Genomic DNA, 230,686 nt, shown 5'->3' with positions numbered 1-230,686 from the left:
GATCTGGATCCTGCGGGAAAATGCCGCTGATCCCGAGTGCGGCACTTCGGTTAATGTCCCGCACCCAATGCGTGCGATTGCACGCAAGATGGATCGATACACGGATTGGCATGAGCGCGAGCCAGGACAGACTGCGACCCACGCGACGGGCCGGCCTTGCGGCCGGTGCGATTGCGCTGCTGTTGCAGGTCGTCGCCTGGGCCTGGATGCCCGCCGTCATCGCATCCGCCAATGCGGCCGAGAGCAGCCGGATCGTCATTTGCACGCCGGACGGGTTCAAGACCGTGGTTATGGACGACCACGGAATGGCAGGCGATCCGGCAGGCGACGGGAGCGATTCGGCAATCGGCGATTCGGGCCAAGGCGATCTGCTCCAAGGCGATCTGCTGGTGTCCGGCGGTTCCTGCCCGCTCTGTCCGTTGATCGGCGGATTGGCGCTGCCGCCGCCGGATTTACGGATGACGCGCGCGTCGGTCGGTCGTCACAGCCCGGAAGCCTTGCCCGGCGACGTGATCGCCGCCGGCTGGTTCCTCTCCACCCTCCAGGCCCGCGCGCCACCGGTCTGAGGCCGCAGATGCGGGATCGCCGTGCGGGATGTCCCTCGCGGCGATCCGCCCTTGCCGACCTTCCCAGTTCGCAGCCTTGCACATCCTTCGCGCCGATGGCGCGGGGCCGTGTTCGGCTGGCCTCAGATCGAGATATCTCATGATGTTGCGTTTCGCCGCGGCCGGCGCCCTGCGCGCCGCCCTGCTGTCCGGTGCTGCCCTCACCGCACTGTTCCCCGCCGCCGTGTCCGCCCAGACCGTTCCGCCGCTTGCCCAATCGCTTCCGGCGATTTCCGTGATCGCAGGCCCGGACGATGCCCTGGCCGCCGGCACCGCCCTGGGCGGGGATGGGCTGGCCGCCCGCCGGCCCGCCACCGGAGACGTCGCGGCCCTGCTGCGCGGCCTGCCCGGCGTCAGCCTCTACGGCAATGGCGGCGTGTCGAGCCTGCCGGCGCTGAACGGGCTGGGCGCCGACCGCGTCAATGTGCTGGTCGACGGCGCGCCCGTCGCGCCCGCCTGCCCCAACCAGATGAACCCGGCGCTGTCCACCATCACGCCGACGCGCCTGTCCAAGATCGAGGTGCTGGCCGGGATCACGCCGGTCAGCGCCGGTGGCGACAGCATTGCCGGCACCATCGTCGCCGAAAGCGCGCCTCCGGTCTTCGCTCCGGCGGGCGAGGCGGTGCACAGCGAGGGCAAGCTGTCAGCCTCCTACCGGTCCAACGGCCGCGGCGTGACGGGGGCCGCCGAGGCGTCCGTCGCCACCGACAGCCTCAGCCTGGGCTACAGCGGATCCTGGAGCCGGGCCGGGAACTACAAGGCCGGCAACGGCCAGACCGTCCGCTCGACCCTCTACGACGTGCAGGACAATGCGGTGACGTTCGGGGTGCGCCGCGACGGGCATCAGGTCACGGTGCAGGGCGGCATCCAGACCATGCCCTACCAGGGCTTTCCCACCCAGCGCATGGATCTGACCGACAACCGCACCGTCTTCCTGAACGGCCGGTACGAAGGGGCCTTCGACTGGGGAACTCTCGACGCCCGCGCCAACTGGCGGCGGACTCGGCACACCATGAATTTCCTGGAGGACAAGGGCGGCAGTGCCGGCGGCGGCATGCCGATGGACACGCTGACCACCGACGCCGGCTATTCGGTCAAGGCGACGCTGCCGCTGTCGGCGCGCAACACCCTGCGCGTCGGCAACGAGTTGCGCCACACCCATCTCGACGACTGGTGGGACCCGGTGGCCGGCAGCAGCATGATGGGTCCGCTGACCTACTGGAACGTCAAGGACGGCATCCGCAACCGCCTCGGCACCTTCGCCGAGTGGGAGGCCGCTTGGTCGCCGGCCTGGACGACGATGCTCGGCGTGCGCAACGACGTGGTGTGGATGGACACCGGCGCGGTGCAGCCCTATTCCTGGCAGAACAGCCTCGGCATGGGCATGATGCGGATGGCCAACCCCGATGCGACCGACGCGCGCGCCTTCAACGCCCGCGGCCGTGGCCGCACCGACGTCAATTTCGATGCGACGGCCCTGGTCCGTTACACCCCCTCCGACACCAGCGCGATCGAAGCCGGCTATGCCCGTAAGACCCGCTCGCCGAACCTCTACGAGCGCTACGCCTGGGGCACCGGCGGGATGTCGAGCAGCATGAACGGCTGGTTCGGCGACGCCAACGGCTATGTCGGCAACCCCGACCTCAAGCCGGAGGTCGCCAACACCGTCAGCACCACCCTATCGCTGCACGATGCCGCCCGCAAATCCTGGGAGGTCAAGCTGACCCCCTATTATACCTATGTGCAGGATTTCATCGACGTCGAGCGGATCGGCACGCTCAGCAACGGCTTCGTCAAGCTGCGCTTCGCCAACCATGACGCCATCCTGGTCGGCGCCAACCTGTCGGCGGCGGCCGGGCTGTACGAGGATGACAGGATCGGCTCCTTCCGCCTGTCCGGCGTGGTCGGCTGGGTGCATGGCCGAAACCTCGACACCGGCGACGCGCTCTACCACATCATGCCGCTGAACGCCCTGCTGACGGTGGAGCACCGGCTGGGCGGCTGGAACAGCGCCGTCGAGTTGCAGGCGACCGCCCGCAAGGACCGGGTGGAAGCGGCGCGCAACGAGCCGAAGACACCCAGCTATGCGCTGGTCAATCTGCGGACGGGATATGAGTGGGGCAATGTCCGGGTCGATGCCGGCGTCGAGAATCTGTTCGACCGGCAGTATTATCTGCCGCTGGGCGGTGTCGACTATGCCGATTTCCGGGCGGGGGGAAGCCGGGGCACGGTCGGCGCGTTGCCGGGGGCGGGGCGGTCCTTCATCGCCGGCATGACGGTGAAATTCTAAGGCGGACCGTTCGTCGCACCGCGCCTCACCCTGCCGAAGGTCCGCTCCATGACCGAGCACCGGACGATTGCCGCCCCGCCCCGTCTTGCCGCGGAAACGGCCCCTGTTCCATCGGCCTCCCGGACCGGGGCGGCGCGGTGGAGCCTGCCGTTGTCGCTCGCCTTGCATGCGGGGGTGATCGTCCTTGCGGTCGGTCTGCAACCACCGCCGGCTTCCCCGCCGGCGGTGGTTGCGGTGGAGCTTTCCTTCGTCGCGGCGGCGGCGGAACCGCCGTCGCCGTCGGAGCCGGTTCCGGACCCTCCGTCCGAGCAACTGCGGCAGCCGGAACCGGAGCCGCCGGCGACACCGGTTCCGCCGCCGCCCGAACCCGACACCGGCGACGCCGCTGCGGAACCGCCGCCCGACGCTCCGATGCCGCCGGTCGCCGATACCCCGGTCACGGAGCCGTCCATGCCGGCCCCGGCGGAGCCGCTCAAGGAGGAAACGCCGCCGCCCGTCCGGCCGCCGATTCCGGCACGCCGGCCATCTCCCGGCCCCCCGCAGCGCATCCAGTCTCCCGCCAGGGCCCTGCCGGCCGCAATCCCCCCGACGGACAGGTCCGGGCGCGTCGAGCAGCCGGCGGCGCAGGCGTCATCGGCACCGGCGACCCCGCCGGCCGCTCCGGCGCCACCCTCGGACCCGCATGCCAACTCCGACAGGCAGGCGGCCGATTACTTCGGCACGATCCAGGCAAGGCTGGCCCGTCACAAGATCTATCCGCAGGCCGCGCGCCTGAGGCGGGAGGAAGGCACCGTGCTGGTCCGCTTCACCATCGTCGCCGACGGCACCATAACGGGCTGGACGGTCGTCCAGGGGTCGGGGCATGGCAATCTCGACCGGGCCGCGGAAGAGATGATCCAGCGTGCGTCGCCGCTTCCGCCGATCCCCGCCGGGATGGGCCGCGCCCGGATCGACATCACGTTTCCCGTTCGCTACGCGCTGCAATGACGGCCTGCCGCTCACCGTGACAGGGCGGCGCGTCCGGCGCCGGTCAGGATCATGTCGTTCTGCGGGGCATGGACGCGGGCGCACAGGACATCGCGATGATGGCGCTCCAGCGGGTTGTCGCGCGACAGGCCGGGATTGCCGGTGACCTCCAGCGCCCGCGCCACCGCGTCGATGGCATTGCTGGTCACCGTGTATTTCACCAGCAGCGCGTCGCTCTGCGACGGTGGCGTGCCGCCGTCCACCGCCGCCGACAGGGAGCGCAGAAGGATGCGGTTGGTCAGCAGAAGCGCCTCGATCCCGCCCAGGGCCTCCTGCAGGCGGGGGACGGTGGCGAGCGACGCACCGTTCAGCCCCGTCGGCTTGCGGGCGTGCAGGAAGCTGACCAGCCAATCGCGGGCGGAGCGGGCGATGCCGTCATAGACGCCGCTGAACAGGGTGGACATCCAGGCGGTGGCGACCGCATCGGGGGCAGCCCAGCCGGCGGGCGGGCGCAGCTCGCCGGCATGGCCGTCGGGAACGAAGACGTCGCGGAACACCACCTCGTGGCTGCCGCTGGCCCGCATGCCGATGTGGTTCCAGCTTTCCCGCACCTCGATCCCCTGTTCGGCCAGCCCGGTGCCGCGCGGAACCACCCAGGTGCCGACCAGCGGTTCCGCATCGTCGGTGCGGGCCCAGACGCCGAGCCAGGACAGCGCCGGAATGCCGGTGGAGTAGATCTTGGTGCCGGAAAGGCGCCAGCCGCCCGGCACCTTGCGCGCCACCGTCGCCGGCAGCCCGCCGCGGTGCGGGGTGCCCAGTTCCGGCTCCACCCGCAGAATGTTGATCAGCGCGCCGTCGGTCGCGGCGGAGCGGGCGATTTGCTCGCGCAGCGCCTCCGGCCAGGCGGACCCGCGCCAGAGCTGGTTGTGGATGACATATTGCAGCACCAGGACCAGCGCGGTGGACGGTTCGCCGGCGGCGATCCCGTTGACCACCGCCAGCGCATCGCGCAGCCCGCCGCCCTTGCCGCCCGCCGCTTCCGGGGTGACCAGCGCCGGAAGCCCGACTGAGGCCAGCCGCTCGAAATTCTCGAAGGGGAAGCTGGCGGCGGCGTCATGCTCCGCGGCGCGCGTCGAGAACTCCGCCGACAGGGCGGCGATCAGCGACGGATCGACCGCCGGGGCCGGGGCGGTCCCGGCGAACGGAGAGGCCGGAAAGGGCAGGTCGTCAAAGGGCATGGCAGGCAATCCCGCTACAATGGAACCGGTTCAGGCGAGGTCGACCGTGATGCGCCCGGCGAAGCGCTGGCTGTCGGTCGAGCGCTTGATGACCGACACGCTCTTCAGCTCGTCGGTGTAGAGCGCCAGCTGCTGGCGCAGCTCGTCGCCGATCGGGGTGACGTTGTGGGCGTGGCTGCGCAGCATCGCCTCCAGCTCCTCCACCGGGAATTTGGGGGCGAAGGGGGCATAGGCCGCGGCGGCGGCGCGCAGGTCGGCGTATGCCGCATGCTGCGCCTCGATCAGGGCGGCGGTCAGCGCCTTTGCCGCCGGGCGGTTGTCGCGCAGCAGGCTGCCGCGCACGCCGACGAGGCAGCAGGTGCGGGTGGCGAACTCGCCGCAGACGTTGTTGGTGATCTCCACCATCTGCGGGTTCTTGGTCTGGCTCCACACCAGCGGGTCGCCGTCGGCGATGGCGTGGATTTCGCCCTTCTCCACCGCCAGCCCGAGCAGGTCGGCGGGGAACTGGCGCCATTCGACGTCCTTGTTGGGGTCGAGGCCGAACTTGGTCAGCACGACCGAGAAGAAGTTCTTCGACGGGCTGGCCATGTCGCTGACGCCGATCACCTTGCCCGGCAGGTCCAGCACCGTCTTCACGCCCGCTGTCTTGGCCCCGAACAGCCGCATGCAGCCGCCATGCAGGCCGGCGGAGATCTTCACGTCGAAGCCCTGCTCCAGCGGCTTCAGCCAGCGCAGCGCCATGCCGACGCCGGCATCGGCCTTGCCGGTGGCGATGGCCTCCAGCAGCTGGTCGGTGGAGCCGGTGAAGTTGACCAGCTCGACCTCCAGCCCGTGCTTCTTGAACAGGTCGAGCTGGAAGGCCAGCGGCACGGCCGAGAAGCACACGGCCCCCGCGTTCCACGACAGGCGCAGCGGCTCCGCCGCCACCGCCCGGCGGCGCAGGACGAAGGGAGCGGCGAGGGTGACGGCGCCGGCGGCGATCAGGCCGCGGCGGGACAGGGGGCGGGCCAGGGGGCGGGCCAGGGGGCGGGAAAGGGGAGGGGCCGGTTTCGCGGTCATCGTTTTTTGCCTTCGCGAAGGATGGGAAGAAACAGGGTCAGTCGAGCAGGTCGGGTTCGGCCGCCACGATCCACTCCCACAGCGGGTGGAAGTTGTAGGCGCCGCCCTGGTGGGTGCCGACCTGGGAGCGGGTCAGCAGGGCCGTGTCATGGTCGATGGGCTGGGGCCGGCCGGCGGCCTCGGCCAGCAGCTGGGTGTGGGCGGCGTTGTCGGCGCTGATGAACCACCAGGCGGCGGCTTCCACCGTCGGGCCGACGGTCAGCAGGCCATGGTTCTTCAGGATCGCCAGCTTCCGGTCGCCCAGCGCTTCCACCAGCCGCTTGCCCTCGCCCACGGTCAGGACGACGCCGGAATAGGGATCGAAGATGACCTGATCCTCGTAGAAGGCCGCCGCATCCTGGCTCAGCGGTGCCAGCGGCTGGCCGAGCGCCGACCATGCCTTGCCGTAGGTCGAATGGGTATGGGCGGCGGCCACCACGTCGGGACGCGCCCGGTGGATGGCGGAATGGATGGTGAAGCCGGCCTGGTTGATGGCGCGGTCGCCGTGCAGGATGGTGCCGTCGCCGTCGACCAGATGCAGGTCCGACACCCGGATGGTGCGGAAATGCTGGCCCAGCGGGTTGATCCAGAAGCGGTCGGGATGCTCCGGATCGCGGGCGGTGACATGGCCGGCCAGTCCCTGGTCGAAGCCATAGCGGCCGAACAGGCGGAAGGTGGCGGCAAGCCGCTGCTTGCGGTGCTGCCGCTCCTCCTCGACGCTGGTGTAGCTGACCGGATCGACCGGCGGCCAGAACTTGCGCCCCTCAGATCTAAGGGGTCTCGGCTGGATGTGGGTCATCGGGCGGGGGCTCCGTCGGGAAAGGGTCAGTAGCCGGTGGCGGCGTCCACCACGTCGCGCAGCGGTTCGCCGCGCGCGTAGGCGTCGAAGTTGGCGAGGATGCGGTCGGCCAGCCGCCGGTCGAAGTCCGGGGCGGACCACGAGACGTGCGGCGTCAGCCGGATCGCGGGATGGCGGTAGAAGGGATGGCCGGCGGGCAACGGCTCGGGGTCGGTCACGTCCAGCGTGGCGTTGGCGACCCGGCCGCTGTCGATGGCGGCGAGCAGAGCGTCCTGATCGACCAGCGCGCCGCGGGCGACATTGACCAGATGCAGCCCCGGCTTGGCCAGCGACAGCAGGTCTGCGCCCACCAGCCCGCGGGTGGCGGCGGTCAGCGGCAGGGCGAGGACCAGATGGTCGCTGACCGCCGCCAGATCCTCCAGCCGGTCGAACGGCTCGACACCCGGTTCCGGTTCGGCCCAGCCGGAGCGGCGCACCGCCCCGACGGTCATCCCGAAAGCGAGCGTTCGCTCGGTCACCGCCCGGCCGATGGCGCCGAAGCCGGCAAGCCCAAGCCGCTTGCCGGATAGGCTGCCCAGCGTCTCGCGCCGCCAATCCTCCGGTCCGCTGAGGCGGATGGCGTCCCACCGCTTCTCGACGCTCAGGATCGCCGTCATCACGTAATCGGCGATGGCGACCGCCGACACGCCGCGGGCGCAGGTGACGACCGGGGCGCCGTCGAGCAGCCAGGGCGGGTAGAAATCCATGCCCGTAGAGGCCGACTGGATCCAGCGCAAGCCGTTACCCCAGCCGGGAGGAGGGGCGGCGGGCGCCGCCTCCCACCCGATCAGCGGACGGGTCAGCAGGACCTCGACCCCGGCCGGAACCTGCCACGGCGAGCGGCCGGCCTCATGCATCAGCACTGTGGGCCGGGAGGGGTGGGCGGCGATGCGCTCCCCTACAATGGGGCCAAGCTGGTTGAGGATGACCGGAGACCGCGCCGGCACGATGCCTCACTCCGCCGCGACGGCCTGGGCGCGCTGGCGTTCGGCCACCAACTGGCGGACGCGCGGCAGCAGGTCGCGGCCATAGGCGATGGCATCGGGCAGCGGGTCGAAGCCGCGGATCAGGAAGGTGGTGACGCCGAGGTCGTAATAGTCGAGCAGGGCGTCGGCGACCTGATCCGGCGTGCCGACCAGCGAGGTGGAGTTGCCCTTCGCCCCGGTCAGGGCGGCGATGGCGGTCCACAGGCGCTTGTCGTGGCGGTGGCCCTTGTCCGCGATGGCGAGCAGGCGGCGGGCGCCCTCGTTGTTCGGCAGGTCGCCGCGGGTGAAGCCGGTCTTCTCCAGCAGCGCCTTAGCCTTCTCGTAGATGGCCTCGGCCTTGGCCCAGGCGGCGTCCTCGGTTTCGGCCAGGATCGGGCGCAGCGACAGGCTGAAGGCCGGCTGCGGACGGCCCGCCTTGGCGACGGCGGCACGCACGCGGGCCAGCAGCTCGCGCACCTGATCGTGGGTCTCCCCCCACACCGCATAGGTGTCGGCATGGCGCCCAGCCACCTCGACCGCCGCCGCGGAGGCGCCGGCGATCCACACCGGGATGCCCGACGCGTTGTAGGGCTTCACCTGCGAGAAGGCCTTCTCGACCTGATAGAAGCGGCCCTGATAGTCGAAGGGCTTGTCGGTGGTCCATTCGGCGCGGACGATGTCGAGGAACTCGGACGTCCGGGCGTAGCGGTCGTCCTTGTCGTCCACAATGTTGCCGTCGCGGGCAAGCTCGCTGCGCTCGGCGCCGGTGATGACGTTGATGGCGACGCGGCCGCGGCTCAACTGGTCGAGCGTGGCGAGCTGGCGGGCGAGGATGGTCGGCGCCTGGAAGCCGGGGCGGTGGGCGATCAGCACGCCCAGCCGGTCGGTGACGCCGGTGATGTGCTGGCTGACCTGAAGGCTGTCCGGCGCATCGGCATGGAAGGCCTGGAGCACCGAATCGAAGCCGCCAAGCTCATGCGCCTTGGCGACCGTCTCGATGTAGTCGCGGTCCACCACCGGACCCTGGCGCGGAATGATCTCCGACGCATTGTGGTTGCCGACGAAGCCGACGAAGCGGAGCGGATGGGCCGACGTGCTGTGGGAGGCGGTCATGGCGATGGTCCCCTTTTTGTGGCTGGCGAGGGTTCAGGGTGGCGGCAACCCGCTGATAGGGCTCAGCTGAGCGGACGCGACAGGATGTCGGTGAAGCGGCGGTCGAAGGCTGGGGCGATGTCGATGCGCTTCGGCAGGACGCCCAGCTGGTGGAAGGTGTCGGCGACGTTCTGGGCCGAGGCGATGTCGGCATCGGCGATCGGCGCCAGATCGCGCTGGCGGGAATTCTTGCGCAGGATTTCCAGGTCGGTTTCGACCGGCACGCCGATGGCGGCGGAATGGACCTGGGCCCAGCGCTCCAGGTTGGCGGCGCGCCAGGCGAAGGCGCGGCGCAGCCGCAGGAAATAGTCGCCGATGGCGGCGGACTTGCCTGGATCGGCCAGCGCGTCGGGCGAGGCGAGATACAGGTAGTTGCCGGACAGATAGCCGTTCGAGGTGACGAGGACCCGCGCGCCCTTCTTGATGGCGAAGGGCACCGAATAGCCGTAGATCGCCCAGGCATCGAGCGCGCCCTGCTCGAAGGCGGCCTGTCCTTCCGACGGGGTCAGGCTGATCGCCTGGATGTCGGTGAAGCGCAGTCCGGCCTCGCCCAGCATCCTGGCGAGATAGTACTGGGTGGTGGTGGCGCGGACATAGCCGACGCGCTTGCCCTTCAAATCAGCGACCGACTGGATCGGGCTGCCGGGCGGCACCAGCACCACCTGCCAGTTCACGTCGTCCTTGACCACGGCGACGATGGACAGCCGGGCACCGGCGGCAATGCCGAAGGCGGGCGGGATCTCGCTGCTGGAGCCGACGTCGATGGAGCCGGCATTGATCGCCTCGACGATCAGGTTGCCCGACGCGAACTCGGCGAACTGCGACCGGAAGCTGGACCCGGCATTGCCGGACGCGTCCAGCGCCAGCCCGTCCAGCGCCTTGTAGTCGGCGATGCGCAGGACGGTTTCGGAGGCCGGGCCGGAGGCGGCCTGGGCAAGGCCGGGCAAGGTGCCCAGCGCCAGGGCTCCGCAGGCTCCGCGCAACAGGCTGCGGCGGTCGAACGGGGCGGCGGGGCGGCGGAGAATATCGGTCGTCATGGCGGCGGGTCCGTCGGCGTCGAGGGTCAGAGGCTGGGCGCTGCGGCGGCACCGGCGGGCAGGCCGTAGCCGCCGGGCCTCGCACCGGCTGTCCTGGTGTCGGTTGCCGTGACGTCGGTGCGCTGCGGTTCCCGTGCGGCCAGATGCTCCTCGTCGACGCCCAACTCGGCCAACAGGCGGGAGCGCAGCGCGATGAAGCCGGGGTCGCCATGGCGGCGCGGGCGGGCGAGGGGGATCGGGATGTCGGCGGCGATCTTGCCGTCCGCCATCACCACGGCGCGGTCGGCCAGCAGCAGAGCCTCGTCCACGTCATGGGTCACCAGCAGGACGGCGGGGGCATGGGCGCGCCACAGCGTCTCCACCAGACCCTGCATGCGCATCCGGGTCAGGGCGTCCAGCGCCGCGAAGGGCTCGTCGAGCAGCAGCAGGCGCGGTTCGCGGACCAGGGCGCGGGCCAGCGCCGCCCGTTGTGCCTCGCCGCCCGACAGGGTCAGCGGCCAGGCACGGGCACGATGGGACAGCCCGACCTCCGCCAAGGCCGCGAGGCCGCGGGCTTCGGCATCCAGACGGCGCAGGCCCAGCGTGACGTTTCGCAGCACCCGCATCCAGGGCACCAGCCGCGGCTCCTGGAACACCACGGCGCGCTCCTCCGGCAACTGCACGCTGCCTTCCGGTGCCGGATCCAGCTTCGCCAGGGTGCGCAGCAGCGTGGACTTGCCGCAGCCGGAGCGGCCGAGCAGTGCGGTGAAGGAGCCCGGCTGAAGATCGAGCGACAGGCCGTCCAGCACGTTGCCGTTACCGAAATTGCGGACGAGGCCGCGGACGCTGACGACAGGCTTGCCAATAGTGGAGTGGTCAGTCGTGGACTGGGAGGCGGAGATGCGGGGAAGCGCGTGGCTCATGGAGGGTCACTCCTTGATGAAGGCCGGACGCCAGACCAGCGCCCTGCGTTCGATGACGCGGACGATCAGGTCGGCGAGCAGGCCGAGGATGGCGTAGACGATCAGGGCGACGATGATCACGTCGGTGCGCAGGAACTCCCGCGCCGTCATCGCCAGATAACCGATGCCGCTGGAGGCGTTGATCTGTTCGCCCACCACGAGGCTGAGCCACGCCACGCCGAGCGCGTAGCGCAGGCCGGTCAGGAAGGCGGGCAGGGCGCCCGGCAGGATGACCTGGGCGATCATCTCCCACCGGGTCAGCCCGAGGGTGGAGACCGCCTCCACCACCTTGGCGTCGACGGTGCGGATGCCGGCGAACAGGTTCAGGTAGATCGGGAAGGCGGTGCCGAGTGCTACGAGCGCGATCTTCGGCGTCTCGCCGATACCGAACCACAGGATGAACAGCGGCACCAGCGCCAGATGGGGCAGGGTGCGCAGCATTTGCAGGAGCGCGTCCAGCGCATCCTCCCCCCGCCGCGACAGGCCGGCGATCAGCGCGCAGACGGTGCCGGCCGACACGCCGATGGCGAGCCCGGCGCTGACCCGGCCGAGCGAGACCAGCAGATGCACCGCCAGCTCGCCGCTGACCGTCAGGTCCCAGAAGGCGGCGAGGATCTGGCTTGGCGAGGGGATGGTGCGGGTGGAAATCCAGCCCAGCCCGACGCTGGCCTGCCACAGGACCAGCAGCGCCAGCGGCACCGCACAGCGGCGCAGACCTGCCGGAAGCGTCCCCGCCGGAAATGTCCATCTCCGGGATCGGGTTCCCGTCCGTTGGGTCGCGGTGGCTGCCGTCATGATCCCTCCCGAGGCCGTTCGATTGCGGTGGCTACGGGAGAAAGCCTATTCCTATTGCGTGAATAGGAAAAACAAAAAACACAAACTACACTGTTGAGAAAAACTTAAGTAACGTGAAATTTGTGTTGTTACTGTGCGCCCGCGTCGCGCAGGACCGCCGCCAGCGAGTCCGCCAGAATCCCGTGCAGACGATCGACCGCCGGGTTGGCGGCGGACGGCGCGCGATGCAGTTCCAGCGGGACCGACCCCAATTCCGGCAGGTCATGATGCGGCTCAAGGGGCGCCAGCGTGTCTGGCAGGCCGAGAGGCGTGCGGATGGTGACGCCCAGCCCGGCCTCCACCGCCGCCCACAGGCCCGACAGGCTGGGGCTGGTGAAGGTGATGCGCCACGGGCGCCCGCCACCGTCCAGCCGCTCGATGCCATGCTGGCGGAACATGCAGGGCGCGTCGAGCAGGGCCAGCGGCAAAGGGCTTTCCCGGTCGGCGCGAAAGCCGTCCGGTGCGACCCAGGCCACCGGCAAATGGGCCAGGGTGGCTGCCCCGGCCGTCGTCTTTGCGGACTCGCCGCCGATCTCGCCGAAGGCCAGGGCGAGATCGAGCGCCCCTTGCGCCACCCGTTCGCGCAGCTCCCGCCCGCGGCCGACCTGGGCCTCGACATGGATGCGGGGATGGGCGCGGTGGAAGGAACCGAGCACGGATGGCAGCCAGCGTTCCGCCAGATCCTGGGGAAAGCCGACCCGGACGGTGCCGTCCATCGCCCGGCCGCGGGCCGCCGACAGGGCTTCGTCGTTGAGCGCGACGATGCGCCGGGCATAGCCGAGCAGCAGGTCTCCGGCATCGGTCAGCGCCACCGTGCGGCCGGCCTTGCGGAACAGCGGCTGGCCGACCTGCTCCTCCAGCTTCTTCATCTGGAGGCTGATCGCCGACTGGGTCCGGCCCAGCCGTTCGGCGGCGCGGGCGAAACCGCCATGCTCCATGGCGATCACCAGCGCCCGCAGCACATCCATGTCGAGGTTGGTCGGAAGCATCGCCATCCCGCATCGCCTTCCTGCGGTTCGCCGCCGTCAGGCCGGCAGCGCGCTGTTGAAGCCGGGATCGAAGATCGCCGCCGCATCCAGCCGCTTGGGAATGATGCCGAACTCGCGCCAGACGTCGGACGTCGCCTGTTGGTCGGCGATGACCGAGGCGTCGATGGCAACCGGCCGCGCCCGCTCGACGCCGAAGGTGTGGCGGGCGATGGCGGGGTCGACGCCGACCGTCCTGGCCCAGATGCCGGCATAGGCGTCGCTGTTCTCCAGCGCCCACAGCCGGGCGGCGGCGAAGCGGCGGATCAGGTCGGTCAACGCCTCGCGCTTGGTGGATATCGCCTCCAGCGTGGCGGACTGATAGGACAGGCCGCTCATCAGGCCAGTGCCGGTGACGACCGCGCGGGCGCCGTCCACCAGCAGCGCCTGCGAGACATAGATGCCCCAGGTCGACCAGGCGTCGATGGAGCCGGCGGCCAGCGCCGACTTGGCGTCCGACGGCAGCAGGAAGGCGATCTTCACGTCGTCCGGCTTCAGCCCGTTCGCCTTCAGCGCCGCCAGCACGAGGTAATGGCCGATGGAACCGCGCCCGGTGCCGATGGTCTTCCCCTTCAGGTCGGCGACGCTGCGGATGGGGGAGGCGCCCGGCACCAGGATGGTGGTGCTCTGCGGGTTGGACCGGACGGCGCCGATGATCTTGGCCGAGGTGCCGGCGGCCAGCGCGAAGGTGGTCGGCGCGTCACCGGCATAGCCGACCTCGATGGCGCCGGCATTCAGCGCCTCCAACAGGGGGGCGGCGGCCGGGAACTGGCTCCATTCGATGCGGTAGGGCAGGTCGGCCAGAAGCCCGGCCGCCTCGATCACCGATTGGACGCCGCCCTTCTGGTCGCCGACCTTCAACACGGTGCCGGCGGGAATGGCCGCACGTGCCTGACGCAGGGGTGCGAGCCCGGCGGCGAGCGCACCGACACCGAGGCCGAGGGCATGGCGGCGCGACAGGGAGAACGGTCGGTCAAGGCTCATGATGGTCTCCTGCGGAGCGGGGCTCCGGAAAAAGGGGGGATGGAGTCCGAGCCGCCAGCAGCGCGTCAGCCAGCTCGACGAAGCCGTCGCCGCCGGGGCCGCGGGTGATCCAGGCCGGCGGCCGGGGGATGTCGGACAGGAAGTCGACGACCGTGCTGACGCCGACGGAGGTCGGAAAATGGGCGAACATCGGCGCGTCGTTGACCGAATCGCCGGCATAGGCGACGGCCTCCGGTGTGGTGTCGATGTCGAGGCCGTGAACCTCGCGCATCACCCGGCGCGCCATGCCGAGCTTGTCGTAGCCGCCGAACCAACCGAGCACCCACAGCGAATTGACCGTCACCTCCGCTCCGGCGTTGCGGACGTGACGGACCAGCGCCGTTCGCAAGGCGGGATCGGAGGGCAGGCGGAAGGCGAGGCTGCACAGGCGGAAGGGCTGGTCGCTCGCCAATTTCACCTCGGGCAAAACGGCGTGGATGGCCTGACGCAGCCGTTCCAGCCGCCTTGCGGCCACCGTGCGCTCCTCCTCCCCGTGCCAATGGCGGCGCTCGACATCGCCATCGGCGGTGCGATGCAGGAACAGGCCGCCATTCTCGGCGATCACCCCGTCAACCGGCCACATGCGCGCCATCTGGTCGGCCCAGCCCGCCGGGGCGGCGGTGACCGGCAGGACCGGAATTCCGGCATCGCGCAGCCGCTCCAGCGCTTCGTAGGTGCGGGCGGACAGGCGGCTCCGGTGGGTGAGGGTGTCGTCCATGTCGGTCAGGACGAAACGCACGCGGGCCAGGGCTTCCGCCGGTGCCTCCGCCAACGGACGCAGGGCGGCGATGACGGTCATGCGGCCACCGTCCGCCGCGGGTCCTGCCGACGGTCCGCCGGCACGGCGATCTGGGTGCGGTGCATGCGGCGGCGCTGGTCGTCGGGGAAGGGATCGCGGCGATGCATGGTCCAGCGGTTGTCCCACATCACCAGATCGCCGACCCGCCAGCGATGGTGCCAGGCAAGCTCCGGGCGCACCGCCGCCGCCCAGATTTCATCCAGCAGCGCCTCGCTGTCCGCCACGGACAGGCCGGGGATGTGGGCATGGGGACGGCGGCCCAGCAGCAACGCCCTGGCGCCCGTCACCGGGTGGGCGATGACCAGCGGATGCACCGTCCCGGGCGATGTGGCGACATCGGCCGGCGGGGCGAAGCCCTGACGCAGATAACCGCCGCTGTTTGTGGTGCTGTCATGCTTGATCGACAGCCCCTCCACCCGCCGTTTCAGCGCCTCCGGCAAGGCGTCATAGGCGGCGAACATGCTGAGGAAGCCGGTGTCGCCGCCCGCCGCCGGCACCTCCAGCGCATAGAGGCTGCTGGCGTAGGGAGGGGTCTCCAGATAGGTCATGTCGGCGTGCCACACCGACTCCCCCGCCCCCAGCGCGCCGATGGGCCGGCCATTCTCCGTGATGTTGGAGATGACGTAGACCTCCTCGTGGCCCGGCGCGTGCAGCCGCCCGTTCTCGGTGATCGGCGCCTTGTCGAGCGGACCGAAATGGCCGGAAACGCGGACGAGGTCGGCGTCCGACAGGGTTTGGCCGCGGAAGACCAGCACCAGATGACGGTCCAGCGCGTTGGCCAGGGCCGTTGCCGTCGCCGGGCGGAGCGGTTGCGACAGGTCGAGGCCGCGGATTTCAGCGCCCAGCGTGGGCGAGACCGGATGGATGGTGAACTCCGTTCGGGGCATGGCGGGACCTCAACTGCCGGTGCGGTCGTGGATGTCGGCGAAGAACAGGTCGCGCCAGTCGGCCGGCCGGTTGCGGATGGAGCCGATGCGCGCCATGAAGTCGGTGAAGGTGCCGATGCCGCGCGGGGTGAGATCGTAGGAGATCTCCGGATGCGCGATCATCGCCGCCACCTCCTCGACGCCGAGCCTGGAGTTCTCGATGCGGATGTAGGCGCGTGCCGCGTCCTGCGGGTCGGCCTTGATCAGTGCGACCGATTCCTCAAGCGCCGCCAGCACCGCCTTGGTCAGCTTCGGGTTGGCATCGTGGAAGGCGGTGGAGGTCCACAGCGCGCTGAAGGAGGCGGGACCGCCCAGAACGTCGTAGCTGCTCAGCACCTTGTGAATCTTGGGATCGCGCAGCTGCTGGTCCTGGAAGGGCGGGCTGGTGAAATGGGCGGTGATCTCGGTCTTGCCGGACAGCAGGGCGGCGGTGCCGTCGGGGTGGGCCAGCGAGACGGTCTGCGGGTCGAGCCTCGCATGCTGGCCGGGGCCGAAGGTCTGCTCCGCCGCGATTTGGAGGACGATGGCCTGATAGGAGGCGCGGACCGACGGCACGACGATGCGGTCCTTGTCGGTGAAGTCCTTGAGGGTCTTCACCTCGGCCCGGTTGGTGTTGAGGTAGGCCGGCTGGGCGTTCAGCGCCGCCAGCCCGCGTAGGTTGGCGTTCCCCCTCGTCTTATCCCCCCTCGTCTTGTCCCAGGCGATGATGAAGGCGGGCACGCCGGCCGCGCCGAAATCGGCGTTGCCGGACAGGGTCGCCTCGGTGATCGTCGTCGGGTTGCCGAGCGGGGTGTAGCTGGCCTTCACCTCCCCCAGCCCGGCGGCGCGCGCCTGTTTTTCCACCAGACCCTTGTCCTGCATGACATAGAGCGGCAGATAGCCGAGGCCGAGATTGCGGGCGAAGCGGACCTCGGTGGCCTCCGCCCGCGCCACCTGTGGCATCGAGGCGGCGATCCCGCCGGCGAGAAGCAGCGCCGTGCCCAGCAGGGTCCGCCGCCGAATGGAAAAGGGCTTGGTCATGAGCTGTCCCATCCGGTGCATCAGATGACGTGGAAGTTGTGGGCGCCGTCGCGCTTCAGCTGGTCGACCAGTTCAAGCTCCCAGTCGATGTAGCCTTGCATGGCCGCGGCGCTGTTGTCGGTGCCCTCGTAGGGGCGCTTGTAGACGTCGTCGGGTTCGCCCCCCAGCCGGTCGAGATCGGTGCTGAGCGGCAGTCCGGCCGCCACCCAGCCCTTGGTGCCGCCCTCCAGCAGCAGCGGGCGTTGCCCGCCAGACAAATGGGGAAGGGGAAAGTCGGCGACGGCGTAGCGGGTCAGCGTGCCGTCGCCGCAGGTCAGCACCGGCCGGACCCCCTTGGGCAGAAGCGCAATGATGCCGGCCAGCCGGGCGCGGGTGGAGAAATACGCTCCCGGAATGTGGCCGGCGCGGTAGCGCGGGCTGCGGGTGATGTCGATCACCGCCGCTTCGCCGTTCTCCAGCAGGGCCAGCAGGTCGCGCGGCGCGATGGTCTCGGCCCCCACCTCCGGTTCCGGCGGCAGGCGTCGGCGGTCGGGGCCGCTCTCGCTGCCCAGCTCGGACACGTCTCCCTCCAGCACATGGACCTCCCAGCCCAGCTGCGAGAGCCAGGAAGCGGTCATGTCGGCGCGCGGACCGCCGCCGCCGGCGGGATCGTCGGCCAGGACGATGCGGGCGCCGCGCACCCCGACATACTCGTCGGTCGCCTGGACCAGCTGGCCGCCGGCAGCATGGCGGAAGCCCGGCAGGTGGCCGGCCTCATACTCCTCCGGCGTGCGCACGTCGAAGAGATGGAGCGTCCGGCGTTCGTCGCCGCGGAAGCGGTCGAGCGTTGCCGCGTCGATCCGGCCGACGCCGGCCCGGTCGGCAACCGCGCGCGCCGACCGGCGGCCGGCGGTGTCGCCCTCTGCCGAGACCTCCGGGAAGCGGCTCTCGCGCCCGCTGTCCAGCGTCAGCCCGGCCAGGGTCCACCCGATGGTGCCGTTGCGCAGGGCGGCGACCCGGTTGGGGATGCCGGCATTGACCAGCGACTGGGTGCCGATGATCGACCGCGTGCGGCCGGCGCAGTTGACCACCACCAGCGTCTCGGGGTCGGGAGCGATGTCGTGGACGCGCTTGACCAGTTCGGCCCCCGGCACGCTGATGCCGCCGGGGATCGACATGGTGCGGTATTCCTCGAAGCGGCGGGCGTCGAGGATGACCAGGTCGGCCTTGGCGTCGATCAGCGCCTTGACCTCCGCGGCCGGCAGCGAGGGGGTGTGGCGATGATGCTCGACCCACTCGCCGAAGGCCTTGCTGGGTACATTCACGTCCCGGTAGACCTCGAAGCCGGCGGCGATCCAGCCGGCCAGGCCACCCTCCAGCAGGGTCACGTCGCCGTAGCCCAGCGCCTGGAGCCGGCGGGCGGCCGGCTCGGCATAGCCTTCGCCATCGTCATAGACGGTGATCGGCACGTCGCGCCGCGGCAGCAGGTCGTAGGCGAGCAACTCCACGCGGCTCAGCGGGACGGAGACGGCGAACAGCGGGTGGGACAGCGAATAGGGGCCTTCCTCCCGCGCGTCGAGCAGGGCGACCTCGTCGCGCTCGATCCAGGCGCGGCGGATGTCGGCGGGGCGGCGGGTGGCGAGCGGGGCAGTGACTGCTGCGGTCATGGCGGTGACGGATCCTCAGGCGGCGTGGGGAATGGGCTGCGAGCGGTCCCACAGGTTGGGCAGGGCGCTGTTGGCGTAGCCGGAGATGAAGGGCTTGCGCTGGCCGGTCAACGGGTCGAACACCGACCGCCGGACGGCGCCGATGTTGCCGCCATAGATGTGGATGCTGATGGACGGCCGGTCGGCCAGCGCGTTGGAGATGGCATGGACATCGCCGATGCGGGGCGACACCGCCTCGACCGACCCGGCCTTCAGGATTTCGGGCGGAGAGGCGATGGGCGGGCCGCCCTGGGACTGGAGGTCGTAGCGTTGCGACCGTTCCGCCCCGCGCAGGATGCCGACGAGGCCCCAGACGGTGTGGTCGTGGATCGGTGTCCGCTGCCCCGGTCCCCAGACGAAGCTGACGACGGAGAAGCGCTCGTACGGGTCGCAATGCAGCAGATACTGGCGGTAGTGCACCGGGTCGGGCTGGGCATAGGCGTCGGGCAGCCAGTCGTCGACGGCGATCAGCCCGGCCAGCAGGGCGCGGCCGGCATCGAGCACGGCGGGCTCGTCGTCGCCGTGCCGCTCCACCAGCCGGGTGAAGTCGGCGATGAAGCCGCGCAGGCGTTCCAAATTGGGGGCGGCGGTATCGGGTGGGAGGCTGTCGGGCATGGTCGGGTGTCCTCACCAGGTCTCGGCAAGGCCGAGCAGTTCGAGAATGCGGTGGCGAAGCTCGGTCAGGACCGGATCGCCGCGGTGGCGGGGATAGGGGCGGTCGATGGGCAGGTCGGCCTTGATGCGGGCCGGGCGGCCGCTGAACACGATCACGCGGGTCGCCATGAACAGCGCCTCTTCGATGTCGTGGGTGACCAGCAGGCCGGTGAAGCCGCTGCTGCGCCACAGCTCGACCAGCTCGCTCTGCATGGCGAGGCGGGTCAGGCTGTCCAGCTTGCCCAACGGTTCGTCGAGGATCAGCAGGCGGGGGTCGTTGACCAGGGCGCGGGCCAGCGCCGCGCGCTGGGCCATGCCGCCGGAGAGCTGGTGCGGATAGGCCTTCTCGAAGCCGGTCAGTCCGACCAGCGCCAGCGCCTTGTCGATCCGGTGCCCTTGCGAGCGCAGCAGGCCGCGCGCCTCCAGACCCAGGGCGACATTGTCGCGCACGGTGCGCCAGGGATAGAGCGTCGGGTCCTGGAAGACGACGACGCGGGACGGGTCGGGACCGGCGATCGGGCGGCCGTCGGCCAGGATGCGGCCCTGGCTGGGCGGTTCCAGTCCGGCGACCAGCCGCAGCAGGGTGGACTTGCCGCAGCCGCTCGGCCCCAGCAGGGCAACCAGCTCGCCCGGCTCGACCCGCAGCTCCACCCCGTCCAACACCGGCAGCGGCGCGCCGTGCAGTTCGAAGCTGTGGCTGACCGCCTGCACGTCAATCGTCATGCCCGCGGTGATGCCGGCAGTGTCGGTGTTTTCGAGCGCTACCATTTCAACATTCCCTTCTGCCAGGCGAGCAGGCGGTCGCGGACGCGGAACAGCAGCGTCACCAGACCGGAGCAGAGCAGCGCCATCACCAGCAGGGCCGCGTACATGTTGCCGTAGGCCGCCCAGCCCTGGGCCCATTGCAGGTACCAGCCGACCCCGGACTTCACGCCCAGCATCTCCGCCACCACCAGAACGGCGAAGGAGGCACCCAGCCCCATGAACAGACCGACGAAGACATGCGGCATCGCCGCCGGGACGGCGACCTTCAGCACCAGGAAGCGCGGGGAGGCGCCCAGCGTGCGGGCGATGTCGTAATAGGCGCTGTTGACCCCGGCCACGCCGGACCAGGTGAGGACGGTCACCGGCACGCCGCTGGCCAGCGCGATCAGGAAGACGCTGGCGCTCCAGCTGGTGGGGAAGGCGAAGAAGGCGATGGGCAGCCACGCGGTGGCCGGCAGCGGGCCGATCAACCGCAGAACCGGGTGCACCCAATAGCCGACCGCGCGCGACCAGCCGATGGCGACGCCGGTCACCACGCCAAGGATCGAACCCACGGCATAGCCGGTGACCAGCAACCTCAGCGAAGCGGCGAAGCAGTCGAGCAGCCGCGGCCAGTCGTCGAGATAGACCTCCAGCAGCGCCTGCGGCGGGACGAAGAAGGGCCGCGGCAGCAGATTGAGCTTGGCGGTCAGGATCTCCCAGCCGGTGACGCCCAGCGCCAGGGCGATCAGCCAGGGAACGGACGCCGACAGGCTGGCGATGGCCGCCTCCAGCCGGCTTCGCGGCGCCGGGCGGATCGCCGCGGCCAGCAGGGCGGCCAGCACCAGCAGCCCGGCAGCGACCACCAGCAGGCTGGCGAACTCGCCGGTCCGCTCCCACTCCTGGGCATCGGCGGCGTCGGGCCACAGGGCCGTCACGCCGGAGGCGGCGAACCACAGCAGGGCGGCGGCGGAAAGCCGCAGGAGGAGGTTGGACGGGAGGCCGCCGCCGATTGGCAAGGCTCCGCCGTTGGCCGCCGGCAGGGCGGCGGCCGTGTCGTTCACGCTCATGATCGATCTCCCGTTCGGCCGGATTTACCGGCCGTTACGGCGTTGGGCTCAAAGGATCACCACCGCCTTCGACGCGTCCAGCCGCGGCGCGCGCGGGCGCGACGGCGGGCCGTCGGCATGGCCCAGAGCCACCAGCAGGTTGGTGCGCAGCCGGCCGTCGGCGAAGAACTCCGCATCGACCGCTTCGGCATCGAAGCCGGACATCGGCCCGGCATCCAGACCCAGCAGCCGGGCAGCCAGGATCAGGTAGCCGGCCTGGAGGCTGCCGTTGCGGAAGGCCGTGGTCTCGGCCAGTGACGGCTCGTCGACGAACATCGGCGAGGGGTCGTAATGCGGGCTCAGCAGCGGCAGATGTTCGAAGAAGCGGCGGTCATAGGCGACGATGGCGATGGCGCCGGCCGCCAGCTTGGACTGGTTGCCGCGGCTCAAGGCCGGCCGCAAACGCTCCTTCGCCTCCGGCGTCGTCAGGAAGACGAAGCGCGCCGGGCTGCCGTTGAAGGCGGTCGGCGCCAGCCGGACCAGATCGTAGAGGCGGTGGAGCGTCTCCACCGGGACCGGCCGGTCGGACCAGCTTTGCGGCGTGCGGGCGTTGTAGAACAGGCGGTCGGCCGCTGCCTGGGCAAAGTCATCGGAGAACTGTGCGGCGACGGGATTATGGGTGTCCGGCATGGGAGCGGGCTCCGTCAGGGGATTGGGTCACGACCACACATGCTGGCGGCGGTCGTCGATTCGCTTGGCCTTGTGGACGGCACGGGGCAGCGTGCCGGGGGCGAGCAGGGCGACCTCCGCCCCGACGCCGGTGGCGGCCTTCAACTGGCGGCGCAGCCGGCCCCGCAGCTCCTCCGGATCGCCGTTGAAGCCGTGGGTGTGTTCCGCCTCTACCGTCAGGCAGTCCAGCCGCTCGACCCGGTCGAGCACCAGCCGGTATTCGCCGGTCAGCGCCGGGTCCTGGCGCACCACCGCCTCCACGTCGCCGGGGAACAGGTTGACGCCCTTGATGATCAGCATGTCGTCGAGCCGCCCATGCACGCCCTTCAGCCGCAGCGATGTGCGGCCGCAGCGGCAGGGCTCCGTCGTCACCGACACGATGTCGCCGGTGCGGAAGCGGATGATCGGGCGGGCGCGCTTGCGCAGCGTGGTCAGCACCAGCTCGCCGCGCTCGCCCTCCGCCACCGGTTCGAGGGTTTCGGGGTTCAGCACCTCGACCAGGATATGGTCTTCGGCCCAATGCAGCCCGTCCTTCTCCACGCACATGCCGGCGCAGGAGCCGAAGATGTCGGACAGGCCGTAATAGTCGTAGACCTCCGCCCCCCACAGCGCCTCGATCCGTTCGCGCGTCTCGGGGATCGAGCCGCCGGGCTCGCCCGCCACGAACAGGCGGCGCACGGCGAGATCGCGGGCGGGGTCGATGCCCTCGCGCTGTGCGGTCTCGCCGAGATGCCAGGCGTAGGACGGGGTCGTCCACAGTGCCGTTGCCTTGAACTGGTTCAGCACCGCCAGCAGCCGTTCCGACGGCAGGGTGCCGGCATGGATGCTGAGCGCGCCCAGCTTCTGCGCGCCCAGCACGCAGGGTCCGCCGACGAACAGCGAGAAGTTCAGCGCATGGGCGTAACGGTCGGCCGGGCGCAGACCGCTCGACCAGAACTGCCGCGCCTCATAGTCGATCCATTCCTCGAAGTCCTTGGCGGTGAAGGGCGAGGCGGTCGGCACCCCGGTCGATCCGCTGGAGGCGGAGATGTAGACGATCTCCCGTTCCGGCACGGCGACCAGATCGCCGAAGGGCGGCACCGCGGTCTGTCGGTCGCGGATGGTCGCCTTGTCCAGGAAGGGGAAACGCCGCAGGTCGTCCAGCGTGTGCAGATCCCCCGGCGACACCCCCTGCGCGTCGAAGGCGGCGCGGTAGTAGGGCGAGCCTTCGTAGGCGTGCCGCAGATGGTCCTTCAGCAGGTCGAGCTGCAATTGCCGCCAGTCGGCGCGGCTCTGGGTTTCCAGACCGGGCTGCCAGTATGCGTCATGGTCCTGAACCGCCACTTTTTCTTATCCTTCGAGAGTTTGGCGGCCGCTGCCGGCCGGATCAGGCCAGCGCCGCCAACGATGCCAGGAGAATGGCCGAGACGATGCCGAGGCCGAGGGGGAGCAGGCCGCGATCCGGGCGCTCATCGCCGCGGAACCCTTCCGCCGGGTCTGCCATCTGCCCGTCGGGCGGCAGGAGCGGCAGAACCAGCGTGCCCGAGGGGCAGAGGGACGCCATCACCATCCGGTCGAAATCACTCAAACCCTGCATGGCGGAACTCCTTAGGTCAGATGGTTTGGGGTCAGGTGGCTTTGGCGCGCGGCGCGTCCCATCGGCTGCCAGATATAACAAACAGGGCCTGTTCAAATATCTTATTGTCTATAGGAAAGTGGGAAAAGACGCTGAGGTCAAGCGTCTGCTTCGTATCGTCCGATATTTTCAGCGGAATCGGTACCGTCCTTGGCGAGCCGATGGTGGGAAAGCCTTGCGTCCAGCACCATCCGGACGGCAACGCCCGCAGAATTTCACATCAACAGTTAGTGTTTATAATCTATTTCCCTGTAGGAATGTAGATTTTGTGATGACAACGGCGCGGGCGTCGCTTTAGAGTTCACGGGACATTCGGATTTCCGGCCCTCGCAGGCCGGCATTCACACCGTGACGGGGGAAACGACGATGAAGCCCACTCTGCCCACCCTCCTCTCTGCCGCGCTGGCGGCGGTCGTCCCCTTTGCCGCCTTCACCATCGCCGAGGCCGCGTCCGGCAAGGTCGTGGTCGGCTATCAGACCGACGCGCTGCCCTCCTCGGTCGCCATCGCCAACGGCGATTTCGCCAAGGCGACCGGCACCGAGATCGATTTCCGCAAATTCAACTCGGGTGCCGAGATCTTCGCCGCCATCGCCTCGGGCGACGTGCAGGTCGGCTATGTCGGCTCCAGCCCCTTCGCCGCCGCGGTCAGCCGCGGTCTGGACGTGAAGGCCTTCCACCTCGCGACCATCTCCGGTACCGACGAGGCGCTGGTGGTGCGCAACGGCTCCGGCATCGAAAAGCCGTCGGACCTGAAGGGCAAGAAGCTCGCCGCCGCCCCGGTCTCCACCGATCATTATCAATTGCTCGCCGTGCTGAAGCAGGAAAAGCTGACGGAACGCGACGCCCAGGTCTTCGCCATCCCGCAGCCGGACATCGTCGCCGCCTGGAATCGCGGCGACCTGGATGGCGCCTTCGTCTGGGATCCCGCCCTGACCGAGCTGAAGAAGACCGGCAAGGTGCTGCTGACCTCACGTGAGGTGGCCGACCGCGGCGCCCCGACCTTCAGCGCCTGGGTGGCGACCGCCGCCTTCGCCAAGGACAATCCCGCCTTCCTCAAGGGCTTCGCCGGCACCATCGAGCGCTACAGCGCCTCCTTCCGCAACGACAAGGCGGCCTGGGGGCCGGATTCTGAGAATGCGAAGACGCTGGCGAAGCTGCTGGGCGGCACGCCCTCCGATCAGGCGTCGGCGCTGACCAACCTGTCGCTGGTCCCGGCGGAGGTGCAGGCCTCCACCGCCTGGCTGGCCGGCGGCGAGGGAAGCGGTGCGGGCAAGATCCTGAAGGACACGGCGGAGTTCCTGAAGGAGCAGAAGAAGATCACCACCGTGCTGCCCAGCTACGGCGGCTTCGTCACTGCCGATTACGTCAAGGACGTCCGCTAAACCAGCCGCCGACAGGAGAGCGCCCATGCTCCAGGTCCGCAACGCCAGCGTCTTCTTTTCCGCCCGCGACGGCCGGGTGGTGCATGCGCTGGACCGCGCGTCGCTCGACATCGACGCCAACAGCATCGTCGTGGCGCTGGGGGCTTCGGGCTGCGGGAAATCGACGCTGCTGAACGCCATAGCCGGCTTCCTTCCCCTGTCGGAAGGATCGATCACGCTGGACGGCCAGCCGGTCGGCAACCCCGGCGCCGACCGCGGCGTGGTGTTCCAGAAGGACACCCTGCTGCCCTGGAGCAGCGTCGCCGACAATGTGGCGCTCGGCCTGCGCTTCGCCGGGGTTCCCGCCAGGGAGCGGCGCGAGCGGGCGGAGGAGCTGCTGGGGCTGGTCGGGCTGGAAGGCTTCGCCGACGCTTTCCCGCACGAGCTGTCGGGCGGCATGCGCCAGCGCGTCGGCATCGCCCGCGCGCTGGCGACCGACCCGAAGATCCTGCTGATGGACGAGCCGTTCGGCGCGCTCGACAGCCTGACCCGCGAACAGATGCAGGAACTGCTGATCGACGTCTGGGCGCGCACCGGCAAGCGCATCTTCTTCATCACCCATTCCATCGAGGAGGCGCTGTTCCTCGGCACCACTGTGGTGGTGATGTCGCCACGGCCGGGCCGGATCGTCGCCCGCTTCGATCTCGATTTCGTCCGCCGCTTCGCCGCCGAGCGCGACGTGCGCGCCATCCTGTCGGCGCCGGAGTTCGCCGATCTCTATGACGAGATCCGGTCCCTGGTGCATCGCCCGCATGCCGAGGCGGACTCCCGCCGGACGGTGCTGCAATGACCGACATCGCCCGCCCCGGAAGCCGCGCCTCCGATCCGGCGGACCGGCCGAAGATCGTCCGGCTCCACCCCTTCGGGCTGGACGGGGCGCGCACCGGCCCGATCAGCCTCGCCACCGCCCTGCTGCTGCTGGCGGCGTGGTTCCTGGTGACCCATTACCGGCTGGTGCCGCCGCTGTTCCTGCCGACCCCGCAGGAGGTGGCGACCCAGTTCCTGGCGGTCCTCGAGGACGGCTATGCCGGCGCCACCCTGTGGGAGCATGTGTCGGCCAGCCTGTTCCGCATCTTCTCCGCCGCCGTCATCGCCGCCTCGCTCGGCATTCCGCTGGGGCTGACGATGGGGTTGAACCGCTGGGCCAAGGGGGTGTTCGACACGCCCATCGAGTTCTATTGGCCGCTGCCGCCGCTTGCCTATCTGCCGCTGATGATCATCTGGCTCGGCATCGGCGAGGTGTCGAAGATCGTCCTGCTGACGCTGGCGATGTTTGCGCCGGTCTGCCTGTCGGCGCAGGCCGGGGTGCGGTCCCTGCCGATCGAACGGGTGAACGCCGCCCTGTCGCTGGGTGCCGGCCGCTGGCAGCTGTTCCGTACCATCGTTCTGCCCAGCGCCCTGCCGGAAATCCTGACCGGCCTGCGCATCGGCATCGGCGTCGGCTGGAGCACGCTGGTCGCGGCGGAACTGATCGCCGCCACCCGCGGCATCGGCTTCATGATCATGTCCGCCTCGCATTTCCTCGCCACCGACGTGGTCTTCGTCGGCATCGGCATCATCGCGGTCTTCGCCTTCGCCTTTTCCTACGGAATGCGCCTGCTGGAAGCGTGGCTGGTGCCGTGGAAGGGCAAGTCCTGAGGGCGGCCGGCCGCCGGACTTCCAAAAACCGCCATACAAAAAGATTGGGGAACCGCCATGCCAGACATCGCCTTGTCCGCCCTGACCGTCACGCCCGTCAGCCCTGCCATCGGCGCGCGGGTGGAGGGGGTCGACCTCTCCCGCCCGCTGTCGGACAGCGAAGCGGCGGCGCTGGAGCGGGCGCTGGTCGCCCATCAGGTGCTGTTCTTCGAGAACCAGCCGCTGACGCCGCAGGCGCAGCGCGACTTCGCCGCCCGTTTCGGCCAGCTGCACGTCCATCCGATCTATCCGAAGGTGCCGGAGCAGCCGGAGATCATGGTGCTGGACACCGGGCCGCACAACCCGACCGACAACGATGTCTGGCACACCGACGTCACCTGCATCGAAACGCCGCCGGCCATCGTCGCCCTGTCGGGCAAGTTGATTCCGCCCATCGGCGGCGACACGGTGTGGGCCAGCAACATCGCCGCCTACAACGGCCTGTCGGAGCCGATCCGCCGCCTGCTGGAGCCGCTGAAGGCGCTGCACGACTTCACCCGCTCCTTCCCGGAATGGCGGCACAACGGCGATCCCGAGACCCATACCCGCTGGAAGACGGCGCGCGACAAGCATCCGGCCGTGGTGCATCCGGTCATCCGCACCCATCCGGTCAGCGGCGCCAAGGCGCTGTTCGTGAACGAGAACTTCACGTCGCGCATCGTCGGGCTGAGCGACCGCGAAAGCGCCGCGATCCTGGAGTTCCTGTACGACCACATCAGCCGCCCGGAATTCACCGTGCGCTGGCGCTGGAAGGCGGACGATCTGGTGCTGTGGGACAACCGGTCGACCCAGCACTATGCGGTGAACGATTATTCACCGCACCGGCGCATCATGCACCGCGCCACCGTGCTGGGCGACAGGCCCTATTGAAGATTGGAGAGGGGGCGGTTCGCCGCCTCCGCCAAATCCCGGCGCGGGTTCAGTCCGCGCCGGGTTCGCGCACGACATAGGTGTAGAAGCGGATCGAGCCGTCGGGCTCCGTCTCGCGGTACAGGCCCTGGATCTCGTTGTCGAAGCCGGGGAAGCGGTTGGCGCCCTCCTGGAAGACCTGGAGATATTCGATCATCGGTCGGGCATGGTCGTCCAGCCGCTCGCCCGGGACGATGGTGGCGATGCCGGGCGGGTAGACGACCCACAGGGTGGTGGCGATCCGTCCGGCGATACGGTCGATGGGCAGGTAATCCACGTCGTTGCGCACCAGATGCCGCACCGCTTCGCGCGGCGGCATCACCATGGCGGGCAGATGGTCGGGGCGGAACATGCGGCGTTGCAGGTCGTTGGTGCCGCGCTCGCGGTAATAGGCGTGCATCTCCGCGCACAGGTCGCGCAGCCGGCGGCCGTTGTAGCGGGCCGGGCGGCGGGCGACGAATTCCGGGATCACGTCCTCCAGCAGCGCATTGTCGTCGTGCAGCCGCTTGAACGCCACCAGCGCGCTCAGCAGCGTGCCGGCCTTGCTCGATTCCACGCCTGGCGTCAGCAGGAAGAGGATCGAGTTGAGGTCGTTCTTCTCCGGAACGATGCGGTTCTCGCGCAGATACTGCGCCACCACCGGCGCCGGGATGCCGTGGTCCTCATAGGCCCCGGTACGGCGGTCGAAGCCAGGGGTGAGCAGGGTCAGCTTGTTGGGGTCGGTCATCGCATAGCCGGCCGCCACATGGCGGAAGCCGTGCCAGTCTGCCCCCGGCACGAATTCCCAATGCCGCACGTCGGAGGCCAGCGCGTCGGTCGGCACGTCCTCCCACGCCGCCGTGGTGCCGCCGACCTCCACCCGGTCGGGCACGAAGGGGTCGAAGAACCAGCGGCGCGCCGGGTCGCTCTCGCGCTCGTCGAACTCGCGGCGGATGGCGCGCAGCTTCTTGCGCAGCTCGATGCCGAGCCGGATCGTGTCGTCCCACAGCACCTCGCCGGACCGGCCCTTCATCATCTGCGCGCCAACGTCGAGCGAGGCGAACAGCGGGTAGAAGGGCGAGGTCGAGGCGTGCAGCAGGAAGGTCTCGTTGAAGCGGCGATGCTCCACCCGGCGGCGCTGGCCCTTGATGTGGCTGTCCTTCACATGGATCTGCGAGGCCTGCGAGAAGCTCGCCAGCTGCTTGTGGGTCGACTGGGTGGCGATGATGCCGGGATGGCCGTCATGCAGGCCGTCCAGCCCCATGGCGAAGCGGCCCTTGAACAGCGGGTGGAACTTCAGGAAGCCGGCCCACGCCTCGTCGAAGAGGATGTAGTCGCAGAGATGGCCGATCTTCGCCAGGATGGTCTCGGCGCTGTAGATGGTGCCGTCGTAGCTGCATTGCTGGATCACCGCGGCGCGGAAGGGCCGCTCGCGCTTCCAGGCGTCCGGATCCCTGACCAGGGGATTCCTGCGGATCTTCTCGCGGATGCGTTCCTCGTCCAGCGCCTCGTGGTCGATGGGGCCGATCAGGCCGTAGGGGTTGCGGTCGGTCTCCAGGAAGATCGGGATGCCGCCGCCGAGGAACAGCCCGCCATGGTGGGCGGCCTTGTGGTTGTTGCGGTCGAAGAGGACGAGGTCGTCCTCCGCCACCAGCGCCGACAGCACGATCTTGTTGGAGGCGGACGTGCCGTTCAGCACGAAATAGGTGCGCTCGGCCCCGAAGATCTTCGCTGCCTCTTTCTGGGCCTTCAGCGCCGGCCCCTCATGGACCAGCAGGTCGCCCATCTCCAGCACCGAATTGTCGATGTCGTCGCGGAACACCGCCTCGCCCAGATGCTCGACGAAGATGCGGCCGATGGGGCTGCGGCTGTAGAAGATGCCGCCGTTGTGGCCGGGGCAGGTCCACAGCTGGTTGCCTTCCTCGGCATAATCGACCAGCTCGCCGAAGAAGGGCGTCTTCAGCGTCTCGGCATACTGCTTGAGGCGGGAGACGAGGTTCTTGGCGATGAATTCCGGCGTTTCCTCGGCCAGGAAGACATAGCCGTCGACCTGATTGAGCACATCGACCGGGATGTCTTCCAGCCGCTGGCGGCGGACCAGCAGGATGATCGGCATCTCCAGCCCGCGCTTGCGCGCCAGCGCGATCAGCGAGGCCGGCTTGCCTTCCAGCCCGCGCTTGCCCCAATCGACGATCATGCAGCCGATGGCGGCATCGGTGCGGATCGCCAGCTCGGCATCCTCGACGCGGCGCGTCCGCACCACCTCGAAGCCGATGCGCTCGACCTCGGCGACGATCTGCTGCACGCGCACGCCTTCCAGCTCGTCGGCGTCGAAGGCCGGGGCGCAGACGAGGAAGGAGAAGCGTCGAAAGAAATCCATGGGGGAACTCCGGGGGATGGAAGGCTGTCAGTCGCCGGCCTGGACGGTGCCGCCGCGATGGTCGTCAGGCAGCGCGCCGTCGGCTGAGCCGAGCGCGCGCTGGAGGAAGACGCTGTCGGTCCAGCGGCCGAACTTGAAGCCGACCGAGCGCAGAACGCCCGCCTGCTCGAAGCCGCAGGACTCATGCAGGCGCAGCGACGGGGCGTTGGCGCTGTCGACCACGGCGACCATCTGCCGGCAGCCGGCGGCGGTGCAGGCGTCGACCAGCGCCGACAGCAGCCGGCGGCCGATGCCGAGGCCCTGGAAATCCTTGTGGACATAGATCGAGTGTTCGACCGTGTAGCGGTAGGCCGGGCGCTTGCGGAAGGGGGCCGCATAGGCGTAGCCGGCGATGGCGCCGTCGAGATCGGCCACCAGATGCGGCAGGCGGCGCTTCAGCATCGCCTTGCGCCGGCGCTTCAGCTCTTCCGGATGCAGCGGCTCGATGTCGAAAGGGCCGAGGCCGTGCTGGATGTGGTAGCCGTAGATCTCCAGCATGGCCGGCACGTCCGCCTCGGTGGATTGGCGGATTGCGGGATGCCGCGAGTCGGAGCGGATGCGGCCGATGGAAGCGTCGTGTGGGTGGATGTGGCTGGCGAAATCGCAGGCGTCCATGTCGTGGGCGCCGGCGGCGGTCTCGGTCCTCACGGTCATGCCCCTGTCGAATGATGACGCCCGCGCGTTGATGCCGCAAAACGCGCGACAGGGTGATGACGGTTTCAAGACGGTCTTGTTGCAGTTGCTCCGGGCGCCCAAGGACGAGGTTGCGCCACACGTCCGCCGGCGTATCCTGCCCGCCGGCCGGCACCCAGCCGGCGCAGAGGCAATGGAAGGTCGCCGGGCATGGCAGTTCCAATCAAGCTCGATACCGGGACCGACCTGATCTGCGGTTATTTCCTCACCCCCGATGCGCCGCCGGTGCCGGTCTCCTTCGAGGAGATCGACGCGGCACAGCAGCGCAGCGGCGGCGTGCTGTGGCTGCACTTCAACCTCGCCTCTGCGCGTGCGCGCGACTGGCTGGACCGCAAGAGCGGGCTCGACGAGTTCGCCCGCGAGGTTCTGCTGGACGCCAACGACGACCGGACGCGGCTTGAGCCGTTCGACGACGGCTTCCTCGCCGTGCTGAGCGACATGCATTACGACTTCAACTTCGAACCGTCCGACATCGGCACCCTGCGGCTGTTCATGGACGAACGCCGCATCGTCAGCTGCCGGCGGCATCCGTTGAAGGCCATCGACCGGCTGCGCAAATCCCTGCACGACCAGGGCCGCTATGGCAGCACCGCCGCCCTGATGGCCGAGCTGATCGACATGCTGGCCGACACGCTGGGCGAGGTGGTGACGCGCGCCGAAGCCGATCTGGACAAGGTGGAGGACACCGTCCTTGCCGAACGCTACCAGCTCGCCCGGCAGCGGCTGGGCCAGCTGCGCCAGCTGATCGTCCGGCTGCGCCGCCATGTCTCGCCGCAGCGCGCGGCGCTGGGCCGGCTCGCCACCGGCAGCGTGCCCTGGATCGACGACGACGACCGCGCCCGCCTCGGCCATTCGGTCGAGAAATTCGGCGGCGTGCTCTACGACATCGAGGCGTTGCAGGACCGGGCCAAGGTTTTGCAGGACGAGCTTCTCGCCCGCGTCGCCGACCAGCAGAACCACAGCCTGCATGTGCTGGCTGTGGTGACCGTGATCTTCGCGCCGATGACCCTGATCTCGGGCATCTTCGGCATGAATGTGGCGGGGGTGCCGGGGGTCGGCAGCATCGAGGACCACGTCTCGCCGCACGCCTTCTGGTGGGTGATGCTGTCGATCCTGCTGTCCGGTCTCGCCATGCTGTTCTTCCTGCGCCCGCGCAAGTGAAACCGCAGACTTGCCCGCGTGCGACCGTCATTTCCTATTGCTCAAAGCGGCAATCGGCTTTGTAAATCCAGCCCAGCGTGGGAAAATGACGGCCACTTGGTTCGAACAGTGACGGGAGCGATGGGGATGGGTCAGCAGAGCGCCGGGCGGTTGGTCGTTGGGATCACCGACCACATGATTCCGCCCCCCGATCTGGAGGCCGCCGTGCTGGACGGGTTTGCGGAGGTCGATTTCCTCGATTGCCGGCGGGAGGAGGATCTCGACCCGGACCGCCTCGCCCGCCTGGATGCCCTGCTGGTGTGGAGCACGCGCATCGGCCCGGCCACCGTCGAGCGGTTGAAGCGCTGCCGGATCGTCGTGCGGTTCGGCGTCGGCTATGACCGGGTCGATGTCGCGGCGCTGCAGGCCGCCGGGATTCCCTTCTGCAACAACCCCGATTACGGGACGGAGGAGGTCGCCGACCACGCCGTCGCCATGATCCTGTCGTTGCAACGCCGGCTTTGGGAGCATGATGCCCGTGCCCGCGCCTATACGACGACGTGGCAGGCGAACACCTTGACCCCGCTGCACCGGTCCAACGCCGCGACGGTCGGGGCGGTCGGGGTCGGGCGGATCGGCACCGCGGTGGTGAACCGGCTGAAGGGCTTCGGCCACCGCATCCTGGGCTACGATCCGTTCCAGCCGGCCGGGCACGAGAAGGCTGTCGGCTATCGCCGCGTCCGCCGGCTGGAGGAGCTGCTGGCCGAGTCCGACATCGTCACTTTCCACTGCCCGCTGAACGGCGAGACGCGCGGCCTGCTGAACGAGGCCACCCTGGCGGCGATGAAGCCGGGCGCCATCCTGGTCAACACCGCGCGCGGCGAACTGTTCGCCGGGCTGGATCCGCTGGAAGCGGCCCTGCGCAGCGGCCGGCTCGCCGCCGTCGGGACCGACGTGCTGCCGGTCGAGCCGCCGGCGCCGCATCCGCTGCTGGATGCGTGGCGGGCGCGGGAGGATTGGCTCGCCGGGCGGCTAGTGGTGACGCCGCACAACGCCTTCCACTCCGATCAGGCGGCGGTGGAGATGCGGCGCAACGCGGCGGAGACGGTGCGGCTGTTCCTGGAGGACGGGATCTTGCGGAACCGGATTACCGCCTGACCGGAGGGGTCGGAGCGTGGGGCAAGGGGCAGGGTAGGGCCCCACCCCCTGTTCAGCCCTCCAGCAACACCGTCACATCCAGCCCGAGCCCGCCGCCGATGCGGTGCAGTGCCGCGACGGTATCGGGGTCGAGCGCGATGCCGCGGTCCATCGCGGCCATGCGGTGCAACGCCTCCGGCTCGCCGGGGATGCTGACGCCGTCGCTGCCGGGGGCGATGGGCGTGTCGGCGACATGGTCGAGCACGGCGTCGGTCAGGGTCTGCCATTCCGGCCCGGCCACCCGGTTGGGGTCGATGAGGAAGGCCAGCGCGTTGTTGACCACCCGTCCCGGCTGCAGGTTTTCCGGCAAAGCGGGCAGGCCGCCGGCCAGGGCACCCGCCAGGATTTCGCAGGCCAGTGCCAGGCCGTAGCCCTTATGGCCGCCGAAGGGCAGGATGGCGCCGGTCGGCTCGGTGAACATCACGGCCGGATCGCGCGTCGGCCGGCCCTCCGGATCCAGAAGCAGGCCGTCCTCCACCTCCTTGCCCAGCGAGGCGGCGACCCGGCATTTGTTGGCGGCGATGGCGCTGGTGGCGAAATCGAGCAGGAAGGGCGCATAGCCGGGCGTGCCGGGAACGGCGATGCAGACCGGATTGGTGCCGAGCCGCGGCCGTCCGCCGCCATGGGGCGCCGCCAGCGGACGGCTGACCACATTGACGAAGTAGAGGCCGATCAGCCCGGCGGCGATGCACTGCTCGCCGTAGGAGCCGACGCGGCCGATATGGTGGGCGTTGCGCAATGCCAGGATGCAGGCGCCGCCGGACTTGGCCCGCTCGACGGCAAGGTCGGTCGCCTCCTTCGCGATCACCTGCCCATAGCCGACATCGCCGTCCACCACCAGAAAGGGCGCCTCGTCGCGGACGATGCGGGCATGGCGGTTGGGTTGGAGATGGCCAAGCTCCAGGCTGCGGGCATAGACGGCGATCTGGCAGACGCCGTGGCTGGCATGGCCGCGGGCGTCGGCCTCCACCAGATTGGCGGCGACGATGGCTGCCTCCTCCGCCGAGCTGCCGCTGCGGCGGAGAATGGCGTCGAGCGTCGCGACCAGCCGGTCCGGGCGGTAACGCAGCTCGCTCATCGTCTGCTGTCCTGAAAGAGCGAATAGTCGATGGGGCGCGTGCGGTCGAGCGTGCGGTGCACCGGCGGCAGCGGGTATTTCAGGCCGGTGGCGCAGTTGAACAGGACGGCGCGCTCCTCCTTGCCGACCCGGCCATCGGCCAGGGACTGCTTGTAGGCAGCGTAGGTCGCGGCACCTTCGGGACAGAGCAGGAAGCCTTCCTCCCGCGCCACCTCGTTCAACGCGGCCTGGATGGCGTCGTCGGGCACGGCGATGGCGAAGCCGCCGCTCTCGCGCACGGCGCGCAGGATCAGGAAATCGCCGACCGCCTGCGGCACCCGGATGCCGGAGGCCACGGTGTGGGCGTCCTCCCAGCGCGGGGCGTGCTCCTCCCCCTGTTCCCAGGCGCGGACCATCGGCGCGCAGCCGGCGGCCTGGACCGCCACCATGCGCGGACGCTTCGCGCCGATGAAGCCGATGGCCTCCAGCTCGGCGAAGGCCTTCCACATGCCGATCAGGCCGGTGCCGCCGCCGGTGGGATAGAAGATGACGTCCGGCATCTCCCAGCCCAGCTGTTCGGCAAGCTCCAGGCCCATCGTCTTCTTGCCCTCGATCCGGTAGGGCTCCTTCAGCGTGGAGACGTCGAACCAGCCGACCTTGGCCTTGCCCTCGCCGACGATCTTCCCGCAATCGTCGATCAGGCCGTTGACGCGGTAGACGGTGGCGCCTTGCAGTTCGATTTCCGACACGTTCACCTCCGGCGTGTCGGCCGGGCAGAAGATGGTGGTGCGGATGCCGGCGCGGGTGGCGTAGGCGGCCAGCGCCGCCCCGGCATTGCCGTTGGTCGGCATCGCCATGTGCTTGATGTTGAAGGCCTTCGCCATCGACACCGCCATCACCAGCCCGCGCGCCTTGAAGGAGCCGGTCGGCAGCCGCCCCTCGTCCTTTACCAGCAGCTCCGCCGCACCCAGCCGCTTCGCCAGCCGGGGCAGCGACACCAGCGGGGTCACCGCCTCGCCCAGGCTGACGATGTCCTCGATTTTGCGGACGGGCAGAAGCTCGCGGTAACGCCACAGATCCTGCGGGCGTTCGGACAGCGAGCTTTTGGTCAGCGCCTGTTTCACGCCGTTCAGGTCGTAGCGGACCAGCAGCGGCTTGCCGGCGCGCGACAGGTTGTGGATTGTATCGGCCTCGTACCGCTCGCCGGTGTAGGCGCATTCCAGATGGGTGACGAAGGTCGGGCGCTCGACCGTCAGGTTGGAATCGAAGCGCACCGGGTTGATGTCTTGGAAAGCCATTTAGCGGACCATGCCCCATTTGCGGACCGTGTGGATCTCGATCCACCGGAAGACGACGTTTTCGACCAGCAGGCCGATCAGGATGACGGTGACGAGTCCGGCGAAGACCTTGTCGATGTACAGCTCGTTGCGGTTCTGGAAGATGAACCAGCCGAGCCCACCCTTGCCGGACGACACGCCGAACACCAGCTCCGCCGCGATCAGCGTCCGCCAGGCGAAGGCCCAGCCGACCTTGAGGCCGGTGAGGATCGCCGGGAAGGCCGCTGGAATCAGCAGCGTGACGACATAGCGCAGGCCGCCCAGCCCGTAGTTCCGCCCGGCCATCCGCAGCGTTTCCGACACCGAGGTGAAGCCGGCATGGGTGTTCAGCGCCAGCGGCCACAGCACGGCATGGACCAGCACGAAGATCAGGCTGACCTCGCCCAGCCCGAACCACAGCATGGCGATGGGCAGCAAGGCTATGGCCGGCAGCGGGTTGAACATCGAGGTCAGCGTCGACAGCAGGTCGTTGCCGATGCGGGTGGAGACGGCGACCGTGGTCAGCAGCACGGCCAGCACCACCGCCACGGCGTAGCCCTTCAGCAGCACCGCCAGGGAGGTCCAGGCCATCGACAGCAGATTGTCGCGGCGGATGCCATCCCACAGAGCCGCCGCGGTGTCGGTGAAGGTCGGGAACATCAGCGGGTTGTTCTGCCAGACCGCCGCCGCCTGCCACAGCGCCGCGACCGCCGCCAGGACCAGCAGCCGGCGCAGCGCGGTGACGTTGCCGAGCCGCTCCCACGGGGACAGCGGGCGGGCGACATCGCCGATGGGGCCTGTGGCGGTGACGGTGCGCTCATACTCCGGGCGCAGCGGCGGTTCGCGCCTGCTGTTGGGGGGGCCGCCGGGTGGACGGGGACGCGGGGAAAAGGACAGGTCGGTCATGCGTAGGCCCCTTTCCCGTCGGATTGGCCAGGGCCTTCGACATCCTCGGCGAACAACATGGTGTGGATGCGGTTGGCGAGTGCCTGGAACTCGGCGCCGCCGACGGCGCCATGATCGTAGCCGTCGCAGTTCACCTCCGCCTTCACCTGTCCCGGATGGGGCGACAGCACCAGGATGCGCGATCCGACGACCAGCGCCTCCTCGATGGAATGGGTGACGAACAGCACGGTGAAGCGCAGGTCGTCCCACAGTTGCAGCAGCTCCTCCTGCATCTTGCGTCGGGTCAGCGCGTCGAGCGCCGCGAAGGGCTCGTCCATCAGCAGGATGTCCGGCTCCATCGCCATGGCGCGGGCGATGGCGACGCGCTGCTTCATGCCGCCCGACAGCATGTGCGGGTGGACGTCGGCGAACTTGGTCAGGTTCACCCGGGCGATGCAGTCGAGCGCCTTTTCCTCCGCCTCCCGCCGCCTGGCCTTGCCGCTGGCGAGCAGGGGGAACATCACATTCTCCTTGACCGTCTTCCAGGGTGGAAGCTGGTCGAATTCCTGGAAGACCATCATGCGGTCGGGGCCGGGCTTCGTCACCGTGCGGCCGTTAAGGCGGATCGCCCCCTCCACCGGCTGGAGGAAGCCGCCGACCGCCTTCAACAGCGAGGACTTGCCGCAGCCCGACGGTCCCAGCAGGACGTAGCGTTCGGACTGGAACACCTGGAAATCGACGCGGTAGGTCGCGGTGACGAGGTGGCGGCGCGTCTTGTATTGCAGGGTGACGCCGGAAACGTCGAGCAGCGGCCTTTCGGACTGGGCATCGATGTCGATGCTGTGCGGGTAGGTCAGCGCGTTCATCGCGTCAGCTCCCGGTCCCGTCATGCAGGTCGTCGAAGAAGTAGTCCTTCCACGAGGCCGGCTTGTTCTTGATCGCACCGACCTTGTGCATGAAGTCGGCGAAGGCCTCCGTCCGGTTGGGCGTGACGGTGAAGCGGATGTCTGGGTCGTTCAGCAGGCGCAGGATGTAGGCCTTGTCCAGGCTGCCCTTGTTCTGGGCCAGATAGGCATCCGCCGCCGCGTCATGGTTGGCGTTGATGAGGTCCATCGCTTCCCGGAGCGCATTGAGGAACGCCCGGTAGGTCTTTGGGTTCTCGTCGCGGAAGGACTGCTTGCTCCAGATCAGGTTGAAGCTGTGCGGGCCGCCCAGCACGTCGTAGGAGCTGACGACCTTGTGAATCTTCGGGTCGTCCAACTGCTGGTACTGGAAGGGCGGGCTGGAGAGATGGGCGGTGATGCCGCCGCTGCCCGACAGCAGCGCCGCCGTGGCGTCGGGATGCGGCATCGACACGGTCAGCTTGTCGAGCGCATCGAATTTGCCGGCGCCAAGCTCCTTCTCCACCGCCATTTGCAGGACGCGGGCCTGAACCCCGACCTTCACCGCCGGCAGCGCGATCCTGTCGGCATCGGTGAAGTCCTTCAGCGTTCTGACCTTCGGGTTGTTGGTGGTCAGGAACAGCGGCATGTCGTTCAGCGACGCGATGGCCTTGACGTTGGCGCTGCCCTTGGTGCGGTCCCAGATGGTCAGGAGCGGCCCGACCCCGGCGGACCCCAGATCGATGCTGCCGGACAGCAGCGCATCGTTCATCGCAGCACCGCCGGACAGCTGGACCCAGTCCACCGTCACGTCGAGGCCAAGAGCCTTGCCGTGCTTCTCGATCAGCTGGTTGTGGCGCAGCACATGCAGCGGCAGATAGCCCAGGCCATATTGCTCGGCGATCCGGATGCGCCCTTCGGCCGAAGCGGGCGTCGCGATGGCCGACGTCACCAGCAGCCCCATCACCGATGCGGCGACCGCCGCTAAGGCACGGCGGTTGAGGCGTCCTGACTGTCGCATGGCGATGCTCCCCTATCTCCATAAATCTACTAGAAAATATGGGAACATGATTCTGTTGCGTGGTCAACAGTGTAGAAAGCGGCCGCGCTTCGGCGAAAATAAACACAGCACGAATGGATTTTTTAACGGAGTGTGGCAGGCTCCCGCAATCAAGGCTTTGCCAATAAGGTGCTCGGCGCTCATTTCCGGAAGCAGGGCGGGATATCGCTGTGAGCAATTTTAGTAAAATTCCCTTAATACCATTAAGGGAATATCATCTTAGGTAGAGAAGGTTGCCGCGATAGCAATTTATCTTGATTGCAACGCAACCGCTTTGCTATTTGGTGGTATTAAAGTTTCATACGCTCGTAATAAGACGTTCCGTGCCGAATGAGCGCGCGCAGATCGGGTGAAGAAGCAGGTCAACCCTCCGGAGTTGTCCGCCCCCATGACGCGTCCGCGGATTCAGTCCGGCGCCGGTATCCAGATCAGGAAACGAGGCATGCCGCGTCTGGTTGAGGACAGCGTGACTCCGGACACCGGATTGTCATGCCTTATCTTCATGTTGCGCCTGATGGGCCATCCCGCCGATCCGGAGCAGATCCGTCACGATCATGCCGTTCGTGGCCGGGCGATGGAGACGCTGGACATCCTGCGTGCCGCGAAGCGCTTCGGCCTGAAGGCGCGATCCGTGACAACAAGCTGGGATCGGCTGGCCGCCACGCCGTTGCCGGCCATCGCCAAGCGCCGTGACGGGCGCTACTTCATCATCGCCAAGATCGACGGCGACCGGGTGCTGATCCAGGACCCGCTCGAATCGAAGCCGCTGGCCTTGCCGCGCGCGGTGGTCGAACCGGCCTGGGCGGGCGAACTGGTGCTGATGGCGCGCCGGGCCGGGCTGGATCTGGCGCAGGTCCGTTTCGGTATCGGCTGGTTCGTGCCGGCGCTGCTGAAATACCGGCGGCTGTTTTCGGAAATCCTGCTCGCCTCCTTCATGCTACAGGTGTTCGGGCTGATCAGCCCATTGTTCTTCCAGGTCGTCGTCGACAAGGTGCTGGCGCACCGCAGCCTGACCACGCTGGACATCCTTGTCGTCGGCCTCGTCGTGGTCTCGCTGTTCGAAACGGTGCTGGGCGGCCTGCGCAGCTATCTGTTCTCGCACACCACCAGCCGGGTCGACGTCACGCTGGGCGCACGGCTGTTCGACCATCTGCTGGCGCTGCCGCTGCCCTATTTCCAGGCGCGCCGGGTCGGCGACAACGTGGCGCGGGTGCGCGAGCTGGACCGGATCCGCGATTTCCTGACCGGATCGGCCCTGACCCTGGTCATCGATCTGGTCTTCACCGTTGTCTTCCTGGCGGTGATGTGGTGGTACAGCCCGGCGCTGACCGGGATCGTGCTGGCGTCCCTGCCGGTCTATGCCGCGATCAGCCTTGCCGTGACGCCGGTCCTGCGGCGGCGGCTGGAGGCCAAATTCGCCCTGGGGGCGGAGAACCAGGCCTTCCTGGTCGAGAGCATCTCCGGCATCGAGACGCTGAAGGCGATGGCGGTGGAGCCGGAGATGCGCCGCCATTGGGAGGAAAGGTTGGCCGCCTATGTCGGCGCCGCCTTCCGCGCGTCCAGCCTGGGGGTGGTCGCCGGCCAGGGCGTCCAGCTCGTGTCCAAGTTGACCATGGCGGCCCTGCTCTATGTCGGTGCGCAGGAGGTGATCGACGGCGCGCTCACCATCGGCGCGCTGGTGGCGGTGAACATGCTGGCCGGCCGCGTGTCGTCGCCGGTGCTGCGGCTGGCCCAGCTGTGGAACGATTTCCAGCAGGCCCGCGTCTCCGTCGAACGGCTGGCCGACATCCTCAACACCACGCCGGAGCCGGCGGCCAAGCCCGGCCGGCTGCCGTTGCCCACCATCCGCGGCCGCATCCGCTTCGACCGGGTCGGCTTCCGCTATCGCCCCGATGCCTCGCCCACCTTGCAGGGCATCGACCTGACGGTGGAGGCGGGGGAGACGGTCGGCATCGTCGGCTCGTCGGGGTCGGGGAAAAGCACGCTGACCAAGCTGGTGCAGCGGCTCTATGTCCCGGAATCCGGCCGGGTGCTGATCGACGACGTGGATCTGTCGCTGGTGGACGTGGCGTGGCTGCGGCGGCAGATCGGCGTCGTCCTCCAGGAGAATGTGCTGTTCAACCGGTCGATCCGCGACAACATCGCGCTGGCCGATCCAGGCATGCCGATGGAGCGGATCGTCGAGGCGGCGCGGCTGGCCGGGGCGGACCGCTTCATCCTGGGCCTGCCGGAAGGCTACGACACGGTGATCGGCGAGCGCGGCTCCAGCCTGTCGGGCGGACAGCGCCAGCGCGTCGCCATCGCCCGCGCGCTCGCCACCGATCCGCGCATCCTGATCTTCGACGAGGCGACCAGCGCGCTGGACGTCGAGAGCGAGGCGGCGATCCAGGCCAATATGCGCCGCATCTGCGACAACCGCACGGTGCTGATCGTCGCCCACCGGCTGTCCACCGTGCGCGGCTGCGACCGCATCGTCACGGTGGAGGAGGGGCGGATCGCCGAGCAGGGCACCCATGACGAGCTGATCCGGCTCGGCGGACGCTATGCGGCGCTGTGGCGGATGCAGGCGGGCGGACAGGCGGAGGTCGATCATGGCGTCGCCTGAGAGCGCAGCCGAAGCGGTGCCGGCTCCCGGCGCTCCGGCCGCATCGCCGCCACAGCCACCATCCGCGCCTCTTCCAACGCCGCCGCGCCTCCGTCCGCGCCGCGGGCACGAGCTGGAATTCCTGCCGGCTGCGCTGGAGGCGATGGACACGCCGCCGTCGCCCTTCGCCAGGGCGGTGTCGCTGCTGATCGTCGCCTTCGCCGTCATCGCCGTCGCCTGGGCTTGGATCGGCCACATCGACATCACCGCCGTCACCCGTGGGCGCCTCATTCCCAGCGACCGCAACAAGCTGGTCCAGACGCTGGAGCCCGGCATCGTCCGCGCCATCCGCGTTACCGAAGGGCAGCAGGTGGAGCAGGGCGCGGTCCTGCTGGAACTCGACCCCACGGACAGCGCCGCCGACGCCGGCCGCGCCGAATGGGAACTGGCGGTGGCGGAGACCGAGGCATCCCGCCTGCGGGCAGCACTGGCCGACCGGCGCAGCTTCGACCCGTCACCGGCCGCCGATGCCGCCCTGGTGGCGCTCCAGCGCTCGATCCTCGTCAACCAGCTGACCGCCCGCGACGCGGCGCTCGACGCCATCGGCAGCCAGGAACGCCAGCGCCGGGCGGAAATCGCCGCTCTGGCCGCCGAGAAGGCCCGGCTGGGCGCCACCCTGCCGCTGATCCGGGAACAGGTGCAGGCCAAGCGGAACCTGTCCCAGCGCGGCTACAGCCCGCGCTTCGACCTGCTGGAGCTGGAGAAGGAGCTTGCCGAGGTCGAATATGGCGCGGTCGCCGCGAAGAGCCGCGAGGCCGAGGCCGAGGCGGCACTGAAGGGGCTGGCGGACGAGAGGCGGCGGGTGACCGCGGAGTTCGACGGCAAGGCGATGGCCGATCTCGCCGATGCCGAAAAGCGCGCCGCCGCCTTGCGCCAGGAGCTGACCAAGGCGGCGCGGCGGCGGGAGCGGCAGCTTCTGACCGCGCCGGTCGGCGGGATGATCCAGCAGCTTGCCGTCCACACGGTCGGCGGCGTGGTCACGGCGGCGGAGCCGCTGATGGTGATCGTGCCGGCGAACCGCACCCTGATCGTCGAAGTGCAGGTGGAAAACAAGGACATCGGCTTCCTCCATCCCGGCATGCCGGCGGAAATCAAGGTCGATGCCTTCCCCTTCACCCGCTATGGGCTGCTTCCCGGCACTGTCCTGTCGGTTTCGCACGACGTGATCCTGCCGCCCGACGGGGCGGCGGCACGCACCGGGGCTGCCGAACCGGTGGCCACGGCCGAGCGGGACGGCCCCAAATTCTCCGCCCGCATCGCGCTGGAGCGCACCGCCATCCGCGGCGAGACCGGCGAGGACATCGCGCTGGCGCCCGGCATGGCGGTGACGGCGGAGGTGAAGACCGGCCGCCGCCGCGTCCTCGACTACCTGCTCTCCCCGGTGCTCGCCCATGTCCACGAGGCGATGCGCGAGCGATAAGACCCAAGTCCTAAGCATTAAGTCCTAAACGCACTCTCCCTTTTTCCGATCCGACCCACCAGCCGCGAGGCCCGGAACAACCGGGCCGACATTTCCGGAGGACAAGCCGATGACCAGCACCGTGACCACCGACGGCGACGATCTGCTGACCGGTGACTGGCGCGCCGACACGCTGAGCGGCGATGCCGGCAACGACACCCTGATCGGCGGCGACGGCAACGACTGGCTGGACGGCGGCGACGGCAATGACCGGCTGGATGGCGGAACCGGCAACAACAGCCTGTTCGGCGGTGCCGGCAACGACACGCTGCTGGGCGGCAGCAACAACGACACGCTGGACGGCGGCGCCGGCAACGACGTGATCTCCGGCGGGACCGGCAACGACCTGATCCGGGGCGGCGACGGTACCGACAGCATCGACGGCGGGGAGAACGACGACAGCATCGACGGCGGCAGCGGCAACGACACCATCGTCGGCGGCGGCGGCCGTGACGTGGTGACCGCCGGCGACGGCGACGATCTGGTGACGGACGGCGCCGGGGTGTGGAGCGACGACCGCTTCGACGGCGGCGCCGGCAACGACACGCTGGAGGGCGGATACGGCAGCGACACCCTGATCGGCGGGGCGGGCAACGACCGGCTGACCGTGGGCGACGATTACAGCGGCGATTATCTCGACGGCGGCGACGGCGACGACACGCTGACCGGCGGGATGGGTGCCGACCGGCTGGCCGACGGCGCCGGAACCGATCTCGTCCGGGCCGGCGGCGGCGACGATCTGCTGGACCATGTCCTGTCGGATCAGGCGGGCAACGACACGCTGGACGGCGGTGCCGGCTATGACCGGCTGCGCGTGGCGCTGACCGCCGGTCAGGTGACCGCCGCCGTCGCCGCCGACCTCGTCCAGCTGGCGGACTTCATCCGCCGCCATGGCGACGACGGCCAGAGCTTCACCGGTCAGGCGATCCGGCTTGTCGCCAACAGCTGGAACGCGCTTGAGGTGACGGTGGACGGCCGGGCGGTGGCGGTCGCCGATCTGGCCGGGATGGTCGTGGCGGCCCCCAACCGGGCGCCGGTTGCCGCCGATCAGGCCTTGAGCGGGACGGAGGACATGCCGGTCACCGGTTCGGTCGGCGCGGTCGATCCCGACGACGACGCGCTGTCCTATGGCGTCGGCGCCGGGCCGGGCCATGGCCGGCTGGTGCTGGAGGCCGACGGCCGCTTCACCTACCGGCCCGATGCGGATTATGCCGGTACCGACAGCTTCCGCATCGAGATCGCCGACGGCCGGGGCGGGGTGACCAGCCAGACGGTCACCGTGACGCTGGCCGGCGTCAACGATGCCCCGACCGGCGTGACGCTCGACGGGGCCGTCATTGCCGAACACGCATCGGCCGGAACCGTCGTCGGCACGGCCCGCGGCAGCGACCCGGACGGCGACGCGCTGACCTACAGCCTGGCCGACGATGCCGGCGGGCGCTTCGCAATCGACGCGGCGACCGGGGTGTTGTCCGTCGCCGCCGGGGCGGAGCTCGACTATGCGCAGGCTCCCGCCCATGCGGTGACCGTCCGCGTCACCGATGCCGGGGGGCTCAGAACCGATCATGTCTTCCACATCGGCGTCACCGCGATCCGAAACGACGGGGCCGCCGACATCGACGGGCTGTCCCCGGCCGACGAGCAGGCGCTGGAGGCCGGCGAGGCGCAGGTCGGCGGCAATGACGCGCTGACGGGCGACTGGCGGGCGGAGACGCTCGATGGCGGCGCCGGGAACGACACGCTGGGCAGCGGCGGCGGTGGCGGCACGCTGCTGGGCGGGGCCGGCGACGACCTGCTGAACGGCGATTGGGGCGAGGACAGCCTGCGCGGCGGATCGGGTGCCGACACGCTGCGGGGCGGATCGCAGAGCGACCGGCTGTCCGGCGGCTCCGGGAACGATTTGCTGGACGGCGGCAGCGAGGACGACACGCTCGACGGCGGGACCGGCAACGACAGCCTGTACGGCGGCAGCGGCGCCGACCTGCTCTATGGCGGCATGGGCGACGATCTGCTGGACGGCGGCACCGACGCCAACCGGCTCTATGGCGGCAGCGGCAACGACACGCTGCTGGGCGGCGACGTGAGCGACACGCTCGACGGCGGCAGCGGCGACGACGTCATCAAAGGCGGCACCGGGGCCGACGTCATCAGCGGCGGTGCCGGCAACGACAGCATCGACGGCGGCGAAAACGACGACAGCATCGAGGGTGGCAGCGGCAACGACACCATCGTCGGCGGCGGTGGCCGCGACATCGTGCTGGCCGGTGACGGCGACGATCTGGTCAGCGACGGTGACGGCGTGTGGAGCGACGACCGTTTCGACGGTGGAGCCGGCAATGACACGCTGGACGGCGGCCTCGGCAGCGACACGCTGATCGGCGGGGCCGGCAACGACCGGTTGACGGTGGGTGCCGATTACAACGGCGATTGGCTGGACGGCGGCGACGGCGACGATACGCTGGTCGGCGGGCTGGGCGCCGACACCCTGCTGGGCGGCTCCGGCAACGACGTGCTGAAGGGAGGCGGCGGCAACGACGTCCTCGACGGCGGCGACGGCATCGACATCGCCGATTATTCCGCCGAGACCGGCGCGATCTCCATCGATCTTGCGACCGGCGAGGTGCGCCATGGCGGCTGGATGGCCGACCGCGTGTCGGGCATCGAGACCATCCTGGCCGGTGGCGGCGCCGACACGCTGGCCGGCGACGGCGGTGACAACAGCCTGTCCGGCGGGGCCGGGGACGACAGCCTGTCGGGCGGGGCGGGGGACGATCTGCTGGACGGCGGCAGCGGTGCCGACCGGCTCGACGGCGGGGACGGCATCGACACCGCCACCTATGCGGCGTCCGGGGCGGGCGTGACCGTCGATCTGGCGGCCGGCACGGGCACCGGCGGCGATGCCGAGGGCGACCGGTTGACCGGCATCGAGACTGTCGTCGGCTCCGCCCACGACGACCGGCTTACCGGCGACGCTGCTGCCAACCGCCTGGAGGGCGGCGACGGTGACGATCTGCTGGCTGGGGCCGGCGGCGCCGACACGCTGATCGGCGGCGAAGGGATCGACACTGCGGATTATTCCGCGTCCGAAGCCGGCGTGACGGTCGATCTCGCGGCCGGCACCGGCCTGGGCGGCGATGCCGAAGGCGATGTCCTGTCGGGCGTCGAAATCCTCACCGGCTCGGCCCAGGGCGACCGGCTGACCGGCGACGGCGGGGCGAATGTTCTGGATGGCGGTGCCGGGGACGACACGCTGGCAGGTGCCGGCGGCGGCGACAGCCTGATCGGCGGCGCCGGCACCGACACTGCCGATTATTCGGCTTCGGCTGCCGGGGTGACCGTCGATCTGGCTGCGGGCACGGCGGCCGGCGGCGATGCCGAGGGAGACGTTCTGTCGGACATCGAGAACCTGACCGGCTCGGATCACGACGATCTGCTGGTGGGAGATGCCAACGGCAACCTGCTCGACGGCCGCGGCGGCAACGACACGCTGATCGGGCTTGGCGGTGCCGACACGCTGATCGGCGGCGACGGCGTCGATCTTGCCGACTATTCGGCATCGGCCGACGGCCTGACCGTCGATCTGTCCAGCGGCGCCGGCATTGGCGGCGACGCGGACGGCGACCGGCTGTCCGGCATCGAGAATCTGACCGGCAGCGCCTTCGGCGACCGGCTGACCGGCGACGCCGGGGCCAACCGCCTCGACGGTGCCGGCGGTGACGACACGCTTGCCGGATTGGGCGGCGCCGACACGCTGATCGGCGGCGATGGCATCGACCTTGCCGACTATTCGGCCTCCGGTGCGGGCGTGGCGGTGGATTTGTCGAGCGGTGCCGGGCTTGGCGGCGATGCCGAGGGCGACCTGCTGTCCGGCATCGAGAACCTGACCGGTTCCGACCATGACGACACGCTGACCGGCGACGGCGGCGCGAACCTGCTCGACGGCGGGACGGGCGACGACCTGCTGGCCGGCGGCGCCGGTGCCGACACCCTGATCGGCGGCGAGGGGGCGGACACCGCCGACTATGCCGCATCGGCCGGCGGTGTTGCCGTCGATCTGGCGGCGGGGACCGGCACCGGCGGCGATGCCGAAGGCGACCTTCTGTCCGGGATCGAGAATGTCACCGGCTCGGCCGGCGCCGACCGGCTGACCGGCGATGCCGGCGCCAACCGGCTGGATGGCGGCGGCGGGGACGACTGGCTGTCCGGTGGTGTGGGAGCCGACACGCTGATCGGCGGCGATGGCATCGACAGCGCCGACTATGCGGCCTCTGCTGACGGCGTCGCGGTGAATTTGGCCGGCGGCACCGGATCGGGTGGCGATGCCGAGGGCGATGTGCTGTCCGGCATCGAGAACCTGTCCGGCTCCGACCATGACGACCGGCTGACCGGCGATGCGAGCGCCAACCGGCTCGACGGGCGCGGCGGCAACGACACGCTCGCCGGGCTGGGAGGTGCCGATACGCTGATCGGCGGCGATGGCATCGACACCGCGGAGTATCTGGCCTCCGCCGCCGCGGTGAGCGTCAGCCTGGCGAGCGGCACCGGCAGCGGCGGCGACGCCCAGGGCGACCGGCTGAGCGGGGTCGAGAACCTGACCGGCTCCGCCTTCGGCGACCGGTTGACCGGCGACGGCGGGGCCAACGTCCTGGACGGTGCCGGCGGCAACGACACGCTGGTGGGCGGGGCGGGCGCCGACACGCTGATCGGCGGGGCCGGCAGCGACACCGCCGACTATTCGGCGTCCGGCGCGGCGGTGACGGTCGATCTGTCTGCTGGCACCGGGATCGGCGGCACGGCTGAGGGGGATGTGCTGATCGGGGTCGAGAACCTGTTCGGTTCGACCCGTGCCGACCTGCTGACCGGCGATGCGCAGGACAACACCCTGCGCGGCGGCGCCGGTGCCGACACGCTGATCGGCGGCGCCGGATCGGACACCGCCGACTACACCGGCTCGGCCGCCGGGGTGACGGTCAGCCTTGCCGATGGAACGGCAACCGGCGGCGACGCCACCGGCGACGTGCTGTCGGGGATCGAGAATTTGACCGGTTCCGCCGCCGACGACCGGTTGACCGGCGATGCCGGTGCCAACCGCCTGCGCGGCGGCAGCGGCAACGACACGCTGATCGGCGGGATCGGCGCCGACAGCCTGAGCGGCGGTGCGGGGATCGACACCGCCGACTATTCGGCGTCGGATGCCGCGGTGTCGGTCAATCTCGCCACCGGCATCGGCCGCGGCGGCCATGCCGAGGGCGACCGGCTGGACGGGGTGGAGAACCTGATCGGCACCGGTCTTGCCGACAGCCTGACCGGCGACGGCGCCGCCAACTATCTGGACGGCCGCGGCGGTGCCGACAGCCTGTCCGGCGGGGCGGGCGACGACACGCTGCGGGTGCTGGACGACGGCTTCGCCGGCATCGACGGCGGCAGCGGCTTCGACACCCTGCGCTTCGAGGGCGAGCGGCTGGTGGTGACCGGCGCCGACGCCGGCGGGGTCCATGGCGTCGAGATGATCGACCTCGGCCATCCGGGCCGCCAGACCCTGATCCTGAACGAGCAGGGCATCGTCGCCGACACCGGCGGGGCGCCGCTCTACGTCACCGGCGACCGCAACGATCTGGTGACCTTCAAGGAGTCCGGCTGGCGCCGCGGCGGCAGCCAGACCATCGGTTCCGTGCTGTACAACCTGTACAGCCGCGGGGCGACCACGGTCTATGTGCAGGACGGCGTGCGCATGTTCGGCGACCTCGTGGTCACCGGCACGGCAGGGGACGATGTCCTGACCGCGCCGTCCGGCGCCGGCCATGTGGTGGTATTCGGCGAGGGCGGCAACGACACGGTGCGGCTCGGTTCCGGCTTCCGGCACGAGATCGCGCATCTGGTGCGGATCGACGACGACCTGCACATCCTGTTCGACGCCCAGGGCGGCCCGGCCGGGGAGGACGGCTATGCCCGCGACCGCATCACCATCATGGGCCATTTCGCCCCGAACGGCGCCGCCGGGGCGGGGGACGGCAGCGTCCGCCAGATCCAGTTCGCCGACGGCGTGGTCTGGCCGGTGTGGGGCGACGACCTGCTGCTGGGCAGCACCGGCGACGACACCGTCGCCATCGAGCCCGGCTTCGCCAGCCACAGCCTGCATGCCGATGCCGGAGTGAACGTCATCCGCTTCGGCGCCGATGTGGGCGCCGACGATCTGCGCCTGTCGCGCAAGGGCGACGACCTGGAGATCCGCATCGCCGGCACCGACCGGTCGATCCTGCTCTTCAACCATTTCTCGGCCGAGGCGCTGGCCGGTGCCGGCAATGGCGGGGTGGAGGCCATCGAACTGGCCGACGGCAGCTACTGGCGCGTGCGCGGCAACGACATCCGCATCGGCAGCAGCGGCGACGACCGCATGGTCTTCGGGCTGGATGGCGGGCAGACGATTCTCTACGGCAGCGCCGGTACCGACACCATTGCCTTCGCGCTGACCGTCGATCCCGACCGCATGCGGCTGACACGCGAGGGCGACGACCTGCGCGTCTCCTATGACGGCAGCGGCGCGTCCTGGCTGATCAAGCAGCATTTCGACGGCAATGCCGATGGCTATCGGACCATCCGCTTCGGCGATGGAACCGAATGGTCCATCGACAATACCCGCCTGATCGCCGGCACCGCCGCCGACGAGCGCGTGGAGGTGGCTGCGGGCCTGGGCGAGCGTGTGCTCGCGACCGGCGGCGGCCGCGACGGGCTGGTCCTGGCCGCCGGCATCGTCCCGTCGCAGGTGGCGCTGCGCCGGGACGGCGACAAGCTGGTCATCCAGATCGGCAATGCCGACGACCGGGTGGTGGTGCTCAACCATTTCAACGACGCGGGCGCCGGCAACGGCGTGCTGCGCAGCCTGACCTTCGCCGACGGGACGGTGTGGCCGCTGGACGGCGGGGCCGGATTCCGCATGGGCGGCGACACCGCCGACGTCTTCGCCTTCAAGCCGGGCGACGGGGCGGTCACGCTGTTCGCCGGCAAGGGCATCGACACGCTGAATCTCGGCTCGGCCATCGGCGCCGACAAGCTGGAGTTCACCCGCGTCGGCGACGACCTCGTCATTTCGGTGAAAGGGTCCGCCGACAAGGTGACGGCGCTGAACCATTTCGCCAGCGGCTGGGGGGCGTCGCTGCTTGAGAATGTCTATGCCGGCGGGCGCTTCTGGAACCTGTCCGATCCCGCCCTGCTGATCGGGGGAGCGGGCGACGACAGCTATACCCTGACGGTCGGCGGCGGTTCCAAATCGATCCTGCCCGGCGGCGGCAACGACCAGATCGTCATCGGTCCCGGCATCGACAAGGCGAGCGTGACCATGCAGCGGGTCGGCGACGATCTGGTGATCGGCCTGCGCACGCTGCCCGACAAGCTGACCGTCCTGAACCACTTCTCCGGCGGGGCGAGCGGCGGCGTGCACACGCTGCGCTTCATCGACGGCGACACCTGGAACATCTGGGGCGCCAGCATCATGGTCGGGACCAGCGCCACCGACACCTTCACCGCCGCACCGGGCATCGGCCATGTGTCGCTCTACCCCGGCGGCGGCAGCGACCGCCTGCGGCTGGGGACCGGCTTCGACAGCCTGGACACGCTGGTGCGCCGGGTCGGCGACGATCTTGAGATCGTCATGCGCGACGGCAGCGACACGGTCAAGGTGCTGAACCATTTCCTGGGCAACGAGGCGCGCGACATCGCCTTCGCCGACGGCAGGATCTGGACGGTCGGCGGTCCCGGCGCCCGCATCGGCACCGACGGTGCCGACCGGTTCGTGCTGTCGCCCGGCTCCGGTGCCGTCGTCGTCTATGGCGGCGGCGGCCAGGGCGGTGGCGACCGCATCGAGGTGGCGCCCGGCATCGACCCGTCCACCGTCCGCCTGACCCGTGTCGGCAACGATCTGCGCGTCACCGCCGGCACCGACAGCATGACCATCGTCAACCAGTTCGCCACCGGCGGCGTGGTGGCGATTCCGGAGATCGTCTTCGCTGGCGGCGTCGTCTGGCCGATCATCGGCACCAACATCTTCATCAGCGGCGGCGGGGCGGAGACGATTCCCGCCGGGCCGATGTACATCTATCCCGGCGCGCCCGGCCAGCATCTGGCCATCGACGCCGATCCGGGCAAGACCCGCATCGTGCGCGTCGGCAACGACCTGCATCTGACCATCGTCGGCCAGCCGAACGAGATGGTCATCGTCAACCATTTCGCCATGAACGGCATCGGCGATCTGGTCTTCAACAACGGCACCACCTGGAACATCCAGGGCGGCAAGGTGCTGATCGGCGGCACCGGCCACGACCAGTTCGTGATCCAGCGCGGCATGGGCGACGTGATCGTCTACCCCGACAGCGCCGGCGACGACACCCTGCGCTTCGTCGATACGGTGGACGGATCCAAGATCCGGGTGGCGCGCATCGGCGACAATCTGCGCATCACCATCGACGGCACCACGGACGCGCTGACCATCGTCAACCATTTCGCCGGCACGCCGATGGACTCGCTGACGCGCCCCGACGGTTCGGTGCTGCCGCTGACCGGCGACAACCTGCTGATCGGCGGCCAGGGCGGAACGGTCTTCCTGGTCGGTCCGGACAGCGGGTCGAAGACCATCTATGCCGAAGGCGGCGACCGCGTGGTGTTCGAGGACATCGACAGCACGGAGGTGCGGCTGATCCGCACCGGATCCGACCTGCAGGTCTTCATCGACCGCACGCAGCAGGTGGTGACCGTCCTCAACTATTTCGGCGGCGTCGGCCAGCTGGACTTCTCCGACGGGCGGGTGTTCGACCTCAACTCGCCCTACACGCTGATCGGCGGTGGGGGCGGCGACCGCTTCACCATCGGCAAGACCGGGCCGGCCACCCAGATCGTCCATGCCGGCGGCGGCGGCAGCCAGATTGTCTTCGGGCCGGACGTTTCGCCCGGCGACGTGACCCTGCGGCAGGACGGCGTCGATCTGGTGGTCGCCTTCATCGGCAGCGGACGCGTCGTGCGCGTCGTCAACCACTTCACCGCTCCCACCGATGGGCTGGCGCGCGGGTTGGACGCCATCACCTTCTCCGGCGGGCTGACGCTCAACCTGCAGGGCGACAGCGTGATGTTCGGCCAGCAGGGAACCGACGATTTCACCATCCTGCCCGGCCAGGGCCAGCGCTATCTCTTCCCCGGCGGCGGCAGCGACCGGCTGTATTTCGGTCCCGGCATCGACCCGGCGCTGGTACGGATGGAGCGCGACGGCGTCAACCTGCACATCTTCACCGACGACGGCAGCGTCGACCTGACGGTGGTCAACCATTTCGGCCCCACCGGGCTGGCGGGCAGCGGGTCCGGCCTGTCCACCGTCCGTTACGACGACGGCCAGAGCTGGGCGGTTGCCGGCAACGGCATCCTGATCGGCAGCCGCGGCAACAACAGTTTCAGCGTCGGTTCCGGCAGCGGCCCGGTGACGATCCATCCGGCGGGCGGCGACAACCGGCTGGTCTTCGGCGCGGGCATCCCGCCGGCCAACCTGCGCTTGGTGCGCGAGCATGACGATCTGCGCATCGTCTCGGCCGACGGCACGATCAACGTGCTGGTGGTCAACCATTTCCTGAACCAGCTCGATGAGATCAACTTCGCGGCCGGGATTCCGTGGGTGCTGGGGGCCGGCAACGTCTTCATCGGCGGCGACGGCCCGTCGGTCTTCCGCTTCGGCAGCATCGACACCGACCTGATCGTCTTCCCCGGCAGCGGCGACACGGTGGGCCTGCCCGACGGGCTGGACTGGAAGGACGTCGTGCTGACGCGGTCCGGCGGCGACCTGATCGTGCAGGTCCGTGCCACCGGCCGGCAGATCCGCGTCGTCAACCATTTCTCGGCCAGCGACGGCACCAGCGGGCTGGCGGGGCTGACCTTCGCCGACGGCACCACCATGCCGCTGGGCGAACTGGCGATGCTGGGCGGCACCGGCGGCGACCTGCTGACCGGGGCGGCGACCGACGACCTGCTGCTGGGCCAGGACGGCGATGACCGGCTGAGCGGCGGCGGCGGCAACGACACGCTGATCGGCGGCATCGGCAACGACACGCTGGACGGCGGGACCGGCAACGATGTCTATGTCTACCGCATCGGCGATGGGCGCGATTACATCCTGGACAGCGCCGGGCTCGACCGCATCGAGTTCGGTCCCGGCATTGGCCGCGGCGATCTCTATTTCGCGCGGTTCGGCAACGACCTCTACATCCGCTTCCGCGGGCGGCCGACCGACGAGATCGTGGTGACCGGCCGCTTCAACGGGGCCGGCGACGGCACCTCCTTCGTGGAGCGGCTGGCCTTCGCCGACGGCACCAGCTTCGACCTGACCCGCACTGACATCGCGCTGGAGACGGTGGCGAACGCAGCCGCGGAGTATCTGCAGGGCTACAATGTCGGCGACCGGATCGAGGGGGCGGCCGGCAACGACACGATCCTCGGCTATGCCGGCAACGACACGCTGATCGGCGGCACCGGATCGGATTCCATCGATGGCGGTACGGGCGACGATCTGATCGACGGCCGCGACGATCCCGGCACCGACGGCGCGAGCGACGTGATCTATGGCCGCGACGGCAACGACACCGTCCTGGGCGGCGGCGGTTCCGATGTCATCTTCGGCGGCACCGGCGACGACAGCCTGTCGGGGGGCGGCGGCAACGACAGCATCGACGGCGAGGACGGTGATGACACCATCGACGGCGGGACCGGTGCCGACTCCATCCGTGGCGGCGGCGGCAACGACGTTTACGTCTACCGCATCGGCGACGGGCGAGACACCATCATCGATGCCGCCGGGTTCGACCGCATCGAGTTCGATCCCGGCATCGGCCGCGGCGATCTCTATTTCGCCCGTTTCGGCAACGACCTCCACATCCGCTTCCGTGGGCGGTCCACCGACGAGATCATCGTCGCCAGCCGCTTCAACGGGGCGGGCGATGGCGCGTCCTATGTGGAGCGGCTGGCCTTTGCCGACGGCACCGGTTTCGACCTGACCCGCACCGACATCGCGCTGGAGACCGATGCGACCAATGCCAGCGAGTATTTGCAGGGCTACAATGTCGGCGACTGGATCAACAGTCGAGGCGGCGACGACACCATCTACGGCTATGGCGGCGACGATACGCTGATTGGCGATACCGGCTGGGAGGTGATGTATGGCGGCGACGGCAACGACCTGATCGATAGCCGCGGCGATTCCGGTACCGATGGCCGTTTCGATCGTTCTTACGGTGAGGCCGGCAACGACACCATCCTCGGCGGCGGTGGCTCCGACGCCCTGTCCGGCGGCACCGGCGACGACAGCATCGAAGGCGGCGGCGGCAACGACAGCCTCTATGGCGACGAGGGCACCGATACCCTGTCCGGCGGCACCGGCGCCGATTTCCTTTCCGGGGGCGATGGCAATGACAGCCTGTCCGGCGGGGTGGGGGCCGACACGCTGGATGGCGGGGCCGGCAACGACCTGCTGGAGGGTGGCGACGGCGACGACAGCCTGCTGGCCGGCGATGGCGACGACACGCTGATTGGGGGCGGCGGCACCGACAGGCTGTTCACCGGAGCGGGCGACGACACGATCCGCTTCGACGGCGGGCGCGAGACCATCACCAACGAAGCCGGCGCCGACACTCTGGAGATCGGCGGCGGGCTGACGCGGGCCGACATGTATTACGCCCGCTTCGGCAATGACCTGTATCTGCGTTTCCGCAACCGAAGCGACGAGGTGGTTCTGACCGGACGCTTCGACAAGGCCGGCGACGGCGTGAGCTATGTCCAGACCGTGCTGTTCGCCAACGGCGACCGCGCCGACCTGTCAGATCCTGCGCTGGTGCTGGAAACGGTGGCGCACGAATACGACGAAACGCTGGAAGGCTACGGCGCCAACGACACCATCAGCGGCCTTGGCGGCACCGACACCATCCTCGGTTATGGCGGCGACGATCTGCTGGATGGCGGGGCCGGCAACGACGTTCTGCTCGGCGGCGCCGGCAACGACCGGCTGCTCGGCGGTGCCGGGGCCGACCGGCTGGAGGGTGGCGACGGCGACGACACGCTGGAGGGCGGCGACGATGCCGACCTGCATTATGGCGGTGCGGGCAACGACCTGATCGTCGGCGGGGCCGGGACCGACTACATGGAAGGCGGAGAGGGTGACGACCGCCTGTCCGGCGACACCGGCAACGACACGCTGTACGGCGACGCCGGCAACGACAGCGTGCAGGGTGGTGACGGCGACGACTTCCTTTCGGGCGGCGATGGCGCCGACACGCTGGAAGGCGGGACGGGGGCCAACACCATCCTGAGCGGCCTGGGCGACGACGTGATCCGCCATGCCGGCGGCCGGGACACCATCACCAACGAGGGCGGCAGCGACGTCCTGGAAATCCGCAGCGGCCTGCGGCGGGAGGACCTGTATTACGCCCGCTTCGGCAACGACCTCTATCTGCGCTTCCGCGGTGCGGCCGACGAGATCGTGCTGAAGAACCGCTTCAACGGTGCGGGCGACGGGGCGAGCTATGTCCAGACCCTGCTGTTCGCCGACGGGCAGCGGGCGGACCTGACCGACCCGACGCTGACGCTGGAAACGCTGGCGACTGCCGGTTCCGAAAAGCTGGAGGGCTACAATGTCGGCGACCTGATCCAGGGCGTCGGCGGCAACGACACGATCTATGGCTATGGCGGGAACGACACGCTGGACGGTGGGACCGGCAACGACCAACTCTATGGCGGGTCGGGCGACGACACGCTGATCGGCGGTGCCGGCGACGACCGGCTGAACGGCGACGATGGCGACGACCTGCTGCAAGGCGGCGACGGCAACGACAGCCTGACCGGCGGGGCCGGCGATGACACCCTGATCGGTGGCGTGGGAGCCGACCAGTTCTATGGCGGCGACGGCAACGACCTGATCGACAACCGGGACGATGCCGGCACTGGGGCGTCGCTGAACGTCGCCTATGGCGAGGCGGGCAACGACACCATCCTCGGCGGCGACGCGGCCGAGACCTTCTCCGGCGGGGATGGCGACGACCGGCTGGAGGGCAACGCCGGCAACGATTGGCTGGAGGGCAATGCCGGCGACGACAGCCTGCTGGGTGGCGACGGCAACGACAGCCTTCAGGGCGGTGACGGCGCCGACACTCTGGAAGGCGGGGCGGGCGCCAATAGCATCCTGACCGGCTTGGGCGACGACGTGATCCGCCATGCCGGCGGCCGGGACACCATCACCAACGATGGCGGCAACGACATCCTGGAGATCCGCACCGGGCTGCGGCGGGAGGATCTCTATTTTGCCCGTTTCGGCAACGATCTCTATCTACGCTTCCGCGGTGCGGCCGACGAGATCGTGCTGAAGAACCGCTTCAACGGCGCCGGTGACGGGGCGAGCTATGTCCAGACCCTGCTATTCTCCGATGGACAGCGGGTAGACCTGACCGACCCGACGCTGACGCTGGAGACGTTGGCGACCGCGGCTTCCGAAAAACTGGAAGGCTACAATGTCGGCGACCTGATCCAGGGCGTCGATGGCAACGACAGCATCTATGGCTATGGTGGGAACGACACGCTGGACGGTGGGACCGGCAACGACCAGCTCTATGGCGGGTCGGGCGACGACACGCTGATCGGTGGGGTCGGTGCCGACCGCCTTGAAGGCGGTGACGGGCTCGACACGCTGGATGGCGGTGAGGGGGATGACACGCTCTATGGCGATGCCGGAGACGACACCCTGATCGGCGGGGCCGGCATCAACACGCTTTATGGCGGAACCGGGAGCAACGTCATCCGGTTCGACGGCGGTCAGGACATCGTCTACAACACTGGCGGCAACGACGTCATCGAACTGGATGCGTCCTTCGACAGGAGCACGCTGTATTACGCCCGCTTCGGCAACGACCTTTACGTGCGCTTCACCGGGCGGACCGACCAGATCATCGTCAAGGACCGCTTCAACGGTGCCAGCGACGGTGCCGCCTATGCCCAGACCTTGCGCTTTGCCGACGGATCGCTGGAGGATATGACGCGGCAGGATCTGGTGATCCAGACGATCGGCGGCGCAGGAAGCGAGAAGCTGGAAGGCTACAACGTCGGCGACACCATCGACGGGCAGGCTGGCAACGATACGATCTATGGCTATGGCGGTGAGGATACGCTGACGGGCAGCGCCGACCAGGATTACCTGGATGGCGGCGACGGTGAGGACGTGGTCGACGGCGGGGACGGCAACGATATGGTCTTCGGCCGAAACGGGAACGACACGGTTGTCGGTTCCGCTGGAGAAGACCGTTTGTGGGGCGACGAGATATCGACTGCCGGAAACGAGGTGATAACCGTTCGACTGAGGCTCGGTGGGCATACCGTTAATGGCTGGCCTCGCGTCATCGTGACGCTCGACGGCAACGTCGTCATGGACGAGACAATCAATGTTTACTATTCGCACCTCGATCCGACGGGAAATTACATTCAGTATGTCGGTCAGCTAAGGGACTACCGCCTCACCATACGGGACGTGAGCGAAGCCAGCCGTCTGAAAATCAGTATTGTCAATAACAACTGGGGGCAGTGGCGGGCCAGCAACGCGGTCTTCATTGCCGGTGTAGAGGTGGATGGATATCCCATATCCGCCGGCTTCTATATCTGGGAGAACTATTCACCGGTAGAGTGGTCTCTGAATTCGCTTCTACCGTCTCCTTCCGCGTCTCCCGAAATTGGCAACGACGTCGTTGACGGCGGCACTGGCAACGATGCGCTCAGCGGCGGACAAGGCAACGACAGCTTGTCAGGCGGTGCCGACAACGACACCATCCTCGGCGGGGCCGGCGACGACACCATTCTGGGCGGCGCCGGGTCCGACGAGATGCACGGTGGTGCCGGCGACGACCTGATTGACAATCGCGATGATCCGGCCGCAGGCGGCGTAAACGATGCGTCCTATGGCGGGACTGGCAACGACACCATTTATGGCGGCGGCGGGGTCGATGTCGCTTATGGCGGCGCCGGAAACGATCTGATCGACGGCGGTGGCGGCAACGATTACCTCTATGGTGAGGACGGCAACGATACGTTGGACGGCGAGGCCGGCAACGACACCATCGACGGCGGGGCCGGCGACGACGTGATCCGCTTCTCCTCCGGTGACGGCGTGGACAGCATCACCGGCGGTGGCGGCAACGACGTGCTGGTGCTGGGTGCCGGACTGAACCGGGACCGGATGTACCTCTCGCGCATCGGCACCGACCTGCATCTGAACTTCCGCGACACCGGCGACCGCATCGTCCTGGCCGGCCGGTTCAGCGGCGAGGGCGACGGTGCGAATTTCGTGCAGACCGTGACCTTCGCCGATGGCAGCACCATCGACCTGTCCGCCCAGACCATCGTGATGGAAACCCATGGGCAGCCGACGGCGGAAACCTTCTACGGATACAGGGCCAACGACACCATCGACGGTGGCGGCGGCAACGACACCCTGTACGGCTATGCCGGCGACGACCTGCTGATCGGCGGGGACGGCAATGATGCGCTGTATGGCGGAATCGGTGCGGACCGGCTGTATGGCGGTGCCGGCGCCGATTATTTCGAAGGCGGCGACGGCGACGACAGCCTGTCCGGCGGCACCGACAACGACACGCTGTACGGTGGTGCCGGCAACGACACGCTGTTGGGCGGCACCGGTGCCAATTCCATCGACGGCGGTGCCGGCAACGACAGCATCGTTTATGAAGGCGGCGCCGACACCGTGGTCGGAGGCGGCGGCAATGACGAGTTGGTCTTCGGCGAAGGCTACGACCAGGCTGGCCTGCGGCTGGAGCGGTTCGGCAAGGACCTCCATCTGGTCTTCGATGCTCTCGGCAAGCGGATCGTCGTCGCCAACCGCTTCAACGGCAATGGCGAGGGGGCGAGCTATGTGCAGACCCTGCGCTTCGCCGATGGCGGAACGGTGGATCTGTCCAGAGCCGACCTGTTCATCGCCACGCGCGACAGCGACGTTGGGCATGTGCTGGAAGGCTACAATGCCGGCGACGAGATCCGTGGCAACGGCGGCACCGACGCGATCTATGGCTATGGCGGCAACGACACGCTGTATGGCGGCACCGGCGCCGATGCCCTTTACGGCGGCGATGGCGACGATCTGATCGACAGCCGGGACGACACGGCCAGCGGCGACAGTGCGTATGGCGAGGCGGGGAACGACACGCTTTATGGCGGTGCCGCCAACGATGCGCTCTATGGCGGCGATGGCGACGACCTGATCGAGGGCAATGCCGGCAACGATTCCATCAAGGGCGATGACGGCAGGGACAGCCTATCCGGCGGTGCCGGTGTCGACACATTGTATGGCGGCGCCGGCAACGACACTCTGAATGGCGATGACGGCAACGATATCCTGTATGGCGACGCCGGCGACGACAGCCTGCTGGGCGGGGCCGGGGTCGACACGCTGTATGGCGGTGCCGGTGCCGACATCCTGTCGGGCGGGGACGATGCCGATTCACTTTACGGCGAGGACGGCAACGACACGCTGGCCGGCGGTGCCGGCGCCAACTGGATCGTCACCGGGGCCGGCGACGACCTCGTGCTTTACCAGGGCGGCGCCGACACGGTGACCGGCGGCGGCGGCAACGACACGCTGTCCTTCGGTGAAGGCTATAGCAGCGACGATCTGCGGTTCGAGCGTTACGGCAACGACCTGCATGTCCGCTTCAACGGCAAGACCGACCGGATCGTCGTCGCCAACCGGTTCAGCGGTGCCGGCAACGGCACCAATTACCTGCAAACCCTGCTGTTCGCCGATGGAAGGACCGTCGATCTGAGCAATCCGGGCCTCATCATCGACACTTGGGACGATGCCGCGGCCCGCACGCTTGAGGGCTATGCCGCTTCGGACACCATCCGTGGCGGTGGCGGCAACGACAGCATCTATGGCTATGGCGGTGACGACATCCTGTATGGCGGGGCGGGAAGCGATCAGGTGTTCGGCGGCGCCGGCAACGACCTGCTCGACAACAGCGACGACATCAACGGCAACGATACGCTTTCCGGCGACGATGGCGACGATACCCTGCGCGGCGGTGGCGGCGGCGAAACCCTTTACGGTGGCACCGGCGACGATCTGCTCGACGGAGGTGCCGGCAACGACGCCCTGTCGGGCGGTGACGGCGCCGACACGCTGCTGGGCGGCACCGGCAACGACGCCCTGGCGGGCAACAACGGTTCCGACGAACTGTATGGCGGCGACGGCATCGACACGCTCAACGGCGGGGCCGGCAACGATTTCCTCTATGGCGAGGCGGGCGACGACAGCATCCAGGGGGGCGACGGGGACGACATCATCCAGGGCGGTGCCGGCAACGACCTTCTCTATGGCGAGGCGGGCAACGACACCATCCAGGGCGGTGCCGGCGACGACAACATCGATGGCGGCGCCGGCGACGATCTGGTGATTTACGATGGCGGCCGGGACACCATCATCGGCGGCGGCGGCAACGACACGCTGTTGTTCGGCGAGGGGTTTGCGGCCGACCAGCTTCAGATCGCGCGTTTCGACAACAATCTGGTGCTGCGCTTCCGCGACCGGCCCGAGCAGGTGGTCATCTCCAACCGCTTCAGCGGTGCTGGCAACGGCAGCAACTATCTGCAGACCGTCCGCTTCCAGGACGGGACGGAGGTGCTGCTGTCGGATCCGGCCCTGCGGTTGGAAACCATCGGCGGCGCCGGCAACGATGCGCTGTTCGGCTATGCGAACGGCGACCTGCTCGACGGACGGGGCGGCAACGACGTGCTGGCCGGCTATGCCGGCAACGACACGCTGATCGGCGGCACCGGCCGCGACGAACTGCATGGCGGCGACGGCGACGATCTGCTGGACAGCCGGGCCGACGTTGCCGGTTCCGGCGACTTCGACGTCGCCTATGGCGAAGGCGGCAACGACACCCTGCTGGGCGGCGGCGGCAACGACAGCCTGTCGGGCGGCGTCGGCAACGACACCATCGACGGCGGCGATGGCGACGATGTGCTTGCCGGCAATGCCGACGACGACCGGCTGACCGGCGGGGCTGGCGCCGACACGCTGGTCGGCGGCACCGGACGGGACGTGCTGGAGGGGGGCGACGGCAACGACAACCTGATCGGCGATGCCGGGTCGGGAAGCGGCACATACCTGTTCGATTCGATGTCTACGGTGTTCAATGGCGCTTTTTCAGTCACCTGGACGACGCAGGACTATGTTCCACGCTTGACCGGCGACGTGAATGGCGACGGCCGGGCGGACATCGTCGGTTTCTCCAGCACTTCGGTTCAAATTGCCCTTGGCAAGGCGGATGGCAGCTTCGGGCCGGTCCAGGTCGCCTACAATGGGGATTTCACGCCCGGTTATAACGGCTGGAACAGCCAGAACGTCACTCCCCGAATGCTGGCCGATGTCAATGGCGATGGACGAATGGACATCGTTGGCTTCGCCAGCAACGAAGTGCGGGTGGCTCTGGGCAAGGCGGACGGCACCTTCGCAACCGCACAGAGGGCGCTGACCGGAAATCTCACCTATGGCACCACCTGGACCAGCATGAGCCAATATCCCCGACTGCTTGGGGATGTGAACGGTGACGGCAGGGCGGACATTGTAGGCTTCTCCAGCGTCGGCGTGGTGACCTCCCTGGGGCAGGCGGACGGAACTTTCGGGGCCGTCAATCTCGCCTACAACGGCAGCTTCACCACCGGCTACGGTTGGACCAACGGCAACGACTATCCCCGTCTTCTGGGCGACGTCGACGGCGATGGCATGGCGGACATCGTCGGTTTCGGTGGCGATCAGGTCTTTATTGCGCAGGGGCGGGCCGATGGCACGTTCGCCCCGATGAAAGTCGCCTACAGCGATAACTTCACCAAAAACACCGGCGGGTGGACAAGCCAGGACCAATATCCCCGTGAACTGGCCGATGTGAATGGCGACGGCCGGATGGACATCGTCGGCTTCGCCAGCAACGGGGCTTACGTGTCATTCGGTCAGGCGGACGGCACTTTCAGTCGGATGCGCATCGGCACAAGCGACTATGGCTACAACGGCTGGAGCAACTACAATACCTACCCCCGTCAGCTCGCCGATGTCGACGGCGACGGACGGGCCGACATCGTCGGGTTCGCCTCCAACAGCGTCGTGGTTTCCAGGTCGGTGCTCAACGACGACACCTTGAGCGGCGGTGCCGGGGACGACACGCTGGCCGGCGGGCTGGGCGACGATGTCTACCGGTTCGGACGCGGGGATGGGCGCGACCGCATCGTCGAGAACGATGGCGACATCGACCGTGACCGGCTGGTGTTCGACGCCGGCATCGATGCCCACCAGCTCTGGTTCACGAAATCGGGCACCGATCTGGAGGTTCAGGTGGTCGGTACGGCCGACAAGGTGACCATCGCCGGCTGGTACAGCGGCGTCGAGCATCAGATGGACAGCATCGAGACAGCCGACGGAAGCGTGCTGCTGGACTCCATGGTGGACCGGCTGGTGCAGGCCATGGCAGGGTTCGCTCCGCCGGCGGCCGGCACGATGAGCATCGATCCCGATGCCTTGCCGCAGGTCGAGGCCGCCATCACCGCCGCCTGGCGGTGAGAGGCCTCTGACGGAAGGGAAAGACGGGCATGGATCTCGGTCAGATCATCCGCAGTCACCAGCAGGGCGATCTGACACAGGCGGAGGCGGGATACCGTGCGTTCCTGGCGGCCATGCCCGGACATCTCCAGGCGCTCCAGATGCTGAGCCTGTTGCTGATGCAGACCCGGCGTCCGGGCGAGGCCGCCTGCCATTTCCGCCAGGTGGCGGCGGCCCAGCCCGACAGCCCCGATCAGTGGGCCAATTATGCCAGCCTACTGCGCGGGGCCGGCCGGCTGGAGGATGCCGACCATGCCTGCCGGCGGGCCCTGGCACTGGCGCCGGCCCATGCGGCGGGGGCCTACAATCTGGCGAACCTCCTCGCCGCCCCGCCGCCGGCCGGCACCGGATCGCCCCTGGAGTCGGCCGCCTGGTACCAGCGCATCCTGGCCGTGGTGCCCGACCACAAGCAGGCGCGGAACAATCTGGAGGTTCTGCGCCGCAAGGAGGCCGGCCGGCTGGAGGTCGCCGCCCGCCGTGTTGTGGCGCTCGACCCGCAGTCGGTGCGCGGACATGACGCCCTTGCCCGGTTGCACCAGTACCGCAGCGGGCTGCTGGACTGGACGCCGGGGAAGGCGATGACGCTCGATCTCGATCTGGCGGTGAAGGCCTTCGATCATCTGCACCGGGTCCAGACGATTCATCCCGACGAGCCGGGAAGCCTGCGTCTGTCGCTGGCGCTGGCGCTCGACCTGTTCCAGTTGGGTGCGCTTGACGACCGCCGGCTTTCATGGGCGGCACGGGCGGCGTGGCGGCGCCTGCGCGGCGATCCCAAGGATGCCCTGGCCGCCTCGATTGTCGGCTATCACGTCTATCGCCGGGGACGCCTGACCCTTGCATCGAAGCTGCAGATGAGATTCGCCGCCCGTTTTGCCGCTGCCGACCTGCGGGATGCCGGCGAACTCGGCTCCTGGTCGATGCTGCGGGCGGACGATGCGTTCTTCGAAGGCTTGGCTTCGCTGGACAGCGTCATCGCCCGGCTGCCGGAGATGAGCATTGTGGCGGATCTGCCGGAAGGAGACGGCCCCGTCATCATGGTGAGCGGCGATGAGCACTATGTCCGCCGCTTTGCGCCCGACCTTCTCCGTTCCATCGGCCAAACCAGTCCGGGTGCATCGGTCGTCCTGAACGTGGTGTCGCCGACGCCCTCGCTGTTGGGGATGCTTGGGGAATGGCGGCGGCTCTATCCGCTGTCCATTGGCCTGTCCACCGAGCAGCCGGACCTGACCGCCTGTTCACATGCCCAGCGCGTCACCTATTACGCCTGCGCGCGTTTCATCCGCGTCCAGCAATGGCACCGGCATCTTGGCCGGCCGCTGATCCTGGTCGATCTGGACGCCACCACCCGGAGCGATCTGCGGACGCTTGCCAGGGACATGACCGGCTTCGATCTCGGCGTCCTGCACGACCGGCGCCGTCGCGGACCGTTTCGCGAGATCGTCGTCTGCTTCGTCTATTACAACGACACCCCACTCGCCGGGCAGTATCTGGCGACGGTGGCGGCCTATATCGGCCATTTCCTGCTGCAGGGCCGGCCGCAGTGGATGCTCGACCAGACCGCCCATCTGGCCGTGCTGGACTGGTTGGGCCGCCACCGGCCGGACCTGCGCATCCACTGCTACGACTTCCAGAATTTTCCCCACTGCGCCTTCATCGGCGAGAAGTAGCCCCGGCGCCTCACGCCGGAATGCGGCTCTTCAGCGCGCAGCGCGCGGCGGCGAGGTCCCAGGCGGCGCAGCCGACGCTCTTGAACAGGCGGGGGCGATCCGTCATGCCGACCGCATCCAGCGCATCGGCCAGCGAGCGTCCGCTCGTCCAGTCGAAGCCGGCCTGGATCAGGTCGCCGGCCTCATGGCGCGCGCCGGCCGGGTCGTCGATGAAGACGTCGCTGCCATGGATGGAGGTCGGGCCGAATTCGGCCATCTCCGGTTTGAAGGCGCCGACGCCGACCAGCAGCCGGTCCGGCCGCGGTGCTTCGTCATAGACCGGCACGAGGCTGGTCGTCAGGGTGATGACGACATCGACGGCGGGGTCCACCGCCCCGGAGGCCGGACGCAGATCGATCCCAGCCACGCCGGAGGTCCGCCAGAAGGACTGGCAGGCCTTTTCCCGCCGACCATGCACGTCGACGCGGATGCCGGGATGGAGCGATGCCAGCGCCTCGACATGATACGCGGCCTGCTTGCCAGTGCCGAACAGGGCGACCCGCTGCGGAGGACGCCGGGCGAGCGTCCGGATCGCCAGCATCGACACGGCGGCGGTGCGGCGGCCGGTGACCGTCGGCCCGTCGAGGATCGCCAGCGGGGCCCCGGTGGCGCCGTCATAGGCGGCGACTACGCCATGGATGGTCGGCAGCCCGAGCGTTCCATTGCCGGGGCAGACGTTGACCAGCTTGTGGATGCCGATATCCCCGGCCGTCGCCGGCATGGACAGCAGGACGCCATTCTGCGGCAGCGGCAGGACCTGCCGTTCCGGGCTGTGGATCCGGCCGGCGGCATAGTCGCGGGCGGCATCGGCGATGGCATCGCACAGGGGAGCGAAAGGCAGGAGTTCGGCGGTTTCCGCGGGCGACAGCATGGACAGGGCGGCTGTGGTCAAGGCGATGCTCTCCTCGCGACGGATGGGCGTCAGGGACCGTCACGCTATATCCGCTCCGGATCATACGCTACAAAATTTTCGTATAAGAAAAATTTTCGCCGGCTATACTCCGTCGGCCGGCCGGGCCGGTCGCATCAAGTCGGGAAGACAGCGTGGGCGGATCATCACAGCGAACCGGACGGGACGGGCCAGGGCCGAACGGCGCCACGGGCATGCTTGCGCCGACGCTGAAGCGGCTGCGGGCAGCCTCACGGCTCACGCTTCAGCAGCTGAGCGAGCGGTCCGGCGTCTCGGTATCGACCCTGTCGAAGATCGAGAACGGGCAGTTGTCGCCGACCTACGAGAAGATTGCCGCACTGGCCTCCGGCCTGGGGGTTGAGGTGGGAGAACTGTTCGGTCAGGTTCCGAAGCCGACCCCGCTGGGCCGCCGCAGCGTCACCAGGGCCGGCGGCGGTGCGGTGCACGAAACCGACCAGTACCGGTATGAGGCGGTGAACGCCGACCTGCCCGGCAAGCGGTTCGTCCCGCTGGTGACCACGATCAAGGCACGCAGCATCCAGCAATTCGGCGAGCTTTCCCGCCATGATGGCGAGGAGTTCATCTATGTGCTGGACGGCGAGGTGACGGTTCACAGCGATTACTACACGCCCCTGACCCTGTCCAAGGGCGATTCCTGCTATTTCGACAGCGCCATGGGGCATGCCTGCATCTCCGGCGGCGAAGAGGATGCACGGGTTCTCTGGGTCTGCTCGCACAGCTCGCTCGCCTGATCCATCGGGGCCCGGCTCATAAAAGTACGGAGGGCAGCGGAAAAGTTGCAGGCCCGCGCAGGAGTCCGATGTCGGCACCGTAACAAGGAACAGACGCGGCCCCGGATGCCCCAGGATGCCGCTGACCAGTTCATTTGACGGAACGGCGACGACATGGACGGGAACGCGACACGGCGTACCGACGGATTGCTGCGCCTTGCGGTCCAGCACCACAATGCCGGACAGACCGAGCGGGCGGAGCGTTTCTATCGCGAGATCCTGCGGATCGACCCGACGCATGGCGACGCCGCCCATCTGCTGGGCCATATCGCCTTTCAGGATGGGCGGCGCACCGACGCCACCCGTCTGTTCGACACTGCGGCGCGCTCCAACGCGCTGGTCGGCTCCTATCATCTGGCATTGGGGCAGGCGCTGATGGAGGAGGGGCGGGTGACCGCGGCGCTTGCCAGCGCCCGCCGGGCTCTCGCCGTCAACCCGGACGACGCCGATGCGCTGTGCCTGCTTGGCGCCATCGCCGGGCGGCAGGCGCGGCCGGGGCCGGCCCTGCGCTGCTACCGCGCGGCGGCCCGTCTGGTGCCGGGTGCGGCCGAACCGCGGCTCGGCATGGGCCGCGCGCTGGAGGATTTGCGGCAGGCCGGTGCCGCCATCGGCTGCTACCGTCTGGCGGCGAGGCTGCGGCCTCAGGATGCCGCCACCCGGATCGCGCTGGCCAACGCATTGCGCCGCTGGGGTGCGGTGGCCGAGGCCGCCGCCGCGTATCGGGAGGCCATCGGGCTGGGCGCCGATACCGGATCGGTCTGGGCCAATCTGGGTGCCGCGCTCCAAGGAACGGGCCGGCTGGCCGAAGCGGAAAACGCCTATGGCGAGGCGTTGCGTCGCCAGCCCGACCATGCCGAGACACGCAACAATCTGGGCCTGCTGCTGCATGCGCTCGGCCGTCATGCGGAGGCGCGCGAACGGTTCCGGACCGCATTGGCTCTCGATCCCTGCCATGTGCCGGCCCTCGTCAATCTCGGGCTGGCGGAGGCCGCGCTCGGGGAGTATGGCCGTGCTGAGCGCTGGCAGCGCCGCGCCATCGCCCGCGATCCCGGCCAGGCGGAGGCCTGGAACAATCTCGGCAACGCCTGCAAAGCGCAGGCGCGTCCGGTGGAGGCGGAAGCCTGCTGGAAGCGGGCGCTGGCGCTCAACCCCGCCTTCGCCGATGCGCTGGGCAATCTCGGCGCCGACCTGTCCGACCGCGAAGACTTTGCCCCGGCGACGGTGCAGGTGCGCCGCGCCATCCGGCTGATGCCCGGCCATGCGCCCTTGCATGCCGTGCTGGCCTATGCGCTGAACGGCGCCCAACGGCCGGGCGAGGCCGCCGCCGCCTGCCGCCGGGCATTGGCGCTGGCACCGTCGCTGGCCGATCCGCTCTGCACCCTGGGTTTGGCGGAGCAGCGGCAGGGGCGTGCCGACGCCGGCCGCTGGTTCGAGCGGGCGGTCGCCGCCACCCCCGGCCATGCGCTGGCCCGCTTCAACCGCGGCCTGCTGTCGCTGGAGCGCGGCGCGCTGAGCGCCGGCTGGGCCGACTACGCCTTCCGCTTCAAGGCCGGCCGCGTCCGCCCGGAACGGCGCTTCACCATTCCCGAATGGGCGGGCGAGCCGCTGGCCGGCAAGCGCCTGTTCGTCTGGCGCGAGCAGGGGGTGGGCGACGAGTTCCTGTTCGCATCCTGCTATCCCGACCTGATCAAGATGGCGGGGCATGTGGTGATCGAGTGCGAGCGCCGGCTGGTGCCACTGTTCGCCCGCTCCTTCCCGAAGGCGACCTTGCGGGCCGAACAGCCGCCTTGTGGGCTGATGGAAGCCGAGACGGTCGATTGCGATTATCACATCCCCGCCGGCTCGGTCCCCCGTCTGCTGCGGGACCGGCTGTCGGCCTTCCCGACGCGGTCCTGCTGGCTGTTCGCCCAAGGTGGCCGCGTCGCAGATTGGCGCGAGCGGCTGGACGGTGCCGGCGACACCCTGCGCGTCGGCATCAGCTGGCGCAGCCAACTGATGACCGCCGACCGCCGCAGCGCCTATCTGCCGCTGGACGCCTGGGGCTCGGTCTTCTCCGTGCCCGGCGTGACCTTCGTGAATTTGCAATATGACGAGTGCCAGCGCGAAATCCTGGCGGCGGAACGCCGGTTCGGACAGCCGATCTATGGCTGGAGCGGGCTCGACCTGCGCGACGATTTCGAAGAGACGGCGGCGCTGGTCTCGACACTCGACCTCGTCATCGCGCCGGCGAATTCGGTAGCGGAGCTTGCCAGTGCGCTGGGCGTGCCGGTCTGGCGTTTCGGCCATCGCGACTGGACGCAGCTCGGCACCGCCGGGCGGCCCTGGTATCCGTCGATGCGCCTGTTCCAGCCGCTGGGCGGCCAGGGGCTGGAACAGGCTCTTGAGCGCATTGCGGTGGAACTGCGCCGGGTGACGGCGAAGTGACGGCTACATCAGCCGGCTACATCAACCGGGGCGGCTGATCGCCATCCTCGTCAAAGCCGCGGTCGGACGGCGGCAGACGGAAAGCCGCGGCAAAGATGCGGTCGGCGAGGCCTGGCGGCGGGCGGTCTTCGGAATGGCCCAGCGCCAGCTCCATCGTCACCATCTCGTCCAGCATCGCCTGCGCCTTGACCGAACGCAGAAGAAGGCGCCGCGCGTCCCTGGCCGCGTCGGCCGGCCAAAGGGCGAGGTCGCCTCCGTGACGATCGAGCCGATCGCGAAACTCCTCATCCGTCATCGAAGGAATCCCTGGCCGCCTGCGCACTGGCGCGCAGAAGCAGCCGAAGCTGCTGGCGCGCGCGTTTCAACAGCGACTCTACAGCACCTATGCTGATTTGCATAACGCTGGCGATGTCGGCGTTGCTTAAATTCTCGTAATAAAACAGGGTCACGGCCGCGCGCTGCTGCGGGGTCAGCCTGTCCTGGGCCTCCAGCAGCCGGGCGGCGACCTGCCGGCGATGGATGGTGCTGACCGCATCGGGCGCGCTGTCCGACGGCTCCGCCACGGTTTCCAGATCCTGGCCGACCGGCCGGCGCTTGTGGTCGATGCAGCGGTTCACCACCACCCGGTAGAGCCAGGTTGTGAAGCGGGCGCCGCCGTCGTCGTTCCATTGGCTGCGGCGCTGCCAGACCTGGAGGAAGGCATCCTGCACCACATCCTCCGCCTCAGCCTCGTTGCCGGTCAGGCGGCGGGCCAGGGCGTAGGTGCGCTTCAGGTGGCGATGAACCAGCGTCCGGTAAGCCGTCTGGCTGCCGGAGCGGATTTGCGCCATCAGTGCTTCGTCGCTGTCCTCGTCCACAGGGATGATGACGCCGGAGGCTGATCCCCGGCTCAGATCCCTGGACATGGAGCGCCCGGCACCGGAATCCTCGCAAGGACGGTCAAGCCGAGAGTCCGCCATTTGCATGATCCATCGTTCTCCCGACGACGGATGCATGCGGCCCTTTGGCCGTGGCACCGACGACAGTGGATGGCCCGCCGCGTTCTGCGGCGACGGCCTGCCAAGCCTTCAGCATGAAGGACGTCTGGCGGATGAGCGAGTCACAGGCCGCCACCGGATCCTTCCGGCTGGCGGCGGCGCCGGCCTGCGCGATCAGCCGGTGGTAGAACCGGCGAAGCGTCAGCGCGACATCCTCATTTTTGTCGAAAACCAGAATGGAATCAAGGCCCGCGAACACCATGACGGCGTTTCGGATCGCGGTGTGGTGCGCTTCGAACCGGCGCTCCGCGGCGGCGTCGCGGGCGGCGTACAAATGGGTCATCGCCCGCTCGTACAGCCGCACCACCGCCGTCAGCGGCGGCACCGCGCTGTTGGCGACGGCATAGGCGTTCAGGGCCTTCGAATAGGCGGAATTGCGCATGGCGCCAAATCCTCGTCATTGGATGGACATCGGCCGGTGTCAGCTATCGTCGCTGCTGTCGGTGTAGGTCAGCTGTTTCAGCAGCAACGCCGCCTGTTCCGCCGCCGCCTCCAGCCTGGCGTAATAGGCGGTCAGGGTGCTGCGGTAGGTCTCGGCCTTGGTCTTGATGTCGGTGGACCGGCTTTCCAGCTCGGTGTCGCGGGTTTCCAGATCGTCGATGGCGGTGGCGAGGTCGCTGCCGTAGGTGGCCGACGCATCGTCGATGACGCCGAACAGCTTGTCGGCAAGCCCTTGCGAGAAGTCGATGTCCACGCTGCCGCTGTTGCCGGAATAGACCAGCACGATGCCGTCATAGGCCGTGCCGGCCGCGCCGATGATGCGGTTGCCGCTGACGGTGAACAGGCTGCTGTCGCCGCCGACCGATGCCGAGCTGAGCGTCCCGTCGTCGCCGCGCACGATGTCCAGCGTGAAGGACAGCGCCGAGGCGCTGCTGGTGTAGCGCAGCAGCGACATCTGGCTGGACGACGAGGTCATGTTGAGGCCGAGCAGTTGCTTGACCGAGTCGATGTCGCTGCTGAGGATGCTGTTCAGCGTGTCCTCGTCCAGTTCCAGCTCGTTGGAGCTGTTGAAGCTGATGCCCAGCGAGGCCATCGACAGAACCGTGCCGTCGTCGGTGGTGATCGACGTGTTGAGCGCGCTGTTCACCGACCGGACGATCTGCCGCAGCAGGCTGTCGGAAAACAGCGTGGCGTCGCTGGACGCCGTGCCGTCGCTGGTCGTCGCCTGCTGCGTCACCACGAAGTCGCGGTATTCGTTGTAGGCGTCGACGAAGCCGGTGATCGCCGACTTGATCGAGGACAGGTCGGTCGACACCTCCATCGAGATCGCCGTGTCGGGGCTGGCGCTGTAGAGGGTCAGCGTCACGCCTTCGATGGCGTCGTCGATGGTGTTGGAACTGCGGGTGATGGTGACACCGTCCACCTCCACGATTGCCTTCTGGACCGCGACCAGCTCGTTCTTGACGGCGCCGTCGCTGTCGGTCAGCCCGAGCGACGAGAGGACGCCGTCGCCGCCGTCGGTCATCGAAATGGTCTGGCCGGTGTTGTTGGAGGTCAGGATCAGCTGATAGCTGCTGTCGCTGACCTGCACGATGCTGGCGGTGACGCCGCTGGTCGATTTGTTGGCGTTGATGGCGTCGCGCAGGTCGGTCAGGCTGTCGTCGCTGTCCATCGCGATGCTGACGGCGCTGCCGTCGGCCGCCTGGAGCGTGAAGCTGCCGGAATAGCCCAGCGCGCTCGTCTTGCTGGCGACGCCGTCGGCCGCGATCTTGTGCTTGGTGGCGAGCTGCTGGACCACGACCGAATAGGTGCCGACCTCCGTATCGTCGTCCACCGTCGCGCTGAACACGTCGTCGTCGCCGACATAGGCGGTCCGCTGACCGAACAGGTTGGAGGACGCGCCGGTGGAGACGCTGCGGTTGCGCAGCCCGTCGATGGCGTCGCTGACCGCCTGCAGCTTGTCCTGAAGGTCGGTGTAGGCGGTGATCTTCGCCTCGTTGGCGGTGATCTTGGTGTCGATGCGGTCGGCCTTGGCCAGCCGCGCGTTCACCTTGGCCTCGATCAGCAGGGAATAGTCGATGCCGGTGCCGGAATCGCTGGAGGACAGCGCCGAATAGCCCGTCGTCGCGGCCGTGCTGGAGGTGGTGGAACTGACGGTGGTCATGGCAAGGCTCTCCCGGTTCCGGCCGCGGGGGATGCGGCGGATGGCACGGCGATGCGGGTTTTGCGGCGTTGACGATGGAAGGAAACGGCCGCCGGCGGGGCGCGCCCCACGAGTTTGTGAGGCTGTGCGGGACGCGGCACCCGTGCCCGGCGGCCTTGCGAACCGTCAGCGGAGAAGGGAGAGCAGATTCTCGGGCATCTGGTTCGCTTGGGACAGCACGGCGATGGCGGCCTGGGTCAGGACCTTCTCCGATGCCAGTTTGGATTGCTCCTCGGCCACGTCGACGTCCATGATCTTGGACTGGGCGGCCTCGGTGTTCTCGATGGTGGTGTCGATCATGTCGCTGCGGAATTCGAAGCGCGAGATCAGCGCGCCGACATCGGCGCGGGCGTCCGACAGGGTGGTGACCGCGGTGTCGAGCGCCGTCAGGGCGGCGGCGGCGGTGGCCGACGTGCCGACATCCAGCGTGTTGATGCCAAGCCCCGTCGTGGTGACGCCGGCGATCTGCACCGTGATGTTGTCGTTCGAGGTGGTGCCGACGCGGAAGGAAACGCCGGTCGACCAGTTGGTCGCGCCGTCGAGCAGGGATTCGTCGTTGAAGCGGGTGCCGGACGCGATGCCGTCGATTTCGTCCTGCAACTGCTGGAATTCGGCGTCGAGGTAGGAGCGTTCGTTGTCGGTGACCGAGCCGGACAGCGACTGGGTGGCGAGCGAGCGCATGCGCTGCACGATATCGGAGATGCTGGACATGCCGCCGTCGGCGGTCTGGAGGATGGACGATCCGTGCGAGGCGTTGGTGGCCGCCTGGTTCAGCACCGTGACGTCGGATTTCAGCGAGGTGCCGACGGCGAGACCGGCGGCATCGTCCGAAGCCTTGGTGATGCGCGAACCGCTGGCGATCTTCGAGACCGAGTCCGACTGGTTGGTCGAGTTGATGTTGAGGTAACGAAGGGCCGAGTTGGAAGCCGTGTTGGTCGAGATGACGGGCATGATGTGGTCTCCTGATCGAACCGGGCCGTTTCGGCGACCCTCACTGGGACTCACGGGGCAGGCGGCGAAAGCTGGCGGACTTTTTCGATGGGAGTAGCGCTTTTTTGGCTAAGCCCCCGACCCTCACAGATATTTGGACAGGTTGTTCTCTTCGAGGATCTTCATCAGGCTCATGGTCGCCTCCAGCGAGGCCTGGAGCTGCGAAAGCTTGGTGGTGGATTCGGCCAGATCGACGCTGCGGATGTCGTCCACCTGGGTTTGCAGCACCAGCTGCTCGTCCACATGGCGGTCGATGGTGTTCTCCAGCGAGGAGCTGGCGGCACCCAGCTTCGCCTGCGTGATCGACAGCCCGTCGGTGGCGTCGGAGGCGAGTTGCGTCGCCTCGGCCAGCAGATCGGTGTCGACCGGATCGGTCGACATGTTGGCGATCAGGCTGAAGGCGCGCAGGGCTTTCTCGAAGGCCGGCTGGTCGGCGGTGACGCCGTAGGACAGCACGAAATCGTCGGCGGCCTGGAAATGGGCGACGGTGGAATCGCCCTGGTAATAGCCGGTGTCGGCACTGGAGGGATAGGTTGCGGCGCTGTAGCTGTCGAGATCGACCGCCGGCTGGTCGGTGCGCCCGCCGGCGAACAGATAGCGGCCGTCCTGCCGGGTGTTCAGCAGCCCGCCGAGTTCCTCCATCAGCTGGCCGGCCTCCGCCACCACGCCTTCGACGCCGGCCGCATTGTTGCCTTGCAGGCCGGTGATCAGAGCGCTGAGGCGGGAGGTCAGGTCCGACATCCCGCCGACGGCATCGTACATCGACTGGATGCGGCCGTTCACGACCTCGCCCTCGTCGATATACTGTTCCAGCCGGCGGTAATGGCTTTCGAGATTGACCAGCCGGCCGCTGTCCGAGGCGATGCCCTTGTAGTCGGTGGAGTTCAGCCCCGATGCCGAGCGGACCTGTTCCGCGGCCACCTTGGCCTCGGCCTTCATCATGTATTGGACGAGCGTGTTCTGATGGTTGTAGGTCGCGACCCGTTCCATCGCGGTCTCCTCTACTGGACCATGTCGAGCGCCGTGCTGAACATCTCCTGCAACGTCTTCATGACCGCGGCGGCGGCCTCGTAGGCGGATTGCAGGGTGGAGATCGCGGCGGTCTCCTCGTCGACATTCACGCCGCTCTGCGACGAGAAGGTCGATTCGAGGCTGCTGGTGTAGGTTTTCTGGCTGTCGTAGGCGGTGGATGCCTTGTCGGCGAGCGTCGCCGCCCCCTGGATCACCGCACCGGCGTAGCCGGCGAAGCTCGTGCTGCGGGCGCTCAACGACCCGACGGCATCGAAATCGTGGCTGGCGGAAAAGGCTGCCGACAGCGCCTTCGCCACCGATCCCTCGCCGCTGGTCAGCGCCGTGTCGCCGGCGGTCAGTCCGCTAGCGGAGGACAGGGCACCGGTGGCGAGCAGGCTGCTGTCGTTGGCGATGCGGGTCGCGACCTTGATGTCGGAGGCCCCGGTGCCGGTCAGCAGGTCGTTCAGGCCATAGGCGTCGGAGAAGGCGCCGGTCGTGCCATCGTTGGCGTCCCCGCCCAACGCGATGCCGGTGCCGGTGCCGGTGGCGGAGATGACCAGCTTGCCGTCGGCGGAGATCGAGGCCGAGGTGCTGCTCATCGTGTTGATGGCATCGACGACGTCCTGAAGGGTCGATTTGGTCGACAGGTCGATGTCGAGAACCTCCGCCGCCGTGCCGGAACTGTCGGTGACGGCGACGCGGAGCGTGCCGCTTGTCACCTTCAGCGCATCGGTTGCCGAGACGGTTTCGGTACCGGTCAGGCTTTGCGGAGCGGGATAGGAGGTGCCCTGGTTCTGGATGGCGTTCAGCCTGTCCATCAGGGTGGTCGCCAGCTCGTCCAGGCCGGCCTGCTGCGCCGGCAGGTCGGTGTCGCGCAGCTGAACCAGCGCGCCCAGCGAACCGCCGAGCGACGAGCCGGTGACGTCCACCCCGTTCAGCATGATGCCGCCGAAGCCGCTGCTGCCGCCGGTACTGTAGACGGTGCTGGCGCTGACCGAGGCGGCCGGCGTGTAGGACAGCTCGTGCACCTTGGTGTCGAGCAGCGACTTGCCCGACGCGGTGGAGATGCGCATCAGCCCGCTGTCGTCGACCTGATAGGTGACGTCGATGGACTTGGACAGGCTCTTCAGCGCGGTGTTGCGCTGGTCCTCCAGGTCGGTGACGTTCTGGCCCAGCGCCTTGCCCTTCACGATCCGGTCGTTGAGGGAATCGATGCCGCTCAGCGTCTCGTTGATGGTGTCGACGGTGGTGGCGATCCCGTCGTCGGCCTGTGCGCGCAGCGACTGGATGGACGAGGAAGTGCTGCGCAGTGTCTCCGCCAGATCCGACAGGTCCTGCACGGTGGCGGCCTTGGCGCTCTCGCTTTCGGGGGAAGTCGCCAGCGTGCCCAGCGTGTCGGCCAGCGCGTCGATCATCGACCCGATGTCGGTGCCGCCGCTGTCGTCGCTGCTGACGCTGCCGAAGGCCGACTGCATCTGGTCGAGATAGCTGTTGCGGGTGTCGGTGTAGCCGAGGTCGGACTGGGCCGAGACGAGCGTCTTCAGCAGATAGCGGTCGACGTTGCTGCTGACCGCGGTGACATCGACGCTGGCGACGTTGACGCCGGTGCTGCGGGTGACGTTGGACGCGGTCTTGCGGGTGTAGCCGTCGGTGTCGGCGTTGGCGACGTTGGATGAGGCGACGGCGATCCCGACCTCGGACGTGCGCAGAGCCGATGAGGCGATGGAACTGGCGACGCGAAGCGACATTGCGGGCTTCCTTTCCGGCTATCCGCGCCCAAACGGTCAGGCTGTCAGCCCGACGACATGGCCGGTGGTGCGCATCGCCACCCGCGCGCCATAGCGGGCGCCGGGGCCATAGGCGACGCCATAGACGCCGGCCGGTGCGGTGGACGCGGCGCGCAGGGCGGCGCCGATGGCGTTCTGGCGGGCGCGGTGGACCTTGATCTGCGCCTCGATCTCCCGCATGCGGGCGGCCAGCGCCGGCAGGACCCGGTCGGCGGCGGCCTTGGCGGCGCCGCGCACGGCGGGGGCGACGCGCTTGCTGCGCGTCTGCGCCAGCGCATCGGCCAGCCGGTCCTTCCAGCTGCGCAGCAGCGTCTGCATGTCGCCCGCCGCCAGCAGCGCGTCGCGCGGCCGTCCCTCGCGCACCGCCGCCTCGGCGCGCGTTGCGGCGCGGTCCAGTTCGGTGACGAAGGCTTCCAGAACCTCCACCGCATCGACGCGGAGGAAGACGGTGGGGTTTTCCGGCGTGCCGGTCTGGGCGGGGGGCTGGGCCTTGGTCAGAACGGGCTTCGGCGGGGCCGGCTTGCGCAGGGTCTGCTTGAGGGCCATGGCGATAGCTCCGGGTTTTGGATGTCTGGTTCCACGGCGGGTGGACCGAAAACTGGCGGGGATTTTTGGGGGGAGCGTCGGCTTCGGTTGCCCGCTGTCCCTACCGGCGCGCCGCCATCGCCCGCCCATAGGCGCTCATCGCGGCATTGGCGACCCGGCCGCGGTTGATCCGGGCTCCCAGCGCCCGCTTCTCCACATCGAGCCCGTCGATCAGCGCGATCAGATCGTCGGCCATCGCCAGCCGCTCGGCCTGCGTGGCGGTCCTTGCCAGCAAGGCCCGCGCCTGGACTGTCAGCCGCCGGTGTTCCATCAGCAGGGTCTCGGCGCGGGCGAAGCGTTCGTCGGGCGCGGCGGCCATGGCGTCAGCGCTTCATCGAGATCAGCGTGTCGATCATGTCCTGCGCCGTCGTCATCACCTTGGACGCGGCGGAATAGGCCTGCTGGGCGACGATCATCCGGCTGAACTCGTCGGTCAGCTCCACCGTGGAGCTTTCGAGCGAGCTGGCCTCGATCTCGCCGGCCTTGCCGTCGCCGGCGGTGCGCAGTTGGTAATTGCCGGATTCGTAGGTCTGGGTGAAGGTGGTTCCGCTCTCGCTCTCCAGCCCGTTGGAATTTGCGAAGGTCGCGATGGGGATCTGGTAGATCGCCCGCGTCTCGCCATTGTCGAAGGTGGCGCGCACCACGCCGCTGCTGTCGATGGTGGTCCCGGTCAGGGTGCCGGGCTCGTAGCCGTTGCCGGTGGCGGTCCAGTCGCCGATGGCGGCGGTGCTCTCGCCCGATGCGTATTGCGTCAGCCCGGTCGTGCTGTTGGCGCTGCCGAGCGACATCGTCACCGTGCTGTCGCCGGCGCCGGTGGTCCAGCCGCCGACCGAAAAGCCGATGGCCGACGGATCGACGCTGGTCGTGGTGCCGCTGCTGTCGGTCCGGGTGGCGCTGGCGAGCGAACCGTCGCTGTTGAAAGCGATGGAGATCGGGAAGCCGGAGATCGTGCCGGTCGTGGTCGTGCCGTCGGCCGAGCTTGTCGGGTCGGAGGCGTTGAGCGACCATGTGTTGTCGGCCGTCTTGCTCCAGCTCATCGTCACCGAATGGCTGTTGCCCAGGGCGTCGAACAGTTCCACGTCGGTGGTGAAACTGTCGCCGGTCGCGGCGTCGGACGGCAGGTTGGCCTCGATGTCCAGCGTCGAGGTCGCCTTGGGCGTACCCTTGATGCTGGTCAGGTTGATCGCCTCCAGGCTGTCGGTGGAGGTCTTGTTGCCGGCCTTGATGGTGCCGTCGTCGCCCACCGCCCAGCCATAGAGGTAATAGCCCTCCGAATTGACCAGATTGCCGTTGGAATCGGTGGAGAAGGAGCCGTTGCGGGTGAAGTAGGTGCCGCCGCTCGCGGTCTTGTCCGACACGACGAAGAAGCCGTCGCCGTTGACCGCCATGTTGGTGGTGGTCGCCGACGACTGGATTTCGCCCTGGCGGCTGACGCTGCGGGTGTTGGACGCGATGACGCCGCCGACCTGCTCGTCCACCGTGGTGGTCTTGTTGATGTAGGAGGTGAACTCCGTCACCGTGCCCTTGAAGCCGGTGGTGCTGGAATTGGCGATGTTGCTGGAGATGCTGGCGAGCGCCTTGCTCTGGGCGGTCAGCCCGGACGTGGCGCTGTACATTGCGCTGGTGAGGCTCATGGCGGCACCTGTCTTTCGAATTGTCCGGGGGGAGGGGTCAGGAGACCGTCAGCACCTTGTCGGCCGACAGGCTGACGCCGCCGACGCTCAGCACCGCCGTGCCGGACGAGCTGTCGACGGCGGTCACGGTGCCCTTGAAGCGGGTGGCGGTGTCGATGGCCTTGCCGTTGGCATCGAGCGCGGTGACCGACAGGGTGTAGGTGCCGCTGCTGTAGCTCTTGCCGTCGGTGCCGACACCGTCCCAGGTCACCTCGTGCGTGCCGGCGGCGGTGGAGGAGCCGACGTCGCTGTAGACGGTGTTGCCGCTGGAATCGGTGATGGTCAGCTTGACCGAGGACGCCGCGGACTCGAGGTCGTATTCCCAGCTCGCCTCGCCGTCCTGCAATGGCGTGGTGGATCCCTCGGCCTCGACCGTCTTACCGTAGTAATTGACGGCGCCGCTGCCGGACCCGAGGGAGGACGACAGGGTGCTGCTGAGGTCGGACACCGTGCTGTTCAGCTCGTCGAGCTTGTCGTTGATCGACATTTGCTGTTCCAGCCCGGACAGTTGGACGAGCTGGGTGGTGAAGGTGGTCGTGTCGACCGGGTTGGTCGGGTCCTGGACCTCGAGCTGCTTCATCAGCAGTGTCAGAAATGTCTGATAGCTGTCGGTCGCGCTCGTGGCTGACGAGCTGCTCGACGTGGACTTCGTCGACGTCGTTGACGTCGTTGCGCTGACGGAATCGACCAGCATCGCCTTCTCCACCCAATCGCGGCCCGTTCGCGGAATCCGGGCGGGATTTCGCGGCGATTCAGGCCGATGGCTTTTCGGGATGGGCGGCGGGCTGGCGCCGCCCCGTTCGTTCTGTGGCTATCCACGGAACGGCGGGAGAAAGCTGGCGCAGATTCTTTCGGGAAAATTCAGATGGACATAAAAAACCCCGGCGGGACGGGTCCGGCCGGGGCGAAAAGGCAGTTGAGACGACGACGACTGCGGAAATGAAGCGGTTACGGCAGGACGGTTACGAGGCGTGGCGCAGATCGGCGGAACCGGGGGAGGTCGGCCGCCTGTGCGCCACGGTCGCGGGGAAGACCAGGACCGACGGACGGCGGTCGGACACCAGAAGGGCATCCGCAGGCTCCCGCCCGTTCAACAGCCACTGGTAGGCGGCGGCGATGGCGACCCGGTCGCGTCCGTCCGCGGACAGCACGCGCAGGCCGGCAGCCATTTCTCCGTTCGAACCGCTGCGGCGAACCGCATCGCACAAAGCATGGCCGAGCCGGAGGTCCGACACCAGAACCGCACTGTAACCGGCCTGTGCGACGACCGATGCCAGGGCTCCCAGATGGGACGGCGGCAAGGGGGGATTGCCGACCTCCCGCAGATCCAGGAACAGGCTGCGGCCAGTGCCTGCACCGGACAGCGCGTTGCGCAACGTCCCGAGCCAGACGGAGGGAGGAACGTCACGAAGGCCGCTGCAGGCGACGGCGTGGAGACCCCAGTCGGTGGCTGCGACGGTCATGTCCTTCATGCTTTTCCCCTTCGGTGTGGTCCGGGTTCCTCGGGTCAGGTCCGCTCCGTCGATCCCGTCGGCTGGGGGGCCGGTCGGGGGCAGCGGGGCATCCCTGACGACAGAGTATAGGGGAGATTCCTAACAATCAGTAACAGAAACTAGTTTCTGGTTTGAAATCCACATTCCGGATTCAGCATCCGATGGCCCGGCCTTCCGCCGCACATTGCAGGAGCAAAGCCGACGGCCGCCATTGCGGGCCGCCGATGTCGCGATGGTAACGCTGGACCGCCTCGGCGATCTTGCCCAGCCCTTCCCGGTTGGCCCAGAACAGCAGGCCGCCGCGCCAGGAGGGGAAGCCGTAGCCGTGCAGCCAGATGGCATCGATGTCCACCGGACGGGCGGCGATGCCTTCCTCAAGGATTTTGGCCGCCTCGTTCACCATCGCATAGAGGCAGCGTTCGCGGACCTCCCCGTCGCTGACCGGACGCGGGGCGATGCCGCGGCGGCGGCGGTCCTCCTCGATCACTGCGGCCACCTCCGGATCGGGGATCGGGGTGCGGCTGCCGGGTTCGTAGCGGTAGACGCCAGCCGCGGTCTTCTGGCCGTAGCGCCCACGCTCCGCCAGGATGTCGAGCCAGTTGGGCGACTGCGCCTCCGGATCGCCGGCCTTGCGCCGCTCCTCGCGGATGCGCCAGCCGACATCGATCCCGGCAAGGTCGGTCATCGAGAAATGGCCGAGCGGGAAACCGAACTCCGTCAGCACGCGGTCGACCTGTTCCGGGCTGGCGCCTTCCTCGACCAGGGCCATCGACTCCCGGCCGCGCTGGTGCAGGATGCGGTTGCCGACGAAGCCGTAGCAGACGCCGACCGCCACGCCGACCTTGCCGATCCGGCGCGCCAGCCCCATCGCCGTCGCCAGCACCGTGTCGGAGGTCTTCGCCCCGCGCACCACCTCCAGCAGGCGCATGACGTTGGCCGGGCTGAAGAAATGCATGCCCAGCACGTCCTGCGGCCGGCCGGTCGCCGCGGCGATGGCGTCCACGTCCAGCGTCGAGGTGTTGGTGGCGAGGATCGCCCCCGGCTTGCAGGTCCGGTCCAGCGTCTGGAAGATCGCCTGCTTGACCTCCATGCTCTCGAAGGCCGCCTCCACCACCAGATCGGCGTCGGCCAGTTCGTCGTAGGACAGGGTGGGATGGATCAGCGCCATCCGCTCGTCCAACTGTGCCGCGGTCAGGCGGCCCTTGCGGAGGGTGGAGTCGTAATTGCGGCGGATGGCGGCCATGCCGCGCTCCAGCCCGTCCTGCGCGCTGTCGACCAGCACCACCGGAATGCCGGCATTGGCGAAGCACATGGCGATGCCGCCGCCCATGGTGCCGGCGCCGATCACACCGACCTTGCGGATGTCGCGCGTCGGCGTGCCGGCCGGCAGGCCGGGGACCTTTGCCACCTCGCGTTCGGCGAAGAAGGCGTGGATCAGGCCGGCGCGCTGCGGCGAGTCCATGCAGGCGAGGAACAGGTCCCGCTCGCGCGCCGTCCCTTCGTCGAAGGGCAGGGTGACGGCGGCTTCCACCGCGTCGACGATGCGGTGGGGGGAGAACAGGTGCGGCTGCCGCTTGGCAAGCTCGGCCCGCTTCGCCGTGAACAGGGCGGGATCGGTGCCGGCGATGCGGTCGGTGCGGGCACTGACCGGCTGCGGGCGACTCCCATCGGACAGAAGCCGCTCGGCGGTGCGCAGGCCGGCCTCCAGGGCGGAGGCGCCGTCCTCCACCGCATCGACGAGGCCGAGGGCCAGCGCCTCTTCGGCACCCACCGGATCGCCGGACAGGATCATGTCCAGCGCCTTGGCCGCCCCGACCAGCCGCGGCAGCCGCTGCGTACCGCCGGCGCCCGGCAGCAGGCCCAGCTTGACCTCCGGCAGGCCGAGCTTGGCCGACTTCAGCGCGATGCGGACATGGCAGGCCAGCGCCACCTCCAGCCCGCCGCCCAGCGCCGTGCCATGGATGGTGGCGATCACCGGCTTGGTGGCCGCATCGAGGCGTGCCACCACCTCCGGCAGGGTCGGCGGGGCGGAGGGCTTGCCGAACTCCCGGATGTCAGCCCCGGCCATGAAGGTGCGGCCGGCGCAGACGATCAGCAGCGCCTCCGCCCCGTCGTCGGCCAGCCCGGCGTCCAATGCCGCAACCAGCCCGCTGCGCACGCCATGGCCGACGGCATTCACCGGCGGGTAATCGACGGTGACGACGCCGATGCGTCCCTGGCGCGCATACTGGACAGGATTGGGCGGAACCGTTTCAGTCTGGGCCGGCGACGGCATCGGCACTCTCCGAAAAGCCAAAGGTCCGGGCCGATCCGATCACAGACGGCAGGGTGGATCGGAGGCCCGCGGACCGTCAGTTTAGCAGACGATCCAATCAAATCAAGTTTTCGGAATAAAGTTTCTCTATACGAAATTTACGTACCATGGTTCGCCCATCGGGAACCGAACGGCGCGGTCACGGGTTGGCACTCGCGTCGAAGGTCACTGGCTGGAGTTGGGTTATGGATTTGACGGGGAAGGTCGCGCTGGTCACCGGTGCGGGGTCCGGAATCGGCAAGGCGTCGGCGATACGCTTCGCCCAGTCCGGTGCCTCGGTCGGCGTGCTGAGCCACACCGCGGACGAGATCGCGAAGACCGCCGAGGAAATCCGTGCCGCCGGTGGACAGGCGATCCCCCTGACTGCGGATGTCGGCGACGACGCGGCGATGCGGCAGGCGGTCGAGCGGTTGGTGGAGGAGTTCGGGCGGCTCGACATCGTCTTCGCCAATGCCGGCATCAACGGCGTCTGGGCGCCCATCGACGACCTGACGCCGGACGAATGGGACCGCACCATCAACACCAACCTGCGCGGCACCTACCTGACGCTGCACCATGCGGTTCCGCACCTGAAGAAGGCCGGCGGCGGCTCGGTGATCGTTACCGCGTCGATCAACGGCACGCGGGTGTTCAGCAACACCGGCGCCACCGCCTATTCCTGTACCAAGGCGGCACAGCTTGCCATGGTGAAGATGCTGGCGCTGGAACTGGCGCCGAGCCGCATCCGCGTCAACGCCATCTGCCCCGGCATCATCGAAACGGACATTCCCGACAACACCAGGATGCGGAATATCGAATCGGTGAAGACCCCCATCGAGTATCCGCAGGGTAAGGTGCCCCTGACCGGCGGCAAGTCCGGCGACAGCTTCGACGTGGCGGAGCTTGCGCTGTTCCTGGCGTCGGACCGCGCGAAGCACATCACCGGCACCCCGGTCTGGATCGACGGTGCGGAATCCCTGATGGTCGGCTGACGATCCGCAATCCCGCGGCTCGGCCGCCCAACCGAACAACCAAGGCGAAGGACACCATGAGCTTGCACGAGACGGTGCGGAAGAACGAGGAACTGGGCCGCTATGAGCTGACGGTGGCGGGCTCCACCGCGCTGGTCACCTATGACATGCGCGACGGCAAGATCGCATTGACCCACACCGAGGTGCCGGGCGCCCTGACCAACCAGGGGGTGGGGTCGGAACTGGCGAAGGGCACGCTGGACGACATCCGGGCCCAGGGCCTGAAGGTGCTGCCAATCTGCACCTTCATCGAGGCCTACATCAAGCGCCACCCGGAGTATCAGGACCTCGTCGGCTAAAGCGGATTGCCGTCCTTGTCGAGGAAGATCAGATCGCCGTCCAGCAGGAAGAGGCAGATGCAGTCTTCCTCGCTGGCGCCGAAAGCGTAATGGTCGGTACCGTCGCCATAGTGGGCGACATCGCCGAGCCCGTAGGTGCCATATTCGTCGCGGAAGGCGCCGCGCAGGACCAGCAGCAGTTCGTCCGCGGTGTGGCGGTGCGTCGGGACCGGGGCGCCCGAGGCCATGCGGAGCAGGCGGATCGTCGTGCCGGATAGGGTGCGCTCCCAGCCCGACAGCCAGACCCCCTTGGAGATCTCCCGCCAGGATCCGTCATCGGTCGGCGTGTCGATGGCGTCCGGCAGCCAGCTGCGCAGCGGTTCCGGCACCATCCGTCCGCATGTCCGGCCGGCTGCGACCGGCTCAATGGGGGGCAGCTCGATGGGGGCCGGCTCCGGCGGCGTCCGCGCGGCGGTCAGCAGGCCGTCCATGCGGTCCAGCAGCCCATCCAGCCCATCGTCGCCGGCGCAGGGCAGCTCTTCGAACCAGTTCCCGCACAAGGCTTCGTACGATGCGACGCGCCGGCGGCAGTCCGGGCAATAGGCGAGGTGGGTCGCCACCAGCAGGGACTTCCCGGCCCGCTCCTGCCCGCTGGCATAGCCGATCAGAAGCTGGTCGTCCGGATGGTGGAGCGGCACCGTCACGCCTTGTCCCTCATGCTGCGTTTCAGATGGCTGAGCGCGAGGCGCAGCCGGGTCTTGACCGTTCCCAAGGGCACCTCCGTGTCCTCGGCGATCTCTTCATGGGTCTGTTCGAGAAAATACGAACGGCGCAGCACCTCGGATTGGTTCTCCGCCAGAGTTTCGATCGCGTCCTGAAGCTGGCGGCTGCTCTGGACCATCTGGGCGGTCTCCTCCGGCGTGGCGAGGGAGGAGGGGATCATCGCCGGATCGTCCGGGTCGGGGGCGGGGCGCATCTCCTTGCGCAGGCGGTCGATGCGCCGGTTGCGGGCGATGGTGAACACCCAGGTGCCGACGGTCGCCTGGGCCGGATCGAAGCTGGCGGCCTTCAGCCAGACCGTCAGCATCACGTCCTGGACCAGTTCCTCCGCCGTGCTGCGGTCGGCGCCGAGCTTCAGGCAATAGTGCAGGATCTTCGGCGCGAAATGGCGGAACAGCGCAGCGAAAGCCGTGCGGTCGCGATCCTGCGCCACAGCATGGACCAGCCCGCCGAACCGGTCGGCTTCGGGGCTTCCTGCCCCGTCCTTGTCCAACGTCCCCGGTACTTGGGGCTCCCGCGAAAACGGCATTCAACCACCAGCCAGCATTCCAACGGGCGGCAGTTTATCCCGAACTTCTTAACGGAGCATTCCCGAAAAATCGTCAGTGTACCATTGGCGCATTCAGCGTGCTCTCAGCGCACTCATGGGATCCAGGGGCGAGACGGTGGGCGTGGTCTGCGGCAGCGGGCGGAAGGCGGCCTGCGCCTCGGCGGGCAAAGGCGGACGCATGCGGGTCCGCCACAGTCCATAGAGGGCGGCGCACAGCGCGCTGCCGGTGACGAAGCTGAAGAGCCCGGCCGGCCCGGTGGTGGTCATCAGCGCCGACGCCACCGGCGGACCGATGATGGCGCCGACGGAATTGGCCAGGATCAGGCCGCCGCTGGCCGATACCATGTCCTCGCGCCGGACGTAATCGTTGGTATGGGCGAGGCAGACCGGATAGAGCGTGAAGGCCAGCCCGCCGAACAGCGGCGCCACCAGCATCAGCGCCAGCGGCTGGTCCATCCCGGCGGCGGCGATCATGCCCAGGCTGGTCAGCGACAGCGCGGCCGACAGGCCGATGATGACGCTGCGCCGGTCGAAGCGGTCCGAGAGCCGGCCGAGCGGCCATTGCAGCGCCATGCCTCCGAGGATCAGCGCCGACATGAACAGCGCCGTGCCCGACACGCCGAAGCTGGAGGAGGCGCCGAACACCGGGGCCAGCCCATAGATCGACCCGGTGATCGCCCCGCTGATGAACACTCCCGCCACCCCCAGCGGCGAGCTTCGATAAAGCCGCTTGATGCCGAAGGAGGAGACGTTCGGCAATTGCGGCGGCGTGGTCCGCGTCAGGGCCACCGGCACCAGCGCCAGCGTCAGCAGGATCGACACGATCATGAACAGCCGCACGCCGGTCTCGTCGTCCAGGCGCAGCAGCTGCTGCCCGACGCCGGAGGCGCCATAGAGCGTCACCATGTAGGCCGACAGCAGCTGCCCGCGGCTTTCGTTGGTGGCGGTGCCGTTCAGCCAGCTTTCGATGCACATGTAGAGTCCGGCCATGCAGAACCCCTGCGTCAGCCGCAGCAGGGCCCAGAGCGGCGCATCGACGAACAGCGCGTGCGACAGTGCTGCGACCGACACGACGGAGGCGAAGGCGGAGAAAGCCCTGATATGGCCGACGCGGGTGATGATCCGATGCGCATAGAGCGATCCCAGCGTCAGCCCGCCATAATAGGCCGCGGTGATCATCCCGACCGCCGTCGCACCGGACGCCGTCGCCGACAGCCTCAGCCCGATCAGGGTCGACATGGCTCCGTTCGCCAGCATCAGAAAGGCGACGCCCAGCAGAAGCGAGGCGACCGAACGCACAACCGGTGGCATGCCTTGACTCCTCCGCTGCCGTCAGTGCGTCAGGGCCGGAAGGCCGGTCGGGGGGCGATGATGCATGGCGATGCTCCGAATCTCGTTTGCGTGCGGTGATGCGACCTGTCGCAAGGTCCAACAGCCAAGCCATGGATTAGGTCCGTCGTCGGGGCGGGGAGCAGGGATGCGGCCCAGGGATGTGGTCGGGGGACGTGAGTGACCGTTGGGTCAACCGGACCGTTGACAGGTCATACCGATCGGTAACATACCTTCCGTCAGGTAGAGCTTCGGGAGACGCCAGGATGTCCGACACCGCGCCCGCCACCCCATCGCCGGTCCAGCTCGTCCGCGAGGGGGCGGTGTCCTGGATCCGGCTGAACCGCCCCGGCGTGCTGAACGCGCTGGACGAGCCGACTGCCGCCGCCTTCCTCGACGCCTGCCGCAGCGTGGCGGATGAGGACGGGGCGGGGCCGACGCGGGTGCTGGTGATCGCCGGCAATGGCCGCGGCTTCATGGCCGGCGGCGATGTCGGCCGCTTCAACGACGATCCCGCCGCCGCACCGGCGGTGGCCGGCGCCATCATCGCCCATCTTCACGAGGCTTTGCGCGTTCTCGACCGGCTGGATGTGCCGGTCCTGGCTTCCGTCCATGGGCCGGTGGCCGGGGCGGGGATGAGCCTCGCCAGCGCCGCCGACCTCTGCATCGCCGCCGACGACGCCAAATTCACCATGGCCTATGCCCGCATCGGCGCCACGCCGGACGGGTCGGGCAGCTTCCATCTGCCGCGTCTCGTCGGTCTGCGCCGCGCCATGGAACTGGCGATGCTGTCGGAGGTGATCGATGCGGCGGAGGCGCTGCGGATCGGGCTGGTCAACCGGGTGGTACCGGCGGCATCCCTGGCGGAGGAGACCGCCAAGCTGGCCGAACGGCTCGCCGCCGGGCCGACCGTCGCCTATGCCGGCATCCGCCACCTGATGCGCCAGTCCTTCGATCAAACGCTGGACCGGCAACTGGACGCCGAGCGCGACCGTTTCCTCGCCACCGCCGCGACCAGCGATTTCATCGAAGGCGTCAACGCCTTCATCGCCAAGCGCAGGCCGGACTTCACCGGCCGCTGACCGTCCTATTGTCCGAGAAGTGGACCGAACCATGCAGAACGACATCGTCATCGTCGGCGCCGCCCGCACCGCCATCGGCGGCTTCGGCGGCAGCCTCAAGGATGTGCCGCTGACCCGGCTCGCCACCGTTGCGGTCAAGGCGGCGCTGGAGCGGTCCGGCGCCGCGCCCGACGCCGTCGGGCATCTGGTGATGGGCAACGTCATCCCGACCGAGACCAACGACGCCTATCTCAGCCGCGTCGCCGCCATCGATGCCGGCATCCCCATCGGTACGCCCGCCTTCAACGTCAACCGGCTCTGCGGCTCCGGCCTTCAGGCCATCGTTTCGGCGGCGCAGTCCATCGCGCTCGGCGACTGCGATGTCGCCATCGGCGCCGGTGCGGAATCGATGAGCCGCGGCCCCTATTTCGTGCCGAGCGCCCGCTGGGGCACCCGCCTGGGCGATGGGGCGCTGGTCGATTACATGAACGGCATTCTGCATGATCCCTGGCAGAAGATTCATATGGGGGTGACGGCGGAGAATGTCGCCGCCCGCTACGGCATCGACCGCGAGGCGCAGGACGCCCTGGCGCTGGAAAGCCAGCGCCGCGCCGCCCATGCCATCGCGGAGGGCCGTTTCAAGGACCAGATCGTCCCGGTGGAGATCGCCTCGCGCAAGGGCACCATCGTCTTCGACACCGACGAGCATGTCCGCGGCGACGTCACCCCGGAAGGGCTGGCGAAGATGAAGCCGGTCTTCAAGAAGGACGGGTCGGTCACCGCCGGCAACGCCTCCGGCCTGAATGACGGCGCCGCCGCGGTGGTGCTGGCCGACGCCCGCCGCGCCGAAGCGCTGGGTCTGAAGCCGCTGGCCCGCCTCGTCGGCTATGCCCATGCCGGCGTCGAGCCCGATTACATGGGCATCGGCCCGATTCCGGCGACCCGCAAGGTGCTGGAGCGGACCGGCCTGTCGGTCGGCGACCTCGACGTCATCGAATCCAACGAGGCGTTCGCGGCCCAGGCCTGTGCTGTGATCCGCGAGCTGGATTTCGACCCGGCCAAGGTGAACCCCAACGGCTCCGGCATCTCGCTCGGCCATCCGGTGGGGGCGACCGGCGCCATCATCACGGTGAAGGCGATCCACGAACTGCACCGCACCGGCGGCCGCTATGCCCTGGTGACCATGTGCATCGGCGGCGGCCAGGGCATCGCCGCCATCTTCGAGCGCGTCTGAGGTTATGGGCAGGTACGGGCGGGCGGTTCCGCCCGTACCCAAAATTCGCATCCGGTTTTTCATTGAACGATCAATCAAAATAAAATCGGCGTCCATCTGCGGCCAATTGCGCAACGGCACCATCAAAATGCAGGATTCGTGAACGCAGCTATCGACCGCGCCCCTCGTCTCGGGGCAATCTACGGCCCGATTGCCTTCACCCTGGTCTGTTGCGTTCCGGAAGCCTTGCCCATGACGACGATTCTGCCCGCGCCCACCGGTTCGTCTTCGGCGACGATTGGACAGGTGCGTCTGGCGGTGCGCGGCCTGCGCAAGGTCTTTGCCGACGATCCCCGCCCGGCGCTGGAGATGCTGCGCCGGGGAGCGACCAAGGCGGAGGTTCTGCAGCGGCTGAACGTCAATGTCGGCGTGGCCGAGGCCAGCTTCGACATCCGGGCGGGCGAGATCTTCGTCATCATGGGGCTGTCGGGGTCGGGAAAATCGACCATCATCCGGCTGCTCAACCGCCTGATCGAACCGTCGGAAGGGGAAATCCGGCTCGATGGCCGCGACCTGACCGCGCTTCCCTACGCCGCCCTCGTCGAGGTGCTGCGGCGGGACATGAGCATGGTCTTCCAGTCCTTCGCCCTGCTGCCCAACCGCACCGCGCTGGAGAATGCCGCCTTCGGGCTGGAGGTGGCCGGGGTGAAGCGGGCCGAGCGGCGCCGGGCGGCGCTGGCCGCCCTGGAGCGGGTCGGTCTGGCGGATTATGCCGACCGCTATCCCGACGAGCTGTCCGGCGGCATGCAGCAGCGGGTGGGTTTGGCCCGCGCACTGGCCAAGAATCCGACGATCATGCTGATGGACGAAGCCTTCTCGGCGCTCGACCCGTTGATCCGCACCGACATGCAGGACGAGCTTCTGCGGCTCCAGCGCGAGGATGCCCGCACCATCGTCTTCATTTCCCACGATGCCGAGGAGGCGATGCGCATCGCCGACCGCATCGCGGTGATGGAGGATGGCCGGATCGCCCAGATCGGCACCCCGGCGGAAATCCTGCGCTCGCCGGCAGACGAGTATGTCCGCGCCTTCTTCCGCGGTGTCGATGCCTCGCGCGTGCTGCGCGCCCGCGACCTCGCCCGGCCGCCCGACGATGGAACCGCGGGGGAGCCCGGACGGTTCCGTTACCGCACCGATGCCGCCGGCTGTTTCCGCGGCGTACTGGCCGGCGACGGCGCATCGGCCCTGTTCGGGCTGGAGCCGGTGGCGGCCGACACGCCGATCCATGCCCTGCTCGGCCGGGTCGCCGCAGCCCCCTGTCCGCTGCCGGTCGTGGAGCCGGACGGCCGGTTCATCGGCGTGATTTCCCGCGCGGCGCTGCTGGCGGCGCTCGACCGCGGCGAGACCGCCGGGCGCGAGGTGCGGCATGGCTGACATCGCCCTGCTGGACATCGAGTGGCTGAACGAGACCATCGGCGGCGGCATCGCCCGCGGCGCCGAATGGCTGGTGACGACGATCCTCGACCACGGTCAGCCGGCACTGACGGTCATCGCCGCGACGGTGGACGGGTTGGGCGAGGCATTGGACGGGCTGCTGCTCGGGGTACCGCCCTGGCTGCTGGCGCTGGTGCTGTCGGCGGTTGCGCTCTGGCGGGTCGGGCGCGCCTTCGCGCTGTTCACCCTGCTGTCGCTGGGCGGGATCTTCGTGATGGGGCTGTGGGAGCCGACGGTTTCCACCCTTGGGCTCGTTCTCGCCTCCACCGTGCTCAGCCTGATCGGCGGAGTGCCGCTCGGCATCTGGATGGCGCGCAGCAAGATCGCCGACGGGGTGGGCAAGACCCTGCTGGACCTGATGCAGACCATGCCGGCCTTCGTCTATCTGATCCCGGCGGTGCTGTTCTTCGGCCTGGGACGGGTGCCCGGCATCATCGCCACGGTGGTCTTCGCCATGCCGCCGGCGGTGCGGCTGACGGCGCTCGGCATCCGGCAGGTGCCGGTGGAACTGGTCGAGGCCGGGCGCGCCTTCGGCTGCCGTGACCATCAGCTCCTGTTCAAGATTCAGTTGCCGAACGCCCTGCCGTCGATCATGGCCGGGGTGAACCAGACCATGATGATGGCGCTGTCGATGATCGTCGTCGCCTCGATGATCGGCGCCGGCGGGCTGGGCAACGTGGTGCTCCAGGGCATCCAACGCCTGGACATCGGCCTCGGCGTGCAGAGCGGTCTGGCCGTGGTTCTGCTGGCCGTCGTGCTCGACCGCATCACACAGAGCTTTGGCCGGGCGGGCGGTCGCGGCGCCGGCCGCCGCCGGGCCGCCGCCGGGACTGCCGGACGGCGCTGGTGGCGGCGGTGAGGTCAGGCGTTCAGTTCGGAATCGAGATAGCCCAGCGCCACCGCCCGGGCGGCGCTGCCGTCCATGGCGCCGGTCAGGGCGAAGCGCAGCCACAGACCGTCGATCATCGCCGCCAGCCCGACGGCCACCCGCTCCGCCCGGTCCGGCGGCAGCAGCGGGCGCAGGGCGTGCAGCAGGTTGGAATGCAGCCGGCGGGCATTGATCCGTTGCAGCCGGGCCAGCGCCGGGTTGTGCGGAGCCTGCGCCCAGAAGCCGAGCCAGGCCGCGACCACCCGCGGCTCGAACTGGCCGGGGGCGAAGTTGCAGTCGACGATCGCCTCCAGCCGGGCGCGCGGCGAATCGGCGGTCGCCAGCCGCTGGGTCGCGTCGTCGCGCAGCTGTTGCAGCATGCTGCGCATGGTGGCGGACAGCAGCTCGTCCTTGCCGCCGAAATAATGGTGGATGATGCCCGGCGAAACGCCGGCCCCCCGGCTGATCGTCTGGACCGTGGTGTCGGCCAGACCATGCTCGCCCATCGAGGTGATGGTGGCGTCGATCAACTGGCGGCGGCGGATCGGTTCCATTCCGACTTTGGGCATGGGGCTGGCGGTCTCCTGTCCTGTTCAGCCAAGACGGATTCAACCGGGACCTTGGCCTGTACCGCAACAAATGCGCCATTTTCGCCGGTCCGTCGATGGCGAAATCGGCAGAGCCGGTAACGCAGGCCGGATGGACCGGACCGGCAAAGCCCGAATGACAAGCCTGAACGACAAGAAAGAGGAGTTGAGGATATGAACGGATGGAAGGCTCTGGCCAAGGGGATCGCGGGTGCCGGCATCGCCGCGGTCGTGTCGCTGGGCGCCGGCGGGGCGCTGGCCGCCGAACCGGCCTCCTGCAAGGCGGTGCGCTTCGGCGACGTCGGCTGGACCGACATCGCGGCGACGACGGCGCTCGCCTCCGTCACGCTCGACGCGCTGGGCTACAAGCCGACCACCACCATGTCGTCGGTGCCGCTGGTCTACACCGGCCTGAAGACCAAGTCGCTGGACGTCTTCCTCGGCAACTGGATGCCGACGATGGAGCCCTTCGTGAAGCCGGTGCTGGAAGACGGCTCGGTCGAGGTGACGCGCGTCAATCTGGAAGGCGCCAAATACACGCTGGCCGTTCCGAAATACGCCGCCGAGGCCGGTCTGAAGACCTTCGCCGACATCGCGAAGTTCAAGGACAAGCTGAGCGGCAAGATCTATGGCATCGAGGCCGGCAACGACGGCAACCTGATCATCGACAAGATGCTGAAGGCCGACGCCTTCGGCCTGAAGGACTTCAAGCTGGTGGAATCCAGCGAGGCCGGCATGCTGGCCGAGGTGAAGCGCGCGACGCGCAACAAGGGCTGGGTGGTCTTCCTGGGCTGGGAGCCGCACCCGATGAACAAGAGCTTCGAGCTGACCTATCTGGAGGGCGGCGACGACTGGTTCGGCCCCAACCTGGGCGGCGCCACCGTCAGCACCAACGTCCGCAAGGGCTATGGCGCCGAATGCCCGAATGTCGGCAAGCTGCTGTCCAACCTGTCCTTCACGCTGGCGATGGAAAACGCCGTGATGGACGACATCATGAACGGCAACAAGAAGCCGGACGCCGCCGCCAAGGCCTGGCTGAAGAAGAACCCCGACGTTTTGAAGAGCTGGCTGTCGGGCGTCACCACCATTGATGGCAAGGACGGTCTGGCTGCGGTGCAGGCCAAGCTCGGCGTCGCAACCAAGTCGTAACGGCCCAAGTCCTGACCGGCCAAGTCGCAGACGGCATCGGATGGGGCGGGATGGGGCGGCGTTTCGCCCCATCCCGCCTATCGCTTTCTTTCCGGTGGCTTTATCCCTTTGCCACGGTCCATTGCTCTGCTAAGGCCCATTAGGTCCTGAGTGCGGAGCGTTCGTGGCGGATCGCCATTCACCCTTTTCCGGGAGCCTGCCCCTCTCCCGGCACTCTTACCGGGCAGCCGGCGCGCGTGATTGCGCGGCGGGACGCGCATGAGGATTCGCTCGCGCATCGCGGTCGTCGGGGGCGTGCCGGTCATGGTCGCGGCGGTCATCGCGGTGGCCGGCGGGCTGCTGCTGGCCCGCAGCGAGCGGGTTTACGAATCGGCGGTGCTCGCAGGTTCGGTCTATCGCGACGTGCTGGCGGCGACCGCCGCCCGCATCGACTATCTTCAGGTGGCTCCCGCCGACCGTGCCAGCCGCGCCGACCGCTTCGAGAGTATGTCGGACTCGGCGGCGGCCGAGTTGCGCCAACTGGACAAGGCCGGATCGGCCAACACCCATCGGGCGGAGGTGGAGCGCGCGACCGCCGTGCTGGCGCGCTATGTCGACCAGATGCGCAGCTTCATCCAGGTGACCGCCGCAAACGACTCCGCGGTGGCCGACATGGGGCTTCACGCCTCCACCCTGATGGCGCTGACCGACCGCGCCCGCGAACGCCAGCATGCCGCCAACGTCGATTCCCTCGGATCCCTGACGGAGGCCGACCAGCGCCTGCGGGACAGCCGCGACGTGGTCGACAGCGCCCATGAGTTGCGCGAGGCGATGCTGGATTTGCAGCGGGCGGAGGCCCAGCATGTCGCCGCCCTCGGGTTCGGGGTCGGACTGTTCGGCAGCGGCCGCCCGCTGACCCTGGCCGATTTCCACATCGCCATCGACAGGCTGATTGGAACCGCCGACCGGTTGCAGTCGGCCCTGGATCGGACCGACCCTCTGGTCGATCGCTATCCGGCGAAGCAGTCTGCCGCCCGCTATGCCGCCACGGTGGACGGGTTGCAGGCCGCCGTCACCCAACTGCGTGCGGCCCAGGCCGAACGTGACGCGGCATTGAGCCGCTTCGAAGCGGCTGTGCAGGCGGCAGCGGGGTTGGGGGGCGACGATGCCGAGCGGCCGGCCATCAGCAGTCCCCTGGGCGAGCGGATGCTGGCCGAGCAGGCCATCCGCACGCTGCCGGTGGTACGGGCGCTGGTGCTGACCGGAACGCTGAACCGCCAGCCCGACGTGACCTTCCTGTCCTCCATGCTGCCGTCCCTGCGTGCGCCGCTGGACGGGCTTTACCGGGTCCAGGCCCGTGCCGCCGCAGCTCAGCAGGCGCTCGAAGCCGCCCAGCGCGCCGGGGCTGAGGCGGCCTCCGCCATCGAGGCGCTGACCGCCCGCATCCTGATGGTGAAGGCCACCGGCTACACCGCGATCCAGGACGAGGTGGTGCAACTGATCGCCTACGCGATCCAGGCCAACGACACCGAGCAGGAGACGCAGAACGTCGCCGTCGTCGCCCTGCGTCTCGGCCGGCGGGCCGCCGACGCGGTGGCGGTGCGCGACGCGGAGGAGGCCGACCGCATCGTCGCCGATGCCGGCGCCCTGCTGGAGACGGTGCGCGGCCTTCCCATGTCGCCGCTGTTGCAGGACGAGGTGCTGTCGGCCATCCGCAACTGGCGCGACAGTCTGCGCCGCACCGCCGAGGGGCTGCGCCGCCTCAACCAGCTGCTGATCACTATGGACCGCGATGCCGGCGCCTTGGTCGAAACTGCGCGACAGCTGGACGAGACCTTCCGGGACGAGGCCGCGCGCATCGGCGAGCTGCTGACCCGTATCCTGGTCATCGGAGCGACCATCGGCCTGCTGCTGGGCGGCGGTGCCGCGGCGGTGGTGGCGCGGTCGATCAGCCGGCCGGTGCTGCGCCTGCAAAAGCAGATGACCCGGCTGGCCGAGGACCCGCTGGCCGGGCCGATCGACGGCACGCGCCGCCAGGACGAATTCGGTGCGATGGCGCGTGCCGCCGCCTTCTTCATCCGCGAGATCGGCCTGCGCGAACAGGCTGCCCGGCAGGCGAAGGACCGCGCCGACCGCGCTCTGGAAGACCTGCGCCGCACCCAGGCCGACCTGATCCAGGCGGAAAAGATGGCGTCGCTGGGTGGCCTGGTTGCCGGCGTGGCGCACGAGATCAACACGCCGCTGGGCAATGCCCTGATGGGAGCCACCCATCTGGAGGACCGGCTGGCGATCCTGGCGCGGCAGGCGGGCGGGAGCAATCTGCGCCGCAGCGACTTCGCCGAGTTCCAGGAGACGGCGGACGAGATCGCCCGGCTGCTGGTGCTGAACCTCCAGCAGGCCTGCGAGCTGGTGCAGAGCTTCAAGCAGGTCGCCGCCGACCAGACCAGCGGCGAGGAGCGGCTTTTCCTTCTGAAGCCTTATCTGGAGGATCTGGCGACCAGTCTCAGCCCGTCCTGGCGCCGGGCGGGCCACAGCCTGCGGGTGGACTGTTCGGAGACCATCGAGATCGATGGCTTTCCCGGCGTTCTGGCACAGATACTGACCAATCTCGTGATGAACTCCATCACTCACGCCTATCGCGAAGGACAGCGGGGGCAACTGCTGATTGCCGCCGCGGCGCAGGGCGCCGACATGGTGACACTGGTCTACTCCGACGACGGCCGCGGGATTGCGCCCGCCGATCTGGGGCGGGTGTTCGATCCGTTCTTTACCACCCGACGCGGTGCGGGCAGCACGGGTCTCGGCCTGCACATCGTCTACAACCTTGTGGTCAATCGGCTGGGTGGAAAGATCGCGGTGGACAGTCTTCCCGATAGAGGCGTGCGGTTCACCATTCGCTTTCCACGACGATTTGCTACTGATAACATGACCTTGGTCGCCGCAGTGCCATCCCCGCAGGAGCAGTGAATGCCTTTGCCGCTGAAGAGGTTGACGGGGAGTCTTGCAAGGGGGGCGGCTGTTCTTTTCGGGCTTGCGACGATGCCCGGCGCGGCGTTGGCGGAGAAGTCTCTCGTCTACTGCACCGAAGGAAATCCGCAGAGCTTCAATGCGCAGTTCTCGACCTCCGGCACCACCGTGAATGCAGTGACGCCGCTGTTCAACAATCTGGTTGAAATGGCGGCGGATGGGCAAATCACGGGCAGCGGGCTGGCCGAATCCTACACGATCTCCGCCGACGGCCTGATCTATGATTTCCATCTTCGCCGGAATGTGAACTTCCATTCCAACGATCTGTTCACCCCGAGCCGGCCGCTCAATGCCGACGACGTTCTGTTTACCTTCGAACGTCAATGGCATGCCGACCACCCCTACCATAATGTCGGGCCGGCAACCTATGATTACTTCAGGGATATGGGGCTGCCGACCCTGTTGAAGTCGGTGGAGAAACTGGACGACCACACCGTCCGCATCACCCTGGATCATCCGGAAGCGCCATTCCTCGCCGATCTGGCGATGCCGTTCCTGTCGATCCAATCCGCCGAATATGCGAATTTTCTGCTGAAATCCGGCCGCCAGACGTCGTTCGACGAGATGCCCATCGGAACGGGACCGTTCCGGCTTGTGTCCTACCAGAAGGACGTGGCGATCCGTTACAAGGCCTTCGACGGCTATTGGCGTGGGCGCCAGCCGCTGGACAATCTGATCTACTCGATCACGCCGAACATCGCGGTTCGCTTGAACAAGCTGCGGTCGGGCGAATGCCACGTGATGATTTTCCCCAACCCGGCCGAGTTGGGGAACATCGAGAAGGATCCGAATCTGGTGCTGGAACGGCAGGATGGGCGGAACGTCGCCTATATGGCGCTCAACACCCAGAAACCACCGCTCGACGATGTGCGGGTGAGGCGGGCGATCACCCTGGCGATCGACAAGCGCACCCTGGTCGATGCGGTCTATCAGAATGGCGGGATGCCGGCCAAGAACCCGATTCCGCCCGGCATGTGGTCCTACAATGACAGCATCGAGGATCACCCGTTCGATCCGGCCGAGGCCCGTCGTCTGCTGGTCGAGGCGGGGCATGCCGAAGGCTTCACCCTCGACCTGTGGTATCCGCCGGTGACGCGCCCCTACCTGCCCAACGGCAAGCGTGCCGCCGAAATGATCCGGGAGAATCTGGAGCGCGTCGGGATCAAGCTGACCCTGAAGACCGAAAGCTGGGGCAACTACCGCCGGCAAGTGACTCAGGGCGAGCAGGACATGGTGCTCTACGGCTGGACCGGCGACAATGGCGACCCCGACAACTTCCTGTATTTCCTGCTGAATTGCGGAGCGGTTCGTCCCGGCGGCGCCAACATCGCGAGATGGTGCAATCCCGATTTCGAAGAGCAGATCACCAAGGCCAAGGTGACCAGCGATGTGTCACGCCGGACTGCCCATTACCGCACAGCCCAGCAGATCTTCCATCAGGAAGTCCCGTGGTTTCCCATTGCGAACTCGATCATCGTCGTCGCCCATCGCAAGGAAGTGAAAAACTACACGAACAACATTTTCAATCAGGATTTTTCTGGTGTCGACATCGAGGCCCGGTGAGTACAGGCTTATGCAACCCTCAACTGGGCAACTCCCGGCAGGTGACATGTCGCCCGACGATCTGATGTTCGAGGATGACGAAGCCGGCACGGTGCCGGAGCGGCTGACGACGACGGCCGCTCCATGGCCGGTGCTGGTGGTCGACGACGACGAGCAGGTGCATGCGATGACGCGCGTGCTGCTGAACGACTTCGAGTTCGAAGGCCGCCGATTCGCCATCGTCAGCGCTTTTTCCGCAACGGAGGCGCGGATGATCCTGGCCGAGCGGCCGGACCTGCCCGTGGTCCTTCTCGACGTTGTGATGGAAACGCAGGATGCGGGCCTGCGTCTGGTCCATCACATCCGGCGCGATCTGGGCAACCGCCACATCCGCATCATCCTGCGCACCGGCCAGCCCGGCCAGGCGCCGGAACGCGACGCCATCGTCGCCTATGACATCAACGACTACAAAAGCAAGGCGGAGCTGACCGCCCAGAAGCTGTTCACCAGTCTGGTCAGCGCCGTGCGCGGCTGGCGCGATCTGGTCACCATCGAGACTCTCAACCAATCGCTGGAGCATCGCGTCGCCGAACGCACGGCACAGCTGGAACGGCAGACCGCCCTGGCCGAGGAGCAGCGCCGCTTCATCGAGAATCTGGTGGAGCTGATGCCGAGCCCGGTCTGGTACAAGGACTCGGCCGGCCGCTATGCCCTGTGCAACCGTGCCTTCCGCGAGCTGTTTCCGAACGCTGCCGACGGGGTCGAATGGTCATCCCAGGATCAGGAACTTCCAGGCCAGGATCTCCTTGAACAGGGTCTTACGGAACAGGCTACGTCCGGCACGACGGCCTTTTCCTTCGAAACCAGTGTCGCCGGGCCGGACGGCGATGCGCGCGAGCTGCTGGTGGTGAAGCGTCCGCTGACGTCACCGGACGGTGCCGCGACCGGCGTGATCGCCATCGCCACCGACATCACGGAGCGGCGGCGGATGGAACGCGAACTCCAGCGCCTCGCCACCACCGACCCGCTGAGCGGTGCCCACAACCGCCGGCATATTCTGGAGCTTCTGGAACGTCTGCTGACCGGGCTGGACGTCGCCCCGGAGGGGCGTCAGGCCGTCGGCATGGCCTGCCTGATCATGCTCGACATCGACCATTTCAAGCGCATCAACGACGAGATGGGCCATGGTGCGGGCGACATCGCGATTCGCCGGGTGGTCGAGGTGATCCGCGGCCAGATGCGCGCGACCGACCAGATCGGCCGCATCGGTGGAGAGGAATTCGCCATCCTGCTGCCGGACAGTTCGCGTGCCGACGGGGTGGCCATCGCGGAGCGGCTGCGCAGCGGCCTCGCCGCGTTGGCGATCGAGCTGCCGGATGGCCGGAGCTTCCAACTGACCGGAAGCTTCGGTCTGACGGAGGTGCGGACGCTGGGAGATACAGTGGAAAGCGTGCTGGGGCGGGCCGATCAGGCACTCTACCGCGCCAAGGCGCTCGGGCGGAACCGGGTCGAGGTGATGTGAAGGGATGTATCGGCCTGCGACAATTTGAACCAGGGGAATCGCATTTGAGAAAAGACGGTAGCGCATCGATCTGAAAAGGATTCTGTAGGGAGGCTCTGACGGTCAGAGGAGGAGCGCCCGATGTCGTGGTACGCCAAAGTGTTTGCCGCATTACCAGACCCTTGCACGGGGAATGCCAAGCGGCACGACCTCCTGGAGGTTCTCACGATCGCGCTGACGGCGTCGATCTGCGGGGCTGAGAGCTGTTCGGACTTTGCCGATTTTGCGGTGGATCGGGAGGCTTTGTTCCGGGACTTCCTGCGTCTGGAGAACGGGGTTCCGAGCCACGACACCTTCTCGCGGATCTTCCGGCTTCTCGATCCGGCCTCCTTTGCGGCGTGCTTCGGGCGGTTTCTGGACGAACTGGGGGCGGCAGGCGCGGGCGTGCTCGCCATCGATGGCAAGGGCAGCAGCGAGGCGAAGGCGCCGCCGACATAGCGGTAGAGCGGCAGGCCGGCATCCTCGGCGGCGGCGCGGGCGACAGCCAGCGACACGCCCAGGATGGCGTTGGCGCCGAGACGGCTCTTGTTCTCGGTGCCATCGATCTCGATCATGGTCATGTCGAGCACGCGCTGGTCGGCGGCGTCCATGCCGACCAACGCCTTGGCCAGGTCGCCGTTGACCGATTGGACGGCCTTCAGCACGCCCTTGCCGCCGAAGCGGCCCTTGTCGCCGTCGCGCAGCTCGACCGCCTCGTGGGCACCGGTGGAGGCGCCCGACGGCACCGCGGCGCGGCCGAAGGCGCCGGTCTCAAGGCTGACGTCGACTTCGACGGTCGGGTTGCCGCGGCTGTCGAGGATTTCGCGGGCGCGGATTTCGGTGATGGCGCTCATGGGAAGGGATGTCCCGTTTCTTGAGGGAATGACAGTTCGCGGAGGTGTTGGGAGAGGTTTTGAAAGGCCCGCGCTCAGCGCAGCTTGGGACGCCGGTAGATGAACCAGTAGACCGCCCCCACCATCACCGCTCCGCCGATCCAGTTGCCGAGCGTGACCGCGGCGAGGTTGACCAGATACTGGCCGACCGGGATGGATGGGGCGGCGCGGCCGAGGTCGTGCCAGAAGCTGTCCGGAGCGCCCCATTCGATCAGCAGGCCGAGCGGGACGAAATACATGTTGGCGACGCAGTGTTCGAAGCCGGCGGCGACGAAGGCGGCGACCGGGAAGGTGATCGCCAGGATCTTGTCGCCGACGCTGCGGGCGCCCAGCGCCAGCCAGACGGCGAGGCAGACCAGCACGTTGCAGAGAATGCCGAGGAAGAAGGCCTGGGTCGTCGGCAGCGAGCTCTTCGCCACCGCGAAATACAGCGCCGAGGCGCCGACCGCGCCATGGCCGAAGGTGTATTGTCCCGACAGGAAGACCAGCAGGGCGGTGCCGGCGGCGCCGACGAAATTGCCGATCCACACTGTGGTCCACACCCGCATCATCTCGCGGGCATGCAGCCGGCCGCTGGCCCAGGCCATCACCATCAGCGCATCGCCGGTGAACAGCTGCGCGCCGCCGACGATCACCAGGATCAGCCCCATGGAGAAGACCAGACCGCCCAGCAGCCGGGTCACACCGTAGGGCAACATGCCTTCGGCACCCGACATGGCGACGGTGGCGAACAGGCCGCCCAGCGCGATGAAGGCACCGGCCAGGACCGCCAGGGCGAACAGGGTGGGAGTGTCGTAATGTGCCTTCTTGACGCCGAGATTCTCGGCGGCGAGCGCGATGGCGTCGGGCATCAGTGCGTCGAGGGTTTGCGTGGTGGGCTGGCTCCAGCCTCCCACATCCTTGCTGTCCATGTTCATCGGTCGATGTCCTCGCTGCCGCGCATCGGTGCAGGCCCGTCGGCGGGTTTTGCGCCCGCCATGTAGCTTTACTACATACTCCTGTCGGGAGGACGCTGGCAAGGTCGCCGCCTGAGCAATTCCGTCGCAGGGGCGCGCGGAAAACGAGGGGGAAGACGCAGGAAAACGAAGGATTTACAGGGGAAATGCGGCTGCACTGCGCCGGTTGCGCGTCTGTAGCGTTGCTACATCATGGCGCCGTCAGCGCCGGGCCGGCTTCGGCCCCAGCACGCAGGCGACGGCGGCCAGGATCAGCACCAGCGCCGCGGCCAGCCGCGGCGTCACCGGATCGCCCAGCAGCAGCACCGCGCCCCCGACCCCGACGACCGGGATCAGCAGGGTGCTGACCGCCGCCTCTCCGACCGTCAGGCGGCGGACGGTGACGTACCACAGGGCCTGCGCCACGCAGATCGAGCAGACGATGTGCCAGGCGAAGCCGACCCAGACCGCGGGGTGAAGCTCGGCCAGGGCCGGCCGCAACTCGGTCGCCGCCAGCCCGATCATCGGCAGGGCGCAAATCACATATTGCCAGCCGGTGATGACCATCGGGTGGGTGCGCCAGACCCGCCGCTTCATCACGATGGTGCCGAGCGCCCAGGCCACCGCCGACACCAGCATCACCGCCGGACCGGCCAGCGCGGAGGGCGGCGCCGACAGCGCCTCCGGCCCCAGCAGCACCAGCAGGCCGGCCAACCCGCAGGCCAGCCCGACGATCTGGCGCGGCCCCGGCCGCTCGCCCAGCAGCGGGATCGCCAGCAGGGTCGCCCACACCGGCATGGTGAAGGCGACGATTGCCGCCTGCGAGGTTGCCATCAGGCTCTGGCCCAGCGCCGTGCACAGGTTGAAGATCAGCACGTTGCACAGCCCCGCCGCCACCAGCGCCGGCCATTCCCCCCGTTCCACCCGCAGCTGGTGCCCGGCCAGCCGCGCCGCCCCCAGCAGCAGCACCGCCCCGGCGGTGAAGCCGATGGCGCGCAGGCTGAAGATCGGCATCTGCGTCAGGATCGTCTTCACCGCCGGCCAGTTCAGGCCCCAGAACAGGCTGATGACGGCGATCAGCAGGTATTTGACGGGATCGCGGCCTGTGCCGCTGGCGGTGACGGCGGTCATGCGACGGTCTTGCCCTCACAACCGCCCTGGAACCCATCCAGGAAGCTTGACAGGTTGGCCGACAAATCGTCGATGGCGTAACCGCCTTCCTGAACCAGGACCGTCGGCAGGCCGGTGGCGGCGAGCAGCGCGCCCATGCGGGCGAAGCCCGGCGTGGTGACGCCGAAGGCGGCCAGCGGGTCGTCGATGAAGGTGTCGAAGCCCAGCGAGACGAACAGCATCTCCGGCGCGAACCGCCGGATCGCGTCCAGGCCATGGCCGATGGTCGCCAGTACCGTCGCCTCGTCGCTGCCGATGGGCAGCGGCAGATTCAGGTTATAGCCCTCGCCGCGCCCGGTGCCGCGTTCCTGCGCATAGCCGGCCATGTGCGGATAGAACTCCGCCGGGTCGCCGTGGACCGAGACGAAGAACACGTCGTCGCGCTCGTAGAAGATATCCTGCGTGCCGTTGCCGTGATGGACGTCGACATCGATGATCGCCACCCGCGCCGGCCGCCCCTGGGCGCGCAGAATCGGCAGCACCGACTCCGCGGCGACGGCGACATGGTTCAGGTAGCAGAATCCGCCGGCCATGTCGCGGGTGGCATGGTGCCCCGGCGGCCGGCACAGCGCGTAGGCCGCGGTATCGGCTCCAGTGGCGACCAGCTTCGCTGCGTGGATGGCGGCATTCGACGCGGCACAGGTGGCGGCCCAGGTTCCTTCGCCGATCGGGCAGGCGGTGTCGAACATGTGCCAGCCGGCCTGACCGACGATGCCGGTGGGGTAATTGGGGGCCGCCTGCATCCGGTGGACGTTGGGCAGCACCACGTCGCCCATGTCGCCAGCCGCCACCCAGCGCGCATGCGCCGTCTCCAGGAAGGCGAGATAGGCGGGGGTGTGCACGGCGGCGCGCGGGGCGGAGCCGTAATCGTCGGGCAGGATCAGCGTCTCGCCGCGCTTCTCGATCAGCGAGGCCAGCGCCCCGACCCGTTCCGGCTTCTCCGGCAGGGCGCGCAGCAGGCCCTTGTTGAAGTAGGTGGCGGGACGGTGCAGGGCGGCGTCGGGGTGATGGACGAACTTCATCGGGTGGACTCTCCGGAGAACGGACAGGCTCAGGGCTTTCCAGCCGTGGCGACCAGCGTTTCGAACAGCACGGCGGCGCCGCGGGCGCCGTCGGCGGGGGAGATGTTCTCGACCTCGTTGTGGCTGATGCCGTCCTCGCAGGGGATGAAGATCATCGCCGTCGGCACCTTGCCCGCCACATAGACCGCGTCGTGGCCGGCGCCCGACACGATGTCGCGGTGGCTGAAACCGAAGCCGCCGGCCGCCTCGCGCACCCGGTCGACCAGCGGCTTGGCGAAGGGCGTCGGCGGGAAATGCCAGAAATCGGCGATTTCGGCGCTCACCCCGTTCTGTTCGGCAATCGCCGCGACGGCGGCACGGAAGCGGCGGTCCATGTCGGCCAGCGTGTCGGCATTCGGATGACGCAGATCCACGGTGAAGAAGACGCGGCCGGGGATGACGTTGCGCGAATGCGGATGGACGTCGAGGATGCCGACGGTAGCGCAGGGATCGCCCGCCGTCTCCAGCCCGACCCGCTGCACCGCCTGCACCATTGCCGCTGCGGCGACCAGCGCGTCGCGGCGCAGGCGCATCGGCGTCGGGCCGGCATGGGCCTCGACACCCGTCACCGTCACCTCGTACCAGCGCTGGCCCTGCGCGCCGGTGACGACGCCGATCTCCTTGCCCTCGACCTCCAGCACCGGCCCCTGTTCGATGTGGGCCTCAAGGTAGGCGTGCATCGGATGATCGACCGGGGCGTCGCCGGCATAGCCGGTGCGGACCAGCTCGTCGCCCAGCCGCGCGCCGTCCTGCGCCACCTTGTCGAGGATCTCGTCCAGCGTGAAGACGCCGGTGACGACGCCCGATCCCATCATCGGCGGCGAGAAGCGCGAGCCCTCCTCGTTGGTCCACACCGCGACCTCGACCGGGTGCAGGGTGTCAACCCCGCGGTCGTTCAGCGAGCGCACCACCTCCAGCGCCGCCAGCACGCCGAACACGCCGTCGAAGCGCCCGCCGGTCGGCTGGGTGTCGAGATGGCTGCCCATCACCACCGGGGCCAGGCTGTCGTCATGGCCTTTGCGGCGGGCGAAGATGTTGCCGATGCGGTCGATGGTCACGGTGCAGCCGGCGGCCTCGCACCAGGAGACGAACAGGTCGCGTCCGGCCTTGTCCTCGTCCGACAGGGCGAGGCGGCAGCTGCCGCCCTTGGCGGTCGCGCCGATCTTCGCCATCTCGGCGAGGCTGTCCCACAGGCGCTGGCCGTCGATGGGCAGATTGGAGGGGAAGGACATGGAAACTCCACGCAGGATTTTTTGGTTGATGGCAGGGGGAGCAAGGGAGCGGTCAGGCCGCCTCGCGCCTTTCCCGTGCCCGTAGGTCGACCATTGCCAGCACGGCGCGCAGCATCGGCACGTCCACGCCGCAACGCTCCGCCAGCTCGATCACCGATCCCAGGATCGCGTCCAGCTCCAGCCGCCTGCCGGCCTCATAGTCCTGGAGCATCGAGGTCTTGAAGTCGCCCACACCGGCGGCCATGGCGATGCGTTCGTCCACGCTGGTGGTGAAGACCACGCCCAGCTTTTCCGCGACCGCCTTGGCCTCCAGCATCATGGCGCGGCCGGTGTCGCGCGTGCCGGGGTCGTTGCACAGCCGGCCCAGCGTCGATCCGGTCAGCACGCTCAAGGGGTTGAAGGCGAGGTTGCCCCACAGCTTCACCCAGATCGCCTGCCGGATGTCGGCGGTCTTCGCCGGCTGGAACCCCGCCTGCCCGAACAGCGTCACGATGCGGTCCACTGCCGGACTGTCGCGGTCGCCGGCATCGCCGAACACGAAGCGCTGGTCGCTGACATGGCGGATGCGGCAGGGACCGTCGCCCTCCACCGCGACGAAGCTGGTCGCCCCCACCACCCGGTCGGGGTCGATGGTGCGCCACAGCAGCCCGTCGGGATCGACGCTGGCGAGCGGCCGGTCGGCCAAAGGGGCCGGCTGGCGGTGCGGATACCACCAGGGGATACCGTTGACCATCGGCACGATGGCGGTCTCCGGCCCCAGCAGCGGCGTCAGCGTGTCGATGGTGCCGCGCAGCGCATGGGCCTTGACGCAGAGGAACACCAGATCCTGCGGCCCCAGCGACAGGCTGTCGTCGGTGACGCGCGGGCTGAGCCGGGCGACCCGGTTCAGCGGCGTCACCATGGTCAGGCCGCTGCGGCGGATGGCGGATGCGGCGTTCGGCCGGGCGACCAGCGTCACCTCGGCGTCGGTGGCGCCCAGCCGTGCGGCCAGCAGGCCGCCGACCGCGCCGGCCCCGATGATCGCGACCTTCATTCAGTGCGCTCCTGCAGGGGCTTGCTGGAGATCCACCGGGATGTGCCAGGCCTTGCCGGGGATGGCGTCGAGCAGGCTGCGGGTGTAGGTGTCGCGCGGATGGGTGAAGACCTCCCGCGCGGTGCCCATCTCCACGATCTTGCCGCGGCGCATCACCGCGATGGTGTCGCAGACCTGGGCCGCCACCCGCAGATCGTGGGTGATGAACAGCATGGCGAGGTTCAGCCGCCGGCGGATGTCGTCCAGCAGATCCAGCACCTGTCCCTGCACCGACACGTCGAGCGCCGACACCGGCTCGTCCGCCACCAGAAGCTTCGGCTCCATGGCGAGCGCGCGGGCGATGCCGATGCGCTGGCGCTGGCCGCCGGAGAACTCGTGCGGGAAGCGGTCGGCGGCCGAACCGTCGAGCCCGACCATCGCCAGCAGCTCCCGTGCGCGGGCCAGCGCCCTGTTGCGGTCCTCGCCGAAGGCGACCGGGCCTTGCGCCACGATGTCGCCGACGCGGTGGCGCGGGTTCAGCGAGGCATAGGGGTCCTGGAACACCATCTGCACCGCCCGGCGGTAGGGCCGGAAGCCCTTGCGGTCGAGTGCCAGCAGGTCGGTGCCCTCGAACAGGATGCGGCCGGAATCCGGCTTGATCAGTCCGACGATGGAGCGGCCGAGCGTCGACTTGCCCGACCCGGATTCTCCGACCAGACCGACGGTTTCGCCGGGATGGATGGTCAGCGACAGGTCGTCGCCGGCCACCACCTGCTTGGACTTCTTGAACAGCCCGCCGCCGACGTTGAACACCTTGCGCACCTTGTCGGCGACCAGCAGCGGCGCGCCCGTCTTGGCATGGTCGTCGCGATGTTCGATGTAGTGCGGGACCGAGGCGATCAGCTGCCGGGTGTAGGGATGCTGCGGCCGGTTCAGCACGTCCGACGCGGCACCATATTCCACCAGCTTGCCGTGGCGCATCACCGCGACCCGGTGGGCGATCTCAGCCACCACGCCGAAGTCGTGGGTGATGAACATCATGCCCATGTGGCGTTCGGCCTGGATCGAACGGATCAGGTCGAGGATCTGTTTCTGGGTGGTGACGTCGAGCGCGGTGGTCGGCTCGTCGGCGATCAGGATGTCGGGCTGGCAGGCCAGCGCCATGGCGATCATCACGCGCTGGCGCTGGCCGCCCGACAGGCGGAAGGGATAGGCCTCGGCCAGTTCGGCCGGGTTGGGCAGCCCGACCTGGGCCAGCAATTCCACCACGCGGGCGCGGCGGGCGGGGGCGGGCAGGTCGGTGTGTTCGCGCAAGCTCTCGCCGATCTGGCGGCCGACCCGCATCAGCGGGTTCAGCGCCGTCATCGGTTCCTGGAACACCATGGCGATGCGGCCGCCGCGAAGGCTGCGCTGCTCCGCCTCCGGCATGGCCAGCACGTCCTTGCCCTTGAACAGCAGGCTGCCGCCGGCAACGCGGACATGGGGAGCCGGCAGCAGCCCCATCATGGCGTGCGCGGTCATCGACTTGCCGGAGCCGGACTCGCCGACCACGCAGAGGATCTCGTCGGGATTCAGGGTGAAGGTCAGGTTGTCCACCGCCAGCGGGCGGTCGGCGCCCGGCGGCAGCGCGATGCTGAGGCCGCGCACATCGAGAAGCGGCGTGGTCATGGCTGCGGTCTCCGTCGGGGTACGAAGCAGGTCGAGTTCGCTCATCGGATCACCCCCGCGACCGGGCGAGCTTCGGGTTCAGGGCGTCGTTCAGCCCCTCGCCGACGAGGTTCAGCGCCAGCACGGTCAGCACGATGGCGAGGCCGGGGAAGACGCTCATCCACCAGGCCTGCCGGATCACCGTGCGGGCGGCACCGATCATGTAGCCCCAGCTCATCGCATTGGGATCGCCGAGGCCGAGGAAGCTGAGCGAGCTTTCCAGCAGGATGGCGGTCGCCACCATCAGCGAGGCCGACACGATGATCGGCGACAGGCTGTTCGGCAGGATCTGGCGCAGGATGATGGTGCTGTTGCTCTGGCCGGTGGTGATGGCGGCCTGGACGAACTCGCGCGAGCGCAGGCTGAGGAACTCGGCGCGCGCCAGACGGGCCAGCGGCGGCCAGCTGACGATGGCGATGGCGAGCACGATGGTGGTCAGGCTGGGGGTGAAGATGGCGACCAGCACCACGGCCAGCACGAAGTTCGGAATGGTCTGGAACAGCTCGGTGAAGCGCATGATGGCGTCGTCCACCTTGCCGCCATGGAAGCCGGCCAGCGCCCCCAGCGTGACGCCGATGGCGAGAGCCGCGGCGGTGGAGGTCAGGCCGATCAGCAGCGACACCCGCGCCCCGTGGGCGATGCCGGATGCGATATCGCGGCCCAGCATGTCGGAGCCCAGCAGCGCATCCTCCGACAGCGGCGGCTGGAAGGGCGCCGTCGCCATTTCCCACGGGTCGCCGGGGAAGAAGACCGAGGCGAAGGCGGCCAGCACGACGATGGCGATCAGGATCACCAAACCCAGGACCGCGCCCTTGTTGCGGGCGAAGGCCCGCCAGAAATCCGAGTTCATCATTGCGACACCTGGATGCGCGGATCGACGAGGCCGTAGAGGATGTCGGTCAGGATGTTGAAGAGGATCACCATCACCGACGTGACCAGGAAGATGCCCAGCAGCACCTGATAGTCGCGCTGAAGCACCGCCTCGAAGGCCAGCCGGCCGATGCCGGGCCAGGCGAACACCGTCTCGATCAGGATGGAGCCGCCGACCAGCTGGCCGGCCTGGATGCCGGCCACGGTGATGACCGGCAGGATGGCATTGCGCAGGACATGGCGGGTGACGATGCGGCCCTGGGTCAGCCCCTTGGCCTTCGCCGTCTTGACGAAGTCGAGGCTGCGCACCTCCAGCATCGAGGCGCGGGTCAGGCGCGCATAGCCCGCCATGTAGAACAGCGCCAGCGTGATGACCGGCAGGATCAGGTGGACCGCCACGTCCGCCACATGCGCCAGTCCGGTATAGCCGGCGCCGATGGTCTCGTAGCCGAAGGCCGGCAGCCAGCCGAGCTGGATGGAGAACAGCAGGCTCAGCATCAGCCCGATCCAGTAGATCGGCGTGGCGTAGGCGAGGAGTGCGACGACGGTGATGGCGCTGTCGGCCCAGGTGCCGACGGTGACCGCCGCCAGCGTGCCGAGCGCCACCCCGGCGGCGAGCGCCAGGATGAAGGCGGTCAGCGTCAGCACCAGGGTGGCCGGCAGCCGTTCCGCCAGGATGTCCCAGACAGGCCGCTGCTGGCGGTAGGAGAAGCCGAGATCGCCCTGCACGACCTTGCCGATATAGGTGCCGAGCTGTTCGTAGAGCGGCCGGTCGAGCCCGAACTGCTCGCGCAGCTGCGTCACGAACTTTTCGTCGGCGGCCCCCGCCTCGCCCGCCATCACCATGGCCGGGTCGCCGGGGGCGGCATGGACGAGGAAGAAGTTCATCACCACGATGGCGATCAGGATCGCGGCGGCCTTGACGAGGCGGCTCGCGAAGAGTTGGGCGAATCCCAGCATGGGCAGGTTCCTAATTCTGGCCCTCTCCCGCCCCGGGAGAGGGAGGGGACCCGCCGAAGGCGGGGAGGGTGAGGGGTGATCCAAGAGGCCATGCGGCTTTGGATCCTTGAATTACCCCTCACCCGCCCGCTTCGCGGGCACCCTCTCCCGGGTCGGGAGAGGGAAATCAACTCACTTCGCCAGCCAGACGCTTTCATAGGTGTCGTTGACACCGATGGCCGTCGTGTTGGCGTTCTTCACGCGCTTGTCGAGGAAGGTCGGGAATTCCATCTCCAGCAGCCAGACCACCGGCAGGTCGTCGGACAGGATGCGCTGGACCTCGCTGTACTGTTCCTGGCGCTTGGCCGGGTCGTTCTCGCGCGAGGCCTGGTCGAACAGCTCGTCCACCTTCGGGTTGGAATAGCCCATGGTGTTGGTGAACAGCACGCCCTTGCGGATGTTCGACGAGATGTAGGTGCGGGCCACGCCCAGCGCCGGGTCGCCGTACTGGTAGAGGAAGTTGGTGGTGATCTCGTAATCCCAGTTGGCGACGCGCTGCGCCCAGCCGGCGGCGTCGGTGCTTTCCAGAACCACGGAGACGCCCACCTTGCCCAGCGCCTGCTTCAGATATTCGCCCAGGCGGGTCCAGGTCTCGCCATAGGGCATCGGCATCAGCTTGACGGTGGCGCGCACGCCCTTGCCGTCGGGCTTCAACCCCATCTCGTCGAGCAGGGCCTTGGCCTTGTCGAGGTTGGGCTCGTAGGTGGTGACCTTGGGATCGTAGAACTTGACCACCGAGTTGATCGGGCCGGTCGGCACGCGGCCGAGACCGAACCAGATCTTGTCGCGGATGAACTTGCGGTCGATGGCGTAGGCGATGGCCTTGCGGAAGCGCTTGTCGTCCAGCGGCTTGACGCGGTGGTTGATCTCCAGCCACGCCATCGGCGCCACGAACTCGTAGCCGGCGGTGGTCAGGGTCACGTTCGGCAGCGTCTTCATGCGCGGAACCTCGAAGGGCTCCAGGTCGCTGTACTGGGTCTGCTGCACCTGACCGCTTTCCAGCGCCAGCGAGCGGCTGGCGGCGTCCGGGATCACGCGGAAGGTGATGCCGTCGAGGTAGGGCAGGTCCTTCTTGTAATAATCCTCGTTGCGGACGAGCTGGATGTAGCTGCCCTTCACCCATTCCTTCAGCTTGAACGGGCCGGTGCCGATGGGCGTGTTGTTGGCCGGGTTGGTGCGGTAATCGCTGCCCTCATAGATGTGGGCCGGCACGATGGGGGCCGACGACACCTCGAAGGCCTGGATGAAGGCCGGGAACGGCTCCTTCAGCTTGAACTCGACGGTGTTGTCGTCCAGCGCCTTGATCGACTCGCAGCGGCTGAACGCGGCGCGGGCGCGCGGGTGGACCTCCATCAGGAACTTGGAGGTGGAGAACACCACGTCGTTGGCGCTGAACGGCTTGCCGTCGTGCCACTTGACGTTCTGGAACAGCTTGAAGGTGTAGGTCAGGCCGTCCGGCGACACCGTCCAGCTCTCGGCCAGCGACGGCAGCGGGTTGAGCTTGCGGTCGTAGGTCAGCAGGCCCTGGTAGATCTTGCCGGCGACGGTCTGGGTCGGACCCTGCTGGTTCAGGCCCAGCATCAGGGTCGGCGGTTCCGGCTGGACGATGGAGTTGAGGACACCGCCGCGGACCGGCGTCTCCTGCGCCATGGCCGGGGCGGCGATCAGGGCGGCCGTGCCGGGGATGGCGAGTGCCGCGGCCAGCAGGCCGGCGGCGGCGGCGCGGTGGACATTGCGGCGGAAGCCGCGCTGGATGCTGGCGGGGATACCGGAAAGGCGTCGTGTCATGCGGGTGTCCTCGTCTCCAGAAGGTGTCGTTGTGGGATGCGACCCTGTCGTCTTCGTTCTTCTTTTGAAAAAGGCGGGCGGATCAGCGCGGGCCGGTCGGGCCGGTGGTGCCGTCCAGCCAGCGCAGCAGCGAGTCCCATTCCAGGACGCCGGCGCGCGGATAGGCACGCTCATACTGCTGGGCGGTGTGCTCGCAGACCTCCGGCGACGGATAGATCAGCGGCCGGCCGCCGGCCATCGCCATGATCTGCTGCTTGCAGGCCTGCTCCAAGTAGTACATCAGCACCGCCGCCTCGGCGACGTCCTGGCCGACGGTCAGCAGGCCGTGGTTGCGCAGGATCATGCTGTGGTGGTTGCCGAGATCGGCGACCAGCCGTTCCCGCTCCGCCAGATCCAAAGCGATGCCTTCGTAGGTGTGATAGGCGATGCGGTTGTACCAGCGCAGCGAATGCTGGGTGATCGGCAGCAGCCCGTCGGCCTGGGCGCTGACCGCCATGCCGGCGTCGGTGTGCAGGTGGATGACCGCGCCGACGTCCGGGCGGGCGTGGTGCACCGCGCTGTGGATGGTGAAGCCGGCCGGATTGATGGCGTCGCCGTCGCGGCCGTCGACCAGATTGCCGTCGATGTCGACCTTCACGAGGTTGTCCGGCGTCACCTCATGGAACATCAGTCCATAGGGATTGATCAGGAAATGGTCCGGCGTGTCCGGGATGCGGGCCGACATGTGGGTGTAGATCAGGTCGGTCATGCCCAGCCGGTCGAACAGCTTGTAGGCGGCGGCCAGATCGGTGCGCGCCTTCCACTCCACGTCGGAATAGGTGCTGCTGGCCTGCGGGGCGTGGGCGGCGTTTGCTCTCAGGGTGGCGGCGATCATCGGGCGGGTCTCGTCAGGCTAAGGGGTCAGATGGGTTCCAGGCCGCACCAGCCGGCGATGAACAGCGCCAGCACGCGGGTCACGTCGCGCAGGCTGTCCAGCGACACCGATTCGTCGATGCCGTGGATGCGCGTCGCCTCCGGCCCGTAGCAGGTGGCGGGCGTGTCGCCATAGAGCTGGAAGAAGCGGGCATCGGTGGTGCAGGTCAGCGCCACCAGCTCCGGATCGCCGCCGCGCACGGCGCGATGGCTGTCGGCCAGCATGGTCACCAGCGGGTGGGCCGGGTCGATCTCGCAGCCGGCGGCCTGGAAGCCGTTCCACTGCAGCTCGATCCCGACGCCGGACAGGGCCGGGTCGGTGGAGCGCGCCTGCTCCACCGCCCGGGTCACCTCGGCGCGGACCGCCTCCGGCTCCTGCCCGGGGAAGAAGCCGAGCCGGAGGTCGAGCGCGCAGCGCGTCGGGACTGACGACGGCCACTCACCGCCCTCGATCCGGCCGAGATTGATGTTGACGGGATGGGCATGGCCGCAGAAGGCGGGATGGCGGCAGGACGGCTCGTTCCACCGCACCTCCAGCGCCTTCAGATGCGCCGCCAGCGCATAGGCCGCCTCGATGGCGTTCACCCCGGCCGAGGTGTCCAGCACATGGGCCGGCGTGCCGGTCAGCACCAGCCGCACCCACATCACGCCGACCTGGGCGATGGAGATGGAGTGGTTGAACGGCTCCGGGATCACAGCGGCGTCGGCGCGGTAGCCGCGATGCAGGCAGGCAAGCGCGCCGTTGCCGGTGCACTCCTCCTCGATCACCGACTGGAGATAGACCGGGGCGGCCGGCTGGTAGCCCAGCGTTCGCAATGCTGAGAAGGCGGCAGTGTAGGCGGCGATACCGGCCTTCATGTCGCCGGCCCCGCGGCCATAGAGGCGCCCGTCGGCGATCCGCGGCTCGAAGGGCGGGGTGGTCCACAGCTCCGCCGGGCCGGTCGGAACCACGTCGATATGGCCGTTCAGGATCAGAGAGCGGCCTTTCGCGTCACGCGGCCTGTGCACGCCGACGATATTCTCGCGGCCGGCATAGGCGCCGGGAAGGACCGGGGGCGAGAAGCCCGGCATGCGGGAAATCGCCTGCTCGTCGATGTCGAAACGGTCGACCTCCAGACCCAGTGCGGCGAAGCGGTCGGCCATCAGCGCCTGAGCCCCTGACTCGTCCCCCAGCAGCGACGGCTGGCGGACGAGGTCGGACAGGTGCGACACGCAATCGCCCTGCGCCGCGTCGGCGGCGTCCAGGATCGCGGCGCGCAGGCCGGGGTCCGGCAACACATGGTCGAGACGGTCTGCCGTATCTCGTGTCATTCTAAATCCTTTGCCCGAATCCATTTCGCTGCTGCGGCAGGGATGCACGGGCGGGTGGAAAAAGACGAAGCTGTTGCGTTGCGGCACATCCCAAATGGATATGGCCGCCATAACGGGGCATTATGCGGTGTCCGGCATGGCGATGTTTGAAGGCCGCCATGTGTCGATTAGGAAGGCATCCAATCGATCAGGCAAATAAGCATTTTTCATTTCGCCCATGAATCTGATTTATGCCGCAGTTGCTCACAACGCATTCATGTGCGTAGAATTTGGGCGACAGGATGGATGCACCGGAATCGGGCAAAGATCGAGGGGGTGGGACGGTGAACGAAACCGAGGCGGAACGGCAGGCGCTGGCCCGGCTGGGCCAGCAGATGGACTGGAACCTGCTGCGCACCTTCATGGTGATCGTGCAGGAGGGCAGCATCACCAAGGCCGCCGTCCGCCTGTTTTTGACGCAGCCGGCGGTCAGCCTCGCCCTGAAGCGGCTGGAGGAGCAGCTTGGCCGCACCCTGATCGACCGCGGCCCCGGCCGCTTCGCCGTCACCGCCGCCGGCGAACAGGTCTATGACGAGGCGGTGTCGATCCATGCCACCGTGTCCCGCCTGGGCGCCCTGGTGCGCGACGCCAAGGACGAGGTCAGTGGCCATGTCCACATCCTGATGACCAGCCGCATCCAGACCCCGCTGCTCGACCGCTCGCTGCGGGAGTTCCACCGCATGTACCCGCTGGTGACCTTCCGCATCGACGTCATGGCGTCGGCGGACGCGCATATCGCATTGCAGCAGCGGGTCGGCGCCATGGCGATCTGCCTGCTGCGCGAGCCGATCCCCGGCCTGTCCAGCCAGATCTTCCTGCGCCAGACCTACCGTCTCTATTGCGGCCCGGATTTCCGCCTGTTCGGCCAAAGTGACATCGACATCGCCGAACTGCGCCACGAGAGTTTCGTCTCCTTCACCTCCGACCAGATTGACGGCGCCCTGTCGCCCCTGACCCTGTTCCGTGCGCGGGAGGGCTTCGCCGGCCGCGTCGTCGCCTCGTCGGCCAACCTGGAGGAAGTGCGGCGGATGATCGTCTGCGGCCTGGGCATCGGCCCGCTGCCCGAACACATCGCCGCCCGCGACGTGGCCGACGGGCTGCTGTGGGAACTGCCGCCCTATGAGGGCATCGCGCCGGTCAACGTCCACCTGATCTGGAACGAGCAGGCCAAGCCGAACCGCGCCGAGCGGGCCTTCCTCGATTATCTGCAGACGGCGCTCGCCGCCGCGCCGCCCCGGGAGCTTGCCGGGGTGGCCGAGGGGAATTCCGACAGCCACCTCCTTCGGGGCTGACGATTGGACAGCTAGGCCGCCGCCCTTGAGTCGTGTGATAACGGAATTGTTTCGACGCTGGATTTTTTCGACTGCTTTGATGAACGTCCAAGGTCTTCCGTTTCCCGCCGGTGTTGGACGATGCCGGTGAACAAGTCACCCGCCGCGGCGTCTCCGCCCGCCTGTCTGACCGGGGCGGGGGATGTGGCCTCTCTCATGCGCGGCCATGACTGGACGGCGACGCCGCTCGGTCCGCCGGCGGGGTGGCCGCAGGAGCTTCGGGCCATGGTCGGCCTGATGATGCGGTCGCGGCAGGCGATGTTCATCGGCTGGGGCCCTGAGGTCACTTTCCTCTACAACGACGCCTATCTGGACATTCTGGGATCCCGCCACCCGGCGGCGCTGGGCCGGCCGATGAGCGAGGTCTGGCCGGACGCGTGGCCGCAGGTCCGCGATTTCGTCCGCCGCGCCTATGAGGGCGAGGCCCTGCTGCACGAGGATCTGCTGGTCCCGCTGGAACGGCGCGGATCGGGTGAAGACTATTATTTCACCTTCTCCTACACGCCGATTGCCGGCGAAACGGGCTGCATCGGCGGTTTCCTCTGCATCGTGGCGGAGACCACGCTTGCCGTGCGGGGCCGGCAGCGCATGGCCTTCCATGCCGAACTGGAGCACCGGCTCCGCGAACTGACAAATCCGCTTGGTGTGGTGACCGTGGCGGCGGAGGCGCTGGGCCGGCATCTCGGCGCCAGCCGGGTCGGCTACGGCGTGATGGACGAGAGCGAGCGCTTCTTCACCACGGAGCGCAACTGGACCGACGGCACGGTCGCTTCCCACATCGGAACCCACGATCTGCTGGCCTTCGGCGAGCCGGTGCTGGCGACCCTGCGCAGGGGACAATCTCTGGTCGTCGACGATGCGGCCACCGATCCACGCACCGCAACGCCGGACCTGCTGGCTGCCTTCGCCGCGTCCGGCTTCTCCTCCGTGGTCACCGCCAGTCTGGTGAAGCAGGGCCGGATGGTCGCGGCACTCTACGTCCATGACCGCCGCCCCAGGCATTGGCGCGAGGACGAGATCGAACTGATCGAAGAGGTTGCGGAACGCACCTGGTCGGCGGTGGAGCGGGTGCAGGCGGAAGAGGAGGTGCGGCGCGCCAACGAACGGCTGCGGGCGGAGGGGGAGCGGCTGCGCGCCCTGTTCCGGCAGGCGCCGGGCTTCATGTATGTCTGGCGCGGGCCGAACCATGTCTTCGAGATGGCGAACGACGCCTATTTCGAGCTGATTGGCCGGCGTGACGTCATCGGCAAGCCGGCGCGGGAGGCTTTGCCGGAAATCATCGGGCAGGGCTTCTTCGAACTGGCCGACCAAGTCTACCGGACCGGCGAGCCCTTCGTCGGCGAAGGCATGCCGGCGCGGATCGCCCGGCGGCCCGGTGCGCCGCTGGAGGAACGCTTCGTCACCTTCGTCTTCCAGCCGATCCGTGACGACCAGGGGCAGGTGATGGGCCTGTTCGTCCAGGGCAGCGACGTCACCGGCATGAAGCGGACGGAAGAGGCGCTGCGCGAGAGCGAGCAGCGGCTGCACATTGCCCAGGATGCCGGCGGGGTCGGCACCTTCGAACTGCGTGCCGACGGCCTGCTGGCGGTGTCGCCGCAGTTCTGCCGCCTGTGGGGCATCGACGAGAGGCCGCTGGTGCGGCTGGAGGAACTGGTCGGGCTGATCCATCCGGAGGACCGGCCCACCCTGAGCACGCTCCAGCCGGGGCAGGTGCCGACGGACGGTCTGGGCTATGTCGAATACCGCATCCTGCGGCCAGACACCGGCGCCGTGCGCTGGATCGCCCGGCGTGCCCAGGCGTTCAAGCGCGACGAGGACGGGGATGGATGGGGCGTGCGGGTTCTCGGCGCCTGCTACGACATCACCGACCGCCGCTGTGCCGAGGACGCTCTGCGTGCGCTCAATGCGACGCTGGAGCAGCGGGTGGCGGAGCGGACGGCCGACCGCGACCGCATGTGGCGGCTGTCGACCGACATCATGCTGGTGGCGCGGTTCGACGGCACGATCGGCGCGGTCAACCCGGCCTGGACCGCGCTTCTCGGCTGGCAGGAGGCGGATCTGCAGGGTGCGGTCTTCCTCGATTTCGTTCATCCCGACGACCGCGCCGCGACGGTGGCGGAGGTCGGCCGGCTGCAATCGGGCCTGACCACCCTGCGGTTCGAGAACCGCTACCGCCACAAGGACGGGTCCTATCGCTGGATCTCCTGGACCGCGGTGCCGGACGACCGCTTCATCCATGCGGTGGGGCGCGACGTGACGGCGCGCAAGGAAGCCGCCGCCGCCCTGCGCCGGGCCGAGGACCAGCTGCGCCAGGCGCAGAAGATGGAGGCGGTCGGCCAGCTGACCGGCGGCGTGGCCCACGACTTCAACAATCTGCTCCAGGCGCTCAGCAGCTGCCTGACCATGATCGGCCGCCGCAGCGCGGAGCCGCGGCTCGCGCCTCTGCTGGAGGCCGGCATGCAGGCGGTCGACCGCGGCGCCAAGCTGGTCCAGCAATTGATGGGCTTCGCCCGCCGCGACAGCCTGCGTCCCGAGCTCATCGACGTGCGCGACCGTGTCCTCGGCATGGCCGGACTGCTGGAGCGTGCCCTGCGCGCCGACATCCGGCTGGAAACCCGTTTCGCCCCCGGCCTGCATCCTATCGAGGTCGATCCGACCCAGTTCGAGCTGGCGCTGATCAACATGGCGGTCAACGCGCGGGACGCGATGCCCGGCGTCGGCACCCTGACCATTGAGGCGGAGAACCGGACGCTCGGCCCCGGCGACGCAACCGGTCTGGACGGCGCGGGGCTGGAGGGCGAATTTTTGCGGCTGACGGTCGCCGACACCGGAACCGGCATGCCGCCGGAGGTGGCGGGAAGGGCCTTCGACCCCTTCTTCACCACCAAGGAGGTCGGCAAGGGCTCCGGCCTTGGCCTTGCCCAGGTCTATGGGTTGGCGCGGCAGGCGGGCGGCACGGTCTGGATCGAAAGCCGGCTGGGGGAGGGGACCCGCATCGTCCTGCTGCTGCGCGCCGGCACTGGCATTCCGAGGTCACCGGCGGCTCCCGCCCAGGCCGCGTCCGGCCTCGCCCGGGGCGCGCGGGTGCTGATGGTGGAGGACGATCCGGTCGTCGCCTCCTCCGTCGCGGCGGCGCTGGAGGAAAGCGGCTGGACCGTGCTGCGCGCCGCCTCGGCCGACGAGGCGCTGCCGCTGCTGGCAGGGGACGAGCGGATCGACCTGCTGTTCTCCGACGTGGTGATGCCCGGCCGGCTGAGCGGCATCGACCTCGGCCGCAAGGCCTCCCTCCTGCGCCCCGGCCTGCCGGTGGTGCTGACGACCGGCTACAGCGAGGACGTGGCGCGCACCGAAGGCATCGCAGTGCTGTCGAAACCCTACCGCATCGACACCCTGCTCCAGACGCTGAGCGAGGCGTTGGCGAGCAAGCCCTCTCCGCAGCGGTGAAGAGGTTATGGAGGGGAAGTGTTCGCCATCGCCCGCTCCAGAACGCCGTAGATGCGCGGATCGCCCATCTGGGTGACGTTGAAGCGTAGAAATCCCGATGCGGAGTGCGAGACGCTGAACACGTCGCCGGGGGCGAGCACGACATCCTCGCGCAAGGCCGCGCGGGCGACGTCGGCGGCGTTCCGTCCATCGGGCAGGCTGCACCAGAGATAAAAGCCGCCGCGCGGCATCAGCCATGGTGTCAGGCCAATGGCTTCCAGCCGGGTGGCCGTCTCGCGCCGCACCCGTGCCAGACGCCGGCGCAGCCCGTCGAGATGCTTGCGGTAATTGCCGTCGTTCAGGGTGGCGAGGACGAGCTCGGCCGCGGCCGGGCTGGGACCGCCGAAGTTCGTCGCCACCTGCAGATCGACCAGCGCCTCCACCCACTCCGGCCGCGCCGCGATGTAGCCGCAGCGGATCGAGGCGGACAGCGTCTTGGAAAAACTGCCGATCCGGATCACGCGGGCCAGCCCGTCCAGCGCCGCGAGGCGGGGGGACGGCTCAGGCTCGAAGCCGGCGAAGATGTCGTCCTCGACGATGGTCAGGTCCTGTGCCTTAGGATCGTGCGCCGCGGCGGCGCAGAGCAGGCGATGGGCGGTCTGCGGCGTCATGGTGGCGCCGGTCGGGTTGTGAAGGGCGGAGTTGGTGATGTAGAGGCGCGGCCGGTGCGCCGCCAGTGCCTGGGCGAACAGCTCCGCATCCGGCCCGTTGCGCGTATAAGGCACGCCGACGATCCGCGCCCGATGGGCGCGCAGCAGCGCCTGGAAATTGAAATAGCAGGGGTCGTCGATCAGCACCGTGTCGCCCGGCCGCAGCAGCAGGCGGCAGATCAGGTCGATGGCCTGCGTGCCGGAGGCGGTCAGCAGGATCTGGTCGGCACCGGCGGCGATGCCTTCGTCCGCGAACTGGCGGGCCAGCAGCCGGCGCAGCGGCAGCGATCCGCGGGTGCCGCCATAATCCGCCAGCAGCCCGTCATCCGCCCGCGCCAGCTGGCGGATCGCCCGGCGGATCGCCGCGTTCGGCATCCAGTCGGCCGGCAGCCAGCCGCATCCTGGCTTCAGCATGTCCGCCCCGGCATCGAGCGATTGCCGCGACACCCAGAAGGGATCGATGGCACGGTCGCGCTGCGGTTCCGCCTCGGCCAATGCCAGCGGCGGCATGGCGCCGGACACGTAGAAGCCCGATCCCGGCCGCGACTGGATCGCGCCGTCCGCCGCCAGCCGGTCATAAGCCTCCACCACGGTCGAGGGCGACACGCCCATGGTGGCGGCGAAGCTGCGGATCGACGGCAGCTTTTCCCCTGGAGACAGCTGGCGGTTCGCCATCCTGCGGCGGATCGCCTCCATCACCTCGCCGGTGCGCGTGCCGGTCCTGCCCATGATGCCCCGCCGCAAAGAAGTGTATTGCCCTATAGAGCAGTACAGTTTGGCTGAATTGTATGGGACTGTCCCTGTTTCCGCCAGAGGCCACCGCGCTAGGATCGTGCTGCGAATTCTGGGGTGCGGAAGGAAAGCGGGATGCGGACGTCGACGGCGGGATGGGGCAGCGGGCTGCTCGGCGTGATCATTTTCAGCGGTTCGCTGCCGGCGACGCGCGTCGCGGTCGGCGGCTTCACGCCGCTGTTCCTGACCGCGGCGCGGGCGGTCATCGCGGCGGCCCTGGCGGCGGCGCTGCTGGCGCTGCTCCGGCAGAGCTGGCCGGCACGGCGCGACCTGCCCTCGCTCGCCATCGTGGCGGTCGGCGTGGTCGCCGGCTTTCCCCTGCTGACGGCGCTGGCGCTTCAGCACATTACCTCGGCGCAGTCCATCGTCTTCATCGGCCTCTTGCCGCTCGCCACCGCCCTGTTCGGCGTGCTGCGGGGGCGGGAACGGCCGCGGCCGGCCTTCTGGCTGTTCTCGACGGCGGGCAGCCTCACCGTCGCCGGCTTCGCCCTGTGGCAAGGCGGCGGGGCGTCGCTGACCGGCGACCTGCTGATGATCCTGGCGATCCTGCTCTGCGGGCTCGGCTATGCCGAGGGTGCGGCCCTGTCGCGCCGGCTGGGCGGCTGGCAGGTCATCTCCTGGGCGCTGGTGCTGGCGTTGCCGGTGATGGCGGGCGCGGCGCTGGCGACCATGCCGGACGACTGGACCGGCGTCGCCATGCCGGCCTGGATCGGGCTCGGCTATGTGTCGGTGTTCAGCATGCTGGTCGGCTTCGTCTTCTGGTATCGCGGGCTGGCGCTGGGGGGCATTGCCGGCGTCGGGCAGTTGCAACTGCTCCAGCCCGCCTTCGGCCTGATCCTGGCGGGACTGCTGCTGCGCGAACCGGTCGCCTGGACGATGATCGCCGCGACCGGGCTGGTCGTGCTCTGCGTCGCCGGAGCGAAGCGGTTCGCCTGATCGCCTAAACCAGCCCGCCTGCCTTGAAGCCGGTCATCGCGACGATGACGGCCAGCAGGGCGAGGATGGTCGCCAGCCCGATCGGCAGGGCGCGGCGATAGATCGCCCCCTCCGACCGCTCCAGCCCGACCAGACCGGCGGCCAGCACGATGCGGCCGGGGGTCAGCATGGTGCAGATGCTGCCGGCAACCGTCTGGACCGCCGCGATCAGGATGGAGGGCAGGCCGCTCTCGGCGGCAAGGCTCAGTTGGATGTGCATCATCAGGGCGTTCGATGCCGTGTTGGATCCGGTCAGCATCCCTGCCGCGGCGCCGAAGACCGGGCTTGCCAGCACGGCGAAGCGTCCGGCCACCTCGCGCCAGGCATTGCCGAACATCGCCGCTCCGCCGGAGGCCGCCATGAAGGTGGCGAACTCGACGAAGACCAGGGTTGCCGCCATCGGCACCAGGGCGGCGCGAAGGGCGCCGCGCACCACTTTCCCGGCCTCGGCGCCCGGCAGGCCGGCCAGCAGGATGCCGGCGATCAGCACCAGCCAGGTCGCCGGATGGCGCAGCAGAGCCAGCGGGGCAAGGCCGCCGAACGGGTCTAGCACCAGCCATTGCCCGGTCCACTCCGACAGCGGCGGCAGCAGGCGGGTCGCCATCAGCCCGGCGATCAGCAGCCCATAGGGCCAGAGCCGCTCGGCCAGTTGGCGGATGCCGGTACCGCTGCGCAGCAGGCGCGGCCCCTCCACCAGCAGCAGCAGGATTGCGGTCGCCAGCCCGCCGCCGAGTTCCGGCGCGACGAACCGGTTGGTCAGCCAGATCAGCCCGGCCAGACAGAGGAGAAGGACGACGTCGGTCGCCCGCTCGCTCAGGCTGGAGCGCAGCCCCGACGACTGGATCAGCCCCCAGAACACCGGCAGGAGGCAGGGCAGCACGATCGCCATCAAGAGGGCGCTGGCGGTTCCAAGCTCGGTGAAGGACACGCCGATCAGTTCGGCCCCGACCCGGCTGCCGACGCCCATCGCGCCCCAGGCGGCCAGAACCTGACTGAACAGGCCAAGCGCCGCGGACTGCACCGGCGGCAGCCCCAGGCTGCGCAGCATGGCGAGCGCCACCACCAGACCGACGCCGAACCCCGTCACCGACTCCGCGAAGGGACCGACCAGGAAGCAGGCGACGAAGACGGCGCGCCGCCGGTTCTCCTGCGCGACCGCGGCCGTCCGCGTGCCGCGCGCCTCGAAGGCGCGGTGGAACAGCAGGCCGGCGGCGATGATCGACATCGCGTGCCATGCCAGCCATGCCCCTTCCCCCGCCTTGACGGCGGCCAGACCCAGCACCGGAGCGGCCGACGGCTGCGCCATAAGCATCGGGGCGACCATCGTGACGAGCGCCAGCGCCATGCCGGCGATTCCGGCGGACAGCAGGCTGACCCGGCGGGAGGCAAGCAGCAGGATCGTGCCGACGAGCGGCATCATGTGGAAGGCAAGAGTCATGATCGGCCAGACGCGTTCCGGAAGGGAGAGTGCCGGCGCGAATTCTGGCCGGGGCCATTGGATACTAGTATATCTGCGGTGGCGCAATCATTCGGCGCCTGCAACGGCACCGAATGATTGCGCCGGATGGTCGCGGATGCGTCAGGCCGGCGTGTCGCGGTGGATCTTGAACGGCGCCCAGGACTGGCTGACCGGCATGATCTCGACGCTGTTGATGTTGACGTGCGGCGGCAACGAGACCACCCAGCGCACCGTCTCGGCGATGTCCTCGGGCTGGAGCGGGTTGGCCCCGGCATAGAGCGCGTCGTAGGCGTCCCTGTTGCCGCCGGTGCGCACCAGGGTGAACTCGCTTTCCGCCAGGCCCGGCTCGATGGAGGTCACGCGCACGCCTTGGGCCGACAGGTCGCTGCGCAGGCCGAGCGAGAACTGCCGCACGAAGGCCTTGGTGCCGCCATAGACGTTGCCGCCCGGATAGGGCCAGTTGGACGCGACCGACGCGAGGTTCACGATCAGCCCGCGCTGCGCGATCAGCCGGGCCAGCAGCAGCCGGGTGATGGTGACCAGACCGGTGATGTTGGTGTCGATCATCGTGCGCCACTGGTCAAGGTCGCAGTCCTGCGCCGCCCCGGTGCCGAGCGCCAGCCCGGCATTGTTGACCAGGACCGAGATGTCGGCGAAGGCGTCGGGCAGGGTGGCCAGCGCGGCGCGGGTCGCCTCCTCGTCGCGGATGTCGAAGCACAGCGGATGGACGACATCCGGCCCGCCCAGCGCCTCGACCAGGGCGTCCAGCCGGTCCTGGCGCCGGCCGGTGGCGACGATCCGCCAGCCCTCCGCCACCAGCCGCCGGGCGATGGCGTCGCCGAAGCCGGAGGTGGCGCCGGTGACGATTGCAATCTTCGGGGCGGCAATCTTCGGGGCGGTGTTCGACATCCTGTGATCTTTCCTCGTGACGGAAGTGCGTGGCAACCATATAGCCCGAAATCGTCCGGGTCGATGGCCGCCCGCGCTCCAGCCTAAAGCGAAGCGCCGCCGCAGACGAGGATCTGCTGCCCGGTGATGGCCGCCGCGGCGTCGGACAGCAGGAAGGCGGTCAGCGCCGCCACCTCCTCCGGCTTGATGAAGCGGCCGATGGGCGGAAGTTTCGGCGGCAGGCCGGTGCGGTTCGGGTCCTTCAGCATCGGCGTGTCGGTCGCTCCCGGCGCCACCACATTCACCGTGACGCCGCGCGGCGCCAGCTCCAGCGCCCAGGAGCGGGCGAGACCGACCATCGCCGCCTTGGTCGCCGCATACTGGCTGCGGCCGGCGGCCCCCTGCGCGGTGCGGCTGCCGATCAGGACGATCCGGCCACCGCCGTCCGGCATGCGGGGGGCGACATGCTCGACCAGCTGCGTCGCGGCCTCCACATGCTGGCGCCACATCGCCCTCGCATCGTCCCCGGCCAGTTCGCCCAGCCTGCCGACCCGCATGACCCCGGCGGCATGGACCAGTGCGTCGACTGGCGGCAAACCGGCCAGCGCCTTCGCCACGGAGTCCGGTTCCATCAGGTCGGCCGGGGTGAAGCGCAGGTTCGGATGGTCGATGGCGGGGGCCGAGCGGCTGATTCCCTCGACCAGCCATCCATCCTGCAACAGCCGTTCGGCGATGGCGGCACCGATCCCCGAACTGACGCCGGTGACGAGGGCGCGGCGAGGATTTTCCGTGTTCATTCCGGCACTCTCCCTCATGCCACGGTCAGCTCGATGCGACCGAGGCCGGGAAAGTCGGCGACGGCGCGGCTGCCGGGCTCGATGAAGATGGTGCCGGTGCAGGACCCGGTTGTCACCGTGTCGCCGGCATGCAGCCCGCCGAACGGCCGGGCGCCGACATTGGCGAGCCATGCCAGCAGGCGGATCGGGTCACCGGCCTTGTTGCCGCCCACCGTGTCGATCCTGCGCTCGCCGTCGATGTCCAGCGTCAGCGGCTGGTGGACCGGATCGATGCGGCGCCAGTCCGCCGTGGCCGGCCCGACGATCAGCGCGCCGTGGTTGCCCTGATCGGCCAGCGAGGCGAGCGGCCCCTGCGAGCCGTAGGCGGCGAAGCGGGTGTCGCAGATCTCGAAGGCCGGATGGATGGAGCCGACGGCGTCCAGCACCTCGTCCCGTGTCCAGGGCTCGTCACGGGCGGGCAGGTCGCTCTTCAGGCGATAGACGATCTCCGCCTCGATCCCGATGACGCGGAACATCGCGGCGGGCAGCGTTCCGGTGTCGAAGAACAGCGTGTCGGCATGGATGGGCGCGCTCGACGGCTCGGCGTCGGGGGCGGAGGCCCCGACCTTCCAGGCGGTCACCGGGCCTATGCCGCGGGCGACCTCGGCCTGGATGGCGTAGGCATCGGCCTTGTCGGCGGGCATCGCCGCCGGTAGCAGGGCGTCAAGCGGGCGGTTGTCGCGGCGCGCGGCGAGCAGCGCGCCGGCGGCCTCAAGAACGGCCTCGGCGGTCATGGTCATGGGACAAGTCCCCGAAAAATGAGGAATCAGACGGGCGGGGACGCCGGCTGGCGCCCCCATCGCCGGTCAGTTGCCGCCGCCCACCCAGTCGGGGGAGACGCGGCTGTATTTGATGGCCTGCCGGAAATAGGTGAAGGCGACATGCAGGTCGCCCTCCGCCGTCTGCGTGACCGACGGATAGGAGAATTCGCGGTTCAGGCTGTCCTTGGAATTGTTGGTCATGCAGTAGCCGTCGCCGACCTCCAGGTTCCGGCGCAGCGGCCAGGTCAGACCCCCATCCTCCGACAGGGCCAGCGTCAGCGGCGCACGTGGCGCGCCCCAGAAGGCCTTGCGGGCGGGTGCCTGCGCCGGCTTTGCGGCGACCGCAACGGCGGCGCCACCGGCCGGGACGTCGTCCTCGATCTCGTCATAGAGCGAGGCGCGGCGCTCGGTGGCGTCCTCCGCACTGGACTCGTTGAACACGATGGCGAGCCGGCCGTCGGCCAGCGCGGTCACCTGGATCGAGGAGTTGTTGTTGGGCAGCCCGGTCGGAACCGGCGCACTCCAGCTGCGGCCATTGTCGGTGGAGATGCTGCGATAGACATGGTCGGCCCAGCGGCTGCGGTAGAAGGCGGCCAGCGTGCCGTCGCGCAACGGCACTACGCTCATATGGACGCAGCCGACGCTGTCGGGCACCGGATGCTCGGTCCAGCTTTCGCCGCGGTCGGAGGAGATGCGGACGGCGCTGGTGTCGTTGTCGCCCACCCACTTCTCACCCGGCGTGCCGTGGCAGAGGAAGGTCGGCAGCAGCCAGTCGCCGTTCGGCAGCACCACCACCGGCTGGCGGATGAAGATGCCGTCGCCGCCGTTGCCTTCGAACAGGGTGCGGATCGGCCCCCAGCTCTGCCCATGGTCGGCGGAACTGCGGCAGCGCACGACGGCGGTGTCCTGGTTGCCGGAGATTTGCGCGGTGTAGAACAGCCACAGCGTGCCGTCCGGCGCCGGGAACAGCACCGGGTTCTGTTCCGAGCGGGTCGGGTCGTCCGACAGCTTGACCGGATCGGTCCAGCGGTCGGAGCCCTTCGCCAGTCGCGAGAAATAGATCGAGATGTCGGGGATGCCTTCCTGGGTGCCGCCGAACCAGACGCAGCCGAGATCGCCTTTGCCGAGCACGACGATGTTGGCGGCATGGTTCTGGACGCAGGGCGACGGCAGATAGGCGTCGCGGCGCCCGGCGTCCCCGTCCACGGGCGCAACGCGCCCGCGGTCGGTGGTGGAGGGCAGGGTCGAGGGTGTGGTCATGTCGGTCACATGCAAACTGGGGAAGGGGCAAACTGGGGAAGTAGCCGGGCCGGTCAGCCTGTGGCGGTCATCCTGCGTCGGCCTGCGGCGGGGCGGCGACCATTGCCGGGGCGCTGCGGCCGCGGATCAGACGCTCAACCGCCATCACCAGCATCGGCGTCAGCAGGGCGATGTACATGTTGTCGATGCCGTAGGGATTGCCCATCACGTACCAGACGGTGGTGCTGACGGTGGCGCCCAGCAGGCCCAGCGTGGCGCCCAGGTTGCTGGCGAACAGCGGCAGGAAGAAGCCGATCATCGCGACGACCGTGATCGACAGGCGCAGCGCCCGGGTGAAGAAGGACAGCTTCAGGATTTCCGGCACGAAGAAGACGAAGATCAGCGGCAGGAAGCCGATGATGAGAGACAGGATGCGGGTGGTGCGGAATTCCTGCTCCGGCGTCGGCTTCTTCCACGGCACGTAGAAGTCACGCACCGCCAGCGAGGCGATGGCGAGCGCCACCGTGCTGACGCTGACGAAGACCGAGGCGACGAGCGAGGTGGTGACGATGGCGGCCATCAGCGGGTGCATGGCGTCGAGGAACACCGGCAGCGCGTACAGGCTCTTCATGTCGGGATGCAGGTAATGCGCGGTCACGCCGATCAGCGCCAGCATGATGCCGAGCGGCAGGCAGAAGATCGCGGCATAGAAGGCGGAGCGCTGGGCCTCGCCGGCGCTGCGGTTGGACGAGATCGCCTGGATGACGAACTGGGTGGAGAAGATGGCGCCGACGGTGCCGATGACCCAGGCGAAGATCGTCGGCATGCCGATGGTGCCGTCGATGGTGAAATAGTGGGCCGGCAGCTTCTCCACCATCGGGCCGATGCCGCCGCTGAGCGACAGCGCGGTGCCCAGCAGCAGGGCGATGCCGAGCAGCTTCAGTCCGCTGTGCAGGATGGTGACGTAGGCGATGCCCTTCAGCCCGCCGAACACGTAGTAGAAGGTGCTGACCACAGCGATGATGACCATCGCCCAGGTCAGGTTGAGGTTCATGACGGTGGACAGGGCGGCGGCACCGCTGATGTAGTTGCCGACATTCACCAGCAGCAGCGCATACATCATGATGATCGACACCGTCCGCATGGTGGAGGTGCCGTAATATTTCGCGATGGCGGCGGAGATGGTGTATTCGCCCGATCCGTAGATGCGCTTGGCGAAGAACAGGCCGAACAGCAGGAAGCCGATGGAGGCACCCAGCACCGACCAGGCCGACGCCATGCCGGAGCTGAAGGCTTCCTGCGCCGTGCCGACGGTGGATTTGGCGCCGATGAATTCGGACATCAGCAGGACGCCGACGACGGCCGCCGGCATCGATCGCGCGGCATTCATGAACTCGCCGTTGGTGCGGCTGCGCAGCCGGATGGTCAGCCAGGAGGTGAAGAGGATGTAGAGGACGACGATTCCCAGGATGAGCGCACTTTCTCCACTGGTGAAATGGTTCATGGACGGTGTCTCCCTAACGGGCGGATGGGTCCGCCTTCAGTGTTGTTCAGGGGGTTGGCGCCGGCCTGTTGCGTCGCGGCGCCATGCGGCGTGGAACAGCGTCACACCGCTTCGGCGTAGCGTGCCGCGATTGCCTTGACCTGGGCGTCCACCTCGTCGGCGATCAGCACCGGGGCGCGGCTGAAACCGACCTCCGGCATGGCGCTGCGGAGAGCGCGCTTGACCATCGCCGGCGGGAAGCCCAGCGCGTAGAGTTCCTTGCGGAGCGTGCTGAAATGGGTCTGGTGCCTGTCGGCCGCGGCATCGTCGCCGGCCACGAAGGCGGCATGGATGCCGTTGAGCGTCACCGGCGCAATGTTGCCGAGGCCGGAGATGCAGCCGGCCGCACCGTTGCGGAGGCCATGCAGCACCAGCGAATCTGGGCCGACCAGCACGTCGAAATCGTCACGGTCGCGCGCGATGGCGAGGAAGCCGTCCAGGCTCTCCTGCGAGCCAGCGCTGTCCTTGATGCCGATGATGTTGGGGTGGTCGGCCAGGATGCGGGCGGTCTGCGGTTCCAGCGTGTTCCCGGTGCGGGCCGGGATGTTGTAGAGATAGACCGGCACCGTCAGCGCATCGGCGATGCGGCGGTAATGCTCCACCAGCTCGGCCTGCGAGCAGGCGATGAAGGACGGGGTGATGGCGGAGACCGCCTTGACGTCCAGCCGTTCGACCGCCTTGCCCAGCGCGATGGTCTGGTTGGTGGAGATCTCGCCGATATGGGCCAGCACCGGCACCGTGCCGTCGGCGGCCTCGACGCAGGTCTCCGCCACCGCCAGCTTCTCGTCGAAGGACAGGGCGTAGAATTCGCCGTTGGTGCCGGCGCAGAAGACGCCGTTGCCGGCGGACGCCTGCCGCTTCACCTGCCGTCGCAGCGCTGCGAATTCGACGCGTTCGTCGCCGTCGAAGGGGGTGACGATCGCGACGAAGGGTCCGCCGATCTTGCCGCTGGTCTTGCTCATGGGATTGGCCTTTTCACGAACGGGATGAGGGCTGGCGCCGCGCCGTCAGGCGGCGGCGCGGTACATGCCCAGGATGTCCTCGCGGCTGAGATCGCGCGGGTTGTTGTCGAGCAGCCGGCGGATGGCGTGCGCCTCCTCGGCCATGCGCGGCAGATCGGCTTCGGGCACGCCGAACGCCGACAGCCGCATGGTGCAGCCGAGCTTCACGCACCAATCGTGCGCGGCCTTGAACACCGCGGCCGGATCGGCGACCGTCGGCAGGCCCAGCGCTTCCAGAACGGCGGCGGTCTTGGCCGGGACGGCCGGCGCGTTGAAGGCCAGCACATGCGGGAAGATCAGCGCGTTGGCGGCGCCATGCGGGATGTGGTGGCGGGTGCCCAGCGGATAGGCGACGGCATGGCCGGCGGCGGTGTTGACCGGACCCAGGCAGATGCCGCCATAGAAGGACGCCAGCGACAGGCCGGCCCGCGCCTCGCGGTCGTTGCCGTCGGCGATGGCGCGCGGCAGGAAGCGGCCGACCAGCCGGATGCCTTCAAGCGCATAGAGATCGATCAGCGGATGGGCCTTGCGGTTGGTGTAGGCCTCCACGCAATGGGCCAGCGCGTCGACGCCGGTGGCGGCGGTCACCGCGGCCGGCACGCTCAGCGTCAGGTCGGGATCGACCACCGCGACATCGGCCAGCATATGGACGCTCTGCACCGCCAGCTTGCTCATCGTCGCCGGGTCGGTGACCAGCGCGCGGGTGCCGACCTCGCTGCCGGTGCCGGCGGTGGTCGGCACCTGCACCAGGACGGCGCGCTTGCCCGCCACCTTCTCCGGCCCGACCACGTCGCGGATGGTCTGGCCGCTGCCGGGCAGCACGGCGGCCAGCTTGGCCAGATCCATGGCGCTGCCGCCGCCGAAGCCGATCACCACCTGCGGCTCCACCCGTTCGGCGACCGCGAGCAGCGCCTCAAGGTTGGGAACGTCGGGTTCGGGCTTGATGTCGGCGAAGATCGTGACGGCGCCCTCCAGCCCCAGCCGGTCCACCCGCGCCGCGTTGAAGGCGTCGGCGACCACCAGGATGCGGGTCAGGCCGCGCTCGCGCACCCAGCGGCCGGTCTCCGCCGCGGTGCCGGCGCCGAAGACGACGCGGGGCGGACGGAGCAGGTCGATGGGCGTGGTCAGGTCGATGGTGTTCATGATCGGGTTCCTCAGGCGGCGACGCGCACGCGGGTGGCGGCCAGCTTTTCGGCGTAGTCGATGGCCTCGATCAGGCTCAGCTCGTTGGCGATGCCCTTGCCGGCGATGTCGAAGGCGGTGCCGTGGTCGACGGAGGTGCGGATGATCGGCAGGCCGAGCGTGATGTTGACGCCGCTCAGCGCGTCCCAGGTGCCGGTTTCCGGATTGACGTTGAAGCCCAGCAGCTTGACCGGGATGTGGCCCTGGTCGTGGTACATGGCGACCACCGCGTCATACTGGCCGGCGCGCAGCTTGACGAAGATGGTGTCGCCCGGCACCGGCCCCACGACATCCAGCCCGTCGGCGACGCATTGGCGGATCACCGGCTCGGTCACCTCGATGTCCTGGCGGCCGAACAGCCCGCCCTCGCCGGCATGCGGGTTCAGCGCGGCGATGGCGATGCGACGGCGCGGCAGGCCGAGCCCGGCCAGCGTCTCGTCCGTGCGGTCGATGACGTAGCGCAGCCGTTCCGGCGTCAGTTTCTTCGGCACATCCTCCAGCGCGATGTGGGTGGTGACGTGGCTGACCCGCATGTTGCCGTGGGCCAGCATCATCACCGAACCGCGTGCGCCGGTCAGTTCGGCCAGCAGGTCGGTGTGCCCGGCGAAGTGATAGCCGGCCTTGTTCATCGCCTCCTTGTTCAGGGGTGCGGTGACGATGCCGTGGATGCGGCCGGCTTCGGCCAGCCGCACCGCGCGCTCCACCGCCAGATAGGCGAAGCGGCCGCCGTCGACCGACAGCACGCCGGGACGGATCGGCTCGCCCTCCGGCCCGGCCTGGAGGCAGGCCAGCGCCGGCCACTCGCCGTCGATGTCGCCCACCTCGGGGAAGTCGAGGTCGCTGCCGAGCGCATCGCGTGCCGCATGGAGGGCGGGGTTGCTGCCGATGACCAGCAGGCGCAGCGACCCGTCGGCCAGCCGGTCCTTCAGACGCGCGCAGGCCTTCACGATGATCTCCGGCCCGACGCCGGCCGGATCGCCCATGGTGATGGCCAGATGCGGTGTCATGCTTGTTCTCCCTGATGAAGCGGCGCAGCCAGCGCAAGCAGCCGGCGCAGCAGTGACGGGTCGCCGAACGCGCCCGATTTCGAAATGACGCGGACCCCGTGGAAGCGTCCGCCGCGCAGGATGGAGCAGGGCACCCCCGGCCAGACATGGCCGTCGAGGTCCAGCCGGTCGGCCTCCAGGGCGAGGCAGAGGCCGCGCAGGGTCTCGCCGCCCGCCGCCAGCAGCGTGCCGGGCGGGTCGAGCCGGCGGACCAGCCGGGCGAATTCCCGTTCGATCCGTTGCGCCGCGTCGCTCCGCGCCAGCCCGTCGGGCAGGGCGAGGGTGGCGAGCGCGATGCCGTCGCGGTCCAGCCGCTGGGCCAGCACCGTGGCCGAGGTCGGGCCGCCGTCGGGCAGCGCCAGCACATGTTCCGGACAGGCGTCGATCTGCGCCGTCATCGCCGGGTGGTTGGTACCGAACAGCCCGAGAATCGGCCGTGGCAGCCGCATGGCCACGGGATCGCAGGCGGCGGTGCCCATCTGGCGGGCCAGCGCTCCGGCCAGCCCGCTGCTGCCGCACCACAGCACGCGCCCGTTCAGCGCGAGGCCGGCGGCGGCGATGGCGTCGAGATCTGCATCGGTTTCGGCATCCCACAGGCTGACACCCGCTGGCACCGCCGCGCCGGGGCAGCAGGGCTGGACCGCAAAGCCTTCCCGCTCCAGATCGGCGCGCAGGTCGCTGGCCGCGGCTGTCCAACTGCGGGCGTCATCGCCGCGGGCAAGCTGGATACCGCCGCGCGTGATGCGGCCCTGGTAGGGGAAGGCGGGGGCGACGATGACATGATCGGGAGCGGTGGCGGCGATCCAGGCGGCGATTTCCGCCCCGGCATGGCCGCGCAACAGGCTGTCGAGCTTGGCGTAATGCAGCGAGCCGGGGCTGCGCGGCAGGCCGGCGGCGATGGCGGCGACCCGGCGGCGGGCCTCGTCCCGCGTCGCCTCGCGCGTGCCGCTGTCGAAAGCGAGCGCATTCGGCAATGCCGGATAGGGCAGGCTCTGCCAGTAGACGGGGATCGGACCGGCGATGGCGGCGAACTGTGCGGTGGCGAACTGTGCAGCGGTGTCGAGCGCCCCGGTCAGGTCGTCGGCGATCAGGCACGGATGCAGCGTTGCCGATGATCCGGCCGCCGCCTGGATGCCCTGTGGCGATCCGTCCTGTGGAACCATGCTGTCCATGGGTGGTCCCCATCCTTGAGGGCGGCGGTCATCGCAGTGCGACGGCCGGCAGCCGGGCGCTCCCGACGCCCTTGACGATGACCCACTCCATCATAGCGCTGCGGAGATGTCAATATGTTGTAATGTTGTTGAGGGCAAAAATAAGGAATATGGCGGGGAGATCGGGCAATGCAGATTTACATGTTGCGCCAACAAGCCGCGGGCGCGCCGGTCCGCCTGCACCAGCGACGGCCGGGCGGTGCGGTTCTGCCGGAAAGCAATTGCAGGTCAGCGATTTACAGCGAGAGGTCCAGCGCCCGCCCTTCGAACACCCGGTCGCGCGAGCCTTCCAGATGCTTGCGCATCCGCTGGCGTGCGGTTTCGCCGTCCCGCTGGCGGATGGCGTCGAAGATGCCGCGATGTTCGTCGTACACGCCGGTCAGGCCGGAGCTCGGACCCATCAGCGACACGCCATGGAACTTCATGCCGACGGAGATGTGGTCCTTCAGCGCCTGCATCGACGACATGTAATAATGGTTGTTCGTCGCTTCGGCGATGGCGGTGTGGAAGGCGTAGTCGGCATCCTCGCGGTGCCGGTGGGCACGGGTCGCATCGTCCATCAGGCTCAGAGCCGCGGCGATGCGGTCGAGTGCTGCGTCGTTCCAGCGCAAGGCCGCGTGATAGGCGTGGTCCGGCTCGATGGTCAGGCGGAACTCGTAACAGCGCTGGATGTCGGCGATCGTTTCCACCGGCGCATAGCCCAGCACCGGCTGGCTTTCCTCCGCCGCCACCCGGACGAAACTGCCGGCGCCCTGGCGGGAATAGATCAGCCCGTCGTTGCGCAGCCGCTTCAAGGCCTCCCGCACCACCGGGCGCGACACTTGGAAGCGGGCGGCGAGGTCGTTCTCGCCGGGCAGGCGCTCGTCGGGCTTGAAATCGCCGGCGCTGATCTGGGCCAGCAGCAGCTGGTAGATCCGCGTGACCAGCGGCGTCTGGCGGGGGCGGAGCAGCGGCGTGCCCTCCCCGCCGTCCGACACCGCAGCGGTCATCGCGCCGTGTTCACTCGACTCCATCCTGTCACTCCCGCTCCGCTGGCTGCCGTCCCTCGGCTGTCAGGTATTTGTAAACATGTAAGGACCAACTTGCCAGCTTTTAGGGAGCGCTCCGGGCATCAGCCCTGCGGTTCGGCCAGGAACATCCGGTAGGCCGGGTTGCCGGTCTCATCCCAGCAGGGATAGCCAAGCTCGTCCAGGCAGCGCCGGAACCGCGTCCGGTCCTTGTCCGGCACCTGGATGCCGGCCAGCACGCGGCCATAGTCGGCGCCGTGGTTGCGGTAATGGAACAGCGAGATGTTCCACTCCTGCGCCAGGCCGTTCAGGAACTTCAGCAGGGCGCCCGGCCGCTCCGGGAACTGGAAGCGGTAGAGCAGCTCGTCCTTCAACCCGCGCACCCGGCCGCCGACCATGTAGCGGACATGGAGCTTCGCCATCTCGTTGTCGCTCATGTCCAGAACCGGGCAGTCCAGCCCGCGCAGCAGATCGATGATCTGGCGCTTCTCCGCATCGCCCTCGGTCAGCTGGACGCCGACGAAGATCTGCGCCTCGCGGTCGTCGGCGTAGCGGTAGTTGAATTCGGTGATCGACCGCTTGCCCAGCGCCTGGATGAATTGCCGGTAGGCGCCCGGCCGTTCGGGAATGGTGACGGCGAGCAGCGCCTCGCGCCGTTCGCCGATCTCCGCCCGTTCGGCGATGTGGCGCAGCCGGTCGAAATTCATGTTGGCGCCGCTGCCGATGGCCACCAGCCCCTTGCCCTGCAACCCTTCGCGCCCGGCATATTTCTTCAGGCCGGCCAGACCGACGGCACCCGACGGTTCGGTGATGGCGCGGGTGTCCTCGAAGATGTCCTTGACGGCGGCGCAGATCTCGTCGGTGTTGACGGTGATGACCTCGTCCAGCAGTTCGCTGCACAGCCGGAAGGTCTCGGATCCGACCTGACGGACGGCGACGCCGTCGGCGAACAGCCCGACCTGATCCAGCTGCACGCGCTTTCCGGCCGCGATGGCGGCGCCCATGCTGGCCGCGTCGTCGGGCTCGACGCCGATCACCTTCACGTCGGGGCGCAGGAACTTGACGTAGGCGGCGATTCCGGCGGCCAGCCCGCCGCCGCCGATCTGCACGAAGATGGCGTCCAGCGGGTGCGGGTGCTGGCGCAGGATTTCCATGCCGACGGTGCCCTGGCCGGCGATCACGTCGGGATCGTCATAGGGGTGGATGAAGGTCAGCCCCTTGTCGGCCTCAATCTGGCGGGCATGGAGATAGGCGTCGTCGAAGACGTCGCCGTGCAGAACGACCTTGCCGCCGCGGCTCTTGACCGCCTGGACCTTGATGGCCGGCGTCGTCCGCGGCATGACGATCACCGCCTTGATGCCCAGCTTCTGCGCCGACAGCGCCACGCCCTGGGCGTGGTTGCCGGCCGACGCGCACACCACCCCGCGCTCCCGCGCCTTCGGCGGAAGCCCGACCATCTTGTTGTAGGCGCCGCGCAGCTTGAAGGAGAAGACGGGTTGCAGATCCTCGCGCTTCAGCAGGGCGATGTTGTTCAGGCGCTGCGACAGCCGCGGCATCGGGTCGAGCGGGCTTTCGATCGCCACGTCATAGACGCGCGCGGTGAGGATTTTGCGGACATACTCGTGCATGAACATCGGCCTTCCTGAACAAGTCGCGGACACCATAGCAAAGCCGTGGCAATGCTGCCGCCTTTTGACGCTATGGCGCCTGCACCGCGCGGAAGGCGAGGGGCACGGCGACGCGCATCACCTCGATGAAACGGCGCAGGCGGGCCGGCTGGTGGCGGGCGGGATGATAGACCAGACTGACGGGCAGGGTGGGCGCCTGCCAGTCCGGCGCCAGATGCACCAGCCGGCCCGCCGCAAGATCGTCCACCAGCGCCCATTGCGAGGCGATGGCCGCCCCCAGCCCGAGGAGCGCCGCGTTGCGGATCGCCTGCAGCCCGTCGGTGGACAGGCGCGGCCGGATGGGGAAGCCGACCGTCTCGCCGGTCCCGGCATGGGTCAGCGTCACCTCTCCCCGGTAGAAAGTGCGCAGAGCCAGCCAGGGCAGGTCCGCCAACTCGTCCGGATGCTGCGGCAGCGGCCGGCCGCCGAGCAGGGTGGGGGAGGCGACGGCGATCCGCGGCACTTCCGCCAGCCGCAGGGCGACCACCGACGGATCGGCGATCTCGCCGACGCGGATGGCGCAGTCGATGCCCTCGGCGATGAAGTCCGGCATGCGGTCGTGCAGCAGCCATTCCACCGTCATCCGCGGATAGCGGCGCAGATAGTCCGCCACCGGCCCGATCAGCTGCTGCTGCCCGAACGCATGCGGTGCCAGCACCCGCAGATGGCCGGTCGGCTGGTCGTCGGCGCCGCGGACATCGCTTTCCAGCATTTGCCAGCCGGCCAGCAGATCCTTGGCCCGCTCGTAACAGAGGGTGCCGTCCTCCGTCAGGTTCATCCGGTGGGTGGAGCGGTGCAGCAGCCGGACGCCGAGCGTCCGTTCCAGCAGTTGCAGGCGGCGGCTGACCGTCGGCTGGGTGCTGCCCAGCTGTGCGGCCGCAGCCGACAGGTTCCCCGCCTCCACGATGCGGACGAAGGTCTCCAGCAGGGCGATGCGGTCGCTGCCGACCGCCGAGAGGTCATTGCTCATACGTGAAGCGTATAGCAAATCTACACCCGGTCCGGCTACCGTCTCCTGCGCCCCGCCGCCATACTCCCTCTCAACCAAGACACTGTTTGCCCTTGAGGGGATCGAACGATGACAACCATTCAAACCGCGCATGCAACGCCGATGGCAAGTGCAATCCCGCTGGCGCCTGCGCATGACGGAGGGATGAGCCGGCCGCTGGTGTTCCTGATGGCCGCGGGCACCGGTCTGGCGGCGGCGACCCTCTATTACAGCCAGCCGATGCTGGGCGTGCTCGGCGCCGACATCGGGGCGGCGGACCGGACGGTCGGCTGGGTGCCGACGCTGACCCAGCTGGGATACGCCTTCGGCATCCTGCTGCTGGCGCCGCTGGGCGACCGCTTCGACCGCCGCCGCATCATCCTGGCGAAGGTGTCGGTGCTGGTCGCGGCCCTGCTGGCGGCGGGCTTCGCGCCGTCCATCGGCGGCTTGCTGGCGGCGAGCCTCGTGATGGGGCTTTCGGCGACGCTGGCGCAGGACATCGTCCCCGCCGCTGCGACGCTGGCCCCGGCGGAGCATCGCGGCCGGGTGGTCGGCACGGTGATGACCGGCCTGCTGCTGGGCATCCTGCTGTCGCGGGTGGTCAGCGGCGTCATCGCCGAACAGTTCGGCTGGCGTGCCGTGTTCGTTGCCGCCGCCGGCAGCATCGCCCTGCTGGGCGCCGCGCTGTGGCGTGGGCTGCCGCGCTTCGCGCCGACGACCGATCTTGGCTATGGCGAGCTGCTGGGGTCGCTGGTCACGCTGTGGGCCCGTCATCCCGGCCTGCGCCGGGCGGCGATGGCGCAGGGTCTGCTGTCGCTGGGCTTCAGCGCCTTCTGGTCGACCCTGGCGGTGATGCTGCATGGCGCGCCGTTCCATCTGGGCGCCGCTGCGGCCGGTGCCTTCGGTCTGGCCGGTGCGGCCGGTGCGCTGGTGGCGCCGATTGCCGGCCGCATCGCCGACAGCCGCGGCCCGGCGCTGATGACCCGGCTGGGCGCCGGTCTGGCCGTGCTGTCCTTCGCCGCCATGGCGCTGTCGCCGCTGCTGCCCGAGGGTGGCCGCCTGTGGCTGCTGGTGGCGAGCGCCGTCGGCTTCGACCTGGGCGTCCAGGCCTCGCTGATCGCCCACCAGACCATCGTCTACGGCATCGACCCGGCCGCCCGCAGCCGCCTGAACGCGGTGCTGATGGTCGGCATGTTCATCGGCATGGCGGCCGGCGCCACGCTGGGCAGCCAGGCCCTGGCCGCCTGGGGCTGGAACGGCGTGGTCGCCGTCGCCACAGCCGCCTCGGCCGCAGCCTTGGTCCTGCGGCTCCTCACCCGGTCGGACCGCTGAACAATCCATTTCCTAAGATAACTGCACGCCCTGTAGAGCCATGCCGAAACGCATGGCTCTACAGGGCTTTTTGTTGCGATTTCGTCGATTGCCGGACCCAAGGAGCAGGCGTCCGCCCCCAATTGGCCGTCGCCCGCATCGTCGGCGGGGAATAAGCTGAGCGATCCCGCATTTTGAAATGGGGGGCGACATGGCTGACGTGGACAAGGCATTCGCAGGGGCGATTCCGGCACTCTATGACCGTTATCTCGGCCCCCTCCTGTTCGAACCCTATGCCGGCGATATGGCACGGCGGCTTGTGGGGATGGAGGGGCGGATTCTGGAAACGGCGGCCGGAACCGGGATCGTGACGCGCGCCCTGGTCCAGACCCTGCCGGCAAGCGTCGAACTCGTTGCGACGGACCTCAATCAGCCGATGCTCGACCATGCGGCGCAGAAACTGGATGCCTCGCAGGTGATATGGCGGCAGGCGAACGCCCTGAGCCTGCCCTTCGAGAGCGATGGCTTCGATGCGCTCGTCTGCCAGTTCGGCGTGATGTTCTTCCCGGACAAGCCCGCGGGGTTTGCCGAAGCACGCCGGGTGCTGAAGCCGGGAGGCCGCTTCCTGTTCAGCGTGTGGGACCGGATCGAGGACAACGAGATCGCCGCGGTCGTCAGCGCTGCCGTCGCCGCGGCCTTTCCCGACGATCCGCTCGGCTTCATGGCACGGACGCCGCATGGCTACCATGACACCGGGCGGGTCCGCGACGACCTCCAAAAAGCCGGCTTCACCGACATCGCAATCGAGACCGTGACCCTGCGCAGCCGGGCGGCGACGGCTGCCGATCCGGCGACCGGCTTTTGCCAGGGAACGCCCATGCGCCTGGAGATCGAGGCACGGGATGCAAGCCGTCTCGACGAGGTGACGGACCTCGCCGCCCAGGCCATCGCCCGGCATTTCGCCGACGGTCCCATCGACGGCAAAATTCAGGCGCATGTGATAACGGCGGTGGCCTGAGCCGGCGGCACAAAGGTCAGTGTCGGGCCGCCACGACCTTGCCTGGATTCATCAGGCCCTGCGGGTCGAACAGCTGCTTGATGCCCTGCATCAGCGCCATTTCCGCCGGTCCCTTGAAGGCGGCGAGCGCGTCGCGCATGCTCTGGCCGATGCCATGCTCGGCGCTGATGGTGCCGCCGAGCGCGATTGCCTGTTCATGGACCGCCGCGCTGATCGCCTGGGCGATGCGGTCCAGCGGCTCGCCCGATGTGCGGAGGCTGTCCGGCAGGATGGCGACCAGATGGATGTTGCCGTCGCCGATATGCCCCACCGCCACCACACGGGCATCCGGCCGCACTCTCTCGATAGCCATAGTGGCGTGGGCGACGAAGTCGGGGATGCGGGCGACCGGCACCGCGGTGTCGTGGCCGACGACGATGCCGCTCTTGCGGTTGGCCTCCGACACGCTGTGGCGCAGCTTCCACATCGCATTCGCCTGAGCCTGGCTGCGGGCCACGGCCGCATCGGCGACGCTGCCGTCCTCCAGCCCGATTGCCAGCAAATCCTCCAGCCGTGCGGCCAGATCCAGCCCCTGCATCGGGTCGGTGACCTCGACCACCAGATACCAGGGCATGAGTGTGCCGAGCGGCCGGGCAGTGCCCGGCACATGGGCCAGAACCGAGGCCAGCTGCGACTCCGACAGGATTTCCGCCGTGGTCACCCGGTCGCCCAGCGCACCGCGCAGTTGGGCGAACACTTGCAGGGCCGCATCCAGCGAGGGCAGGGCGAGGAAGCCGGTGGCAACGCTCTGCGGCCTTGGGAACAGCTTCAGCGTCGCCGCGGTGACGATGCCCAGCGTGCCCTCCGCCCCGATGAACAGGTGCTTCAGGGCATAGCCGGTGTTGTCCTTGCGCAGTGCCCGCAGCCCGTTCCACAGCGTGCCGTCGGGCAATACCACCTCCAGCCCCAGCACGAGGTCGCGCATCGGGCCATAGCGCAGGACGGCGGTTCCCCCGGCGTTGGTGGCGATGGTGCCGCCGATCTGGCAGCTGCCCTCGCTGCCCAGGCTCATCGGGAACAGCCTCCCGGCTTCCTCGGCGGTGGCCTGGACCGCAGCGAGGGTGCAGCCGGCCTCCACCGTCAGGCTGTCGCCGATGGGATCGACATCGCGGATGCAGGTCAGGCGCGACAGGCAGAGGACGAGGCTCCGTCCGCTGTCGTCGGGGATGGCGCCGCCGACCACGCCGGTGTTGCCGCCCTGGGGCACCAGCGGCGTGCCCGTCTCCGCGCACAGCCGGACGATGGCTGCCACCTGCGCCGCATCGGCCGGCCGGACCACGGCCAGCGCCGCACCGCGGTAGCGCCCGCGCCAGTCCGCCAGGAAGGGCGCGGTGTCGGCCGGCCCGACCAGCACATGGGCTGGCCCGAGGATCGCCCGTGCCCGCTCCACCACCTCCGTGCCGGACATGCCCGTCACAGCCCGAGATAGGCGGTTTTGATGCGGGGATCGGCCAGCAGGGTCTGGGCCGAATCCTCCATCACCACCCGCCCGGTCTCCAGCACATAGGCGCGGTCGGCCAGACGCAGCGCCAGATCCACGCGCTGCTCGACCAGCAGGATGGTGATGCCGGTGCCGTGCAGGTTCCTGATGGTGTCGGCCAGCGTGTCGACGATGATCGGCGCCAGCCCCAGCGTCGGCTCGTCCAGCATCAGGCATTTCGGGTTGGCCATCAGGCCGCGGCCGAACGCGACCAGCTGCTGCTGCCCGCCGCTCATCGTGCCGGCCTTCTGGGTGCGGCGTTCGGCCAGGATGGGAAACAGCTCATAGACCCAGCGCAGCCGCTCGGCGAAGCCCATGCTGCCGGGCCGGCCGCGCAGCGCGCCCAGCTCCAGATGCTCCAGCACCGTCATCTCGGGGAAAAGCTGGCGGCCTTCCGGCACATGGACCAGCCCGCGCTCGATCACCTGGTGCGGCGCCAGCCTGTCGATGCGCTCGCCGTCGAAGGTGATCGTTCCGCCGCTCGGCCGCAGCAGGGCGGAGATCGCCTTCAGCGTCGTCGTCTTGCCGGCGCCGTTGGAGCCGACCAGCGTGACCAGTTCGCCGTCCTCGACGGTCAGCGAGACGTTGTGGACCGCCTCGCGGTGGCCGTAGCGGACCTTCAGACCTTCGACCTTAAGCATCGACCGGCTCCCGTCCCAGATACACGCGGATCACTTCCGGATCGTTCAGCACCTTGGCCGGCGGTCCCTCGGCGATCTTCACCCCATGGTCCAGCACCACCAGCCGGTCGCAGACGCTGGCGACCACGCGCATGTGATGCTCCACCAGCAGAACGGTGACGCCGCGGGCGCGGATGCGGCGGATCATCTCGACCAGCCGCTGGCCCTCCTCCGGATTCATGCCGGCGGCCGGCTCGTCGAGCAGAAGCAGGCGCGGTTCGGCGGCCAGCGCGATGGCGATCTCCAGCCGGCGCTGCTCGCCGTAGGACATGGCGTCGGCCAGCGTGTCGGCGCGGTGGTCGAGATCGCAGAAGGCCAGGATCTCCAGCGCCTTGCGCCGCAGCTCCGCCTCTTCCCGCCGATAGGCCGGGCTGCGCAGGATGGCGGCCCCCCAGCCGGCCCGCGTCGTGCGGAAGGCGGCGCTGCGCACATTGTCGAGCGCGGTCAGGCTGGGGAACAGGCTGGTGATCTGGAAGGTGCGCGACACGCCGCGCTGGCCCATGACGTGCGACGGTGCGCCTGTGCAGTCGGTGCCTGCGAAGCGGATGCTGCCCGACGAGGGCGGCAGCGAGCCGCCCAGCATGTTGAACAGCGTCGTCTTGCCGGCGCCGTTCGGCCCGATCAGCCCAACCACCTCGCCGGCCTGCACCGTCATGGTGACGTCGCGCACCGCGGTCAGGCCGCCGAAGATGCGGGTCAGGTTGCTAACGGCGAGGATTTCACCTGAGTTTGCGGCGGGGCTCATTTCGCACCTCCCTCCGTGCTGGGCAAGCCGGTGGGCGTGGCCGGCAGATTGTTCTCCGACTTGTGGGCGTTACGCCAGCGTTGCCACAGGCTGATCAGCCCGCCCGGCAGGAAGACGACGGTGCCGGTCAGCAGGGCCGCGAAGATGACCATGCGCAGCGGGCCGGCGACGCGCAGCGATTCCAGCAGGCCGATATAGACCAGCGCCCCCAGGATCGGACCCAGGATGGTGCCGCGCCCGCCGATGATGACGACGATGATCAGGGCGGCGACATTGTGGACGCCCATGATGTCGGGGGTGATGACGCGGATATAGTGGGCGTAGATGGCGCCGCCGATGCCGGCGATGGCGGTGGCGGCGACGAAGCCCATCAGCTTGGTGTGGAAGACGTTGATGCCGAGCGAGGCGGCGAGCGGCGCATTCTCCCGCACCGCCAGGAAGGCGCGGCCGGTGCGGCTGCCCACCAGCGCGTGGCAGAGATAGGCGGTCGCCAGCACCAGCGCCAGCACCAGATAATAGGTCGGGCGGGCGCTGTCGAAGGCCAGCGGGCCGATTGCCATCGGCGGGATGTCGGTGATGCCCATGGGCCCGCGCGTCAGATCGACCCAATGGTTGGTGATGGTGAACAGGATGGCGCCGAAGCCCAGCGTCAGGATGGCGAACTGCGGCCCGACCACGCGCAGCGCGGCATAGCCGATGACCAGCCCGAAGCCAGCCGCCACCAGCCCGGCCAGCGGCAGCCCCAGCAGCGGCGGCAATCCCAGCTGCGTCGACAGGATCGCCGAGGTGTAGGCGCCGACGCCGACGAAGGCGGCATGGCCGAAGGTGAGTTCGCCGAGATAGCCGATCACGATGTTGAGGCTGAGCGCCAGCAGCGCATACAGCATCCACAGCACCAGCAGATGTTCCAGATAGGCGTTGCCGGCCAGGAAGGGCAGGACGGCCAGGGCGGCGATGCCGCCGGCGATTGCCAGGGGCTGGCCCAGGGAATGCCCATGAGAGTTGGTGTTCATCGCAGACCCCGCGCCGTGCTGAACAGGCCGTTGGGGCGCCACAGCAGGACCGCGATGATCATCGCGTAGCCGATGGCCTCCATGAAGCCGAGGGAGATGTAGCCGCCGCCCAGCGATTCGATGACGCCCAGCAGCAGGCCGGCGAAGAGGGCGCCGGTGACGCTGCCCAGACCGCCCATGATGACGACGATGAAGCCCTTCAGGACCGCCCAGTTGCCGATGGTCGGGAAGATCATCACGGTGGGGCCGACCAGCGCGCCCGACAGCGCCGCCAGCCCGCAGGCGAGCGCGAAGGTGTAGGTGTGGACCAGCCCGATGTTGATGCCGGTCAGCGCCGCACCGTCCGGGTTCTGCGCCGTCGCCCGCATCATCTTGCCGAAGCGCGAATAGCGGATGAACAGGTAGACCGCGATCAGCGCCACCACGGCGGCGGCGAAGACCAGCACGCGCTGCTGGGTCAGCGTCACCGTGCCGATCTCCAGCACCTCGTCGGCGAAGGGGCTCTCGACATATTTCGGATCGGCGCCGAACAGCAGCTCGCCGCCGTTGGCGATCAGCAGGGCGAGGCCGAGGCTGGACAGCAGGATGGTGAATTCATGGTCGCGGCGCAGCGGCCAGAAGATCAGCTTGTTGGCGGCGACGCCGAGCCCCGCCACCACCACGGCCGAGATCGCCGCCGCCGCGATGTAGTCGAGCCCGAACAGGGTGCCGACGAAATAGGTGATGTAGGCGCCGAGCATGTAGAACTCGCCATGGGCGAAATTCACGATGCGCAGCACCCCGAAGACCAGCGTCAGCCCGGTGGCGATGAGCACATAGGCCATCCCGTTGACCAGGCCGTTCGCGATCTGCTGGGCGAAGACGGTGAAATCCATGTCGAATCTTCCTGTCGGGAGTCTCCCTCTCCCTTTTTGGGAGAGGGATTTTCACCAGCCGCCACTCAGTCCCGGACGCTGACGATCTGCTTCTTCTGGACCTGCACCAGATGGATCGCCTGGCTCGCCTGTCCCTTGTCGGAGAAGCGCAGTTCCCCCATCACGGTCGGGACCGCCTGCGACTTCAGAGCCGCGGCAATCTTGTCGTAGGCGCGCGGATCGCCGCCGGCGGCATCGACGCCGAAGGCGAGGGTCTGCACCGCCTGGGCGCCGAGCGCGGCGATGAAGGACGGATCGTTCTTGTAGTCCTTACGGTATTGGTCCAGCCACGGCTTCAGCGACGGGGCGGCGCCGTCCTCGGTGAAGGGCGAGGCGGAATAGACCTGCTCCAGAGAGTTGCCGGACAGCTCGACCAGCTTCGGGTTCATGTTGCCGGCCGACGCGATGACCTTGCCGCGATAGCCGGTCTGCTTGATCTGCCGGTAGATGGTGGCGCCCTGCGAGGTGTTGATCGCCGCGACATAGATGGCGTCGGCGTTCAGCGACTTCAGCTTGGTCAGCGCGGTGGTGAAGTCCGTGTCGGTGCGGTTGTAGAACTCGTGCCCCTTCACCTCGATGCCGCAGCCGGTCAGCAGCTTGGTGTAGTTGTCCAGCTCCAGCCGGCCCCAGTCGTCGTTGACGTTCATGAAGGCGATGGACTTGGGCTTGATGCGGTCGCAGATCGCCTTCGAATAGAACTCCGACATCATCGCCGAGGTGGCGTTCAGGCGGAACAGGTACTTGTGCCCCTCCTCCGTCACCTTCGGGTGCTGGGAGCTGGTCATGACGGTGATGATCTTGTCGCGCGTCACTTCCTTCATCGACAGGGCGACGGCGCTGAACCAGCCGCCGATGATCATGTCGACGTTGTCCTGCTCCATCGCCCGCTTGGCGGCGCTGACGCCATCCTCGGGGGAGCCCTTGTCGTCATAGGTCAGCAGCTCGATCTTGCGGCCGCCGGCCACACCGCCCTTGGCGTTGATCACCGCGGCCATCGCCTGCGCGCCTTCCAGGCCGAGCTGGCCTTCGAAGGCGCCGGTGCCGCTCATCGGCCCGATGAGGGCGATGCGGACCGGGGGTTGCTGCGCCTGTGCGCCGGTGGTGCCGGCGACGGGAATGATCAGGGCCAGGGCCGCCGCGGCGGCAAGGAGAGTGCGCCTACCGAACATGGGGTTCCTCCGTGGATTGGTCGTCTTTTGCGTTGCCCTTGGCCCCGGCGGGCGGTGCCCGCCGGCAAAGGATCGTCAGGCGGTCTTCAGGTAGCGCTTCTGCAATTCCTCGATCTGCGGGAAGCCGATGAAGTCGATGAAGCTGTTGTGGTCGGTCACCGGGCGCGGCAGGTCGCGGGTGGAGCGGCGTTCGGCGAGTGCGGCCAGATTCTCCTTCAGCGCCGAGGCGACGGTCATCAGCGGCACCAGCGCGTAGGTCGCCATGCCGGCCACCTCCTCGACCTCGTCGGCCGACAGCTTTTCCAGCCAGCCGAGCAGCTGCAACGACAGCGGCACGCCGACCGCCTCGCGCATGGCGCGCAGTCCGTCGATGTTTTGGAAGCATTTGCTGATCGGCTGGATCATGTCGGCGCCGGCGGCGACATAGGCGCGCCCGCGCTCCATCGCGGCAGCCGGATCGACCACGTCGGTGCGGGCGATAATCAGCATGTTGGGATCGCGCCGGGCGGCCACCGCCGCCTCGATCTTGGCGACCGCCTCGTCCATCGGGATCACCTCGACCCCGCCGACGCAGATCGGGCAGCGCTTGGGCGCCACCTGATCCTCCATGATGACGGCTGACACGCCCGACGCCTCGAACTCGCGGATCGTGCGCATCACGTTGATTGCGTTGCCGTATCCGGTGTCGATGTCGGCGATGACCGGCACATTGACCGCCGACACCACGTTGCGGACCACCGTCAGGTTCTCCGACATGGTGTAGAGCTCGGCATCCGGCTGGCCGAGGAAGGAGGCCGAGACGCCGAAGCCCGAGGTCATCAGCGCGTCGAAGCCGGCCGCTTCGATGAAGCGGGCGGACAGGGCGTCATAGGCGCCGGCCGACCAGACGGTCTTCTGCGCCAGCACACGGTTGCGGAATTCAGATCCCCGAGACATTGGCATGGTCCTTTTGTTCGCGTTGCTGGGCCGCCTGCCGCTTCAGGAAGGGGACGAGGCCGCCGGCCTCGATCATCTCGGCATCCGCCTGCGGCAGCGGCTCGAAGGGAATTTCGGTGCCTTGGGTGTGGTTGCGGACCACGCCGGCCGCCCAATCCACCTCGATCTCGTCCCAGCGCCGGACGAAGCCGAGGATTCCGGGGCAGCTGACCTGCGGGAAGCCCATGCTGACCTCGCCGCGCCAGTAGCCGGGCGAGAAGGACTCCGCGATCACCCCGGTGACGCCGAGATGGCGCATCGCTTTCATCGGCGGGTAGTGCGGGTGGCCGTAGCCGAAATTGCCGGCGCCGACCAGCAGGTCGCCCGGCCGCACCGATTTGGCGAAGTCCGGGTCGTAGGTCTGCATGGCGACCTGCGCCAGTTCGGCCACGTCGGTGATCTTGATGTTCTTGACGCCGACGATCTGGTCGACGTCGAAATTCACCTCGTCGAAGATGAAGGCGACGCGGCCCCTCATAACAGGCATCGTCATGGCGGCCCTCACAGGTACGGGCGCGGATCGGCGATCCGGCCTTCGATGGCGGAGGCGGCGACCACCGCGGCGTTGCAGAGGTAGATCTCGGAGTCCGGGCTGCCCATGCGGCCGCGGACGTTCAGCGTGCCGGTCGACACCGCGCGCTGGCCCGCCGTCATCGTCGCGATGCGGCCGAAGCAGTAATCGCAGCTGGGGGAGGAGACGAAGGCGCCGGCTTCCACCAGGGTGGAGACCAGACCCTCGCGCGCCGCTGCCGCCATCAGCTCCTGGCTGGTCGGCACGATGTGCAGCGACACGCCGGTCTTGACCCGCCGGCCCTCCAGCACTTTGGCCGCCGCCCGCAGATCCTCCAGCCGGCCCGACGCGCAGGATCCCAGATAGCCGGCATTGATCTCCAGCCCGAGGAACTCGGTCAGGTCGCGGGTGTCCGCCGGGGTCGGCGGGACGACGACGATGGGTTCCAGATCCGACAGGTCGATGTCGTGAACGGCCGAATAGTGGGCGTCCGGATCGCTCGACGCCGGCTCCAGCTTTTTGCGGGCGCGCGGCAGGGCGTAGTCCAGCCGCACCGGGTCGGGATTGACGATGGCGGTCAAAGCACCGGTGAACATGGCGAGCCCGGTGATGGTCTGAAGCCCCTCCGTCGACATCGCCGCCACCGACGGCCCGCCGAGTTCCAGCACCTGGAAGCGGCAGGAACTCGGCCCCAGCCGGCGCACCAGATGGTGGAAGACGTCGCGCGCCATCACGCCCGGCCGCAAAGACCCACGCAGGTTCACCCGCACGGTGTCCGGCACACGGATCGACACGGTGTCGCTGACGAAGGCCTCCATCACGTTGCGGCGCAAGCCAATGGCGAGCGTGCCGAAGGTGCCGAGCTGGCTGACATGGCCGTCGAAATGGACGACGAAGGCGCCCGGCGTCGCATAGCCGACCTCGGCCGCCACCTGATGGCCGATGCCGTGCCGTTCGAACAGCGGCACATCGTTCTCCGCGCACCAGTTGCGCGTGTTGATGTGCAGCTCCTCCTCCTTGGCGGTGGCGGTCGGCACCATGTGGTCGATGAAGATGCCGAAGCGCTCCGGCTCGGCCACCCGCTCGATGCCGAAATCCTCTTTCATCGTCTTGAAATAGACGTCGGTGTAGCCGGGGAAGTCGTAGGCCAGCACGAAGTCCGGCTTCGCCTTGATGTCCTGTCCGGCGCGGACGGCAGGCAGCCCCGCCGCGCGTGCCAGGATCTTCTCGGTGATGGTGTAGCCCATGGCGTGGATGTCTCCGCTCCCGGTCCTCAGCGGCCGAGGCCGAGGGAACCGGGATTCATCAGCCCCTGCGGATCGACGGCGCGCTTGACGCCCTCCAGCAGCGACCAGGTTTCGGGGGTCACGATCTCGCGGAACGGATAGTCGCGGGCGACCTGCCAGCTGACGCCGCCGAGGCTGCAATAGAGCTCCTGCGTCGCGCGGCGCAGCTCGGCCACCGCGTTGCGCGCCGCCGGGTTGGCCGGGCGGTCGCGCCATGGCTTCACCACCTCGTCGCCCAGGCTGGCGGCATGCAGCGGCGTGATCTCGTCGGTCCAGTAGAAGGCCGGCTCCAGGAAGAAGTCGTTGCCGACCGTCATGGTCATCACCGAATAGATGATGCCGTGCTGCTCCATGAAGCCGCGCTTTTCCGCGAAGAAGGCGTCGTTGGCGGCGACCACCTTGTCGGCGTCGCCCAGCGGGAAGATAGCGTGGATCGGGACCCAGCGCTGGCCCTCGCGCCCCAGCATGCCGCGCACCGGCCCGAAGGGCTTGGAGCGCATGACCTTGGGCACGCTGTTCTCGATCTCCTTGCCGTGGCGGGCGCCGATCTCGCGCACAATCTGCATCGCCTCGCGCAGCTGGGTCTCGCTGCGCCCCTCCACCACCAGATGGAGGGTGAAGTTGTGCTCCTTGAGGAAGGCGGTGCCGGCGGTGGCGACGCTCAGCGCCTCCTTGGCGCCCTGGAACAGCGACTTGCCGGCCTTCGCCACGTTGCCCAGCGTCTTCAGCCCGTCCGACAGCTTGTTGACGCTGGCCGAATGCTCGACCTTGGTGCGGTCGATGCCGAAGCCTTCTGACACGCAGCGCGCCCGCGCCATCTCCACCTGTGCTGCGGCCATCGCCTGCATGGTGGCGAAGCCGAAGGACAGGAAATCGGTGTGCTCCGGCCGGCGGTGCAGCCGCAGCGTCGCCGCCACCTTGAAACCCATGGCGCCGTTGTCGCCGAGGAACAGGCCGGTCAGGTCGGGGCCGCCCGACCGGGTGAAGGGCTTGGTGCCGACGCGTCCGCCCGACCCGGTGGTGACGATGCGCCCGTCGGCCAGCACGACGGTGACACCCAGCACGCTTTCCGCCACGGTGCCGTGCAGGGCGGAGCCGAAGAAGGCGCTGTTCTGCGATAGGGCGCCGCCGATGGTGGCGTTGATGCCCGACAGCGGTCCCCAATAGCCGGTGCGCAAGCCCGTACCCTCCAGCGCCTCGTTCAGCGCCGCCCAGGTGCAGCCGGTCTCCACCGTCACATAGAGGCTGTCGGTGTCGAGATCGACGATTCGGTTCAGCCGGCGGCTGTCGATGACGACCGAATTCGGGCCTTCGGGCAGATAGCCCTTGGTGTAGGACATGCCGCCGCCGCGCGGCACCACCGCCACGCCGGCCTCATGGGCGGCGCGCACAGTGGCGGCGACCGCGTCGCGGTCGCGCGGCAGGGCGATGGCGAGCGGCGCGATGCCCGGCTGCCAGAACACGTCGTTGGCGTAGAAATTCCGGCTCTTCTCGTCATCCAGCAGGCCGTCGGGCCCAAGCGCCGTGCGCAGGGTGTCGATCAGCGTGGCCGGGCCGTCGAGGGCGGCGATGCTCATGAGGGTGTCCCTTTCGGGTATGATCGGGCTGAATTATCAGGCCGCAAGCGGCTCGAACCGGAAAGTCTCGGCGGTCCGGCGGACGAAGCCGGTGTGGGGAGCGCCGAAATGGGCGGGGAAGACCAGGGCGCCGCGGTCGGCGGCGTGGTCCAGCAGCCGGCGGCGGGTCGCCACCGCCTGGGCCTGATCCTCGCAGAAGCGGCTGTTCCAGTCGGGGCGCGCCACCTGCATCGGCTGGTGCAGGCAGTCGCCGGTGAAGTAGGCGGCGTGCCGGTCCGACTCCAGCCGGACGAACATCTGGCCGGCGGTGTGGCCGGGGGCCAGTTCCACCGAAAGCCCGTCGAGGATGCGGTCGCCGTCCTCGATCAGCTCGACCTGACCGGCTTCCCAGACCGGCAGAACGCTGTCCTCCATCACCGGGCCATTGCCCGGCATGCCGATCAGCCCGCCCTCCGGGCTACGCCAGTGCTTGAATTCCTGTGCGCCGTAGATGTAGCGGGCGTTGGGGAAGGTCGGCACCCAGCGCCCGTCGACCAGCTGGGTGTTCCAGCCGACATGGTCGATGTGCAGGTGGGTGTTGATGACCAGGGTCACGTCCTCCGGCTGCACGCCCGCCGCCGCGAGGTTGCGCAAGTAGGGCTTGTCCAGCATGTGGAAGCGCTCGAAGCCGGGCGTGTGGCGTTCCTTGTGATTGCCGCAGCCGGTATCGACCAGGATCACATGGCGGTCGGTGCGGATCAGCCAGCTGTGCATGCTCGACATCAGGCGCTTCGATGCCGGGTCGAGGAAATTCGGTTCGGCCAGTTCGGGGTTCCGGGTCAGGATCGCATCGTCGTAGGCCGGAAACAGGAAGCCGGGGTCGAAGCCCGGCGTCAGCATTTCCTCGATCCGCGTGACCGTGAACGCACCAAGGGCGATGGTGTGCATAGTCCTCCCCTCGTGCAGGATGCCGGCGGCCGGTCCGGGAAATCGGGGGACGGCGGCGTGCCGGAGCATGGGGCGCCGGCCATCCGCGAAGGCGGCGGGGCGCGCTTGTTCTGTTTGTTGGGCAAGGAAACCATTTGCGCCGGATCGTGTCAACAGGCAAAATTGGTGTCACTGTTTGACACGAACGGCGCATCGCGTTAGGGACGGCGGAAAGGGGTTGCGGAACTCCGCGCCTGCCATCAATGCTAGCCGGCGCTGCTACCACGGCGGGATGATGGCGGTTCGACCGTCTTCCGCCGGCTGTGCCGGACAGCAGCGTTTCCGCCTGGACTCGAGATGCGGGACATCCATAAGGGACTTGAACGTATGGACACCGAACAGGACGACAACCAGGGCGCGGACAATCAGGGCGCAGAGCAGGGCACGGAAAAGAACGGTCTCGGCGTCCGCGCGGTGTCGCGGGCCCTGGCCGTGCTGCGCAGCTTCTATCGGGAAGGTCCGACACTGACCCTGACGGAGGTCGCCAGCGCCGCGAAGCTCGACAAGGGGACGGCACGGCGCATCCTGCTGACGCTGGTGCAGGATGGCTTCGCCGCCTTCGACCCTCAGAGCCAGAAATACAGCCTGGGGCTTGAGATTCTGAAGCTGGCCGGGGCGGTGCCGGAACGCCGCGACCTGCGCCAGATCGCCTCCACCATCCTGTCGCGGCTGGCGAAGTCGACGGGCAGCACGGTGTTCCTGTCGGTCTACCACGATGGATCGGCGGTCTGCCTGGACCAGTTCCACAGCGACCGCTCGGTCGAGGTGCGCTGGTGGATCGTCGGCGGGCAGCTGCCGATGAACTGCGGTGCGGCGCCGCGCGTGCTGCTGGCCTATCTGCCGGAGGTGGAGGTCGACCGCGTGCTGTCGCGCGGGACGACGCGGCTCACTCCCCACACCACCACCGACCCCCGCCAGCTGGCGAAGGAGTTGGAGGAGGTGCGGCAGCGCGGATGGTCGGTGGCGGTCGACGACGTGATCGAGGGGCTGGCCGCCATCGCCATGCCGCTGTTCGAGCCGGACGGCCGGCTGATCGCCGCCGTCAGCCTGACCGGCCTGACCCCCCACATCGTCCGCAACGGCCAGCCCAATTTCCTCGACGACATGCGCGATGCCGTGCGGGAGATCTCGGCCAACCTCTATTCGCTGTCGGCCCCGCCGCTGCACCGCGCCGCCCGCGCCCAGTCCGCCATCGGCGGCTGAGCCGGGGCCCGCCATCGGCGGCTGAGGCGAAGCGGCGGCAGTATCGCCTTATGACACCGGGTGCGGATTTGTCGTCCCCGGCTTGCCGGCGAGGAAGGCGGCGTAGCAGTCGATGGTTTCGCGCACCGCCTGGGCACCCTGACCGGGATACCAGACGGTGGCAGGGGTCGGCGTGACCTCCGTTCCGGCCGGGGCGAGCGTCTTCGCCTCCGCCAGCCCTTCGACCAGCATGTCTGCCGGACCGGCGCAGATCAGGGCTGGACGGGTCAGGCGCACCAGGGCCGTCCGCGTGTCGTAGCGGAAGGCGGCGCGGTAGGAGCGGTCGTAATGGCTGCCGCTCGCCAGCAGCCCCATGGTCCAGTCATGCAGCACCGTGGCGGCGGGGACGCCGATATCGCGGGCGGCGGCGCGCTCCTGCCGGTACCACGGCCAGAACAGGAACATGTCGCGCCGCATGTTCCAGGCCTGGAGCAGATGCAGACCCCAGCGGTCGGCGGCCAGTGGCGGGAAGTAATGGTCGAGGATGTCGGCGCTGAAGTCCGCCGGGATCAGCACCGGCGCTTCCAGCACGGCGCGGCCGATCCGCTCGGGATGGCGGACCGTAAGGTCGAGCGCCACCAAGGCGCCGGTGTGGGTTCCCCACAGGTCGAACCCGTCCAGCCCAAGCGCGTCGGCCAGCGCCAGCATGTCGTCGGCAAGCACGCCGATGTCCACCGCACGCTCCGGCTTGTCGGACTCGCCGTTGCCGAGATAATCGGGGGCGATGACCTCCCGTTCCGCCGCCAGCCCGTGCAGCAGCGGCAGCAGCGGTGCCGACGACCCCGGTGCCGACTGGAAAGCCAGCAGCGGCCGACCGCGCCCGGCGCGGCGCAGGTGGATGCGGCCACGGGGCGTGTCGGCATAGTCGTGCCAGACCCGCAGCGGATCGGCGAAGGGCCGGGCCGGCGGCAGCGGAGCGGCGGCTTTCCGGCCGGCGGCCATCGGCGCGAGATGCTTGACGACCTCCGCCAGCCCATCGGCGCGGCTCTCCCCGGCAGCGGCCCTGGTGTCCCCGCGCATGGCGTCCAGGCACAGCGCCCACAGCGCTCCATACCGGTCCGGTGCGACGGCCGCGCTGCGCAGCATCGCATCCAGATCACGTGGGGCGGGCAGGGGAGCACCGTTCCTGGCCGGATGGCTGGCGTCGCGCGGTTCCAGAACATGGGCGTCGCGCAGATGTGCCCACAGCACCGCCAGATGGGTGCCATCCGCACGGGGAGTCAGCGGGGCAGGGCGCAAGTCCCGCTCGCTCCACCCCTCCGCAATGGCGGTGTCGACCAGCAGCACGCCGTCCGGCTGCCATCCCGTTGCCGGCACGGCGCGTGCCAGCGGAGCCGCGAGGTCGAAGGCCAGCAGCGGGCAGCCGGCAAGGCCGAGCCGGCCGGCGGCATCGGCGATCAGGCGGGCCAGTCCGGCGACGTCGTCCGCCCAGCTTGTGACCGACCCGCCGGTTCCCGGCAGGTCGAGCGCAGTGACGGTCCAGCCCGGCAGGGCATTCGCCAGCCGGTCGGCACAGACGGAGGCCGCTTCGATCAGGCTGGGAAGGACCAGCAGGTCGGGGCCCGATCCGCTGCGCCAGACGCGCATCTGGCTGTCGGCGAGGGTCACGTAATGGGGTGTCGACATCGGTTTCCTCCCGATTGGCTGGCGTCCGGCGCCTGCTCTTCGATGATGTGCGGAATTGGGGAATGGTCGCGCGAATCATCGGCTCCGCTCGCGTCGGGCCTTATGTTCGCTATACTGATGGTGTCGCTATTTGACACTCAGTTCGTAGGATGACATAGTTTCCGCAACACCGACAAGCGCGGTGCCGGTGGTGCCGCAGAGGTTCGAGCCCCCGGCATCGCCCGAATCCAGAAATTCCACCAGAAAATCCAATTTCATCGTCAGGGAGGAACGGCATGGCCTGGCCGGACGGGATCGGCGTTTCCAAACGGCGCGAGTTGCTTTTCGGCACGCGCCTCGTACCGTGCTACAGCGAGCGGCCGGCCACCATCGACGCCATGTTCCGCGCCGCCGTCGTGCGCCGGCCGGATGGCGAGGCTCTGGTCGATGGAGAGCGGCGTTACAGCTATGGGCAGCTGCACGCGCTGGTGACGCGCGCCGCCGCGTCCCTGCTGGCGCAAGGCGCCCAACCGGGCGACCGAATGGCGCTTGTCCTGTCCAACCGCGCGGAGTTCCTCATCGCCCTGCTGGCGGCGGCGCGCGCCGGCATCGTCGCGGTGCCGGTCAGCGCGCGGGAACAGCGTCCGGGCATCGCCGGCATCCTGAACGACTGTGGCGCCTCTATCCTGATCCATGACTCAGGTCTCGCCGACCGGATGCCCGATGCCGCGGAGGTGCCGTCGCTCGTCTCGCGCATTTCCGTCGGCGGAGCGGTGGACGGCTGCCGGCCCTTCGAGGCCCTGCTGGAAACCGACGCCGAACCTCCGCAGTCCGCGGAGCCGCAGCGGGAGGAGGACACCGCCGTCATCCTCTACACCTCCGGCACCACCGGGAAGCCGAAGGGCGCGCTGCTGGCCCATGTGAACATCATCCATTCCGCCCTGCATTTCGAGGAATGCTGGGACTATCGCGAGGGCGAGCGGGCGGTTCTGGCGGTGCCGGCCTCGCACGTCACCGGGCTGGTCGCCGTCGTCATGGCGATGATCCGTGTCGCCGGCTGCACCGTGATGATGCCCGCCTTCGACGTCGCCGGTTTCCTGGACCTGGCGAGCCGGGAGCGCATGACCGCCACCGTGCTGGTCCCGGCCATGTACAATCTCTGCCTGCTGCGCGCCGATTTCAGCCGCTACGACCTGTCGTCCTGGCGGATCGGCGGCTTCGGCGGCGCCCCGATGCCGGAAGCGACGGTGGAGGCGATGGCAGAACGGCTGCCCGGCCTGCATCTGCTGAACGCCTACGGTTCGACGGAATGCGCCACCATTATCAGCGTCGTCCCCATCGGCCACACCCGCGCCTGCCTGGATTCGGTCGGCATGTGCGTGCCCTGCGGCGACCTGCGCATCGTCGACGATCAGGGCCGCGAATGTCCGCCGGGGGTGAGCGGCGAGGTATGGATCCGCGGTCCGATGACCATCCGCGGCTATTGGAACCGCGAGGATGCCACCCGCGACAGTTTCGTGGATGGTTATTGGCGCTCCGGCGACATCGGCACGCTGGACGGGCGCGGCTATCTGCGGCTCCACGACCGCAAGAACGACGTCATCAACCGCGGCGGCCACAAAATCTACAGCGTGGAGGTCGAAAACCTGCTGGTCCGCCATGCGGACGTGGTGGAGGCGGCCGTGGTCGCCCATCCCGATCCGGTGCTGGGCGAGAAGATCCACGTCTTCGTCATTTCGAAGTCCGGCAGCCTGACCGAAGACGCTGTGCGCGATTTCTGCCGCGCCAGCCTCGCCGAGTACAAGGTGCCCGATTACGTCACGCTGCTGGGCGACGCGCTGCCGCGCAACGCCAACGGCAAGGTGACCAAGCGGGTGCTGCGCGATCAGGTATCCACGACCTAAGCCCGCCTCAGCCCCACCGCCGCCTCGACGAAGGCGATCAACTGCTCGGCATAGAGGTCGGGCGTGATGCCGCGGCGGCGGTGCTTGGCGCGCTTCACGTACCAGTCCTGCAGCATCGGCTTGATCAGCGCCGCCGTCATCGTCACGTCGGGCATGGCGAACAGGCCGCGGGCGACGCCGTCGGCCAGCGCGTCGGCGATCATGCTCTCCGTCAGCATCTCGCTGGTGACGGCAAGGTCGCGCCCGTCCTTGGGGAAGGACTTTGCCTCCATATAGGCGAAGACGAACCAGGGATGCATGGTCTCGGTCAGGAACAGGTGGGTGCTCAGCAGCCAGCGCAGCCGGGCGGCCGGGTCGTTCGCCAGCCCGTCGGGCGGGTGGCCCAGCACCTCCTCCACCACGCTGACGACCTGGCCCAGGATCATCATCAGCAGCGTGTCCTTGCTGTCGAAATAGGCGTAGAGCGCCCCCATGCTCAGCCCCGACTGTTCGGTCAGGTCGCGCAGGCTGGTGGAGTGGAAGCCCTTGCGGTTCGCCAGCATCAGCGTGGTTTCGACGATGCGCGCCAGATTGCCGATGGCAACCGCCGGCTTCTTCACCCGGATCGTCGCGGCATGCCGCTCCAGGATGCGGGCGCACAGCGCCTCCATCGACAGATCGTGCCGTGCCTGGAAGTCGCGCAAGCTGTTCATACCGGCTGTCCTATCGTTTGCCATGCCGATCGTTCTTGCACATCATCGGCGCCAAGGATATAAAGCGAGCGCTCGCTCGATTTTTCAAGAGTGCCGATCGGGGCCGTGCCCCGCCGCCTCGTCAAACGATCCCGACCATGGGAGGAAGCATGAGCGTCTCCATCGACCTGACCGGCAGGACGGCACTCGTCACCGGCGCCTCCAGCGGCCTGGGCCGCCACTTCGCCGGTGTCCTGGCGAAGGCGGGCGCCCGCGTGGCGCTGGCCGCCCGGCGGACCGAGGCGCTGGCCGAAACGCGGTCCGCCATCGAGGCCGCCGGTGGCAGCGCCGTCGTCGTCGCCATGGACGTCACCGACCCCGCCTCCGTCGCCGCCGCGGTGGGCGAGGCGTGGGGCGCGCTGGGCCGCATCGACATCCTCGTCAACAATGCCGGCGTCACCGCCACCCGCCCCTTCCTCGACATGGGCGAGGAGGAGTGGGACCGGGTGATCGACACCAACCTGACCGGCTGCGCCCGCGTGGCGCGCGCGGTGGCGCAGCGCATGCGCGACGACAAGCAGGGCGGGGCCATCGTCAACATCGCCTCCATCCTCGGCATGCGGGTGGCGGGGCAGGTCTCGTCCTACATCGCCGCCAAGGGCGGGCTGGTGCAGCTGACCAAGGCGATGGCGCTGGAACTGGCGCGCCACGACATCCGCGTCAATGCGCTCTGCCCCGGCTATGTCGAGACCGAGCTGAACGCCGATTTCTTCGCCAGCGATGCCGGCAAGGCGCTGGTCAAGCGCATCCCGCAGCGCCGGCTCGGCCGGCTCGCCGATCTTGACGGGCCGCTGCTTCTGCTGGCGTCGGATGCCGGCGCCTACATGACCGGATCGGTGCTGGCCGTCGATGGCGGCCATCTGGTTTCCTCCCTCTGAACGAACGGAGCGGTTCCATGGATTTCACCCTTCCCGCCGAGCTGGAAGACTATCGCCGCCGCGTCCGCGCCTTCGTCGAGGACGAGATCCTTCCCGTCGAGGCCGACCGCGCCAACTGGGACGAGCACGAGAACATCGCCGAAGCGCCGCTGGCGGCGCTGCGCGCCAAGGTGAAGGCGGCTGGGCTGTGGACCCTGCAATTGCCGAAGGAGGCCGGCGGCCACGGCCTGCCGATGGTCGGCGTCGCCGCCTGCTATGAGGAGATGAACCGCTCCATCTTCGGCCCGGTCTGCTTCAACGCCGCAGCACCCGACGACGGCAACATGAGGCTCTTGAGCATGGTCGGCACGCCGGGCCAGAAGGAACGCTGGCTGGCTCCCATCGTCGAGGGACGGGTGCGCAGCGCCTTTGCCATGACCGAACCGCATCCGGGCGGCGGCTCCGACCCGTCGATGATGAAGACCAGGGCGGAGCGCAAGGGCGACCGCTGGGTGGTGACGGGTCGCAAATGGTTCATCACCGGGGCCGACGCGGCGCAGCACTTCATCCTGATGGCGCGCACCTCGGACGATCCGCGCAAGGGGCTGACCGCCTTCCTGTTCGACAAGGACCAGCCCGGCTGGCGCATCGAGCGCCGCATCCCGATCATGGGGCCGGAGGAGCATGGCGGCCATTGCGAGCTGATCTTCGACGGGCTGGAAATCCCGGACGAGAATGTGGTGATGAAGGTCGGCGACGGGCTGAAGGTGACGCAGATCCGGCTCGGCCCGGCGCGGCTGACCCACTGCATGCGCTGGACCGGCCTTGCCAAGCGCTGTCTGGAGATCGCCGGATCTTACGTGAAGGAACGCGAAAGCTTCGGGATTCCGCTGGCCGAGCATGAGGGCGTGCAGTGGATGCTGGGCGAGACGGCGATGCAGATCGAGATCGGCCGGCTGCTGACCATGAAGGCGGCGCATGCGCTGGACAGCGGCAGCTTCGCCCGCAAGGAGGTGTCGATGGCCAAGGTCCAGGTCGCCGACACGCTGTTCAAGGCGGCGGACACCGCGATCCAGCTGTGCGGCGCGCGCGGCTATTCCAAGGACACGGTGTTGGAATGGATCTACCGCTACGCCCGGCAGGCCAAGCTGGTCGACGGTGCGTCGGAGGTCCATAAGATGGTGCTGAGCCGCAGCTACCTCGCCGAAGGCGACGATTTCTGGGGCTGGCGGTGAGCGGCGGCGGGAAGGCTGGTCTTGCCCCCAACCAAAAGGCCGCTCTTGAAAGCTGGCTGACCGGACAGGCCGGGGCGCGGTCGGTCACCGTGATCGACGAGGGGCGGCTCAGCGGCGGCGCCATCTCGCTCAACCTCGCGGTGACGCTGGAAATCGACGGCGGGCCGCAATCCGGCCGCCATCCTTGCGTGCTGCGCACCGGATCGGCGTCCGGCGTCTCGGCCAGCCTGGGCAAGGCGGAGGAGGCCGCGGTCCTGCGCGCCGTCTTCGCCGCCGGCGCCACGGTGCCGGAGCCGCTGTTCGTCGGCGCCGATCCGGCCATGCTGGGGGCACCCTTCTACATCATGCGGCGGGCGACGGGCGTCGCCGCCGGCTTCCGCATCGTCAAGAACGAGGAGCCGCGGCGCGAACTGGCCCGTGAACTCGGCCGGCAGCTCGGTCTGATCCACCGGGTGCGGCCGGGTACGGAGGGATTGGAGTTCCTGACGCGACCGGAACCGACGGCGGCCTTGCAGGCGGTGGGAGATTTCCGCCGCTGGGCCGGGCGCTACGCCGCCAGCGATCCGGTGCTGGCCTATGGCCTGCGCTGGCTGGAGCGCAACGCAGTGCCGGCCGGCGACCTCGTGCTGTGCCATCGCGACTACCGCACCGGCAACTACATGGTCGATGATGCCATCGGGGGCGGCAGGCTGACCGCGATCATCGACTGGGAGTTCGCCGGCTGGTCCGATCCCATGGAGGATCTGGGCTGGTTCTGCGCCGCCTGCTGGCGGTTCGGCCGCAACGACCGCGAGGCCGGCGGCATCGCCGACCGCGCCGACCTCTATGCCGGCTACGAGGAAACCGCCGGACGCGTGGTTAACCCTGTCGCCGTCGCCTATTGGGAGGCCGCGGCCTGCATGCGCTGGGCGGTCATCGCCATTCAGCAGGCCGACCGCCACATCTCCGGCACCGAGCCGTCGCTGGAACTGGCGCTGACCGGCCGGATGCTGCCGGAGATCGAAATGGATTTGCTGCGCCACCTCGATGCCGTCGAGGCCGCGCCATGATCGGAGACGGGGCATGATCAACGACGATCCCGGCGCCCGCGATCTGGTCGCCATCGCACTGCGCAGCTTTCGCGAGGCGATCCTGCCGGTGGTGCCGGCGGACCAGCGCTTCACCGCATTGATGATCGCCAACGCGCTGGGAACGGCAGAGCGGGAATTGGCTGCCTGCACCGGTGCCGAGCCCGCGCTGGCCGCTGCCGTCGGTGATCTGCTGGGCGAAACCGGCGACCTGCCGACCCTGCTGCCGCGGCTCTGCGCCGCCATCGACGCCGGGCGCTTCGACGCACCGGACCGGCAGTCGGACTTGCGGGCGGTTTTGAAAGACATCACCCTTGCGAGGCTGGCGGTGAGCAACCCCAAGCGGCTGTCGGCGGAACGGCGGGAGCCCGGCCGATGAGCCTGTTTCCGCCCCTGGAAGGAACGTCCGCCCGCCGCCGCCTCTACCTGCTGCGCCACGGTCACGTCGCCTATTACGATGCCGACGGCAAGCCGCTGAATCCGAAGCTTGCCGCGCTGACCGACCGCGGGCGGGGGGAGGCGCGGACGGCGGGCGCCCTGCTGGCCGGTATACCACTGGACCGTGTGCTGTGTTCCGGCCTTGCCCGCACGCGGCAGACGGCCGAACTGGTGGCCGCTCCGCATGGGCTGCCGGTGGAGGACGATGCCGACTTTCTGGAGATCCGCGCCGGCCGCCTGTCGGAAGTGCCGAAGGAGCATCGTGAGGCCGCTTATGTCTATGGCTTCGAAGCGGCGGCGGAGGATGGACGTTTCGCTGGTGGCGATGGCTTCGCCGCCGTGCGCGACCGGGTGGTGTCCGCCATCGAGGCACTGGTGCGGCGACCGGACTGGACCCATCTGGCGCTGGTCGCCCATGACGGGGTGAACCGCATGCTGCTGTCCTGGGCCTGCGGCGCTGGCCTGTCCGCCCTGTCGGCCTTCGAGCAGGATTACGGCTGCATCAACATCATCGACGTCGACCTGACGGCCGACCGGGTGGTCCGCCGCCTGATCCGCGCGGTCAACCTGACGCCCGGCAATCCGGCGAAGATCGGCCTGCACCGCAGCAGCCTGGAGGAGGCCTTCGGCCCGTTGCTGGCGCTGGATTGATGGTCCAGACCGTTATTCGCTTGCTTTCATGCCGTCGATCTGACGCCGCCAGAGCGGGTCAGACAGCCGCTCGATCAGGAAATCGGCCAGCACGCCGACCTTGGCCGGCCGTGCGCGGGCCGACGGCGTTACAAAGTAGAGGCCGCCCTTCGGCAGCGACCAGCCGGTCAGGATGGCGGTGAGTGTTCCATTGGCCAGATGCTCCGCCGCCATGAATTCCGGCAGTTCGGCGATGGCCAGCCCGTCCAGCAGCATCGGCACCAGCGCGTCGGCATTGGTGACGCGCAGCGGGCCGGTCGGGGTGACGCTCTCCTCCTCGCCGTCGCTGTTGGTGAAGTGCCAGATGTCCTGCCGCCGGCGATAGGCGTAGCCCAGGCAATGGTGGCCGTTCAACTCGCGCGGGTGCCGCGGCTCGCCATGGCGGGCGAGATAGCTGGGGGCGGCGAGCACCACCGGCGACACCCCGCACAGACGCCGCGCCACCAGCGAGCTGTCCGGCAGCACCGCGACGCGCAGGGCCGCATCGAAGCCGTCCCCGACCAGATCGACGACCGCGTCGCTCAGGTGCAGGTCGATAGATATCTCAGGATAGAGACGGAAGAAGTCCGGCAGCAGCGGCGCCACCCAGCGCAGCCCGAAGGACATCGGCACCGCGAAGCGGATCAGGCCGCGCGGGCGGCTGGACATCTCGCGCACCGCATTCTCCGCCGCCTCCGCCTCGTCATAGAGGCGGGTCGCCCGCTCCGCCAGGGAATGGCCGAAATCGGTCAGGGCCAACCGGCGGGAGGTGCGGTTGAACAGCCGCGCGCCCAGCCGCTCCTCCAGCCGGCTGACCGCGCGCGACACGGTGGCGACCGAAACCCCCATGGCGCGGGCCGCACCGGCAAAGGAGCGCTCCTCCACCACCTTGGCGAACATCGCCAGCCCTTCGAAATCCGGCAGCCTCGACATCGCCAATCCTGCAACGATGGTTTTCAGTCATTTCTATTTCGATAAGATCATGCCGTCGATAGCGTTGTCTCCAGCGAACAGCCCAATTCCAAGGAGACTTCGAATGTCACGCAAGCTTGACGGCAAGATCGCCCTCGTCACCGGCGCCAACAGTGGAATCGGCCTCGCCGCGGCCAGGCGCTTCGCCGCCGAAGGCGCCACCGTCTATCTCACCGGCCGCCGCCAGACGGAACTGGAGGCCGCGGTCGCGGCAATCGTCGCGGCCGGCGGCAAGGCGACGGGGGTGCAGGCGGACTCCTCCAACCTCGCCGATCTCGACCGGCTCTATGCCCAAATCCAGAGCGAGGCCGGCCGGCTCGACGTGCTCTACGCCAATGCCGGCGGCGGCGGGATGCTGCCGCTGGGCGCCATCACCGAGGAGCAGTATGAGGACACCTTCAACCGCAATGTGAAGGGCGTGCTGTTCACCGTGCAGAAGGCGCTGCCGCTGCTCGGAAAGGGGTCTTCGGTGATCCTCGCCGGCTCGACCGCGGGCAGCATGGGCACGGCGGCCTTCAGCGTCTACAGCGCCAGCAAGGCGGCGGTGCGCAACTTCGCCCGCAGCTGGATCCTGGACCTGAAGGATCGCGGCATCCGCATCAACACGCTCAGCCCCGGCCCGGTCCGCACGCCGGGTCTGGTCGAGCTGGCCGGTCCGGACGCGGCGCAGCAGCAGGGGCTGGTCGATTATCTGGCCGCCCAGGTGCCGCTGGGCCGTGTCGGCGACCCCGACGAGATCGCCAAGGCCGCCGTCTTCCTGGCCTCCGACGACAGCAGCTTCGTCAACGGCATCGAACTGTTCGCCGACGGCGGCATGGCCCAGGTCTGAACGCCCGGTGCTGATCGAGGTCTGAGGCCTCGTCGCATCCGCTCCGTTGCCGGCCACCATGCGCCGGCTGCGGAGCAGACCGGCCGGTCGAATCCCTTCTCCTTGCATGGGTAAGCTGTCATCCTGGGGGACAGGTTCCTCCGGGGAGGCAGATCGCATGCCACCGTTGGCCGACACAGACCCAGGCGTCTCCGCACCGTACGACAGACCGGCTGAAGTTCCCTGGCACGCGCTGGACGCCGCCGAGGTCGCGACACGGTTGGACAGTCCGGCCGACGGGCTCGACAGCGCGGAGGCGGCGGCGCGGCTGGCCCGTTTCGGCCCCAACCGCCTGACCCCGCCGAGGCGGCGGCCGGCCTGGATGCGCTTCGTGGCGCAGTTCCACAACCTGCTGATCTATGTGCTGCTGGCATCGGGCACGGTGGCGCTGCTGCTGCGGCACTGGACGGATGCCGGGGTGATCTTCGGCGTCGTGCTGGTCAACGCGCTGATCGGCTACATCCAGGAGGACAAGGCCGAGCAGGCGCTGGAGGCCATCCGCACCCTGCTGTCGCCCCAGGCGGTGGTGCTGCGCGACGGCCATGCCGTGACCCTGGCGGCGGAAACGCTGGTGCCGGGGGACCGCGTGTTCCTGGTGTCCGGCGACCGGGTGCCGGCCGACCTGCGGCTCGACCGGACCAAGGGCCTGCTGGTGCAGGAGGCGGCGCTGACCGGCGAGTCCGTGCCCACCGCCAAGTCCGCCGCACCCGTCGCCGCCGATGCGGCCCTGGGCGACCGCGGCGGCATGGCCTATGCCGGGACGATGGTGGTGCAGGGGCAGGGCACCGGCATCGTGGTGGCGACCGGCGATGCGACGGAGGTTGGGCGCATCGGCCATCTGCTGGCCTCGGTCACGACGGTGGCGACGCCGCTGCTGGTGTCGATGGAGCGGTTCGGCCGCTGGCTGACCGGCGGCATCCTGCTGCTGGCGGCGGTCACCGTCCTGTTCGGCATGCTGGTCCATGGCGAGCCGTGGCAGGACATGGTGCTGACCGCGGTCGGGCTGGCGGTGGCGGCGATCCCGGAAGGGCTGCCGGCGGTGATGACCATCACCATGGCGGTGGGCGTGACCCGGATGGCGCGGCGCAATGCCATCATCCGCCATCTGCCGGCGGTGGAGATGCTGGGGAGCGTCCGCACCATCTGCACCGACAAGACCGGCACGCTGACCCGCAACGAACTGCTGGTGACCAGCATCGTCACCGCCGACACCCGCTATCGAGCCGGCGGCAGCGGCTATGCGCCGGAGGGGGAGATCGGCCGCGGCGTGAATGGAGACTGGCGGCTGGTCGATCCGGCCGGGGAACCGCTGCTGCTCGATCTGGCGCGTGCCGCCCTGCTGTGCAACGACGCCACCCTGTACCGCGACCCCGGCGGCGCGTGGCAACTGGCCGGCGACCCGACCGACGGCGCGCTGCTGGCGCTGGCGATGAAGGCGGGGCTGGACCCGGCCGGCGAGGCGACGCGCTATCCGCGCCGCGACGCCTTGCCCTTCGAATCCGAACGCCAATACATGGCGACCCTGCATCACGACCATGCCGGCCACGGCATCCTGGTGGTGAAGGGAGCGCCGGAGCGGGTGCTGGCGCTGTGCGGGCGGGAGCGGCGCGGCGACGGCACGGCGCCATTGGACCGGGCGCACTGGTCCGCCGTGACCGCCGAACTGGCCGGGCAGGGCCAGCGTGTCCTGGCACTGGCGATGCGCCGCACGTCGGTGGATTTACCGGAACTGATCGCCGAGGATCTGATCGTCGAGGATCCGGGGGAGGAGGGGCTGGAGCTGCTCGGCCTCTGCGGCCTGATCGATCCGCCGCGGGAAGAGGCGCTGGTCGCGGTCGCGGCCTGCCGGCAGGCCGGCATCACGGTGAAGATGATCACCGGCGACCATGCCGCCACCGCCGCCGCCATCGGCCGGCGCTTCGGCCTGCCGGACGGCGTCATCGGCGGGCCGGAGCTGGACCGGCTGGACGAGTCCGGGTTCGCCGCCGCGGCGCAGGCCAACAGCGTCTTCGCCCGCACCACCCCGGAACACAAGCTGCGCCTGATCGCAGCACTCCAGGCGGCGGGTGACACGGTCGCCATGACCGGCGACGGCGTCAACGACGCCCCGGCGCTGAAGCGGGCCGACATCGGCGTCGCCATGGGCCGCAACGGCACCGAGGCGGCGAAGGAGGTGGCGGCGATGGTGCTGGCCGACGACAATTTCGCCTCCATCGTCCATGCGGTGGAGGAGGGGCGCACCGTCTACGACAATCTGCGCAAGACCATCCTGTTCATGCTGCCGACCAACGGAGCGCAGGCGGTGGTGATCCTGCTGGCGGTGCTGTCGGGCAGCATCCTGCCGATCACGCCGGTGCAGATCCTGTGGGTCAACATGGTGACCGCGGTGACGCTGGGGCTGGCGCTGGCCTTCGAGGCGCCGGAACCCGGCGTCATGGCCCGCCCGCCACGCCCGCGCGACGAGCCGATCCTGACCGGCCGGCTGGTGCGGCGGATGCTGGTGGTGCTGGCCCTGCTGGTGGCCTCCAGCTTCGGCTTCTTCCACTTCCACCGCTTGCAGGGCGACGGCATCGAGGAGGCGCGGACCATCGCCGTCAACGCCCTGGTGCTGGGCGAGATCTTCTTCCTGCTGAGCGCCCGCGACCTGCATGGGCGGGCCGGGCTGCCGTCCGCCCTGGCCGGCAGCCGGCCGGTCTGGCTGTCCATCGCGGTGATGACCCTGCTGCAGCTGGCCTTCACCTATGCGCCGCCCTTGCAGTCCCTGTTCGGCACGGCCCCGGTTGGCGTCACCGCCTGGGCGGCGATGGCCGCCGTCGGCGCCGCGCTTTTCGTGCTGATGGAGCTGGAGAAGCGGCTGAGCGGTTCGCCTACTCGTCCTTAGCCTCGAAGCGATAGCGGAAGTCGCAATGGTCGGCCCCCTGCATGATGGTCTGCGTGCGCTCCATCTTGATGCGCGGGTCGTAGCCGGTGCAGAAGGCGGCGTCGCGGTTGCAGGACAGCAGGTGCCCGATCGACCCCAGCCCCATCTCCCGGTACATCTCGGCGTAGCGGCAGCGCGTGACGTTGTAGTCGAAATGCGTGTCGTCCTGCCGCTTCACGTCCAGCCGCAGCGCGTCGTCCTTGGTCCACAGCGGCTGAAGATCGGCGAAGCTCTTCAGGCTGGTGCCCTCCGGCTCGGTCTCGGCGAAGGACTTGGCGGCGGCCAGGGCCGCCTTGGTGATCGCCGCGCCCAGGATCTCCTGCGCGGTGGCTTCGCCCAGCCGGGCGGCCATCTCCTCATAGACCGGCTTCAGGATTTCCGCCTCGATGCGGCGGCGTTCGAGGATGCCCATGGTCTGGGTCATGACTGGCTTCCTTCCATGAGGTGGCGTCACAATTGGCTTTTAGAGTCTGTCTGATGCTTATTGAAGCACCAGACAGACTCTAGGTCTTTGGTTTCCCGTGTGATTCACGCTTTAAGCGATTCCGCTTGAACCGATCACACTCTAATGGGCGTGGCCGCCGAGATAGGCTTCGGCGATGCGTGGGTCGTCCCGCAACTGGTCGGCCGGGCCGGACAGCACGATCCGGCCATCCTCCAGCACCGCGGCATGGTCGGCGATGCGCAAGGCGGCGCGGGCGTTCTGTTCGACCAGCAGGATCGACACCCCCTCGGCCCGGATGCGGACGATCAGGTCGAAGATCTGCGCCACGATTTTCGGCGCCAGCCCCAGCGACGGCTCGTCGAGCAGAAGCAGGCTCGGCCGGCGCATCAGGGCGCGGGCGATGCACAACATCTGCTGCTCGCCGCCGGACAGCGATCCGGCATTCTGGCGCAGGCGCTCGCTCAGGATCGGGAACATCGCCAGCACACGGTCCAGCTCGCCCAGCCCGACATCGCCGCCGCCCAGCACCAGATTCTCGCGGACATTCATGTTGGAGAAGATCTGCCGTCCTTCCGGCGCCTGCGACAGGCCGAGCTGGACGATGCGGTGGGCCGGCATGTTGGCGATGGGCTGGCCGCGGAAGGTGATGGTCCCCTGTTTCGCCCGGTAGATGCCGGACACCGTGCGCATCAGCGTGGTCTTGCCGACGCCGTTGGAGCCGAGCACGGCGACGATGGCGCCCTCCGGCACATCCAGGCGGACACCGTGCAGGATCTCCTGCGGTCCCATGGCGACATGCAGGTCCGCGATGGAAAGCAGCGGCGCGGTCATTCATCCACCCCAAGATAGGCTTCGAGGACGGCGGCATCGGTGCGGATGGCGTCCGGCGTGCCGTCGGCGATCTTGCGGCCGGATGCCAGCACCAGGATGCGCTGGCAGATGCCCATGACCAGCGTCATGTCATGTTCGACCAGCATGATCGTCAGTCCCTGCCCGTGCAGCCGCTTGATGAAGGCGGCCAGATCGCGCGTTTCGGTGTCGTTCAGCCCGGCTGCCGGCTCGTCCAGGATCAGGAAGCGCGGCCGCATGGCGAGCGCGCGGGCGATCTCCAGATATTTGCGCTGGCCGTAGGGCAGGTTGGCCGCCAGCTCGGCCGCCACATGGGTCAGGCCGACCGCCTCCAGCGCTTCCCAGGTGCGGCGGCTGATCTCGGCGGAGCGGTCCCGGCCGCGCCGGTGGAGCCCGCCGAACAGCGCGCCGAACGCGCCCTGCGGCAGCGCGCCGACGGCGCCGACCGACACGTTGTCGAAGACCGACATGTTGGGGAAGACGCGCAGGTTCTGGAAGGTGCGGCTGATGCCAAGCCGCGCCACCTGATTGGGCGTCATCCCGCTGATGGTCCTGCCGGCGAAGGCAACGGTGCCGCCGGACAGCGGGGTGAAGCCGGAAATCAGGTTGAACAGCGTGGTCTTGCCGGCGCCGTTCGGTCCGATCAGCCCGACCAGCTCGCCTTCGTTCACATGGGCGGTGACGTCGCCGACTGCCTGCACGCCGCCGAAGCGGCGGCTGACGTTGCGGATTTCAAGAAGATGGGTCATCGCCAGCCGATCCCTTCACCCTTGCCATTCGCCGGGCCGGTGGTCCGCCACGCCGCACCCAGCTGTTGGCGGACCAGCCGCAGGGCGGAGACCTCGCCCAGCAGGCCCTTCGGCAGCAGCAGGATGGAGAGGAACATCACCAGACCGACCATGATGTTGCGGAAATCGCCCAAGGCCCGCAGCCCTTCCGGCAGCAGGATCAGCAGCAGCGCGCCGATGACCGCCCCCGGCAGGCTGCCCAGGCCGCCGACCACCACCATCGCCAGGATCAGGATGGATTCCGAGAATTTGAAGTCGCCCGGCGAGATGTAGCCGGTCATGTGCGCCCACAGGCCGCCCGCCACCCCGGCGAAGAAGGCCGACAGGGTGAAGGCCTCCATCTTCAGCCGCACGGTGCTGACGCCCATGGCGTCGGCGCACTGGTCGTCCTCGCGGATCGAACGCAGGGCGTTGCCGTAATAGGAGTGGCTGAGCCGGCCGATGGCGATGACCGACAGCGTCACCACCGTCGCCACCGTATAGTAGGCGGCGAGGCGGCCGGACAGGCTGACGCCGAACAGCTCGAACCCCTTGGAAACGATGACGCCGTTGGGACCCTTGGTGAAGTCCACCCAGTTCAGCATCACCAGATACAGCATCTGTCCGATGGCGAGCGTCGCCACGGCGAAATAGATGCTGACCAGCCGCATCGTCGGCAGCGCCACCAGGAAGGCGACCAGCGCCGCCACCAGACCGGACAGCGGCAGCGTGACGGTGAAGCCCAGCCCCAGCTTTGAGGTCAGCAGCGCCGCGGTGTAGGCGCCGACACCATAGAAGGCGGCATGCCCCAGATGCAGAAGCCCGGCCACCCCCGTCACCAGATGCATGGAGGCCGACAGCAGGACGAAGATCAGCGCCAGATTGGCGATCTGGTAGAAATAGCCCTTGTCGAAACCGGCCAGCAGCGCCGGAAGCGCGGCGAAGACCAGCAGCAGGATCAGCGCCGGGACCAGCAGCCCCCGGCGCCGGGACAGGCCATCGGCAGGTGCCGCAGTCTCAAACGCGTTCACGGCGCGCTCCGAACAAGCCGTTGGGGAAGAAGATCAGGGTCAGGATCAGGAAGCCGTAGGCCACCATGTCGGACCAGCCCGACGAGACGAAGGTCGTCGCCATGCTTTCCGAAATGCCGAGGATCAGCGCGCAGATCACAGCACCGGGGATGGAGGATAGCCCGCCCATCACCATGGCGACGAAGGCCTTGATGCCGGGGGTGAAGCCCATGGCCGGGAAGACCGCGCCATAGTACAGCCCCATCAGGATGCCGGCCGCCGCCCCCATCATCGATCCGACGACGAAGGTGGTGATGATGGTGCGATCCGTGTCGATGCCCACATATTTGGCGCCGAGCGGGTTGTTGGACACCGCGCGGATCGCCAGCCCGACGCGGGTGCGCGTCAGCAGATATTGCAGGCCGATCAGCATGGCGGCGGCGACGCCGAAGATGATGAAGTCGCCGGTCACCAGGATGACCGGGCCGACGCGCACCGGTGTGTTGATCAGGTACTCGAAGGGAACGGAGCGCATCTGCGATCCGAAGACGATCTCCAGCGCCTCGCGCACCACGATGGACACCGCCAGCGAGGAGAGCAGGGTCGATTCCCGCATCGCCCGCGATTTCAGCGACGCCTCGTCGGTGAAGCGGCGGAACGGCTTGAAGGCGATCCGCTCAAGCGAGAAGCCTGCAAGCGCCCCGATTGCCAGCGCGCCCAGGATCACCGCCACGATGGGCGGCGCCGTGGCCGAGATCAGCACCAGCCCGGCGAAGGCGCCCAGCGTGTAGATCTCGCCATGAGCGAAGTTGACGACGTTCAGCACGCCGAAGATCAGCGTGAAGCCGATTGCCATCAGCGCGTAGGTCATGCCCAGCGACAGGCCGATGGCGAGCTGCTGGAGATAATAGGGATCGAACATGCGGGCTCTGTCGCTGAGAAAAGGGGCGCTGGGGATCGTTTGCCGGGGAGGCGTCAGTCGGCGACCGGAACGAAGGCGCCGCCCTTGACCTCGACCTTCACCAGTTCCTTCTCGGCCTCGCGGTCGGCGTTGAAGCTGGTCTTGCCGGTGACGCCGGGGAAGTCTTTGGTCTGGGCCAGCGCGTCGCGCACCTTCTCGCGGGTCGGGTTGGGCGAAGCCTTCTCCACCGCCGCCAGCATGATGCGGACCGCGTCATAGGCCTGGGCCGGGAACTGGCCGGGGACCGCGCCGTCGGAGCGCTTCTTCCACTCGTCGACGAAATGCTGGACGTTCGGCGACGGGTCGGTCGGCAGGAAGTTGGAGGTCAGGTGCACGCCCTCCGCCGCGCCGCCGGCCAGCTCGATCAGCTTCGGGCTGTAGGCCGCCGAGGTCGAATAGACCGGCGTCTTGATGCCCAGCTGCTGCAGCTGCTTCAGGAACTGCGCGCCATCCTCGTAGAAGAAGCCGGTGTAGATCGCGTCGGGCTTCGCACGCTCGATCTTGCTGATCAGCGACCGGTAGTCCTTCAGGCCGCGGTTGAAGAATTCGGAGAAGGCGACGGTGCCGCCGTTGGCCTTGACCGCGTCGGAAAAGCCGGTGACCACCGACTGGCCCCAGTCGGTCTGCTCCGCGATCACCGCGACGTTCTTAATGCCCTTGGTCGCCATCCATTTGGCGTTGTAGGGGCCTTCCTGCGCCTGGGTGGCAATGTTGCGGAACTGGTACTTGGAAACCTTGGTGTAATCGGGGTGCGAGGCGGTCTGCGACAACTGCGGCATCCCGGCCTCCTTGTAGACCTGCGCCGCCGCCATCGACACGCCCGAGGTGAAGTCGCCCAGGACGCCGACGATCTCCTTGTCGTCCACGAACTTGCGGGCGATGTTGGTGCCCTCCTTGGCGTCGGAGCGGCTGTCCTCGAAGACGATCTCGACCTTGAACGGCTTGCCGGCGGCGTTGAACTCGGTCAGCGCGATCTCGGCGGCCTTGCGGAAATCCTGGCCGTACTGCGCGGTGTCGCCGGTCAGCGGCAGCTGGTAGCCGAGCTTGACCGTGTCGGCGGCGAAAGCCGAACCGGCAATGCCGGCGGCGATCCCAGCGGCGGTGAGGGTCGTCAGCGTGAGGAGGCGGAAATTCATGGCGATGTCACCCTCTTCTTGTCTGTCTTTGCAGGCTTTGCGGCGATGCGCGTCTATTCGGAGGCTCCGGCGCCGGGCAGGACCTTCAACCGGCAACAGCCCGCGTCGCCCGGCTTCCAGGTCTCGCCCTTGAAAACGAACCCGGCGGCCTCGAACAGGCCGCCGTCGATGGCGCCGGCCATCTTGCAGAGCAGTTCCAGATCGGCGTCGGACCGGCCCTGCGCCTGCCAGGCTTCCTTCAGCGGGCAGCGGTGGAAATGGATTTCCAGGGCCTCGCCGTCGCAGCGCTTGATCTCCGGCGCGAACATGCTGTCGCGGTTGGGAATGCCGTCGAGGAAGGCATGGCACAGGCCGCTCAGGTCGTCGGGACCGTGCCCGGCAAATTTCACGCCCATCGCCTCGCCGAGGCGGCGGGTCGATTCCTGTCCGACTTCCAGCGCCGTTTCAGTGCCGAAACGCTCGCGCAGCACGTCGAACATGTGGGCGTAGGACGCCGCGCGCATCGCGTAGGCATTGCGCAGCAGGGTGGGGTAGTCGGGGCTGTCGGACATGCTGGCAGTCTCCTCGATCAGACTTCGCGGGCGTCGTTCCAGCGGTATTGCAGGATCTTCAGCGGCCCGATGCGTTGCAGCAGGGCATTGAAGGGCAGGGGCGTCGGTGCGGTGAAGGGCAGGGCGAGATCCTTCGGATCCTGTCCGATGGCGGCGCGGGCCAGTTCCCGTCCCAGCGAGACCGACAGCGCCACGCCGCGCCCGTTGCAGCCGGCCCAGGCGAAGCCGTTCGGCCCCAGCCGGTGGACACGGGGGAAGTAATCGGTGGTCATGGCGATGCGGCCATTCCACACATAATCGAAGGTGACGCCGTTCAGCGCTGGGAACATCCCGGCCAGACGGGCGCCGACGATGCGCTTCAACCGCTCCGCCCCATTCACCGGGTTCAGCAGCGCGCCGCCGGTCACCAGCCGGTTGTCGGCGGTGTAGCGCATGAAACGCAGGTCGCCATGGGTGTCGGACATCGCCTGCCGGCCCGGCAGGACGGTTTTGCGGACGTTGTCGCCCAAGGGAGCGGTCGCCATCTGCCAGGACAGGACCGGCACGACCTCCGTCCGGATTTCCGGGAAGATCGATGCGGTATAGCCGTTGGTGCCCAGCACCAGGGAGCCGGCGGTCACCATGCCCTGCGGGGTGCGGGCGACCCAGGAGTCGCCGCGGCGCTGCACCGACAAGGCGGGTGAGTTGACGTAGACCGCCGCCCCGGCCTCGACCACCTTGGCGGCAAGCCCGCGCACCAGCGCCAGCGGGTTGATGTGTCCGCCGGTCCGATTCATCCAGCCGCCGAAATAGGCGTCCGTGCCGAGAATGGCGGAGACGGCGGCGCGGTCGAGCAATTCGACGTCGGCGCCGAACTTGCCCCATTGCGTTGCCCGGCGCTCGGCGATCTTGATGCGGCCCGGCGAATGGACCGGCTGAACCCAGCCGGTCTGTTCCGCCGCGCAGTCGATGCCGAGGCGGCGCACCAGATCGAAGAGGGTGGAGGCGCTGTCGCGGATCAACCCGACCAGCCGCTCCCCGCTCTCCCAGCCGAAGCGGTCGATGAGGTCGGCGGGGTCGGGGCGGGTCAATGTCGGGATGACCTGCCCGTTGTTGCGGCCGGAGGCACCCCGTCCCAGTTCGGACGCCTCCAGCACCACCACGCGGCGCCCGGCCTCGGCCGCATGCAGAGCGGCGGAAAGCCCGGTGAAGCCGCCGCCGATCACCAGCACGTCGGCCTGCACGCTGTCCTGCAACGCCGGCAGCACGGGCGGCGGCGGGGCGGTGGCCTCCCACAGCGAGTCCGGACGCTGCCAGATGCCGCCCCGTCCCGGAATGTCCTGCGCTTGGCCCGCCGCCTGATGTGCCCCTTGGTTCGTCACGTCGCGCCCGTCCCTGTTCGGCTGAAATCCGCTACGCCCTTATCCCCTTTTGGAGTTAGGGCCATCCGTTTCCCGCCGAACTATGGGACAATGGACACACGTACGCAATTCCCAAGATTTTTCCGCGGAAATTTTTTCATGTCATGCATCCAGATCGGGAAATCTGGACGTATGTACATGATCTGCATCATTTCGGCAGGACGGTTTCCGCCAGCCGAACCCAATAGCTGGCGCCGATCGGCAGCACCGCATCGTTGAAATCATAGTGCGGGCTGTGCAGGTTCCGGCCCTGGTCCGACGGTCCGGCACCAACCCAGACGTAGCAGCCCGGCCGCTTTTGCAGCATGAAGGAGAAATCCTCCGCCCCCATGCTGGGCATCGGATCGAGGTCGAGCGCCTCTTCTCCGACCACGCGTGCCGCCGCCCGCCGGGCCAGTTCCGTCTCCGCGGCGCTGTTGGTGGTGGGCGGATAGCGCCGCTCGTAGCGCAGGCTGGCCTCGACTCCGAATCCGGCGGCGATGGCGGTCGCCACCTCGCCCATGCGGCGCTGCACCAGATCCTGAACCTCCGGCCGGAAGGTGCGGACGGTGCCGCGGAGAACGGCGGTGCCGGGCAGGACATTCCACGTATCGCCGGCGTGGAACTGCGTGACGCTGACGACGGCCGAATCGATGGGATGGACGCTGCGGCTGGCGATGGTCTGGAGGGCGGAGACGATCTGGCTGCCGACCATGATCGTGTCGGTCCCCATATGCGGCATGCCGGCATGGGTGCCCTTGCCGGTCAGGGTCAGTTCGAAGATGTCGTAGGCGGCCATCAGCGGGCCGGGGCGAAGCGCGATACGGCCGACTTCGAGCCCTGGCCAATTGTGCATGCCGAAGACTTTTTCGACGGGAAAGCGGTCGAACAGCCCTTCCTCCACCATCACCCGGCCGCCGCCCTCATTCTCCTCCGCCGGCTGGAAGATGAAGACGATGGTGCCCCGGAACAGCTCGGTATGTTCGGTCAGGTAGCGGGCTGCACCCAGCAGCATGGCGGTGTGCCCGTCATGACCGCAGGCATGCATGCGGCCGGGATTGCGCGAGCTGTGCGGAAGGTTGGTTTCCTCGTGGATGTGCAGCGCGTCCATGTCGGCGCGGAAGCCGACCATCGGCCCCTCGCCATTGCGCAGGATCCCGACCAGACCGGTCTTGGCGAGGCCGCGGTGAACCTCCAGCCCGAAGGAGGTGAGCTTTTCCGCCACGAAGTCGCTGGTCCGCTGCTCCTCGAAGGCGGTTTCCGGATGGGCGTGCAGATCGCGCCGCCAATCCGTCATGTCCGCGGTCAGCCCGTCGAGCCCCGTAACCATCCCGTCCATCGTCTTGTCCTTATGTTCCAGCAAATCCCTGGGACAATCCTGCCCAAAATATACCGGATCCGAAACGGCCTATTTCGCCGGTGGGCATGCATTCCATCGCATGGCACGCGCGGGGTGTCCGGCGGCATGGAGCGGAAAATCGCAGCGGCTCTAAACATCGTTACTGACGTGTTAAACATCATAATATATGTTTCAGATACCGACTTGCATGTATCAGCGGGGTATGCGGGATGATCACGGCTTCGCAGCTGCGCGCCGCCCGGGCGCTTCTTGGGATCGATCAGAAGACGCTGGCCGAACTGGCCGGCCTGTCCGTCCCGACCATCCAGCGCATGGAGGCGAGCGACGGAAACGTGCGCGGCGTGGTGGAGAGCCTGACCAGGGTGGTGGAGGCGCTCGACCTCGCCGGAATCGAACTGATCGGCGACAACGCGCAGAGCGTCGTCGGCGGCCGCGGCGTCCGTCTGAAAGCACCGGCACCCAGGCCCTGAACACTGGCGCCAAACCCTGGCGCCCACCCCATCGACCGCGCGACGGCGACCGCCGACCTGATGCCGACGATCCCGCCGCCTTATTCCAGAAGGCCGCCGGACAGATGACCGCACCGATTTCCCATCGACCGAGCTTTGCCGAGCTGTTTACGCCGAAGCTCGTCACCATCCTGCGCGAGGGCTACGGGCTTTCGAACCTCCGCGCCGACGCCATCGCCGGACTGACGGTCGCCATCGTCGCGCTTCCGCTGTCGATGGCGATTGCCATCGCGTCGGGCGCGTCGCCGGCACAGGGACTCTACACGGCGATCTTCGGCGGCTTCTTCGTCTCCGCCCTCGGCGGCAGCCGGTTCCAGATCGGCGGGCCTGCCGGCGCCTTCATCGTGCTGGTCGCCGCCACGGTGCAGGCGCATGGCATCGACGGGTTGATCCTCGCCACCCTGCTGTCCGGCCTGATGCTGGCGGCCATCGGTCTTCTGCAACTGGGAACCTACATCAAATTCATGCCCTATCCGGTGACGGTCGGCTTCACCGCCGGCATCGCGGTGATCATCTTCGCCAGCCAGATCAAGGATCTCCTCGGCCTGACCCTGAGCGGGCCGGAACCGGGGCCTCTGCTTGAAAAGCTGCCGGTGCTGTGGTCGGGCCTGCCGACGGCCGATCCGGCGTCGGTTGGGCTGGCGCTGGCGTCCGTCGGCATCATCGTCGGGTTGAAGGCGCTGCGGCCCCACTGGCCGGGCATGCTGATCGCGGTCGCCGGCAGCGCCGTGGTGACCGCCGCCTTCGGCCTCGACGTGGCGACCATCGGCACCAAGTTCGGCGGCATTCCATCGGGCCTGCCGATGCCGGCCCTGCCGGCGATCACGCTCGACAAGGTTCAGGCGGTCCTGCCGAGCGCCATCTCGTTCGCGCTGCTCGGCTCCATCGAATCGCTGCTCTCGGCGGTGGTCGCCGACGGCATGACCGGGCGCCGCCACCGCTCCAACTGCGAACTGGTCGGGCAGGGCGTCGCCAACATCGCGTCGGGCCTGTTCGGCGGCATCTGCGTCACCGGCACCATCGCCCGCACGGCGACCAACGTGCGCGCCGGCGCCCATGGGCCGGTCGCCGGCATGCTGCATGCCGTGTTCCTGCTGGTCTTCATCCTGGTCGCGGCACCGCTCGCCAGCTTCATTCCGCTCGCCAGCCTTGCCGGCGTCCTGGCCGTCGTGTCGTGGAACATGGTGGAGAAGCCGGCCATCGCCGCCCTCCTGCGCGCCTCGCGCGGCGATGCCGCGGTGCTGCTGACCACCTTCCTGCTGACCGTCCTCACCGGCCTGACCGAAGCCATCGTCATCGGCTTCGCGCTCGGCTCGGTGCTGTTCATCCACCGCATGTCGACGATCACCGCCATCGAAAGCCAGACGCCCTTCGTTGCGGAGGACAGTGCCGACGGCGCCCTGGTCGCCCGCAAGCCCTACGATCAGGGCGCCGCCGATCCCGAGGTGGTGATCTACCGGATCACCGGCGTGTTCTTCTTCGGGGCGGCGGCGTCCATCGGTTCGGTGCTCGACCGCATCGCCGACACCCACCGGGTCCTGATCGTCGATTTCAGCGCCGTCCCGTTTCTCGACTCGACCGCGGCCAACACGATCGAGGGGCTTGCGCACAAGGCGGCGCGGCGCGGCGTGAAGCTGATCCTGACCGGGACCAGCCACGCTTCGCGGCAGGCGTTGTTCAGCCACGGGCTGAAACCGCCCCTGGTCAGCTATGAGCGGACCATCGACGTCGCCCTGCACAAGCTGCGGCGGGACGAGGCCGCGTCGAATGCCGGGGATGGAGCGGTGACCCAGGACGCCGTGTAGCGGCGCGGGGCAACGCCGATCACCCCAGCAGCGCCGCCACCTCCGCCAGCGTCGGGGCCGAGTCCGCCGCTCCGGCGCGGGTGGTGGCGAGCGCCCCGCAGGCGGCGGCGAAGCGCACCGCGCCAGCCAGATCGTCGCCGCGGGCAAGCGCGAAGGCGAGCCCGCCGTTGAAGCAGTCGCCTGCCGCAACGGTGTCGACCGCGGTCACCGGGAAGGGCGGGATGAAGCCCTGCTGCGCCGGCCCGCGGAAATAGACGCCCTTGGCGCCCATCTTCACGATGGCGATGGACAGGCCGCGCTCGGCCAGCCGCTCCGCGGCGGCGGCGGCCTCGTCCGGGGTCGTCGGCCGCAGCCCGACCAGGGATTCGGTCTCCGTCTCGTTCGGGGTCATGGCGTCGACGGCCCGGAAGACTTCGGCGGCCAGCCCGCCATGCGGGGCCGGCGCCGGGTCCAGGATGATGCGGCCGCCGCCGGCACGCACCGCGCTGGCCGCGGCCAGACCGGCGGCGAGCGGTATTTCCAGCTGAAGCAGCAGCACGGATGCCTCGGCGAACAGCGGGGCGGCCTGCGCCACGTCCTGTTCGCTCACCACCATGTTGGCGCCGCCGATCACGGTGATGCAGTTCTCGCCGGAGGATTCGACGCCGATCACCGCGATCCCCGTCGGGTGGGCCGGATCCTTCGACAGATGGCCGGTCCGCACGCCGAAGCCGGCCAGCCGGCTGCGCGCCATCTCGCCGAAGGCATCGCCGCCGGTCCGGCCGACCATCTCGACCGATCCGCCCAGCCGGGCGGATGCTGCGGCCTGGTTGGCGCCCTTGCCGCCCAGCCCCATGGCATAGCCGGTGCCATGCACGGTCTCGCCGGGACGGGGAAGCCGGTCGGAATAGGCGCAGACGTCGATGTTGACGCTGCCGAAGACGACGATCGGGCGATTGGAAGTCATGAAAGCCTCGCACAGGGCCAGCCGACCGAGGCGCGGAGCACGAGGTCGGGCGGCAGGGACAACAGGTCGGGCAGGGGCCGGCCGTCTTCGAGATGGTCGATCAGCAGTTCCGCCGCGCGGGCGCCCAGCAGGCCCGCGGATTGGCGGATGGTTGACAAGGGCGGGGTGAGGTAGGCGGCCAGTTCGATGTCGTCGTACCCCAGCACCGACAGGCGGTCCGGCACGGCCAGCCCACGCTCCGCTGCGGCGCGCAGCACGCCGGCCGCCATCAGGTCGTTGAAGGCGAAGACCGCCTCCGGCGGCTCCCCCCCGTCGAGCAGCGATGCCGCCGCCGCGTATCCGCCGGCAATGGTCAGGTCGGCCTCGCGCAGCAGCCCCGGCTCCAGCGTCAGGCCGGCCTTGGCCAATTCTTCGACGAGGCCGGCCAGCCGGGCGCGGGAGCGCGGATGGCGCCCCGGACCGGTGATGCAGGCGATGCGGCGGAAGCCGCGCTCCGCCAGCAGCCGTGCCGCCAGCCGTCCGCCCATCACCGAATCGTCGGTCACCGTGCAGGCGCCCGGATGCGGATCGGTGTCGAGCAGCAGCAGCGGCAGGTCGGGCGCCCGCGCCTGCACATTGTCGAGAAAGCCGGGATCGGCGTTGCTGGTCAGCACCGCAAGCCCGTCGATCCGCCGGTTGTGCAGGGCCTCGAAGGCGCGGAGCTGCTTGTCCGGCTCGTCGTCGGTGTTGCACAGGATCAGGCTGTAGCCACGGTCGGAACTGACCGTCTCCAGCCCGTGGATCACATGGGCGAAGAAGGGATTCGAACTGGCGGTGACGATCATCCCGAGCGTGCGGGTGCGGTTGCCCTTCAGCGCGCGGGCGATGCCGTTCGGCGTGTAGCCCAGCCGGTCGATGGCGGCGCGCACCAGCTGTTCGGTTTCCGGCGCCACGAAGCGGGTGGCGTTGATGACGTGGGAGACGGTGCTCATCGACACGCCGGCCTCGCGGGCCACATCCCTGATCGTCACCATGCCGCCGCTCTCCTCAACACGTTCCGCCCCCGCCGGTGCAAGCCCCCTTGGCCGCGCCGGCAGAGGCGGGCCCGTGCTTTACTTCGTCACCATCTTCAACTCAACCGGCGTGAAGGCCGGGACCTTCTCGCCCTTCAGGACCTTGTCGGCGGTCTCGACACCCTTCTCGCCGATCAGGCCGGCCTGCTGGGCGACCGTCGCCGTCAGGGTGCCGGCATTGACCGCGGCGACGCCCTCGTCGGTGCCGTCGAAGCCAACCACCGGGATCTTGCGGCCGGACGCCTGGATCGCCTTGGCGGCGCCCAGCGCCATCTCGTCGTTGTGGGCGAACACCACGTCGATCTTCTGCTGGGCCTGGAGGATGTTCTCCATGACGTTCAGCGCCTTGGTGCGGTCGAAGTCGGCCGGCTGGCTCGCCACCACCTTCAGGCCGCTGGCCTTGTCCACCGCCTCGTGGAAGCCCTTGCCGCGGTCGCGGGCGGCGGACGCGCCCGGCAGGCCCTGCAGCTCGACGACGGCGCCCTGGCCCTTCAGCATGTCCACCACCAGCTGGCCGGCCATCCGGCCGCCGGCGACGTTATCCGACGCGATGTGCGACGCGACCTCGCCGCCATTGGCCGAGCGGTCGAGCGTCACCACCGGAATCTTGGCGCGGTTGGCCGAACGGACCGCCGAGCGGACGGCGTCGGAGTCGGTCGGATTCACCAGCAGAAGCTTGACCTTCTTGTTCACCACATCCTCGACGTTGGCCAGTTCCTTGGCAGGGTCGTTCTGGGAGTCGAGGACCAGCAGATTGTAGCCCAGCGCCTTGGCCTTGGTTTCCGCGCCGTTCTTCAGCGTGACGAAGAACGGGTTGTTGAGGGTCGAGACGACCAGGGCGATGGTGTCGGCCGCCTGGGCGTTGGCCGAAGCGAGCAGGGCGGTGGCGGCGACGGTGGCCGCGGTCAGGAGCTTACGCATGCTTGGATTCCTTCCTCATCGTTCTTGTTCGTCTGATTGGGCCGGGCAACGGGTCAAAAGGGGGCCGGTCCGGGGAAACGGTCGCCTTACGGCGACTTGCGGCTGTCGGCGAGCACCGCGAGCAGGATGACCGCGCCTTTTGCGATCATCTGGTAATAGGAGGAGACGTCCATCAGGTTCAGCGCGTTGTTCAGCACGCCGATGATGAGGGCGCCGACCAGCGTGCCGAACAGGGTGCCCTTGCCGCCGGACAGGCTGGTACCGCCGACCACGACGGCGGCGATGGCATCCAGCTCGTAACCGGCACCGGCGGTCGGCTGCGCGCTTTCCAGCCGGGCGGTCAGGATGACGCCGGCCAGCGCCGCCAGCAGGCCCGACAGGGCGTAGATCGTCGTCTTTTCCAGATTGACGCGGATGCCGGACAGCCGCGCCACCACCTCGTTGCCGCCGACCGCGTAGGTGTAGCGGCCGAAGCGGGTGCGGGTCAGGACGAGGCCGCAGACGGCGAAGACCGCCGCCGCCACGACCACCGGCACCGGAATGCCGAGCAGATAGCCGCCCCCGACGCTCCAGAACGCATCGGCCGCCGCACCGGTCCCGGTGGTGATCGGCCGCCCGTCGGTGAAGACCAGCGTGGCGCCGCGCAGCATCGTCATGGCGACCAGCGTCGCGACGAAGGGCTGCACGCCGCCGGTGCCGATGACGACGCCGTTGATGGCGCCCAGACCGGCGCCGAGCAGCAGGCTGAGCGGGATTGCCAGCCAGATCGACAGGTCGCCCGCCACCAGCCAGGCGCAGACGGCGCCGCAGAAGGCCAGCACCGATCCGACCGACAAATCGATGCCGCCGGACAGGATGACGTAGGTCATGCCGACCGCGATCACCGCGTTGATCGAGGTCTGCCGCAGGATGTTCAGCAGGTTGTCGACGGTCATGAAGCTGGGGCTCATGACCGCGACGGCAGCCATCAGCACGATCAGGCCGACCAGCGGCTTGTTGCGGGACAGGAAGCGTTTCAGCGTGGTCATCGTCGTCTCTCTTCCTGCCCGTCAGCCAATCGCGCAGGCCATGATCTTTTCCTGGGTCGCCTCGTCCCGGCCGAAGCGGCCGGTGATCCGCCCGCCCGCCATCACGAGGATGCGGTCCGACAGGCCCAGCAGTTCCGGCATGTCCGAGGACATCAGCAGGATGCACAGGCCCTTGGCCTTTAAATCGTTGATGAGGCCGTAGATCTCGCGCCGTGCGCCGACATCGACGCCGCGCGTCGGCTCGTCGAGGATCACGATTTTGGGCGACAGCATCAGCGCCTTGGCCAGCGAGATCTTCTGCTGGTTGCCGCCGGACAGCGTCCGCACCTCCGCCCCGATGCCGTGCGCCTTGACGGCGAAGGCGGCCATGAAGCGGTCGACGGCGGACCGCTCGTCGGCCTGGCGGACGACACCGCCGGGGCCGCAGAGCTGTTTGAGCGCCGCCAGCGACATGTTGGTGCGGATCGAATGGCCCTGGATCAGCCCCTCGGCCTTGCGGTCTTCGGGCACATAGGCGATGCCGGCGGCGACGCCGTCGCGGGGATGGCGCAGCCGGACCTCGGTGCCATCGACGCGGACGCTGCCGGCACGCAGACGGCTGGCGCCGAAGATCGCCTTGCCCAGTTCGGTCCGCCCGGCGCCCATCAGCCCGGCAAATCCCAGAATTTCGCCACCGGCGGCGCTGAAGCTGACGTCGTTCACGCCGTCGGCGCTCAATCCCTCCACCGTCAGCCGCTCTGCCCCGGCAGGACAGGGCAGATAGGGATACTGGTCGGTGATCGAGCGGCCGACCATGTGGCGGATCAGGGCCGCCTCGTCGAGATCGGCAACCGCCCCGCGATGGACCATGTGTCCGTCGCGCAGGACCGTGACGCTGTCGCACAGCGCGAAGATTTCGCCCAGCCGGTGCGAGATGTAGACGATGCCCTTGCCGTCGGCCTTCAGGCCTCGGATCACCTCGAACAGGACGGCGGTCTCGACGTCGGTCAGCGCGTCGGTCGGCTCGTCCATGACGATCAGTTCGGCGTTCAGCGACAGGGCGCGGGCGATCTCCACCATCTGCTGCTGCCCGACGCTGAGGCTTCCGACCGGACAGTCCGGATCGATGGTCTGGCGCAACCGTTCCAGCAGGGCCTTGGCTTCGCGCCGCATCCGGCCGCGGTCGATCAATCCCAGCCGGTTGCGCGGCTCGCGCCCCAGCCAGATGTTGTCGGCCACCGACAAATGGGGCAGCAGGTTCAATTCCTGATGGATCATCGCGATGCCGGCGTCGATGGCCTGCCGCGGCGCGGTGAAGCGCACCGGCTGGCCGCGGAACATCATCGCGCTGGAGCTGTCCGGCTGGACGATGCCGGTGACGATCCGCACCAGCGTCGATTTGCCGGCGCCATTCTCGCCGATCAGGGCCATGACCTCGCCGGCGCGCAGGCGGAAATCCACCCCGTCCAGCACCGTCACGCCGTTGAAGCCTTTGCCGACCCCCTGGAGGTCGAGCAGGAATCCGGATCGGGAATCCATCACGCCCTCTGCGTTCAGAAGGTTACGCCGGAATAGAGAAGGATGTTGGCGTAGGGGCTGCACTCGCCCGTGCGCACGACAGCGGCGGAGGACACGGTCAGCCGCTTGAACTCCTCATGGGGGACTTCCTCCACCGCGATCTGCCGGCCCTGCGCCGCGGCCATGCGGTCCAGCCGGACGGACAGCTGGGCGCGCAGCGACGGATTGGCAATCGTCATCTCGGCCGCGATCACCACGCGTTCCACCATCATCTCGTCCGCCACCGCGTCGAGGATGTCGAGGAAGGACGGCAGGCCCGGCGTCACCGCGAGGTCGATCCGCTCCGGCCCGGCCGGAATCGGCAGCCCGGCATCGGCGATTGCCAAAGCCTGCGTATGGCCAAGCGAGGCAATCGCATGGCTGAGCGGGGCATTGAGAAGGCCAATCCGTTTCATCGAAAAGCGGCTCCAACTGGGCGGGACCGGCCGAAGCTAGCGCCATCGAAACGTTTGCGCAAACGTTTGCGTTGCTGCGCCGCATCAATTCCGCGCGCTTTAGCCGACGGCATGATGCTGCGCCGCCGGTCCAGGTCGTTAAGAAATGTCGGTCTTCAGTGACTTATGGGCTGGGCTTGCCTGCGCGTGTCCGGCCGCCGCTCAGACGGCATAGGTGCCGTCGAACAGGTCGCCGAGGGCGAAACGCGTGAGGGCCCGCAGTCGCGCCACCCGTCGATGTTCCTCGCGACCGGTCACGAGGTGGCAGCGACGGCAGAGCCGGTGACTGACCTCAGCGGCCATCCTTGCCGCTGCCGACTGACGGTAGAGACCGACAACGGCACGCGAGTGACGCAGACGGGCGTAGTCGACGACATCCGGCCAGGACGCCTGGTCGCCGTTGGCGTCGATCCACCCGTTGTCGGACGACAGCCAACGGCCGTCGGGCAGGCAACGAAGCATCTGCCCATGTGGGCGCCCGCAATGGTCACAGTGGAGATCGATGGACGGGCTGGAGGTGTCAGCGCTGTTGGCCATGGAATCGAAGACCGTGGATGGCGGGACCGGGCTTGATTCTAGCGAAGGTTCGGGCTCGTGGGAATCCCCTCCGTGCTTGCCCCCTCCGTGCTTGCCGGCGTGTCCTTGATCGGAACCTCCGTCTGGAACACCCGCTTGTCGAAATCGTCGATCAGCACCTCAAGGCGCAACGACCATTGCCCGGTAAGCGGCAGCGTCGTGTCGTCGGCTCCGAAGAAGCCGGGGCCGAGATTCGTCAGGCCATGCCGCAGCGGAGCCACACCCGCCGAAGGAAGCTCCCAATTCATCGTCACCTCACGGGCGGCAACCGGTTTGCCGTCCTCGTTCTGAAGGTGGAGCCGAACGCTGTTGCGTCCAGGCATGGCCGGGCCGACGTCGATGAGGGCGATGAACCCGCCTTTCACCGCGACGGCGGAAAAGCCGGCCGGCGGCTTCTCCTCGCTTGCATGGAGGGCGCGCGGCGGCGGCGTCAGGGCGAAGGCCGCCGTCAGCAGCAGGGCGGTGGCTGCCGCCGCCATCTCCAGGCCGATGCTCCGCCGCAGGGACCTGACGGCGCGGCCACCATTCCGGTCGCCAATCCGGTCCAGGGCGGGGGTCAGGACCTGCCGGTTCCACGCTGCCAGTGCGAGCAGCAGCAGGACCGCCAGAATCTTGCCCAGCCATAGCCAGCCATAGCCGCCGGACAGCACGGCCTGCACCGACTGGAGTTGGATCGCGGACAGAACCATGCCGGCTCCGGCCAGAACGGCCACGGCACCGATAGCGATCCGCGAGAAACGGCGGGTCAGCCTCGCGGCCTCCGCCGGGGATTCCAGGCGCAGTGCCATGGACAGCGGCCAGAAGGCGCCGACCCAGAAGGCAGCCATCAGCCCGTGCAGACCGACGAGCGGCCCGCTCAGCCAGCGGGGAGGAGCTGTGGCGGCGTGACCGGTGGCGGCCAGCGAGGCGGCCCCCAGCAAGGCCCCCGCCACCAGCAACGCCGGCCCCATTGCAGACCGGGTCTCGACGGCCAAGCCGCAAGCCGAGCAGAGCAGGGCCAGCAGTGCGATGCCGGCGCTGAGGCCGACGCTGCTCCCGGCCCCGGTGGTCCAGGGGCCTCCTGTCGCCAGGGCGGCAAGCGGCTGACCGGCAAGCGTCGCCCCGGTCACCCCCACCAGCAGCACGGCTGACAGGCCGGCCACCAGCAGCATCAGGCAGAAAGCGGGTTTCAGGCGGTCGTTGAGCGGTGCCCAGCGTCCGGTCACCAGCACCAGGAACAGGCCGCCCCCGGTGCCGGCCAGCAGGGCGGCATAGTGCATCGCCCGCAGCAGCAACCCGGCGAAGGCAGCAGCCCGGGACGGATCCTCCACCGGAGGCGTGCCGGTCGTCGGTGCCGGCGTCACACCGATCCCGAACGTGAAGGAGCCGGCGACGGGATGCCCATCCGCGGAGGTGACGCGATAGCTGGCGACGTACAGGCCTTTCGGCAGTCCCGGCGGCAGGGCGAGGCGGACGCGGTTGTCCTCCGCCAGCGCACCCTGCGGATCGGCCATGTCCCGCCCCTGCCGGTCGAGCAGTTGGATGCGGACGGGGGTGACGGGTTCGTTGAACTCCAGCGACAGGGTTGCCGGCGCGGCGTCGAGACTGGCGCCGTCGGCCGGCACGGACTCCATCAGGACGGCATGGGCCCAGCCGGTCCGCGGCAGGGCGGCGAGGAGCAGCACGGCGAAGAAGAGGACGGGCAGGCCCGTAAGCCTGCGACGCGGGCTGGGACGCATGAGGATGCCTTGCTATCGGGAAGGGCGAGGGCCGCGGAAGAGAGGGGGCCAAGGGGCCGCATGCCGTTCAGCCATCGCGGCAGCCGGCATGCAGCCCGATCTTCCGGCCGGTGCCGGGGCGCCGTCAGTGCTGCTTGGGTTCGGTCAGCTTGAGGCCCGGTGCCGGCTCGCGATAATCGTCCGCCGGTTTGCCGGCTTCGGGGATCTCGATCCAGCGATGGACGCCTTTCTCGCACTCCTGCACCACCGGGATGTAAATCATGGTACCGGCGGGCTGTTTGGGCAGCACGACCTGAAAGACGAACTCGTCGTACCAGGCGTCGGGCAGGCTGCCGGCGGTCCAGGCGATTTCGGTGACGCCCTGGGTGATGCTGCGGCCGTGCGACTCATAAGGCTGGGCGTAGGGGCCCTCCTTGGTCGCCAGGGTCCAGCCCGGCTTCGGCATCGGCTTGGCCAGCACCGCCCCGTCGGGCAGGCGGACGCGGATGGCGGTGGTCGGCGAGCCGTCGCAGCCGTGGCCGACCTTGAGCACCGCCTTGTAATAGCTGCCGGCCGGCGCTTCGCGGGTTTCCAGCGTGACGTGCGCAGCGGCGCTGCCGGCGGACAGGGCAAGGCAAAGGGTCCCGGCGGCGAGCGCCAGGGAACGAATGCGGGTCATGATGCGCTCCTGAACGGAATGATGGTCCGGTGATGACGGGGGAATAGGCCGTCACACCGGCGGAGCGCGGGGATTGAGACAGGTCAGGAAATGGTCGTCCGGGCGAATGCCGGCGGCAACCGGTGCGGCGACCGGCATGCGATGGACGGCCTGCGGCCGGACCATCGCGGAACTGGGGAGCAGGCCATGGGTGCCGAGCGCCAGGCAGAAGGCGCAGAGGCTGTCATGATCCATGACGGGATGGCCGGACCCGTCATGGGGTCCGCCGCCATGGTCTCCGCCGGCCAGCCCTTCGCTGTCCTGCGCATCGGACGGGGTGCCGCCGCAATGGTCGGCCGCCGTCGGGGCGGTCAGGAACCCGGCGGGCAATCCCGCCTGTGCCCGTGCCGCCATGGCCAGATCGGGAACCGCCACCTGGATCAGCAGAGCCAGGACGGCCAGCCAGCCAGCCAGCGCGCGGCGCAGTCCGACCGTACCCGCGGGAGCGCCGGTCCGGAGGGAGGCATGCGGGTTGCGTGCGGTCTGGCGGCGGGCCATACGGGGGAGCCGGCTGTTGCGGAAAGCCGGAGCCAACCTTCACGCGCAGCCGGGTCCAGTCAAGCAATTCGGCGGTGGCGGGACGATTTGACCACCCTCCCCGATAATGTGCGGGCGGTCGCCGGCAGCCCGTGCCCTGGGTTGTGCCGCCGTTGCGTGGCCTCTCGCCACTCGCGAGGTGCGACTCACACAATCAGCTTATCCCATTGTCGCATTCCGCTTCTTCCTGGCCTGTGCTCAGATCGGGCGTGCCGTGAGCAACCCAAGGGAGGAAAAATCATGAAACGGAACAGCCTGATCCCCATCCTGCTGCTGTGCGCAGGCTCGTTCGCCACGACGGCGCAGGCCCAGACGGCGCAGACGCTGAAGTTCTGGAATCTGACCACCGAAACCATCACCGAGCTGAAACTCGCCGAGCCCGGCACGAACAAGTGGGGCAAGAACCAGACGCTGAACGACAAGGACAAGACGGTGGAGGCCGATGAGCGCCTGAAGCTCAGCGACGTCAAGCCGGGAACCTGGGATGTCAGCATGAAGGACAAGAAGGGACGCACCTGCGTCCTGCGCAATGTCGCCCTGTCGGGGACCGAGGCCTATGCGTTTTCGATCAGTGAAGACGATGTAAAGAAATGCGCCCGCAAATGATCGTCTGTCATCTCTGACCTGCGGACGGCACCGGGACGATGCCGGACCGGACAGCCGACGGGAAGCGTCGGTGCCGATCCGGCTTGCGCTGAAATGACGGGGCCGGTTCCCGTGAAGGAAACCGCCCGTCCGTTCAGTCCGCGTCCTCGAACGCGAAGGTCTCGGTCTCGTCGTCGTAGGTGAACAGCTCGGCATAGCGCGCCCAGTTGGTGACGGCCTTCAGCGTCTCCTCGGCATAGCCCTCGCTCATGAAGGGCATCAGTTCGGCCCGGATGCGGCTGCTCGGCACATGCTGGGTCGCCGGTTCCTTCAGCAGGCCGTGGATGTGGGCCGCCAGCGGCACGTAGCGGATCAGATGCTCCGCGAACAGCCGCTTGCGGTCATCCAGGCCGGATTCGGCGAACAGCCGGCCGGGTTCGGTCAGGTGGATGTCGCCCTCCGCCACCTCCGCCAGACCCAGCATCTGCAAGGTCTCGGCGATCGGGAACAGGTCGTCGATCTCATGCTGGAGTGCGCCGGCCAGATGCGGCAGGTCGGCCTTGCCATGGTAAGCCGGCGAGGCCAGCGTCTCCAGAAGGCCGGCCAGCAGGTTGGTCGACACATGCTCCAGCGGCACGGCATGGGCCGGCGGCCGTTTGGTCGCCGCCGACGATGCCACCAGCGGCTTGCGCGCGGTCATCCGGCCATAGATGTCGTCCACCATGGCGCGGAACTGCGGGTCCAGGCGGTTGCGCGGGTGGGCGATGTCCACCCGGATCTCCGCCGCCACCCGGCCGGGGTTGGAGGAGAAGACCAGGATGCGGTCGCACATCAGCACCGCCTCCTCGATGTTGTGGGTCACCATCAGGATCGACTTGATCGGCAGCCGCCGCTCCATCCACAGGTCGAGCAGGTCGGTGCGCAGAGTCTCCGCCGTGAGCACGTCCAGCGCCGAGAAAGGCTCGTCCATCAGCAGGATTTCCGGATGGACCACCAGCGCGCGGGCGAAGCCGACCCGTTGGCGCATGCCACCGGACAGCTCCTTGGGATAGGCGGATTCGAAGCCGGACAGGCCGATCAGGTCGATGGCCTCCTCGGTCCGCGCCTCGGCCTCGCGGGCCGGCACGCCCTTGGCCTTCAGGCCGGCCATGACGTTTTCCCAGACCGTCAGCCAGGGGAAGAGGGCGAAGGTCTGGAAGACCATCGCCACCCCGTCGGTCGGGCCGGCGACCGCCTCGCCATGATGGCGGACGGAGCCGCCGGTCGGCTTGACCAGCCCGGCGACGATGCGCAGCAGAGTCGACTTGCCCGAGCCGGAGCGGCCGAGCAGCCCGACGATCTCGCCGTCGCGCAAGGTCAAATCGACGTTGTCGAGCACGACGTAATCCTGCCCCGACGGCTTGGCATAGGCCTGACGGACGCCGCTCAGTTCGAAGATGGTGGTGTTGCGGGTGTTCAGCATGGCGGGGTCCTCCTCAGGCGAGGCGCAAGCGGCGCTCGGCGAACGCATAGAGCGGACGCCACAGCAAGCGGTTGAACAGGATGACGAACAGCGACATGACGGCGATGCCCAGCACGATGCGGGGATAGTCGCCGGCCTCGGTGGCCTGGGCGATGTAGCTGCCCAAGCCATGGGCGGTTAGCCGGGTGTCGCCCCAGTTCACCGCCTCGGCCACGATGCTGGCGTTCCACGACCCGCCGGACGCGGTGACCGCCCCGGTGACGTAGTAGGGGAAGACGCCCGGCAGCATGACGTCGCGCCACCATTGCCAGCCACGGATGCGGAAATTGGCCGCTGCCTCCTTCAGGTCGCCGGGAAAGGCGGTGGCCCCGGCGATGACGTTGAACAGGATGTACCACTGGGTGCCGAGGATCATCAGCGGGCTGAGCCAGACATCCGGGTTCAGGTCGAAGCGGACGATGGCGACCACCGCCACCGGGAACAGCAGGTTGGCCGGGAAGGCGGCGAGGAACTGGGCCGCCGGCTGGACCTTCTCCGCCAGCCGGGGCCGCAGCCCGATCAGCACGCCCAGCGGAACCCAGACCAGTGTCGCCACCGCGATCAGCACGATCACCCGCAGCAGCGTGGCGCCGCCGAGCAGAAGCACGGTGCCGACATCGCCCCAGTCGACGCCGGACGAGACGAAGGCGATCATCGACCAGCCGGCCCACAGGCCCGCCACCGCCAGCAGCAGATACCAGACCATGTCGACGGCCCGCGCCGGCACCCGGTCGAGCAGCCCGCCGACCGCTTGCAGGCCGCCCGCCGCACCGCGGCTCGCCCCGCCCACCGGCAGGCGCAGCCAGACCAGCCGGCCGAGCATCCGGTCGAACGGCGCGAAGACCGCGCGGAAGAAGCGGGTGCGCTGGAACAGGGTGAGCAGCCAGGACTCCGGGACCTCCTGCGCCCCGGTCAACTCGACCCGGAACTTGTCGGCCCAGGCGACCAGCGGGCGGAACAGCAACTGGTCGTAGGCCAGGATGACCAGCAGCATCGCCAGCACCGCCCAGCCGACGGCGTCCAGCCGCTGGCCGTCGATGGCCTTGGCGAGGTAGGAGCCGATGCCGGGCAGGGTGATGGTGTGGTCGCCGACGGTGATCGCCTCCGACGCGACGACGAAGAACCAGCCGCCGGACATCGACATCATCATGTTCCACACCAGTCCGGGGGCGGCATAGGGCGCTTCCAGCGTCCAGAAGCGCTGCCAGCCGGAAAAGCCGAAGCCGGTCGCCGCCTCGTCCAGGTCGCGCGGGACGGTGCGCAGCGATTGGTAGAAGCTGAAGGCCATGTTCCAGGCCTGGCTGGTGAAGATGGCGAAGATCGCCGCGCACTCGGCTCCCAGCACACTGCCCGGGAAAAGCCCCAGGAAGAAGACGACGGTGAAGGAGATGTAGCCGAGCACGGGCACCGACTGCAGCACGTCCAGCACCGGGATGAGCAGCATGCCGGCCCGCCGGCTCTTGGCCGCCAGCGTGGCATAGGTGAAGGTGAACAGCAGCGAGGCCGCCATCGCCGCCAGCATCCGCAGGGTCGAGCGCAGGGCGTATTCCGGCAGCATCCAGGGGTCCAGCGTAACCGGCACCTCTTCGACGCTGGTCAGCGGCAGGGCCATCTGATGGCCGCCGATGGCGAGCAGCGCCAGCAGGCCGATGACCAGCGGCAGGGCGACCACGTCCCACCGGTTCGGCGCGGCGTCGGCCGCCTTCACCGAAACATTCGTGTTGATCCAGACCATGACGATCCATCCTGCGGTCCCGTCGTGGGACCGGCCGGCAAGGAAAACGGTAGCGGCGCGGCAGAGGCGCCGATGCGGATTTTCAGGAGGAGTGGGGTGGGGTCAGCGACTTGGCGGGCGCAGGTCGCCCGTCACGGAAAAGCACCCGCGCCCGTCGGGGCGTCGGCGCATGGAAACCGGGATGGTGAGGAGCTTCACCATGGTCCACCTCTGATCGGCCCGAAGACGATGGGCCGCGGGTGGACCCCTTACAAGAGGTCAGCCCGCGAACGGCGTCGTCAGGGGAGTGTGAGTAGATCGACTACTGGGGCTGTCCATCTCTTGCCTTTTCGATCCGGCCGCCGGCCCGGCGGGCAGGGCGGACAAGAACGATCATGCGGTGACGATGCCGCCCCTCTACTCCCCTGGCCGGCCAAGGTCAAGAGCGGGAATCGGCTTGCTGCCACCCATCATCGAATCGTCATGAAACCGTGCGCCGGCGGCAACCTCAAGGCGTTCTGCGGGGCAGGCGCACCCACCTCAATCGGGCCTCAATCGGGCGCACGCAGCCGGTATCCGACCCCCGTCTCGGTCAGGATATGGTGGGGCCGCTCGGGGTCGGGCTCGATCTTCTGCCGCAACTGCCGGATGTAGATCCGCAGATACTGGATGTCGGTTTCGCCGCCCCAGACCTCCTTGAGGATGAAGCGGTGGGTCAGCACCTTGCCGGCATGCGCCACCAGAAGCCGCAGCAGGTCGTATTCGCGCGGCGACAGCTTTACGTCCTCGCCGCGCACGGTGACGATGCGCCGGACCAGATCGACCGTCAGGTCGCCGCTGCGGAAAAGCGGCCGTTCCCCCTGCTGTTGCAGCTTGTGGCGCATGGCCGTGCGGATGCGGGCCAGCAGTTCCTCGACCCCGAAGGGCTTGGTCACATAATCGTCGGCCCCGAGATCGAGCGCCTCGACCTTTCCGGCCTCGTCGACCCGGCTCGACAGCACGATGATCGGCAGGGTCACGCCGCTTCCGCGCAGGCGGCGGATGACCTCCAGCCCGTCGATGCCCGGCAGCCCGAGATCGAGGACCAGCAGATCGGGGGAGCGCCGCCGCACCTCCTCCAGCGCCTTGGTCCCATCCTCCGCCTCGACGATGTCGTATCCCTGGGCGGTCAGGCTGGTGCGTAGAAAGCGCCGGATCGGCGGTTCGTCATCGACGACGAGCACGCGCAGCGGGATGGAGTCCGATTTCATGCGGCGGCTTCCTCTTCATATCCGGACAGGTCGGCGGCCTTGGGAAGGGTCAGGGTGAAGACGGCGCCGCTGCGGTCGCGGCGGTTGCCGGCCGTGACCGTCCCCCCCATCGCCTCGACGAAGCCCCGGCAGATCGCCAGACCCAGCCCGGTGCCGGCGCGCTGCCGGTCCTGGGCATGGACACGGTAGAACTTGTCGAAGATGCGCTCCACATCCTCCGGCGGAATGCCGCCGCCCTCGTCCAGCACCTCGATGCGGACGAGGGTGCCGTCCTGCCGTCCGCGCACCGTGATCGTCGACCCGGCCGGCGCGTATTTGCCGGCATTGTCGAGCAGGTTGAACAGCGCCTGCTCGATCAGCACGGCGTCGATGTCCACCATCGGCAGGCCGGCGGCAAGATCGACCTCGACCCGATGGCCGGCGAGGATGCGGGACACCCGCTCCAACACGCTGCCGACCACTTCCGACAGGTCGACCGCACCGGTGCGCGGCCGGATGGCCCCGGATTCCAGCCGCGTCATGTCCAGCAAATTGGCGATGAAGCGGTTGAGCCGTTCCGCCTCCTCCTGAATGGTCGCCGCGAGGTCGCGCCGGTCCTCCTCGTCCATCATCGGCCCATAGCCGACGAGGCTGGTCGCCGAGCCCAGGATGGAGGCCAGCGGCGTGCGCAGGTCGTGCGAGATCGAGGTGAGCAGGGCCGAGCGCAGCCGCTCGGTTTCCGCCGCCAGCTTGCTGCGGTCGACATCCTCGGCAAGCGTCACCCGTTCGATCGCCAGGGCGGCCTGATCGATCAGGGCGTCGAGAAGCCGGCGCTCGTCCGGTGTCAGGTAACCGCCGGTCCGCCCCTTTCCGCCGCCGGTGTCGATGCCGACCACCCCGACGACGCCCCGCCCGGTGCGCATCGGCAGGAACAGCCACTTGGCGCCGGGCAGCGTGTCCGCGCCCTTGCCGGTTGGCCGGTTGTTTTCCCACGCCCAGACCGCCGCGGCCAGATCGGCGTCCTCGATGACGTCCTCCGGCGGATAGCCGGCCCTGACCGTGACGCTGCCTTTCCCCTGCCCCTTCCCGGCATCATCTTCCGGCAGCAGCAGAACGACATGGACCTTCAGCATGGCGGCGATCTGATAGGCGGTGGCCCACAGCAAATCGTCCATGGTCACCACGCCCGCCAGCTTGCGGCTGAACTGGTAGAGGTCCTCCGTCGTCTTGGCGCGCAGCCTCGCGGTCACCGCCTGGGCGCGGACACGGGCGGTCAGGTTGCTGGCGATCACCGAGACGACGGCGAAGACCAGCAAGGCGACGATGTTCTCGGGATCGGAAATCGTGAAGGTGTAGAGCGGCGGCAGGAAGAAATAGTTGAAGGCGAGGACGCTGATCACGCTGGCATAAAGCGACGGCGCAAGGCCGCCGGTGACGGCGCTCGCCAGCACGGCGGTCAGGAAGACCAGCGCCATGTTGTTGAGGGCCAGCACCCGATGCAGCACATGCCCGGCGCCCAGCGCCGCCGCGACATAGCCCGTGCTGGCGAGGTAGGGCCACCATGCGAAGGCCCGCTGCCGAGTTGCTTCGGTCCTGACCGTCCTGGCGGAAAGCGGGGTGCCGGAACTGGCGGCGATCACATGCACGCTGATGTCGCCCGCCCGGCGGATCAGGCTGTGCGCCACCGACCCGTGCAGCAGTTCCGACCAGCGCGGACGGGTGGATTTGGCGATGACGATGTGCGTGACGTTGTTGGTCAGCGCATAGTCGACGACGGTGTCGGCGACATCGCTGCCGGGCACCGTAACCGCCTCGCCGCCCAGCCGTTCCACCAGACGCAGCGTGTCGGCGATGCGGTCGCGGTCGGCTTCGCTCAGGCGTAGCGCCCGGCTCGTCTCGACATGGATGGCGCCCCAGCGGGCGCGCAGCCGTTCGGCCTGACGGCGGGCGTAACGCACCAGGGCACCGCCGCTGGCGTCCTCATTGATGCAGACCAGCAGCCGCTCGCCGGCCGCCCAGGGGCCGGAGATGGCGTGCGCCTGCATGTGGGTCAGCAGCTGCTCGTCGACGCGGTCGGCGGTGCGCCGCAGCGCAAGCTCGCGGAGTGCCGTCAGGTTTCCGGGCGAGAAATAATGCCGGATTGCCCGCTCGGCCGTGCGCGGGACATAGACCTTGCCCTGCTGGAGGCGCTGGATCAGGTCGTCGGGCGCGATGTCGATGACCTCGATGTCGTCAGCGCGGTCGAGGATCGAGTCCGGCACCGTCTCGCGGACGCGGACACGGGTGATCTTGGCAACGACGTCGTTCAGGCTTTCGACATGCTGGATGTTCAAGGTGGTGTAGACGTCGATGCCGGCGGCCAGCAGTTCCTCGACGTCGAGATACCGCTTCGGATGACGGCCGCCATCGGCGTTGGTGTGGGCCAGCTCGTCGACCAGAACGATCTTCGGGCGGCGGGCGAGGATGGCGTCCACATCCATCTCGGTCAGGACATGGCCCTTGTGCTCGATGGCGCGGCGTGGAACCACCTCCAGCCCGGCGACCAGCGCCTCGGTCTCGCGCCGGCCGTGGGTTTCCACCACCCCGACGACGATGTCGACGCCGTCGCGGCGCTTCGCCTGGGCGGTTTGCAGCATTTCGAAGGTCTTGCCGACGCCGGGGGCGGCACCAAGAAAGATCTTGAGCCGTCCCTGCGCCTCCTTCGCCGCCTGGCGCAGCAGCGCGTCGGGAGATGGCCGGCCGGCGCGGTCGCCCTGAATGCGGTCGCCCTGTTCGTCGGTCATGGCATCGTCCCCTTCCGCTCCCCCCGCTCCAGATGCGGTCGCAAACCCGGCCTCAAGCCCGGCTATGGATTACTCCGCCGGCCGTTGCGGAGGATAGCCGATTCCGACAGCCCCGGTGCACAGCACCTGCCGGCTATTTGCCTCCCGCGGCCTTGCCGGCCGCCCGATCCAGGGCGAGGTTGAGCGCCAGGACGTTGACGGTCGGCTCGCCCAGGAAGCCGAGCGGGCGCGGTTCGGTGGTATCGGCGACCAGCTTGCGCACCGCATCCTCCGTCAGGCCGCGGGCCTTGGCGACGCGCGGCACCTGGAAGTCGGCGGCGGCCGGCGACAGGTCGGGGTCGAGACCGCTGCCCGAGGTGGTCACCAGCTCCACCGGGACCGGGACGCCGGGATTCTCGGCCTTCAGCTTTTCGGCGTCGGCCTGCACCCGGTCGACCAGCGCCTTGCTCGTCGGGCCGAGGTTGGAGCCCATCGAGTTCGCCGCGTTGTAGGGGGCCGGCACGCTCTTGGCCGGATCGGCGGGGTCGGCGCCGGTGGTGGCCGACGGGCGCGGGTGGAAATAGCCCGCGCCGATGAAGTCCTGCCCGATCAGGCTGGAGCCGACGATTGTCCCGTTCCGCTCGATCAGGCTGCCGTTGGCCTGATGCGGAAACAGGACTTGCGCGGCGCCGGTGACGGCCAGCGGGTAGGCGAGTCCGGTGATCGCCGTCAGTGCGACGGTCATCACCAGGGCGGGACGCAGATCCTTCAACATGACGGGCTCCTCAAACCAGGCCGGCGGCGGTGACGATCAGGTCGATCGCCTTGATGCCGGCGAAGGGCACCACGAGGCCGCCGAGGCCGTAGATCAGCAGGTTGCGGCGCAGCAGCGAGGCGGCACCGACGGCGCGGTAGCGCACGCCCCGCAGCGCCAGCGGGATCAGCGCCACGATGATCAGCGCGTTGAAGATGATCGCCGACAGGATGGCGCTTTCCGGGCTGTGCAGCCCCATCACGTTCAACGCCTGGAGCTGCGGGTAGAAGGCGAGGAACATCGCCGGGATGATGGCGAAGTACTTCGCCACGTCGTTGGCGATGGAGAAGGTGGTGAGCGCGCCGCGGGTCATCAGCAGCTGCTTGCCGATCTCGACGATCTCGATCAGCTTGGTCGGGTCGCTGTCGAGATCGACCATGTTGCCGGCCTCGCGCGCGGCCACGGTGCCGGTGTTCATCGCCACCCCGACATCGGCCTGGGCCAGCGCCGGGGCGTCGTTGGTGCCGTCGCCGCACATGGCGACCAGCTTGCCCTTCGCCTGCTCGTCGCGGATCAGCTGGAGCTTGGCTTCGGGCGTCGCCTGGGCGAGGAAATCGTCCACCCCGGCTTCGGCGGCGATGGCGGCGGCGGTCATCGGGTTGTCGCCGGTGATCATCACCGTGCGGATGCCCATCTGGCGCAGTGCGGCGAAGCGTTCGCGGATGCCGCCCTTGACGATGTCCTTCAGGTGGATGATGCCGAGCAGCCGGCCGTCGCGCGCCACCGCCAGCGGCGTGCCGCCGGCCTTGGCCACCCGTTCCGCGATGGCGAGGATCTCGCGCTCCGCCGGGCCGGCGGCCGGGTGCAGCGTGGTGACCCCGCGTCCGCCGGCCACGGCGACGCGCTGCGACCCGCCGGCATGGGCCAGCACCGCGTCCACCGCTCCCTTGCGGATCACCGTGCCGTCGGTGTCGATGCCGCTGATGCGGGTCTGGGCGGTGAAGGGGACGAAGCTGGCGTGCATCTCCTCCATCCTGCGGGCGCGGATGCCGTACTCCTCCTTGGCGAGCACGACGATGGACCGGCCTTCCGGCGTCTCGTCGGCCAGCGAGGCGAGCTGGGCGGCGTCGGCCAGCTCCTCCTCGCCGACGCCGGCGACCGGCAGGAACTCGGCGGCCTGACGGTTGCCCAGCGTGATGGTGCCGGTCTTGTCGAGCAGCAGCGTGTCGACGTCGCCCGCCGCCTCGACCGCGCGGCCGGACATGGCGAGCACGTTGAAGCGGACCAGACGGTCCATGCCGGCGATGCCGATGGCGGACAGCAGAGCGCCGATGGTGGTCGGGATCAGCGTGACGAACAACGCCACCAGCACCAGCACGCCGACCGAGCCGCCGGCATAGGCGGCGAAGCTGGGGATCGTCGCCACCGCGATGACGAAGACGATGGTCAGCCCGGCCAGCAGGATGTTCAGCGCGATCTCGTTGGGGGTCTTCTGGCGCTGGGCGCCCTCCACCAGCGAGATCATGCGGTCGAGGAAGGTCGAGCCGGGGGCGGCGGTGATCCGCACCTTGATCTGGTCGGACAGCACCTGGGTGCCGCCGGTGACGGCCGAGCGGTCGCCGCCGCTCTCGCGGATGACCGGAGCGGATTCGCCGGTGATGGCGGCCTCGTTGACCGAGGCGACGCCCTCCACCACCTCGCCGTCGGACGGGATGATGTCGCCGGCCTCGACCAGCACGAGGTCGCCGGGCTTGAGATCGGTGGCGGGCACCATGCGGACGGTGCCGTTCTCCAGCTTCTTGGCGCTGGTCTCGGTGCGGGTCTTGCGCAGGCTGGCGGCCTGGGCCTTGCCGCGCCCTTCCGCCACCGCCTCGGCGAAGTTGGCGAAGATCAGCGTGAACCACAGCCAGACGACGATCTGGACGGCGAAGCCGGAGACCCCGGCCCCCGTGACGGCATCGCGCAGGACCAGCAGGGTGGTGAGTGCTGCCACCACCTCGACGCAGAACATCACCGGGTTGCGGATCATCTGGCGCGGGGAGAGCTTGGCGATGGAGCCGCCGATGGCCGGCACCAGGATGGCGGGGTCCAGCAGGGTGCTGGCCGAAGACCGGCCGGACCGTTTGCTTTTGGCATGCATGGGAGCGTTCCCGATCAGAAGAGGGTACCGGCGGTCATCGCCAGATGCTCGACCACCGGGCCGAGGGCGAGAGCCGGGAAGAAGGTGAGGCCGCCGACGATCAGGATGACGCCGACCAGCAGCCCGACGAACAGCCCGTCATGGGTGGGGAAGGTGCCGGCCGAGACGGGGGCGCGGGCCTTGGACGCCAGGGAGCCGGCAATCGCCATCATCGGCACGATGACCAGGAAGCGGCCGACCAGCATGGCAACGGCCAGCGTGACGTTGTACCAGGGCGTATTGCCGGTCAGCCCGCCGAAGGCGCTGCCGTTGTTGGCGGCACCCGAGACATAGGCGTAGAGCGCTTCGGAGAAGCCGTGCGGCCCGGCATTGGCCATCGACGCGGTACCGGTGTCGAGCACCACCGCGACGGCGGTGAAGCCCAGCATCATCAGGGGCAGGCAGAGGATGGCGAGCATGGTCATCTTGACCTCCTTCGCCTCCAGCTTCTTGCCGAGATATTCCGGGGTGCGGCCGACCATCAGCCCGGCGACGAACAGCGCGACGATGGCGAACAGCAGCATGCCGTAGAGGCCGGCGCCGACGCCGCCGACGATGATCTCGCCCAGCATCATGTTGATCATCGGCACCATGCCGCCCAGCGGCATGAAGCTGTCATGCATGGCGTTCACCGCGCCGCAGGAGGCGGCGGTGGTGACGGTGGCGAACAGCGCCGTCGCGGCGATGCCGAAACGGGTTTCCTTGCCCTCCATGTTGCCGGCGCTGCCGTCGATGCCGAAGGCGGCGAAGGCCGGGTTGCCCTGGGCTTCCGCCCAATAGGCGACGGCGACGCCGGCCACGAACAGCAGGCCCATGGCGGCGAGGATGGCCCAGCCCTGGCGCTCGTCGCCGACCATGCGGCCGAACAGGTTGGTCAGGCCGGCGCCCAGCGCGAAGATGCACAGCATCTCGACCAGATTGGTCAGGGCGTTGGGGTTCTCGAAGGGATGGGCGGAGTTGGCGTTGAAGAAGCCGCCACCGTTGGTCCCCAGCATCTTGATCGCCTCCTGCGAGGCGACGGGGCCGAGCGAGATGGTCTGCTTCGCCCCTTCCAGCGTGGTGGCGTCGACGGCGCCCGCCAGCGTCTGCGGCACCCCCTGCCAGACGAGGAACAGCGCGCAGACGATGCACAGCGGCAGCAGGACATAGAGAGTGGCGCGGGTCAGATCGACCCAGAAATTGCCGACCGTGCGGGCCGAGCTGCGGGCGAAGCCGCGGACCAGAGCCACCGCCAGCGCGATGCCGGTGGCGGCCGAGACGTAATTGTGGAAGGTCAGCCCGGCCATCTGCACCAGATGGCCCATGGTGGTCTCGCCGCCGTAGTTCTGCCAGTTGGTGTTGGTGGTGAAGCTGGCCGCAGTGTTGAAGGCGAGGTCGGCGGGCACCGCCGCCATGTCCTGCGGGTTCAGCGGCAACACGGCCTGGAGACGTTGCAGGGCATAGAGCAGCAGCATGCCGGCGGCGCTGAACAGCAGCATCGACACGGCGTAGGTCACCCAATGCTGCTCGGTGCGGTCGTCGACGCCGGCCAGACGGTAGAGGGCGCGTTCGACGGGTCCCAGGATGGGGGAGAGCAGCGTGCGCTCGCCGGTGAAGACGCGCGTCATGAAGCCGCCCAGGGGCCGCGTCATCGCGACGACCAGGGCGAGGAAGACCAGGATCTGGATCCAGCCGTTGACGGTCATGGGATGGGTCTCCTCAGAACCGTTCGGGGCGGATCAGGGCATAGACCAGATAGACCAGCAGTCCGGCGGTCACGAGGCCGGCCAGGGCATAATCGAGGGACATGGCGCCGCTCCCCTCACAGCCGGTCGCAGGCATGGACATAGGCGACCGCCGCGGCGAAGAAGCCGACGGTGAGCGCAAGAAACAGCAGGTCGAGCATCGTTGGGGTCTCCGGAATTGCGTCCCCCTCGCCGTCATGGTGGCGGGGGAGGTCCGACCCTGTGAGGGTGCGCCGGAGCCGCGTATAGATTCGATGGGGGACGGCGGGGCCGGAAAATATACGGCGCGTATATGCGGCTGGCCGTCCGGGCATCCGCGCGACCGCCTCCGCCGGTCAGGCCGCGATCCACAAGGCCAGCACTTGCAGCGCGAAAGCGATCAGCAGGAATGCGGCGATGGTGGCTGCCGCCTCGCCCAGCACCGTGCGCGGGGAGGGGGCGGCCGATGTCTGCGGCTCGCAATCTTCCATGCGCGCCGGGGCGGGCATGGTCCGGTCGAGCAGCGCGAGAGGCGATTTTCCTTGCATGACAGCCTCGCAGTCCAGGGGCGGCCAATGACCGCCATCCCACTGAGAAGAAGGCTGCGGGGCATATAAATGCGATGGGGCGCGTGAGGGCGGAAAAATATACGGCCGCTATACGCGCCCCCAACCCTGCTATCAACGCCCCGACGCAACCCGTGCCAGACCGGCATAGTGGCGCACGTCGAAGGCGATGAACTCCACCTCGGCGTCGGTCACGTCGCGCAGGTGCCTGGCCGGGCTGCCGGCCCAAAGCTGGCGGGCGGGGATGCGCTTGCGCGGGGTCAGCACCGCGCCGGCCGCCAGCATGGCGCCGCTTTCCACGACCGCGCCGTCCAGCACGATTGCGCCGATGCCGACCAGACAGCCGTCCGCCAGCGTGCAGCCATGCATCCGCACGCCATGGCCGATCACCACGTCGGCGCCGATGACGGTCGGATACTCGTTCAGCATGACGTGGACGATGGTGCCGTCCTGGATGTTGGTGCGCGGCCCCACCGTGATGCCGTGGTCGTCGCCGCGCAGCACGCAGCCGTACCAGACGCTGGCCTCCGCCCCGATGGTGACGTCGCCGACCACCACCGCGCCGGGAGCGATGAAGGCGTCGGCGGCGATGCGCGGCCATACTCCCTTGACGGGCTGGATGATGGCGCCGGGGTGACGGGCGAGCAGGGCTTCCCCGGTTTCGAAAGCACCGGTTTCGAGGGTCGTTTCGGTTGCGCTCTCGGTGGTCATTGGTTCTTGTCCTTTTTGGTCCTGCCGGGCCTTGGTTCCGGTCGGGAAACAGCCGGTCGATGTCTGCCCGAGTGTAGCCCACTCCAGCCGGCAGCGTCCCGCCCCTGCGCGCCCGCCGGCGGCGGGTCCCGGCGCGGTTCCTGCCGGCGGTCGCAAGCGGTCCGTCCTTCTCCCCCGGAAAGAGAAGAATCTTGCAAATGAGAATAAGTATCATTATCAAGGTTAGGGCTGCGCGGACCGTGCCGGGGGCGCCGGCACTTTGGCAGGCACAATGGCAGGGGGAGCATCGCGATGAAGGCTGCCGGGCGGTCCGGACGGGTTGAGGGACGGGCTGCGCCGCCGCGCCTGCGCACCGCCGCACGGGTGACGGCGGCGGTGTTCGGCGCCTATGGCTTCGCCTGGGGCCTTGCCGCCTTCGGGGCGGAGTTGGGGGCGCTCGCGGGCATGGCGCCGGCGGAGGCGGTTACCGCCTCCAGCCTGCTGGCCCTGGTGGTGCTGCCGGTGGCGTCGCTGTGGGCCTTCGCGGTGCCGCGGGTCACGGTCGGCTGGGCGGTGCTGGGCGGCGGCGGGGTGCTGCTGATCGCGGCCTCGCAGTTTGCCGGAATGGTCGGGCCATGACGGCGAAGACGCGCAAGCTGATCAGCCCGGCGCTGCGCGCCGCCATGCTGTGGCCGCACACCTGGGCGGGGGTGACTCTCGGCGGGCTGCTGATGCTGATCTTCTTCATGGGATCGCTGGCGGTTTTCGCATCGGAGATCGACCGCTGGATGATGCCCGCCACCCGCGTCGGTGCGGTGGAGACCGGGCCGGCCTCGCTTGACCATGCGGTGCTGCCGGCGGTGGAGAAGCTCGCCGCCGGGCGGACGGTGCGCGACTGGTACGTGCAGTTGCCGGACGAACGGCGGCCGGTGATGGCGCTTCAGCTTCGGACCGAGACCGGCAATGCCGGCGGCATGGCGACCAGCGACGGCCAGCTGCTGCCGCCGGTCGGGACGCTGGGGGGCACTTATTTCTTCTATCCGCTGCACTACAGCCTGCATCTGCGGGCGGGCTTCATCGGCTATTGGATCGTCTGCTTCGCATCGGTGGCGATGCTGGCCGGACTGATTTCCGGCGTCATCATCCATGCGCGGATCTTCAAGGATTTCTTCACCTTCCGCAGCTGGGGGCAGTTCCGCCGCTCCCTGCTCGACCTGCACAATCTGACGGGCGTGCTGGTCCTGCCCTTCCATCTGATGATCACGATCACCGGGATCGTCATCGTCCTGCCCATCGTGCTGCCGGCGGGTGTCCAGGCGCTCTATGGCGGCGACGTGCGGCGCTTCTACGACGATGCGCTGGGCAACTACAGCCGTCCGCGCAGCGGCATCGCCGCCCCGCTGGCGCCGCTCGATCCGATGGTGGCGGAGGCCCGCCGGCTGTGGGGCGGGGGCGAGCCGGCCGTGGTGTTCGTCTACAATGCCGGCGATGCCGCATCGGTCGTCCGCATCAACCGCGCTCTGCGAGACCGCATCAGCCTGGATGTCCAGCCGGTCTTCTTCGACGGCGTCACCGGACAGGTGCTGAAATACCAGCGGCCGGGGCCGGTGGTGGCGACCCACCGCGTCCTGTCGGGGCTGCATTTCGCCGCCTTCGACCATTGGCCGCTGCGCTGGCTGTATCTCCTGTTCGGACTGTCCGGCTGTATGCTGATCGGCACCGGCATGCTGTACTGGATGGAGAAGCGGCGGGTTGCCCATGGCGTGAAGCCCGGCGTCGGTTGGCGCAGCGTCGCCGCCATCGCCTGCGGCAGCACCTCCGGACTGTTGATCGCCACGCTGGCGATGATGGCGGCCAACCGGCTGCTGCCGGCCGGCATCCCGTCGCGGGAGCTTGTGGAGGTCGGCCTCTTCTTCCTGATCTGGATCGGCAGCGCCGTCCATGCCGCCGTCCGCACCCGGACGGATCCGCCATGGAGCGAACAATGCACCGCGGTCGCCCTGCTGGCGGCGGCCTGCGTGGCGCTGAACTGGATCACGACGGGGGAGCATCCCATCCGTGCCGTGGCCTCCGCCGACTGGGCGGTGCTGGGCGTCGATGTGGTGCTGGCGCTGACCGCCGTCGCCGCGTGGCGGGTGTCGCGGCGGCTGGCCCAGCGGCCCGATCCCGAACTCTCAACCCTGGCGAAGGTGACCGACCATGCCTGATGCCCTGATGCTGCCCGGCCTGTTCGGGCTCTGCTACTTCGCCTTCGCCGCCCTTGCCCTGTCGGTGGAGCGGCATTGGCGCGACCTCGTCGATCCCAGGCGGGGGCCGCCGCGCCGCACGGTGTTCCGGCTGCGGCTGGCGGCGCTGCTGTGCTTGGCGGCGGCGCTGTCGGTCGCCGTCCGCCATGACGGGACGGGCTTCGGCCTCCTGCTCTGGGCGCTTGCCTTGAGCGCCGGTGCGCTGGCGGTCGCCGCGACCGTCACCTGGAGGACGCGGTCCGCCCGCGGCTGAACGTCTTGGCGGCGGGGGCGCCGGCCTTACATGCGCATCATGCGGAAAATGGCGATGAACATCACGACCACGCCCACCTCGGCGGCAGTCGCGAGCCAGGCCGGGTGAAAGAGGATGCCGAACGGCATGATCAGCAGCAGGATCAGCGCCGGAAAGACGATGTAGGGGGACTCGAACCGGCGGAACTTCGTATCCGCCGCGGTGCCTTCTTCTTCGAGCAGGGACGGCTGCGCCAATTGCGTGGACATCGGATCGGGACCTTCGGTTCTCGGTTTGGACGAGCGGGCATTCGGGACCCCCGGCACCGATGCCGGATGGGATCCGAATGCCCGCGAAGCCGATCCTAGGCAGCGTCATCCATCGCAAAAAGCGAAATAAACCGATAGGTTATATCGGTTATATCAAAGTGAATCGCGGGCGCCGGCAGGTTCGCCCAGGATGGCCTTCAACCCGGTGAGGGCCGGGTCGATGATGGCGTCGTCGGCGTCGGTCGGGTAGGCGGCGTAGATGGGAAGGCTGAGCGGCCGGGCTTCCGGCAGGATTTCCCCCTTGCCGGCATCGATCAGCGGCTGGACGAGCTGGCGGGGGAAATGGCCGGTGCCGCCGCACTGCTTGACATAGTCGAGCCCGAGCGTGCCGACGCCGATCGACACCGGGGCGGCCTGCACGTCCGGGCGATGCAGCTGCACATTGCGGCGGAAATCGTCGCCCCAGTCGATGTGGACATAGGGTTCCTCCAGGTAATCCTCGACCGCCGGCATGCGGAAGAGGACCAGCTCCTCCTCAAGCAGCAGGCGGATCGACAGGCCCGGCAGGGCGCGCGGCGAATAGAGGACGGCGACGTCCAGCGTCCCGTCCTGAAGGCCTTGCAGCAGTCCGTTCGGCAGGCCGACGTCGCAGCGCAGGGCGATGTCGTTGGCGTTGCGCCGCATCCAGGGAATCCAGCGGTACAGCAGGCGGTTCCACAGGCCGGCCTCGCTGCCGATGCGCAGCAGCGCCTTGTGGCCGGCGGGCAGGGTGGCCTCCTGCCGGGCCTGCTCCCACAGGCGGAGGATGGCCGCGGCATGACGCTGGAAACGCAGGCCGGCGCTGGTCAGCGTGGCGCCGGTCTTGTTGCGCACGAACAGCCGGCAGCCAAGCTGCTGCTCCAGCTGCTGAATGCGCGTGCTGACCGTCGACTGGGTCACATGGAGCCGGTCGGCCGCCGCCATGAAGCTGCCTGCCGCCGTGACCTCCAGAAATGTCCGGGCCATTTCCGTATCCATGATACCTCGCTCGAAACCACGCCTCCACGGACGGGGAGCAAGACCTACGCCATCGGCAGCTTGATCGCGACCGGCCGGTGTGAGACGATTCGTCGCATCCACTGGATGCAGCCGCGACCGGCGGTTCCCCTAATGCGGCAGGATGGTATCGGAAAAACCGATGACAACCATCGGGTAAATTCGCTTCCTGGCCTCATTGGCCGCCATTAGCTTCCGCCTGCTCGCCGGAAGGAAGCCCGACCAATTTTCTCGGTTGGCCGGAGACAACGTTGAGAAATGGGAGTTACGCTGTGTCCGTCATGCGCAAAATTCTGTTCGCCTCCGTCATTCTGATTTCCGGTGGAACCGCCGCGCAGGCCGCGGACGGCGATGCCGCGGCGGGCAAGTCGGTGTTCAACACCTGCAAGGCCTGCCACACCATCGAGGCCGGCGGCCCCAACCGCGTCGGCCCGAACCTGCATGGCATCGTCGGCCGCAAGGCGGGCAGCGTCGACGGATTCAGCTATTCCGCGGCGGTGAAGGATGCCGGCTATAGCTGGGACGAGCAGAAGCTCGACACCTATCTGAAGGATCCGAAGGCGGCGCTTCCCGGCAACAAGATGGCCTTCGCCGGCGTCAAGGACGACACCAAGCGTGCGGACCTGATCGCCTATCTGAAGAGCGAGTCCAAGTAACCGCCGATCCGGCCGCAACATCGTCCTGTCTGTCGCCGCAGCCCCGCCGATGCGGGGCTGCGGCCTTTTGCACGATTGTCAGGGCCGGCGTGCCAGCAGCCCTTCCGCCAGGGCACGGAACGCCTCGACCGCCTTGGCGAGGACGTCCTGCGGATCGGGGCTGGCTGCCACCCAGAGCGCGGCATTCAATGCCGCCCCATTCAGGAGCCGGGCGACCGCTTCGGGGTCGATGGGCCTGACGACCCCCTGCGCGATCAGCCGTTCCACCGTTTGCCGCGTCATTTGAAGGCAGCCGTTCTGGCTTGGCCATTGCGAGGGATCGCCCAGGACGGCCGGTCCGTCGAGCAGGACGATGCGCTGGACCTCGGGCTCCAGCGCCATCTCGATATAGGCCACACCCTCCGCCAGCAATCCGTCCCAGTCGCTCCCGGCCCGGACGCCGATGGCGTGCGCACGCTGTGCCATCTCCGTGTCGAGCTGGTCGACCACCGCCTGGAGAAGCCCGCGCTTGTCGCCGAAATTGTGATAGAGGGCGCCCCGCGTCAGCCCAGCCTCCGCCGTCAGATCGTCCATCGATGCGGCGGCGAATCCCTGTTCGGCGAAGGCCTTGCGCGCGGATGCGATCAGCTTGGCACGGGTTTCCTCCATCATCTCGGATCGCTTTTTGGCGGCCATGGGCCTTCTCCGGAAATTTCTACATACGTCGCGTATGTGAATTGACATACGAAGCGTATGTGTGTTGTGGTTCGCATACGCGGCGTATACCAACTTGCAGCCGCGCTGTGAAGCCCGATGCCGGCCATTCCGGCAATCAAGGAGGACCACGACCATGGCCAAACGCGACGCGATCACTCCGGCCAACCGGCACGCGCTCTACGAAAAGCACCGCTATTCGGCGGCGATACGCTCGGGCGATCTCCTGTTCGTATCGGGGCAGGTCGGCAGCCGCGCGGACGGGTCGCCGGAACCCGACTTCGAGCAGCAGGTGCGGCTGGCCTTCGACAATCTCGCCAATGTGCTGAAGACCGCCGGCTGCACCTTCGACGATGTCATCGACGTCACCACCTTCCACACCGATCCGGCCAACCAGTTCGATGCAATCATGACGGTGCGGGAGACGGTGATCGGCGATGCGCCCTATCCCAACTGGACGGCGGTCGGGGTGACCTGGCTGGCGGGATTCGATTTCGAGATCAAGGTCGTCGCCCGCATTCCCGAGCAGGCCTGAGCCTTCACGGCTTTTCGCCCGCCGCTGTGGCCCCGCTCACAGCGGCGGGCGGACGGCCTGCGGCAGGATGGGGCCATGCCGCCCCTGGCCCTGTTCCGCGGAGGAAAGCCCCGATGCGCAGCCTTGCCGCCATTACCCTTTGCCTTTCCGCTGTCGTCGCGATCACCGCGATTGTCCGGCCGGCCGCCGCGTTCGAGGTGCAGTCCGGCGGCGTGCCGCTTTCCGCCGCAGCGGTTTCCCAATTGGGGAACCGGGTCGGCAACGCGCCGCCCAATGCGGCGGGCCCCGTTGGCGCTTTTCCGCCCTGGATGGGAAACAGCCGGACGAACGGCCTGGCCCTGGCGAGTGGGGCGATGGGCGGCGGATTGCAGTTGCCGGGGCGGGCCGGCGGTGTGGCAACTGCGGACCGGGCGGCGATGAACGAGCAACTGTTCGGGATCAAGCGCTGAAAAGGTCGCCTGCCTGTCTTCCCTGAGCCCTCCTCCCCCGCAATGGTGGGGATAGAGAGGGCGATTGTCCGCCAATTCGGAAGGGGGCGGCGCAGGCGTGGGTTGTTTTTCAACGGGATGGGATTACCCAAGAATTCGGGGGAACCCTGCTTCGCGGTCGAAGACTAAGATCGATGACATCGGACAAAGGGCAATGAAGAAAACAGGGGGAAATCATGCTGCGGACTGCCGTGATCGCAGTCGGCGCCCTGCTGCTTCTGCCGCTGTTTCTGGCTGGGCAGGGAATGGCCGACCGGGCGAAAGCGCCCGATGACGCGCGTGCCTACATCCTGTGGCCTCCCAACGGGACGGTCATCACGGGCGGAAAATTCTGGGTGCGCATGGGGCTCCAGAACATGGGGATCGCACCGGCGGGCATAAGCCACGCTGATACCGGGCACCATCACCTGCTGATCGACACCGAGCTGACGAACCCGGACGAGCCGATCCCCAACGACAAGCAGCACCTGCATTTCGGTGCCGGCCAGACCGAAGCGCGGCTGGAGCTTCCGCCCGGAACCCACACGCTGCAGATGGTCCTGGGCGATGCCGACCATATTCCGCACAACCCGCCGGTGATGTCCGAGAAGGTGACCATCACCGTCCGCTGACCGGAGCCGTGCGCTTCGTCCCTGCCAGGGAGGGCACCATGACATCGAATTCGTGCGCGCTTACGACCGCTCGCCGCCTGCAACCGGTTCTGGGTGCGGTGTCCTGCGCGGTGCTGTGGGGAGTGCTGTCGCTCGCGCCGGTGACGGTCACGGCGACGCCCGCGGCTGCGGAGGACGCATCCGCCCAGCAGAAAGCCGGCCAGAAGGACAGCCAGAACGACTCTGGCGCCACACAGCGGACGCCCGGCCGAAAGGATGCATGGCTCTACATCGGCTGGCCCAACAACGGCCAGGTGGTGGGGACGCGCTTCAAGGTGTGGTTCGGGCTGCGCAATTTCGGCGTCGCGCCGGCCGGTGTGCGCAAGGACGGCACCGGGCACCATCATCTGCTGATCGACACCGACCTCAAGACCTTCAACGAGCCGATCCCCAGCGACAAGCAGCACCTTCATTTCGGCAAGGGCCAGACCGAGACGATCCTGGAACTGCCGCCCGGCCGCCACACGCTGCAACTGGTCCTGGCCGATGCCGACCATGTGCCGCACGACCCGCCGATCATGTCGAAGAAGATCACCATCACGGTCCGCGCCGACCGCAGCCCGCAATTGTCGGCGCGGTGACCGGGTCCTGAGCCGGCCTGACGGCGCAGGCAGCGAGCTGGACCATCAACCCCACAGGAGACAGCGCCGATGAGCATGGTCCGGTTCCTTGGTTCCGCCGTGGTTTCCGTCGGCCTGACGCTGGCGCTCGGCGGCTGCTTCACCTCCGGCGAAATGGCCCGCGTGGTACAACAGCCGAAGACCCCGGCCGTCCGCACCATCAGCAGCTTCAGCGAGGCGCTGCGCTGCATGGACACGCTGCTGTGGACCCATGGCAAGCACGACATCTACATCACCGCCAATGGTCTGCCCGACGCCACCGGCCGGGTCGCCGGCGGTACGAAGGAGATGCTGATCACCGCCGTCTCGCGGATGTCGGAAACCTCCAACGCCTTCCGTTTCGTGGATTTCGAGCCGGCGCTGGACGACGTCAACGCGCTGTACTGGATGATCGGCGTGCAGCCGAACTTCCGCGCGCCGTCCTACTACATCCGCGGCGCCATCACCCAGCTGGACGACAATGTGGTCAGCGAGGCGGCGGGGGCCGGTCTGTCGCTGCCCAAGCTGGACATCGGCGTGTCGGCCGACCAGGTGGTGTCGATGGTCTCGGTCGACCTCAATGTCGGTGAACTGGTGACGCGCCAGATCATCCCCGGCATGTCGGCGTCCAACACGCTGGCGGTGGTGTCGTCGGGGCGCGGGGCCGACACCGGCGGGGTGATCGGCAAGGCCGGCCTGTCCTTCAACATCTCGCTGAACCGGTCGGAGGGGCTGCACCAGGGGGTGCGCACTCTGGTCGAACTCAGCACCATCGAGGTGCTGGGCAAGCTGACCCGCGTGCCCTACTGGCAATGCCTGGGCATCGACCAGACCAACCCCGCCTTCATGGCGGAGGCGCGCGGCTGGTTCGACGGCATGGCTCCGTCGGAGCGCGTGACCTTCACCCAGCGCGCGCTGTCGGCGCAGGGCTATTACGACGGGCCGGTCAACGGGCAGCTCGACCAGCGGACCGCCGAAGCGGTCGGCCGTTTCCAGGCGGACAGCGACCTGATCGCCACGGGCCGCATCGATTTCGACCTCTATCAGCGCATGCTCGCCAAGCCGCCCGGCCAGGGTGGGGCGCCGCCGGCTAGGCTGCAGAGCGTCAGCAATGCCGGGGGCGAAGGGTTGCCGCGTGCCCAGCCGTCGCCGTCCCGGCTCGACCTGCTGCTGTCGTCGGACCGCGGGCCGGCACCGCGCTACCGCGCCGGCGAGGCGCTGGTGGTGCGGATGCAGCCGACCGCGGACGGCTTCGTCTATTGCTACTACCGCGACGCCGCCGGCACGGTGTCCCGCATCTTCCCCAACCGCTTCCAGCCCGACGCCTTCGTCGAGGCCGGCCGGCAGGTGGAAATCCCGCCCGGTGTGCAGAAACCCTTCAACCTGCGCATGGACCGGCCCAATGCCGAGGAGACGGTCGCCTGCGTCCTGTCGCACGACGAGATCGGCGTGCGGATCCCCGAGGCGTTCAAGAGCGAGGATTTGCAGCCCATTCCCGGTGCCGCCCTGGATGACGTGATCAATGCCTTCGCGACCGCCAAGGGCAGCGATGCCCGCGCCAAGCGGCTGACGGTCAAGGTGCTGCCCGGCACGCTGGCACAGGGGGAGTAACCTCGGGCGAAACGCCGGAATCGGGGGCCGACTGTTGGCCGGCTCACAGCGCGGGGCAGGGTGGTGGCGATAGAACCAGGGCAACGCCGTTCCTTCTCCTGCCCATGGAGCCTGACATGACCAAGTCCATCCTGTCTCATACGCTGGCCCAAACGCTGGTCGCCACCCTGCCGATGCTGGCCGCCGCCTGGGCCGGTTCCGTATCCGCCCAAACGGTGGAAGGGTCGGGTTCGTCGAAGGTGATGATGTTCGACCGGCCGCCCAGCGTGGAGGAACTGCGCGAGGTGGTGGCGCCGGACCCCAAAATCCGCACCCGCAGCATCGAGATCATCGGCGGTGCGGCCGGTGCCGCCGCCAAGCGGCCCCGGCCCATCGACGAGATCAACTACGGCACGGCGCCGATCCCGTCCGCAGCGCAGCCGGCTCCCCAGCCCGAAATGCAGCCCGTTGCCCAACCGGCGCCCCAACCCGCTCCGCAGGCCAGTCGCCCCGCCCACAAGCAGCGCCGGCAGGAGGTGCGCACGGAGGCCCCGGCTGCCCAGATGGCCACCGCCGAGCCGCCCGCCGCTCCCGTTGCCCAGGAGCAGGCCGCCGCCCCGCAGGCCTTCGGCTTCCGCATCAACTTCGCGCTCAATTCCGCCGAAATCCCTGCCGAGTCCGCCTCCTACATCGACGCCGTCGGGGCGCTGATGAAGGAGGACACGACCCTGGGCCTGACGGTGGAGGGCCACACCGACGCCAGCGGCAGCCTTTCCCACAACATGCTGCTGTCGCAGCGCCGCGCGGTGTCGGTCGGCGAGTATCTGGTCCGCGTCCATCGGATCGACCCCAAGCGCATCACCGTGGACGGCAAGGGCCCGACCGCGCCGATCGCCGCCAACCCCTATGACGGCCGCAACCGGCGTGTCGAATTCAAGCCGGCCCATTGAGTGCGGCCCGAACGGAGGAGGATGCCATGAAGCACGCTCTGCTCCTCGCGGCCTGCCTCGGCCTTGCCGCCCTATGGCTCGCCGGTGCGGCCGATGCCACGGTTGTCCGCAAGAAGGGGGCCGACACGTCGGGCGCCACCAGCGGCGGTGTTGCGGGCGGTGTTGATATCGCCCCGTCCGGCAAGCGGGTCCGTGTCCAATGCTGGCAGGACGGCCACAAGATCATCGACGAAGAGGACCTTGCCGTCGTCTCGCTCAGCATCGCCAGCCAGATGAACGGGCTGCGCTTCCGCCGCAACGGCGGGACGGACGGAGCGGTGTCGGTGGTGACGCAGTCCCGCACCGCCTGCCTGCTGGCACCCGATGACGGAGCCGCCACCGGCAAGGGCCGGAACCGCGACTGATCCCTTCAAATCCAGGAGGTGACGATCATGCCGAAGAGACGCTTTTCTTCTTTGCTGGGTGCCGCCGCTATCCTCGCCCTGGGCTTCGGCCAGGAGGCCGCGGCGGAGGCCGTGGTCGTGGCGTCCAGCGCGCCCGGCTATGTCCAGGGCCAGCTCGTCGCCGACGGGCAGGCGGTCAGGCTTCCCGACGGGGCGAATGCGACGCTGTTGTTCGCCAACGGCCGCCTGCTGCGGCTGCGCGGCCCCTATGACGGCGTTCCCGGCCAGACGGCGGACGGCGCCGTCTCGGCCCGTGCCGGTCCCGGCGACGACCGCTTCATGCAGAGCGACCTCGGCGCCGCGCGGGCGCTGGGAAACCCGCTGGATGCGGCGCTGGAGAAGGCGCTGGCCATCGACCCGTCGACATCCGGCACGCAATGCGTCAAGGCCGGCAGCCCGCCCCTGCTGCGGCGTCCGGCGGAACCGGGACTGGACCGGCTGACGGTGCAGGCCGGCGGGGAACGCGCGGCGGTCGAATGGATGAACGGCAGCCCGGCCCCCTGGCCGCGGAGCCTGCCGCTTACGGATGGGACGGACATCGGCATGCTGCGGCCGGATGGCACCCTCATCGGTACCCTGCATGTCCGCATGGTGGAGGCCACGGGCGGGGCGGCGCTGGCGGTCGGGCTGGCATCGGCCGGCTGCGCCGGCCAGATCGGGGCGGCGATGGCGTCCCTGCGCGACGCGATGGTGCCGCTCGACCTCTTTCTCTCCGCCGATCCGGCCGGCAATGCCGCCTACCGGCCGGGCGAGGACATCCGCCTGCTGGTGCAGACCGACCGTGACGCCCATCTTTATTGCTATCTGCGCAACGCGCGCGGCCAGCTGATCCCGATCTTCCCGTCCGGCGCCACGATGAGCGCCCGTGTGATGGGCAATGTGCCGATCAGCCTGTCCGGCGACCGCATGCCGTTGCGCGCCGGGGACGCTCCCGCCGATCTGGAGGTGCGCTGCATCGCCACCAGCCGCAATCTGGACGGCGAGATTCCCGGCCGCGATGCCGCCTTCCGCCCCTTGGCCGAGGATGCCGCCGGCCAGCTCGACCGCGCGGTGTCCCGCCTGCGCGAGACGGAGGTGGCCTCCGCCCAGCTGATCCTGAAGGTTCGGTGAGGAGCGGATGGACGGCCCGCCGGCGAACCCCAGGGAAGGGCCGGAGGCTTCCGCCGTCGCGAAATCGGCGGTGCGCGACCCGCTGCCGGACCGTCGCGGCTGGTCGCGCCGGTGGCTGCCGGTGGCCGTCATGCTGGCGGGGGCGGTGCTGGCGCTTGCCGCCACGCGGCTGGTGCCGCCGCTGCGCACCGCCGACGAGAGCCTGGGCGACCGGCTGATCGCCGCCGCCCCGGCGCAGCCACAGCATCCCGCCATTGCGCTGGTGCTGTTCGGCGAGGACAGCTTCGCCGGTCTTGCCTGCCGGTCGCCCGTGGATCGCGGCATGCTGGCCGACATCGTCGGCGTGCTGGCGGCGGCCGGGGTCCGCGCCATCGGCATCGATGTGCTGTTCGACCAGCCGAGCCTTCCGGCCCTGGACGAACGGCTGCGCCGCGCCATGCTGGGGGCACCGGTTCCGGTGGTGGCGATCACCGCCCTGGAGCAGACGCCACTGACCGAGCGCCAGCGCCGTTTCCTCGACGGCTTCACCGACGGGATGCCGCGCGGCCATGCCAATCTGGCGAAGGACCGGCTGGATGCCGCCGTGCGCTGGCATGTCCCCTTCGGCGGCGACGGCACGCCGAGCCTGCCGGTTCAGCTTGCCCGCCTGGGCGGTGTGTCGGTTGTGCCGGGCGAACCCTTCCGCATCGACTGGCATGGCCGGCCGGACGGCTCGACCGCCCCGTTTCCGATCTATCCCGCGGAGACTGTCGCCGTTCTGCCGAAAAGCTGGCTGGCCGGGCGGATGGTGCTGGTGGGCACGGCGCTGGCCGGCATCGATCAGCACCGGACACCGCTGTCGTCGGCCGGTGCGTCGACGCCCGGGGTGGAGATCGAGGCGCATGTGCTGGCCCAGCTTCTCGACGGGCGGAGCAGCCCGCGCCTGCCATTCGCGGGAGAAGCGGCGCTGGCGCTGCTGATGGCGGCGGCCGGGGTGGCGGTGGCGCTGGCCGGATTGCCCTTGTGGCTGATGGCGGCGGCCGGGTTGCTTGTGCCGGCAGCCGCCTGGACCGGCGCCACTGCGCTGTTCGCGGCGGGCGGTCCGCTGGTGCCGCTGGTGGCGCCGTCACTGGCCTGGGGAGCGGGTCTCGCCGCCATGACCGTGCAGATGTCGCTGCGCGAACGGGCGGACCGGCGCGTCATGATGCAGCTGTTCGCCAACCATGTCTCCCAGCCGGTGGCGGAGGAGATCTGGCGCGAACGTGCGACCTTCATGGCCGGCAACCGCCCGCGCCCGCAGCAACTGACCGCCACCGTGCTGTTTTCCGATATCGAGGGCTTCACCACCATCTGCGAGGCGCTGGAACCGGAACCGCTGATCCGCTGGCTGGAGGGCTATCTGGATGCCATGGTCCACATCGTCACCGCCAATGACGGGGTGGTTCTGCGCTTCGTCGGCGATGCGATTCTGGCGGTGTTCGGGGCGCCGGTCGCCCGCAGCGCGCAGGACGAGATCGACGCCGACGCCCGGCGTGCCGTCCAATGCGCCTTGCAGATGGGCCGGGAACTGGTGGCGCTGAACCGGCGATGGCAGGCGGAAGGGCTGCCGCCGGTCGGCATCCGGGTCGGCGTGCACACCGGCCCGCTCGTCGCCGGCAGCCTCGGCGGGTTGCGGCACAGCGAATACTCGCTTCTCGGCGACACAGCGAACACCGCCGCCCGGCTGGAGGCCTATGGCAAAATGGTCGATGCCCGCACGTCGCGCCATTGCCGGGTCATCGTCGGCGATCCGACCTGGCAGGCGGTGCGGCAGGGGGAGCAGCAGGCGGCGGGCGTCCGCTGCACGGCGCTGCCGGTGGGGGAGGTGGCGCTGAAGGGCAAGGTGAAGGCGGTGCGGATCTGGCTGCTGATCGACGATGAAGATGCCGATAGCTGTCGGCGATAATCATCAGCATTAATCCTCGATATAGGAAGTAATCACTTCGGCCTGCCACCCCCTCTTTTGCCGGGCTCAGGCCCAAGGGGCGGCTTGGAATGGGTTTGAGCCATGGTATGCTTCCTTCCATCCATGGCGGGCTGCCGGCAATTTCCGAAATCGATTCGAACAGCCATCCGCTATGCGCCGCAAGCTTCGCCGGTGAGCCGACTGGTCGCATGCGACCGACCACGGAGTGCGGCGCCTCTTTGCACGGGTACGGAGGCGGGGATGGTGAAACCGGTCGGACCCTGCCGGACGATGGTCGCGGTGCTGCTCCTGTTGCTGGCGGCTGGGCTGTTGGCGCTCATGGGCCTCGGCGGGGGAGCGCTTGCGGCCGGTCCGGCCGCCACCGGCCCCGCCACCACCGGGCAGACGCCTGCCGGGGCCGCGGCGGAAAGCCGGCTGGCGCTGGTGATCGGGGTCAGCAATTACCGCAATGCGCCGGAACTGGTGAACCCGCGCAACGATGCGAAAGCCATCGGCGAGGCGTTGCGGGCACTGAACTTCACCGTGGACGAGCAGTACGATCTGGACGCCCGCGGCTTCGCCACCGCCTTGCGCCAGTTCGGCCTGAAGGCCTCGCAGGCCGACGTTGCGGTGATCTTCTATGCCGGGCACGGCATCCAGGTGAACGGCGTCAACTATCTGCTGCCGGCCGACGCCCAACTGGAACGCGAACGCGATCTGGTCTATGAAGCGATCCCGCTGAATTTGCCGATGGGCGAACTGGCGGGCGCGCGCAAGCTCGGCATCCTGATCCTCGACGCCTGCCGCAACAATCCCTTCGTCGACCGCCTGACCCGCAGCGGCTCGAACCGCAACCAGGCCCATCCCGGCTTCGGCAGCGTCGACGACACGCCGAGCGACACGCTGGTGGCGATGGCTACCCGCGCCGACCAGCTGGCGGAGGACGGCACCGGCGACCACAGCCCCTTCAGCGCGGCGCTGCTCCAGCACCTCCAGACGCCGGGGCTGGAGCTGAGCCTGTTCTTCCGCAATGTGCGCGATACGGTGAAGCAGGCCACCAACGGGCGGCAGGAGCCGTTCGTCTACGGGTCGCTCGGCGCAACCCCCTTCTACTTCAACCCGCGCCCGCCCAACCGGCCGCCGGTTCTGGGCGAGTTGCGGGCGCTGACCGTGCTCGACCGTGCCGGCGCGGAGCCGCTGGGGGCCGGCAAGCCGACCGATCCCGACGACGACCAGATGTATGCCCGCGTCACCGGGCTGCCGCGCGGCGGCACCGTCCGCGTCGGGGAGCGCAGTGTGCTGATCGGCGACTATCTGACGGTGGAGCAGCTGGCGGCCACCAGCTTCAAGCCCGACGGCAGCTTCCGCGGCGATGCCGGCGCCTTCGAGTTCCTGGTGGCCGACGGGCGCGGCGGCATGACCACCGGCGCCGTCCCCGTGACGATCAAGCCGAGCAACCAGCCCCCGGCAGTGGTAGCGGAGCGCAAGCTGCGCGTCGCCGGCAACCCGATGGGGATCGACGCGCCGTCCGACCCGGACGGCGACCCGCTGACCGTCACCGTCACCGCCGTGCCCGAGCGCGGCAGCGTCCACAATGGGGCGGCCGTGGTGAAGTCGGGCGACCGGCTGACCGTCCAGGCGCTGACCGGCCTGACCTTCGACCCGGAGGCCGCCGCCCCCGGTCCGGCCGGCACCCTGCGCTACAGCGTCGATGACGGGCGCGGCGGCACCGCAACGGCAAGCGTCGGCGTGGAGATCGCGGCACCCGGCTCCGCGCCGGTGGCCGAGCTGGAGGACAGCCTGTGGAAGCGCATCCAGTCCAGCAAGGAGCCCGGCGACTTTCAGGCCTTCCTGCAACTGTTCGGCAGCGGCAATTACGCTCCGTTGGCCCGCCGCCAGCTTGAGGCTCTGAAACTCGCCGGCAAACCGGCGGAGCCGCCGCCGAAAGCGGAAGCCAAGCCGGAAGCGGCGATGGGGCCGGGGCTGGAGCCGGCCGAACCCGGACGCTACACCGTCATGGCGGACGGCATCCTGCGGGCGACGCCGGCCAATGGCGGGGCGCGGGTCGGCCGGGTGGCGCGCGGGGCGGCGGTGCAGGTTCTCGGCCGCGTTCCGGAGGGCGGGTGGTACCGCATCGCGCTGGAGGACGGCACCCAGGGTTTCGTCGCCGCCGCGCTGTTGAAGCGTGAAGCGCTCCCGGCGCCGGTCCAGGCCGCGGCTCCTCCGCCGGCCGAGCCGCAGGTGGCGGCGACCGTGCCGCCGGCAGCACCGCAGTCCGCGGCGCCGGCTGCGCCCTCGACTGCGCCCTCAACCACGCCGTCCGGGCCGACGAACGGCACGGCGCGCAATCATGGCTCGGGCAACAGCTTCCAGGATTGTCCGACCTGCCCGGTGCTGGTGCGGGTACCGGCCGGCACTTTCATGATGGGGAACGACAAGGGCGATCCGTCGGAACGGCCGGTCCACCGCGTCACCATCGCCAAGCCCTTCGCGCTCGGCATGTATGAGGTGACGGTCGGCGAATGGCGCGCCTGCATCCAGGAGGGCGGCTGCACCGACATGCCGCGCATGACCAACCCGACCGATGGAACCCCCGTCCACAATCTGCATTGGCAGGATGCGCAGGCCTATGTGGCCTGGCTCAGCCGCAAGACCGGCCAGCGCTATCGTCTGCCGAGCGAGGCGGAATGGGAATTCGCCGCGCGGGCCGGCACCACCACGCCCTATTGGTGGGGGGCGGAGGAGGGGAACCATGCCGACTGCGACGATTGCGGCGGTCCGCACGAACATCTGACCCCGGCCGCCGCCGGCAGCTACAAGGCCAACCCGCTCGGTCTGCACGACATGAACGGCGGCGTGGCGGAATGGGTGGCCGACTGCTGGAACAAGAACTACCAGGGCGCCCCGGCCGATGGCAGCGCCTGGACACAGGGGAACTGCCGCAAGCGGGTTCTGCGCGGCGGGTCCTGGCGCGACAAGCTGGAGGCCATCAATGGAACGATGCGCAACAGCTATGACATCGACGTGCGCTATCTCACCAACGGCTTCCGGGTGGCGCGGGAGGTGAATTGACGGGGATCAGCGCTGGACCGTGACCGTTTTCTGGGTGGCCCGGTTGCCCGTGCCGACGGCGGTGTTGGTGGTGGTGTTCACGTTGTTGAACTGGACGCCGCCATGGGCCAGCGCTGCCGGCAGATGCGGCAGCGGCCCGGCTGTGCTCATCAGCATATCGAGCGTCGAAGGCCCGGCCGGCTTGGCGGTCGAAGCGGGGGCCGGAGCGGGAAGCGGGGCCGGTTCGGGCGCCGGCGCCGGGGCGGCGGTCTCCACCGGGCCGGCGCTGCCCGCCGCGGTGCCGTCGCCAAGCTGCTGCTGGCTGATGTTGCCGTCGCCGAAGGCGAAGTTCAACGCGCTGTTGAAATTGTTCACGATGAAAGGGGCATCGATGATGGTGAAGCTGGGGTCGACCGGCTGCACCGGCGGCTGACGGCTGGCGGCCAGCGGCTGCCCCTTGTTGAAGCCGGCGAGATAGCCGGCATCGCCGCGGATGCGGGTGATCGCCTGCTGGTTCACGGAGGACCGACGCACGGACGGGTTGGTGACCATCGCGCCGGGAGGGGCGCCGCGGGGCGTCGGAGTCACCGACACCGGCAGGCGCGGTGTCTGGGCGAAGGCCTGCGCCATCGCCGCACCGGGGATCGGGCCGGGCGGAAAGGCGATGCCGCCGGTGACCTGGGCCGCGGCCGTCCCGGCGGTCAGCAGCAGGGCGGCGAATGCAGGCAAAAAGACGGTGCGGGACGACATCATCGCTGGCTCCCTCAGTGGCTGACGGCCGGGTGTGGGGAGCATCTTGAGGCTTATCGGAAAAGCGCGCTGTGGCGCGGCTCACAAACGGCGCCAGATTGGCGTCTCAGCCGCAGGAGTCGGCGATATCGTCCAGGGCGCCGGTGTCGCGGATGACGATGTAGCCGGCGTCCATCTCGATCACGCCGGCACGCTGCCACTCGTTCAACAGCTTGTTGACGCTCTCGCGCGACACGCCGACGAGACAGCCCAGCTGCTGCTGCGACAGCTTGATGTCCAGCCGCAGCCCCTCCGGCCCCGGCTTGCCGAAGGCATCGCCCAGCCGCTTCAGGGCGCGGGCGAAGCGGGAGGGTGCTTCGAGGAAGAGGGTGTCCTCCAGATGCTCGCTGGTCTGGCGCAGCCGCTGGCACAGCACGCTGATGATGCGGAAGGCCAGATCCGGCCTTGCCGTCAGCACCGGCATCAACTGCGACCGGTCCAGAACCAGAAGATCGGTTTCCTCCAGGGCCACCGCATCGGCGGTGCGCGGCTCGCCATCCAGCAGGGCGATCTCGCCGAATAGGCCGCCCTTGTTGATGATGCTCAGCACCAGTTCCTTGCCGTCCATGGAATGGCAGCAGATCTTCACCCGGCCGCGGATGACCGCCATCATGCTGTCGCCGGGATCGCCCTTCTGGAAGATCATGGCGCCGCGCGCGTGGTGGGACAGCCGCGCGGCGGTCGCCAGACGATGCCTTTCCTCTCGCTCCAGATGCTTGAGCAGGAAATGTCCGGCAAGGACGAGATCCTTGTCGAAATTGATCCGTATCGCGGTCATGGCGGCCTCTTGGCTGAGCTTCGGCTGACGACGCGGGACTGATGGCGCAGGTGTGAAGGCTTCGGTGTGACGATGCGGGGAATGGTACGCCGGCAACCGACCCGACCCCTGCCGTCAAAGGCGGTACGCCGTCGTCGGCACTTCTGCCCCGTTCGTGCACGGGCCGGACACAAAAAGAGCGACCGGCGTCTGCCGGCCGCCCTTCGATTGCGGGATGGTGCGGTGGATCGTCCTTGGCGGAAAATCTCCTTCGGTATCTCCGATTCTGCGGCTCTGCGGGGATCAGTCGATGTCCGGATCGTCATCGTCCTCCAGGGTCAGGGAGTGGGCCCGATGGTCGAAGGGGAACCCCCGGCGCTCGAGCAGGCTGTGCAGATCGGGGGTGACCGGGCGGGGAAGCCGCTGGATCTCCGTCTCGGGAACGGCCTCCGACTGCGGATCGGACGGGGTGGCCGAACAGCGGGTCCGGCCGTTGTGCGTCACGCAGCTCAGCGTTCCCGACCCGCGCATGCAGACGGTCTTGCCGTTGACCGTCTGGCAGGAGAGGGAGTCGGCCTGCACCGGGGCCGAAACGGCAAGAACCAGCAGGGCGGGTGCGGCGAGGGCGAGGAGTGTCGGGAGCTTCGGCATCGGTGGCCTCCGGGATTGGAGGGAAAAGAGCGCTCAGCGGCGAAGGCCGGTCAGCGATTGGGCGGCGGTGTTGCCGATCCCGGCGGTGACGTTGGTGCCGACCCCGACATTGGTGCTGACCAGGGGGCCGCGGCCGCTGAAGTTCAGCCCGACCTGCACACCGCTGCCCTGGATGCCCAGCAGCCTTTGACCGGCGCTGTTGCCGATGCCGGCGGCGACGTTGGTGGCGGTGCCGACATTGGTGCTGACCAGCGGGCCGACGCCGCCGCGGATGGGAGCGCCGCCCCCGCCCTGAAGGAAAACGCCCTGCTGCTGTGCCGAGTTGCCGATGCCGGCGCCGACATTGGTGGCGTTGCCGACGTTGGTGCTGACCAGTCCGGGCACCGCCATCATCGATGGCATGCCGGGGCCGGTCATTGGGCCGACGGGCTTGTTTTGCGCCAGTGCGGGCGTGGCGAGCAGCATGGCGGCGAGGGTGCCCAGAACACAGGTGCGGATCATGGCGGGATGTCCTTCGGTTGGGGATGGGGTTGGGTGGCGTCCTTGTGGAAAGCTTAAGTGAAGTGCCGGACCGGCTTCTGTGAGTTGCCCCACAACGGCCGGCGGATTTCCCGCTGGAGTGCGGAGCGGGCGTCCGGGGATGCCGGCGGGCAGAAAAATGCTCCGGCCGTTGCCGGCCGGAGCGAGGTCAGGGAGGAAGCCGGGAGGAGGGGGACGGTCAGCGCTGCCTCACCAGGGCGCTCTGTCCGGCGAAGTTGCCGACGCCGGCCGACAGGTTCTGCATGTTGCTGCGGTTGAAGGGGCCGACCAGCCCGCCCGAACGCTGCAGCACCGTGCCGCTCTGCAGGGCGGTGTTGCCGATGCCGGCCGCCGTGTTGCCGACGTTGGCGGTGTTACCGCCGCTCAGCAGGCCGCCGCTCCGCTGCATCACCGTCGCCATCTGGCCGGCGTTGTTGCCGATGCCCGCCGCGGTGTTGCCGATGGTGGCCGCCGAACCGCCGTTGAACAGGCCGCCGCTGCGCTGCTTCACGAAGGCTTCCTGGTTGGCCGTGTTGCCGATGCCGGCGGCGAGGTTGGACACGGTGGCGCTGTTCGGGCCGGCGAAGGGACCCTTGGACTTCTGCATGACCAGCGCGCTCTGGTTGGCGGTGTTACCGATGCCGGCCGCGGTGTTGGAGATGTCGGAGATGTTCTGGGCCATCGCCGGGGCGGCGAACAGGGCGAGCGAAGCGAAGCCGGTCAGCAGGGCGGTGCGGATCATGGTCTGTCTCCTGTTTTCGGGGCCGCGGGGTGCGGCGTGTTGCCGATGGACAGACCCTACCCAAGCGCCGGATTCCCGGATGTGAGCCGCACCACAAACACCGGCGTTTTGTCGATCGGCGCTGTTTCGTGCCGCAAGAGCGCGGTCCTGCGGTTGGTCCCAATTGCGTGCCCAGCCTATCGGCGGGCATGGTTCCCTCCGAACGCTGTGCGATACGGGGCACCATGAAGCGGGTATGGGTCGCCACGACCCTCGGACTGATCATCCTGTTGAACGGCGTGCTCGGCGGCCTGCTCTCGGCGGAGCGCAGCGCCGACATCCGGTCCATGGTGGATTTGGCCTCGCTCACCACCGCCCACAGCGCCGAGCATATGGACGAGGTGCTGCAGATCGCGGAGCGCACCATTTTCGTGGTGTCGGAATTCATGCGGGTTTCCGAACGGATCCCGGACCTCGAAGAGTTCGACATCCATCGCCTTCTGGTCCATCAGCACCGGATCACACCGATCCTGCGAAGCCTTTTCGTCGTCAAACCGGACGGGCGCCTGACCCACGATTCCCGCACGCCGCATCCCGTCGGCGTCGACCTGCATGACCGCGACTATGTCGAGTATCATTTGAACGGCGGTGCGGACATCCTGTTCATCGGAAAGCCGGTCGTCAGCCGGACCGACGGCCAGTGGATGGTACCGGTCAGCCGCCGGGTCGAGGACCGGTTCGGCCGTCTTGTCGGAATCGTCGCTGCGGCGCTCGACCCGGAAGTCTTCTCCGCGATGCTGAAGGCATTCCCGCTGCCCGACGGCATGCAGGCGGCAATCGTTTCGCCGTCCGGTTTCGTGTTCGGATGCCTGCCCAGCATGGACTGCCTCGGTCGCTCGGCCGGCGACTGGCCGCTGTTCCTCCACCATGAGCAGGAACCGGGGACGACGGCCAGCACGACGCGAGGCTCCATCCTGCCGGGAGTGACCGGTCCCGGCGCCTATCAGGTCAGTCCCCGCTACGGCATCATCGCGGCGGCGAACATCGAAACCCGGGAGGCGATCGGCGGCTGGCTCGGACGCCTGCCGGTCTTTTTCCTGCTGGACCTGGTGCTGAGCGGCGGCGGGGCGGTGCTGTCCGCCATTCTCTACCGTCAGGTCACCCGGCGGCGGCGGGCGATGCTCCAGCTGGCCGAAGCCAACGCCCGGCTGGAGCAGCGTGTGGTGGAGCGCACGGTCGCCTTGCAGCGCAGCGAAGAGCGGCTGACCGCCTTCGTCTCCACCGCGCGCGATGCGATGCTGGTGGTGGACGGCTCCGGCATCATCCAGTTTCTCAACCCTGCCGCAACGACCCTGTTCGGCTATGCCGCCGAGGATTTGATCGGCCGGACCATCGACCTGCTGCTGCCATGCCAATTGCGCGACCTACAGGATCCCGGTCACTTCGCGCCCCACGGAATGGGGCGGCAGGCCGGTGTCCGTGAACTGATGGCGCGCCATCGCAGCGGCGTGGAATTTCCGGTCGAACTCACGCTCGGCGCGTCGCACAGCGAGGGAGAGGCGATCTATGTCGGCGTGCTTCGCGACATCCGCGAGCGCAAGGCGCAGGAAGAAAGGCTATGGGAGCTGGCCAACCTGGATCCGCTGACCGGGCTGCTGAACCGGCGTGCCTTCATGGGGCGCGGCGCCGAGTTGCTGGAGGAGGTCTGGCGGCAGGGCCGGCCGGTCAGCGTCCTGATGATCGACGCCGACCACTTCAAATCGATCAATGACGGCTTCGGTCATCAGGCCGGCGACGATGTGCTGCGCATGCTGGCCGACATCCTCCAGGCGGCGGTGCGTGGCGGCGATCTGCTCGGGCGGCTGGGCGGTGAGGAATTCGCCATCATCCTGCCGGGCGCCGACGGTCCCGACGCCGATCGCATCGCCGAGCGGCTGCTGGCGGACGTCCGTCAGGCGCGGGTGGCCGTGCCGGGCCGTATTCTGGCCATCACCGTCAGCATCGGCATCAGCGTGATGCGGCGGCGCAGCACGCTGGACGACCTGCTGGCGACGGCGGATCAGGCACTGTATGCCGCCAAGACGGCGGGGCGGGACCGGCGGGCCGTCGCCGCCTGAGGGACCGCGCGGGAGGGTCGCCCGAGGGGGCAGCCTGAAAGTACGGTCCGAAGCTGCGGACGATGCGCATCCTGGTCATCCGGGGCTGAGCGCAGGCTTTGCGGGAACGCAGGCGGGGGGCACGGGGTTACCCTCGGGCCACCTCAAAGAACGGACCCCAGATGACCCTTCAGCAGTTCATGTCCTTCGCGCTGGTGGGCATCGTGGTGGCGATGCTGATATGGAACAGGTGGCGATTCGACGTGGTTGCGGTGCTGGCCCTGCTGGCCGGCGTGTTCCTGGGGCTGATCCCCGCGAAGGACGCCTTTTCCGGCTTTGCCGACGACATCGTCATCATCATCGCCTCCGCCCTGATCGTCAGCGCCGGGATCGCCCGGTCCGGCGTGATCGACGCGCTGGTCCGCCCGGTGGCGGCGAAGCTCAGCACGCCGACGCGGCAGATCGCCTTCCTGTGCGGATCGGTGGCCTTCATGTCGGCGCTGATGAAGAACATCGGCGCGCTCGCCATCTTCCTGCCGATCACCATGCAGCTGGCGCGGCGGCACCGGACGGGCGCGCACCGGGTGCTGATGCCGATGGCCTTCGCCTCGCTGATGGGCGGGCTGATGACGCTGGTCGGCACCTCCCCCAACATCATCGTGTCGCGCGTCCGGACGGAGATCGTCGGCCAGCCCTTTTCCATGTTCGACTACCTGCCGGTCGGGCTGGGCATCACGGTCGTCGGGCTTCTGTTCCTGATGGTCGGCTGGCGCCTGCTGCCCCAGGACCGCAGCGGCGCCCGTTCGGCGGAGGAGACCTTCGCGGTCGAGAATTACGCCAGCGAGATGAGGCTGCCGGCCGGGTCCTCCTTCGTCGGGCGTACCGTCCGCGACATGGAGGCCCTGGCGGAGGGCGAGGCGCAGGTGATCGGCCTGATCCGCGAACGCTTCCGCCGCTATGTGCCCGACAAGCACTGGACCCTGATGGCCGACGACGTGCTGGTGCTGGAGGGTGACGCTCCCGCCCTTCAGCGCCTCGTCCAGGGCGCATCGCTGGAGCCGCTTGGCATCCTGGAGGGGGCGGACGGCGAACTGCTGGCGGTGGAGGCGGTGGTGACGCCGGACTCGCCACTTGCCGGCAAATCGGACCGCTCACTGGATCTGCGGCGGCGTTTCGGCGTCAGTCTGCTGGCGGTCAGCCGGACCGGGGAGCGGCTCGCCCGGCGCCTGCACCATGTGATGTTCAGGGAAGGCGACCTGTTGCTGTTGCAGGTGCCGGCGGAGCGCTATCCGGATGCGCTGGCCGATGCCAACCTGATCCCGCTGGCGGAGCGCAGGCTGCAGCTCGGCCGGCGCCGTCCGGTCTGGGTGCCGGTCGGCATCCTGGTCGTCACGATGCTGGTCCTCGGCTTCCATCTGGCGCCGCTGGCGGTCACCTTCCTGGCGGCTGCCGCCGCGATGATCGTCACCGGCGTGCTGAGCGTCGAGGATGCCTACCACGCTGTGGAATGGCCGATCCTCGTCCTGCTGGCGGCGCTGATCCCGGTCAGCGGCACGCTGGAGAGCACCGGGGCGACGCAGGTGATCTCCACCCTGCTGGCCGATGCCGCGCGGGGCCTGCCGGCGGTGGCCTGCGTGGCGCTGATCATGGCGGCGGCGATGGCGGTGACGCCGTTCCTGAACAACGCCGCGACGGTCCTGGTGATGGCGCCCATCGGCGCGGGCGTGGCGCAGCAGCTGGGGCTCAGCCCCGACCCGTTCCTGATGGCGGTCGCGGTCGGTGCCGGCAGCGATTTCCTGACGCCCATCGGCCACCAGTGCAACACGCTGGTGATGGGGCCGGGCGGCTATCGGTTCGGCGATTATCCGCGGCTGGGCGTGCCGCTGTCGCTGATCATCCTGGCGCTGGGCACCTGGCTGATCGTCATGGTCTGGCCGCTTGGGGGCTGAGCGGGGAGGGGAACAAGGGGAACCCGGCTCCGTTCCCGAAGCCTGATATCCGGATGGCCTGAACAACGAGGATCACGACCGTGCTGGTTTCCGAGATCATGGCGAAGGCGCTGGAGTTCATTTCGCCCGACGCCACCGTGCAGGACGCCGCGACGCTGATGGGGGAACTGGATGTCGGCGCCTTGCCGGTCGGATCGGCCGACGACCTCGTCGGCATCCTGACCGACCGCGACATCCTGTTCCGGGTGGTGGCGGAGGGCGGCGACAACACGCGGGTGCGGGTGCGCGACGTGATGTCGAGCGCGCTGTTCAGCTGCCGCGACACCGATACGCTGGCCACCGCCATGGACATCATGGGTGCCTATCACGTGCGCCGCCTGCCGGTGCTGGACGAGGGCGGGGTGGTGGTCGGCTGGCTGACGCTGAGCGACATCTCGCGCCGCATGCTGCTGGACACCGACACCATCCGCGAAGCGCTGAGCGAACTCAGCGCCAGCGGGCAGGATGTGTGAGAGGACGAAGAAAGTCCCCCGCCATTCCCTTTACAGCCGCAGCCCCATCTGGCGGTTCAGCCGGACCACCAGATCGGCGGGCAGGCCCAGGCGCTGGGCGAGATAGCGCAGGTAGGAGCGGTTGATCGGCGCGTTCTTGTCGACCGTCGCCAGGGACACCGCGTAGAAACGCGCAGCCAGCCGCGGGGTGTCGATCCGGCGGACCAGCTCCTCCAGGCATTGCGGTTGGTCGACCAACTGCTCCAGCCGGCTCCGGGCCTCCTCGTCGAGGCTGCTGGTGCCGAGCCTGCTCCGGATCCGGCCACGTTCAATCGCATCCAGTTCGCCGTCGGCCTGGGCGGCGGCCGACATGGCAAGGACCAGCAGATGGGTCTCATCCGCGGCGGCGGTCCGGAAGTCGGTGGGCGCACGGTCGAGCAGCTGGTGGCGGTTGCGCAGATGGGCGTCGAGGATCTGCCGGCCCAGCATCGCATGCAGTGTCGGTTCGTGGCCCAGGCGGGACTTCGGTGGAGCGGGATCGGCCGCTGGTGCGGCATCCGGGGCGGGAGCCTCGGGCGCTCCGGCGAAAAGGCGCTTCAGCAGGCCGAGGGTGGCTTGGGTCATTCCGCGGTTACTCCCCGGCCGTTTGCGGGCGGCGCTGCATGGCGGTGTCGATCTGGGTCAGCAGGCGGGAGAAATCGACCGGCTTGGGGTGATAATCGTCGCAGCCGGCCTGCAAGGTCTTCTCGCGGTCGCCGGACATGGCATGGGCGGTCAGCGCGATGATCGGGATGCCGGAGGTCTCCTGCCCCGCCTTCAGTTCGCGGGCGGCGGTCCAGCCGTCTATAATCGGCAGGTTCATGTCGAGCAGAATGACGTCGGGCCGCTCGCTGCGCGCCATGTCCACCCCCTGCCGTCCGTCAAAGGCGAGAACGACGTCGAACCCGCGCCGTTTCAGCCGGCGTGACAGGAAGTCCCAGATTTCCTCGTGATCCTCGACCAGCAGCAGCTTAGCCATCGGTACCTCCTGTTCCGTTCGTCGCGCCGGCGTCCATATTTCGGTCCTGGGGGCCCCGGTCGGGGGGAGCGGGCCGCAGGCGGGCGATCGCTTCCTTCAACTCCTCGATCACCCCATCCGCTCCGTCCTCTGCCATCGGGATGATGTCCTGCACCCGGCCGCGCAGCTCCTCCGTCTCGTCTCGTCCGATTGGCTGGGCGACGACGACGATGACGGGGATGTCCCGCCAGTCCGGGTTGCGGTCCAGCGCCTTGAGGAAGGCGAAGCCATCCAGTCCTGCCATGACGGGGTCGAGCAGGATGACCGTCGGCAGGGTGGTGGCGAGGCGGCGGAACGCGTCTTCCTCCGTTTCGGCCTCGGCGATCTGCCAGCCGTCGCGGCCCAGTTCGGCGGCCAGCAGGGTGCGGGTCTCGTCCGCTTCCATCATCACCAGCGCTGTGCCCGGCGCCTGCCCGCTGAAGCCGCTCAGCACCCGGTGCAGGCGCTGCCAGTCCACCGGCTTGGTGAAATAGTCGGCGGCACCCAGTGACAGCGCCAGCCCCTTTTCCCGGCGCGACGAGATGATGATGACGGGAATGTCGGCGAGGTCGGGTTCGGCCTTCAGCACCGACAGCACCGACCAGCCGTCGGTCCGCGGCATCATCACGTCCAGCAGGATGGCGCGCGGGCGGATTTGCCGGGCAATCGACAGGCCGGTCTGCCCATCGGCGGCCAGAGCCACGCCGAATCCCTCGCGGTGCAGGAAACGGGCGAGCAGCTCGCGCATCGCCTGTTCGTCGTCGATGATCAGGATCGTCTCGCGGGAGGCCTGGGACGGCGCGACCTCCTCCACCCGCAGCGGGTCGGCGTCGGCCGCGCCGGCCAGACGGCCATGCCGCAGGTCGGCCGGGAGGCGTAGCGTGAAGCTGGTGCCCTGGCCCGATGACGTGTCGACCGAAATCTCGCCGCCCAGCATGTCGGCGAAGGCCTTGGTGATCGCCAGCCCGAGCCCGGTCCCGCCGAAACGCCGGGTGGTCGAGCTGTCGGCCTGCATGAAACGTTCGAACAGCCGGCGGACCTGTTCCGGCGTCATGCCGATCCCGGTGTCGGTGACGCGGAAGACGACCATGTCGGCGGGCATGGCCTCATCCGCATCCTGCGGGCGGGGAGCCGCCCGCTCCACCGACAGGGTGATGGTGCCGTCCTCGGTGAATTTCGCGGCGTTGCTCAACAGGTTGAACAGGCACTGGCGCACCTTCACCACGTCGGTGTGCATGGCGCCGAGCCCGTCCGCCGCCTCCACCGCCAGCCGGTTGCCCTTCTTCGACACCAGCGCCTCCACCGTCGCGGCGACCTCGCGCGTCAGCTCGGCGATGTCGGCGTCCTCGCCGTGCACCTCCATCTTGCCGGCTTCGATCTTCGAGATGTCGAGGACGCCGTTGATCAGGTTCAGCAGGTGGCGGGCATTCGCCTCGATCTTCTCCAGATCGGGCAGCATGCTGTCGACGCCGAGGTCGGCCAGTTCCTCCTCCAGCATCTCGGTGTAGCCGATGACGGCGCTGAGCGGCGTGCGCAGTTCGTGGCTCATGTTGGCGATGAACAGGCTCTTGGCCCGGTTGGCCTCCTCCGCGGTAAAGCGGGCGGCCTCCAGCTCCTCCTCCACCCGCTTGCGCACGCTGATGTCCTGCATGGCGCCGATCATCCGCAGGGGCTGGCCGATGGGGCTGCGCAGGACGAAGCCGCGGTCGAGGATGCTGGCATAGCTGCCGTCGGCGCGGCGGAAGCGGTATTCGTCGTTCCAGCGCGTGCCGCCGCCGTCGATCACCGCATGGATGCCGGTTACCACATGGTCCTGATCGTCGGGGTGGATGTGGTCCATCCACCAGGACGCGGAGGTCTCCGACGCATCGGCGCCATAGCCGAAAAGGGTGCGCACCGCCTCGTTCCAATGGATGCGGTCGGACGACAGGTTCCAGTCCCAGATGGCGTCGTTGGTGGCCTGGGCCGCCAGCCGGTAGCGCTCCTCCGTCTCGCGTAACACCTCCTCGGCGCGGCGGCGGGTGGTGATGTCGGTATGGACGCCGACCCATTCCTGAACGGCCCCGTTGGCGTCGAGCAGGGGCACGGCGCGGACAAGCATGTCGCGATAGACGCCGTCGTACCGGCGCAGGCGGTGTTCCGTCTTGTAGATTGTCCGTCCGGCCCGCGCCGCACGCCAAGCTTCCGAGGTGTGGGGGCGGTCGTCGGGATGGATGGCCTCGACCCAGCCGATGCCCCTCAGCTTGTCGAAGGTCTGGCCGGTGAAGCTGCTCCAGCTCGGCTGCGGGGCCTCGAAGCGGCCGGCGCCGGAGGTGTACCAGACGATGGCGGCGGTCGCCTCCACCAGCGAGCGGAAGCGCTCTTCGCTGAGGCGAAGCTGCTCCTCCGCCCGCTTGGCGTCGGTGGTGTCCCAGGTGACGCCGATCAGCGTCAGGCTGCGTTCCGGCGTGCTGTCGGTCACCACCCCCCGCGCCACCGCCCAGCGGACCTCGCCGGACGGCAGCAGGATGCGGAATTCGGCGTCATATTCGCCGCGCTCCCGACGGGCGGTTTCGATGATCCCGCCGATCCGCGGCTGGTCGTCGGGATGGACGCGGCCGGTCACGTCGGAGCCGTTTATCGGCTGGTCCGCGGTGAAGTCGAAGATCTCGCGCAGACGGGCGTCGGCCTCGATGCGGTCCTCCTCCAAATTCCATGACCATGCGCCGATCCGCGCGGCGCGCAGCGCCAGTTGCAGCCGGCGCTCCGCCTCCATGATCCGGGATTCGGCCTTGCGCTGCTCGGTCACGTCGGTGTTGGTGCCCAGCCAGCGCAGGATGCGCCCATCCGGGCCGCTCACCGGCACGGCGCGCGACAGGAACCAGCGGTACCGGCCATCCCTGCCGCGCAGGGGGAAGGTGTCCTCCCACGGCTCGCCGGTGCGGATGGCGCGGAAGAAACCGTCGGAGGCGCGTTCGACATGGTCGGGGTGGTGGACGCTCCGCCAGTTCCAGCCCTCCGTCTCGCCTGGCCCGGCGCCGGTATAGTCGTACCAGCGCCGGTTGTACCAATAGATCGCACCGCTGGCGTCGGCCATCCAGGCCAATTGCGGGATCAGGTCGGCGAGGCCGCGGAACTGGGCCTCGTTCTCGCGCAGCAGGGCTTCGGTGCGGCGGCGCTCGGCGGCATCGCTGGCGCGGTCGATGGCGCCGCCCAGCAGGTTGGCGACCCCCTGGAGGAAGGCGGCGTCGGCGGCGTCGAAGCGGCCCTCGCGGCTGCTGTCGACCTCCAGCACGCCGAAGGGCGCGCCCTCGCCGCGGATGATGACGTCGATGACGCGCCTCACCCCATGGTCGGCCAGCAGATCGGGGCAGCGGAAACGGGACTCGGCGCCGAGGTCGTTGGCGATGACGGGCTCGCCGGTTTTCAGCGCATAGCCGGCGGGGGAGGCGAGGTCTGTGCCGACCGACCGCTTGCCGACCACGCCGGGACGCCAGCCGACACCGGCGCGGACCAGCAGACGCTCGGTGCCATCCGCCTCCGTCACCCATTCCAGCGCCTTGCAAAATTCGGCCTCCAGCGCTTCGGCGCAGAGGGATGTGGCCTGCTGCAACAGGTCGGCGAGGTCGGTGCTTTTCAGGGCGGCCAAGCCGAAGCGGGCCAGCAGGTCGTGCTGTCTCTCCCTGCGGGTGAGGCTGGCGGCAAGCTGGCTGCAGGACGGGGTGTCGGTCTGGGGCGCTCGGTCGGGGGGCATGAACCATGTACGGACGGGGAGGGACGGCAATGGAAACAGCCGGCGGCACCATTCGTTCACGGCGGCGTGCTGGGTACCCCTGACAGGGACGGCGTGTTGCGGCTTCCTGTCCGCCGTGCGGAGGGCTATTTTCCTTCGACCTGCGGAGCGGCTGCTCCGGTCCCTGGTCAGGCAGCCGTTCCCGCCACTGTACGAACACGAGGCATGGATGTCGAACAGCCTGAAATTCTACATCGACGGCGCCTGGGTGGATCCGGCGAACGGGCCCGTGACCGGGACGGCGGGCGCCACGACGCTCGACGTGATCGATCCGGCGACGGAGGAGGCCTTCGCCACCATTGCGATGGGCACATCGGAGGATGTCGACCGGGCGGTCGCCGCGGCCCGTGCCGCCTTCCCGGCCTTCGCCTCAACCTCGCGCGAGGAGCGGCTCGCCCTGATGCGGCGCCTGCTGGAGTGCTATAAGGCGCGCTATGACGCCGTCGCCGACATCCTGTCGCGCGAGATGGGGGCGCCGAAGACGCTGGCCCATCGCTCGCAGGCCGCCATGGGGACCGCCCACCTCTCCCGGATGATCGAGACGCTGGAAGGCTTCGCGTTCGAGGAGCTGCGCGGCTCCACCCTGATCAGCAAGGAGCCGATCGGCGTCGTCGGCATGATCACGCCGTGGAACTGGCCGATCAACCAGATCATGTGCAAGGTGGCGCCCGCGCTGGCCGCCGGCTGCACCATGGTGCTGAAGCCGAGCGAGATCGCCCCGCTCAACGCCATCCTCTTCGCCGAAGCCGTCCATGAGGCCGGCGTGCCGAAGGGCGTCTTCAACCTTGTCAACGGCGACGGCCCGACGGTGGGCGAGGCCATCGCCCGCCATCCGGGCGTCGACATGGTGTCCTTCACCGGATCGACGCGGGCCGGCATCCTCGTTGCCAAGGCGGCGGCCGACACGGTCAAGCGCGTGCATCAGGAGCTGGGCGGCAAGTCCGCCAATATCATCCTGGACGATGCCGACCTGAACCGCGCCGTGAAGCTGGGCGTCGAGGGCTGCATGAACAACAGCGGCCAGTCGTGCAACGCGCCGACCCGGATGTTCGTGCCGGCCGCCCTGCACGGCCAGGCGGTCGAGATCGCCAGGGCCACTGCCGAACGGCTGAAGGTCGGTGCGCCGTCCGCCGCCGACACCCGGCTCGGCCCGGTCGTCAGCCAGGCTCAGTACGACAAGATCCAGCGCCTGATCGAGACCGGCATCGCCGAGGGCGCCGACCTCGTCACCGGCGGCCCCGGCCGTCCGGAGGGGCTGAACCGCGGCTATTATGTCCGGCCGACGGTCTTCGCCAACGTCACCGACGACATGACCATCGCGCGCGAGGAAATCTTCGGCCCGGTGCTGGCGATCCTTCCCTATGGCAGCGAGGAAGAGGCGATCCGCCGCGCCAACGACACGCCCTATGGCCTCGCCTCCTACGTCCAGTCGGGCTCGCTGGAGCGTGCCCGCAAGGTGGCGGCGCAGATGCGCAGTGGAAATGTCTACATCAACCACCCGGCCTGGGATGCCGGCGCGCCCTTCGGCGGATACAAGCAGTCGGGCAACGGGCGGGAATATGCCGATTTCGGGCTGGAGGAGTTCCTGGAGATAAAGGGAACCGTCGGCTACGCGCCCTGAAACCGTCCGTGATGGAGCTTTGCGCACCATCCAGTTCCGGTGAAGCCGGCCGCCCTTGGGTTGGGTGGCCGGTTCGGGAGGCGCTGCTCCGCGCGCCTCAGGACGACCGGATCATGGAAACGAGCATCCTTATGTACGCTCCGGCCTCATCGTCGGCCGGAGGGGCCTCGCATGTAATGACGTTCGGGCCGGTAGGACGGACGAAACCAGGACGGGAAGCGGGCCCGGACCCATGCGCGCAACGCGGCGAGCATGTTGTTCATCTCCTTGTTGTTTTGTTGTCGTGCAATTGCGTCACTTCAGGCCAAGCGCCGTGCGCACGGCGGGGGCTGCGTCCTTGCCGTCGCGGGTCGACACGCCGGCCAGCCAGGGGCCGAGCAGGTCGGGATGCGCCTTCAGATAGGCGGCCGCAGCGTCCTTGGGCGCCTTCTTGTCGTCCGTGATGGCGGCCATGATCTCGTTCTCCATCCCGACGGTGAAGGCGAGCTGGCTGAACAGGCGGTGCGCATTGGTGCAGTCGGCCCCGTAGCCGCGCCGGGACAGGGTGTTGACCGTGGTGCTGCCATAGTTCGGGCCGAAATAGGCGTCACCGCCACTGAGATATGTCATGTCGATCCGGGTGTTCATCGGGTGCGGCTGCCAGCCGAGGAAGACCACCCAATCCTTGCTGCGCGTCCGGCGCACCGCCTGGGCGAGCATGGCCTGCTCGCTCGATTCGACCAGGGTCCAGCCCTCCAGCCCGAAATCCTTCTTGTCGAGCATGCGCTGGATGTTCTGGTTCGCCGGCGCCCCCGGCTCGATCCCGTAGATCTTCTTTTCGAACCGGTCGCCGAACTTGGCGAGGTCGGCGAAGCTGTGCACGCCGGCATCGGCCACCGCCTTCGGCACCGCCAGGGTGAATTTGGCGTTCTCCAGGTTCGGACGCACGATCTCGACGGATTTCTCGGCGATCAGCTTGTCGAGGAAGGTGGATTGGGCCGGCATCCAGTTGCCGAGGAAGACATCGATCTGCGCGGTTTTCAGCCCCTGGAAGATGATCGGCACGGCGACCGTCTCGATCTTCTGCTGGTAGCCCAACGCGCTCAGCAGCGTGCCCGCCACCGCATTGGTCGCGGTGATGTCGGTCCAGCCGGGATCGGCCATCCTCACCGTCTGGCAGCTGGCCGGCTCCGCCGCCACCGCCGAAGTGGGAAGCGAGCCGGCCACCATCCCGAACACGGCCATCAGGCCGGCCAGCGCCGCACGTCCTGCCGTCAAACCGCCCATTGCAACCCCGGGTCCATGCATGCTGCTTTCCCTCCTGTCGGTTGACGGTCGAGGTCCGACGCGCTGTCGCGCCGTCCTATTGTGCAGGGGCGCCGGGGCGCGGGAAGCGCGCCATGGCTTCCAGATCGTCGAGATCCAGATGGTTGCGCATATAGCTGGTGCCTGCATCGGTGAATGGCTGGAAATCCCAGGAGCGGTGCTGCCCCTGCCGCAGCGCATCGCCGACCAGAAGGCGCAGCTGCTGGCTGGCGACAACCTCCTCATGAAGACGCCCCAGATTCCAGCGCCGGTCCACCTCGGCGCGGTAGTCTTGCAGGGCATCGGCCGCCGCAGAGCCGGCGGCAGGCCGTTCCGCCCGGTTGGTCAGCTCGTCCGGGTCGTCGGACAGGTCGTAGAGCTGGTCGGGGTCGGCCGGCGAATGGATGAATTTTTCGCTGCCGCGCCGGATCATCACAATCGGGGCCACGGCGCCTTCGCCCAGATATTCGCCGATCACCTCGTCGTGGCCGCCGCTGCGCTGAAGGTGCGGCAGCAGGCTGCGCCCGTCGATGGGCGTCCGCAGGCTAGGTGCCGCCCCGTCATGGGCGAAATCGACCAGGGTCGGCAGCAGATCCATCGACGAGACCGAGGCGGCGACCCGCCCGGGCTGGAACCAGCCCGGCGTCCGCACGATCAGCGGGATGCGGCAGGCGGACTCGAAGAAGCTCATCTTGTACCACAGGCCGCGTTCGCCCAGCATGTCGCCATGGTCGGACAGCAGGACGACGATGGTGTCCTCGGCCAGCCCGGTTTCCTCCAGCACGGTCATGAGACGGCCGATCTGGTCGTCCACATAGGCAACCGACCCGTAATAGGCGCGGCGGGCATTGCGAATCTGCCGTTCGCTGAGCGGCATCTCGTCCATGGCGCAGACATGGCGCAACCGCCGTGAGTGCGGGTCCATCTCGTCCGGCGCCAGGGTGACGCGCGGCAGCGGCACCTCCGCGTCGGTGTGGCGGTTCCAATAGCGCTCGGTGATGGCGTAGGGGTCGTGCGGGTGGGTCAGCGACACCACGAAGCAGAAGGGGCGTTCCCGCCGGCCGCGGGCGATGTCGTACAGCTTGCGCTCCGAGGTGAAGACCACCTCCTCGTCGAAGTCGAGCTGGTTGGTGCGCAGGCAGGGGCCGGCATCGCGCACCGAACTCATGTTGTGATACCAGCTCGGCCGTTCATCGGGCCGGGTCCAGTCCGGCGTCCAGCCGAAATCGGCCGGATAGATGTCGGTGGTCAGCCGTTCCTCGAAGCCGTGAAGCTGGTCGGCACCGCAGAAATGCATCTTGCCGGACAGGATCGTCCGGTAGCCCGCCAGCCGCAGATAATGGGCGAAGGTGGGGACGGTCGACGGGAATTCGGCGGCGTTGTCGTAAGCGCCGATGGCCGAGGGCAGCCGTCCCGACAGGAAGACATAGCGCGAGGGCGCGCAGAGCGGGCTGTTGCAGTAGGCGTTGTCGAACACCACACCGCTTTCCGCCAGCCGGTCGATGTTCGGCGTGCGCACCGTCGGGTTGCCATAGGCGCCGAGCGCCTGCGGGATCATCTGGTCGGCCATGAGAATGAGGATGTTGGGACGCCGCGCCATATCCGCCTGCTTCATACCGTCTGTGGACAGATCGTTCGTGGAGGATAGAATTGACGAAGCCGGCAGGGAGCGTGAAGCCCCTGTCTGATCATGCTGGCATGAAGGGTGCTCATGGGAAAGGACCGCCTGCCGCCGCTGCGCACCCTGCTGTTCTTCGAGGCCGCCGGCCGGCTGCTCAGCTTCAGCGCTGCCGCCCGCGAGCTTGCCTGCACCCAGTCGGCCGTCAGCCACCAGATCGGCTGGCTGGAGGCCGATCTGGGGGCGCCGCTGTTCCGCCGCCTGCACCGCGGGGTGGCGCTGACGCCGGACGGCGTACGGCTCTACGAGGCGACGCGCGATGCGCTCGATGGCATCGGCGATGCGGTGACCCGCATCCGTGACCGCCGCCGGCCGGGCGTGCTGAACGTCGCCACCGATTTCGGCTTCGCCGCCGGCTGGCTGCTGCCGCGTCTCAGCGCCCTGCGCCAGCTGCTGCCCGAGCTGGACGTGCGGATCGTGACGATGCAGACCGCAATCGACCTGCGCCGGGAGGCGGCGGACATCGCCATCACCTTCGGGCACGGCCATTGGCCTGGCTGCGAGGCGGAACTGCTGTTCCCGGAACGGGTGCTGCCGGTCTGCAGCCCGGCCTTCCGGGCGAACCGTGCTCCGCTTGCTGCCGGGGGAGCCGGCAACCCGGCCATCCTGGCGTCGCTGCCGCTCCTGCATCTGGAAAGCGTCGGGCCGGCGGCGTGGTTGTCCTGGGGCGACTGGTTCACCTTGTACGGTCTGCCGATGCCGGCCGGCGGCCAGGAGCTGACCTTCAACAACTATCCGCTGGTCTTGCAGGCCGCCCTGATGGGTCAGGGGGTGGCGCTGGGATGGAGTCCGCTGATCGACGACCTGATGCGGGACGGGCATCTGGTCTCCCTGCTCGACCGGCCGATCCAGACGGAACGGGGCTATTTCCTCGTCGTTCCCAGCCGGCGTGGGACGGATGAGCGCCACGACCGCTTCCGCCGCTGGGTGGTCGAGGAAAGCCGGCGGGACGGCGCCACAGCCGGTCCGTGATCGCGGGCATCCGGCTGCGCTGCGCTCGTCACAGCAGGCCGCCCTCGCGCAGCCGCCCGTCCAGCTCCTCGTTGTAGCGCTTCAGCGCGTGCTGTTCGGTGAGCAGCCCGATCACCCGCATCCGGTCGGGGCCGTCCACCACCGCCAGCACGTCGCTCTCCGCCGTGGCGAAGCTCTTCATCGCTTCGCGGATGTTGACGTTTGGCAGCAGCACCTTGGTCTTCAGGCGGATGAGGTCGGCGAGTTCGGCCGTCTCCGCCGTCTCGCGGTGGGCATCGGAGACGAAGACGATCCCGGCATAGCGGTCGGCCTGATCGACGACGATCACCCTCTGCGTCGCCCCCAGCGGGAAGGCGCGGCGGAACTGGGCGAGCGTCTGGTCGTCGCGGACGGTGCGGACATCCTTGCGCATCATGCGCCCGACCGTCAGGTCGCGGATCCAGCCGACGTCGGCGGCGCTGCGGATCGACTCGCCACGCAGATGGAAGCGCCAGGTGGCGAAGGAATAGCCGAAGACCCGCCGGACGGTGATCGACGACACCACCGCCGCCGCCAGAACCGCGATGGTCAGGGGCAGGCTGCCGGTGACCTCCAGGGCGAGGAAGGCCATGGTCAGCGGCGCGCCGAGCACCGCGGTGGCCATGGCGCACATGCCGACGATGCCGATCACCACCGCCGGGATGGTCAGCCCGACCGCCAGCATCCAGCCGATGGCCACCAGCTTGCCCAGCATCGCCCCCAGGAACAGCGAGGCGAAGAACAGGCCGCCGCGGAAGCCGGACCCGATGGAGATCGCCGAGGCCAGCGCCTTCAGCCCGATCAGCGCCAGCAGGACCGGGGCGGTGTAATAGGCGTTGAAGCCGACAT

At 68.6% G+C, this 230,686-nt stretch carries 189 protein-coding genes and 2 pseudogenes (1 of these 191 running past the window's edge); 63 read left to right on the top strand and 128 right to left on the bottom strand.

The features are described 5' to 3' along the window. The first annotated feature begins 110 nt into the window (after positions 1-110). The 3 genes from CRT60_RS11670 (at position 111) to CRT60_RS11660 (ending at position 3,882) form a co-directional block, all read left to right on the top strand. The gene (locus CRT60_RS11670) at positions 111-566 is read left to right on the top strand and encodes a DUF2946 family protein (RefSeq protein ID WP_098736590.1); all 456 of its coding nucleotides are present in this window, start codon (positions 111-113) and stop codon (positions 564-566) included. A gap of 139 nt (positions 567-705) precedes the next feature. Beyond that, the gene (locus CRT60_RS11665) at positions 706-2,895 is read left to right on the top strand and encodes a TonB-dependent receptor (protein WP_244592422.1); all 2,190 of its coding nucleotides are present in this window, start codon (positions 706-708) and stop codon (positions 2,893-2,895) included. 48 nt (positions 2,896-2,943) lie between these two features. Further along, on the top strand, positions 2,944-3,882 hold the full coding sequence (locus tag CRT60_RS11660; protein ID WP_143273218.1) for an energy transducer TonB: 939 nt from the start codon (positions 2,944-2,946) through the stop codon (positions 3,880-3,882). An 11-nt stretch (positions 3,883-3,893) separates the two neighbouring features. Here CRT60_RS11660 and CRT60_RS11655 read toward each other — a convergent pair whose 3' ends face one another. The 20 genes from CRT60_RS11655 to CRT60_RS11560 form a co-directional block, all read right to left on the bottom strand. Beyond that, positions 3,894-5,099: an acyl-CoA dehydrogenase family protein gene (locus tag CRT60_RS11655; protein WP_098736587.1), complete on the bottom strand. Its 1,206-nt coding sequence runs from the start codon at positions 5,097-5,099 to the stop codon at positions 3,894-3,896. A 30-nt stretch (positions 5,100-5,129) separates the two neighbouring features. Beyond that, positions 5,130-6,158 carry an ABC transporter substrate-binding protein gene (locus CRT60_RS11650; RefSeq protein ID WP_098736586.1) on the bottom strand — a complete coding sequence of 343 codons (1,029 nt, stop codon included), beginning with the start codon at positions 6,156-6,158 and terminating at the stop codon, positions 5,130-5,132. Between the two features lie 37 nt (positions 6,159-6,195). Further along, positions 6,196-6,996, bottom strand: a complete 801-nt coding sequence (locus CRT60_RS11645) for a class II aldolase/adducin family protein (protein ID WP_098736585.1) — start codon at positions 6,994-6,996, stop codon at positions 6,196-6,198. Positions 6,997-7,022: 26 nt separating this feature from the next. Next, the gene (locus tag CRT60_RS11640; RefSeq protein ID WP_098736584.1) at positions 7,023-7,982 is read right to left on the bottom strand and encodes a D-isomer specific 2-hydroxyacid dehydrogenase family protein; all 960 of its coding nucleotides are present in this window, start codon (positions 7,980-7,982) and stop codon (positions 7,023-7,025) included. Between the two features lie 6 nt (positions 7,983-7,988). After that, complete coding sequence (locus CRT60_RS11635) at positions 7,989-9,113, bottom strand: LLM class flavin-dependent oxidoreductase (RefSeq protein WP_098736583.1); 1,125 nt, start codon at positions 9,111-9,113, stop codon at positions 7,989-7,991. A 62-nt stretch (positions 9,114-9,175) separates the two neighbouring features. Next, a complete protein-coding gene (locus CRT60_RS11630) occupies positions 9,176-10,189 on the bottom strand; it encodes an ABC transporter substrate-binding protein (protein ID WP_098736582.1) in 1,014 nt (337 codons plus the stop codon). Positions 10,190-10,215: 26 nt separating this feature from the next. Beyond that, on the bottom strand, positions 10,216-11,091 hold the full coding sequence (locus CRT60_RS11625) for an ABC transporter ATP-binding protein (protein ID WP_098736581.1): 876 nt from the start codon (positions 11,089-11,091) through the stop codon (positions 10,216-10,218). Between the two features lie 6 nt (positions 11,092-11,097). After that, positions 11,098-11,925 (bottom strand): ABC transporter permease subunit, encoded by an 828-nt coding sequence (locus CRT60_RS11620; protein WP_098736580.1) that lies wholly within the window; start codon positions 11,923-11,925, stop codon positions 11,098-11,100. Between the two features lie 128 nt (positions 11,926-12,053). Further along, positions 12,054-12,959: a LysR substrate-binding domain-containing protein gene (locus CRT60_RS11615; RefSeq protein WP_098736579.1), complete on the bottom strand. Its 906-nt coding sequence runs from the start codon at positions 12,957-12,959 to the stop codon at positions 12,054-12,056. A 30-nt stretch (positions 12,960-12,989) separates the two neighbouring features. After that, complete coding sequence (locus tag CRT60_RS11610; RefSeq protein WP_098736578.1) at positions 12,990-13,973, bottom strand: ABC transporter substrate-binding protein; 984 nt, start codon at positions 13,971-13,973, stop codon at positions 12,990-12,992. Further along, positions 13,963-14,811 (bottom strand): HAD-IIB family hydrolase, encoded by an 849-nt coding sequence (locus CRT60_RS11605; RefSeq protein ID WP_098736577.1) that lies wholly within the window; start codon positions 14,809-14,811, stop codon positions 13,963-13,965. Before CRT60_RS11605 ends, CRT60_RS11610 begins: the two co-directional genes overlap by 11 nt. Beyond that, a complete protein-coding gene (locus tag CRT60_RS11600) occupies positions 14,808-15,698 on the bottom strand; it encodes a TauD/TfdA dioxygenase family protein (RefSeq protein WP_098736576.1) in 891 nt (296 codons plus the stop codon). Before CRT60_RS11600 ends, CRT60_RS11605 begins: the two co-directional genes overlap by 4 nt. A gap of 9 nt (positions 15,699-15,707) precedes the next feature. Continuing rightward, a complete protein-coding gene (locus CRT60_RS11595; RefSeq protein WP_244592421.1) occupies positions 15,708-16,757 on the bottom strand; it encodes an ABC transporter substrate-binding protein in 1,050 nt (349 codons plus the stop codon). Positions 16,758-16,777: 20 nt separating this feature from the next. After that, positions 16,778-18,403, bottom strand: coding sequence for a rhodanese-like domain-containing protein (locus CRT60_RS11590; protein ID WP_098736574.1), 1,626 nt, complete (start codon positions 18,401-18,403; stop codon positions 16,778-16,780). A 15-nt stretch (positions 18,404-18,418) separates the two neighbouring features. Then, complete coding sequence (locus CRT60_RS11585; RefSeq protein ID WP_098736573.1) at positions 18,419-19,057, bottom strand: cysteine dioxygenase family protein; 639 nt, start codon at positions 19,055-19,057, stop codon at positions 18,419-18,421. Positions 19,058-19,069: 12 nt separating this feature from the next. Further along, complete coding sequence (locus CRT60_RS11580) at positions 19,070-19,864, bottom strand: ABC transporter ATP-binding protein (RefSeq protein WP_098736572.1); 795 nt, start codon at positions 19,862-19,864, stop codon at positions 19,070-19,072. After that, positions 19,858-20,910: an ABC transporter permease gene (locus CRT60_RS11575; protein WP_098736571.1), complete on the bottom strand. Its 1,053-nt coding sequence runs from the start codon at positions 20,908-20,910 to the stop codon at positions 19,858-19,860. Before CRT60_RS11575 ends, CRT60_RS11580 begins: the two co-directional genes overlap by 7 nt. Before the next feature lie 48 nt (positions 20,911-20,958). Continuing rightward, complete coding sequence (locus tag CRT60_RS11570) at positions 20,959-21,579, bottom strand: malonic semialdehyde reductase (RefSeq protein ID WP_098736570.1); 621 nt, start codon at positions 21,577-21,579, stop codon at positions 20,959-20,961. Positions 21,580-21,606: 27 nt separating this feature from the next. After that, positions 21,607-22,941, bottom strand: a complete 1,335-nt coding sequence (locus tag CRT60_RS11565; RefSeq protein ID WP_098736569.1) for a phenylacetate--CoA ligase family protein — start codon at positions 22,939-22,941, stop codon at positions 21,607-21,609. Positions 22,942-22,984: 43 nt separating this feature from the next. Then, a complete protein-coding gene (locus tag CRT60_RS11560; RefSeq protein ID WP_098736568.1) occupies positions 22,985-23,194 on the bottom strand; it encodes a hypothetical protein in 210 nt (69 codons plus the stop codon). A gap of 405 nt (positions 23,195-23,599) precedes the next feature. On the opposite strand from CRT60_RS11560, the gene tauA reads away from it, so the two are divergent. From tauA to tauD, 4 genes are read left to right on the top strand one after another with little or no spacing between them, the layout of a single operon-like run. Next, positions 23,600-24,616 (top strand): taurine ABC transporter substrate-binding protein, encoded by a 1,017-nt coding sequence (gene tauA, locus CRT60_RS11555; RefSeq protein ID WP_098736567.1) that lies wholly within the window; start codon positions 23,600-23,602, stop codon positions 24,614-24,616. A gap of 25 nt (positions 24,617-24,641) precedes the next feature. Then, the gene (locus tag CRT60_RS11550) at positions 24,642-25,445 is read left to right on the top strand and encodes a taurine ABC transporter ATP-binding protein (RefSeq protein WP_098736566.1); all 804 of its coding nucleotides are present in this window, start codon (positions 24,642-24,644) and stop codon (positions 25,443-25,445) included. Beyond that, a complete protein-coding gene (locus CRT60_RS11545) occupies positions 25,442-26,293 on the top strand; it encodes an ABC transporter permease subunit (protein ID WP_098736565.1) in 852 nt (283 codons plus the stop codon). Before CRT60_RS11550 ends, CRT60_RS11545 begins: the two co-directional genes overlap by 4 nt. Before the next feature lie 57 nt (positions 26,294-26,350). Further along, on the top strand, positions 26,351-27,202 hold the full coding sequence (gene tauD, locus CRT60_RS11540) for a taurine dioxygenase (protein ID WP_098736564.1): 852 nt from the start codon (positions 26,351-26,353) through the stop codon (positions 27,200-27,202). A 49-nt stretch (positions 27,203-27,251) separates the two neighbouring features. Here tauD and CRT60_RS11535 read toward each other — a convergent pair whose 3' ends face one another. Further along, entirely contained in the window at positions 27,252-29,600 is a 2,349-nt protein-coding gene (locus tag CRT60_RS11535; protein WP_098736563.1) for an Orn/Lys/Arg family decarboxylase, read from the bottom strand. 27 nt (positions 29,601-29,627) lie between these two features. Further along, positions 29,628-30,293 carry a GNAT family N-acetyltransferase gene (locus CRT60_RS11530; protein ID WP_280177210.1) on the bottom strand — a complete coding sequence of 222 codons (666 nt, stop codon included), beginning with the start codon at positions 30,291-30,293 and terminating at the stop codon, positions 29,628-29,630. A 189-nt stretch (positions 30,294-30,482) separates the two neighbouring features. On the opposite strand from CRT60_RS11530, the gene CRT60_RS11525 reads away from it, so the two are divergent. Continuing rightward, entirely contained in the window at positions 30,483-31,493 is a 1,011-nt protein-coding gene (locus CRT60_RS11525; protein WP_098736562.1) for a CorA family divalent cation transporter, read from the top strand. 126 nt (positions 31,494-31,619) lie between these two features. Continuing rightward, positions 31,620-32,630 (top strand): C-terminal binding protein, encoded by a 1,011-nt coding sequence (locus CRT60_RS11520; protein WP_098736993.1) that lies wholly within the window; start codon positions 31,620-31,622, stop codon positions 32,628-32,630. 52 nt (positions 32,631-32,682) lie between these two features. On the opposite strand, the gene CRT60_RS11515 is transcribed toward CRT60_RS11520, so the two are convergent. From CRT60_RS11515 to CRT60_RS11495, 5 genes are read right to left on the bottom strand one after another with little or no spacing between them, the layout of a single operon-like run. Continuing rightward, complete coding sequence (locus tag CRT60_RS11515) at positions 32,683-33,747, bottom strand: malate/lactate/ureidoglycolate dehydrogenase (protein ID WP_098736561.1); 1,065 nt, start codon at positions 33,745-33,747, stop codon at positions 32,683-32,685. Next, a complete protein-coding gene (locus CRT60_RS11510) occupies positions 33,744-35,024 on the bottom strand; it encodes a threonine synthase (protein ID WP_244592420.1) in 1,281 nt (426 codons plus the stop codon). Before CRT60_RS11510 ends, CRT60_RS11515 begins: the two co-directional genes overlap by 4 nt. After that, a complete protein-coding gene (locus CRT60_RS11505) occupies positions 35,025-35,948 on the bottom strand; it encodes an ABC transporter permease (RefSeq protein ID WP_098736560.1) in 924 nt (307 codons plus the stop codon). After that, on the bottom strand, positions 35,945-36,793 hold the full coding sequence (locus tag CRT60_RS11500; RefSeq protein WP_098736559.1) for an ABC transporter ATP-binding protein: 849 nt from the start codon (positions 36,791-36,793) through the stop codon (positions 35,945-35,947). Before CRT60_RS11500 ends, CRT60_RS11505 begins: the two co-directional genes overlap by 4 nt. Positions 36,794-36,797: 4 nt before the next feature. Next, positions 36,798-37,829, bottom strand: coding sequence for an ABC transporter substrate-binding protein (locus CRT60_RS11495; RefSeq protein ID WP_098736558.1), 1,032 nt, complete (start codon positions 37,827-37,829; stop codon positions 36,798-36,800). Between the two features lie 481 nt (positions 37,830-38,310). Between CRT60_RS11495 and CRT60_RS11490 the strand changes: the two genes are divergently transcribed. The 4 genes from CRT60_RS11490 (at position 38,311) to CRT60_RS11475 (ending at position 63,307) form a co-directional block, all read left to right on the top strand. After that, on the top strand, positions 38,311-40,473 hold the full coding sequence (locus CRT60_RS11490) for a type I secretion system permease/ATPase (RefSeq protein WP_193548421.1): 2,163 nt from the start codon (positions 38,311-38,313) through the stop codon (positions 40,471-40,473). Beyond that, positions 40,460-41,932 (top strand): HlyD family type I secretion periplasmic adaptor subunit, encoded by a 1,473-nt coding sequence (locus CRT60_RS11485; protein ID WP_098736557.1) that lies wholly within the window; start codon positions 40,460-40,462, stop codon positions 41,930-41,932. The genes CRT60_RS11490 and CRT60_RS11485 overlap by 14 nt, the downstream gene beginning before the upstream one ends. 109 nt (positions 41,933-42,041) lie before the next feature. Next, the gene (locus CRT60_RS37520; RefSeq protein WP_098736556.1) at positions 42,042-61,601 is read left to right on the top strand and encodes a calcium-binding protein; all 19,560 of its coding nucleotides are present in this window, start codon (positions 42,042-42,044) and stop codon (positions 61,599-61,601) included. 29 nt (positions 61,602-61,630) lie between these two features. Further along, positions 61,631-63,307, top strand: coding sequence for a tetratricopeptide repeat protein (locus CRT60_RS11475; RefSeq protein ID WP_098736555.1), 1,677 nt, complete (start codon positions 61,631-61,633; stop codon positions 63,305-63,307). 10 nt (positions 63,308-63,317) lie between these two features. On the opposite strand, the gene lhpI is transcribed toward CRT60_RS11475, so the two are convergent. Continuing rightward, on the bottom strand, positions 63,318-64,238 hold the full coding sequence (gene lhpI, locus CRT60_RS11470; RefSeq protein WP_244592419.1) for a bifunctional Delta(1)-pyrroline-2-carboxylate/Delta(1)-piperideine-2-carboxylate reductase: 921 nt from the start codon (positions 64,236-64,238) through the stop codon (positions 63,318-63,320). A gap of 212 nt (positions 64,239-64,450) precedes the next feature. On the opposite strand from lhpI, the gene CRT60_RS11465 reads away from it, so the two are divergent. Both CRT60_RS11465 and CRT60_RS11460 read left to right on the top strand, forming a co-directional pair. Continuing rightward, complete coding sequence (locus CRT60_RS11465; RefSeq protein ID WP_098736553.1) at positions 64,451-65,008, top strand: helix-turn-helix domain-containing protein; 558 nt, start codon at positions 64,451-64,453, stop codon at positions 65,006-65,008. Between the two features lie 153 nt (positions 65,009-65,161). Continuing rightward, the gene (locus tag CRT60_RS11460) at positions 65,162-67,471 is read left to right on the top strand and encodes a tetratricopeptide repeat protein (RefSeq protein ID WP_098736552.1); all 2,310 of its coding nucleotides are present in this window, start codon (positions 65,162-65,164) and stop codon (positions 67,469-67,471) included. Between the two features lie 16 nt (positions 67,472-67,487). Here the strand turns inward: CRT60_RS11460 and CRT60_RS11455 are convergent, their stop codons facing one another. The 11 genes from CRT60_RS11455 to CRT60_RS11405 form a co-directional block, all read right to left on the bottom strand. Further along, positions 67,488-67,766, bottom strand: a complete 279-nt coding sequence (locus tag CRT60_RS11455; RefSeq protein ID WP_098736551.1) for a hypothetical protein — start codon at positions 67,764-67,766, stop codon at positions 67,488-67,490. Next, on the bottom strand, positions 67,756-68,376 hold the full coding sequence (locus tag CRT60_RS11450; RefSeq protein ID WP_244592418.1) for an RNA polymerase sigma factor: 621 nt from the start codon (positions 68,374-68,376) through the stop codon (positions 67,756-67,758). The genes CRT60_RS11455 and CRT60_RS11450 overlap by 11 nt, the downstream gene beginning before the upstream one ends. 34 nt (positions 68,377-68,410) lie before the next feature. Beyond that, positions 68,411-68,890, bottom strand: coding sequence for a flagellar protein FliS (locus CRT60_RS11445; RefSeq protein ID WP_098736549.1), 480 nt, complete (start codon positions 68,888-68,890; stop codon positions 68,411-68,413). 39 nt (positions 68,891-68,929) lie between these two features. Then, entirely contained in the window at positions 68,930-70,612 is a 1,683-nt protein-coding gene (fliD, locus tag CRT60_RS11440) for a flagellar filament capping protein FliD (RefSeq protein ID WP_098736548.1), read from the bottom strand. 165 nt (positions 70,613-70,777) lie between these two features. Then, positions 70,778-71,602: a flagellin gene (locus CRT60_RS11435; protein ID WP_098736547.1), complete on the bottom strand. Its 825-nt coding sequence runs from the start codon at positions 71,600-71,602 to the stop codon at positions 70,778-70,780. Positions 71,603-71,725: 123 nt separating this feature from the next. Further along, positions 71,726-72,631 carry a flagellin gene (locus tag CRT60_RS11430; RefSeq protein WP_098736546.1) on the bottom strand — a complete coding sequence of 302 codons (906 nt, stop codon included), beginning with the start codon at positions 72,629-72,631 and terminating at the stop codon, positions 71,726-71,728. 11 nt (positions 72,632-72,642) lie between these two features. Continuing rightward, positions 72,643-74,400: a flagellar hook-associated protein FlgK gene (gene flgK / locus CRT60_RS11425; RefSeq protein WP_098736545.1), complete on the bottom strand. Its 1,758-nt coding sequence runs from the start codon at positions 74,398-74,400 to the stop codon at positions 72,643-72,645. Between the two features lie 36 nt (positions 74,401-74,436). Then, positions 74,437-74,985, bottom strand: coding sequence for a hypothetical protein (locus CRT60_RS11420; protein ID WP_098736544.1), 549 nt, complete (start codon positions 74,983-74,985; stop codon positions 74,437-74,439). Positions 74,986-75,085: 100 nt separating this feature from the next. Beyond that, a complete protein-coding gene (locus CRT60_RS11415) occupies positions 75,086-75,343 on the bottom strand; it encodes a hypothetical protein (RefSeq protein WP_098736543.1) in 258 nt (85 codons plus the stop codon). 4 nt (positions 75,344-75,347) lie between these two features. Continuing rightward, entirely contained in the window at positions 75,348-76,658 is a 1,311-nt protein-coding gene (flgE, locus tag CRT60_RS11410) for a flagellar hook protein FlgE (RefSeq protein WP_098736542.1), read from the bottom strand. Between the two features lie 37 nt (positions 76,659-76,695). After that, complete coding sequence (locus tag CRT60_RS11405; protein ID WP_244592417.1) at positions 76,696-77,391, bottom strand: flagellar hook assembly protein FlgD; 696 nt, start codon at positions 77,389-77,391, stop codon at positions 76,696-76,698. Here CRT60_RS11405 and CRT60_RS11400 point away from each other — a divergent pair. Next, a complete protein-coding gene (locus CRT60_RS11400; RefSeq protein ID WP_244592416.1) occupies positions 77,318-77,572 on the top strand; it encodes a hypothetical protein in 255 nt (84 codons plus the stop codon). The genes CRT60_RS11405 and CRT60_RS11400 overlap by 74 nt on opposite strands. Before the next feature lie 87 nt (positions 77,573-77,659). Here the strand turns inward: CRT60_RS11400 and CRT60_RS11395 are convergent, their stop codons facing one another. Together CRT60_RS11395 and CRT60_RS11390 are read right to left on the bottom strand one after the other, a co-directional pair. After that, entirely contained in the window at positions 77,660-78,169 is a 510-nt protein-coding gene (locus CRT60_RS11395; RefSeq protein ID WP_098736540.1) for a hypothetical protein, read from the bottom strand. Between the two features lie 172 nt (positions 78,170-78,341). Beyond that, positions 78,342-80,465 (bottom strand): 3-hydroxyacyl-CoA dehydrogenase NAD-binding domain-containing protein, encoded by a 2,124-nt coding sequence (locus CRT60_RS11390; protein ID WP_098736539.1) that lies wholly within the window; start codon positions 80,463-80,465, stop codon positions 78,342-78,344. A gap of 224 nt (positions 80,466-80,689) precedes the next feature. On the opposite strand from CRT60_RS11390, the gene CRT60_RS11385 reads away from it, so the two are divergent. Then, positions 80,690-81,475 carry an SDR family oxidoreductase gene (locus tag CRT60_RS11385; RefSeq protein WP_098736538.1) on the top strand — a complete coding sequence of 262 codons (786 nt, stop codon included), beginning with the start codon at positions 80,690-80,692 and terminating at the stop codon, positions 81,473-81,475. 56 nt (positions 81,476-81,531) lie between these two features. Continuing rightward, positions 81,532-81,813, top strand: a complete 282-nt coding sequence (locus CRT60_RS11380) for a GNAT family N-acetyltransferase (RefSeq protein WP_098736537.1) — start codon at positions 81,532-81,534, stop codon at positions 81,811-81,813. Here CRT60_RS11380 and CRT60_RS11375 read toward each other — a convergent pair. The 3 genes from CRT60_RS11375 to CRT60_RS11365 form a co-directional block, all read right to left on the bottom strand. Continuing rightward, a complete protein-coding gene (locus CRT60_RS11375; RefSeq protein ID WP_098736536.1) occupies positions 81,810-82,496 on the bottom strand; it encodes a cupin domain-containing protein in 687 nt (228 codons plus the stop codon). The genes CRT60_RS11380 and CRT60_RS11375 overlap by 4 nt on opposite strands. After that, positions 82,493-83,065: a sigma-70 family RNA polymerase sigma factor gene (locus tag CRT60_RS11370; protein WP_244592415.1), complete on the bottom strand. Its 573-nt coding sequence runs from the start codon at positions 83,063-83,065 to the stop codon at positions 82,493-82,495. The genes CRT60_RS11375 and CRT60_RS11370 overlap by 4 nt, the downstream gene beginning before the upstream one ends. Positions 83,066-83,194: 129 nt before the next feature. Beyond that, positions 83,195-84,433: an MFS transporter gene (locus tag CRT60_RS11365; RefSeq protein ID WP_098736534.1), complete on the bottom strand. Its 1,239-nt coding sequence runs from the start codon at positions 84,431-84,433 to the stop codon at positions 83,195-83,197. A gap of 284 nt (positions 84,434-84,717) precedes the next feature. Here CRT60_RS11365 and CRT60_RS11360 point away from each other — a divergent pair, with 284 nt between their 5' ends. The 4 genes from CRT60_RS11360 (at position 84,718) to CRT60_RS11345 (ending at position 89,078) form a co-directional block, all read left to right on the top strand. Beyond that, complete coding sequence (locus CRT60_RS11360; RefSeq protein WP_098736533.1) at positions 84,718-85,533, top strand: enoyl-CoA hydratase/isomerase family protein; 816 nt, start codon at positions 84,718-84,720, stop codon at positions 85,531-85,533. Positions 85,534-85,564: 31 nt separating this feature from the next. Continuing rightward, a complete protein-coding gene (locus CRT60_RS11355; RefSeq protein WP_098736532.1) occupies positions 85,565-86,746 on the top strand; it encodes an acetyl-CoA C-acyltransferase family protein in 1,182 nt (393 codons plus the stop codon). Positions 86,747-86,977: 231 nt separating this feature from the next. Then, the gene (locus CRT60_RS11350) at positions 86,978-88,159 is read left to right on the top strand and encodes a quaternary amine ABC transporter ATP-binding protein (protein WP_098736531.1); all 1,182 of its coding nucleotides are present in this window, start codon (positions 86,978-86,980) and stop codon (positions 88,157-88,159) included. After that, positions 88,152-89,078, top strand: a complete 927-nt coding sequence (locus tag CRT60_RS11345) for an ABC transporter permease (protein WP_098736530.1) — start codon at positions 88,152-88,154, stop codon at positions 89,076-89,078. The genes CRT60_RS11350 and CRT60_RS11345 overlap by 8 nt, the downstream gene beginning before the upstream one ends. Positions 89,079-89,080: 2 nt before the next feature. Here the strand turns inward: CRT60_RS11345 and betI are convergent, their stop codons facing one another. Continuing rightward, on the bottom strand, positions 89,081-89,656 hold the full coding sequence (betI, locus tag CRT60_RS11340; protein ID WP_098736529.1) for a transcriptional regulator BetI: 576 nt from the start codon (positions 89,654-89,656) through the stop codon (positions 89,081-89,083). Positions 89,657-89,848: 192 nt separating this feature from the next. Between betI and CRT60_RS11335 the strand changes: the two genes are divergently transcribed. From CRT60_RS11335 to CRT60_RS11315, 5 genes and pseudogenes are all read left to right on the top strand, one after another. Next, positions 89,849-90,823: a choline ABC transporter substrate-binding protein gene (locus CRT60_RS11335; protein WP_098736528.1), complete on the top strand. Its 975-nt coding sequence runs from the start codon at positions 89,849-89,851 to the stop codon at positions 90,821-90,823. Positions 90,824-91,081: 258 nt separating this feature from the next. Continuing rightward, complete coding sequence (locus CRT60_RS11330; protein ID WP_098736527.1) at positions 91,082-93,769, top strand: sensor histidine kinase; 2,688 nt, start codon at positions 91,082-91,084, stop codon at positions 93,767-93,769. After that, positions 93,770-95,392 (top strand): ABC transporter substrate-binding protein, encoded by a 1,623-nt coding sequence (locus CRT60_RS11325; protein ID WP_098736526.1) that lies wholly within the window; start codon positions 93,770-93,772, stop codon positions 95,390-95,392. Between the two features lie 46 nt (positions 95,393-95,438). Next, the gene (locus tag CRT60_RS11320) at positions 95,439-96,893 is read left to right on the top strand and encodes a GGDEF domain-containing response regulator (RefSeq protein ID WP_098736525.1); all 1,455 of its coding nucleotides are present in this window, start codon (positions 95,439-95,441) and stop codon (positions 96,891-96,893) included. 120 nt (positions 96,894-97,013) lie between these two features. After that, positions 97,014-97,337, top strand: a pseudogene (locus CRT60_RS11315) (ISAs1 family transposase); the annotation flags it as partial. Here the strand turns inward: CRT60_RS11315 and eno are convergent. The 12 genes and pseudogenes from eno to CRT60_RS11255 form a co-directional block, all read right to left on the bottom strand. After that, a pseudogene (eno, locus tag CRT60_RS11310) lies at positions 97,325-97,765 on the bottom strand (phosphopyruvate hydratase); the annotation flags it as partial. The pseudogenes CRT60_RS11315 and eno sit on opposite strands and share 13 nt — an antisense overlap. A 74-nt stretch (positions 97,766-97,839) precedes the next feature. Next, positions 97,840-98,721 carry a formate/nitrite transporter family protein gene (locus tag CRT60_RS11305; protein WP_098736524.1) on the bottom strand — a complete coding sequence of 294 codons (882 nt, stop codon included), beginning with the start codon at positions 98,719-98,721 and terminating at the stop codon, positions 97,840-97,842. A 240-nt stretch (positions 98,722-98,961) separates the two neighbouring features. After that, positions 98,962-99,870: a DMT family transporter gene (locus CRT60_RS11300; RefSeq protein ID WP_098736523.1), complete on the bottom strand. Its 909-nt coding sequence runs from the start codon at positions 99,868-99,870 to the stop codon at positions 98,962-98,964. Continuing rightward, positions 99,867-100,931, bottom strand: coding sequence for a histone deacetylase family protein (locus tag CRT60_RS11295; protein ID WP_098736522.1), 1,065 nt, complete (start codon positions 100,929-100,931; stop codon positions 99,867-99,869). Before CRT60_RS11295 ends, CRT60_RS11300 begins: the two co-directional genes overlap by 4 nt. Before the next feature lie 29 nt (positions 100,932-100,960). Continuing rightward, positions 100,961-102,202, bottom strand: coding sequence for a Zn-dependent hydrolase (locus CRT60_RS11290; protein WP_098736521.1), 1,242 nt, complete (start codon positions 102,200-102,202; stop codon positions 100,961-100,963). Positions 102,203-102,254: 52 nt separating this feature from the next. Then, positions 102,255-103,235: a ketopantoate reductase family protein gene (locus CRT60_RS11285; RefSeq protein WP_098736520.1), complete on the bottom strand. Its 981-nt coding sequence runs from the start codon at positions 103,233-103,235 to the stop codon at positions 102,255-102,257. Then, positions 103,236-104,927, bottom strand: a complete 1,692-nt coding sequence (locus tag CRT60_RS11280) for an ABC transporter ATP-binding protein (RefSeq protein WP_098736519.1) — start codon at positions 104,925-104,927, stop codon at positions 103,236-103,238. A 4-nt stretch (positions 104,928-104,931) separates the two neighbouring features. Then, positions 104,932-105,774 carry an ABC transporter permease gene (locus CRT60_RS11275; RefSeq protein WP_098736518.1) on the bottom strand — a complete coding sequence of 281 codons (843 nt, stop codon included), beginning with the start codon at positions 105,772-105,774 and terminating at the stop codon, positions 104,932-104,934. Then, a complete protein-coding gene (locus CRT60_RS11270; protein ID WP_098736517.1) occupies positions 105,771-106,751 on the bottom strand; it encodes an ABC transporter permease in 981 nt (326 codons plus the stop codon). Before CRT60_RS11270 ends, CRT60_RS11275 begins: the two co-directional genes overlap by 4 nt. A gap of 171 nt (positions 106,752-106,922) precedes the next feature. Beyond that, positions 106,923-108,578, bottom strand: a complete 1,656-nt coding sequence (locus tag CRT60_RS11265; RefSeq protein ID WP_098736516.1) for an ABC transporter substrate-binding protein — start codon at positions 108,576-108,578, stop codon at positions 106,923-106,925. An 82-nt stretch (positions 108,579-108,660) separates the two neighbouring features. Further along, positions 108,661-109,452 (bottom strand): class II aldolase/adducin family protein, encoded by a 792-nt coding sequence (locus tag CRT60_RS11260; RefSeq protein WP_098736515.1) that lies wholly within the window; start codon positions 109,450-109,452, stop codon positions 108,661-108,663. Positions 109,453-109,478: 26 nt separating this feature from the next. Further along, positions 109,479-110,801 carry a M20 family metallopeptidase gene (locus CRT60_RS11255; RefSeq protein WP_098736514.1) on the bottom strand — a complete coding sequence of 441 codons (1,323 nt, stop codon included), beginning with the start codon at positions 110,799-110,801 and terminating at the stop codon, positions 109,479-109,481. Between the two features lie 323 nt (positions 110,802-111,124). Between CRT60_RS11255 and CRT60_RS11250 the strand changes: the two genes are divergently transcribed. Both CRT60_RS11250 and CRT60_RS36950 read left to right on the top strand, forming a co-directional pair. Next, positions 111,125-112,132, top strand: coding sequence for a LysR family transcriptional regulator (locus tag CRT60_RS11250; protein WP_244592414.1), 1,008 nt, complete (start codon positions 111,125-111,127; stop codon positions 112,130-112,132). 195 nt (positions 112,133-112,327) lie between these two features. Beyond that, complete coding sequence (locus CRT60_RS36950) at positions 112,328-115,615, top strand: PAS domain-containing protein (protein WP_244592413.1); 3,288 nt, start codon at positions 112,328-112,330, stop codon at positions 115,613-115,615. Positions 115,616-115,620: 5 nt separating this feature from the next. Here CRT60_RS36950 and CRT60_RS11235 read toward each other — a convergent pair whose 3' ends face one another. Further along, positions 115,621-117,033 carry an aminotransferase-like domain-containing protein gene (locus CRT60_RS11235; RefSeq protein WP_098736513.1) on the bottom strand — a complete coding sequence of 471 codons (1,413 nt, stop codon included), beginning with the start codon at positions 117,031-117,033 and terminating at the stop codon, positions 115,621-115,623. Between the two features lie 138 nt (positions 117,034-117,171). On the opposite strand from CRT60_RS11235, the gene CRT60_RS11230 reads away from it, so the two are divergent. Beyond that, positions 117,172-118,032 carry a DMT family transporter gene (locus tag CRT60_RS11230; protein ID WP_098736512.1) on the top strand — a complete coding sequence of 287 codons (861 nt, stop codon included), beginning with the start codon at positions 117,172-117,174 and terminating at the stop codon, positions 118,030-118,032. A gap of 4 nt (positions 118,033-118,036) precedes the next feature. On the opposite strand, the gene CRT60_RS11225 is transcribed toward CRT60_RS11230, so the two are convergent. From CRT60_RS11225 to CRT60_RS11165, 13 genes are all read right to left on the bottom strand, one after another. Then, positions 118,037-119,509: an L-lactate permease gene (locus tag CRT60_RS11225; RefSeq protein WP_098736511.1), complete on the bottom strand. Its 1,473-nt coding sequence runs from the start codon at positions 119,507-119,509 to the stop codon at positions 118,037-118,039. Between the two features lie 141 nt (positions 119,510-119,650). Next, positions 119,651-120,439 (bottom strand): SDR family NAD(P)-dependent oxidoreductase, encoded by a 789-nt coding sequence (locus CRT60_RS11220; protein ID WP_098736510.1) that lies wholly within the window; start codon positions 120,437-120,439, stop codon positions 119,651-119,653. Between the two features lie 83 nt (positions 120,440-120,522). Beyond that, on the bottom strand, positions 120,523-121,215 hold the full coding sequence (locus CRT60_RS11215; RefSeq protein WP_244592412.1) for an SDR family NAD(P)-dependent oxidoreductase: 693 nt from the start codon (positions 121,213-121,215) through the stop codon (positions 120,523-120,525). A 14-nt stretch (positions 121,216-121,229) separates the two neighbouring features. After that, positions 121,230-121,994, bottom strand: coding sequence for a 2-keto-4-pentenoate hydratase (locus tag CRT60_RS11210; protein WP_098736508.1), 765 nt, complete (start codon positions 121,992-121,994; stop codon positions 121,230-121,232). Positions 121,995-122,060: 66 nt separating this feature from the next. Beyond that, positions 122,061-123,275: a sialidase family protein gene (locus CRT60_RS11205; protein WP_098736507.1), complete on the bottom strand. Its 1,215-nt coding sequence runs from the start codon at positions 123,273-123,275 to the stop codon at positions 122,061-122,063. Positions 123,276-123,342: 67 nt separating this feature from the next. After that, on the bottom strand, positions 123,343-124,758 hold the full coding sequence (locus tag CRT60_RS11200) for a sodium:solute symporter family protein (protein WP_098736506.1): 1,416 nt from the start codon (positions 124,756-124,758) through the stop codon (positions 123,343-123,345). Positions 124,759-124,859: 101 nt separating this feature from the next. After that, positions 124,860-125,759, bottom strand: coding sequence for a dihydrodipicolinate synthase family protein (locus CRT60_RS11195; protein WP_098736505.1), 900 nt, complete (start codon positions 125,757-125,759; stop codon positions 124,860-124,862). A 45-nt stretch (positions 125,760-125,804) separates the two neighbouring features. Continuing rightward, complete coding sequence (locus CRT60_RS11190) at positions 125,805-126,941, bottom strand: iron-containing alcohol dehydrogenase (protein WP_098736504.1); 1,137 nt, start codon at positions 126,939-126,941, stop codon at positions 125,805-125,807. 11 nt (positions 126,942-126,952) lie between these two features. After that, positions 126,953-127,987, bottom strand: a complete 1,035-nt coding sequence (gene pdxA, locus CRT60_RS11185) for a 4-hydroxythreonine-4-phosphate dehydrogenase PdxA (protein ID WP_098736503.1) — start codon at positions 127,985-127,987, stop codon at positions 126,953-126,955. Then, the gene (locus CRT60_RS11180) at positions 127,984-129,198 is read right to left on the bottom strand and encodes a four-carbon acid sugar kinase family protein (protein WP_244592411.1); all 1,215 of its coding nucleotides are present in this window, start codon (positions 129,196-129,198) and stop codon (positions 127,984-127,986) included. The genes pdxA and CRT60_RS11180 overlap by 4 nt, the downstream gene beginning before the upstream one ends. A 275-nt stretch (positions 129,199-129,473) precedes the next feature. Further along, positions 129,474-130,250 carry a FadR/GntR family transcriptional regulator gene (locus CRT60_RS11175; protein ID WP_244592410.1) on the bottom strand — a complete coding sequence of 259 codons (777 nt, stop codon included), beginning with the start codon at positions 130,248-130,250 and terminating at the stop codon, positions 129,474-129,476. A 98-nt stretch (positions 130,251-130,348) separates the two neighbouring features. Next, entirely contained in the window at positions 130,349-131,908 is a 1,560-nt protein-coding gene (gene ilvA / locus CRT60_RS11170) for a threonine ammonia-lyase, biosynthetic (protein ID WP_098736501.1), read from the bottom strand. A gap of 34 nt (positions 131,909-131,942) precedes the next feature. After that, positions 131,943-132,881 (bottom strand): LysR family transcriptional regulator, encoded by a 939-nt coding sequence (locus tag CRT60_RS11165; protein ID WP_167421685.1) that lies wholly within the window; start codon positions 132,879-132,881, stop codon positions 131,943-131,945. 183 nt (positions 132,882-133,064) lie between these two features. On the opposite strand from CRT60_RS11165, the gene CRT60_RS11160 reads away from it, so the two are divergent. Both CRT60_RS11160 and CRT60_RS11155 read left to right on the top strand, forming a co-directional pair. Beyond that, a complete protein-coding gene (locus CRT60_RS11160) occupies positions 133,065-134,231 on the top strand; it encodes an MFS transporter (RefSeq protein WP_244592409.1) in 1,167 nt (388 codons plus the stop codon). A gap of 190 nt (positions 134,232-134,421) precedes the next feature. After that, complete coding sequence (locus CRT60_RS11155) at positions 134,422-135,228, top strand: class I SAM-dependent methyltransferase (RefSeq protein ID WP_098736985.1); 807 nt, start codon at positions 134,422-134,424, stop codon at positions 135,226-135,228. A gap of 16 nt (positions 135,229-135,244) precedes the next feature. Here the strand turns inward: CRT60_RS11155 and CRT60_RS11150 are convergent, their stop codons facing one another. From CRT60_RS11150 to CRT60_RS11100, 11 genes are all read right to left on the bottom strand, one after another. Then, positions 135,245-136,675, bottom strand: coding sequence for an FAD-binding oxidoreductase (locus CRT60_RS11150; RefSeq protein ID WP_098736499.1), 1,431 nt, complete (start codon positions 136,673-136,675; stop codon positions 135,245-135,247). 5 nt (positions 136,676-136,680) lie between these two features. Beyond that, positions 136,681-137,388, bottom strand: a complete 708-nt coding sequence (locus CRT60_RS11145; RefSeq protein ID WP_098736498.1) for an ABC transporter ATP-binding protein — start codon at positions 137,386-137,388, stop codon at positions 136,681-136,683. Then, positions 137,381-138,172 carry an ABC transporter ATP-binding protein gene (locus tag CRT60_RS11140; RefSeq protein WP_098736497.1) on the bottom strand — a complete coding sequence of 264 codons (792 nt, stop codon included), beginning with the start codon at positions 138,170-138,172 and terminating at the stop codon, positions 137,381-137,383. Before CRT60_RS11140 ends, CRT60_RS11145 begins: the two co-directional genes overlap by 8 nt. Continuing rightward, on the bottom strand, positions 138,169-139,185 hold the full coding sequence (locus CRT60_RS11135) for a branched-chain amino acid ABC transporter permease (protein WP_098736496.1): 1,017 nt from the start codon (positions 139,183-139,185) through the stop codon (positions 138,169-138,171). The genes CRT60_RS11140 and CRT60_RS11135 overlap by 4 nt, the downstream gene beginning before the upstream one ends. Next, positions 139,182-140,060 carry a branched-chain amino acid ABC transporter permease gene (locus CRT60_RS11130; RefSeq protein ID WP_098736495.1) on the bottom strand — a complete coding sequence of 293 codons (879 nt, stop codon included), beginning with the start codon at positions 140,058-140,060 and terminating at the stop codon, positions 139,182-139,184. The genes CRT60_RS11135 and CRT60_RS11130 overlap by 4 nt, the downstream gene beginning before the upstream one ends. A 65-nt stretch (positions 140,061-140,125) precedes the next feature. Then, entirely contained in the window at positions 140,126-141,268 is a 1,143-nt protein-coding gene (locus CRT60_RS11125; RefSeq protein WP_098736494.1) for an ABC transporter substrate-binding protein, read from the bottom strand. 75 nt (positions 141,269-141,343) lie between these two features. Beyond that, positions 141,344-142,204: an isocitrate lyase/PEP mutase family protein gene (locus tag CRT60_RS11120; RefSeq protein WP_244592408.1), complete on the bottom strand. Its 861-nt coding sequence runs from the start codon at positions 142,202-142,204 to the stop codon at positions 141,344-141,346. Further along, a complete protein-coding gene (locus CRT60_RS11115; protein ID WP_167421683.1) occupies positions 142,188-142,736 on the bottom strand; it encodes a 3-isopropylmalate dehydratase small subunit in 549 nt (182 codons plus the stop codon). Before CRT60_RS11115 ends, CRT60_RS11120 begins: the two co-directional genes overlap by 17 nt. 8 nt (positions 142,737-142,744) lie before the next feature. After that, positions 142,745-144,001 (bottom strand): 3-isopropylmalate dehydratase large subunit, encoded by a 1,257-nt coding sequence (locus CRT60_RS11110; RefSeq protein ID WP_098736492.1) that lies wholly within the window; start codon positions 143,999-144,001, stop codon positions 142,745-142,747. A 26-nt stretch (positions 144,002-144,027) separates the two neighbouring features. Beyond that, the gene (locus tag CRT60_RS11105) at positions 144,028-145,617 is read right to left on the bottom strand and encodes an FAD-binding oxidoreductase (protein WP_098736491.1); all 1,590 of its coding nucleotides are present in this window, start codon (positions 145,615-145,617) and stop codon (positions 144,028-144,030) included. 36 nt (positions 145,618-145,653) lie between these two features. After that, positions 145,654-146,544, bottom strand: coding sequence for an MBL fold metallo-hydrolase (locus CRT60_RS11100; protein WP_098736490.1), 891 nt, complete (start codon positions 146,542-146,544; stop codon positions 145,654-145,656). A 366-nt stretch (positions 146,545-146,910) separates the two neighbouring features. Here CRT60_RS11100 and CRT60_RS11095 point away from each other — a divergent pair, with 366 nt between their 5' ends. Further along, positions 146,911-147,786, top strand: coding sequence for an IclR family transcriptional regulator (locus tag CRT60_RS11095; protein ID WP_098736489.1), 876 nt, complete (start codon positions 146,911-146,913; stop codon positions 147,784-147,786). Between the two features lie 48 nt (positions 147,787-147,834). Here the strand turns inward: CRT60_RS11095 and CRT60_RS11090 are convergent, their stop codons facing one another. Continuing rightward, complete coding sequence (locus CRT60_RS11090; RefSeq protein WP_098736488.1) at positions 147,835-149,451, bottom strand: alpha/beta fold hydrolase; 1,617 nt, start codon at positions 149,449-149,451, stop codon at positions 147,835-147,837. A gap of 275 nt (positions 149,452-149,726) precedes the next feature. Between CRT60_RS11090 and CRT60_RS11085 the strand changes: the two genes are divergently transcribed. Beyond that, positions 149,727-151,334, top strand: coding sequence for a class I adenylate-forming enzyme family protein (locus tag CRT60_RS11085; protein WP_098736487.1), 1,608 nt, complete (start codon positions 149,727-149,729; stop codon positions 151,332-151,334). On the opposite strand, the gene CRT60_RS11080 is transcribed toward CRT60_RS11085, so the two are convergent. Then, positions 151,331-152,026, bottom strand: coding sequence for a TetR/AcrR family transcriptional regulator (locus CRT60_RS11080; protein ID WP_098736486.1), 696 nt, complete (start codon positions 152,024-152,026; stop codon positions 151,331-151,333). The two genes, CRT60_RS11085 and CRT60_RS11080, sit on opposite strands and share 4 nt — an antisense overlap. 149 nt (positions 152,027-152,175) lie before the next feature. Between CRT60_RS11080 and CRT60_RS11075 the strand changes: the two genes are divergently transcribed. Genes CRT60_RS11075 through CRT60_RS11055 form a run of 5 tightly spaced genes read left to right on the top strand, consistent with a single transcriptional unit; the run spans position 152,176 to position 156,313 of the window. Beyond that, positions 152,176-152,943, top strand: a complete 768-nt coding sequence (locus CRT60_RS11075; protein ID WP_098736485.1) for an SDR family NAD(P)-dependent oxidoreductase — start codon at positions 152,176-152,178, stop codon at positions 152,941-152,943. 17 nt (positions 152,944-152,960) lie between these two features. After that, positions 152,961-154,157 (top strand): acyl-CoA dehydrogenase family protein, encoded by a 1,197-nt coding sequence (locus tag CRT60_RS11070; protein ID WP_098736484.1) that lies wholly within the window; start codon positions 152,961-152,963, stop codon positions 154,155-154,157. Next, positions 154,154-155,206, top strand: coding sequence for a phosphotransferase family protein (locus tag CRT60_RS11065; protein WP_098736483.1), 1,053 nt, complete (start codon positions 154,154-154,156; stop codon positions 155,204-155,206). Before CRT60_RS11070 ends, CRT60_RS11065 begins: the two co-directional genes overlap by 4 nt. A gap of 13 nt (positions 155,207-155,219) precedes the next feature. Continuing rightward, positions 155,220-155,603, top strand: a complete 384-nt coding sequence (locus CRT60_RS11060) for a DUF6285 domain-containing protein (RefSeq protein WP_098736482.1) — start codon at positions 155,220-155,222, stop codon at positions 155,601-155,603. Further along, positions 155,600-156,313, top strand: a complete 714-nt coding sequence (locus tag CRT60_RS11055; RefSeq protein ID WP_098736481.1) for a histidine phosphatase family protein — start codon at positions 155,600-155,602, stop codon at positions 156,311-156,313. Before CRT60_RS11060 ends, CRT60_RS11055 begins: the two co-directional genes overlap by 4 nt. A 12-nt stretch (positions 156,314-156,325) precedes the next feature. On the opposite strand, the gene CRT60_RS11050 is transcribed toward CRT60_RS11055, so the two are convergent. After that, positions 156,326-157,264 (bottom strand): LysR family transcriptional regulator, encoded by a 939-nt coding sequence (locus CRT60_RS11050; protein ID WP_098736480.1) that lies wholly within the window; start codon positions 157,262-157,264, stop codon positions 156,326-156,328. Positions 157,265-157,367: 103 nt separating this feature from the next. On the opposite strand from CRT60_RS11050, the gene CRT60_RS11045 reads away from it, so the two are divergent. Both CRT60_RS11045 and CRT60_RS11040 read left to right on the top strand, forming a co-directional pair. Beyond that, positions 157,368-158,132, top strand: coding sequence for an SDR family NAD(P)-dependent oxidoreductase (locus CRT60_RS11045; RefSeq protein ID WP_098736479.1), 765 nt, complete (start codon positions 157,368-157,370; stop codon positions 158,130-158,132). 157 nt (positions 158,133-158,289) lie between these two features. Further along, positions 158,290-161,052 (top strand): HAD-IC family P-type ATPase, encoded by a 2,763-nt coding sequence (locus CRT60_RS11040; protein ID WP_098736478.1) that lies wholly within the window; start codon positions 158,290-158,292, stop codon positions 161,050-161,052. On the opposite strand, the gene CRT60_RS11035 is transcribed toward CRT60_RS11040, so the two are convergent. From CRT60_RS11035 to CRT60_RS10995, 9 genes are all read right to left on the bottom strand, one after another. Continuing rightward, positions 161,039-161,515 carry an L-2-amino-thiazoline-4-carboxylic acid hydrolase gene (locus tag CRT60_RS11035; RefSeq protein ID WP_098736477.1) on the bottom strand — a complete coding sequence of 159 codons (477 nt, stop codon included), beginning with the start codon at positions 161,513-161,515 and terminating at the stop codon, positions 161,039-161,041. The two genes, CRT60_RS11040 and CRT60_RS11035, sit on opposite strands and share 14 nt — an antisense overlap. 141 nt (positions 161,516-161,656) lie before the next feature. Further along, on the bottom strand, positions 161,657-162,367 hold the full coding sequence (locus CRT60_RS11030) for an ABC transporter ATP-binding protein (protein ID WP_098736476.1): 711 nt from the start codon (positions 162,365-162,367) through the stop codon (positions 161,657-161,659). Continuing rightward, entirely contained in the window at positions 162,364-163,134 is a 771-nt protein-coding gene (locus tag CRT60_RS11025) for an ABC transporter ATP-binding protein (RefSeq protein WP_098736475.1), read from the bottom strand. Before CRT60_RS11025 ends, CRT60_RS11030 begins: the two co-directional genes overlap by 4 nt. Then, entirely contained in the window at positions 163,131-164,183 is a 1,053-nt protein-coding gene (locus tag CRT60_RS11020) for a branched-chain amino acid ABC transporter permease (protein ID WP_204561825.1), read from the bottom strand. Before CRT60_RS11020 ends, CRT60_RS11025 begins: the two co-directional genes overlap by 4 nt. Beyond that, on the bottom strand, positions 164,170-165,084 hold the full coding sequence (locus tag CRT60_RS11015; protein WP_098736474.1) for a branched-chain amino acid ABC transporter permease: 915 nt from the start codon (positions 165,082-165,084) through the stop codon (positions 164,170-164,172). The genes CRT60_RS11020 and CRT60_RS11015 overlap by 14 nt, the downstream gene beginning before the upstream one ends. 53 nt (positions 165,085-165,137) lie before the next feature. Further along, positions 165,138-166,259 carry an ABC transporter substrate-binding protein gene (locus CRT60_RS11010; protein WP_098736473.1) on the bottom strand — a complete coding sequence of 374 codons (1,122 nt, stop codon included), beginning with the start codon at positions 166,257-166,259 and terminating at the stop codon, positions 165,138-165,140. A 53-nt stretch (positions 166,260-166,312) separates the two neighbouring features. Then, on the bottom strand, positions 166,313-166,810 hold the full coding sequence (locus CRT60_RS11005) for an L-2-amino-thiazoline-4-carboxylic acid hydrolase (RefSeq protein WP_098736472.1): 498 nt from the start codon (positions 166,808-166,810) through the stop codon (positions 166,313-166,315). A gap of 17 nt (positions 166,811-166,827) precedes the next feature. Next, positions 166,828-168,171, bottom strand: coding sequence for an NAD(P)/FAD-dependent oxidoreductase (locus CRT60_RS11000; protein ID WP_244592407.1), 1,344 nt, complete (start codon positions 168,169-168,171; stop codon positions 166,828-166,830). Between the two features lie 187 nt (positions 168,172-168,358). Then, complete coding sequence (locus tag CRT60_RS10995) at positions 168,359-169,528, bottom strand: M20 aminoacylase family protein (protein ID WP_098736981.1); 1,170 nt, start codon at positions 169,526-169,528, stop codon at positions 168,359-168,361. Between the two features lie 230 nt (positions 169,529-169,758). Here CRT60_RS10995 and CRT60_RS10990 point away from each other — a divergent pair, with 230 nt between their 5' ends. Continuing rightward, a complete protein-coding gene (locus tag CRT60_RS10990) occupies positions 169,759-170,019 on the top strand; it encodes a helix-turn-helix domain-containing protein (RefSeq protein WP_098736471.1) in 261 nt (86 codons plus the stop codon). Positions 170,020-170,123: 104 nt separating this feature from the next. Continuing rightward, the gene (locus CRT60_RS10985) at positions 170,124-171,863 is read left to right on the top strand and encodes a SulP family inorganic anion transporter (RefSeq protein ID WP_098736470.1); all 1,740 of its coding nucleotides are present in this window, start codon (positions 170,124-170,126) and stop codon (positions 171,861-171,863) included. A 19-nt stretch (positions 171,864-171,882) separates the two neighbouring features. On the opposite strand, the gene rbsK is transcribed toward CRT60_RS10985, so the two are convergent. From rbsK to CRT60_RS10935, 10 genes are all read right to left on the bottom strand, one after another. Next, the gene (gene rbsK, locus CRT60_RS10980) at positions 171,883-172,809 is read right to left on the bottom strand and encodes a ribokinase (RefSeq protein WP_098736469.1); all 927 of its coding nucleotides are present in this window, start codon (positions 172,807-172,809) and stop codon (positions 171,883-171,885) included. After that, positions 172,806-173,822 (bottom strand): LacI family DNA-binding transcriptional regulator, encoded by a 1,017-nt coding sequence (locus tag CRT60_RS10975; RefSeq protein ID WP_098736468.1) that lies wholly within the window; start codon positions 173,820-173,822, stop codon positions 172,806-172,808. The genes rbsK and CRT60_RS10975 overlap by 4 nt, the downstream gene beginning before the upstream one ends. A 78-nt stretch (positions 173,823-173,900) precedes the next feature. Further along, the gene (rbsB, locus tag CRT60_RS10970; RefSeq protein WP_098736467.1) at positions 173,901-174,782 is read right to left on the bottom strand and encodes a ribose ABC transporter substrate-binding protein RbsB; all 882 of its coding nucleotides are present in this window, start codon (positions 174,780-174,782) and stop codon (positions 173,901-173,903) included. 86 nt (positions 174,783-174,868) lie between these two features. Continuing rightward, a complete protein-coding gene (gene rbsC, locus CRT60_RS10965) occupies positions 174,869-175,810 on the bottom strand; it encodes a ribose ABC transporter permease (protein WP_098736466.1) in 942 nt (313 codons plus the stop codon). 21 nt (positions 175,811-175,831) lie between these two features. Beyond that, positions 175,832-177,328 (bottom strand): sugar ABC transporter ATP-binding protein, encoded by a 1,497-nt coding sequence (locus CRT60_RS10960; RefSeq protein WP_098736465.1) that lies wholly within the window; start codon positions 177,326-177,328, stop codon positions 175,832-175,834. 14 nt (positions 177,329-177,342) lie between these two features. Further along, entirely contained in the window at positions 177,343-177,762 is a 420-nt protein-coding gene (rbsD, locus tag CRT60_RS10955) for a D-ribose pyranase (protein ID WP_098736464.1), read from the bottom strand. A gap of 201 nt (positions 177,763-177,963) precedes the next feature. After that, positions 177,964-178,338, bottom strand: coding sequence for a hypothetical protein (locus tag CRT60_RS10950; protein WP_143273216.1), 375 nt, complete (start codon positions 178,336-178,338; stop codon positions 177,964-177,966). A gap of 38 nt (positions 178,339-178,376) precedes the next feature. Continuing rightward, positions 178,377-180,095, bottom strand: a complete 1,719-nt coding sequence (locus CRT60_RS10945) for a copper resistance CopC/CopD family protein (RefSeq protein WP_098736462.1) — start codon at positions 180,093-180,095, stop codon at positions 178,377-178,379. 124 nt (positions 180,096-180,219) lie between these two features. Further along, entirely contained in the window at positions 180,220-180,753 is a 534-nt protein-coding gene (locus CRT60_RS10940; protein WP_098736461.1) for a YcnI family copper-binding membrane protein, read from the bottom strand. Between the two features lie 51 nt (positions 180,754-180,804). Continuing rightward, positions 180,805-181,290 (bottom strand): DUF2946 family protein, encoded by a 486-nt coding sequence (locus CRT60_RS10935; RefSeq protein WP_098736460.1) that lies wholly within the window; start codon positions 181,288-181,290, stop codon positions 180,805-180,807. A gap of 279 nt (positions 181,291-181,569) precedes the next feature. On the opposite strand from CRT60_RS10935, the gene CRT60_RS10930 reads away from it, so the two are divergent. Further along, positions 181,570-181,935, top strand: coding sequence for a hypothetical protein (locus CRT60_RS10930; protein ID WP_098736459.1), 366 nt, complete (start codon positions 181,570-181,572; stop codon positions 181,933-181,935). A 133-nt stretch (positions 181,936-182,068) separates the two neighbouring features. Here CRT60_RS10930 and CRT60_RS10925 read toward each other — a convergent pair whose 3' ends face one another. From CRT60_RS10925 to CRT60_RS10880, 10 genes are all read right to left on the bottom strand, one after another. After that, positions 182,069-183,376: an ABC transporter ATP-binding protein gene (locus CRT60_RS10925; RefSeq protein ID WP_098736458.1), complete on the bottom strand. Its 1,308-nt coding sequence runs from the start codon at positions 183,374-183,376 to the stop codon at positions 182,069-182,071. A 13-nt stretch (positions 183,377-183,389) separates the two neighbouring features. Continuing rightward, positions 183,390-185,150, bottom strand: coding sequence for an ABC transporter permease (locus tag CRT60_RS10920; protein WP_098736457.1), 1,761 nt, complete (start codon positions 185,148-185,150; stop codon positions 183,390-183,392). A gap of 530 nt (positions 185,151-185,680) precedes the next feature. Then, entirely contained in the window at positions 185,681-186,379 is a 699-nt protein-coding gene (locus CRT60_RS10915; protein WP_098736456.1) for a response regulator, read from the bottom strand. Further along, positions 186,376-189,141 (bottom strand): sensor histidine kinase, encoded by a 2,766-nt coding sequence (locus CRT60_RS10910; protein WP_098736455.1) that lies wholly within the window; start codon positions 189,139-189,141, stop codon positions 186,376-186,378. The genes CRT60_RS10915 and CRT60_RS10910 overlap by 4 nt, the downstream gene beginning before the upstream one ends. 133 nt (positions 189,142-189,274) lie before the next feature. Next, complete coding sequence (locus tag CRT60_RS10905) at positions 189,275-189,895, bottom strand: K(+)-transporting ATPase subunit C (protein ID WP_098736454.1); 621 nt, start codon at positions 189,893-189,895, stop codon at positions 189,275-189,277. A gap of 10 nt (positions 189,896-189,905) precedes the next feature. Beyond that, positions 189,906-192,014 carry a potassium-transporting ATPase subunit KdpB gene (gene kdpB / locus CRT60_RS10900; RefSeq protein ID WP_098736453.1) on the bottom strand — a complete coding sequence of 703 codons (2,109 nt, stop codon included), beginning with the start codon at positions 192,012-192,014 and terminating at the stop codon, positions 189,906-189,908. Between the two features lie 14 nt (positions 192,015-192,028). Next, complete coding sequence (gene kdpA, locus CRT60_RS10895) at positions 192,029-193,738, bottom strand: potassium-transporting ATPase subunit KdpA (RefSeq protein ID WP_098736452.1); 1,710 nt, start codon at positions 193,736-193,738, stop codon at positions 192,029-192,031. Between the two features lie 13 nt (positions 193,739-193,751). Next, complete coding sequence (locus tag CRT60_RS35630; protein ID WP_109448108.1) at positions 193,752-193,841, bottom strand: K(+)-transporting ATPase subunit F; 90 nt, start codon at positions 193,839-193,841, stop codon at positions 193,752-193,754. 271 nt (positions 193,842-194,112) lie between these two features. Beyond that, complete coding sequence (locus tag CRT60_RS10885; RefSeq protein WP_098736450.1) at positions 194,113-194,304, bottom strand: hypothetical protein; 192 nt, start codon at positions 194,302-194,304, stop codon at positions 194,113-194,115. 132 nt (positions 194,305-194,436) lie between these two features. Continuing rightward, positions 194,437-195,033 carry a gamma carbonic anhydrase family protein gene (locus CRT60_RS10880; protein WP_098736449.1) on the bottom strand — a complete coding sequence of 199 codons (597 nt, stop codon included), beginning with the start codon at positions 195,031-195,033 and terminating at the stop codon, positions 194,437-194,439. Positions 195,034-195,324: 291 nt separating this feature from the next. Between CRT60_RS10880 and CRT60_RS10875 the strand changes: the two genes are divergently transcribed. Genes CRT60_RS10875 through CRT60_RS10865 form a run of 3 tightly spaced genes read left to right on the top strand, consistent with a single transcriptional unit; the run spans position 195,325 to position 197,511 of the window. Then, a complete protein-coding gene (locus CRT60_RS10875) occupies positions 195,325-195,651 on the top strand; it encodes an iron uptake protein (RefSeq protein WP_098736448.1) in 327 nt (108 codons plus the stop codon). Next, positions 195,648-197,219, top strand: coding sequence for a PepSY-associated TM helix domain-containing protein (locus tag CRT60_RS10870; protein WP_098736447.1), 1,572 nt, complete (start codon positions 195,648-195,650; stop codon positions 197,217-197,219). The genes CRT60_RS10875 and CRT60_RS10870 overlap by 4 nt, the downstream gene beginning before the upstream one ends. Continuing rightward, positions 197,212-197,511, top strand: a complete 300-nt coding sequence (locus tag CRT60_RS10865) for a DUF3325 family protein (protein ID WP_098736446.1) — start codon at positions 197,212-197,214, stop codon at positions 197,509-197,511. The genes CRT60_RS10870 and CRT60_RS10865 overlap by 8 nt, the downstream gene beginning before the upstream one ends. Before the next feature lie 26 nt (positions 197,512-197,537). Here the strand turns inward: CRT60_RS10865 and CRT60_RS10860 are convergent, their stop codons facing one another. Together CRT60_RS10860 and CRT60_RS10855 are read right to left on the bottom strand one after the other, a co-directional pair. Beyond that, on the bottom strand, positions 197,538-197,759 hold the full coding sequence (locus CRT60_RS10860; RefSeq protein ID WP_098736445.1) for a hypothetical protein: 222 nt from the start codon (positions 197,757-197,759) through the stop codon (positions 197,538-197,540). A 153-nt stretch (positions 197,760-197,912) separates the two neighbouring features. After that, positions 197,913-198,764, bottom strand: a complete 852-nt coding sequence (locus CRT60_RS10855) for a LysR family transcriptional regulator (protein ID WP_161958024.1) — start codon at positions 198,762-198,764, stop codon at positions 197,913-197,915. Positions 198,765-199,075: 311 nt separating this feature from the next. On the opposite strand from CRT60_RS10855, the gene CRT60_RS10850 reads away from it, so the two are divergent. After that, complete coding sequence (locus CRT60_RS10850) at positions 199,076-199,450, top strand: c-type cytochrome (protein WP_098736443.1); 375 nt, start codon at positions 199,076-199,078, stop codon at positions 199,448-199,450. 78 nt (positions 199,451-199,528) lie between these two features. On the opposite strand, the gene CRT60_RS10845 is transcribed toward CRT60_RS10850, so the two are convergent. Further along, positions 199,529-200,125 (bottom strand): TetR/AcrR family transcriptional regulator, encoded by a 597-nt coding sequence (locus CRT60_RS10845; protein WP_098736442.1) that lies wholly within the window; start codon positions 200,123-200,125, stop codon positions 199,529-199,531. A gap of 154 nt (positions 200,126-200,279) precedes the next feature. Here CRT60_RS10845 and CRT60_RS10840 point away from each other — a divergent pair, with 154 nt between their 5' ends. The 10 genes from CRT60_RS10840 (at position 200,280) to CRT60_RS10795 (ending at position 211,504) form a co-directional block, all read left to right on the top strand. Continuing rightward, positions 200,280-200,678, top strand: coding sequence for a RidA family protein (locus CRT60_RS10840; protein ID WP_098736441.1), 399 nt, complete (start codon positions 200,280-200,282; stop codon positions 200,676-200,678). Between the two features lie 113 nt (positions 200,679-200,791). Then, positions 200,792-201,127, top strand: a complete 336-nt coding sequence (locus CRT60_RS10835; protein ID WP_098736440.1) for a hypothetical protein — start codon at positions 200,792-200,794, stop codon at positions 201,125-201,127. Positions 201,128-201,342: 215 nt separating this feature from the next. Further along, a complete protein-coding gene (locus CRT60_RS10830) occupies positions 201,343-201,777 on the top strand; it encodes a DUF4399 domain-containing protein (protein ID WP_098736439.1) in 435 nt (144 codons plus the stop codon). A 38-nt stretch (positions 201,778-201,815) separates the two neighbouring features. Beyond that, a complete protein-coding gene (locus tag CRT60_RS10825) occupies positions 201,816-202,397 on the top strand; it encodes a DUF4399 domain-containing protein (RefSeq protein ID WP_098736438.1) in 582 nt (193 codons plus the stop codon). Positions 202,398-202,466: 69 nt separating this feature from the next. Continuing rightward, a complete protein-coding gene (locus CRT60_RS10820) occupies positions 202,467-204,026 on the top strand; it encodes a DUF4384 domain-containing protein (protein ID WP_098736437.1) in 1,560 nt (519 codons plus the stop codon). Between the two features lie 116 nt (positions 204,027-204,142). Further along, positions 204,143-204,955, top strand: a complete 813-nt coding sequence (locus CRT60_RS10815; protein WP_161958023.1) for an OmpA family protein — start codon at positions 204,143-204,145, stop codon at positions 204,953-204,955. Between the two features lie 26 nt (positions 204,956-204,981). Then, entirely contained in the window at positions 204,982-205,359 is a 378-nt protein-coding gene (locus CRT60_RS10810) for a hypothetical protein (RefSeq protein ID WP_098736435.1), read from the top strand. A gap of 27 nt (positions 205,360-205,386) precedes the next feature. Further along, the gene (locus CRT60_RS10805; RefSeq protein WP_098736434.1) at positions 205,387-206,508 is read left to right on the top strand and encodes a DUF4384 domain-containing protein; all 1,122 of its coding nucleotides are present in this window, start codon (positions 205,387-205,389) and stop codon (positions 206,506-206,508) included. A 7-nt stretch (positions 206,509-206,515) separates the two neighbouring features. Further along, positions 206,516-208,432, top strand: a complete 1,917-nt coding sequence (locus tag CRT60_RS10800; protein WP_098736433.1) for an adenylate/guanylate cyclase domain-containing protein — start codon at positions 206,516-206,518, stop codon at positions 208,430-208,432. Positions 208,433-208,693: 261 nt separating this feature from the next. Further along, entirely contained in the window at positions 208,694-211,504 is a 2,811-nt protein-coding gene (locus CRT60_RS10795) for an SUMF1/EgtB/PvdO family nonheme iron enzyme (RefSeq protein ID WP_161958022.1), read from the top strand. 6 nt (positions 211,505-211,510) lie between these two features. Here the strand turns inward: CRT60_RS10795 and CRT60_RS36430 are convergent, their stop codons facing one another. The 5 genes from CRT60_RS36430 to CRT60_RS10770 all read right to left on the bottom strand — a co-directional run bounded on the left by CRT60_RS36430 (position 211,511) and on the right by CRT60_RS10770 (position 214,941). Beyond that, complete coding sequence (locus tag CRT60_RS36430) at positions 211,511-212,236, bottom strand: hypothetical protein (protein WP_098736431.1); 726 nt, start codon at positions 212,234-212,236, stop codon at positions 211,511-211,513. 103 nt (positions 212,237-212,339) lie between these two features. After that, a complete protein-coding gene (locus CRT60_RS10785; protein WP_098736430.1) occupies positions 212,340-213,050 on the bottom strand; it encodes a Crp/Fnr family transcriptional regulator in 711 nt (236 codons plus the stop codon). Between the two features lie 282 nt (positions 213,051-213,332). Further along, on the bottom strand, positions 213,333-213,680 hold the full coding sequence (locus CRT60_RS10780; protein ID WP_098736429.1) for a hypothetical protein: 348 nt from the start codon (positions 213,678-213,680) through the stop codon (positions 213,333-213,335). Between the two features lie 33 nt (positions 213,681-213,713). After that, a complete protein-coding gene (locus tag CRT60_RS10775) occupies positions 213,714-214,181 on the bottom strand; it encodes a hypothetical protein (protein ID WP_098736428.1) in 468 nt (155 codons plus the stop codon). Between the two features lie 217 nt (positions 214,182-214,398). Further along, positions 214,399-214,941 carry a hypothetical protein gene (locus CRT60_RS10770; RefSeq protein ID WP_098736427.1) on the bottom strand — a complete coding sequence of 181 codons (543 nt, stop codon included), beginning with the start codon at positions 214,939-214,941 and terminating at the stop codon, positions 214,399-214,401. A 224-nt stretch (positions 214,942-215,165) separates the two neighbouring features. On the opposite strand from CRT60_RS10770, the gene CRT60_RS10765 reads away from it, so the two are divergent. The 3 genes from CRT60_RS10765 to CRT60_RS10755 all read left to right on the top strand — a co-directional run bounded on the left by CRT60_RS10765 (position 215,166) and on the right by CRT60_RS10755 (position 219,477). Next, positions 215,166-217,037 carry a sensor domain-containing diguanylate cyclase gene (locus CRT60_RS10765; RefSeq protein ID WP_098736426.1) on the top strand — a complete coding sequence of 624 codons (1,872 nt, stop codon included), beginning with the start codon at positions 215,166-215,168 and terminating at the stop codon, positions 217,035-217,037. 161 nt (positions 217,038-217,198) lie between these two features. Then, positions 217,199-218,965 (top strand): SLC13 family permease, encoded by a 1,767-nt coding sequence (locus tag CRT60_RS10760; RefSeq protein WP_098736425.1) that lies wholly within the window; start codon positions 217,199-217,201, stop codon positions 218,963-218,965. Between the two features lie 80 nt (positions 218,966-219,045). Continuing rightward, entirely contained in the window at positions 219,046-219,477 is a 432-nt protein-coding gene (locus CRT60_RS10755; RefSeq protein ID WP_244592406.1) for a CBS domain-containing protein, read from the top strand. Between the two features lie 30 nt (positions 219,478-219,507). On the opposite strand, the gene CRT60_RS10750 is transcribed toward CRT60_RS10755, so the two are convergent. Genes CRT60_RS10750 through CRT60_RS10740 form a run of 3 tightly spaced genes read right to left on the bottom strand, consistent with a single transcriptional unit; the run spans position 219,508 to position 224,225 of the window. After that, the gene (locus tag CRT60_RS10750) at positions 219,508-220,080 is read right to left on the bottom strand and encodes a DUF533 domain-containing protein (RefSeq protein WP_098736424.1); all 573 of its coding nucleotides are present in this window, start codon (positions 220,078-220,080) and stop codon (positions 219,508-219,510) included. 7 nt (positions 220,081-220,087) lie between these two features. Beyond that, positions 220,088-220,474 carry a response regulator gene (locus tag CRT60_RS10745; protein ID WP_098736423.1) on the bottom strand — a complete coding sequence of 129 codons (387 nt, stop codon included), beginning with the start codon at positions 220,472-220,474 and terminating at the stop codon, positions 220,088-220,090. Then, on the bottom strand, positions 220,467-224,225 hold the full coding sequence (locus tag CRT60_RS10740) for a PAS domain-containing protein (RefSeq protein WP_098736422.1): 3,759 nt from the start codon (positions 224,223-224,225) through the stop codon (positions 220,467-220,469). Before CRT60_RS10740 ends, CRT60_RS10745 begins: the two co-directional genes overlap by 8 nt. A 208-nt stretch (positions 224,226-224,433) precedes the next feature. Here CRT60_RS10740 and CRT60_RS10735 point away from each other — a divergent pair, with 208 nt between their 5' ends. Next, positions 224,434-225,885, top strand: coding sequence for an aldehyde dehydrogenase family protein (locus CRT60_RS10735; protein WP_098736421.1), 1,452 nt, complete (start codon positions 224,434-224,436; stop codon positions 225,883-225,885). A gap of 294 nt (positions 225,886-226,179) precedes the next feature. Here the strand turns inward: CRT60_RS10735 and choX are convergent, their stop codons facing one another. After that, positions 226,180-227,151: a choline ABC transporter substrate-binding protein gene (choX, locus tag CRT60_RS10730; protein ID WP_193548420.1), complete on the bottom strand. Its 972-nt coding sequence runs from the start codon at positions 227,149-227,151 to the stop codon at positions 226,180-226,182. A gap of 76 nt (positions 227,152-227,227) precedes the next feature. After that, entirely contained in the window at positions 227,228-228,769 is a 1,542-nt protein-coding gene (gene betC, locus CRT60_RS10725) for a choline-sulfatase (RefSeq protein WP_098736978.1), read from the bottom strand. Positions 228,770-228,880: 111 nt separating this feature from the next. Between betC and CRT60_RS10720 the strand changes: the two genes are divergently transcribed. Then, positions 228,881-229,819 carry a choline sulfate utilization transcriptional regulator gene (locus CRT60_RS10720; RefSeq protein ID WP_098736420.1) on the top strand — a complete coding sequence of 313 codons (939 nt, stop codon included), beginning with the start codon at positions 228,881-228,883 and terminating at the stop codon, positions 229,817-229,819. Positions 229,820-229,847: 28 nt separating this feature from the next. Here the strand turns inward: CRT60_RS10720 and CRT60_RS10715 are convergent, their stop codons facing one another. Further along, positions 229,848-230,686 carry the end of a chloride channel protein gene (locus tag CRT60_RS10715; protein WP_098736419.1) on the bottom strand. 940 nt of this gene lie beyond the right edge of the window, so the window shows 839 of its 1,779 coding nt (coding positions 941-1,779); its start codon lies beyond the right edge, outside the window — the gene reads right to left on this strand; the stop codon is at positions 229,848-229,850.

Origin of the sequence: Azospirillum palustre (genome assembly GCF_002573965.1) — a bacterium.
In the GTDB taxonomy this organism is placed as follows: domain Bacteria; phylum Pseudomonadota; class Alphaproteobacteria; order Azospirillales; family Azospirillaceae; genus Azospirillum; species Azospirillum palustre.
Note: the sequence above shows the minus strand (reverse complement) of the source record. Positions and strands in the feature narration are given on the sequence as shown.

Coding starts and splice junctions, on each gene's coding strand:
- CRT60_RS10820 (WP_098736437.1), top strand. CDS start 202,467: ATGAGCATGGTCCGGTTCCTTGGTTCCGCCGTGGTTTCCGTCGGCCTG.
- CRT60_RS11475 (WP_098736555.1), top strand. CDS start 61,631: ATGGATCTCGGTCAGATCATCCGCAGTCACCAGCAGGGCGATCTGACA.
- CRT60_RS11305 (WP_098736524.1), bottom strand. CDS start 98,721: ATGAACATGGACAGCAAGGATGTGGGAGGCTGGAGCCAGCCCACCACG.
- CRT60_RS10990 (WP_098736471.1), top strand. CDS start 169,759: ATGATCACGGCTTCGCAGCTGCGCGCCGCCCGGGCGCTTCTTGGGATC.
- rbsB (WP_098736467.1), bottom strand. CDS start 174,782: ATGCGTAAGCTCCTGACCGCGGCCACCGTCGCCGCCACCGCCCTGCTC.
- CRT60_RS11260 (WP_098736515.1), bottom strand. CDS start 109,452: ATGATCGCCGCCACCCTGAGAGCAAACGCCGCCCACGCCCCGCAGGCC.
- CRT60_RS10815 (WP_161958023.1), top strand. CDS start 204,143: ATGACCAAGTCCATCCTGTCTCATACGCTGGCCCAAACGCTGGTCGCC.
- CRT60_RS11605 (WP_098736577.1), bottom strand. CDS start 14,811: ATGACCGTCATCGCCGCCCTGCGTCCGTTGGCGGAGGCACCGGCGGAA.
- CRT60_RS11660 (WP_143273218.1), top strand. CDS start 2,944: ATGACCGAGCACCGGACGATTGCCGCCCCGCCCCGTCTTGCCGCGGAA.
- CRT60_RS36950 (WP_244592413.1), top strand. CDS start 112,328: ATGCGCGGCCATGACTGGACGGCGACGCCGCTCGGTCCGCCGGCGGGG.
- CRT60_RS11505 (WP_098736560.1), bottom strand. CDS start 35,948: ATGACCGACCTGTCCTTTTCCCCGCGTCCCCGTCCACCCGGCGGCCCC.
- CRT60_RS11430 (WP_098736546.1), bottom strand. CDS start 72,631: ATGGAACGGGTCGCGACCTACAACCATCAGAACACGCTCGTCCAATAC.
- CRT60_RS11270 (WP_098736517.1), bottom strand. CDS start 106,751: ATGCTGGGATTCGCCCAACTCTTCGCGAGCCGCCTCGTCAAGGCCGCC.
- CRT60_RS11645 (WP_098736585.1), bottom strand. CDS start 6,996: ATGACCCACATCCAGCCGAGACCCCTTAGATCTGAGGGGCGCAAGTTC.
- CRT60_RS11610 (WP_098736578.1), bottom strand. CDS start 13,973: ATGAGCCTTGACCGACCGTTCTCCCTGTCGCGCCGCCATGCCCTCGGC.
- CRT60_RS11095 (WP_098736489.1), top strand. CDS start 146,911: ATGGACACCGAACAGGACGACAACCAGGGCGCGGACAATCAGGGCGCA.
- kdpB (WP_098736453.1), bottom strand. CDS start 192,014: ATGCATGCCAAAAGCAAACGGTCCGGCCGGTCTTCGGCCAGCACCCTG.
- CRT60_RS10870 (WP_098736447.1), top strand. CDS start 195,648: ATGACGGCGAAGACGCGCAAGCTGATCAGCCCGGCGCTGCGCGCCGCC.
- CRT60_RS11520 (WP_098736993.1), top strand. CDS start 31,620: ATGGGTCAGCAGAGCGCCGGGCGGTTGGTCGTTGGGATCACCGACCAC.
- CRT60_RS11485 (WP_098736557.1), top strand. CDS start 40,460: ATGGCGTCGCCTGAGAGCGCAGCCGAAGCGGTGCCGGCTCCCGGCGCT.
- CRT60_RS11235 (WP_098736513.1), bottom strand. CDS start 117,033: ATGGGCAGGACCGGCACGCGCACCGGCGAGGTGATGGAGGCGATCCGC.
- CRT60_RS11015 (WP_098736474.1), bottom strand. CDS start 165,084: ATGTTCGATCCCTATTATCTCCAGCAGCTCGCCATCGGCCTGTCGCTG.
- CRT60_RS11220 (WP_098736510.1), bottom strand. CDS start 120,439: ATGTCGAACACCGCCCCGAAGATTGCCGCCCCGAAGATTGCAATCGTC.
- CRT60_RS10775 (WP_098736428.1), bottom strand. CDS start 214,181: ATGATCCGCACCTGTGTTCTGGGCACCCTCGCCGCCATGCTGCTCGCC.
- CRT60_RS11115 (WP_167421683.1), bottom strand. CDS start 142,736: ATGACGATGCCTGTTATGAGGGGCCGCGTCGCCTTCATCTTCGACGAG.
- CRT60_RS10720 (WP_098736420.1), top strand. CDS start 228,881: ATGGGAAAGGACCGCCTGCCGCCGCTGCGCACCCTGCTGTTCTTCGAG.
- CRT60_RS10945 (WP_098736462.1), bottom strand. CDS start 180,095: ATGCGTCCCAGCCCGCGTCGCAGGCTTACGGGCCTGCCCGTCCTCTTC.
- CRT60_RS10850 (WP_098736443.1), top strand. CDS start 199,076: ATGCGCAAAATTCTGTTCGCCTCCGTCATTCTGATTTCCGGTGGAACC.
- CRT60_RS11655 (WP_098736587.1), bottom strand. CDS start 5,099: ATGCCCTTTGACGACCTGCCCTTTCCGGCCTCTCCGTTCGCCGGGACC.
- CRT60_RS36430 (WP_098736431.1), bottom strand. CDS start 212,236: ATGATGTCGTCCCGCACCGTCTTTTTGCCTGCATTCGCCGCCCTGCTG.
- CRT60_RS11325 (WP_098736526.1), top strand. CDS start 93,770: ATGCCTTTGCCGCTGAAGAGGTTGACGGGGAGTCTTGCAAGGGGGGCG.
- CRT60_RS10780 (WP_098736429.1), bottom strand. CDS start 213,680: ATGCCGAAGCTCCCGACACTCCTCGCCCTCGCCGCACCCGCCCTGCTG.
- betI (WP_098736529.1), bottom strand. CDS start 89,656: ATGCCCAAAGTCGGAATGGAACCGATCCGCCGCCGCCAGTTGATCGAC.
- CRT60_RS11360 (WP_098736533.1), top strand. CDS start 84,718: ATGTCCGACACCGCGCCCGCCACCCCATCGCCGGTCCAGCTCGTCCGC.
- CRT60_RS11180 (WP_244592411.1), bottom strand. CDS start 129,198: ATGGACAGCATGGTTCCACAGGACGGATCGCCACAGGGCATCCAGGCG.
- CRT60_RS10830 (WP_098736439.1), top strand. CDS start 201,343: ATGCTGCGGACTGCCGTGATCGCAGTCGGCGCCCTGCTGCTTCTGCCG.
- CRT60_RS11615 (WP_098736579.1), bottom strand. CDS start 12,959: ATGGCGATGCTTCCGACCAACCTCGACATGGATGTGCTGCGGGCGCTG.
- fliD (WP_098736548.1), bottom strand. CDS start 70,612: ATGACCACCGTCAGTTCCACCACCTCCAGCACGGCCGCGACGACGGGC.
- CRT60_RS11515 (WP_098736561.1), bottom strand. CDS start 33,747: ATGAGCGAGCTGCGTTACCGCCCGGACCGGCTGGTCGCGACGCTCGAC.
- CRT60_RS11010 (WP_098736473.1), bottom strand. CDS start 166,259: ATGAATTTCCGCCTCCTCACGCTGACGACCCTCACCGCCGCTGGGATC.
- betC (WP_098736978.1), bottom strand. CDS start 228,769: ATGGCGCGGCGTCCCAACATCCTCATTCTCATGGCCGACCAGATGATC.
- CRT60_RS11025 (WP_098736475.1), bottom strand. CDS start 163,134: ATGACCCATCTTCTTGAAATCCGCAACGTCAGCCGCCGCTTCGGCGGC.
- CRT60_RS11165 (WP_167421685.1), bottom strand. CDS start 132,881: ATGAGCAATGACCTCTCGGCGGTCGGCAGCGACCGCATCGCCCTGCTG.
- CRT60_RS11570 (WP_098736570.1), bottom strand. CDS start 21,579: ATGCCGGACACCCATAATCCCGTCGCCGCACAGTTCTCCGATGACTTT.
- CRT60_RS11195 (WP_098736505.1), bottom strand. CDS start 125,759: ATGAGCAAGACCAGCGGCAAGATCGGCGGACCCTTCGTCGCGATCGTC.
- CRT60_RS10865 (WP_098736446.1), top strand. CDS start 197,212: ATGCCTGATGCCCTGATGCTGCCCGGCCTGTTCGGGCTCTGCTACTTC.
- CRT60_RS11005 (WP_098736472.1), bottom strand. CDS start 166,810: ATGTCCGACAGCCCCGACTACCCCACCCTGCTGCGCAATGCCTACGCG.
- CRT60_RS10860 (WP_098736445.1), bottom strand. CDS start 197,759: ATGTCCACGCAATTGGCGCAGCCGTCCCTGCTCGAAGAAGAAGGCACC.
- CRT60_RS11200 (WP_098736506.1), bottom strand. CDS start 124,758: ATGAACCATTTCACCAGTGGAGAAAGTGCGCTCATCCTGGGAATCGTC.
- CRT60_RS10750 (WP_098736424.1), bottom strand. CDS start 220,080: ATGACCCAAGCCACCCTCGGCCTGCTGAAGCGCCTTTTCGCCGGAGCG.
- CRT60_RS11650 (WP_098736586.1), bottom strand. CDS start 6,158: ATGACCGCGAAACCGGCCCCTCCCCTTTCCCGCCCCCTGGCCCGCCCC.
- choX (WP_193548420.1), bottom strand. CDS start 227,151: ATGGGCGGTTTGACGGCAGGACGTGCGGCGCTGGCCGGCCTGATGGCC.
- CRT60_RS11335 (WP_098736528.1), top strand. CDS start 89,849: ATGAACGGATGGAAGGCTCTGGCCAAGGGGATCGCGGGTGCCGGCATC.
- CRT60_RS11345 (WP_098736530.1), top strand. CDS start 88,152: ATGGCTGACATCGCCCTGCTGGACATCGAGTGGCTGAACGAGACCATC.
- CRT60_RS11190 (WP_098736504.1), bottom strand. CDS start 126,941: ATGAACACCATCGACCTGACCACGCCCATCGACCTGCTCCGTCCGCCC.
- CRT60_RS11295 (WP_098736522.1), bottom strand. CDS start 100,931: ATGAAGTTCGTCCATCACCCCGACGCCGCCCTGCACCGTCCCGCCACC.
- CRT60_RS11630 (WP_098736582.1), bottom strand. CDS start 10,189: ATGACGACCGATATTCTCCGCCGCCCCGCCGCCCCGTTCGACCGCCGC.
- rbsK (WP_098736469.1), bottom strand. CDS start 172,809: ATGACTTCCAATCGCCCGATCGTCGTCTTCGGCAGCGTCAACATCGAC.
- CRT60_RS11175 (WP_244592410.1), bottom strand. CDS start 130,250: ATGGAGTCGAGTGAACACGGCGCGATGACCGCTGCGGTGTCGGACGGC.
- CRT60_RS10740 (WP_098736422.1), bottom strand. CDS start 224,225: ATGCCCCCCGACCGAGCGCCCCAGACCGACACCCCGTCCTGCAGCCAG.
- CRT60_RS11500 (WP_098736559.1), bottom strand. CDS start 36,793: ATGAACGCGCTGACCTACCCGCACAGCATCGACATCGATGCCCAGTCC.
- CRT60_RS11230 (WP_098736512.1), top strand. CDS start 117,172: ATGCGGACGTCGACGGCGGGATGGGGCAGCGGGCTGCTCGGCGTGATC.
- CRT60_RS10950 (WP_143273216.1), bottom strand. CDS start 178,338: ATGGCCAACAGCGCTGACACCTCCAGCCCGTCCATCGATCTCCACTGT.
- CRT60_RS10760 (WP_098736425.1), top strand. CDS start 217,199: ATGACCCTTCAGCAGTTCATGTCCTTCGCGCTGGTGGGCATCGTGGTG.
- CRT60_RS11530 (WP_280177210.1), bottom strand. CDS start 30,293: ATGACCGTGAGGACCGAGACCGCCGCCGGCGCCCACGACATGGACGCC.
- CRT60_RS11590 (WP_098736574.1), bottom strand. CDS start 18,403: ATGACCGCAGCAGTCACTGCCCCGCTCGCCACCCGCCGCCCCGCCGAC.
- rbsD (WP_098736464.1), bottom strand. CDS start 177,762: ATGAAACGGATTGGCCTTCTCAATGCCCCGCTCAGCCATGCGATTGCC.
- CRT60_RS11290 (WP_098736521.1), bottom strand. CDS start 102,202: ATGTCCTTCCCCTCCAATCTGCCCATCGACGGCCAGCGCCTGTGGGAC.
- CRT60_RS10770 (WP_098736427.1), bottom strand. CDS start 214,941: ATGATCCGCACCGCCCTGCTGACCGGCTTCGCTTCGCTCGCCCTGTTC.
- CRT60_RS10915 (WP_098736456.1), bottom strand. CDS start 186,379: ATGAAATCGGACTCCATCCCGCTGCGCGTGCTCGTCGTCGATGACGAA.
- CRT60_RS11385 (WP_098736538.1), top strand. CDS start 80,690: ATGGATTTGACGGGGAAGGTCGCGCTGGTCACCGGTGCGGGGTCCGGA.
- CRT60_RS11435 (WP_098736547.1), bottom strand. CDS start 71,602: ATGCCCGTCATCTCGACCAACACGGCTTCCAACTCGGCCCTTCGTTAC.
- CRT60_RS10925 (WP_098736458.1), bottom strand. CDS start 183,376: ATGCTGAACACCCGCAACACCACCATCTTCGAACTGAGCGGCGTCCGT.
- CRT60_RS10845 (WP_098736442.1), bottom strand. CDS start 200,125: ATGGCCGCCAAAAAGCGATCCGAGATGATGGAGGAAACCCGTGCCAAG.
- CRT60_RS11085 (WP_098736487.1), top strand. CDS start 149,727: ATGGCCTGGCCGGACGGGATCGGCGTTTCCAAACGGCGCGAGTTGCTT.
- CRT60_RS11075 (WP_098736485.1), top strand. CDS start 152,176: ATGAGCGTCTCCATCGACCTGACCGGCAGGACGGCACTCGTCACCGGC.
- tauA (WP_098736567.1), top strand. CDS start 23,600: ATGAAGCCCACTCTGCCCACCCTCCTCTCTGCCGCGCTGGCGGCGGTC.
- CRT60_RS11285 (WP_098736520.1), bottom strand. CDS start 103,235: ATGAAGGTCGCGATCATCGGGGCCGGCGCGGTCGGCGGCCTGCTGGCC.
- CRT60_RS37520 (WP_098736556.1), top strand. CDS start 42,042: ATGACCAGCACCGTGACCACCGACGGCGACGATCTGCTGACCGGTGAC.
- CRT60_RS10995 (WP_098736981.1), bottom strand. CDS start 169,528: ATGGACGGGATGGTTACGGGGCTCGACGGGCTGACCGCGGACATGACG.
- CRT60_RS10935 (WP_098736460.1), bottom strand. CDS start 181,290: ATGGCCCGCCGCCAGACCGCACGCAACCCGCATGCCTCCCTCCGGACC.
- CRT60_RS11330 (WP_098736527.1), top strand. CDS start 91,082: ATGAGGATTCGCTCGCGCATCGCGGTCGTCGGGGGCGTGCCGGTCATG.
- CRT60_RS11045 (WP_098736479.1), top strand. CDS start 157,368: ATGTCACGCAAGCTTGACGGCAAGATCGCCCTCGTCACCGGCGCCAAC.
- CRT60_RS11395 (WP_098736540.1), bottom strand. CDS start 78,169: ATGAAGGACATGACCGTCGCAGCCACCGACTGGGGTCTCCACGCCGTC.
- CRT60_RS11125 (WP_098736494.1), bottom strand. CDS start 141,268: ATGTTCGGTAGGCGCACTCTCCTTGCCGCCGCGGCGGCCCTGGCCCTG.
- CRT60_RS11265 (WP_098736516.1), bottom strand. CDS start 108,578: ATGACACGACGCCTTTCCGGTATCCCCGCCAGCATCCAGCGCGGCTTC.
- CRT60_RS11135 (WP_098736496.1), bottom strand. CDS start 139,185: ATGAACACCAACTCTCATGGGCATTCCCTGGGCCAGCCCCTGGCAATC.
- CRT60_RS10855 (WP_161958024.1), bottom strand. CDS start 198,764: ATGGCCCGGACATTTCTGGAGGTCACGGCGGCAGGCAGCTTCATGGCG.
- CRT60_RS11550 (WP_098736566.1), top strand. CDS start 24,642: ATGCTCCAGGTCCGCAACGCCAGCGTCTTCTTTTCCGCCCGCGACGGC.
- CRT60_RS11320 (WP_098736525.1), top strand. CDS start 95,439: ATGTCGCCCGACGATCTGATGTTCGAGGATGACGAAGCCGGCACGGTG.
- CRT60_RS10765 (WP_098736426.1), top strand. CDS start 215,166: ATGAAGCGGGTATGGGTCGCCACGACCCTCGGACTGATCATCCTGTTG.
- CRT60_RS11635 (WP_098736583.1), bottom strand. CDS start 9,113: ATGACCGCCTCCCACAGCACGTCGGCCCATCCGCTCCGCTTCGTCGGC.
- CRT60_RS11665 (WP_244592422.1), top strand. CDS start 706: ATGATGTTGCGTTTCGCCGCGGCCGGCGCCCTGCGCGCCGCCCTGCTG.
- CRT60_RS11420 (WP_098736544.1), bottom strand. CDS start 74,985: ATGGCCCTCAAGCAGACCCTGCGCAAGCCGGCCCCGCCGAAGCCCGTT.
- CRT60_RS11140 (WP_098736497.1), bottom strand. CDS start 138,172: ATGAGCCCCGCCGCAAACTCAGGTGAAATCCTCGCCGTTAGCAACCTG.
- CRT60_RS11090 (WP_098736488.1), bottom strand. CDS start 149,451: ATGTCGACACCCCATTACGTGACCCTCGCCGACAGCCAGATGCGCGTC.
- kdpA (WP_098736452.1), bottom strand. CDS start 193,738: ATGACCGTCAACGGCTGGATCCAGATCCTGGTCTTCCTCGCCCTGGTC.
- CRT60_RS10875 (WP_098736448.1), top strand. CDS start 195,325: ATGAAGGCTGCCGGGCGGTCCGGACGGGTTGAGGGACGGGCTGCGCCG.
- CRT60_RS10810 (WP_098736435.1), top strand. CDS start 204,982: ATGAAGCACGCTCTGCTCCTCGCGGCCTGCCTCGGCCTTGCCGCCCTA.
- CRT60_RS11495 (WP_098736558.1), bottom strand. CDS start 37,829: ATGCGACAGTCAGGACGCCTCAACCGCCGTGCCTTAGCGGCGGTCGCC.
- CRT60_RS11460 (WP_098736552.1), top strand. CDS start 65,162: ATGGACGGGAACGCGACACGGCGTACCGACGGATTGCTGCGCCTTGCG.
- CRT60_RS11600 (WP_098736576.1), bottom strand. CDS start 15,698: ATGCCCCGAACGGAGTTCACCATCCATCCGGTCTCGCCCACGCTGGGC.
- CRT60_RS11105 (WP_098736491.1), bottom strand. CDS start 145,617: ATGAGCATCGCCGCCCTCGACGGCCCGGCCACGCTGATCGACACCCTG.
- CRT60_RS10795 (WP_161958022.1), top strand. CDS start 208,694: ATGGTGAAACCGGTCGGACCCTGCCGGACGATGGTCGCGGTGCTGCTC.
- CRT60_RS11215 (WP_244592412.1), bottom strand. CDS start 121,215: ATGAACACGGAAAATCCTCGCCGCGCCCTCGTCACCGGCGTCAGTTCG.
- CRT60_RS11405 (WP_244592417.1), bottom strand. CDS start 77,391: ATGCTGGTCGATTCCGTCAGCGCAACGACGTCAACGACGTCGACGAAG.
- CRT60_RS11450 (WP_244592418.1), bottom strand. CDS start 68,376: ATGTCCAGGGATCTGAGCCGGGGATCAGCCTCCGGCGTCATCATCCCT.
- CRT60_RS11035 (WP_098736477.1), bottom strand. CDS start 161,515: ATGACCCAGACCATGGGCATCCTCGAACGCCGCCGCATCGAGGCGGAA.
- CRT60_RS11150 (WP_098736499.1), bottom strand. CDS start 136,675: ATGTCCGGCACGGAGGTGGTGGAGCGGGCACGGGCGATCCTCGGGCCA.
- CRT60_RS10905 (WP_098736454.1), bottom strand. CDS start 189,895: ATGTTGAAGGATCTGCGTCCCGCCCTGGTGATGACCGTCGCACTGACG.
- CRT60_RS11280 (WP_098736519.1), bottom strand. CDS start 104,927: ATGAGCGAACTCGACCTGCTTCGTACCCCGACGGAGACCGCAGCCATG.
- CRT60_RS11160 (WP_244592409.1), top strand. CDS start 133,065: ATGAGCCGGCCGCTGGTGTTCCTGATGGCCGCGGGCACCGGTCTGGCG.
- CRT60_RS11060 (WP_098736482.1), top strand. CDS start 155,220: ATGATCAACGACGATCCCGGCGCCCGCGATCTGGTCGCCATCGCACTG.
- CRT60_RS10825 (WP_098736438.1), top strand. CDS start 201,816: ATGACATCGAATTCGTGCGCGCTTACGACCGCTCGCCGCCTGCAACCG.
- CRT60_RS10805 (WP_098736434.1), top strand. CDS start 205,387: ATGCCGAAGAGACGCTTTTCTTCTTTGCTGGGTGCCGCCGCTATCCTC.
- CRT60_RS11120 (WP_244592408.1), bottom strand. CDS start 142,204: ATGTCTCGGGGATCTGAATTCCGCAACCGTGTGCTGGCGCAGAAGACC.
- CRT60_RS11585 (WP_098736573.1), bottom strand. CDS start 19,057: ATGCCCGACAGCCTCCCACCCGATACCGCCGCCCCCAATTTGGAACGC.
- CRT60_RS11445 (WP_098736549.1), bottom strand. CDS start 68,890: ATGCGCAATTCCGCCTATTCGAAGGCCCTGAACGCCTATGCCGTCGCC.
- CRT60_RS11275 (WP_098736518.1), bottom strand. CDS start 105,774: ATGATGAACTCGGATTTCTGGCGGGCCTTCGCCCGCAACAAGGGCGCG.
- CRT60_RS11040 (WP_098736478.1), top strand. CDS start 158,290: ATGCCACCGTTGGCCGACACAGACCCAGGCGTCTCCGCACCGTACGAC.
- CRT60_RS11465 (WP_098736553.1), top strand. CDS start 64,451: ATGCTTGCGCCGACGCTGAAGCGGCTGCGGGCAGCCTCACGGCTCACG.
- CRT60_RS11225 (WP_098736511.1), bottom strand. CDS start 119,509: ATGACTCTTGCCTTCCACATGATGCCGCTCGTCGGCACGATCCTGCTG.
- CRT60_RS11390 (WP_098736539.1), bottom strand. CDS start 80,465: ATGCCGTCGCCGGCCCAGACTGAAACGGTTCCGCCCAATCCTGTCCAG.
- CRT60_RS10920 (WP_098736457.1), bottom strand. CDS start 185,150: ATGGTCTGGATCAACACGAATGTTTCGGTGAAGGCGGCCGACGCCGCG.
- CRT60_RS11625 (WP_098736581.1), bottom strand. CDS start 11,091: ATGAGCCACGCGCTTCCCCGCATCTCCGCCTCCCAGTCCACGACTGAC.
- CRT60_RS11100 (WP_098736490.1), bottom strand. CDS start 146,544: ATGCACACCATCGCCCTTGGTGCGTTCACGGTCACGCGGATCGAGGAA.
- flgK (WP_098736545.1), bottom strand. CDS start 74,400: ATGTCGCTTCGCGTCGCCAGTTCCATCGCCTCATCGGCTCTGCGCACG.
- CRT60_RS10735 (WP_098736421.1), top strand. CDS start 224,434: ATGTCGAACAGCCTGAAATTCTACATCGACGGCGCCTGGGTGGATCCG.
- CRT60_RS11145 (WP_098736498.1), bottom strand. CDS start 137,388: ATGCTTAAGGTCGAAGGTCTGAAGGTCCGCTACGGCCACCGCGAGGCG.
- CRT60_RS11365 (WP_098736534.1), bottom strand. CDS start 84,433: ATGCCACCGGTTGTGCGTTCGGTCGCCTCGCTTCTGCTGGGCGTCGCC.
- CRT60_RS10975 (WP_098736468.1), bottom strand. CDS start 173,822: ATGGTGACGATCAGGGATGTGGCCCGCGAGGCCGGCGTGTCGATGAGC.
- CRT60_RS10960 (WP_098736465.1), bottom strand. CDS start 177,328: ATGGATTCCCGATCCGGATTCCTGCTCGACCTCCAGGGGGTCGGCAAA.
- CRT60_RS11380 (WP_098736537.1), top strand. CDS start 81,532: ATGAGCTTGCACGAGACGGTGCGGAAGAACGAGGAACTGGGCCGCTAT.
- CRT60_RS11030 (WP_098736476.1), bottom strand. CDS start 162,367: ATGACCGCGCCGCTGCTTTCCATCGCGGACCTGCATGTCGCCATGGGA.
- CRT60_RS11415 (WP_098736543.1), bottom strand. CDS start 75,343: ATGGCCGCCGCGCCCGACGAACGCTTCGCCCGCGCCGAGACCCTGCTG.
- CRT60_RS11110 (WP_098736492.1), bottom strand. CDS start 144,001: ATGGGCTACACCATCACCGAGAAGATCCTGGCACGCGCGGCGGGGCTG.
- CRT60_RS11205 (WP_098736507.1), bottom strand. CDS start 123,275: ATGACCACACCCTCGACCCTGCCCTCCACCACCGACCGCGGGCGCGTT.
- CRT60_RS10835 (WP_098736440.1), top strand. CDS start 200,792: ATGCGCAGCCTTGCCGCCATTACCCTTTGCCTTTCCGCTGTCGTCGCG.
- CRT60_RS11525 (WP_098736562.1), top strand. CDS start 30,483: ATGGCAGTTCCAATCAAGCTCGATACCGGGACCGACCTGATCTGCGGT.
- ilvA (WP_098736501.1), bottom strand. CDS start 131,908: ATGGTGTCCGCGACTTGTTCAGGAAGGCCGATGTTCATGCACGAGTAT.
- CRT60_RS10800 (WP_098736433.1), top strand. CDS start 206,516: ATGGACGGCCCGCCGGCGAACCCCAGGGAAGGGCCGGAGGCTTCCGCC.
- CRT60_RS11255 (WP_098736514.1), bottom strand. CDS start 110,801: ATGACACGAGATACGGCAGACCGTCTCGACCATGTGTTGCCGGACCCC.
- CRT60_RS11080 (WP_098736486.1), bottom strand. CDS start 152,026: ATGAACAGCTTGCGCGACTTCCAGGCACGGCACGATCTGTCGATGGAG.
- CRT60_RS10785 (WP_098736430.1), bottom strand. CDS start 213,050: ATGACCGCGATACGGATCAATTTCGACAAGGATCTCGTCCTTGCCGGA.
- CRT60_RS11210 (WP_098736508.1), bottom strand. CDS start 121,994: ATGACCATGACCGCCGAGGCCGTTCTTGAGGCCGCCGGCGCGCTGCTC.
- CRT60_RS11535 (WP_098736563.1), bottom strand. CDS start 29,600: ATGGATTTCTTTCGACGCTTCTCCTTCCTCGTCTGCGCCCCGGCCTTC.
- CRT60_RS35630 (WP_109448108.1), bottom strand. CDS start 193,841: ATGTCCCTCGATTATGCCCTGGCCGGCCTCGTGACCGCCGGACTGCTG.
- CRT60_RS11130 (WP_098736495.1), bottom strand. CDS start 140,060: ATGGATTTCACCGTCTTCGCCCAGCAGATCGCGAACGGCCTGGTCAAC.
- CRT60_RS10910 (WP_098736455.1), bottom strand. CDS start 189,141: ATGACCGACGAACAGGGCGACCGCATTCAGGGCGACCGCGCCGGCCGG.
- CRT60_RS11300 (WP_098736523.1), bottom strand. CDS start 99,870: ATGACCGCCGTCACCGCCAGCGGCACAGGCCGCGATCCCGTCAAATAC.
- CRT60_RS10745 (WP_098736423.1), bottom strand. CDS start 220,474: ATGGCTAAGCTGCTGCTGGTCGAGGATCACGAGGAAATCTGGGACTTC.
- CRT60_RS11055 (WP_098736481.1), top strand. CDS start 155,600: ATGAGCCTGTTTCCGCCCCTGGAAGGAACGTCCGCCCGCCGCCGCCTC.
- CRT60_RS11490 (WP_193548421.1), top strand. CDS start 38,311: ATGCCGCGTCTGGTTGAGGACAGCGTGACTCCGGACACCGGATTGTCA.
- pdxA (WP_098736503.1), bottom strand. CDS start 127,987: ATGACACCGCATCTGGCCATCACCATGGGCGATCCGGCCGGCGTCGGG.
- rbsC (WP_098736466.1), bottom strand. CDS start 175,810: ATGACCACGCTGAAACGCTTCCTGTCCCGCAACAAGCCGCTGGTCGGC.
- CRT60_RS11070 (WP_098736484.1), top strand. CDS start 152,961: ATGGATTTCACCCTTCCCGCCGAGCTGGAAGACTATCGCCGCCGCGTC.
- CRT60_RS11350 (WP_098736531.1), top strand. CDS start 86,978: ATGACGACGATTCTGCCCGCGCCCACCGGTTCGTCTTCGGCGACGATT.
- CRT60_RS11510 (WP_244592420.1), bottom strand. CDS start 35,024: ATGGCTTTCCAAGACATCAACCCGGTGCGCTTCGATTCCAACCTGACG.
- CRT60_RS10985 (WP_098736470.1), top strand. CDS start 170,124: ATGACCGCACCGATTTCCCATCGACCGAGCTTTGCCGAGCTGTTTACG.
- CRT60_RS11455 (WP_098736551.1), bottom strand. CDS start 67,766: ATGACGGATGAGGAGTTTCGCGATCGGCTCGATCGTCACGGAGGCGAC.
- CRT60_RS11580 (WP_098736572.1), bottom strand. CDS start 19,864: ATGGTAGCGCTCGAAAACACCGACACTGCCGGCATCACCGCGGGCATG.
- CRT60_RS11670 (WP_098736590.1), top strand. CDS start 111: ATGAGCGCGAGCCAGGACAGACTGCGACCCACGCGACGGGCCGGCCTT.
- CRT60_RS10885 (WP_098736450.1), bottom strand. CDS start 194,304: ATGCAAGGAAAATCGCCTCTCGCGCTGCTCGACCGGACCATGCCCGCC.
- CRT60_RS11355 (WP_098736532.1), top strand. CDS start 85,565: ATGCAGAACGACATCGTCATCGTCGGCGCCGCCCGCACCGCCATCGGC.
- tauD (WP_098736564.1), top strand. CDS start 26,351: ATGCCAGACATCGCCTTGTCCGCCCTGACCGTCACGCCCGTCAGCCCT.
- CRT60_RS11545 (WP_098736565.1), top strand. CDS start 25,442: ATGACCGACATCGCCCGCCCCGGAAGCCGCGCCTCCGATCCGGCGGAC.
- CRT60_RS11155 (WP_098736985.1), top strand. CDS start 134,422: ATGGCTGACGTGGACAAGGCATTCGCAGGGGCGATTCCGGCACTCTAT.
- CRT60_RS11575 (WP_098736571.1), bottom strand. CDS start 20,910: ATGAGCGTGAACGACACGGCCGCCGCCCTGCCGGCGGCCAACGGCGGA.
- CRT60_RS10840 (WP_098736441.1), top strand. CDS start 200,280: ATGGCCAAACGCGACGCGATCACTCCGGCCAACCGGCACGCGCTCTAC.
- CRT60_RS11620 (WP_098736580.1), bottom strand. CDS start 11,925: ATGACGGCAGCCACCGCGACCCAACGGACGGGAACCCGATCCCGGAGA.
- CRT60_RS11560 (WP_098736568.1), bottom strand. CDS start 23,194: ATGCAGGGTTTGAGTGATTTCGACCGGATGGTGATGGCGTCCCTCTGC.
- CRT60_RS11595 (WP_244592421.1), bottom strand. CDS start 16,757: ATGACCAAGCCCTTTTCCATTCGGCGGCGGACCCTGCTGGGCACGGCG.
- CRT60_RS11050 (WP_098736480.1), bottom strand. CDS start 157,264: ATGTCGAGGCTGCCGGATTTCGAAGGGCTGGCGATGTTCGCCAAGGTG.
- CRT60_RS10940 (WP_098736461.1), bottom strand. CDS start 180,753: ATGACCCGCATTCGTTCCCTGGCGCTCGCCGCCGGGACCCTTTGCCTT.
- CRT60_RS10930 (WP_098736459.1), top strand. CDS start 181,570: ATGAAACGGAACAGCCTGATCCCCATCCTGCTGCTGTGCGCAGGCTCG.
- CRT60_RS10880 (WP_098736449.1), bottom strand. CDS start 195,033: ATGACCACCGAGAGCGCAACCGAAACGACCCTCGAAACCGGTGCTTTC.
- flgE (WP_098736542.1), bottom strand. CDS start 76,658: ATGAGCCTCACCAGCGCAATGTACAGCGCCACGTCCGGGCTGACCGCC.